Annotated in this window: 219 protein-coding genes, 2 tRNA genes, 6 pseudogenes, 2 CRISPR repeat arrays and 3 riboswitches (1 of these 232 only partly in view); of the genes and pseudogenes, 155 read left to right on the top strand and 72 right to left on the bottom strand. The window is 41.0% G+C overall.

What is annotated here, in order from left to right; genetic code table 11:
- The 10 genes from M5U24_RS11625 to purN all read right to left on the bottom strand — a co-directional run.
- On the bottom strand, window positions 1-933 hold the start of the coding sequence (locus tag M5U24_RS11625) for a DEAD/DEAH box helicase (RefSeq protein ID WP_295101490.1). 1728 nt of this gene lie to the left of the window's left edge; the window shows 933 of its 2661 coding nt (coding positions 1-933); its start codon is at window positions 931-933; its stop codon lies beyond the left edge, outside the window.
- A gap of 6 nt (window positions 934-939) precedes the next feature.
- Window positions 940-1947 carry a diguanylate cyclase gene (locus M5U24_RS11630; protein ID WP_099323601.1) on the bottom strand — a complete coding sequence of 336 codons (1008 nt, stop codon included), beginning with the start codon at window positions 1945-1947 and terminating at the stop codon, window positions 940-942.
- 31 nt (window positions 1948-1978) lie between these two features.
- Window positions 1979-2329 (bottom strand): DUF5615 family PIN-like protein, encoded by a 351-nt coding sequence (locus M5U24_RS11635; RefSeq protein ID WP_099323600.1) that lies wholly within the window; start codon window positions 2327-2329, stop codon window positions 1979-1981.
- Window positions 2330-2331: 2 nt separating this feature from the next.
- On the bottom strand, window positions 2332-2577 hold the full coding sequence (locus tag M5U24_RS11640) for a DUF433 domain-containing protein (RefSeq protein ID WP_099323599.1): 246 nt from the start codon (window positions 2575-2577) through the stop codon (window positions 2332-2334).
- Between the two features lie 249 nt (window positions 2578-2826).
- Complete coding sequence (locus tag M5U24_RS11645; RefSeq protein ID WP_298202504.1) at window positions 2827-5724, bottom strand: response regulator; 2898 nt, start codon at window positions 5722-5724, stop codon at window positions 2827-2829.
- Window positions 5725-5737: 13 nt separating this feature from the next.
- Window positions 5738-6724, bottom strand: a complete 987-nt coding sequence (locus M5U24_RS11650) for an ABC transporter substrate binding protein (protein WP_099323597.1) — start codon at window positions 6722-6724, stop codon at window positions 5738-5740.
- Between the two features lie 56 nt (window positions 6725-6780).
- The gene (locus M5U24_RS11655; protein ID WP_099323596.1) at window positions 6781-7659 is read right to left on the bottom strand and encodes a PhnD/SsuA/transferrin family substrate-binding protein; all 879 of its coding nucleotides are present in this window, start codon (window positions 7657-7659) and stop codon (window positions 6781-6783) included.
- A gap of 192 nt (window positions 7660-7851) precedes the next feature.
- Window positions 7852-9645 (bottom strand): TonB-dependent receptor, encoded by a 1794-nt coding sequence (locus M5U24_RS11660; RefSeq protein WP_164994912.1) that lies wholly within the window; start codon window positions 9643-9645, stop codon window positions 7852-7854.
- A 135-nt stretch (window positions 9646-9780) separates the two neighbouring features.
- Complete coding sequence (locus M5U24_RS11665) at window positions 9781-10650, bottom strand: carboxypeptidase regulatory-like domain-containing protein (protein WP_099323594.1); 870 nt, start codon at window positions 10648-10650, stop codon at window positions 9781-9783.
- 15 nt (window positions 10651-10665) lie between these two features.
- Window positions 10666-11295, bottom strand: a complete 630-nt coding sequence (gene purN, locus M5U24_RS11670; RefSeq protein ID WP_099323593.1) for a phosphoribosylglycinamide formyltransferase — start codon at window positions 11293-11295, stop codon at window positions 10666-10668.
- A 115-nt stretch (window positions 11296-11410) separates the two neighbouring features.
- Here purN and hemL point away from each other — a divergent pair, with 115 nt between their 5' ends.
- The 16 genes from hemL (at window position 11411) to M5U24_RS11750 (ending at window position 23325) form a co-directional block, all read left to right on the top strand.
- The gene (gene hemL, locus M5U24_RS11675) at window positions 11411-12703 is read left to right on the top strand and encodes a glutamate-1-semialdehyde 2,1-aminomutase (RefSeq protein ID WP_099323592.1); all 1293 of its coding nucleotides are present in this window, start codon (window positions 11411-11413) and stop codon (window positions 12701-12703) included.
- A 57-nt stretch (window positions 12704-12760) separates the two neighbouring features.
- Window positions 12761-13381: a hypothetical protein gene (locus M5U24_RS11680; protein ID WP_099323591.1), complete on the top strand. Its 621-nt coding sequence runs from the start codon at window positions 12761-12763 to the stop codon at window positions 13379-13381.
- A gap of 8 nt (window positions 13382-13389) precedes the next feature.
- Window positions 13390-13644 carry an AtpZ/AtpI family protein gene (locus M5U24_RS11685; RefSeq protein ID WP_157775583.1) on the top strand — a complete coding sequence of 85 codons (255 nt, stop codon included), beginning with the start codon at window positions 13390-13392 and terminating at the stop codon, window positions 13642-13644.
- Window positions 13607-14062, top strand: a complete 456-nt coding sequence (locus M5U24_RS11690) for an ATP synthase subunit I (protein ID WP_099323589.1) — start codon at window positions 13607-13609, stop codon at window positions 14060-14062. Before M5U24_RS11685 ends, M5U24_RS11690 begins: the two co-directional genes overlap by 38 nt.
- Window positions 14063-14296: 234 nt before the next feature.
- Window positions 14297-15070, top strand: a complete 774-nt coding sequence (atpB, locus tag M5U24_RS11695) for a F0F1 ATP synthase subunit A (protein ID WP_099323588.1) — start codon at window positions 14297-14299, stop codon at window positions 15068-15070.
- 108 nt (window positions 15071-15178) lie between these two features.
- On the top strand, window positions 15179-15505 hold the full coding sequence (gene atpE, locus M5U24_RS11700) for an ATP synthase F0 subunit C (protein ID WP_164994913.1): 327 nt from the start codon (window positions 15179-15181) through the stop codon (window positions 15503-15505).
- Window positions 15506-15678: 173 nt separating this feature from the next.
- Complete coding sequence (gene atpE / locus M5U24_RS11705) at window positions 15679-15951, top strand: ATP synthase F0 subunit C (RefSeq protein WP_099323586.1); 273 nt, start codon at window positions 15679-15681, stop codon at window positions 15949-15951.
- A 24-nt stretch (window positions 15952-15975) separates the two neighbouring features.
- On the top strand, window positions 15976-16485 hold the full coding sequence (gene atpF, locus M5U24_RS11710; RefSeq protein WP_157775577.1) for a F0F1 ATP synthase subunit B: 510 nt from the start codon (window positions 15976-15978) through the stop codon (window positions 16483-16485).
- Complete coding sequence (gene atpH / locus M5U24_RS11715) at window positions 16475-17023, top strand: ATP synthase F1 subunit delta (protein ID WP_099323584.1); 549 nt, start codon at window positions 16475-16477, stop codon at window positions 17021-17023. Before atpF ends, atpH begins: the two co-directional genes overlap by 11 nt.
- Before the next feature lie 127 nt (window positions 17024-17150).
- Window positions 17151-18659 carry a F0F1 ATP synthase subunit alpha gene (gene atpA, locus M5U24_RS11720; protein WP_315850543.1) on the top strand — a complete coding sequence of 503 codons (1509 nt, stop codon included), beginning with the start codon at window positions 17151-17153 and terminating at the stop codon, window positions 18657-18659.
- Window positions 18660-18662: 3 nt separating this feature from the next.
- Complete coding sequence (gene atpG / locus M5U24_RS11725; protein WP_298202511.1) at window positions 18663-19535, top strand: ATP synthase F1 subunit gamma; 873 nt, start codon at window positions 18663-18665, stop codon at window positions 19533-19535.
- 137 nt (window positions 19536-19672) lie between these two features.
- Window positions 19673-21088, top strand: coding sequence for a F0F1 ATP synthase subunit beta (gene atpD / locus M5U24_RS11730; protein ID WP_211436038.1), 1416 nt, complete (start codon window positions 19673-19675; stop codon window positions 21086-21088).
- A 2-nt stretch (window positions 21089-21090) separates the two neighbouring features.
- On the top strand, window positions 21091-21495 hold the full coding sequence (atpC, locus tag M5U24_RS11735) for an ATP synthase F1 subunit epsilon (RefSeq protein ID WP_099323581.1): 405 nt from the start codon (window positions 21091-21093) through the stop codon (window positions 21493-21495).
- Window positions 21496-21626: 131 nt separating this feature from the next.
- Window positions 21627-21935: a GDP-mannose 4,6-dehydratase gene (locus M5U24_RS11740; RefSeq protein WP_298202513.1), complete on the top strand. Its 309-nt coding sequence runs from the start codon at window positions 21627-21629 to the stop codon at window positions 21933-21935.
- A gap of 218 nt (window positions 21936-22153) precedes the next feature.
- Complete coding sequence (locus M5U24_RS11745) at window positions 22154-22849, top strand: GDP-mannose 4,6-dehydratase (protein WP_298202642.1); 696 nt, start codon at window positions 22154-22156, stop codon at window positions 22847-22849.
- Window positions 22850-22872: 23 nt separating this feature from the next.
- Window positions 22873-23325 (top strand): hypothetical protein, encoded by a 453-nt coding sequence (locus M5U24_RS11750; protein WP_099323579.1) that lies wholly within the window; start codon window positions 22873-22875, stop codon window positions 23323-23325.
- A 57-nt stretch (window positions 23326-23382) separates the two neighbouring features.
- Here M5U24_RS11750 and tsaB read toward each other — a convergent pair whose 3' ends face one another.
- On the bottom strand, window positions 23383-24060 hold the full coding sequence (gene tsaB, locus M5U24_RS11755; RefSeq protein ID WP_298202516.1) for a tRNA (adenosine(37)-N6)-threonylcarbamoyltransferase complex dimerization subunit type 1 TsaB: 678 nt from the start codon (window positions 24058-24060) through the stop codon (window positions 23383-23385).
- Between the two features lie 82 nt (window positions 24061-24142).
- Between tsaB and M5U24_RS11760 the strand changes: the two genes are divergently transcribed.
- The 18 genes and pseudogenes from M5U24_RS11760 (at window position 24143) to M5U24_RS11845 (ending at window position 41541) form a co-directional block, all read left to right on the top strand.
- Window positions 24143-24280, top strand: a complete 138-nt coding sequence (locus M5U24_RS11760; protein ID WP_164994918.1) for a hypothetical protein — start codon at window positions 24143-24145, stop codon at window positions 24278-24280.
- A gap of 56 nt (window positions 24281-24336) precedes the next feature.
- Window positions 24337-24413: transfer RNA gene (locus M5U24_RS11765), tRNA-Val, on the top strand.
- Window positions 24414-24722: 309 nt separating this feature from the next.
- Window positions 24723-25685 carry a CRISPR system precrRNA processing endoribonuclease RAMP protein Cas6 gene (gene cas6, locus M5U24_RS11770; protein WP_298202519.1) on the top strand — a complete coding sequence of 321 codons (963 nt, stop codon included), beginning with the start codon at window positions 24723-24725 and terminating at the stop codon, window positions 25683-25685.
- A gap of 291 nt (window positions 25686-25976) precedes the next feature.
- Window positions 25977-26709: direct repeats of the CRISPR family, unit length 37 nt; unit sequence GTGGAAATCATTGACCTGATGTAGAAGGGATTGAGAC.
- A gap of 56 nt (window positions 26710-26765) precedes the next feature.
- Window positions 26766-27185, top strand: a pseudogene (locus M5U24_RS11775) (four helix bundle protein).
- Window positions 27186-27445: 260 nt separating this feature from the next.
- Window positions 27446-29944, top strand: coding sequence for a type III-A CRISPR-associated protein Cas10/Csm1 (gene cas10, locus M5U24_RS11780; RefSeq protein WP_164994920.1), 2499 nt, complete (start codon window positions 27446-27448; stop codon window positions 29942-29944).
- A gap of 21 nt (window positions 29945-29965) precedes the next feature.
- Window positions 29966-30400, top strand: coding sequence for a type III-A CRISPR-associated protein Csm2 (gene csm2, locus M5U24_RS11785; RefSeq protein ID WP_099323571.1), 435 nt, complete (start codon window positions 29966-29968; stop codon window positions 30398-30400).
- Between the two features lie 18 nt (window positions 30401-30418).
- Complete coding sequence (gene csm3, locus M5U24_RS11790; protein WP_099323570.1) at window positions 30419-31216, top strand: type III-A CRISPR-associated RAMP protein Csm3; 798 nt, start codon at window positions 30419-30421, stop codon at window positions 31214-31216.
- Window positions 31217-31225: 9 nt separating this feature from the next.
- A complete protein-coding gene (gene csm4 / locus M5U24_RS11795; RefSeq protein WP_099323569.1) occupies window positions 31226-32200 on the top strand; it encodes a type III-A CRISPR-associated RAMP protein Csm4 in 975 nt (324 codons plus the stop codon).
- 10 nt (window positions 32201-32210) lie between these two features.
- Window positions 32211-33380, top strand: a complete 1170-nt coding sequence (csm5, locus tag M5U24_RS11800) for a type III-A CRISPR-associated RAMP protein Csm5 (RefSeq protein WP_099323568.1) — start codon at window positions 32211-32213, stop codon at window positions 33378-33380.
- A 22-nt stretch (window positions 33381-33402) separates the two neighbouring features.
- On the top strand, window positions 33403-33798 hold the full coding sequence (locus M5U24_RS11805; RefSeq protein WP_099323567.1) for a hypothetical protein: 396 nt from the start codon (window positions 33403-33405) through the stop codon (window positions 33796-33798).
- Between the two features lie 7 nt (window positions 33799-33805).
- Complete coding sequence (locus M5U24_RS11810; protein ID WP_099323566.1) at window positions 33806-35191, top strand: hypothetical protein; 1386 nt, start codon at window positions 33806-33808, stop codon at window positions 35189-35191.
- A gap of 281 nt (window positions 35192-35472) precedes the next feature.
- On the top strand, window positions 35473-35604 hold the full coding sequence (locus tag M5U24_RS11815; RefSeq protein WP_261341074.1) for a hypothetical protein: 132 nt from the start codon (window positions 35473-35475) through the stop codon (window positions 35602-35604).
- A 259-nt stretch (window positions 35605-35863) separates the two neighbouring features.
- Window positions 35864-36760: a hypothetical protein gene (locus tag M5U24_RS11820; protein ID WP_298202525.1), complete on the top strand. Its 897-nt coding sequence runs from the start codon at window positions 35864-35866 to the stop codon at window positions 36758-36760.
- Window positions 36757-36996 carry a CRISPR-associated protein Csx3 gene (locus tag M5U24_RS11825; protein ID WP_197705297.1) on the top strand — a complete coding sequence of 80 codons (240 nt, stop codon included), beginning with the start codon at window positions 36757-36759 and terminating at the stop codon, window positions 36994-36996. The genes M5U24_RS11820 and M5U24_RS11825 overlap by 4 nt, the downstream gene beginning before the upstream one ends.
- A 2-nt stretch (window positions 36997-36998) precedes the next feature.
- Entirely contained in the window at window positions 36999-37943 is a 945-nt protein-coding gene (locus tag M5U24_RS11830; protein ID WP_099323564.1) for a reverse transcriptase domain-containing protein, read from the top strand.
- Entirely contained in the window at window positions 37925-38926 is a 1002-nt protein-coding gene (cas1, locus tag M5U24_RS11835; RefSeq protein WP_099323563.1) for a CRISPR-associated endonuclease Cas1, read from the top strand. Before M5U24_RS11830 ends, cas1 begins: the two co-directional genes overlap by 19 nt.
- A gap of 3 nt (window positions 38927-38929) precedes the next feature.
- Window positions 38930-39205 (top strand): CRISPR-associated endonuclease Cas2, encoded by a 276-nt coding sequence (cas2, locus tag M5U24_RS11840; RefSeq protein ID WP_099323562.1) that lies wholly within the window; start codon window positions 38930-38932, stop codon window positions 39203-39205.
- Window positions 39206-39410: 205 nt separating this feature from the next.
- Window positions 39411-40055: direct repeats of the CRISPR family, unit length 37 nt; unit sequence GTGGAAATCATTGACCTGATGTAGAAGGGATTGAGAC.
- Between the two features lie 1315 nt (window positions 40056-41370).
- Window positions 41371-41541 carry a hypothetical protein gene (locus M5U24_RS11845; RefSeq protein WP_298202528.1) on the top strand — a complete coding sequence of 57 codons (171 nt, stop codon included), beginning with the start codon at window positions 41371-41373 and terminating at the stop codon, window positions 41539-41541.
- Between the two features lie 664 nt (window positions 41542-42205).
- On the opposite strand, the gene M5U24_RS11850 is transcribed toward M5U24_RS11845, so the two are convergent.
- From M5U24_RS11850 to M5U24_RS11865, 4 genes are all read right to left on the bottom strand, one after another.
- A complete protein-coding gene (locus M5U24_RS11850) occupies window positions 42206-42685 on the bottom strand; it encodes a TlpA disulfide reductase family protein (RefSeq protein WP_298202530.1) in 480 nt (159 codons plus the stop codon).
- A gap of 43 nt (window positions 42686-42728) precedes the next feature.
- Window positions 42729-43181 (bottom strand): ribose 5-phosphate isomerase B, encoded by a 453-nt coding sequence (gene rpiB, locus M5U24_RS11855; protein WP_099323559.1) that lies wholly within the window; start codon window positions 43179-43181, stop codon window positions 42729-42731.
- 152 nt (window positions 43182-43333) lie between these two features.
- Window positions 43334-43900: a YqgE/AlgH family protein gene (locus M5U24_RS11860; RefSeq protein ID WP_099323558.1), complete on the bottom strand. Its 567-nt coding sequence runs from the start codon at window positions 43898-43900 to the stop codon at window positions 43334-43336.
- 866 nt (window positions 43901-44766) lie between these two features.
- A complete protein-coding gene (locus M5U24_RS11865) occupies window positions 44767-45606 on the bottom strand; it encodes an alpha/beta hydrolase (RefSeq protein ID WP_164994928.1) in 840 nt (279 codons plus the stop codon).
- Between the two features lie 518 nt (window positions 45607-46124).
- Between M5U24_RS11865 and hemW the strand changes: the two genes are divergently transcribed.
- The 6 genes from hemW (at window position 46125) to M5U24_RS11895 (ending at window position 52064) form a co-directional block, all read left to right on the top strand.
- Window positions 46125-47321 carry a radical SAM family heme chaperone HemW gene (hemW, locus tag M5U24_RS11870; protein ID WP_298202545.1) on the top strand — a complete coding sequence of 399 codons (1197 nt, stop codon included), beginning with the start codon at window positions 46125-46127 and terminating at the stop codon, window positions 47319-47321.
- Window positions 47322-47346: 25 nt separating this feature from the next.
- Window positions 47347-47904, top strand: coding sequence for an elongation factor P (efp, locus tag M5U24_RS11875; protein ID WP_099326483.1), 558 nt, complete (start codon window positions 47347-47349; stop codon window positions 47902-47904).
- A gap of 215 nt (window positions 47905-48119) precedes the next feature.
- Window positions 48120-49103 carry a polyprenyl synthetase family protein gene (locus M5U24_RS11880; RefSeq protein WP_164994930.1) on the top strand — a complete coding sequence of 328 codons (984 nt, stop codon included), beginning with the start codon at window positions 48120-48122 and terminating at the stop codon, window positions 49101-49103.
- 56 nt (window positions 49104-49159) lie between these two features.
- Window positions 49160-50269 carry a glycoside hydrolase family 99-like domain-containing protein gene (locus tag M5U24_RS11885; RefSeq protein WP_157820705.1) on the top strand — a complete coding sequence of 370 codons (1110 nt, stop codon included), beginning with the start codon at window positions 49160-49162 and terminating at the stop codon, window positions 50267-50269.
- A complete protein-coding gene (locus tag M5U24_RS11890) occupies window positions 50259-51182 on the top strand; it encodes a radical SAM/SPASM domain-containing protein (RefSeq protein WP_298202546.1) in 924 nt (307 codons plus the stop codon). Before M5U24_RS11885 ends, M5U24_RS11890 begins: the two co-directional genes overlap by 11 nt.
- 117 nt (window positions 51183-51299) lie before the next feature.
- A complete protein-coding gene (locus tag M5U24_RS11895; RefSeq protein ID WP_298202548.1) occupies window positions 51300-52064 on the top strand; it encodes a radical SAM/SPASM domain-containing protein in 765 nt (254 codons plus the stop codon).
- Window positions 52065-52310: 246 nt separating this feature from the next.
- On the opposite strand, the gene M5U24_RS11900 is transcribed toward M5U24_RS11895, so the two are convergent.
- A complete protein-coding gene (locus M5U24_RS11900) occupies window positions 52311-52817 on the bottom strand; it encodes an O-acetyl-ADP-ribose deacetylase (RefSeq protein WP_298202549.1) in 507 nt (168 codons plus the stop codon).
- A gap of 398 nt (window positions 52818-53215) precedes the next feature.
- Between M5U24_RS11900 and M5U24_RS11905 the strand changes: the two genes are divergently transcribed.
- Both M5U24_RS11905 and M5U24_RS11910 read left to right on the top strand, forming a co-directional pair.
- On the top strand, window positions 53216-53854 hold the full coding sequence (locus M5U24_RS11905; RefSeq protein ID WP_298202551.1) for a nitroreductase family protein: 639 nt from the start codon (window positions 53216-53218) through the stop codon (window positions 53852-53854).
- Window positions 53855-54026: 172 nt separating this feature from the next.
- The gene (locus M5U24_RS11910) at window positions 54027-55448 is read left to right on the top strand and encodes a DUF4139 domain-containing protein (protein WP_298202553.1); all 1422 of its coding nucleotides are present in this window, start codon (window positions 54027-54029) and stop codon (window positions 55446-55448) included.
- A 208-nt stretch (window positions 55449-55656) separates the two neighbouring features.
- Here M5U24_RS11910 and M5U24_RS11915 read toward each other — a convergent pair whose 3' ends face one another.
- Entirely contained in the window at window positions 55657-55905 is a 249-nt protein-coding gene (locus M5U24_RS11915) for a hypothetical protein (protein WP_099326490.1), read from the bottom strand.
- Entirely contained in the window at window positions 55892-56086 is a 195-nt protein-coding gene (locus M5U24_RS11920; protein ID WP_099326491.1) for a hypothetical protein, read from the bottom strand. The genes M5U24_RS11915 and M5U24_RS11920 overlap by 14 nt, the downstream gene beginning before the upstream one ends.
- A gap of 2142 nt (window positions 56087-58228) precedes the next feature.
- On the opposite strand from M5U24_RS11920, the gene M5U24_RS11925 reads away from it, so the two are divergent.
- From M5U24_RS11925 to M5U24_RS11960, 8 genes and pseudogenes are all read left to right on the top strand, one after another.
- Complete coding sequence (locus M5U24_RS11925; RefSeq protein WP_298202554.1) at window positions 58229-58405, top strand: hypothetical protein; 177 nt, start codon at window positions 58229-58231, stop codon at window positions 58403-58405.
- Window positions 58406-58992: 587 nt separating this feature from the next.
- Window positions 58993-59229: a hypothetical protein gene (locus tag M5U24_RS11930; RefSeq protein WP_298202555.1), complete on the top strand. Its 237-nt coding sequence runs from the start codon at window positions 58993-58995 to the stop codon at window positions 59227-59229.
- Window positions 59230-59349: 120 nt separating this feature from the next.
- Entirely contained in the window at window positions 59350-59601 is a 252-nt protein-coding gene (locus M5U24_RS11935; protein ID WP_157820706.1) for a hypothetical protein, read from the top strand.
- A 63-nt stretch (window positions 59602-59664) separates the two neighbouring features.
- Window positions 59665-59847, top strand: a pseudogene (locus M5U24_RS11940) (tyrosine-type recombinase/integrase); the annotation flags it as partial.
- Between the two features lie 394 nt (window positions 59848-60241).
- Window positions 60242-60814, top strand: a complete 573-nt coding sequence (wrbA, locus tag M5U24_RS11945; RefSeq protein WP_298202558.1) for an NAD(P)H:quinone oxidoreductase — start codon at window positions 60242-60244, stop codon at window positions 60812-60814.
- A gap of 904 nt (window positions 60815-61718) precedes the next feature.
- Window positions 61719-61967: a hypothetical protein gene (locus tag M5U24_RS11950; protein ID WP_298202560.1), complete on the top strand. Its 249-nt coding sequence runs from the start codon at window positions 61719-61721 to the stop codon at window positions 61965-61967.
- A 63-nt stretch (window positions 61968-62030) separates the two neighbouring features.
- Window positions 62031-62213: pseudogene (locus M5U24_RS11955) on the top strand (tyrosine-type recombinase/integrase); the annotation flags it as partial.
- 304 nt (window positions 62214-62517) lie between these two features.
- Window positions 62518-63462, top strand: a complete 945-nt coding sequence (locus M5U24_RS11960) for an NADP-dependent oxidoreductase (protein ID WP_298202562.1) — start codon at window positions 62518-62520, stop codon at window positions 63460-63462.
- Window positions 63463-63710: 248 nt separating this feature from the next.
- Here M5U24_RS11960 and M5U24_RS11965 read toward each other — a convergent pair whose 3' ends face one another.
- The 5 genes from M5U24_RS11965 to M5U24_RS11985 form a co-directional block, all read right to left on the bottom strand.
- Window positions 63711-64814, bottom strand: coding sequence for an IS4-like element ISCku3 family transposase (locus tag M5U24_RS11965; protein ID WP_099323887.1), 1104 nt, complete (start codon window positions 64812-64814; stop codon window positions 63711-63713).
- A gap of 269 nt (window positions 64815-65083) precedes the next feature.
- A complete protein-coding gene (locus tag M5U24_RS11970; RefSeq protein WP_099326497.1) occupies window positions 65084-65374 on the bottom strand; it encodes a hypothetical protein in 291 nt (96 codons plus the stop codon).
- Window positions 65375-65491: 117 nt separating this feature from the next.
- Window positions 65492-66118 carry a hypothetical protein gene (locus M5U24_RS11975; protein WP_197705244.1) on the bottom strand — a complete coding sequence of 209 codons (627 nt, stop codon included), beginning with the start codon at window positions 66116-66118 and terminating at the stop codon, window positions 65492-65494.
- Between the two features lie 188 nt (window positions 66119-66306).
- The gene (locus M5U24_RS11980; RefSeq protein WP_298202563.1) at window positions 66307-66792 is read right to left on the bottom strand and encodes a hypothetical protein; all 486 of its coding nucleotides are present in this window, start codon (window positions 66790-66792) and stop codon (window positions 66307-66309) included.
- Between the two features lie 309 nt (window positions 66793-67101).
- Window positions 67102-67650, bottom strand: a complete 549-nt coding sequence (locus M5U24_RS11985; protein ID WP_169702782.1) for a winged helix-turn-helix domain-containing protein — start codon at window positions 67648-67650, stop codon at window positions 67102-67104.
- Between the two features lie 1224 nt (window positions 67651-68874).
- On the opposite strand from M5U24_RS11985, the gene M5U24_RS11990 reads away from it, so the two are divergent.
- The 7 genes from M5U24_RS11990 (at window position 68875) to M5U24_RS12020 (ending at window position 76558) form a co-directional block, all read left to right on the top strand.
- Complete coding sequence (locus M5U24_RS11990) at window positions 68875-69507, top strand: hypothetical protein (RefSeq protein WP_099326500.1); 633 nt, start codon at window positions 68875-68877, stop codon at window positions 69505-69507.
- On the top strand, window positions 69508-70050 hold the full coding sequence (locus M5U24_RS11995) for a DUF2764 family protein (protein WP_099326501.1): 543 nt from the start codon (window positions 69508-69510) through the stop codon (window positions 70048-70050). It abuts the gene before it with no gap.
- Window positions 70040-71809, top strand: coding sequence for a V-type ATP synthase subunit A (locus M5U24_RS12000; protein WP_099326502.1), 1770 nt, complete (start codon window positions 70040-70042; stop codon window positions 71807-71809). Before M5U24_RS11995 ends, M5U24_RS12000 begins: the two co-directional genes overlap by 11 nt.
- The gene (locus tag M5U24_RS12005; RefSeq protein WP_099326503.1) at window positions 71790-73103 is read left to right on the top strand and encodes a V-type ATP synthase subunit B; all 1314 of its coding nucleotides are present in this window, start codon (window positions 71790-71792) and stop codon (window positions 73101-73103) included. The genes M5U24_RS12000 and M5U24_RS12005 overlap by 20 nt, the downstream gene beginning before the upstream one ends.
- Window positions 73104-73702: 599 nt before the next feature.
- Window positions 73703-74311 carry a V-type ATP synthase subunit D gene (locus M5U24_RS12010; RefSeq protein ID WP_099326504.1) on the top strand — a complete coding sequence of 203 codons (609 nt, stop codon included), beginning with the start codon at window positions 73703-73705 and terminating at the stop codon, window positions 74309-74311.
- Window positions 74308-76059, top strand: a complete 1752-nt coding sequence (locus M5U24_RS12015; RefSeq protein ID WP_099326505.1) for a hypothetical protein — start codon at window positions 74308-74310, stop codon at window positions 76057-76059. Before M5U24_RS12010 ends, M5U24_RS12015 begins: the two co-directional genes overlap by 4 nt.
- Window positions 76060-76105: 46 nt before the next feature.
- Window positions 76106-76558, top strand: coding sequence for a hypothetical protein (locus M5U24_RS12020; protein WP_197705245.1), 453 nt, complete (start codon window positions 76106-76108; stop codon window positions 76556-76558).
- A 133-nt stretch (window positions 76559-76691) separates the two neighbouring features.
- Here the strand turns inward: M5U24_RS12020 and M5U24_RS12025 are convergent, their stop codons facing one another.
- Complete coding sequence (locus tag M5U24_RS12025) at window positions 76692-77219, bottom strand: IS630 family transposase (RefSeq protein WP_099326506.1); 528 nt, start codon at window positions 77217-77219, stop codon at window positions 76692-76694.
- Between the two features lie 10 nt (window positions 77220-77229).
- Window positions 77230-77763, bottom strand: coding sequence for a winged helix-turn-helix domain-containing protein (locus M5U24_RS12030; protein WP_099326507.1), 534 nt, complete (start codon window positions 77761-77763; stop codon window positions 77230-77232).
- A 139-nt stretch (window positions 77764-77902) separates the two neighbouring features.
- Here M5U24_RS12030 and M5U24_RS12035 point away from each other — a divergent pair, with 139 nt between their 5' ends.
- The gene (locus M5U24_RS12035) at window positions 77903-78055 is read left to right on the top strand and encodes a DUF433 domain-containing protein (protein WP_099326508.1); all 153 of its coding nucleotides are present in this window, start codon (window positions 77903-77905) and stop codon (window positions 78053-78055) included.
- The gene (locus M5U24_RS12040; protein ID WP_099326509.1) at window positions 78052-78231 is read left to right on the top strand and encodes a hypothetical protein; all 180 of its coding nucleotides are present in this window, start codon (window positions 78052-78054) and stop codon (window positions 78229-78231) included. Before M5U24_RS12035 ends, M5U24_RS12040 begins: the two co-directional genes overlap by 4 nt.
- A 315-nt stretch (window positions 78232-78546) precedes the next feature.
- Here the strand turns inward: M5U24_RS12040 and M5U24_RS12045 are convergent, their stop codons facing one another.
- Together M5U24_RS12045 and M5U24_RS12050 are read right to left on the bottom strand one after the other, a co-directional pair.
- Entirely contained in the window at window positions 78547-80604 is a 2058-nt protein-coding gene (locus tag M5U24_RS12045) for a thioredoxin domain-containing protein (RefSeq protein ID WP_172953496.1), read from the bottom strand.
- 654 nt (window positions 80605-81258) lie between these two features.
- Window positions 81259-81414, bottom strand: a complete 156-nt coding sequence (locus M5U24_RS12050; RefSeq protein WP_230405774.1) for a DUF433 domain-containing protein — start codon at window positions 81412-81414, stop codon at window positions 81259-81261.
- Window positions 81415-81624: 210 nt separating this feature from the next.
- On the opposite strand from M5U24_RS12050, the gene M5U24_RS12055 reads away from it, so the two are divergent.
- From M5U24_RS12055 to M5U24_RS12080, 6 genes are all read left to right on the top strand, one after another.
- Window positions 81625-81846, top strand: coding sequence for a chemotaxis protein CheW (locus M5U24_RS12055; RefSeq protein WP_099326511.1), 222 nt, complete (start codon window positions 81625-81627; stop codon window positions 81844-81846).
- Between the two features lie 56 nt (window positions 81847-81902).
- Window positions 81903-82286 (top strand): chemotaxis protein CheW, encoded by a 384-nt coding sequence (locus M5U24_RS12060; RefSeq protein WP_298202571.1) that lies wholly within the window; start codon window positions 81903-81905, stop codon window positions 82284-82286.
- A 227-nt stretch (window positions 82287-82513) separates the two neighbouring features.
- Complete coding sequence (locus M5U24_RS12065; RefSeq protein ID WP_157820709.1) at window positions 82514-83473, top strand: HD domain-containing phosphohydrolase; 960 nt, start codon at window positions 82514-82516, stop codon at window positions 83471-83473.
- A gap of 974 nt (window positions 83474-84447) precedes the next feature.
- Window positions 84448-84654 carry a hypothetical protein gene (locus tag M5U24_RS12070; RefSeq protein ID WP_099326514.1) on the top strand — a complete coding sequence of 69 codons (207 nt, stop codon included), beginning with the start codon at window positions 84448-84450 and terminating at the stop codon, window positions 84652-84654.
- Complete coding sequence (locus tag M5U24_RS12075) at window positions 84651-85340, top strand: type II toxin-antitoxin system VapC family toxin (protein ID WP_099326515.1); 690 nt, start codon at window positions 84651-84653, stop codon at window positions 85338-85340. The genes M5U24_RS12070 and M5U24_RS12075 overlap by 4 nt, the downstream gene beginning before the upstream one ends.
- A gap of 257 nt (window positions 85341-85597) precedes the next feature.
- Window positions 85598-85894, top strand: a complete 297-nt coding sequence (locus tag M5U24_RS12080) for a site-specific integrase (RefSeq protein ID WP_099326516.1) — start codon at window positions 85598-85600, stop codon at window positions 85892-85894.
- Window positions 85895-86219: 325 nt separating this feature from the next.
- Here the strand turns inward: M5U24_RS12080 and M5U24_RS12085 are convergent.
- Window positions 86220-86293: transfer RNA gene (locus M5U24_RS12085), tRNA-Gln, on the bottom strand.
- Between the two features lie 274 nt (window positions 86294-86567).
- Window positions 86568-87296, bottom strand: a complete 729-nt coding sequence (ubiE, locus tag M5U24_RS12090; protein ID WP_099326517.1) for a bifunctional demethylmenaquinone methyltransferase/2-methoxy-6-polyprenyl-1,4-benzoquinol methylase UbiE — start codon at window positions 87294-87296, stop codon at window positions 86568-86570.
- Window positions 87297-87549: 253 nt separating this feature from the next.
- Between ubiE and dusB the strand changes: the two genes are divergently transcribed.
- The 14 genes from dusB to M5U24_RS12160 all read left to right on the top strand — a co-directional run bounded on the left by dusB (window position 87550) and on the right by M5U24_RS12160 (window position 98671).
- The gene (dusB, locus tag M5U24_RS12095) at window positions 87550-88518 is read left to right on the top strand and encodes a tRNA dihydrouridine synthase DusB (RefSeq protein ID WP_157820710.1); all 969 of its coding nucleotides are present in this window, start codon (window positions 87550-87552) and stop codon (window positions 88516-88518) included.
- A gap of 253 nt (window positions 88519-88771) precedes the next feature.
- A complete protein-coding gene (locus tag M5U24_RS12100) occupies window positions 88772-89785 on the top strand; it encodes a precorrin-8X methylmutase (protein WP_205713403.1) in 1014 nt (337 codons plus the stop codon).
- 165 nt (window positions 89786-89950) lie between these two features.
- Window positions 89951-91024 (top strand): cobalt-precorrin-5B (C(1))-methyltransferase CbiD, encoded by a 1074-nt coding sequence (gene cbiD / locus M5U24_RS12105; protein WP_099326520.1) that lies wholly within the window; start codon window positions 89951-89953, stop codon window positions 91022-91024.
- Window positions 91009-91659, top strand: a complete 651-nt coding sequence (cbiE, locus tag M5U24_RS12110) for a precorrin-6y C5,15-methyltransferase (decarboxylating) subunit CbiE (RefSeq protein ID WP_099326521.1) — start codon at window positions 91009-91011, stop codon at window positions 91657-91659. Before cbiD ends, cbiE begins: the two co-directional genes overlap by 16 nt.
- A gap of 91 nt (window positions 91660-91750) precedes the next feature.
- Window positions 91751-91906 carry a type II toxin-antitoxin system HicB family antitoxin gene (locus M5U24_RS12115; RefSeq protein ID WP_157820711.1) on the top strand — a complete coding sequence of 52 codons (156 nt, stop codon included), beginning with the start codon at window positions 91751-91753 and terminating at the stop codon, window positions 91904-91906.
- A gap of 168 nt (window positions 91907-92074) precedes the next feature.
- The gene (locus M5U24_RS12120) at window positions 92075-92278 is read left to right on the top strand and encodes a hypothetical protein (protein ID WP_099326522.1); all 204 of its coding nucleotides are present in this window, start codon (window positions 92075-92077) and stop codon (window positions 92276-92278) included.
- Complete coding sequence (locus M5U24_RS12125) at window positions 92256-92588, top strand: type II toxin-antitoxin system PemK/MazF family toxin (protein WP_099326523.1); 333 nt, start codon at window positions 92256-92258, stop codon at window positions 92586-92588. The genes M5U24_RS12120 and M5U24_RS12125 overlap by 23 nt, the downstream gene beginning before the upstream one ends.
- Window positions 92589-92731: 143 nt before the next feature.
- Window positions 92732-93526 carry a restriction endonuclease gene (locus M5U24_RS12130; RefSeq protein WP_099326524.1) on the top strand — a complete coding sequence of 265 codons (795 nt, stop codon included), beginning with the start codon at window positions 92732-92734 and terminating at the stop codon, window positions 93524-93526.
- Window positions 93527-93601: 75 nt separating this feature from the next.
- Window positions 93602-94324, top strand: coding sequence for a precorrin-2 C(20)-methyltransferase (gene cobI, locus M5U24_RS12135; protein ID WP_099326525.1), 723 nt, complete (start codon window positions 93602-93604; stop codon window positions 94322-94324).
- A gap of 439 nt (window positions 94325-94763) precedes the next feature.
- Complete coding sequence (locus tag M5U24_RS12140; protein ID WP_298202579.1) at window positions 94764-95525, top strand: hypothetical protein; 762 nt, start codon at window positions 94764-94766, stop codon at window positions 95523-95525.
- Window positions 95526-95621: 96 nt separating this feature from the next.
- Window positions 95622-97457, top strand: a complete 1836-nt coding sequence (locus tag M5U24_RS12145; RefSeq protein ID WP_298202581.1) for an SBBP repeat-containing protein — start codon at window positions 95622-95624, stop codon at window positions 97455-97457.
- A gap of 58 nt (window positions 97458-97515) precedes the next feature.
- A complete protein-coding gene (locus tag M5U24_RS12150) occupies window positions 97516-97758 on the top strand; it encodes a hypothetical protein (RefSeq protein WP_298202584.1) in 243 nt (80 codons plus the stop codon).
- Entirely contained in the window at window positions 97755-98042 is a 288-nt protein-coding gene (locus M5U24_RS12155) for a hypothetical protein (RefSeq protein WP_298202586.1), read from the top strand. Before M5U24_RS12150 ends, M5U24_RS12155 begins: the two co-directional genes overlap by 4 nt.
- Window positions 98015-98671 carry a hypothetical protein gene (locus M5U24_RS12160; RefSeq protein WP_298202588.1) on the top strand — a complete coding sequence of 219 codons (657 nt, stop codon included), beginning with the start codon at window positions 98015-98017 and terminating at the stop codon, window positions 98669-98671. Before M5U24_RS12155 ends, M5U24_RS12160 begins: the two co-directional genes overlap by 28 nt.
- A 518-nt stretch (window positions 98672-99189) precedes the next feature.
- On the opposite strand, the gene M5U24_RS12165 is transcribed toward M5U24_RS12160, so the two are convergent.
- A complete protein-coding gene (locus M5U24_RS12165; RefSeq protein ID WP_099326527.1) occupies window positions 99190-100293 on the bottom strand; it encodes an IS4-like element ISCku3 family transposase in 1104 nt (367 codons plus the stop codon).
- Window positions 100294-100444: 151 nt separating this feature from the next.
- Between M5U24_RS12165 and M5U24_RS12170 the strand changes: the two genes are divergently transcribed.
- From M5U24_RS12170 to M5U24_RS12185, 4 genes are all read left to right on the top strand, one after another.
- Window positions 100445-103693, top strand: coding sequence for an SBBP repeat-containing protein (locus M5U24_RS12170; protein WP_099326528.1), 3249 nt, complete (start codon window positions 100445-100447; stop codon window positions 103691-103693).
- A 138-nt stretch (window positions 103694-103831) separates the two neighbouring features.
- Window positions 103832-105304 carry an RCC1 repeat- and reductase domain-containing protein gene (locus M5U24_RS12175; protein ID WP_315850896.1) on the top strand — a complete coding sequence of 491 codons (1473 nt, stop codon included), beginning with the start codon at window positions 103832-103834 and terminating at the stop codon, window positions 105302-105304.
- A gap of 722 nt (window positions 105305-106026) precedes the next feature.
- Entirely contained in the window at window positions 106027-108966 is a 2940-nt protein-coding gene (locus tag M5U24_RS12180) for a peptidoglycan DD-metalloendopeptidase family protein (protein WP_099326530.1), read from the top strand.
- A 30-nt stretch (window positions 108967-108996) separates the two neighbouring features.
- Entirely contained in the window at window positions 108997-111312 is a 2316-nt protein-coding gene (locus M5U24_RS12185) for a PA14 domain-containing protein (RefSeq protein WP_099326531.1), read from the top strand.
- Window positions 111313-111407: 95 nt separating this feature from the next.
- Here M5U24_RS12185 and M5U24_RS12190 read toward each other — a convergent pair whose 3' ends face one another.
- Complete coding sequence (locus tag M5U24_RS12190) at window positions 111408-111638, bottom strand: hypothetical protein (protein WP_157820712.1); 231 nt, start codon at window positions 111636-111638, stop codon at window positions 111408-111410.
- Window positions 111639-111969: 331 nt separating this feature from the next.
- On the opposite strand from M5U24_RS12190, the gene M5U24_RS12195 reads away from it, so the two are divergent.
- Both M5U24_RS12195 and M5U24_RS12200 read left to right on the top strand, forming a co-directional pair.
- The gene (locus tag M5U24_RS12195; RefSeq protein ID WP_157820713.1) at window positions 111970-112119 is read left to right on the top strand and encodes a hypothetical protein; all 150 of its coding nucleotides are present in this window, start codon (window positions 111970-111972) and stop codon (window positions 112117-112119) included.
- 95 nt (window positions 112120-112214) lie between these two features.
- Window positions 112215-112790, top strand: coding sequence for a hypothetical protein (locus tag M5U24_RS12200; protein WP_099326534.1), 576 nt, complete (start codon window positions 112215-112217; stop codon window positions 112788-112790).
- Window positions 112791-113213: 423 nt separating this feature from the next.
- Here the strand turns inward: M5U24_RS12200 and speY are convergent, their stop codons facing one another.
- From speY to M5U24_RS12215, 3 genes are all read right to left on the bottom strand, one after another.
- Complete coding sequence (gene speY / locus M5U24_RS12205; RefSeq protein WP_099326535.1) at window positions 113214-114308, bottom strand: deoxyhypusine synthase; 1095 nt, start codon at window positions 114306-114308, stop codon at window positions 113214-113216.
- A gap of 204 nt (window positions 114309-114512) precedes the next feature.
- A complete protein-coding gene (locus M5U24_RS12210) occupies window positions 114513-115568 on the bottom strand; it encodes a glycosyltransferase family 9 protein (protein WP_298202591.1) in 1056 nt (351 codons plus the stop codon).
- Between the two features lie 151 nt (window positions 115569-115719).
- Window positions 115720-116055, bottom strand: coding sequence for a hypothetical protein (locus M5U24_RS12215; RefSeq protein WP_164994956.1), 336 nt, complete (start codon window positions 116053-116055; stop codon window positions 115720-115722).
- 487 nt (window positions 116056-116542) lie between these two features.
- On the opposite strand from M5U24_RS12215, the gene aroF reads away from it, so the two are divergent.
- From aroF to M5U24_RS12260, 9 genes are all read left to right on the top strand, one after another.
- Complete coding sequence (gene aroF, locus M5U24_RS12220; protein ID WP_099326538.1) at window positions 116543-117559, top strand: 3-deoxy-7-phosphoheptulonate synthase; 1017 nt, start codon at window positions 116543-116545, stop codon at window positions 117557-117559.
- 58 nt (window positions 117560-117617) lie between these two features.
- Window positions 117618-117872, top strand: coding sequence for a hypothetical protein (locus M5U24_RS12225; RefSeq protein ID WP_099326539.1), 255 nt, complete (start codon window positions 117618-117620; stop codon window positions 117870-117872).
- 97 nt (window positions 117873-117969) lie between these two features.
- Window positions 117970-118470: a pyridoxamine 5'-phosphate oxidase family protein gene (locus M5U24_RS12230; protein WP_099326540.1), complete on the top strand. Its 501-nt coding sequence runs from the start codon at window positions 117970-117972 to the stop codon at window positions 118468-118470.
- Between the two features lie 27 nt (window positions 118471-118497).
- Window positions 118498-119685, top strand: coding sequence for an aminotransferase class I/II-fold pyridoxal phosphate-dependent enzyme (locus M5U24_RS12235; protein WP_099326541.1), 1188 nt, complete (start codon window positions 118498-118500; stop codon window positions 119683-119685).
- A 92-nt stretch (window positions 119686-119777) separates the two neighbouring features.
- Window positions 119778-120755: a tryptophan--tRNA ligase gene (trpS, locus tag M5U24_RS12240; RefSeq protein ID WP_298202594.1), complete on the top strand. Its 978-nt coding sequence runs from the start codon at window positions 119778-119780 to the stop codon at window positions 120753-120755.
- A gap of 234 nt (window positions 120756-120989) precedes the next feature.
- Window positions 120990-122687, top strand: coding sequence for an arginine--tRNA ligase (gene argS, locus M5U24_RS12245; RefSeq protein ID WP_099326543.1), 1698 nt, complete (start codon window positions 120990-120992; stop codon window positions 122685-122687).
- Window positions 122688-123088: 401 nt separating this feature from the next.
- Window positions 123089-123721 carry an endonuclease III gene (gene nth, locus M5U24_RS12250; protein ID WP_099327113.1) on the top strand — a complete coding sequence of 211 codons (633 nt, stop codon included), beginning with the start codon at window positions 123089-123091 and terminating at the stop codon, window positions 123719-123721.
- Between the two features lie 180 nt (window positions 123722-123901).
- Window positions 123902-124105, top strand: coding sequence for a helix-turn-helix domain-containing protein (locus M5U24_RS12255; RefSeq protein WP_099326544.1), 204 nt, complete (start codon window positions 123902-123904; stop codon window positions 124103-124105).
- 176 nt (window positions 124106-124281) lie between these two features.
- Window positions 124282-124620 (top strand): transposase, encoded by a 339-nt coding sequence (locus M5U24_RS12260; RefSeq protein WP_099326545.1) that lies wholly within the window; start codon window positions 124282-124284, stop codon window positions 124618-124620.
- A gap of 67 nt (window positions 124621-124687) precedes the next feature.
- On the opposite strand, the gene tnpA is transcribed toward M5U24_RS12260, so the two are convergent.
- Window positions 124688-125113, bottom strand: coding sequence for an IS200/IS605 family transposase (tnpA, locus tag M5U24_RS12265; protein WP_099326096.1), 426 nt, complete (start codon window positions 125111-125113; stop codon window positions 124688-124690).
- 115 nt (window positions 125114-125228) lie between these two features.
- On the opposite strand from tnpA, the pseudogene M5U24_RS18520 reads away from it, so the two are divergent.
- Both M5U24_RS18520 and M5U24_RS12275 read left to right on the top strand, forming a co-directional pair.
- Window positions 125229-125333, top strand: a pseudogene (locus M5U24_RS18520) (transposase); the annotation flags it as partial.
- A gap of 318 nt (window positions 125334-125651) precedes the next feature.
- Entirely contained in the window at window positions 125652-126836 is a 1185-nt protein-coding gene (locus M5U24_RS12275; protein WP_099326547.1) for a CBS domain-containing protein, read from the top strand.
- A 987-nt stretch (window positions 126837-127823) separates the two neighbouring features.
- Here the strand turns inward: M5U24_RS12275 and M5U24_RS12280 are convergent.
- From M5U24_RS12280 to M5U24_RS12310, 7 genes are all read right to left on the bottom strand, one after another.
- The gene (locus M5U24_RS12280) at window positions 127824-129737 is read right to left on the bottom strand and encodes an ATP-binding protein (RefSeq protein WP_164994957.1); all 1914 of its coding nucleotides are present in this window, start codon (window positions 129735-129737) and stop codon (window positions 127824-127826) included.
- 367 nt (window positions 129738-130104) lie between these two features.
- Window positions 130105-131115: a VWA domain-containing protein gene (locus M5U24_RS12285; RefSeq protein WP_099326550.1), complete on the bottom strand. Its 1011-nt coding sequence runs from the start codon at window positions 131113-131115 to the stop codon at window positions 130105-130107.
- 90 nt (window positions 131116-131205) lie between these two features.
- Window positions 131206-131661, bottom strand: a complete 456-nt coding sequence (locus M5U24_RS12290; protein WP_298202598.1) for a hypothetical protein — start codon at window positions 131659-131661, stop codon at window positions 131206-131208.
- 298 nt (window positions 131662-131959) lie between these two features.
- Complete coding sequence (locus M5U24_RS12295) at window positions 131960-132979, bottom strand: VWA domain-containing protein (RefSeq protein WP_099326552.1); 1020 nt, start codon at window positions 132977-132979, stop codon at window positions 131960-131962.
- Window positions 132976-134406 carry a hypothetical protein gene (locus tag M5U24_RS12300; protein ID WP_099326553.1) on the bottom strand — a complete coding sequence of 477 codons (1431 nt, stop codon included), beginning with the start codon at window positions 134404-134406 and terminating at the stop codon, window positions 132976-132978. The genes M5U24_RS12295 and M5U24_RS12300 overlap by 4 nt, the downstream gene beginning before the upstream one ends.
- A complete protein-coding gene (locus M5U24_RS12305) occupies window positions 134403-135260 on the bottom strand; it encodes a DUF58 domain-containing protein (protein ID WP_157820714.1) in 858 nt (285 codons plus the stop codon). Before M5U24_RS12305 ends, M5U24_RS12300 begins: the two co-directional genes overlap by 4 nt.
- Before the next feature lie 5 nt (window positions 135261-135265).
- Window positions 135266-136258 (bottom strand): MoxR family ATPase, encoded by a 993-nt coding sequence (locus M5U24_RS12310; protein WP_099326555.1) that lies wholly within the window; start codon window positions 136256-136258, stop codon window positions 135266-135268.
- 342 nt (window positions 136259-136600) lie between these two features.
- Here M5U24_RS12310 and M5U24_RS12315 point away from each other — a divergent pair, with 342 nt between their 5' ends.
- The gene (locus M5U24_RS12315; protein WP_099326556.1) at window positions 136601-138340 is read left to right on the top strand and encodes an FMN-binding glutamate synthase family protein; all 1740 of its coding nucleotides are present in this window, start codon (window positions 136601-136603) and stop codon (window positions 138338-138340) included.
- Window positions 138341-138987: 647 nt separating this feature from the next.
- Here the strand turns inward: M5U24_RS12315 and M5U24_RS12320 are convergent.
- Entirely contained in the window at window positions 138988-139281 is a 294-nt protein-coding gene (locus M5U24_RS12320) for a hypothetical protein (RefSeq protein WP_157820715.1), read from the bottom strand.
- A 142-nt stretch (window positions 139282-139423) separates the two neighbouring features.
- Window positions 139424-139744, bottom strand: coding sequence for a hypothetical protein (locus M5U24_RS12325; RefSeq protein WP_157820716.1), 321 nt, complete (start codon window positions 139742-139744; stop codon window positions 139424-139426).
- A gap of 592 nt (window positions 139745-140336) precedes the next feature.
- A riboswitch (cobalamin riboswitch) is annotated at window positions 140337-140549 on the top strand.
- A gap of 205 nt (window positions 140550-140754) precedes the next feature.
- Window positions 140755-141001, top strand: a riboswitch (cobalamin riboswitch).
- Window positions 141002-141501: 500 nt separating this feature from the next.
- On the opposite strand from M5U24_RS12325, the gene M5U24_RS12330 reads away from it, so the two are divergent.
- The 8 genes from M5U24_RS12330 to M5U24_RS12365 all read left to right on the top strand — a co-directional run bounded on the left by M5U24_RS12330 (window position 141502) and on the right by M5U24_RS12365 (window position 153558).
- Window positions 141502-142512 carry a carbohydrate porin gene (locus M5U24_RS12330; protein ID WP_157820717.1) on the top strand — a complete coding sequence of 337 codons (1011 nt, stop codon included), beginning with the start codon at window positions 141502-141504 and terminating at the stop codon, window positions 142510-142512.
- Window positions 142513-142802: 290 nt separating this feature from the next.
- A riboswitch (cobalamin riboswitch) is annotated at window positions 142803-143022 on the top strand.
- A 31-nt stretch (window positions 143023-143053) separates the two neighbouring features.
- Window positions 143054-145246, top strand: coding sequence for a TonB-dependent receptor (locus M5U24_RS12335; protein WP_169703506.1), 2193 nt, complete (start codon window positions 143054-143056; stop codon window positions 145244-145246).
- A 63-nt stretch (window positions 145247-145309) separates the two neighbouring features.
- A complete protein-coding gene (locus M5U24_RS12340; protein ID WP_099326561.1) occupies window positions 145310-145696 on the top strand; it encodes a DUF4430 domain-containing protein in 387 nt (128 codons plus the stop codon).
- On the top strand, window positions 145693-149178 hold the full coding sequence (locus M5U24_RS12345; protein WP_298202603.1) for a cobaltochelatase subunit CobN: 3486 nt from the start codon (window positions 145693-145695) through the stop codon (window positions 149176-149178). Before M5U24_RS12340 ends, M5U24_RS12345 begins: the two co-directional genes overlap by 4 nt.
- Window positions 149138-152041, top strand: coding sequence for a cobaltochelatase subunit CobN (locus M5U24_RS12350; protein WP_298202644.1), 2904 nt, complete (start codon window positions 149138-149140; stop codon window positions 152039-152041). The genes M5U24_RS12345 and M5U24_RS12350 overlap by 41 nt, the downstream gene beginning before the upstream one ends.
- Window positions 152013-152282 carry a hypothetical protein gene (locus tag M5U24_RS12355; protein WP_298202605.1) on the top strand — a complete coding sequence of 90 codons (270 nt, stop codon included), beginning with the start codon at window positions 152013-152015 and terminating at the stop codon, window positions 152280-152282. Before M5U24_RS12350 ends, M5U24_RS12355 begins: the two co-directional genes overlap by 29 nt.
- Before the next feature lie 198 nt (window positions 152283-152480).
- On the top strand, window positions 152481-153143 hold the full coding sequence (locus M5U24_RS12360; protein ID WP_099326563.1) for a MotA/TolQ/ExbB proton channel family protein: 663 nt from the start codon (window positions 152481-152483) through the stop codon (window positions 153141-153143).
- A gap of 61 nt (window positions 153144-153204) precedes the next feature.
- Window positions 153205-153558: a DUF2149 domain-containing protein gene (locus tag M5U24_RS12365; RefSeq protein WP_099326564.1), complete on the top strand. Its 354-nt coding sequence runs from the start codon at window positions 153205-153207 to the stop codon at window positions 153556-153558.
- A 224-nt stretch (window positions 153559-153782) separates the two neighbouring features.
- On the opposite strand, the gene M5U24_RS12370 is transcribed toward M5U24_RS12365, so the two are convergent.
- From M5U24_RS12370 to M5U24_RS12380, 3 genes are all read right to left on the bottom strand, one after another.
- Window positions 153783-154472, bottom strand: coding sequence for a DUF6873 family GME fold protein (locus M5U24_RS12370; protein ID WP_099326565.1), 690 nt, complete (start codon window positions 154470-154472; stop codon window positions 153783-153785).
- Window positions 154456-154665 carry a hypothetical protein gene (locus M5U24_RS12375; RefSeq protein WP_298202609.1) on the bottom strand — a complete coding sequence of 70 codons (210 nt, stop codon included), beginning with the start codon at window positions 154663-154665 and terminating at the stop codon, window positions 154456-154458. The genes M5U24_RS12370 and M5U24_RS12375 overlap by 17 nt, the downstream gene beginning before the upstream one ends.
- 111 nt (window positions 154666-154776) lie before the next feature.
- Window positions 154777-155847: a radical SAM protein gene (locus M5U24_RS12380; protein WP_298202611.1), complete on the bottom strand. Its 1071-nt coding sequence runs from the start codon at window positions 155845-155847 to the stop codon at window positions 154777-154779.
- A gap of 627 nt (window positions 155848-156474) precedes the next feature.
- Here M5U24_RS12380 and M5U24_RS12385 point away from each other — a divergent pair.
- The 3 genes from M5U24_RS12385 (at window position 156475) to pgeF (ending at window position 158045) form a co-directional block, all read left to right on the top strand.
- The gene (locus M5U24_RS12385; protein WP_157820719.1) at window positions 156475-156840 is read left to right on the top strand and encodes a hypothetical protein; all 366 of its coding nucleotides are present in this window, start codon (window positions 156475-156477) and stop codon (window positions 156838-156840) included.
- Window positions 156809-157033, top strand: coding sequence for a hypothetical protein (locus tag M5U24_RS12390; RefSeq protein ID WP_099326568.1), 225 nt, complete (start codon window positions 156809-156811; stop codon window positions 157031-157033). The genes M5U24_RS12385 and M5U24_RS12390 overlap by 32 nt, the downstream gene beginning before the upstream one ends.
- A gap of 193 nt (window positions 157034-157226) precedes the next feature.
- Window positions 157227-158045: a peptidoglycan editing factor PgeF gene (pgeF, locus tag M5U24_RS12395; protein WP_099326569.1), complete on the top strand. Its 819-nt coding sequence runs from the start codon at window positions 157227-157229 to the stop codon at window positions 158043-158045.
- A 51-nt stretch (window positions 158046-158096) separates the two neighbouring features.
- On the opposite strand, the gene mtnP is transcribed toward pgeF, so the two are convergent.
- Complete coding sequence (gene mtnP / locus M5U24_RS12400; protein WP_099326570.1) at window positions 158097-158960, bottom strand: S-methyl-5'-thioadenosine phosphorylase; 864 nt, start codon at window positions 158958-158960, stop codon at window positions 158097-158099.
- A gap of 500 nt (window positions 158961-159460) precedes the next feature.
- Here mtnP and thrS point away from each other — a divergent pair, with 500 nt between their 5' ends.
- From thrS to M5U24_RS12450, 10 genes are all read left to right on the top strand, one after another.
- Window positions 159461-161383, top strand: coding sequence for a threonine--tRNA ligase (thrS, locus tag M5U24_RS12405; protein WP_099326571.1), 1923 nt, complete (start codon window positions 159461-159463; stop codon window positions 161381-161383).
- A 42-nt stretch (window positions 161384-161425) separates the two neighbouring features.
- A complete protein-coding gene (gene infC, locus M5U24_RS12410) occupies window positions 161426-161905 on the top strand; it encodes a translation initiation factor IF-3 (protein WP_099326572.1) in 480 nt (159 codons plus the stop codon).
- 231 nt (window positions 161906-162136) lie between these two features.
- On the top strand, window positions 162137-162334 hold the full coding sequence (rpmI, locus tag M5U24_RS12415; protein WP_099326573.1) for a 50S ribosomal protein L35: 198 nt from the start codon (window positions 162137-162139) through the stop codon (window positions 162332-162334).
- 38 nt (window positions 162335-162372) lie between these two features.
- Complete coding sequence (gene rplT, locus M5U24_RS12420; protein WP_099326574.1) at window positions 162373-162735, top strand: 50S ribosomal protein L20; 363 nt, start codon at window positions 162373-162375, stop codon at window positions 162733-162735.
- 162 nt (window positions 162736-162897) lie between these two features.
- Window positions 162898-163326 carry a hypothetical protein gene (locus M5U24_RS12425; RefSeq protein WP_298202617.1) on the top strand — a complete coding sequence of 143 codons (429 nt, stop codon included), beginning with the start codon at window positions 162898-162900 and terminating at the stop codon, window positions 163324-163326.
- Entirely contained in the window at window positions 163263-163913 is a 651-nt protein-coding gene (gene pheS, locus M5U24_RS12430; RefSeq protein ID WP_298202619.1) for a phenylalanine--tRNA ligase subunit alpha, read from the top strand. The genes M5U24_RS12425 and pheS overlap by 64 nt, the downstream gene beginning before the upstream one ends.
- A gap of 46 nt (window positions 163914-163959) precedes the next feature.
- Complete coding sequence (pheT, locus tag M5U24_RS12435) at window positions 163960-165969, top strand: phenylalanine--tRNA ligase subunit beta (RefSeq protein ID WP_099326575.1); 2010 nt, start codon at window positions 163960-163962, stop codon at window positions 165967-165969.
- Window positions 165970-166378: 409 nt separating this feature from the next.
- Window positions 166379-166627 (top strand): DUF2442 domain-containing protein, encoded by a 249-nt coding sequence (locus M5U24_RS12440; RefSeq protein WP_164994978.1) that lies wholly within the window; start codon window positions 166379-166381, stop codon window positions 166625-166627.
- A 78-nt stretch (window positions 166628-166705) separates the two neighbouring features.
- Window positions 166706-166903, top strand: a complete 198-nt coding sequence (locus M5U24_RS12445; RefSeq protein WP_099326577.1) for a type II toxin-antitoxin system HicA family toxin — start codon at window positions 166706-166708, stop codon at window positions 166901-166903.
- A complete protein-coding gene (locus tag M5U24_RS12450) occupies window positions 166900-167139 on the top strand; it encodes a hypothetical protein (protein ID WP_099326578.1) in 240 nt (79 codons plus the stop codon). Before M5U24_RS12445 ends, M5U24_RS12450 begins: the two co-directional genes overlap by 4 nt.
- A 226-nt stretch (window positions 167140-167365) precedes the next feature.
- Here M5U24_RS12450 and M5U24_RS12455 read toward each other — a convergent pair whose 3' ends face one another.
- From M5U24_RS12455 to M5U24_RS12465, 3 genes are all read right to left on the bottom strand, one after another.
- Window positions 167366-169207, bottom strand: coding sequence for a radical SAM protein (locus M5U24_RS12455; protein WP_099326579.1), 1842 nt, complete (start codon window positions 169205-169207; stop codon window positions 167366-167368).
- Window positions 169208-169358: 151 nt separating this feature from the next.
- Entirely contained in the window at window positions 169359-169910 is a 552-nt protein-coding gene (gene hpt, locus M5U24_RS12460; RefSeq protein ID WP_157820720.1) for a hypoxanthine phosphoribosyltransferase, read from the bottom strand.
- A gap of 181 nt (window positions 169911-170091) precedes the next feature.
- Window positions 170092-170805 carry a tetratricopeptide repeat protein gene (locus tag M5U24_RS12465; protein ID WP_099326581.1) on the bottom strand — a complete coding sequence of 238 codons (714 nt, stop codon included), beginning with the start codon at window positions 170803-170805 and terminating at the stop codon, window positions 170092-170094.
- A 729-nt stretch (window positions 170806-171534) separates the two neighbouring features.
- Here M5U24_RS12465 and dnaA point away from each other — a divergent pair.
- Together dnaA and proB are read left to right on the top strand one after the other, a co-directional pair.
- Window positions 171535-172884, top strand: coding sequence for a chromosomal replication initiator protein DnaA (dnaA, locus tag M5U24_RS12470; protein WP_164994980.1), 1350 nt, complete (start codon window positions 171535-171537; stop codon window positions 172882-172884).
- Between the two features lie 49 nt (window positions 172885-172933).
- Window positions 172934-174076 carry a glutamate 5-kinase gene (gene proB, locus M5U24_RS12475; RefSeq protein ID WP_164994981.1) on the top strand — a complete coding sequence of 381 codons (1143 nt, stop codon included), beginning with the start codon at window positions 172934-172936 and terminating at the stop codon, window positions 174074-174076.
- Here the strand turns inward: proB and M5U24_RS12480 are convergent.
- The 5 genes from M5U24_RS12480 to M5U24_RS12500 form a co-directional block, all read right to left on the bottom strand.
- The gene (locus M5U24_RS12480; RefSeq protein ID WP_099326922.1) at window positions 174073-176103 is read right to left on the bottom strand and encodes a tetratricopeptide repeat protein; all 2031 of its coding nucleotides are present in this window, start codon (window positions 176101-176103) and stop codon (window positions 174073-174075) included. The two genes, proB and M5U24_RS12480, sit on opposite strands and share 4 nt — an antisense overlap.
- Window positions 176104-176278: 175 nt before the next feature.
- The gene (locus tag M5U24_RS12485) at window positions 176279-176683 is read right to left on the bottom strand and encodes a VanZ family protein (protein WP_099326921.1); all 405 of its coding nucleotides are present in this window, start codon (window positions 176681-176683) and stop codon (window positions 176279-176281) included.
- A complete protein-coding gene (locus M5U24_RS12490; protein WP_099326920.1) occupies window positions 176667-177347 on the bottom strand; it encodes an NYN domain-containing protein in 681 nt (226 codons plus the stop codon). The genes M5U24_RS12485 and M5U24_RS12490 overlap by 17 nt, the downstream gene beginning before the upstream one ends.
- A complete protein-coding gene (locus M5U24_RS12495; RefSeq protein WP_157820806.1) occupies window positions 177341-178621 on the bottom strand; it encodes a dihydroorotase in 1281 nt (426 codons plus the stop codon). The genes M5U24_RS12490 and M5U24_RS12495 overlap by 7 nt, the downstream gene beginning before the upstream one ends.
- A 120-nt stretch (window positions 178622-178741) precedes the next feature.
- Window positions 178742-179137 carry a PAS domain-containing protein gene (locus M5U24_RS12500; protein ID WP_099326918.1) on the bottom strand — a complete coding sequence of 132 codons (396 nt, stop codon included), beginning with the start codon at window positions 179135-179137 and terminating at the stop codon, window positions 178742-178744.
- 424 nt (window positions 179138-179561) lie between these two features.
- Between M5U24_RS12500 and M5U24_RS12505 the strand changes: the two genes are divergently transcribed.
- From M5U24_RS12505 to M5U24_RS12580, 15 genes and pseudogenes are all read left to right on the top strand, one after another.
- On the top strand, window positions 179562-179984 hold the full coding sequence (locus M5U24_RS12505; RefSeq protein WP_099326917.1) for an Hsp20/alpha crystallin family protein: 423 nt from the start codon (window positions 179562-179564) through the stop codon (window positions 179982-179984).
- 21 nt (window positions 179985-180005) lie between these two features.
- The gene (locus tag M5U24_RS12510) at window positions 180006-180416 is read left to right on the top strand and encodes an Hsp20/alpha crystallin family protein (protein ID WP_099326916.1); all 411 of its coding nucleotides are present in this window, start codon (window positions 180006-180008) and stop codon (window positions 180414-180416) included.
- Window positions 180417-180584: 168 nt separating this feature from the next.
- Window positions 180585-181622, top strand: a complete 1038-nt coding sequence (locus M5U24_RS12515; protein ID WP_157820803.1) for a YfdX family protein — start codon at window positions 180585-180587, stop codon at window positions 181620-181622.
- A gap of 124 nt (window positions 181623-181746) precedes the next feature.
- Window positions 181747-182253 carry an Hsp20/alpha crystallin family protein gene (locus M5U24_RS12520; protein WP_099326914.1) on the top strand — a complete coding sequence of 169 codons (507 nt, stop codon included), beginning with the start codon at window positions 181747-181749 and terminating at the stop codon, window positions 182251-182253.
- Window positions 182250-182378, top strand: a complete 129-nt coding sequence (locus M5U24_RS12525) for a hypothetical protein (protein ID WP_261341718.1) — start codon at window positions 182250-182252, stop codon at window positions 182376-182378. The genes M5U24_RS12520 and M5U24_RS12525 overlap by 4 nt, the downstream gene beginning before the upstream one ends.
- A gap of 76 nt (window positions 182379-182454) precedes the next feature.
- On the top strand, window positions 182455-182622 hold the full coding sequence (locus M5U24_RS12530; RefSeq protein WP_157820801.1) for a hypothetical protein: 168 nt from the start codon (window positions 182455-182457) through the stop codon (window positions 182620-182622).
- A gap of 144 nt (window positions 182623-182766) precedes the next feature.
- The gene (locus tag M5U24_RS12535) at window positions 182767-183135 is read left to right on the top strand and encodes a trypsin-like peptidase domain-containing protein (protein WP_197705292.1); all 369 of its coding nucleotides are present in this window, start codon (window positions 182767-182769) and stop codon (window positions 183133-183135) included.
- Window positions 183136-183139: 4 nt separating this feature from the next.
- A complete protein-coding gene (locus M5U24_RS12540; RefSeq protein ID WP_230405646.1) occupies window positions 183140-184093 on the top strand; it encodes a PDZ domain-containing protein in 954 nt (317 codons plus the stop codon).
- Window positions 184094-184147: 54 nt separating this feature from the next.
- Complete coding sequence (locus M5U24_RS12545; protein WP_099326913.1) at window positions 184148-185680, top strand: peptidase S10; 1533 nt, start codon at window positions 184148-184150, stop codon at window positions 185678-185680.
- A 121-nt stretch (window positions 185681-185801) separates the two neighbouring features.
- A pseudogene (locus M5U24_RS12550) lies at window positions 185802-187138 on the top strand (IS1380-like element ISCku8 family transposase).
- 436 nt (window positions 187139-187574) lie between these two features.
- Complete coding sequence (locus M5U24_RS12555) at window positions 187575-187937, top strand: hypothetical protein (RefSeq protein ID WP_099326912.1); 363 nt, start codon at window positions 187575-187577, stop codon at window positions 187935-187937.
- A pseudogene (locus M5U24_RS18525) lies at window positions 187894-188300 on the top strand (hypothetical protein). Before M5U24_RS12555 ends, M5U24_RS18525 begins: the two are co-directional and overlap by 44 nt.
- Entirely contained in the window at window positions 188267-188704 is a 438-nt protein-coding gene (locus M5U24_RS12570; protein ID WP_197705288.1) for an AAA family ATPase, read from the top strand. Before M5U24_RS18525 ends, M5U24_RS12570 begins: the two are co-directional and overlap by 34 nt.
- Entirely contained in the window at window positions 188637-189329 is a 693-nt protein-coding gene (locus M5U24_RS12575; RefSeq protein ID WP_197705287.1) for an AAA family ATPase, read from the top strand. The genes M5U24_RS12570 and M5U24_RS12575 overlap by 68 nt, the downstream gene beginning before the upstream one ends.
- 28 nt (window positions 189330-189357) lie before the next feature.
- Window positions 189358-189939, top strand: coding sequence for an HdeD family acid-resistance protein (locus M5U24_RS12580; protein ID WP_157820798.1), 582 nt, complete (start codon window positions 189358-189360; stop codon window positions 189937-189939).
- A gap of 732 nt (window positions 189940-190671) precedes the next feature.
- Here M5U24_RS12580 and M5U24_RS12585 read toward each other — a convergent pair.
- The gene (locus tag M5U24_RS12585) at window positions 190672-190830 is read right to left on the bottom strand and encodes a hypothetical protein (protein ID WP_169703313.1); all 159 of its coding nucleotides are present in this window, start codon (window positions 190828-190830) and stop codon (window positions 190672-190674) included.
- 341 nt (window positions 190831-191171) lie between these two features.
- Here M5U24_RS12585 and M5U24_RS12590 point away from each other — a divergent pair, with 341 nt between their 5' ends.
- From M5U24_RS12590 to M5U24_RS12600, 3 genes are all read left to right on the top strand, one after another.
- Complete coding sequence (locus M5U24_RS12590; protein WP_157820795.1) at window positions 191172-191987, top strand: hypothetical protein; 816 nt, start codon at window positions 191172-191174, stop codon at window positions 191985-191987.
- Between the two features lie 116 nt (window positions 191988-192103).
- Window positions 192104-192385 (top strand): type II toxin-antitoxin system RelE/ParE family toxin, encoded by a 282-nt coding sequence (locus tag M5U24_RS12595; protein WP_099326908.1) that lies wholly within the window; start codon window positions 192104-192106, stop codon window positions 192383-192385.
- A gap of 9 nt (window positions 192386-192394) precedes the next feature.
- On the top strand, window positions 192395-192700 hold the full coding sequence (locus M5U24_RS12600; protein ID WP_099326907.1) for a HigA family addiction module antitoxin: 306 nt from the start codon (window positions 192395-192397) through the stop codon (window positions 192698-192700).
- Window positions 192701-192967: 267 nt separating this feature from the next.
- Here M5U24_RS12600 and M5U24_RS12605 read toward each other — a convergent pair whose 3' ends face one another.
- Entirely contained in the window at window positions 192968-193204 is a 237-nt protein-coding gene (locus M5U24_RS12605; RefSeq protein WP_157820793.1) for a phage integrase N-terminal SAM-like domain-containing protein, read from the bottom strand.
- Window positions 193201-193332, bottom strand: coding sequence for a phage integrase N-terminal SAM-like domain-containing protein (locus M5U24_RS12610; RefSeq protein WP_157820792.1), 132 nt, complete (start codon window positions 193330-193332; stop codon window positions 193201-193203). The genes M5U24_RS12605 and M5U24_RS12610 overlap by 4 nt, the downstream gene beginning before the upstream one ends.
- Before the next feature lie 158 nt (window positions 193333-193490).
- On the opposite strand from M5U24_RS12610, the gene M5U24_RS12615 reads away from it, so the two are divergent.
- The 4 genes from M5U24_RS12615 to M5U24_RS12630 all read left to right on the top strand — a co-directional run bounded on the left by M5U24_RS12615 (window position 193491) and on the right by M5U24_RS12630 (window position 195932).
- Window positions 193491-194447 (top strand): hypothetical protein, encoded by a 957-nt coding sequence (locus M5U24_RS12615; RefSeq protein ID WP_157820790.1) that lies wholly within the window; start codon window positions 193491-193493, stop codon window positions 194445-194447.
- Window positions 194448-194516: 69 nt separating this feature from the next.
- A complete protein-coding gene (locus M5U24_RS12620; protein WP_099326905.1) occupies window positions 194517-195206 on the top strand; it encodes a tetratricopeptide repeat protein in 690 nt (229 codons plus the stop codon).
- A 245-nt stretch (window positions 195207-195451) separates the two neighbouring features.
- Entirely contained in the window at window positions 195452-195661 is a 210-nt protein-coding gene (locus M5U24_RS12625) for a hypothetical protein (protein ID WP_157820789.1), read from the top strand.
- A gap of 1 nt (window position 195662) precedes the next feature.
- The gene (locus M5U24_RS12630) at window positions 195663-195932 is read left to right on the top strand and encodes a DUF2283 domain-containing protein (protein ID WP_099326903.1); all 270 of its coding nucleotides are present in this window, start codon (window positions 195663-195665) and stop codon (window positions 195930-195932) included.
- A gap of 136 nt (window positions 195933-196068) precedes the next feature.
- Here M5U24_RS12630 and M5U24_RS12635 read toward each other — a convergent pair whose 3' ends face one another.
- The 9 genes from M5U24_RS12635 to M5U24_RS12675 all read right to left on the bottom strand — a co-directional run bounded on the left by M5U24_RS12635 (window position 196069) and on the right by M5U24_RS12675 (window position 203729).
- Window positions 196069-196713, bottom strand: a complete 645-nt coding sequence (locus M5U24_RS12635) for an endonuclease III domain-containing protein (protein ID WP_099326902.1) — start codon at window positions 196711-196713, stop codon at window positions 196069-196071.
- The gene (locus M5U24_RS12640; protein WP_099326901.1) at window positions 196706-197677 is read right to left on the bottom strand and encodes a hypothetical protein; all 972 of its coding nucleotides are present in this window, start codon (window positions 197675-197677) and stop codon (window positions 196706-196708) included. The genes M5U24_RS12635 and M5U24_RS12640 overlap by 8 nt, the downstream gene beginning before the upstream one ends.
- 171 nt (window positions 197678-197848) lie before the next feature.
- Entirely contained in the window at window positions 197849-198019 is a 171-nt protein-coding gene (locus M5U24_RS12645) for a 4Fe-4S binding protein (RefSeq protein WP_099326900.1), read from the bottom strand.
- A gap of 14 nt (window positions 198020-198033) precedes the next feature.
- Window positions 198034-199089, bottom strand: coding sequence for a tetraacyldisaccharide 4'-kinase (lpxK, locus tag M5U24_RS12650; protein ID WP_157820783.1), 1056 nt, complete (start codon window positions 199087-199089; stop codon window positions 198034-198036).
- Between the two features lie 99 nt (window positions 199090-199188).
- The gene (locus M5U24_RS12655; protein ID WP_099326898.1) at window positions 199189-199824 is read right to left on the bottom strand and encodes an HNH endonuclease; all 636 of its coding nucleotides are present in this window, start codon (window positions 199822-199824) and stop codon (window positions 199189-199191) included.
- Between the two features lie 448 nt (window positions 199825-200272).
- Window positions 200273-201109: a bifunctional hydroxymethylpyrimidine kinase/phosphomethylpyrimidine kinase gene (gene thiD, locus M5U24_RS12660; RefSeq protein WP_099326897.1), complete on the bottom strand. Its 837-nt coding sequence runs from the start codon at window positions 201107-201109 to the stop codon at window positions 200273-200275.
- A gap of 208 nt (window positions 201110-201317) precedes the next feature.
- Entirely contained in the window at window positions 201318-202202 is an 885-nt protein-coding gene (gene lipA / locus M5U24_RS12665) for a lipoyl synthase (RefSeq protein ID WP_099326896.1), read from the bottom strand.
- Between the two features lie 83 nt (window positions 202203-202285).
- Window positions 202286-202933 carry an endonuclease III gene (gene nth / locus M5U24_RS12670; RefSeq protein WP_099326895.1) on the bottom strand — a complete coding sequence of 216 codons (648 nt, stop codon included), beginning with the start codon at window positions 202931-202933 and terminating at the stop codon, window positions 202286-202288.
- Window positions 202934-203042: 109 nt separating this feature from the next.
- Entirely contained in the window at window positions 203043-203729 is a 687-nt protein-coding gene (locus tag M5U24_RS12675; RefSeq protein ID WP_099326894.1) for an MIP family channel protein, read from the bottom strand.
- Window positions 203730-204423: 694 nt separating this feature from the next.
- On the opposite strand from M5U24_RS12675, the gene pssA reads away from it, so the two are divergent.
- Window positions 204424-205152, top strand: coding sequence for a CDP-diacylglycerol--serine O-phosphatidyltransferase (gene pssA, locus M5U24_RS12680; RefSeq protein ID WP_157820782.1), 729 nt, complete (start codon window positions 204424-204426; stop codon window positions 205150-205152).
- Window positions 205153-205192: 40 nt separating this feature from the next.
- On the opposite strand, the gene M5U24_RS12685 is transcribed toward pssA, so the two are convergent.
- On the bottom strand, window positions 205193-206038 hold the full coding sequence (locus M5U24_RS12685) for an MBL fold metallo-hydrolase (RefSeq protein WP_099326892.1): 846 nt from the start codon (window positions 206036-206038) through the stop codon (window positions 205193-205195).
- Window positions 206039-206770: 732 nt separating this feature from the next.
- Between M5U24_RS12685 and M5U24_RS12690 the strand changes: the two genes are divergently transcribed.
- The 7 genes from M5U24_RS12690 to M5U24_RS12720 all read left to right on the top strand — a co-directional run bounded on the left by M5U24_RS12690 (window position 206771) and on the right by M5U24_RS12720 (window position 214343).
- On the top strand, window positions 206771-208165 hold the full coding sequence (locus M5U24_RS12690) for a hypothetical protein (RefSeq protein WP_157820781.1): 1395 nt from the start codon (window positions 206771-206773) through the stop codon (window positions 208163-208165).
- A gap of 20 nt (window positions 208166-208185) precedes the next feature.
- A complete protein-coding gene (locus M5U24_RS12695; RefSeq protein WP_099326890.1) occupies window positions 208186-209202 on the top strand; it encodes a cytochrome c3 family protein in 1017 nt (338 codons plus the stop codon).
- Between the two features lie 146 nt (window positions 209203-209348).
- Window positions 209349-209957: an N-6 DNA methylase gene (locus tag M5U24_RS12700; RefSeq protein ID WP_230405648.1), complete on the top strand. Its 609-nt coding sequence runs from the start codon at window positions 209349-209351 to the stop codon at window positions 209955-209957.
- Window positions 209950-210978 carry a virulence RhuM family protein gene (locus M5U24_RS12705; RefSeq protein ID WP_099326889.1) on the top strand — a complete coding sequence of 343 codons (1029 nt, stop codon included), beginning with the start codon at window positions 209950-209952 and terminating at the stop codon, window positions 210976-210978. Before M5U24_RS12700 ends, M5U24_RS12705 begins: the two co-directional genes overlap by 8 nt.
- Window positions 210971-211795, top strand: coding sequence for a hypothetical protein (locus M5U24_RS12710; RefSeq protein ID WP_099326888.1), 825 nt, complete (start codon window positions 210971-210973; stop codon window positions 211793-211795). Before M5U24_RS12705 ends, M5U24_RS12710 begins: the two co-directional genes overlap by 8 nt.
- A 323-nt stretch (window positions 211796-212118) precedes the next feature.
- Entirely contained in the window at window positions 212119-212532 is a 414-nt protein-coding gene (locus tag M5U24_RS12715; protein WP_157820779.1) for a restriction endonuclease subunit S, read from the top strand.
- Window positions 212533-212786: 254 nt separating this feature from the next.
- Window positions 212787-214343 carry a hypothetical protein gene (locus M5U24_RS12720; protein WP_099323647.1) on the top strand — a complete coding sequence of 519 codons (1557 nt, stop codon included), beginning with the start codon at window positions 212787-212789 and terminating at the stop codon, window positions 214341-214343.
- Between the two features lie 177 nt (window positions 214344-214520).
- On the opposite strand, the gene M5U24_RS12725 is transcribed toward M5U24_RS12720, so the two are convergent.
- Both M5U24_RS12725 and M5U24_RS12730 read right to left on the bottom strand, forming a co-directional pair.
- Window positions 214521-215051, bottom strand: coding sequence for a type II toxin-antitoxin system VapC family toxin (locus M5U24_RS12725; protein WP_099326885.1), 531 nt, complete (start codon window positions 215049-215051; stop codon window positions 214521-214523).
- On the bottom strand, window positions 215052-217619 hold the full coding sequence (locus M5U24_RS12730; protein ID WP_099326884.1) for an N-6 DNA methylase: 2568 nt from the start codon (window positions 217617-217619) through the stop codon (window positions 215052-215054).
- A 566-nt stretch (window positions 217620-218185) separates the two neighbouring features.
- Between M5U24_RS12730 and M5U24_RS12735 the strand changes: the two genes are divergently transcribed.
- The 5 genes from M5U24_RS12735 to M5U24_RS12755 all read left to right on the top strand — a co-directional run bounded on the left by M5U24_RS12735 (window position 218186) and on the right by M5U24_RS12755 (window position 222922).
- A complete protein-coding gene (locus M5U24_RS12735; protein ID WP_157820778.1) occupies window positions 218186-218797 on the top strand; it encodes a hypothetical protein in 612 nt (203 codons plus the stop codon).
- A gap of 1301 nt (window positions 218798-220098) precedes the next feature.
- Window positions 220099-220860, top strand: coding sequence for a hypothetical protein (locus M5U24_RS12740; RefSeq protein ID WP_099325837.1), 762 nt, complete (start codon window positions 220099-220101; stop codon window positions 220858-220860).
- Window positions 220854-221792 carry an ISAzo13 family transposase gene (locus tag M5U24_RS12745; protein ID WP_099326881.1) on the top strand — a complete coding sequence of 313 codons (939 nt, stop codon included), beginning with the start codon at window positions 220854-220856 and terminating at the stop codon, window positions 221790-221792. Before M5U24_RS12740 ends, M5U24_RS12745 begins: the two co-directional genes overlap by 7 nt.
- 426 nt (window positions 221793-222218) lie before the next feature.
- Window positions 222219-222743: a zeta toxin family protein gene (locus M5U24_RS12750; RefSeq protein ID WP_099326880.1), complete on the top strand. Its 525-nt coding sequence runs from the start codon at window positions 222219-222221 to the stop codon at window positions 222741-222743.
- A complete protein-coding gene (locus tag M5U24_RS12755) occupies window positions 222740-222922 on the top strand; it encodes a hypothetical protein (protein WP_099326879.1) in 183 nt (60 codons plus the stop codon). Before M5U24_RS12750 ends, M5U24_RS12755 begins: the two co-directional genes overlap by 4 nt.
- Here the strand turns inward: M5U24_RS12755 and M5U24_RS12760 are convergent, their stop codons facing one another.
- Window positions 222923-223093 (bottom strand): hypothetical protein, encoded by a 171-nt coding sequence (locus M5U24_RS12760; protein WP_157820776.1) that lies wholly within the window; start codon window positions 223091-223093, stop codon window positions 222923-222925.
- Window positions 223094-223286 lie beyond the last annotated feature (193 nt).

Genomic DNA, 223286 nt, shown 5'->3' on the forward strand with positions numbered 1-223286 from the left:
GGTAACAGGCGTATCGCCAAGAAGCAGGTTGACGTTGAAATCGAGTAGTGAGTCCATTCCAAGAAAGGTTTCTTTTTTGCCCTCTAACTGAATGTTTACCTTAAGCGGAGATGATGCAGATTTCCACCAGTTGGGGATACGGCACAGGATACCGTATTTTTCATATGTGGGAATTTCTTTCAGAAAGCGGTACGCTTCCTTTTCGTCCCATGCCAGTGGATGAAACAGTTCGCCGGAGTCAACGAGATGGGAGATCAGATCGCTTTCTTTTGCCGCAAGGTGTACGGTGGAAAGAAGGTCCAGCAGTTTTTCATTGTTCCCTCCATATTCCGTCAATGCGTATTTTAAGGGGAGGTGTTTTGATTTGCCCTGTTTGTCGCCTTGGGTGGAATAGGTGGCGAGAAAAGCAAAGGGATAATCCTGCCGTTTATTTTCAACGAGATGAAAATAAATGCGTCCGACAATATGTAAATCAGGGCTGTAGGTATGGATGAAATCCTCTACCGTTCCCCGGTAAATACTGATTTCGTATTGAAATTGCGCATTGAGCATATGCCAAAGCAGTTTAAGAAGTTCGGCGTTAAGGTACTCGAAACCCGTCATGAGTGGGGCACGAATCAGCATCTCAGCAATATCTTCTTTCCCTAATGGAATGGCTATGTTGTTTCTGATAGTTTCAAGATCGGGTATATGGCGCAGCTTATTTGAAAATTCAGAAGTGAAATATCGCCAGTAATCAAGGGATGGTGAGAGCGGGATGGATTGGTCTGAAAAGCTAAGGAATAAAAGGAAGGATTTAAAATCGGTTTTAAAACGGCTGTGTATCTCATTTTGCAGCAGTTGTTGATTTTTGTCTATCCTTTCCTTTACTTCATTCCACTCCAACTGTAAAGTGCCGTTGGGCATGACTATTGCGTTTAGTTCAAAATTCATAATAATCTACCATTTAATAAGATTGCGTCCTTCGTATTTTGCAAGATAAAGCGCTTTGTCTGCTTTGGAAATTAACTTTTCGGGAGACGAGGCGGCGCTTGGAACCTCGTTTGAAATGCCAATGCTTACGGTGATTCTGCCGCTGGCATTGGAATCTTTGTGGGGTATGTTCATCGCCTCAATATTCGATTGCATTGCCTTTGCAACCATAACGGCACCGCTTTCATCTGTATCAGAAAGCAGGGCGACAAACTCCTCTCCGCCGTAACGTGCAATTATGTCGCACTCTCTTTTCAGGGCGCTGAGGATGGCCATTGATACTCGTTTAAGGCATTCATCACCTTTCTGATGGCCGTAGGTATCGTTATAGTTTTTGAAGAAATCAATATCAATCATCAATAGGGATAGCGGTTTTGCCAATCTGACGGATTGTTTCCATTCATTGTGCAGCATTTCGTCGAAAAAGCGCCTGTTAGCGAGTCCTGTCAGACTATCGGTCCGCGAGAGCTGATGAAGCTTTTCATTTGCCTGTTGTAATTCCTGGTTTGTTTTTTCCAGCACCTGCGCAAGCGTAAGCAGTTCTTTCTCTCTGTTTTCGCGCTCATCCATTTCTTTTTTTAATTTAAGTACAGAACTCACCCGTGCGATTAATTCGACCGGATTTAAAGGTTTTTTTATATAGTCTATCGCACCGGCGCCAAATGCCTGTTTTAATCCTTCATCCGTATCCTCCGCCGTTATCACTATGATTGGAATATTTTTTAAATGCCTTGTTGCATTTATTTTCAGGCAGGCTTCCACTCCGTTTGTACCTGGCATGTTAATATCCATAAGGATTAAATCAATTTCACATTTTCTATTTTTTGAGTTTTCATCATCCAAACCCAATAAATGAAATGCTTCCTGAGCGGAATTGACAAAAAATAATCGTGAAAATCCTTCCGGTATTAAAAATATTTCTATCTGTCTTTGTACGTGTTTGGAGTCGTCAACGACGAGTATCGGGTTATTCATAGACAATTTATACTTGTTTCTTAACAATGGGTCATTCGTTTATACGTATGCGAACACGATATCTGTCAACTGTAATTATTACTTTTTTTTCAAGAATGTCTTTATGCTTTTCTATTAATCGCAGTAGTATTTTCCCCTGGTCTTTGGCGGGAATATCTACCAATCTTATTATTGCCGGGTGAGGTTTATTATAGATAAAAATAAGTTCTCCAAAATCCTTATCTGCTGTAACCAGTATCAGGTTTTCATCAAGCGCCCTCCTCATAATCACTTCGTCTCCAGGATCCTCACCACCCTCAGGTATCCATAAAGCATTATAATTTGCGCTTCTTAGATCTCTTACCGCAAAACTTGAAATACAACTGTCAAGTAAAAATTGCATGGTCAATTCTTTACCAGGGCTGGTTCAATCCTATCATGAGCAACCATTCGATATGCATAGATCAAACATGCCTGGATATCTTCTTTTTCCAAAAAGGGATAGCCTTCTAATAGTTCTTCAATTGTTGAACCGCTGGCAAGCATTCCAAGTATATGTTCAACAGCTATCCGCATTCCGCGAATAATTGGCTTTCCGTTGAAAATTAAAGAATCGAAGGTAATGCGTTTTAAGAGTTCTTCGTCTTTCATAATTTTCCCCCAAATTTAAAACTGTTCAAACTGACCTTCAAATAGTCATTATATATGTTTAAAAAACATTATTATACCGTAACCGGATTTTTATGGTATCGGAATTATAAGAGTGAAACAAGGCCTTTTCTCGTATTAATCAGGAATAAAACATTTTTCTTGTAACGGCAAGGCATGCCTTGCTATTACAAATCATAGCCCCTATAGGTAATTTTTTTCCCAAAAAATTAAAATGTTCCCGGTATCGTGTTATTCATAGACAATCTCCACTTGTTCAATGTACTGTGACATTGCGTGAATCCATTTCTGCATTTCTGCTACGTGTCTGTTTTTAGCGCTTATTTCAAGGAATTTCCCCATGTCGGTAAGTTCGTCAAAACCATAGCCTCCGCTTGCCCCTTTTAACCGGTGCGCCAGTGTTTCGATTGTTTTGTAGTCTGTGTTCTGTAATGCGGCAGTCATCGTCATTATATCGCTTCGTACGTCTTCAATAAATTCAGGAGTAACATTTTTAAATATCGGATTAATTGAAACAAATAATTTATTTTCAACAGTAATTTCATTCGTAACCTTACCTGCTGAAAATGCCGCTTTTTCTCCGTCTGTCGCCGGTGTGTAATTTGCATGCAAAGGGACATATTTATGTATGGCGTCGATAAGCGTTTGTTTTTTTATTGGCTTAATCAGGTGGCAATTGCACCCGGCGTCGATGCTTTTTTGTTCATCTCCTTTAAATGCATGAGCTGTTAATGCAATAACAGGCGTTGCTTTCAGCCCGAGTTCCATTTCGTATCTTCTTATTTCCCTTGTTGCGGTATAACCATCCATTACGGGCATTTGTATATCCATTAATACAAGATCGTACTTTTCGTTTTTAAATTTTTCCAGACATTCAAGTCCATTTTCCACCACGTCCACTTTAAAGTTTGTTTTATTAAGATAGGCTTGTATCAGTACCCGGTTGTGATAGTAATCTTCAACCAGCAAGAGCTGCCGGGTGGGAACGCTTTCAGGTATTTGAATAACGGTGCGAGATGCCGGCCCGGTAAACGGTATGGTCTTTTGTGGGTCTATGACGGCGTTAATGCTGGTGAGAAGGTCATGTCTTTTGATGGGTTTCACCAGATATGTGGTTATTCCTAATTCTTTTGCCCTTGCCACATCCCCGCTTTTATTGTCAGAGGTGAACATCATAATAATCAGACCGGCAAGCTCCGGATCGTTCTTGACGGAACGCGCAATCTGAAACCCGTCCATGCCGGGCATGCGACAATCAAGGAGAAGGAGGTTGTAAGGTGTTCCGGCGTTCCTTGCCCGTTTGAGTTCGTTTATACCATTTTCTCCGCCTTCTGCTTCGGCGACGGGAATATCCCATCCGTGCAGCATATCACGTAATATCATGCGGTTTGTGGCATTGTCGTCTATTATCAGGACGTAAGGTTTTTCAGCGCCCGATAACGGTATTTCTTTTTGTTCCTGAGGTTTAGGATGAACATCAAAGGTTACGGTAAAATAAAAGGTGCTTCCTTTGCCCGGGGTGCTTTCTACCCAGATTTCTCCATCCATTAATTCAACCAGGCGTTTGCAGATTGCAAGTCCCAGCCCTGTTCCACCATATTGGCGCGTAGTGGAAGAATCCACCTGTGAAAAAATATTAAAAATAATACTTTGCTTTTCTTCCGGAAGGCCTATTCCGGTATCAGAAACCAAAAAAAGCAGCATGCCTTTTTTGCCGGGCAGTTTATTACGTTTTCCCGTCAGAAGAATCTCTCCTGTCCTGGTAAATTTAATGGCATTTCCAATTAAGTTTGTTAGTATCTGATGCAAACGCACCGGGTCGCCGATGAAAGAAGTAGGAATATCCTCGGCTAAATGGCAGTTCAATTCGAGGCCTTTCTCGTGGGCGCGGAACGCCATGACTTCGCACGTCTTTTCTATTTGTTCACGCAGATTAAATTCAATGTGTTCAATGGTGATTTGCCCTGCCTCTACCTTGGAAAGATCAAGGATGTCGTTGATTATCTGGAGGAGATTTTCCCCTGCGTTGCGGAACACCTTAACGTATTCAGACTGTTTGGGCGTCAACGTTGTTTCCCATAATAAGTCTGACATGCCTATAATAGCGTTCATGGGGGTGCGGATTTCATGGCTCATGCTGGCAAGAAATTCGCTTTTGGCATTATTGGCGGCGACTGCTGCTTCCCTGGCTTTTTCCAGTTCCGCTTCAATCCGATGGCGTTCATCGATTTCCTGCTTTAAAAGGTTATTTGATTTCAGCAGTTCCGCCGTCCGTTCTTCCACCCGCATTGCCAGCGAATGGCTGTAATCTTCCAGTATTTCATAGTAGTTCTTTAGCTCCTTTGACATGATGGAGAATGTTTGTGCGAGCACGCCAATTTCATCTTTCGAGTTAAGGATGCTGTTTTCTGAAACGGAAAAATTTCCATTTGCAAGTTCTTGTGCCATTTGCGCAAGTTTTATAAGCGGTTGTGCGAGCCGGGAAGAAAGAAAAAGCACCAGGCATGAACCGATCGCAATAAAGACGATAGTCGTCAGACCGGAACGTATTATAATGTTGAATATCTGCTCTTTAATTTTGTGACGTGAAGCGGAGAGTATCTGGTAGAGGTTTTCCAGTGAATATCCGAGCCGCAATGCTCCCCACTGATCAGCGCTGACGTGAATGGGCACGATAAATTCCATATAGGGTGTCCCGTCTTTTTCAAACTCATTGATGGTTGCATTTTTTTGAGCTATCGCAAATGTATCGTCACCGCCTGAGAGGATACTGTCATTCAGTTCTGGTTTTAATGTGTGAATGAGTGCAAAACCTTTTAAATCGGCGAGGATGATATATTTCAAATCGGTATTTTCCCTCACGGCTTTATTAGTCTTGCTGAAGATATCAAGGAGGTTAAATGATGCAAGCGCATCTTCCACCTGAAACGCCAGATTGTCGGAAAGGGTTTTTCCCTGCTTGCGCAGATTATCCTTTATTAACTCAATCCGTTGTTCAAGTTCCCCTGTCAATATTTCCTTTTGAGAATAAATCTGAACAAGGGTCAATATTGTCAGAAGACCAATAATCAACCCCAGCATTGTGATAAGGAGTTTCCATTTTATACTGTTTCTTGTCCGGATATTCATTGTCATATGTTATTTATTCAATAAACTCATTCACAGAGGAAAACGCCTTTGTATTCAGTTTTATGCCATACAGTTCCAGTTTTTTAACGTTTATGGCTATATAAGTGCCCGCCGGATTTTGTACCTTTTCGACAGCGCCCTTGTTTGATAAAAGATTTTGCGCTATTTTAGCGGCTTGTTTTCCCATTGTGGCGACATCCGCCGAAATAATAAACGATGCGCCGAAATCTGTAAAGAGTTGGTCATAGGAAAAGACAGGTATTTTTCTTGCATCGCATTGAGCAAAGATTTCTTTCACCTGTGCCATACCGGAAAGAATAACGGGGTCTGAAATTAACCAGAGTGCATCAACCTTTGGCAGTAGGTAGTTGAGCGCATTGTTTACCTCCTTTTCTTTTGCGATAGACTTCCCTATAATTTGGATTCCGGCTTGTTTGGCTTCGGTAACCGCTGCCCCGAACCATTCTTTATTGTGGTTTTTGCTATAGAGAATGCCCACCGTTTTTATGTCAGGAAAGAAATAGCGGTACATCATTGCGTTTGTAAGGGGAGGTACTTCGCTGGCGATAACATATGTTTTGTCGGTTATCGCGAAACGCTGCCAGTTAATACCCAAAGAGTAAATGATATTGGCGTCTTTCGCAACCCTGCATGCCAGAAGGTAAGCCTTTGAACCTATAGAAAAAATCATATCGGGGTTTTTGTTTAATAGCGTTTTTTCTAAGGCCTTTTCATCAAGCCAGTTACTCCCTATATCAATTTCTGCAACTGCGCCATCAAAATGAGTTTTAAATACGGTTTGTATCATGGAATATTTTTTTACCGACTCATTGGAATTGATGATCAATGCCCCGCATTTTTCGTCTGCCGGTAACATACCGGCCAGAAAAGCCGTCGCAACCAGCAGCATCGAAAGCGTGATAAGGAGAACCCTTTCAGCCGCTTTTTTACGTGCGCAGTTTTTTATCTTTTTTGCCAGATTTTTAACCGTTATGATCATGAAATACTTTCTATATGTGGTTTCTCTCTCTTCTTCAGGTAGGAGGGTTCTACCCGTTAACGCAATAACTCCAAATCACTTTCATCGGGCATTTTCCAGCCATCAATTCCAAACATCTGAAGATTACTTTTTCCCTCAGGCGTTTCCCCCATAGTTTTAATTATTTCCAGCAACTCCGTCGTCCCCTTACCGTATTCTGTCGGTATTGCCACAACCGGGAGCAGGGATTTTTCATTTACCGCAAGAACGGAAAGGTTTTTATATAATCCATTATTTATGTCCGCAAGCATCTCAATGCTGTATTCAGTGGTCAATGCTGCCTGGACGAGGCCAAAACCAACAGAGATAAGCGCATCAATATCCTTGGGAACATTGAGAATTTGAAGTGTTTCCGGAATGTTTTTGTCATTTCCAGTCAGCATCGACTGGAGAAATTTTACCGTGTATTCTTTACTGCCTGAAGAAGCAACGCTGCTGCCCTTCAGCATTGACAGGGAATCGATGTTTTTCTTGGCGATAAGCACCTTTTTTTGTATAGAATTGCCATCTAATGTGCCAATGAGCACGGGATTAAGAGAGGTAAAATGCCTTAATTCTTTATAATACCAGCTTGAGAGGATAAAAATGCAATTATGCTGACCTCTGGTTTTGTTCTCAAAAGTTTTTCTATCGCTGAAGGGTTGAAACTGGTATGGGCCGATCTTTTTTAAGTACAGGTCGAATTTTGTTTTCAGAGAGGCATAGTTGTCGATATTTGATTCCGGGTTATAAAAATATATCGTACACTTTGATTCGCCAAAGGCCGTAAGCCCGGTGTGAAAAGGTATTAACAGAAGAAAAATTAACAATATCAGATAAATAAGGGATGCTTTTACGGAAAAAAGAAAGGAAGGTTCTCTGGTAATCGTTATTTGCAAAAAGGCAGATTTGATCATGTAGCGTATTATAAAATTTTAGACGGGGGCATTCCCGATTTTTTTTAATAAATAATTATTTGGGCTTAAAATTGCCCCATGCTTCCCTGTCAGCGTGCATGGGTGTATAGAGGCAGGCTGCCTGCCTGGATATTAAATATTACAACCAGGATGCTTGTGTTACATGGAAATAGACGCTTTTGTAATAATACATCAGAATCTCCATGTTAATTTTGCATACACAGCGCGTTCTATTTCGGTAGGCGCTACCGATCTGGCATTGTATTCAAGGTGGTTATCGTCAAGTAAATTTGTTCCCACGAGGCTTGCTTCAAGGTATTTTGTGATGTGCCATCCGAGTCTGACGTCAAAACGAACATAGTCATTAATATTTCTGTCAAGACTGGTAAAACTGTCAACATAAAAGAGGGCTGCGTCGAGTTCCATGTTGTGCGGCAGGTTTAATAATGAACGGATATTGAATTGACTATGAGGGTCTGACAGGGGATCAGTTGAGGTAAAATTAGTAGAATCAATATCAAAATAGGTATAACTTTGGACTAATCTCCATTGATTGGTTATTTGCCAGTTTAAGGTTGTTTCTATGCCATAACTTTCTACGTCAAAAATATTTTCAAACGTTTCGTCGTTAACATCGTTTATTATGCTGTCGTACATGTTGTAGAACGTGGCAATATCCAGTGAAAGTTTTTTTGAAAACTGAATGCGGTATCCTATTTCATAGGCCAAAAGATTTTCAGCATCCAGGTCATCGTTGCCGGTAAAGTAATAATAGGGTGAATAATCAATTATTATATCCGATTCAACACGGGAAGGGGTTCTCACCGCTCGTGAAACGGCAGCCCATACCGTTTGGGTATATGTAAATGCCCAGAGTACCCTTAAACTTGGTTGTATTTCAAACCCGGTGTAATCATTGTGCTCAAACTTGGTTCCGAAGGTAACCTTCACCGTATCTTCGAAAAAGGAAAATTCATCCTGCAGAAACATGCTGAATAAGTTGTTTTCCCTGTTTTGAGGATCAAGCAATAATCCGTCATCGTCTTCGGTGTCGTTCTGCGTGTAACGATATCCAAGTCCCCATATAAATTCATTCCAGCCGGTAAGACGCAAACTATGTTGAAAATCAATGTCAAAGGTGTCGCGTTCTTCCTCAATGCTTGTAGTTATGCGGTTCGTTCTGTCATAATATATCTGCAACATCATGTCTGAAGTGTCCGAAATGGCATGTTTCCAGTTGGCCCGTAAATTACCGCCTGATACATAGATGTCAGAACTCTGTCTGAAATTATTCCTTTCGCTTTCATCACCCGTGTAAATATCGCCTTGAAATGTTAACACATCTTTACTTGAGTAATCCCAGTCAACCCTGAAACCGGCACGTGCAGACTCCCAGCTATCGTTTGCGCTGTCACCTGATTCAAGAACGAAATCGTCATGGTTGAAATATTTTGAATAGATGCGGAAATAGGCATTCCCGCCTATCTTGCTGCCATAGCGAAGCCCTCCCATGCCCCGTTCTTCGCTGCCTGCGCTTCCAGTGAAGAGTCCGCCCTGGGTGTCTTTTGCGCTTTTTGTGATGATGTTTATAATTCCGTTAACGGCGTTGGCGCCCCACAACGCGCCTCCAGGACCTCGGATAACTTCGATACGTTCTATATCTTCCAGCATTGTGTCCTGAACATCCCAGTATGTTCCCGAAAACAGGGGGGTGTAAACTGTGCGTCCGTCAATTAAAACAAGTAATTTATCGGCATACCGGTTATTAAAGCCCCTCATCGTTATTGCCCATTTATTTGCATCAATCCGTGCAACGTGTACCCCTGGCGCCATCCGGAGTACTTCAGGAATACTGTTTGCGCCTGAACGGCGTATATCTTCCTGTGAAATGACAAAGACTGCCGCAGGTGTTTCTGAAACTTTCTGCTCACGGCGTGATGCGGTGGAAACAACACTTTCTTCCTGCAACCATTTTAACTCTTCCATAAATTGATTTTGCAATATCGATTGTTGAGATATGTTATCTTCGGGTAGCGCTGATTGAGGGGGGAAGGCAGCAAACAGGGGCAGAATAAAAAGAAATAGGATAATCGTATTTTTCATTGTTAATGTTATTAATGTTTATTTTTCATCCATTATGATTTCAATTTCTTTCTCTTCTGCTTCACCAAGTTCTACCGCTGTCTTTGATTTTTTATAGCCGCTTCTCCTTGCGATAATTTTGTAGGAACCGCCTTTTAAATTGGTAAATTCAAAGTAACCGTTTTCGTCTGATTTTGTTTTCTTTTTTGTTTTGCTTCCCTTTTTCAGCCGCAGCTTAACTTTTTCCAGTAGTGTTCCTTCAATGTCAATTATCGTACCGGAGATGTTGCTGTTCTTCGTAGAGGGATACAAGTAGGTAATCCCATCCATGTCGTCCTGGTGCAGCGTCCTTTGGCTGGTATCGCCGGCGAAACCATAGCCATACATCGTCTTTTCAGAATCGCTGTTGCTATAAAGATCCGCCAAACTGAGGGAGTGACCGAGTTCATGCGTGCCTATATTCTGCACGTCAAATTTGTCTGACGAGCCGTCTGTGCTCCAGGTATTTTTGGTGTTAAAACGTATATCGCTGTCAAACATTTCTCCGGACGTATAAAACCAGAAAGAGTTTTGCCCCAATACCCCTTCTTCCTTAATAGTTCCAAAATCAATAATATTAATGCCGTCTGGTTCGCCGTGGTTTTTTTTTGAGGTTGTGCCACCATCAATGAATACAAATGTAGATGTGTCAACGTCTGTCCATGTCTGCATTGCCGCCAATATAGCGTCAAGGCTGCCGGAAGGGCCGTCAGTAGTGTTGATAAGATACGTTACCGTATCTTTTTTCCATTTTATTTCTTTTCCTTTATTTGTGGTACTGACTTCAAAACCATATATTTTTAAACCGCAGAGATTTAATGCTATGATTATGATAAAGGGAATAATATAGTTCCATCTTGTTTTTGTCATAATTATCCGACTCCTTTACTCTTTTTTTAGTATAACTATCCTTCTGCCCTCTCTCTTTAATCTGCCTTCAGCGAACAGGCGGATTGCTTCAGGGTATGCGGTACATTCTTCCTTAAAAACCCGTTCAGCAAGTGTATCCGGCGTGTCGTCGTCAAATACGGGCGTAGTCCTCTGTATGATAATGGGGCCATTATCATACACGTTATCCGCAAAATGTACGGTACACCCGGATACTTTTGCGCCATACCCGATAACCGCCTCATGCACTTTATGCCCGTAATATCCATGTCCGCAGAAAGCTGGAATGAGGCCGGGGTGGACGTTCATTACCCTGCCGGAATATGTATCCGGAATTTTATATAAATGCATAAAACCCGCAAGGGTGATTAGCTCGATAGGGTATTCCTCCAGTTTTTTGGTAATTGCTTCGCTAAACGAATTGACGTCTTTGTATGAAGAACGGGAAACTACTGCAGTAGGAATAGCATTTATCTTTGCACGTTCCAGCCCTTTTGCATCAGGGTTGCTGCTGATGACTATTTGAATCTTAGCAGGCAACGAGCCAGACTTTATGCAGTCGATAAAATTTTGCAACGTTTTACCGTTGCCGGAAATTAAAACAGCGATACTTATGATTTTTCTCATGGGTTATACGCAATAATAGTTGACAAAAAAAATATGTTTTGCTATGATTCCCGCTTTCCAAGATTTCAGCTTTAGAGATAAGAATTTATACTTATATACAAAGATTAGGTTATATATGTCAAAGATAATTACTGAGAAATCAAAAAAGGCGTTTCTGGATGCGCAGAGTGTCATACCTGGCGGAGTAAACAGCCCGGTGAGGGCTTTTGGTGGCGTGGGCGGCACGCCTATCTTTATAAAGTCCGGTTCGGGGTGTTGCCTTACCGATATAGACGGCAATAGGTATGTAGATTATGTTGGTTCATGGGGACCTCTGATTCTTGGCCATGCTGACCCGAGAATTGTAAAAAGGGTAAACGAAGCGGTTGCGAATGGCACCAGCTACGGCGCTCCAACGGAACTTGAAATACAACTGGCAAAACTTGTGAAGGAAGCGATGCCGTCTATCGAAAAGATCAGGATGGTGAACTCCGGCACAGAAGCAACTATGAGTGCAATCCGTCTCGCCAGGGGACATACAAAACGCGATGAGGTTATTAAGTTCGAGGGTTGTTACCATGGGCATGTGGATAGTTTGCTGGTACAGGCCGGTTCCGGCGCCACAACATTAGGCATGCCAAACAGTCCCGGGATTCCCGGCGATTTTGTAAAACATACCATTTCCCTTCCCTACAATAACATTGATGCGGTAAATGAGGTTTGTTCCAGGAGAGGTAATGAAATTGCATGTATTATTGTGGAGGCAGTCGCCGGAAACATGGGCGTCGTTCCGCCGGCGAAGAATTATCTGGCAGGATTAAGGGAAATAACGAAAAAATATGGTATTGTCCTCATCTTCGATGAGGTAATGACCGGTTTCAGGGTTGCGCATGGCGGCGTGCAGGCGCTTTACAACATTACACCTGATCTGACTACGCTGGGGAAGATTATAGGGGGAGGGCTTCCTGTTGGTGCATACGGCGGTAAAAAAGAAATTATGGATGGCATATCTCCTGTAGGCCCCGTGTATCAGGCCGGTACCTTATCAGGTAATCCCGTAGCGATGACTGCGGGGATTGCTACTTTGGAAATATTAAAAGACAATGCTGTTTATAAAGGCTTGGAAGAAAGGTCAAAACAATTAGCGGCTGGTATGGAGAAGGTATGCAATGATGCCAATATTCCTGCATATCATACCAGGGTAGGGTCTATGTTGTGCACCTTTTTTACAAGCAAACCGGTGGTTGATTATGCTACTGCAAAACTATGCGATACTGGCAGATACGCAAAGTTTTTTCACGGTATGCTTGAGCGTGGATTTTACTTTGCCCCTTCGCAGTTTGAAGCGGTTTTTGTTTCGACCGTGCATGGCGAGAAAGAGATAAATGATACCATTGCCGCGTTTGGCGAAGTGGTGAAAACGCTATGAAAATCTTTATATGCGGTTATATCCGAAAATCAAAGAGTTGGGAAAAAAGGTTTTGATATGACAAATGTAAATGACGACGCGAAAGTGATATTGGAACGGATAAGTTCTATGTGTTTAAATGCCGAGTCTGTTTTAAATTTGTGCATGCTGGGGTTCTTGAAAAATAAAGTGGAATTGCTTGATGATGCACAGAGAATCAGCAGATTGGTGCATGACGAAGAAAATGAGACGGTAAGCATGTTAAGCGGTGTTAATAAAAATGACGAATCTGAGAAAAACCGGTTTAAAACTCTGGCAGTCGTAGTGGGACACATAGAGATGGCCACGGATGTAATGGATAACATGATACGTCACATTCGGGTCAAAATAAATGAGAAATTACTCTTTGGCGATAAGGCTGCAAATGAAGTGACACAATTATTTAAAGAGACATTGGATGTGTTAAAAACTGCTAAGGATGCTATTTTGACAAAAAATGAGTTGTTGAGAAAACATGTGTGCGATAAATATGATAGCATAAGCAGGCTTGTTTGCGATTATTCAGAAGAACATGAAGAACGATTGATTATGGGGATATGTCAGCCGAAAAGCGCCTCTTTGTATTTAAATATTGTCGATTCACAATCAAAAGTGGCAATGCACATTAAGCAGGCGATAGAAAGATATTTTTCCCAATAGGAGCTATCTTGTTTTTTATTAAGAAAGACCCTGAGACATACAGAATAATAGGTCTGGTTGGGAGTTTCGGATTTACAACGGCGGGCGCTTTGGCCGGTGGATATTTCCTGGGTACTTATGTTGACAAAAGATATGGAACCGCTCCATGGTTTCTAATGATTTTTCTGTTTTGGGGTGCTATTGGCAGTTTTATTAACTTTTTTCAAGTAATAAAAAAAATATCTGATGAAAACGAGAACAAGTCTGCAGGACGAGAAAACTGATACTCTTTCTCTGGATGAAGGATTTCCCGGGAGAGTCTTCCAGATGTCATTTTATTTATCGCTGATTATAATAGCGGGTTCGTTTTCTTATATGTCCGCAAAATTGACGTTAAGTGTTGCAATAGGGTGTTTCATTAGTTTGTTGTTGTTTAAAATGTCGTGGTGGGGAATACGTTTTGGTGTTGAGAAAAAAAGGGCGCAAATAAAGGGGTTTATCCTCAAGGTGAGTATTGCGAAGTATTTCATAGCGGGGGGGATGCTTTTTTTTGCATGCGTCTTTTTAGAGGTCAATATAATCGCTCTGTTTATAGGACTAAGCATGGTAATGGCCGTAATAATGCTGAAAATATTGGGGAGCTTGTTCGTAAGGCAATTGAACAATAGGGTAAAATTCCCTTACGAAAAGGTGAATGGTTAGTATCTTGTCAGATTAGTAATTTCTTTGCATTTTTTGGCAAAATATTTAACGGTGAAATTGGTCAATTATAAGCTTGTGCCGTTTCTTTAATCTCTGGAATCGTTCGGCTGAGCTAACGACGAAATCGGTATAATCTGTGGTTTCTCTTTCGTATTTCGCTTTTAGTGCTTGTTTGGTTCTGGCTATGCCAGCTTAGGTTTAAAATAGAATTCATATCGAAAGGAGCAAGGGAGAGTGTCTGCTGAAGGTCACGGCGGCGATGGTGGTACTTCCACCGAATTGCCATCATTTTTAGATTTTATTCCATCGGACGCACACAGTCAGTTTTTTGGTTTGACAAAACATGAGTGGGTACCGATAGTGATGTCTGCGTTGATAATCATTTTTCTGGGACTATTTTCCCTTCTGGCAACCCGGAAATTACGGATGGTGCCCGGGAGGATTCAGTCCCTGTTGGAACTTATAGTTGAAGGGCTGGAAAATTTTACAAAATCACAGATGGGGCGGGTGGCAGAGCGTTTTATACCTTTTATTGGCACGTTCTTTATTTATATATTTTGCATGAACATGTTGGGGCAGATACCCCTGTTCCATTCACCTACGAGTAATTTAAACACAACAGTTGCACTTGCGCTTATTGTTTTCTTTGCAACGCAGTATCAAGGGATAAAGAGCAAGGGAGTTTTTGGTTATCTTAAGCATATGGTGGGTAAACCTGTATGGCTTGCACCACTTACCTTTCCGCTGCATATAATGCAGGAAGTGCTTTCCCGTCCCCTGTCGTTATCCATGCGACTCTTTGGAAACATCCTGGGTGAGGATACGGTGATTGCGATATTTATCGGGTTTGCTCCCTTTCTGCTTGGTTTTATACCGTTACCGATACATCTGCCAATGGTATTTCTTGCTTTACTTGGAAGCACTATCCAGGCGATGATTTTTGCGCTTCTGGCGAGTTTTTACATTGCAGGGGCTATTGGCATCCACGATGAAGAAGAACATCATTAAGTTAATCTGCAACTGCGCAGTGGGTTCTGGTTTTCATTTTTTATCTCTCCAATAAGAGTTTGATGCTATTTTTAAATGGTTCAAATTTTCAATAAAAGGAGTAGTGAAATGGATTATTTTGTAGCATTAGTGATTGGAATTCCTGTAGTTGCAGTTGCAGCGTTTGGTTGTGCTCTCGCTCAGGCAAAAGTGGTGAGCAGCGCCGTTGAAAGTATGGCGCGGCAGCCTTCGGTTGCGGCGAAGGTGCAGTTGGCAATGATAATCGGAATTGCCTTTATTGAGTCTCTTGCGATTTATTCTCTAATGATATCGTTTATGCTGTTTGGAAAACTGCCTAAATCTGAGGAGGTTCTTAAAATATTCAGGAAGAATACTTCAAACGAAGAATTACTTTCGTCTGCCGCGGAGATAGTTCTTCAGTTGAGCGCGAAATAACGGGTATTTTCTGCTTCTTATCGCGCTCTGCATAGAGTGTTTTGTTACATAAGATGAATAGTATAGTGCGGGAAAAAGAGGAGAAGAAAGTTGTGCTGCAATCAGAAAAAGATTGCGATTGAAGTTGGTGATATCTGTATTTTAAATTACTTTTTTTAGAAGGAGGGGTATAGGTGGTATATTTTGCTTTATTAGCTATTGCAGTGTCATTATTGGCTATCGCTGCCTTTGGGTGCGGTATTGGACAGGGAATTGCAGTTTATGGTGCGGCAAATGGTATGGCCAGACAGCCTGACATGGCGGGGAAGATACAATTGGTTATGTTTGTTGGTCTTGCGTTTATTGAATCTCTGACGATTTATTCATTGATGGTGTCTTTTATCCTTCTTGGAAAATTGCCGAAGACGGAAGCTGTTTTAGAGGTAATTCAACACGCTATCAAGTAAGAATTGATGTAGGAGGAGATTTCATTGGACATTTTAAATACCCTTGGAATAAATTTTAAGTCTGTTATAGTCCAGGGCGTTGGGTTTTTAATACTGCTTTTTGTTCTCAAAAAGTTTCTTTTTGGTAAAATATCGGCTCTCATGAAGGAGAGAAGCGAAGGGATAAAAAGCAGTTACGCAAAGATAGAAGGGGATAAGTCCGCTGTCGAAAAGATGAAAATCGACTATCAGGTGAAACTCGCTGAAGTCGAAACTGCTGCGGCAATGAAGATTCAGGAAGCGATCGATGAAGGGGGGAAACTTGGCGAAGGGATTGTAAGCCGTGCGCAGGATGAAGCGGAACTGATTCGTTTGAAGGCGCAGGAAGGCATTGAACAGGAAAGGAAAAAGGCCCTTACCGAAATCAGGAACCAGGTGGTTTCCCTTTCTATGCTGGCTTCTTCTCGTATAATTCAACAGTCCATCAATCAGCAGACTGCGGAAACGTTGGTTGATGATGTGATTAAAGATATGGAGGGGCTGAGTGTTAGATAAGAGCGTTGCGGTTACCTTTGTGAATGCGCTCCTTGAAGTGGCGGCCGATAGGGATTTGCTAGGACAGATTGAAAAGGATCTCGATCTGCTTTCTGATACAATGACAAGGCATGCAGATTTTAAGAAGATGCTCCTGCACCCTTCCATAACACATAAGGAAAAAAAAGATACTATCAAAGCGGTGTTTGGCGAATACGTTTCCGGACTGATGATTGATTTTTTGTATTTATTGGTAGATCGCAGAAGAGAGGCGCTTTTGGACGTAATCCCTGATGTGTACCGAAAGGTTGTTGATAAGAAAAAAGGAGTGGTCAGGGCAAAAATACAGGCTGCAATACCTATAGTTGGCGAGAGACTGGAAAATCTCAGGGCAGGCATAAAAAAACTCACCGGGAAAATTGTGGAGATCGAAGTTGTTGAGAATCCTCAAATACTGGGTGGACTTGTAGTTGAGATTGAAAATAAAATGATTGACGGCAGCGTTGCTAGCCGATTGAGAAATTTAAGGTCGAAACTTATGGAAATCAGGGCAAATTAATCATGGCCGCTTGGTGGTTTCTTAAAGTTGGAAAGTCAGTACGGTATTATATGCTTGGCCAGGTTTGTTTCGTGTCAGGTGTAAACTTGCCACATGATTTTAATGGTTTATACAGGAGTAGATGTATATGGCGTTAGGGGATATTGCTTCAATCATAAAAAGAGAAATTGAGAGCTACGAAGAAAAGTTAAAGTTAGAAAATGTCGGCTATGTGATGCAGGTCGGTGATGGCGTTGCCCGTATTTACGGTCTTGATGAATGTATGTCAAACGAATTATTGGAGTTTCCGGATAATGTATATGGCATTGCCATGAATCTGGAAGAGGATAATGTGGGCGCAATTTTGCTTGGTTCCGAGGATAAAATAAAGGAAGGCGATATTGTAAAAACTACGGGAAAAATTGTTCAGGTGCCGGTGGGCAAGGCGATGTTGGGGCGTGTAGTAAATGCGCTGGGCCTGCCGATTGATGGAAAGGGTCCGATCGCTACCGACGAATTCAGGCCCATTGAGGGAAATTCTCCGAACGTAGTGGAAAGACAGCCTGTAAAAGAACCTTTACAGACAGGTATAAAGGCGATTGATGCAATGATTCCCATAGGAAGAGGACAGCGCGAACTGATTATCGGCGACCGGCAGACCGGGAAAACGGCGATTTTGGTGGATACTATTATCAACCAAAGAACATCAGGGGTGTACTGTATCTATGTGGCAATCGGGCAAAAGATGTCGACGGTTGCGAGTGTAGTGAAGACATTGGAAGAAAATAATGTGATGGACAACAGCATTGTTGTCGTTGCATCTGCCGGAGATCCTGCTCCATTGCAATATATAGCGCCCTATGCAGGTTGTGCTATGGGAGAATATTTCAGGGATAACGGCATGCATGCGGTTGTTATGTATGATGATTTATACAAGCACGCGATTGCATACCGACAGATTTCTCTCCTTTTAAGACGTCCACCGGGGCGGGAAGCATTTCCGGGAGACATTTTTAATTTGCATTCACGTTTGCTTGAAAGAGCGGCGAAATTGAACGATGAGCTTGGTGCTGGTTCTCTTACAGCCTTGCCAGTGGTAGAAACACAAGGCGGTGATTATTCTGCTTATATTCCGACAAATGTTATTTCCATTACAGATGGACAGATTTATCTTGAAAGCGATTTGTTTAATGCCGGCGTAAGGCCAGCGATTTCTGTAGGGTTGTCTGTATCCAGGGTGGGAGGAAACGCACAGATACCGGCAATGAAAAAGGTTGCAGGCATGTTGCGGCTTACGTTGGCGCAATACAGGGAAATGGCTTCGTTTGCGCAGTTTGGTTCGGAATTGGATAAATTTACCCAGGCCCAGATCGCAAAAGGTGAACGACTGGTAGAAATCCTGAAACAGCCGCAGTATGAACCCGCTTTGGTGGAAGATCAGGTTATGGCTATTTTTGCCGGAATAAACGGTTTTTTGGATGATATTCCGGTTGACAAAATAAAAAAATTCGAGAAAGAATTTCTTGCTTTCATGAAGCAAAAACACGCCTCGATAAGTTTGGAAATTAACGAGAAGAAAAAAATCGACCAGGAATTATCGTCGAAGCTGGAAAACGCTATCAGGGAATTTAAGCAAATTTTTGACAAGAAGGGTTAGCGGATGCAGAGTACGCGTGAAATTAAAGAGAGAATCAGAGGCATTTCAAGCATAAAACAGATTACACGGGCTATGGAAATGGTAGCCGCCAGCCGTTTGAAAAAAGTGGAAAGCAGGGTGCACGCATCGAGAACTTTTGCAGAAAAACTTCATCAAATGGTAAGTGATTTAATTTCTTCTTTGCCGCAGGAAAGTGCTTACCGCTGGTTTGCTAAAAAAGAAAGCGTAAATTCTCCGGTAAAAGTTATACTGATCACTGCGGATAAGGGACTATGTGGTGCATATAATAATAATATTATTCAAAAAACAGTGAGATTTATTAAGGAAAACAATCGGCAAGTAAAATTAATCCTTATAGGGAAAAAGGCGAATCTGTATTTTTCGAAAAGAAGAGACGTCTATTCTATCGAAGAGTCTATCCCTGAAAGTGTGGAAAAACTGGGTTTGGATTGGGTTAAATCCTTTGCTGCAAAATTAATCCGGGACTATAATAATCTGGAGTATGGAGAGTTGCATGTATTTTTTACCAAATTTCACACCGTAATGCAGTCGTTTCCTGCAAGCATCCGCTTGTTTCCTATTGAAAAGGAAGGATTTGGCGGGGAAGGAAGAGAAAAAAGGGAGTATATTGTAGAGCCTTCCGTCGAAGATATTCTCAATAATATATTCCCTAAATATATCGAGACGCAGATTTATCAGTGCATTTTAGAATCGCTGACATCTGAATTTGCCGCCAGGAGAGTTGCAATGATTGCCGCTACCGAAAATGCAGGGGATATGATAGATAACTTGACGAGCATCTATAATAAAGCAAGGCAGGAGGCAATTACCAAAGAATTGCTCGAGATAGTTTCAGGTGCTGAAGCCTTGGCATGATATATAGTCATCAGGCAGGATATCATTTTATTTAAGCGGCTTTCAGGTATTCGCTGATAGTTATTGGATAGAGAGACATACTTTTACCGAACTATCTGTTTTCGACAGAGGAAATAATGGAAGGAGTGGATATATAAGTGGTAAATATAACTGAACGTAATATTGGACAAATTGTACAAGTAATCGGACCTGTAGTTGATGTGAGATTCCAGCCGGGAAAATTGCCGCCAATCAAAAGCGCGGTTAGTATTAATGATGTGAAGAAAAAGATTTCTGTTGTTGCCGAAATTGCCCAGCATCTTGGAAACGATACGGCACGATGTATTGCAATGTCTTCCACCGACGGACTTGTAAGAAGCATGGAAGTGTTAGATGACGGCGGTCCCATATCGGTTCCTGTTGGAAAAGAGGTGCTTGGAAGGATTTTTAATCTGTTAGGAAAGCCTATTGACACCAAGGAAGATTTTGAGGCGAAAAATTACCTGCCCATTCATCGCGCCCCGCCTTCATTTGAGGAGAGAGAGACGACTACCACCGTTTTGGAAACAGGCTTGAAAGTTATTGATCTTCTTGCCCCATTTGCCCGTGGTGGAAAAATCGGGCTGTTTGGTGGCGCCGGGGTTGGAAAAACGGTGCTGATTATGGAGCTTATCAGAAGTATAGCTACGGAGCATGGAGGTTATTCCGCTTTTGCGGGCGTTGGTGAAAGGACGCGTGAAGGGAATGATTTGTGGCTTGAAATGAAAGAGTCGGGGGTTATCGATAAGACCGTTCTTGTTTTTGGTCAGATGAATGAACCGCCCGGGGCAAGATTAAGAGTCGCATTGACCGGTCTGACCATGGCAGAATATTTCAGGGATGTTGAGGGACAGGATGTCCTTTTGTTTATTGATAATATATTCAGATTCGTTCAGGCGGGCTCTGAGGTATCTGCCCTTTTAGGCCGTATGCCATCTGCTGTAGGTTATCAGCCTACCCTCGCTACTGAAATGGGCGATTTGCAGGAAAGGATTACTACTACGAAAAAAGGTTCTATCACTTCATTGCAGGCGGTGTATGTTCCTGCAGATGATTTTACCGACCCTGCTCCTGTAACAACATTTCCCCACCTGGATGCAACTATTGCTTTATCAAGACAAATTGCTGAACTGGGTATTTATCCCGCTGTTGACCCTCTGCGATCGACTTCGAGGATACTGGATCCAAGAATATTGGGGCAGGAGCATTATGAGGTCGCAAGGGAGGTGCAAAGGATATTGCAGCGCTTTAAGGAATTACAGGATTTCATTGCGATTCTTGGCATGGAAGAACTTTCGGAGGCCGATAAAGTATTGGTTGCCAGGGCAAGGAGATTGCAAAGGTTTTTATCTCAGCCTTTTTTTGTTGCAGAACAGTTTACCGGCACGAAGGGCAAGTACGTGCCATTAAAGGAAACCATACGCGGTTTTAAAGAGGTAGTGGAAGGTAAATATGACAACTTACCGGAACAAGCCTTCTATATGGTAGGGGGTATTGAGGAAGTGGTTGAAAAAGCAAAGCAAATGGGTGGTTAAGCATGACAAAAACGTTTGATTTAGAGATTATAACTCCGATGAAAACAGTATTTAAAGGTTTGGTAAAGAATATAACCGCTATGGGAACACAAGGTTCATTTGGAATATTGATTGACCATGCACCATTTATTACTGAATTACAGACGAGTATCCTGACGATAAAGGACGAAAAAGACTCCACGGTAAGCTTTGCGGTTGATGGGGGTTTTTTTGAAATGGTTGCGAATAAAGCAATCGTACTGGCTGATTCGTGTGTTACAAAAGAAGAAATAGACATTGTGAAAGTTCGGGAAGAGAAAAGATCTGCGGAGGAGGCATTGAGCAAAGAAGAAGCCCGTGGACAAAAAGAACACGTTATGGCAACGCTGAAACGTGCGGAAACATGGTTGAGTCTTGCGAATAAATAAGAGAAATCCATGTAGAGACGCATTGTATGCGTCTCTTTGTGGAAACATGGCTGAGTTCTGCAAACAAATAAAAGCAGGGTAAAGATTCCCCGGTGTGGTTTTAGACCGGGGCTGATTTTCTGGAGCAAATTATGGCAATACTGATAACGGGTGGCGCTGGATTTATCGGGAGTCACTTTGTCCGCCGTATGGTTAAGCATAACCATGTCGTAGTGCTTGATAAATTGACTTACGCGGGCAATCTGGAAAATCTAAGAGATATTCGTGAAGACAGGGAATTTTCCGGTTATTTCAAATTCTATAAGGGCGATATTTGTAATCAGGAATTAGTTGACCATATAATGTCCACCGAAAAGATTGATGTAATTGTCAATTTCGCAGCGGAAACACATGTTGATCGTAGTATACTCAGCGCTGGTACGTTTATAGATATGATATAAAAGGGGTATTTATGTGAAGATGAGATATGGATGAAATAAGAGATATTGGAAGAAGGAATATCGGTTATTTTAAATTCTATAAGGGGAATTTGTAATCAGGAATTAGTTGAATGTAATGTAAAAGATTGATGTAATTGTCAATTTGAGGGAAAAATGTTGATAGTATACTCAGCGCTGGTACGTTTATAGATACTGATATAAAAGGGGTATTCGTACTGCTGGAAGCTTCACGCAGATACACCATTAAGAAGTTCATTCAAATATCAACGGATGAAGTGTATGGCACCGCTTTCCATGATGCTTTTAAAGAAACCGATTCGTTAAACCCAAGCAATCCATATGCAGCCAGCAAGGCGGGGGGGGATCGCCTTGCATTTGCTTACTGGAATACCTACAAACTGCCAATTATCATAACCAGGGCGTCCAATAATTACGGACCTTATCAACATCCGGAAAAGTTTATTCCGCTTTTTATTACCAATGCAATTGAAGGGTTAAAACTTCCGTTGTATGGCGATGGAAGGCAGGAAAGGGACTGGATTCATGTGGAAGACCATTGCGCTGCTATCGATTTTATCATTGAAAATGGGAAAGAGGGCGAAGTCTATAATATTGGCGGTGGAAATGAAAAACAAAATATAGATACGGCGTTATTTATATTAAGCGTACTTGCTAAAGATAAAGGTATGATAGAGAGCGTAAAAGACAGGGAGGGACATGACCGGCGCTATGCTCTGGATTGTACGAAACTGAAGTCTTTAGGATGGAAACCACAGATAGATTTTGAGGAAGGTCTGAGAGACACAATAAAATGGTACGAAGAAAATGAGCAATGGTGGAAGCAAATAAAGAATGGTGAATTTATGAAATACTATGAAACACAATATAACCACAGATTTGCAGGGAAAAATTAACATAAAAGCTTCGGGATGATTTAATGGAACAAATAAAAAATAATACAATAGCTGGGTTTTTAGAAAATATACGGGAGAAAAAAGGGGAATTCTTTTCAGCAATACAGGATTTTGACGGAACAGGGGATAATTGCTTTAAAAAATGCGCACTGGTTTATATGTCCGTAAAGGTGTTTCTTATTCTTTTAGCGACGTGTTCAATAACGATATTGTTTTTGATGCCGGCATTTCAGGCATTTGTTGAAGAGACTTCCAGGCTGAAGGTCTTGCTTTTTACTTCCCCGGTAATTCTTGTTATTCTCTTTAAATTATATTTCATCGGCATGGTCTTATTCACCTATGACAGATCGAGACATGTCTTCCAATTAGCCGTCAAAAACATGTCCATCGAAAGGACAAGGATTATTTTAAAATTACGGGATGTAGCGCCTTTAGGTTTGAGGCATGCGTACTGTAAATTGATAAGATATCGATAACGGACGAAATAAATGAATAGTTCTTGTTCATGATAGAGTCGATAAAATTATAAATTCCTACCTCTGTAAATAAAGAGGCAAGAGTTTTTCAAGTGCACATTGATATCCTGACACATACAATTTTTCTCCCAGCAACGCAACGTGCTCCGGTTTTGGTATAGCATAGTATTCCGCTTCAATGATAATATCTTCCTGAGAAAAAATCTCCTTGTAGAGCGGAATGCCATCTCCGAAAATAGTTACCGGTCTTGGGAGAAGAGCTAACAACTTCTCCGGCTCAATTACCAGAAATTCCGTTAGCCTTTTTTTTCGGTTTCCTTCAAATAGGTAAACACATGCGTATACGTGCTTACGCCTGGCGTCAATTATCGGGCAGAGGGATAACGTACCGCCCGAGTGGTAATTTTCCGCGATGATATCAAATATTGGCACATCAACGACCGGCCTGTTCAGCGCGTATCCGAGGGTCTTTGCGCAAGTAACGCCAATCCTTAATCCCGTATAGGAACCAGGTCCCACATTCACTGCGATAACTTCAATATCGTTGATCTGCCAGTGTGCCTCTTCTAAAGCATCCTTAATGGCAGGGACGAGCTCCCTTTCATGTTGTACGATACCGCTGAATGTTTTTGTGATAATACATTGTTGATTCTCACAAAGGGAAATACCCCCGATATTCCCGGATGTTTCAATACCAAGTACTTTCATAACACGATTAAAAAAAACGTTAAACACGATGCCTGCCTATTGGAGGCGGGAGTGGCTAAGTAAAAACAGCATTTGTTAAATTATAACAGGGAATTGGAGATTGTGGAAAATGAAAATATATTATAAAAATTTCTTCTGCCCTTCGTTTCTCAGCGTTTCCGGCCACTTAGGCGGTAAATTATCACAATCGTATAAACTACTTATTGCCTTGACAATAAACAATAATTTTAATAACATTATTCCGTAGTTGATCATACCCGACCACATCAATAACCGTTACAGAATTTCTCCGAAACATTATATGGGCGTTTAGCTCAGTTGGCTAGAGCGCTTGCTCGACAAGCAAGAGGTCACTGGTTCGAGTCCAGTATCGCCCACCATCTCACGCAAAAGAGTGTATTGGATAAACCCCTTGTTTAAATAAACTAAATTATCACTAATCTTCAGGCCTTTCACCATTCTTACACAGTAATCTTTTATTCCGGAATTGCTTTAAAGACCTTTGCGTTTTTTATGATTTGCGGTGAACGCATTTCTTTTCCGGTGCGTTTAGATCCGGTATATTTCCCCTTCCATTTTCTTATTGATTTTCCCCAATATTAAAACTATAGTGTTGAGCCATCGGGGAGGGAGTTTTCAGCAGGGTGGTGTTTATTTCTCAAAAAACTTTTCTGTTTTGGAAATATTGAATGCCCATCTCATTCCGTTTGGCGAGATTCAGATTCACCGTGTGTGCGAAAGACCACATACGTTTTCCTGCATACAAGGGGGCGGTATTTCGCGGTGGATTTGGGTACGCCTTTAAAAAAATCGTCTGTGTGGTAAAGGGAAAACCATGCGATAACTGCATGCTGAAACAAAAATGCATTTACGCATATATCTTTGAAACTCCGCCCCCGGAAGACGCCGGGATGCTTCGTCTCTACCCCAAAGTGCCCCATCCTTTTGTCATAGAACCCCCTGCAGATGAAAAGCTTCTTTATACCCCCGGAGAATCATTTCCCTTCAATCTTATCCTCATTGGCAAGGCCATAGAGTATTTGCCTTATTTTATCTATACCTTTACCGAACTGGGGAGACAGGGTATCGGTAAGGGCAGGGGTAAATATGACCTTACCCTTGTTGAGGGAACCGGCATTAACGATGAATCGGTTCCTATCTATAACGGTCAAGACCAGATACTTACCAACCAATTTCCCATCATTTACTCCCGGCAGTTACAACACCACAATGGCAGTTCTGATAATGATACCCTGCATATTTCCCTGAAAACCCCTGTACGGCTTCGTTTTAACGGTCACATTACGGATATCCTTGAATTCCACGTCCTTGTCCGAAACCTTCTGAGGCGCATTTCGTCTTTATCATATTTCCATTGTGAAGAAAGATTGGAAGTTGATTTTAAAGGATTAATCGAAAAGGCATCCACTATCAGGCAAACACACTCTGATCTTCACTGGTATGACTGGAATCGGTATTCTACGCGGCAGGAGCAGTGGATGTCCCTTGGTGGTGTTTTGGGAACTGTTACCTATGAAGGTAATAACTCCGAATTTATACCCTTTCTCAAATTAGGGGAATTTATCCATATCGGAAAAGGGACGTCATTCGGTCTTGGGAGATATGAAATAATGAAGTCTTCAAATAAGTAAAAAAGCAAAATAAGGAGGTGAATAAGGCGTTTTTCCCTTGTTGCCAGAAAAAAGAGAGAAAGTCCTAAATCCGTGCATAACAGACTATGTTTTAAAGAGTTAACGGATTTTAGAAACATAGTTAAAAAAGGGGGTGGTTACAGGAAAATCATAATCAATTGTGTTTTAACAGGTTAAGAGAATTTTTTAAGAAAAAGGATAAAAATCTCGATGTGTAATGATTACAGATTGTGGAGGTTACAGGAAATGGCCTTGCAAGTAGTTGTTAATTCTAAAGTTACATATGCCGGCGTGGAAATCATTGACCTGATGTAGAAGGGATTGAGACTTATCATCAAGACATTCTGGCGCTTCATATGAATCTGGGTGGAAATCATTGACCTGATGTAGAAGGGATTGAGACGAAAACGGATTGGAGAACCCACTGTCATCAATTTCAGGTGGAAATCATTGACCTGATGTAGAAGGGATTGAGACGCTCATCGCCGTACCAGTAGCTCATGTGTCGCTTTCCCGGTGGAAATCATTGACCTGATGTAGAAGGGATTGAGACGTGGTATGAAAAAGGCATGTGTGGCGCGGGATAAAAAAGGGAAATCATTGACCTGATGTAGAAGGGATTGAGACTTGGAGAACGGAAAGTCATCGCCAGTGCTATTGACGTGGAAATCATTGACCTGATGTAGAAGGGATTGAGACGATACATACTTTTGCTATCAGGAAAATCTTCTTTTGGTGGAAATCATTGACCTGATGTAGAAGGGTGGAAATCATTGACCTGATGTAGAAGGGATTGAGACAGCAAAAACACCACTGTCATCATATATCACAATCGTGGAAATCATTGACCTGATGTAGAAGGGATTGAGACGCTCATCGCCGTACCAGTAGGTATGGTCGCTTTCCCGGTGGAAATCATTGACCTGATGTAGAAGGGATTGAGACAGAACTAAAAAGCAAATTATCAGGGTTAGTTTCTGTTTGTGCGTGGGAATTATTGACCTGATGTAGAAGGGATAAGCCACCAATGGCGGAGTTGAAAGATGAATGTTGCAAGTTTAAAGGAAATAACGAAAAAGCATGAAAGATTTCGGGGAACTGAAAGTATGGCAAACGGGCATGAATTTATTTGATGAAGTGATAAGGGACATAGAAAAATTCCCAAAAACAGAGGTTGGCAAGATAATAGCAAATCAAATAATACGAAGTGTTTTTTCAATTACCGCTAATATTACAGAGAGATATGGAAGAAGGAAAGAGTAAGAGTAAGAGTAAGAGTAAGAGTAAGAGTAAGAGTAAGAGTAAGAGTAAGAGTAAGAGTAAGAGTTTGTACATTATTTATATATTTCAAGAGGGTCTGCAAATGGAACAATTGATTGGTATGAAAAACTAAAAAGATCTGGGTTCATAGATTCAATGGTATTTGTGAAACGGGAACAAACATGCCAGGAGATACGGGCTATGTTGAGTAAGATGATTAGTACATGGGAGAAAGAATGACTTTTTACTTTTGACTTTCACTCCAGCTCTGCTGGTTCGGCCTGATAGAAGGGATGTTGTATCCATTCGGTGTTTATGGTATGCGTTTTCTTTTGAAGGTTGATATGAGTTTTTTAACTATTGATGATTGATTCAATATAATTATCTAATCATATTGAATTAATTGGAGCAACAAGGCACTTTATGTATGAAGAAGTATTACATATTTCAATAACGGATTGCTAATTTTGAATAAGAGAAACGAAATTATGGAGAATCATATGAATGAAGAACAGACGAGGGAATATAAATCTATAATCCTTGGCTCATTATTACATGATATAGGAAAGATAGTAATTCGTGCAAATCAAGATAATAATGGAAGAGACTCTTGTTCCATGGGTATGGAATGGCTAGATAAGCATGTAATGAATGGTTTGCCATCGACAATATCAACGTACACAAAGCTCCATAATAAAAAATACATTAGAGAAATAGAAAATAACAATTTAACCTTGATTTGCTACCAGGCAAATAATTTAGCAACGTCACTAAAAGACGAAGAAATAGTTGAATCAATCAACCTAAAGCATGAGCCCTTAATGTCAATATTTTCAAAAATCCATTTGAAAGAAAATATATCTGAAGAAAAATGTTATTTTCATAAATTAAAACCGCTTTCAAGAGAAATACGCTATCCAGAAGAGAGGGAGCATATAAAAATAGAAGCGTACGATTACGACAACCTTCTCAAGCAATTTGAGAATGATTTTACAATTTGGATTCAAAAAGGTTTATCGATTTCAGCACTTATCGTATTATTAGAAAAATATTGGTCTTCCGTACCTTCGGAAACAGTAAAAACAAAAAATAATGTGGCTTTATACTCAGACGTTTCTTTTTTTGACCATGCCAAGGTAACATCCGCCATAGCTTCCTGCCTTTATAATTATTTTATTGAATTAAAAAAAGAAATGTTTAATGCAAATATATTTAAGGATGAAATATTAGACAGAAATAAAAATTATTTCAGACTCATTGGGGGTGATATCTCCGGGGTTCAAACCTTTATCTATACAATATCTTCAAAAGGTGCCTTAAAAACTCTAAGAGCACGGTCTTTTTTTCTTGAGCTATTTACGGAACACGTGGTTTCTGAAATAATAGAGTACTTCAATTTAACCAGAGCAAACATTATTTACAATGGCGGAGGCAAATTTTATATCCTTTCTCATAACAAGGATGGTATTGAATTAGAAATAAATCATTTTGCACAAAAAATTAACAACTGGTTATTGGCCAATTTTCGACACACGCTATTTCTCGCGATGACCTCCGTTCCGGTCTCAGGAGATGATTTATCTACGGATAAAATATGCGAAGTATGGTCTAACTTGGGCAATGAGTTATCAAAAGTAAAATCAAACAAATTCAGCAACAATTTGTCGGAGATACTCAGTCCTATAGAGACAAAAGACCCTTTAGAAAAATGTTCTATTTGCTACAGAGATGATGTTACTTTAACTGATCTAATTATTTTTCAGAAAAAAATAAAATCTTGCGACTTTTGCAAAAAATTATACTCTTTGGGAGATACCCTAATTGATTGCACGGAGATACAAGGAAAGAATGTAGATGAAAAAATTGAAGACACGATATGTTTGCCTAAAATTAAAGGGCATTTTATATCCTATTCTTTTGAGAATCGGACAAATGATGCAGACAGGACTTATCTTCTAAATAATTCCGACATAAATAAATTCTCAACCCATAACACCTCTCAACTCTGTTATTGTAATTATGTACGTATCGTAAATGATCTCCCGGAAAAAGCCAAAAGTAAGGAATTGGAAGGGAAAGCATCCATAAGATCTACTGCTAGTTTTCAGGGGCTCAGCTTGGCATCGAGAGGCGCATCAAGGATTGGTGTATTAAGAATGGATATTGATCATCTGGCGAAAGTATTTTTAAAAGGTTTAGACAAACAGAACAGAACCTTCTCCAAACTATCCACACTCTCAAGAGAATTGACCTTATTTTTTAAACATTATATCAGGCGTATTTGTGAGAGAAAGCTTGATAGCAGTATATATAGCGCCCTTGATATTAGCGAGAAAAGCCACACGGAAAACAAAGGTAGAAATATAAGCATAATCTATTCCGGTGGTGATGATTTGTTTTTAGTTGGTTCATGGGATGATGTAGTTGAAGTTGCCTTCGACATTAATAATAGTTTCAAGAGTTATACCTGCGGTAGGCTTAGCATTTCAGGAGGTATTATCACTGCCGACGAAAACTACCCTTTACATCTTCTAGCAGATCTTGCAGGAGACGCTGAAAATCTTGCAAAAGATTCAGGACGGAACAGCCTGGCATTATTTTATAATCCAGCGTTAAAAAATAAAAGGTTTGGAACAAGGAATACAATCAAGCAGGTTTTTTCGTGGGACAAAACTACGGATGATGTATTGAAGTTCATAAATTTATTTAAAACCATGGGCAAAATAGATCAAAATGAAAATCGTTTTAAATCCGAATATGCGCATGGATTAATTTACAAACTCTTTTCCCTCTTTGAATTGTGGGAAAGGGAAGGTGTCATATATCTGCCGAGAATGGCGTATGTAATTGCGAGAGTAAGAAAGGAGTTAAGCGAAAAAATAAATGAGACTGACAGAAACAAATTTGAAAGTTTTTTAATGAATCCGAATGATATTATTAATTTAAGAATTCCTTTAATATGGATAGAGTTGCTCAGTAGAGCAGAAAATCTTCATTAATAATGAGAGGGAAATAGGCAAATGTCAAATTTTAAAAAAAATGTGCCAAGCGGTCCACCTTCTGTAATAAACGGCATAGTGAAAGAATTGAAGGCTCTTCCAGATATGGGAAGTTTGCCGGCATCGCATCTTGTGAAATACGCAGAAGACGTTGGTGACTTTCTCGCAAACAAAGTGCGTCTCAAAACAAATCAAATTCGTAAATTTCTCGACATGGTAAATACCATACGGGCCGAGGGGATAGCAAATCCTAAGTTGCATTATAAGGAAAAAGTAATTCTGTTAAAGCCCAAACTTGCATATGCGGCAGGCAGGTCTAGAGAGGTTGTCCCCCTTATGGAAGTTCTTGATCCCTGTATGGACAAAGTTAAGGTTGAAAAGGATTTTGAAAGATTTCACAAGTTCGTTGAGTCGATTGTTGCATATCATCGGTATCATGGCGGTCGGGAATCATAAATAAAAGGAGAAAATATAATGCCAAGGCTTCAAGAAAAACCATTACTAGGAAAAATATTTATTCTGGGAAAGATAAAATGTGAAACTGGACTTCATATTGGCGGCTCAAAAGAAAAAATGGATATTGGTGGTATCGACGCACCGGTAATGAGAGATCCTCTTACAAGAGAACCGTACATACCCGGAAGTTCATTGAAAGGAAAGTTAAGATCACTTTTTGAGCGAATGGAGAATAAGCAGTTTAATAGATCAGGTGGGGGAGACGTTTGGAGGCATGAATGCACAGACTCTCAGTGCTACGTCTGTAGACTTTTCGGATCTACCGGAAGTAATGCAGATGAAAATCTTCCTTCCAGGCTTTCTGTCAGAGATTGTTTATTGGAGGAAGAGAGTAGAGAAAAATTAAAAAAAATTGATACCGGCTTGCAATACACGGAATGGAAATTTGAAAACTCACTTGATAGAGTTACTGCCGCCGCAAATCCTCGACAATTAGAGCGTATTCCCGCTGGCGCCAAATTCGAGTTTGAAATCGTATATAACGTGGAGGCTAGTAATGGCGAGGCAAAAAAAGATTTATCCAACCTTTTAGAGTTAATAAGTTTATTGCAAGACGATTATCTGGGAGGACATGGTTCAAGAGGTTACGGCAAAGTCGGTTTTACAATAGATAAATTCATGGCAAGAAAATTGGAATTCTACAGGGCAACCTCCGAAGAAGACAAAAAAAGCAATAGTTCAATCTTGGAAAATAAAACCATTGATGAATGCAAGCAGAATGTTGACGAAATATTATCTATGTTTGATATTTTGTAAGGGGTTGGTATGTCTACTAAAATTGCAAAATTTCAATTTTATACTTCTGCTTATTTTGGTGAAGCCGGAATCGGCGTTGAAGAATCAAGTGAAATGGTTCACTCCGACACCATATTTAGCGCCATATGTCATGCTTGGGGAATAGTCTATGGAAAAACGGATATGGAATCCATGCTTGCCAAATTCAAAGATGCCGCTCCTTTTCTGATTACCTCCTGTTTTCTTTATAGCAACGAAACATTTTTTTTACCCAAACCACATACACTTCCCCCTGGGTTTGAAAACGCTGAGATTCGCGAAGAATTTGGCAAAAAGGTTAAGAATATATCTTTTTTACCTTTTGAACTTTTTGAACAGTGGGCAAAAAGAGAAAAAATTGAGAATTATCTCAAAAAAGTAGTATTGCCGGACTACGACTCATGTTACCAATTTGATTTGATTCCACGAGCTACCATTGATCGCTCAACCTTAAATGCACAAATATTCCGCATGAAAACAGTGAGATTCAATAAAGATTGCGGTTTATATTGCATCGTCAAAATAAATGATTTATCCATTGAAGAGAAGATAAAGTCGTCCCTTGAATACCTTGGGGAATCTGGGCTCGGTGGAAAAAGAAACATTGGATTGGGAAGATACAAATTATGTTGGGAAGACATAAATGAAAAATGGAAAAATCTTCTTGCCTTTAAAGGCAATGCGCATTGCACATTATCGCTTTACCACATGAATATTGAAGGGGTTTTAGAGAGTCTTATTGAAGGCGCTTCATATGGATTGATTGAGCGAAGAGGGTGGATGTCTACTCCATTCAGTAAAGCTCAATACAAACGAAAAACAGTAAGCATGTTCTCTGAAGGTTCAGTGTTCAAACAAACCATACAAGGGAATCTTGTTTCCGTTACACCGGAAATATTAGAAAAAAAAGATTTTCATCCCGTTTATAGAAATGGACTTGCCTTTACCGTGCCAATTTTAGCATAGGATATCAATTATGAAATTGAAGCTTAAAACCCTTTCTTCCATTCACATTGGAGGAAAAGAGGGAAATTTTTTACCGATGGAATATCTCATTTTTAGAAATAAATGTTATTTCATTAACGAAGATAAGCTCTCAAAAGAACTGTACGATAGACAACTTCTTGATAACTTCTTAACCGGAATCAAACAAAAAGGCAAAGATTTTAGCGTTGATGCCTTCCTTAAAGAAAAAAAACTCCTGACACAGGAATTCCTGGATAAAACATCCAGTTATTCCAGTCATTGCAACATCAATATCCAAGGTAATATAAGATCCTGCATTAGAAATGCATTTTCACAGCCTTATCTTCCCGGTTCTGCCATAAAAGGGGTGATAAGGACGTCAATAATGTATGTCATCTTAAAAAGACTTAATGATACTTTACGTAAAAAGATATTAACTGATTTTGTACAAAAAAAACTTTTGGAATATAAAAAAGATCCCAGAGGAGAGCAGGGCTATTCCTGGTTTAAAGAAAGGTTTAAACAATGGTTTGCACAAAGACTCGACGAAGAAATCTTTCAAAAATTTGTTATCAAAAATAACCAGAAACGATATGATCCGCATTCTGATATCTTAAGGTGCATACAGATTTCCGATTCAAACTCTATTGATACCGGCAATTTACATCTTGAAGAAGTAAAAATATTCAGTGCTGACTCTGCTAAAAGCCCAAAAGACTGGTCTGTTTTTGTTGAATGCATACCTGCTGGTAATGAATTTACCTTTCAATGTAAAATTGACGAATGGTTGCTAAATAAATTTAAAGAAAATAACCCATCAAATTCCTTCGGTGTAGCCTTCTCAGAACTAAAGAAAATTTTATCTAATCCCTTTGAAGCAGTGAATGAAATGACCTCCGATTTATTAAGAGAGGAAGAATCGTTCTTTTCGCAAAAATTGAAACTGAAGAATATTTTAAATTTTGGAAATGAAACTCCAAATTTTAGACTGGGTTGGGGCATGGGACTTTTAGGGACGTCCGTAGCAATGCTTCTGCCAGCAGAGACGAAACAAGACTTAAGAAATATACTCTTCACAGATCGGGGAGATTCACCTGCGCCTAAGTCAAGAAGGATAATAACAAGTAACCATTCAAGCTATGCTATATTAGGCTGGTGTGTAGTAGAAAATAATATTTGAAGAAATATTCTTTAAATAAATTATGGACTGGATAATAATAATTCCCACAATACTAGGAGGTGTAGCTGCTTTAGTTGTTATATATGAATTCGTTATTGCTAGAAAAAACAAAAAAGACATTGATGCTAATACGGTAACAAACATTGATGACATTAAATATGAAATTAGCTGTTTTCTTTTAGCGAACATTCATAGGGTCAGAGGTTGTGAGAAATGTGAACCAGAAGCTGATGAATGTATAGAAATCCACAAACGTGTTAATGGAATTCGAACAAAATCAGGATTGAAAAGGTTAAAAAAGGAATTTGCAGAAATTGCAATTACTTTAGCGAAATGCCCCGATTGTAATGCGTTAGCGATTGATTTTTATGATTTCGAATGTGAAATTGATAACAAAATATTAAACTTTAGAACCTGAAATAATCATGCATAACAAAATAAAAATACTTCTTATTGCCAATATAGGCAGTCGCGACCTTCAATTAGAGGGTGAGGCAATAAAGCCTGCAAGGATAGAAGGTGAAAGGATGAACGAGAACTTCAAAAGTGTCTCTGAAAAACTCTCAACACCTATTTTATCCCCCATAATAAACTACCTCAAAGATAATAATCCAGACTCCGACATTGAATTATTGCTTTTTTCTACCAATCAAGAGGATGCTGCAGAACATTATCGAAGTAACGATACTCTCTACTTTGCAAAATGCATTCAACAATTATATCGTGGTAAAAAACCAATAACGAAAGTTGCTATCAAAGAAATAGATGCAAATCCTAACCTTTATGACTCAATGTTCGAATATTTCGGTAAATTTCTCAGTGGTAAAAAAAGTATGTTCGATGATCATTTTGATGAAATTTACGTTTCTCTTGCAGGTGGAATACCTGCCTGCAATATGGCGTTGTGCTTCCACTCAATCAGTATTTTTCAGCAAAAGTGTGTACCTGTCTATTCCTTAGAAGGTAGCGGTATTGTTGTTCCCTTGCAAATAGGAAAACAACTTATTAAAAATTCCAAAATTGCTCTTGTATTGAAACAAATAGAAAATTTTGAATATAGCGTGGCGTCTTCTCTTTTAAGGGATTTGAACCAGGAAGATATTGCTTCAGTTGCGGAAATAACTCGTCACCGACTTAATTTCAACTTCGACTTGGCAAGGAGCCAATCGGGAAAACTCATTGCAAAGGTGTCTGGCAAAATTAGAAACCTTTTAATTGTATTTACATCGGAATTTCAGGAACTTTTGGATCATGATCTTAAATCTTTAATATTGGAACTCTATTTTAATGCGGAGATTAAATGGAAAAAGGGGGAATATCTTGATTTCCTTGGAAGATTATTTCGTTTTCAGGAAGCGGTGTTGCGTTACATTGTTGAAACAAATCTTGAAATAGTTACCGACACAGATAAAAACAAGAATACCTATGAAAATTACTCAAGGGGTATTCAAAATATCGAGGGTTTGATACCTTATTTAGAGCAGTACCCTTCTGAAAACAATAAACTGCTCTACAACAAGCCTTCTGTTCCAACCTTGATGGCTATTTTGAATTTTATTACACAAAAAAACGAGGGGAACACCTCTTTCTCAAATATATTTAATACTTTAAGAGAACTTCAACGTCTCAATACACTAAGAAATAAAAGCCCCTTGGGACACGGTTTTGAAGGCGTTTCCAAAGAAAAAATAGAAAAAATAATTCCAGGATTTTCCTTAGAGCAACTTGTTCTTGTTATAGAGAATCTGGATATAAAAGCAATTGAGAATCCGTTTATCAGAGTAAATAAATTAATTGAGTCGTTACTTTAATGTGGAGAAGAATTTTGTTTTCTACAAGAGAATTTATTCCTTGTCCCTCTGTATTCTCCGTGGCAAGAAATACTGTGGTAGAGCCGTTTTTGTGAGAAATTGGCTAAAATTATATATAAAACCTTATTTTATAATAGGTTAACGAATTTTTTTATCGTAAAAAAAGGGGATGATAACAGGAATTGGCCTTATAAGTGGCTGTCTTTATTGATGTTAAAAAGGGTACCCTAGGAAACATTGACCTGATGAATAAGGGGCTAGAAATTAATTAGGAATGGAGAATGAACAATGATGAATCGAAGGATACAGAAAGATACGAATTGATAATTCTTCATTCACAATTGAACATTGCATTTGTTTGGCCTGTTGTCGTAGGGACAGAACACAGTTACCAGAGGCGAGTGGCCAGATGACAGATGAACAAAAATACGCATAAAAACATACTGCATCATTTTACCGAATTGAAAGTATGGCAGGAGGCACACAATTTATATTTATTGGCACTGATTGATGTTGAGAAATTTCCCCGTGGTAGAGGTGCATATAATTTAATTGATTAACTCTTAAGATCGGTTGGTTCAATAAGCGCTAACACCGCCAAGGGTTTAACAGAAGGAGCACGAAACATTACCTTCCGTATTTATTCAAATGATGGAGATAAGATCGAACCAGATGATAGAAAAGGCACAAACGAGACTAAAAGAATTATCGCCGTTTATTATTACTCTATGTGTATTACTAAGCGCGGGATGGGCGACCGAAGTTTTTTGGGATTTTTTTGAATATCTGACGAAAGAAAATATAATGTTGCATCGATTGTTAAAAATTGTCTCTGTTGTTTTCTTTTTCTCTATGGCCTATCTATTGTATAGAAAGAGAAATGTTTTCTTCAGGCCTCGTACCCGATATTTTTCATATGATGAAAATCCTGAAAAAAGGAAACACCTTGTTCTTTTCCTTTCAAATCTTCCGAAGAAACTTGAGGAAACAAACGGAATTCCGAAGGGTTTACACCTTATTTATGAAATAGATAAAGATATAGAAACCATTGAACTATTAAAACAAGAACCACAACACCCAATTTTGTGGAAATGGGAAATGCCGCTCAGGGCAATACGGCATCATATGGGTATTCTGGAAACCGTTACTCTTATTTGTTCACCGGAATCTATCAATCAAGTATATATGTTTCTTCATCTTTGCGAAAAATATAATTCTTTTAGACAGATTCGTTTTTATCTATTAGCACGAAAAGGGGACACAAACAAACTATTGCAACTTTCTCCTGATGTAACAATAAATGGTTATCAAGGTTTTGATTTTGAAGAATTTGACAGGCTCTCACACGCACTATGGTTTTTGCTCAGTGAATTTAAGAAAAATAAATATAAAGAAGAAGAAATTATGATCGATATTACGGGAGGTCAAAAACCAACAAGTGTTATAGGCGCTTCAATGACCTTTAATTTGAAAATCAAATTGCAATATGTTCAAACAAATTTACCATGGCATGTGGTGAGTTATGATGTTCTCCTTTCTTCTGCTGATAGTGGGGAGCTGGATTCGTGATTATTATTGATCTCTCAACGGTTTTTGATAATGTTGCTAAACTTTCAAATTTAGATGAATATTTAGGCAAATGTATGAATCTCGCCGGCGAAGGAGACGAAGTTATTTTGACCGGTAGTGCCCCTGTCTGGCTTTACCTGGCGGTTGCACATGCTTTGCACGGAAAAGCGAAGAAATTGATATATCGATCACCTGTTACCGGTGATGTTGTCATATTTGACCATGACCCATTTTGAGTATGAAGGAATTTGCATTAAATCTCTCAGCGTTATATTCCGCCTTTGATGCCGTTAAGGAAAATCACGGTTGTGCAGGCGCGGATGGTGTTACTATCGAACGTTATGAGGGAAACCTTGATCTGAATCTAAGAATTATGCGCAAGGAGCTTACGGAACAAACGTACTTTCCTCTCCCTCTTTTAAGAATCCTGGTTGATAAGGGAAACGGAGAGGCCAGGGCATTGTGCATCCCTTCAGTGAGAGACCGGATAGTACAGGCAGCCGTATTGCAACTCATTGAACCTGTTCTTGAGAAAGAATTTGAAGAGTGCAGCTTTGCCTACCGGAAAGGCCGTTCCGTAAAACAGGCGGTTTATAAAGTCAGGGAGTATTATGAACAGGGTTATCAGTGGGTTGTGGATGCAGATATCGATGCGTTTTTCGATAGTGTGGATTATTCATTGCTCCTGTTAAAATTCAAATGTTATATTCACGATCCATGTATTCAAAACCTGGTAGGGCTCTGGCTAAAAGGTGAAGTATGGGATGGAAAAACGGTAACCACATTAAAAAAAGGGATTCCGCAAGGTTCACCCATCTCCCCGATTCTTGCAAATCTGTATCTTGATGAATTCGATGAAGAACTTACTCGTAACGGATATAAGCTTGTGCGATTTTCAGATGATTTCATCATCCTTTGCAAAAATTCCGGAATGGCAAAAGAATCACTCAAATTAACAAAGAAAATATTGGAAAAACTTCTTTTAGAACTGGATGAAGAACAGGTGATTAACTTTGACCAGGGTTTTAAATTCCTGGGAGTTATTTTTGTAAAGAGTATGATCATGGTGCCTTTCGACCGGCCAAAGAAGGAACGGAAGGTGTTGTTCTTTCCAAAACCATTAGACCTTGAAGTTTATTTTAAGCAAAGAAAGCAAGGGAAAATATGGCAAACCTCTACCTGACTGAACAGAATTCCATTTTACGGAAAAGCGGTGACCGGTTAATTATTGAAAAGGATGACAAAGTGCTTCTTGAAGTGCAATGCCATAAAATAGACGCCGTTCTCATATTTGGAAATGTACAGTTTACCACACAAGCGGTACACGAACTCTTTGAGCATGGAATAGAAATGGCTATTCTCACGAGAACAGGGAAACTCATTGGACAGATAACCTCCCCTTACACCAAAAATATTACCCTTCGTGTTCAACAGTTTAAACAATATTGGAATGACGACTTTCGGCTGGCTTTTGCAAAAGTAATTGTTTGCGGGAAGATACAAAATTGTATACAACTGGTACGGTCGTTTTCGTATAATCACCCCCGCAATAGCTTTGATGTAGAAATGGACGACCTTTCCCTGCGATTAAATGAAGTGGAATCAGCGGCGAACATCAGCCAGCTTTTTGGTATAGAGGGAAATGCCGCCAGGGTATATTTTACGTCTTTTGGGAAAATGATCCTTTCTGCATTTGCTTTTCCAGGACGGAAAAAGTACCCGTCAACTGATCCCGTGAATGCATTGCTTTCATTAAATTATACGATGATTTTTAATGAAATATCCTCGCTCCTTGACGGGCTGGGCTTTGATCCTTATCTTGGATATTATCATGGAATTGATTATGGCAGATCTTCCCTTGCGTCTGACTTGATGGAGGAGTTTCGTGCCCCCATTGCAGATCGTATCACCCTGAATCTTATCAATAACCGGATATTTTGCGAGGAAGATTTCTATGCTAATCCGAGTACGGGAGGGGTGTATTTGAAACGAGAGCCATTGAAACGGTATTTTGTGGAATATGAAACAATGATAAACAGGGAATTTCTTCATCCGCAACAAAAAGAAAACACCACCTTCAGAAAATGTTTTCGCATACAAGCGGAGAATTTAGCGTCTCATATACAAAATAATATTCCTTATACTTCATTTGTAATGGAGATATAACCAATGTTTTATTTGGTTTCCTATGATATTCCGGAAACAAGAAGAAGGACAAAGCTCGCAAAAATCCTGGAAGACTTTGGCGACCGGGTGCAGTATAGTGTATTTGAATGTATTTTGGATGAGAAGCTTTTAGGCAAAATGATAAAAAGAATACAGGAGATTATAATCGCAGAAGACGACAGTATCCGTATTTATTCTATTTGTGCCGGGTGTGAAAAAAGGATAGAAGTAATGGGAAAGGGAAAGGTCTCAAAGATTGAAAATATATACGTAATTTAAAGTGTGATAAGCATTTAGCGGATTTTTAAAACATAGCTAAAAAGGGGGTGGTTACAGGAAAATCATAATCGATTGTGTTTTAAGAGGTTAAGACAATTTTTTAATGGAAAGGATGAAAATTTCGATGTGTAATGATTACAGATTGTGGAGGTTACAGGAAATGGCCTTGCAAGTAGTTGTTAATTCTAAAGTTACATATGCCGCTGTGGAAATCATTGACCTGATGTAGAAGGGATTGAGACTAATGTGGTATATGGGCGACGGGGAGCTACTATGGGATGGTTCGTGGAAATCATTGACCTGATGTAGAAGGGATTGAGACGGTAAATACCTCGTTAACGCCGTCTAACATATTAATACGTGGAAATCATTGACCTGATGTAGAAGGGATTGAGACAAAAAAGTATCCGTGCGCGCGCACGATACAACTAAACGGTGGAAATCATTGACCTGATGTAGAAGGGATTGAGACAGTGTCTTTTGCCCTCCGACCAGCACCTCCAGTTTGCCGTGGAAATCATTGACCTGATGTAGAAGGGATTGAGACGTCGCAGTCCTTGTTACTAAGCCACGCGTCATTCCACGTGGAAATCATTGACCTGATGTAGAAGGGATTGAGACAACCTTGATTGAGAATGCTTGATGAGGAGCATACCCATTTTGTGGAAATCATTGACCTGATGTAGAAGGGATTGAGACGGTCATTGTTACCGGGAATAGCTCATCGCCGACACAATTGCGTGGAAATCATTGACCTGATGTAGAAGGGATTGAGACTCCAAAGAGCAGCTCCTTATGTACTTGATTTTGTCGGTGGAAATCATTGACCTGATGTAGAAGGGATTGAGACGCTTCAATTAAAAGGGCGAGGGTCACACCTTGATTGGTGATTAATTTGTTGATAATAAAAGGCAATTTTTATATCTTGGCTGCCATGACAAGGCCATGGCGCATAGAATTTGAAGGGGACTTACTATCACATCTTATCACGGGGAAATGAGCGAAGGAATATTTTCCATGACAATGACGATCGTATTTCGTTTCTCGATATTTTGGGAAACATATAGGAACGGTTTGAGGTTGAAGTATATGCCTATGTTCTCATGGATAACCATTATCATTTACTCCTCAAAACCAATAAACCCAATATTTTTCAATGTATGCAATGGTTTGGAACTACGTACACGCACCGGTATAATTTAAAACACAAGCGAATTTGGCACCTTTTCCAGGGACGATTCAAAACCTTTCTTGTTGAAAAGGATGAATACCAGATGTGTCTTTCCCGCTATATACACAGGAATCCTTTACGAGCCAAAATAGTCAGGCGGTTGGCAGATTATCCGTGGAGTAGTTATCCCGTGTGTGCCTATGGCAAAAAACCACCAAAGTGGTTGCTTACAACGTCAGTTCTTTCCCATTTTGAGTAACTATTCAGCATAAACATCACACGACTCCCGGCAGGTTCAGGTTTGCAAACCAATGTCATTAAGTTAAGCAACCTGCCAGAAAAGTATCCCTTAATAAAGGGGGAAAAAGGGGGGTTGTTTTTAATAAAATAATTCTCAACACCTTAGTTATTTGAAAAATTCAAGGGGATATAAAAAACAATGTAGCCCCTTTGGGTGCGGTCTGTTTGTAGCGCAATAAAATTCAACAGGTAAATAGCTCCGTAGGAGCGGCCTGTATATGATTGACAGGAAGACAGGCCGCTCCTGATTATAGAGACAGGTTTCAAACCTGTCTCTACGATCTGTTATGGTATTCTATCTACAAACAGGTTGCTCCTACGGAGCTTATCGGTAATACGTTTTTTTTAAAACCAAAGTGTTACAATAATTCTTAACGGATGCATTCCCGTGAAAAAAACCGCTCGCTCCCAAAGCTCCGGCTTGGGAACGGGATTGTTTGAGAAGCTCCAGCTTCGAATGGAAAAGGAATGAACCCATGATGTCAGCTTGGAGGCTTTTCAGTATGTTACCCAAGATATTTGGAAACCTCTTTTGAATCGAATAATACACGAAGCTTCGCTTGCCGGCTAAATGGAAGCTAGAGCTTCCAACGCAATTACGTTCCCAAACCGGAGTTTGGGAACGAGCATTTTTGTTTTCCAAAAATCAGGAATGCTCCCGTAGGAAGTGATATGTGGAAGAAAAAATTGTTGTATGAAGCGCAATGATCTGCTGAAGCATTTACGGCCGCAAGGATGTGAATTTATCAAGAAGGTAGTCATCATTCGTGGTGGTGGAATCCAATTCAAAACAAACGATCGTCTGTGCCGCGGCATACAGAAATCAACAATACCCAGGCAAGAAAGACATGCAATGATCTTGTAACTATTCAGCGTAATTTATTAAACTATCGGAGATCAGAACGCAATTGCACTGGAAACTTTGTTTCCAGTGAGGGTCTGACTTGACAAATTACAAACTGTTTTAACCCTGTGATTTTATTCCCTATCTATCCGCAAACATGCGAGAAACCGGAGTTTCTCGAACAAATGCATTCCCAAACAACAGGAGCATTCCCGATTTTTTGTAACCGTTTGTGTGATTGGGGCAAAACAATGCTGCAAGCCTGTCCCCCGCTGGCGGGGGATTAAGGGGGTGGAATTGTCTGCGAAGGAAATTCGGGAGGTTTATAATATGAATAGCCATAAATTTTTCTTCTCATTCCTACGTTCTGCGGGAATGCATGTCACGAAACAGGATAAAATTGTCCATCTGACCAGTCTGCTGGGCGTGGGAAAGAGGGTCAAATTTATTTTCATAATAAAAGGGGTAGTTGAATCGATGGAGAAATACAGTCCACCCCCTGCACCCCCGCCAGCGGGGGACATAGTTTGAACAACAGGAGCATTCCCGATTTTTGGTTAACTAATTGTACAAGGAACAGCCCCTTGGGCATTTACAACGCCAACAATATCAATCCCATTATATGCGAAGAACCCTTTTACATCGTCTCCAGCAATTTCATATTTAAAATCTCTGCAGATCAGATTTATTCCAATATTTCATTAATCTCTTTTTCAAAATCCTGTTCTGATACATAGCCGATGTGTTTGTTAACTTCTTTTCCGTTTGTATCGTATATAATTGTTGTTGGAAATCCCAGTAAGCTAAATCCTGAAGTAAGATCCTCCCCCGCAAGATAATTTGTATACGTTACGTTCCATTTTCTTAAAAATGGCGGTACTACCTGCTCACCGTTTTCATCGAAAGCAATCCCAATAATTTCTACCTTGCCATTGTATTTTTTTTGTAAACTGCTAAATCCTGGCAATTCTTTTCTGCAGTATGGACACCATGTTGCCCACATATTTACCAGAACCACCTTCCCTTTATTGTCAGAAATAATATTTTCCAAATCATCAAGATTAATGCGGCTAATTTCATTGGCATAGGTTGTTTCACAGCATAAAAACAACATCATTATAAATAATACATTGCGGCATGCACGTTTAAATACGTTATTATTCACCGTCCCCCCTTTCATAGAAGCATAAACAATACAATTTAAGTAATTAGCCTTTGTAACGTTTTTCAATAGATTCAATTTTCCCTACTCTTCTCTTGTGACGTTCTTCTCCGTTAAATGTGGCGCCTAAGAATGACTGGACGAGTTCAATGGCTAGTTTTAATCCTACTATACATGCGCCAAGCACAAGTATGTTCATATCATCATGTTCCACGCCCTGGTGAGCAGAATAGGTATCGTGGCAAAGCCCGGCACGAATACCAGGAATCTTGTTTGCCGCAACAGAAGCTCCAACACCACTACAGCAAATCAAAATACCCCTATCGGCGCTCCCATCTAGTAATTTTCTGCCAACCGCTTCTGCATAATCAGGATAATCTACCGGTTCTGTACTGTATGTGCCTACATCAATTAACTGGTACTCCGGTTTATCAAAATGTGCTATAAATGATTTCTTTAACCATAAACCGGCATGGTCGGATCCAATGGCAATTTTCATTTTATCGTCACACAAATAAGGTTTTCAAAAGATGAATAATAAGGATTTATACATTTTAAATAAAAATTCGTTGCAAGGTGGCACGGTCAAACAAGTTTGTCCGTGCCAATCCGCCCTAATTGAACGTTTAGGAATTTCAATATTAATGTTTTTTAGTTCAGTATTGGTTCCGCATTATCATAGGGAAATTCAGGGTCAATACTGCTGATTGAACGTAAGATGTTCCACCATATATTATCCGGGCTAGGATAGAATACCATTTTTTCAGTTGCGGTACCCACCGTCCAGCACTTCGTCTCAATTTCAGATTCAAGCTGTCCGCCCGACCAGCAGGCACAGCCAAGATAAAGACGAAAAATATTATCCGATACATTTTTACGAGACATAAACGCATTGAAACATCCTTGATTTGAACCTAAATAAACCCCTTCACATATTTTCACACAATTATGTGTTTCATTTTTAAAGTTGCCGTGAAGATAGAACATATTGTTTGTATCGACAGGGCCTCCAAAAAATATTTCTTTATCCTTTGTCTTGGTATTGGCAGAAGAAACAAATATTTCCTGTCCTTTTTTCCCTAATGTTTTGTTTAATATTAAACCCAATGTCCCTCTTTTGCTATGTTCGCATATTAGCACTACTGTCTGCATAAAATTCGGATCGGTGCCCTGCGGATTAGCAATAAGTATTGATCCCTTGCCAACATCTATTTCCATTATCCATAACTCCTATTTATTCCTATAAATAAATATCTGAATTTCTGCAATCTTGTATTACATGGCAACCTGAAAACTACTGACAGCGCAAAAATGAAATAAAACTGACAAATAGACTAATCATTCTATGGTATGTTTTAGAGAAATACAAAGTATTTATCTATATTCATTCATGGTTTATTTGTAGTTTAATTATAAGATTCAGCGCAACAGTTTAGTTTTAAAAATTCCATGAATTGCCGCTGCTGAACTATCCCAAATTGTAGGGTCGAAGCATTTGCCTCCTTTGGGTTTGAACGCATTTATGACAATTTACGGCAAATGCCTCGACCCTACACTGCGATTATTGGAATTTTTCAAAGAACTAAAGTGTAACCCCCGAATTAATTTTTAGCCAGATACCTTTTTTTTAAAAAAGCAAACGGGTGCATTCCCGATTGTTTGTAAGCGTTCATGGAGTCGGGGCAAAACAACCCTGACAGGGTTTGAAACCCTGTCAGGGTTAACACTACTGCAACGTTTCATTGAAACATGGCGGAAATCACAAAAAATCGGGAATACACTCTATCTGTTAAGCAAACTGTTACGATTCATCTAAAAAAGCGTAACACTTTAGTTCTTTGAAAAAAAACGCTCGTTCCAAAGCTCCGGCTTGGGAACGGGATTGTTTGAGAAGCTCCAGCTTCGAATGAAAAAGAGAATGGGCACATGTCAGCTTATACTTTTCAGTATATTATCAAGATATTTGGCGTCCTATTTTGAGCCGAATAATGCTTGCTGAGTGGAAGCGAGAGCTTCCAATACCATTGCGTTCCCAAGCCGGAGCTTTGGAACGAGCATTTTTGTTTTTTCAAAAAACTAAAGTGTTACAAAAAAGCCGATACCACCCGATTGAATTCTTCCGGACGTTCTCTCGTCAACCAGTGCCCGCATTTATTAATAACATGCAGCCGTGCGTTTTTAATTAATGAGGCCGCCTGTTGTGCATAGTACAAAGGAACAAGGGAATCACATTCTCCGTGAAGCAATAATGTCCTTGTCTGCAATTCATGAAAACGTTGTGCGTAACACGTTTGCATGCCATTCCATAATACCTCATTCCTTAGCCATGAAAAGAAAGCCTTTTCAGTGCATGAACGTTGTGCGACCGTATGTATTTCATGCACCAGTTCATCGGAAATCAACCGGTGGTCACAGAATGTTTTTTGTAAACAACTTCTTATAACAAAATGGCTTCCCCTAATGCATTCACAGATAATTTTACTAAAAAACGGCATATGTAATAATAAGTACGATAACGTATGATAAGGAGCCTTGTGTTGTAATCCATAACTGCCAGCCAAAACAATACTACCTACGCGTTCAGGGAAAATAAGGGTATATCCCAGCGTTGCAGCACCTCCCATTGAAAGGCCAACGAGGCTTGCCTTTTGTAGTTGCCATGCATCCATCAGGCGGCTAAGGAAATCTATTAACAGGTCACTGGTATAATTGCCTGTAAAGGCGGAGCTCTGCCCGTATGATGGCCAGTCAGGCGCAAATACTTTATATTTTTGTGATAAATGGGGAATAACATATTTCCACGAAAGCATGGCGGAATTCGTACCCCCTCCATGAAGAAGTACAACATTCCGGTCCCCGTCGCCGGCTACGAAGTAATGTATTGTTGCGGAGCCAACCTTTATCCAGTTCTCTCTCATAGTCATGTAAAATATACAGCGCAGCAAAGCTGCAACCAAAATTTAGAGACGCACGGCCGTGCGTCTCTACTTTAGCCACGAAAAATACAAAGGGCACGAAGAAAAATTTACAAAAAAAGAGGTTTTACAGGGTAATCTATAGTCTGAAAGGGGGGAGAATGTATGTGGGAGCAACCTTATCCAGTTCTCTCTCATAGACATATAAAATATACAGCGCAGCAAAGCTGCAACCAAAATGTAGAGATGCACAGCCGTGCGTCTCTACTTTAGCCACGAAGAATACAAAGGGCACGAAGAAAAACTTACAACAAAAGAGGTTTTTACAGGGCAATACTATAGTATCTGAAAAATTGCACAAATATAACTAAATTCTGCAGTAGGATACAAATTTACGCAGAAAAGGGACCCACAGATTACACGGATTAAAAAATTCGTAGTGATACGGGGCGCCGTGTCTATACATTGTGTTGCGTGCGGAGAGAAAGAAATTCCCTTGAATGCATTGTAAATAAAGGTAAAATGAGATGGAAAAATATTTTATTGAAGAAAAACACACGAATTCCCTTAATCAACCATTCCTAATGCACAGAATAAGAAAGCCGTTATTGCCCCTTTACCTTCACATCCCCTTTTGTTCTAAAAAGTGTGATTATTGCGATTTTAACTCTATTGTATCAGAAGCAGATATAATCGACCGTTATATAAATGCCCTTGAAAAGGAGTTAAATGCCTTTGCGGAGAGATATGCCTGCGATACCGTGTACGTTGGCGGAGGAACACCCACAATATTAAATGAAAACCAGATAAAGACCCTACTTCATAGTATCAGGAGATGTCCTGAAAATGCCGATGCGCCGGAATACACGGTGGAGGCAAATCCTGGCACTCTGACGAGAGGCAAAGTAAGGTTGTTGAAGGAATGCGGCGTCAATCGCATAAGCGTGGGGGTGCAATCATTTCAGGACAGGTATTTAAACTTTCTTGGCAGAATACACACAAGTGCAGTTGCAGTTCAAAGCATAGAGTTGATTATCTCCGAGGGGTTTAAAAATGTCAATATTGACTTAATCTTTGGATATCCGGGGCAGACGTTGGATGAATGGATACGGGATTTACGAATGGCTGTGGAATTGCAACCGGAGCATATATCAACGTATGCCCTTACCTATGAGGGAGAGACTCCGTTAGCAAAAAAGGCAGTAAATGGCGCTATTAGTAAATTAGATGAAGAGATTGAATTAAAAATGTATAAAACGGCTATACGTTTTTTGCATGAAAATAACTATTGTCATTATGAAATATCAAATTTTGCCAGGCTTGGTTACGAATGTGTCCACAACATAAATTACTGGAATAATAAGCGGTATATAGGCATTGGCGCCGGCGCATGTTCCTTTCTTGATGGTGAAAGAACTATGAACGAAAGGAATGTGCTGCAATACATAAAGGCAATAGAGGACAACACAGAGGTAAAGGTGTTTCGTGAATCTTTGCCGCAGCGCAAATATGCATCTGAAACTATTGTGATGGCCTTGCGTATGCTTCGTGGTATTTCCGGAACTGAATTTTATGACCGTTTTGGTTATAAAATCGAGGATCAATTTGGAACACAGATGAAAGATTTGCAATGCCTTGGATTGGTGAATTACGATGATAAAAGGCTGAAACTGACGGAAAAAGGCTTATTTGTGGCTGACAGTGTTATGTCGGAATTTTTATAACGGTTGTTTTTTAGGAGTAACGAAATTGATTAGTGCTACTGAAATGAAAAAGGGTGGAGTGATAAAACTCGATAATGATCTGTATGTGGTGGTAGAATCTCAGCACGTAACCCCGGGCAATTGGCGTGGTATGGTACAGGCAAAATTGAGGAACTTAAAACAGGGGAATATTGTTCAGAAGCGCTTCCGGTCAACTGATAAGGTTGAAGATATATTTCTCGAATACCGCACTATGGAGTATTTGTATAAGGAAGGTGATAGCTACTGCTTCATGGATACGGAAAATTATGAACAAATAATGTTGCCGAAAGAAGCGGTGGAAGATGCTATTCCTTACATGAAACTGAATACACAGGCAAGAATAGCTTTTTATGAAAATAAGGCACTGTCGGTAGAGCTTCCTACTTCCGTTGTTTTGGAAATAGTTGAGACAGATCCAGGAATGAAAGGAGATACCGTCGTGAATGTTTATAAACCTGCTACCCTGGAAACAGGACTCATCATAAAAGTGCCGCTCTTTATAAATACCGGCGAAAAGGTAAAAGTAGATACAAGGACCGGTGAATTCCTGGGCAGGGAATAGTCACCGTCATTATTTAAATGTTTAGTACCTTAGCAGTAATTATTTTGCACACTTCCATGCGTCAGTGCGTGCTTTTTGGCAAGATATTTAATGGTGAAATTGGTCTATTATAAGCTTATGACGATTTTCGTATTTAATGCTTATTTGGTTCTGGCTATGCCAACTAAGGCAGCCTGATTTAAATATACGAAGTTCTGAAAGAGAATGAGGAGAAAATGGGCATAGAAGATTCTATAAGAACGTATGGCGCAAAGATTGATGATATGCTCAGGGAACTGATTCCCGTAGACGAAGAAAACTATCTCAGCGAGCCGATATGGTATCACATGAACACAAAAGGCAAACGGGTACGCCCGGCAATATGTCTTATCACGTGTGAAGCATTGGGCGGCAACCCTGAGAATGCATTAAGCTTTGCCCTTGCGATAGAAGTGTTGCATAACATGTTTCTTATGCATGATGATATTGAGGATGGCGATACCGTAAGGCGGGACCAACCCACCGTATGGGTAAAATATGGAACGGCAAATGCAATAAACGCCGGCGATTATCTTCTTGCATGCGCCTATAAAAGCACGCTTGCAAGTCCCGTTGCTCCGGAAAAACGCTTAAAATTATTAGAGGCATTGACGTTGACCTATGGGAAAACGGTGGAAGGCCAGGCCCTTGATATTAACGCACGCGCCGCAGAAAGTTTTACTGTGGCTGCATATATGAAAATGGTGGAACTTAAGACGGGTTATTATCTTGCTTGCGGAATGGTGGGCGGCGCTATTGTTGCCGGCGCCTCAAACGAAGTGGTCGAAAAGATATGGATGCTTGGCAAAAACATGGGGCCTGCATTCCAGATACGGGACGATCTTATTGACCTGACGCATGGAAAGGGACGTGGGGGGGTTATCGGTTCTGATATAAAAGAGGGGAAAGCCAGTTTCCTCTATTCATATGTTTTGCAAATTGCTTCCGGGGAACAAAAGAAAAAACTGCGCGAAATTATGTTAAAACCACGGGAAGAAACAACTGCTGATGATATAGAATGGGTGCTTGATGTGTATAGAAGATATGATGCGATGAAATATGCCCAGGATTATGCGGAAAATCTGGTGCAACAAGCATACAAAACAATTAATGAGATACCCGTTGACGATAAAACAATATTCAAAGAAATAGCATCTTTTATGGCACAGCGCATGTCGTAATACCCACCTGGGAAAAGAGTTTTCCTCGAAGAAGGGCAAAGAGGGGCGGCAGTAACTTGAGTAATTTAATCAACCGGCTTGCTATTGGTGCATATGTGTATCCCGGCTGGCATGCGTGCCCTGAACGTGACCGTAATTTCCCTCATGGCTGGTGCGAGTGGGATCTTGTACTGAATGCGCCTTCCCGTTTTGCAGAACACAATCAACCTCGTATCCCGTTGTATGGGCCATACGATGATTCACTCCCTTCCACCTCACAAAAACAGGTCTGTCTTGCCCGTGAATACGGGATCGATTTTTTTGTTCACGGATTTTTCTGGTCAAGAGGAAAACGGGTATTGGGCGCGGCGCTTGATAACGGTTTTCTCGGCAAAGGCGGGGGCGGCGATTTCCCGTTCTCACTTATGTGGGCGAATCGAATGCCACGTGGTGTTTTGCCTGTCAGGCATGATCATGGACCGGAAATAGATCCAGGCAGATTGGTATATACCGACCCCGATGATTTTATGGAATTGATTCAATATCTTGAAGAAAGATATTTTTCAAGGACGAACTATTTTCTCATTGATAACATGCCGTTGTTTTCCATTTTCGACAGTGCCTTTTTTTTACGGCAACTGGGAGTTGACCTTGCCTGCAAAGCGATAAAACGGGCGAAAGAGTATCTTGTGAGAAAAGGGTACCGGGGACTACATATCATGGCGATCAATCCGCCGGTGACAATGATCATGGAATTTAAAAGAGCAGGCTTTGACAGTTTAAGCCATTACGTGTGGCTGCCTGAGTGGAAAGGTGGGTATCTGCAGGATTATGGCGAACTGACTGGTATCCGAAGCGGTGAATGGAACTATTTTGCCGAAGGATCAAACCTTGCCTATTATCCTTCCGTGTCTCCCGGCTGGGATGCTTCGCCACGCGGAGAATTACATGGAAACCAAAAACCCTTCCGCTATCCATGGTGGCCAATTGTGGTGAATGAACATCCGGAACTGTTTTCAGGATTTCTCAGGAAAGCAATACATTATACAATGAGAAACAACACGACTCCGCTTTGTTTTATAGCGTCATGGAATGAGTGGAGTGAAGGGCATTATCTGGAACCTGACGCCCGTTTTGGCACGGCATGGCTTGAAGCGGTGAGAAAGGAGAAACACAATGCCATCTGAGTGGGCCTTCGTGTCTGTTGACATGGAAATTGCGAATATCTGTCGCGCTGAATGCCTTCTCTGTCCGCGCGACTCAATAACACGGCAAACAGGCATAATGAGTGAAGAAACATTTAAAGCGATAAGTGAAAAACTCGTCAGGGAAGGAAGCCTCATAACGTTTTCCGGTATGGGAGACCCATTATCGCATCCGATGGTATTTGAATGGATACGGGAACTACGCGGTAGTGGAGGCGATGTTGGCATTGTTGTTAATCCGGCATCATTAGGGGACACTATTTCTCCTGCGCTTGTTCAGGCAAGGCCAAATGTCATCACACTCTCTTTTCCCAGCTTGAGAAAAGATGTTTTTGGAATATTGTGCCCGGGGACGCCTTATGATCAGGCGATAGCGCGGGCTATGGAGTTGATAAATCTATCTGCGGGAAATGTCGGACTCCGAATTACAGGGATACGCACAGAAATGAATCAGGATGAGCATGAAGCGTATGAGCGCTTCTGGAGGGGTGTGGGTATTCCTTCATCCATGGTTGCCTGCCATGGTCGTGGCGGTAATGTAAGGGCGCCAGGCGTATATGAACGGCGTGACTATGGGACTAAAACGGGGAATTGCGGGCTTTTCAGGTATCATACGTTTATTACGTGGGAAGGAAATGTACTTGCATGCTGCCATGATCTTACCGGCGCCGCTTTGTTGGGGAATCTCGTTGACAGCGAAATATGCGAAATCGCTGCCCGCAAAAGAAAAATGTTGAACAATGGAATATCCTTTACTGTGTGTATGCAGTGCGATGAACCATTAAGAAATTTAAACCCGCCTATTGAGGATATGCCTCCACAAAACAGAAAAGAGCGAAGGACGTTTTTCCGGAAAATGAAATTAAAAAAAAGGCAACAATTTCAAAATTCCTAAGTTGGCATAGCCGGAACCAAAAAAGCACGAAATACGAAAACCGTCATAAGCTGTAATACTTTAGTTTTTTGAAAAATTCCAACAATCGCAATGTGGGGGCGAAGCATTTGCTGTAATTTGTTCATAACGTTTTCCGGTATGGGAGACCCATTATCGCATCCGATGGTATTTGAATGGATACGGGAACTACGCGGTAGTGGGGGCGATGTTGGCATTGTTGTTAATCCGGCATCATTAGGGGACACTATTTCTCCTGCGCTTGTTCAGGCAAGGCCAAATGTTATCACACTCTCTTTCCCCAGCTTGAGAAAAGATATTTTTGAAAGATTGTGCCCGGGAACGCCTTATGATCAGGCGATAGCGCGGGCTATGGAGTTGATAAATCTATCTGCCGGAAATGTCGGACTCCGAATCACAGGGATACTCACAGAAATGAATCAGGATGAGCATGAAGCGTATGAGCGCTTCTGGAGGGACATGGGTATTCCTTCATACATGGTTGCCTGCCATGGCCGTGGCGGTAATGTAAGGGCGCCAGGCGTATATGAACGGCGTGACTATGGGGCCAAAACGGGGAATTGCGGGCTTTTCAGGTATCATACGTTTATTACGTGGGAAGGAAATGTACTTGCATGCTGCCATGATCTTACCGGCACTGCTTTGCTGGGGAATCTCGTTGACAGCGAGATATGCGAAATCGCTGTCCGGAAAAGCAAAATGCTGAACGATGGAATATCCTTTACTGTGTGTATGCAGTGCGATGAACCATTAAGAAATTCAAATCCGCCTATTGAGGATATGCCTCCACAAAATAGAAAAGAGCGAAGGACGTTTTTCCGGAAAATGAAATTAAAAAACAGGCAACAATTTCAAAACTCCTAAGTTGGCATAGCCGGAACCAAAAAAGCACGAAATACGAAAACCGTTAAGCTGAATACTTTAGTTTTTGAAAAATTCCAATAATCGAATGTGGGGACCAATTTCACTAATTTGTCCTAAATGCATTTTGCTCAAACGGGCAAATGCTCGCCCCTGATTTTCAAAAAACTGTACGAATGTGATAGTAGACCAATTTCGCCATTAAATATTCTGCTCTGAGATACATTCGTTCATTGCATTCTTTCATTTTCATGCTTTGTATGCATCATTGTTAAAAAGCACAAATCGCACCAGGCGAATGCCTGAATGATTTTTTAAATACCCGATTACCGTTTTCAATGCGATTTTCGAGGCTTTATCAATGGGATATCCGTATGCGCCGGTACTTATTGAAGGGAATGAAATGCTTCTGACAGCATGATCAGAGGCGGCTTTCAGACTATTTCGATATGCGTTTTCAAGCAGCACCTGTTCATTTTTTTCCCCTCCCCGGTAAACGGGACCTACTGTATGAATAACATATCGCGCTTTTAAATGTCCACCTGCAGTCACCCTTGCCTCTCCGGTTGGACACCCTCCGATTTTTTTGCATTCTTCCAGTATTTTGGGTCCGCCCACCCTATGTATTGCGCCATCGACCCCGCCACCGCCTAAAAGCGTAGTATTTGCCGCATTTACAATTGCATCAGTATCCTGCAGTGTAATATCGCCTATGGTAAGTTCAAGAGTAGAATCATTAATAACAATTTTTGACATAATATGATGCCTTAAAAAAAGTACAAAAAAAATGTAACACTTTAGTTTTTTTGAAAAAACAAAAATACTCGTGCAATGGTAATGGAAGCTCTCGCTTCCATTTAGCAAGAATTATTCAGCTCAAAATAGGACGCCAAATATCTTGATAACATAGTGAAAAGTACAAGCTGACATAGGCCCATTCTCTTTTCCATTCGAAGCTGGAGCTTCTCAAACAATCCCGTTCCCAAGCCGGAGCTTGGAAACGAGCGGTTTTTTTCATAGAACTAAAGTGTTACAAAAAAATAAAATCACCACGGAGTAAGCAGTTGACAGAGATACTGATAACACCGTATAGTGTGGAAATTATTGCACAGTTTACACTATCTTGAAAGAAATAACAAATCGGGGATTTTAGCATGGAGGTAAGAGAAGCTATTCAAAAACGCCGCAGTATAAGAAAGTTCAAACCGGATCCGGTCCCGGATGAATTGATACTACAATTATTGGAAAGCGCCAGGCTTGCGCCTTCCGGTTCAAATACGCAACCGTGGAGGTTTATCATTGTTAGAGATAGTGAGGCAATTAAAAAATTGCAGACTGCTGCATACAACCAGCGTCATGTTGGCCAGGCGCCGCTTATTATAGCGTGTTGCGCTGATAAAAAGGCTTTTGGAGAATTTCCCCAGAGGATAGATGAGCTGATTGAAGCAGGCGCTTTACCTGCAAAATCGCGGGAAGTATTTGTTCCGTCGTTAAAAAAAGGGGGGTTGGATCAAGATATAAAGTGGCACCTGTTAATAGCCGCAACGGGAAATACCGATATCGCAATTGAGCACATGGTTCTGCAGGCGGTTGAGTTGGGGTTGGGTACTTGCTGGGTGAGATGGTTTGAAGATAACAAGGTGAAAGAGATTTTAGAAATACCACAAACCATTGAAATTATTGCATTACTTCCCATCGGTTATCCTGATGAGACACCCCCTCAACGGCCAAGATTCAGTCTGGATAAAATTACTTATTATGAAAAGTATGGCTTGGGAAAAGGGCGCCAGTAAATAACCTTGACAACGACATATGAACAACTCACGACTAAAATGAAGTGGAAGTATCCCTGTAGTAACTAAAGAGACAGCGAAAAGCTAAAGTGTTACGATTTTTCAGAAAACCAGATTATTACACTATTGTTTATCATTACCCCATTAACCCTTTTTTAGCAGGTGATTTTGTATGAAGATCAATATGATTATTTTGTCTTTTATAACAATGTTTATTACACAAACAGCATCATACGCAGGCAACCAGGCGACAAACAGCGCCCTCAATGATCAGGTTTCGGTAGAGGTTGTCGTCTATAATAACAACACGGGTTTCATAAGAGACACGAGAAATATCTCCCTTCCTGTGGGTGAAGGTGAGTTATATGTGAGTGATATTGCGTCACAGATCATTCCTCAAACAGTCTCTGTTGCTTCTTTGACTGAACCTGACAAATTTTCTTTACTGGAACAATCGTTTGAATATGATCTTATAAATACAAATAAACTGCTTGATAAATATGTGGGGAAAACAATTAAACTTCAGATATGGAATAAATACCATGACAGAAAGGATACAATCGCTGCTACGCTGCTGAATAATACCGATGGCCAGATTTTCGAAATAGACAATGAACTATACTTAGAGCATCCGGGGATAAAAATCCTGCCGGAGTTGCCGGACAAACTGTTTACTGTACCTACACTCACTTGGCTTTATAAAAACACATCGGAAAAACCCCACACACTGGAGATTTCTTATCTGACGAATAATATGAATTGGCATGCGGATTACCTTATGACCATCAACGAAGAGGAGACAGCCGCGCAATTATCCGGATGGGCAACAATAAACAATCAGAGTGGTGTACTGTATAAGAATGCCAGGTTTTCACTTGTGGCGGGAGATGTTCATCGTTTACCGGATGTTCAAAGAAAACGCGCCTTTGCAATGGCAGAGATGCAGATGGCGGTATCCCAGCAATTCGAAGAAAAGGGGTTTTTCGAATATCACACCTATAGTTTACAACGAAGTACTACCATCGGAAATAATCAAACAAAGCAAATTCGTTTATTTGATGCATCGAATGTAACGATTCGGAAGGAATTCCTTGTACACGGAAACATGTATTCATATACAAGACCTTTTAGGGATGAAAAACAAAAACAAGACGTAAATGTCCTTTTAAACTTTAAAAATACGAAGGAAAGTAATCTAGGTATGCCTATCCCCGGCGGCGTTATTAGATTCTTTAAACAAGACAAAGACGGCGCCATTCAGTTTATCGGCGAAGACCAAATAAATCATACACCGGTACATGAAGAAATAAAGGCAAACATTGGAAAAGCATTTGACGTAACCGTTGAACGAATACAGATAGATTATAAACAGATCACCACAAAAATCCACGAAACAGAGTGGGAAATTTCGATAAGAAATCATAAAGAAGAAGATATAGTAGTTGGTATTGTTGAGACGTTGCCAGGAAACTGGAGTATTATAAGCAATAGTCATCCGTATAAGAAAACAGACGCATTTACCATACGCTTTGATATTGAAGCGCCCAAAGGCAAAGAAGTGAAGGTTTCATACCGCATAAAGGTGGGATTGTAATGTAACGTGAAAAGAATTACGGTTGCAGCGGCATGATGACCGGCTCAAAAATAAGACTACAAAAAATAGCTCAAGCACTGGTACTGCAATATAATATGGCTATAAAACCATTTTCATCGTTTCTGGGTGTTGCAAATGCAACATGATGACTGATGACTTATTTTGTCATTATAAGTGGAAGCGGATTATAAATCCGATGCTCTATCCATCATACCAAAATCACATGCTTGTCATTACAAGGGCATCCGCTTGTCGTTGCAAGGGTATACGCTTTGTCATTGCAAGGGTCTCTCAGCTTGTAATTGCGAGGGTCTCTCAGCTTGTAATTGCGAGGGTCTCCGCTTGTAATTGCGAGGGTCTCCGCTTGTAATTGCGAGGGTCTCCGCTTTGTAATTGCGAGGGTCTCTCCGCTTGTAATTGCGAGGGTCTTTTCCGAAGCAACCTCATAAACCGTCATAGAGCTCCTTCCATCCTGCATTCATTACATTAATTAATTCTATTTTTTTAGCCCTTGAGCCACCCTTAATTTGCTTCTCCCGCGATATGACGTTTCTTACGTCACGAAATATCTCGTAGTATACTGTGATTGCTTCGGAAAAGACCCTCGCAATGACAAGCTGATGCCCTTGCAATGACAAGCTGATACCTTTTGGATGGCCCTATACATTTGAACCAGTACAGAAACAGAAATGCCAGATGTTTCCGACTCGGAAGTAAGGCTACAAAAAATAGCTTAAATACATATACTACAACACGATATGGTTATAAAACCATTTTCATTGTTTCTGGGTGTCGCAAGTGCGACATGACGAGTGTTGTTGATGTTAATGTATAGACGCAAGCAATGCGTCTCTGCAAAAATATTGAAAATTCCTAAACTGGCATAGCACGAAATACGAAACAAATTCTAACATTCTCTCCCCTTGTCCCCTTCAAAGGGGGAGAATGTTCCCCCGCTGACGCTGGTAGAGGGGAGGAGGATTGAAATTTAGCATTTAGGACTTCACCATTAAATATTTTGCCAAAAAGCACGCACTGACGAATGGAAGTGTGCAAAGAAATTACTGCCAAGGTACTAAACGTTAAAATAGCTACAAAAAAATAGCCTGATATGCAGTACTTATCCATCGCATATCAGGCTATTGAACTAACTTCAACACTTCGCAGCATCCCCCCTTTCTTTTCACAGAAGGTTTCGGAGATATCTATACTACTAACAGTAACATCTCAAAGACTACAACGCACTTTATTGTACTTGTTAATTTTTGCTGCACGGGTCTTCTTTTGATGTTACTGGCTACTTCAAAGATCATTTAAATGGAACAGGGAGCGGTCGTTTAAAAACTTATAACAAACAGCTTTTAAATCACACTTTCTTAGGCACATGTTTTCCTTCTCGACTATGCCTTGAGGAACGTTGAACCTCAATAACTCTCTCCCCGTTCCGATAGTATTATATCACATAAATTCATTTTTACGAGGAAACCCCGAAATAAATATTTTATATGAATGTCGAGCAGCTCTTGCCCGAGTTTTCAGCTTTTGAGGTGCATGTTTAATCGCGGGCTGTGATGGTTCAAGTATTCTATATTTCCAATGAATAAATTTGTAACATTTTATTTTGGAAAAAATCTGCCTATAGGGGATATGATTTGTAGTGGCAAGGAGTGCTTTGTCACTACATTAAATGTTTAGAAATTTTCAATATTTTTATTTAAGCAATAAACAACCCAACCCCTTACCCTTCTCCATATAGAGGAATTTGATAAGTCCCCTCTTGGGAGGGGATTGAGGGGTGGGTAAAAAGAATGCCGTTGGTTTTTTGCCTTTTAACAGCCCTACCTAATTTTGCAGAAACGCAAGCACACGTTATCCATTTAATCCAAAAGCAGGCATGTATTTTATATACACCCAAAATAGGGTATTTACAAAGGTAAATTTTAAATATATCCTTAAAAATAAGTTTTTTTGTAACACTTTAGTTTTTTGAAAAAGTAGGGGCGAAGTATTTGCCCGTTTGAGTATGAACCTATTTGTAACAATTTATAGCAAATGCTTCGCCTCTACACTATACGGCTAACATCGCTATTGTTTTAATTTTTCAAAAAATTAAAGTGTCACGTTTTTTAAAAAAGGCATTTTTGTTTTCCTTTTTTTAGTTAAGAAATGAACGAACCCACTCCAACCTTTCCCAAGAGGGGAAATTTGATAAGTCCCCTCTTGGGAGGGGATTGATGGGTGGGTAAAAAAGAACGCCGTTGAGTTTTTACCTTTTAAAAACCCAACCTTATTTTAACCTTGACCTCGCGATTTTAGCGTGAACGCCAGGTTTGCTGCACAATCACACAAAAGAAGGAGGTACAACATGACAAGAATTTTAGTTCTTTATTATAGCATGTATGGCCATGTCGAAACTATGGGGGAAGGGGGGGGTGGGGGGGGGGGCCCCCCTCAAAAACACAGGGGAATCCCAAACACGCGCCCCCCCTTGTGGGGGGGGGGGGGGTGGGAAGGCGCGGCCCCGCCCCCCCCCGCCCGCGGGGGGGGGGGGGGGGGGGGAGGGGATCCCCCACCAAATCAAACCCTTCCCCCCCCCCCCCCCCCCCTCCTTTTTCTGTGCGCATACACACTCTCTTTCTTTGCTCGGTTGGGTTGGGTTGGGGGGGGGGTGGGTTGGTTGGTGGGGGGGGGGTTCCCCCTCCCCCCCCCCCCCACCCCCCAACAAAAAACAAAATAACCCCCCCCCCCCCCTGTTACACCACGGTATGATCATCGTGGGAGTGCCCTATTCATGTCAGGAAATAATGAACATGAGCGAAATCACCGGCGGGTCACCCTATGGAGCGAGTACTCTTGCTGATATAGATGGTAGTCGTCAGCCGTCGGAGAATGAAAAAAAAATCGCCCGTTTCCAGGGAGCTCACGTGGCGGAAATTACCAGAAAGCAAACGGCCTGACAACTTGCCTGGGTAATAAATAAAAAGCATTGGTGGTGTATTTGGAAATATCGGTTTCCCCATAGATCAAAACATAGAAAATTTTCAAAAACAATAACTAATAAGTGGGATAGGTAAGAATAAAGAAGACATAATGTGGGGGAAATGGAAGATGTTTTCCCTCAGGAACGTGGAGATGGAAGGGAAAATCTGATCAAAATTTGTTTGTATTTAATCTGGTATCAAATCAAATTAAGATAGGAGTTTGATATGGTATATGTAAATATTGGAAATTTAGTTAAAAGAGGGGGAAGATTGTTTGGGTATGAAATTATTTAAAAATTATAAAAAAGAAACGGTATCCATGCGTAAATATTGGTAACACTTTAGTTTTTTGAAAAAGTAGGAGCGAAGCATTTGCCCGTTTGAGTATGAAATTATTTATAACAATTTATAGCAAATGCTTCGCCTCCACACTATTGCGGCAAACATCGCTATTGTTGGAATTTTTCAAAAAACTATAGTATTACAAAATATTGCGAAAACGTGAGTAGAAAACACGAATAGGGTATTTTAAAACGCGCATACTGAAATGAAGGATCTAAAAAATGAAACAGGTAAAAGTTGTTCTACAGGTAGTATCTTTAGTATTTTATATCTCTGAAACATTGCTGGCAGCAGACTATAGCGGTGAATACTATTCTTGGGATACTATAAAGAAAAATACGTGCCAGGAATATTATGGCGGGGAAGTTGTTTCCGGTGACACCATCAATAAATTTGAACAATCAGGCAGTTCGATTACCCACTACATTGCGGATTGGTCGCAGTGGAAGAAGAATTGAAAGTCATTCGACGGCATCTATACTGTCATCTTGGAAGGTACCGTACAGGGTAACATTATAAAAACAAGCTACCGTATTAGTGGGGGTGGGTCTACTGTGAAACTAACGTGCAAATTTAAAATGAACGGAACCTCCTCCGGAAGCGGCTCGGTTAAAATGAAAGTTAGTGGAAACTTAAGCTGTAAATTGCGGGCAAAAATGGAGCTTGAACCTGCGTCAAATAAATATTCCAAAAGCCGTTATGAACTTATTTCAATAGATAACGATTTTTCAAAAGATATTCTTCCAGATGGGTCTCTGCCCGATATCATACTGGAATTAGAAACACTCATGATGAATACCACAGAGGATTCGAATATTAATATGAGATGATATACTGCAAAGACCCACAATAAATGAACCAGAGATTCTCAGCTTAAGTGAAATTATTGGCGCCACACCTTTCGCCATTCATTCGCCATCCATCTTTTGGAATCAGGTTATGACATTAGTACTATTCAAGAATTGCTGGGACACAAGGATGTTAAAACTACTATGATTTACACGCATGTGCTGAATTACTGTTCAAAAGGAGTGCGAAGTCCAATTGATGAACCAAAAGCGGGGTCTTTATACTGATCAGTCTAATTATTGTTGGGCGCCAGAAAATAAACAGCAGGAATAGTCCTGCCTCTACGGGTGCATTCCCGATTTTTTGCAAAAAAACAATAAGTAGGGGTTAACAGTAACGTAGAGACAGGTTTCAAACCTGTCTTTTACCGCTTGAAAATGACAGAAACAACCCTGACAGGGTTCCAAACCCTGTCAGGGTTAATCAAGCAAGATGTTTGCGATACAATACCTGTTCGCCAACAGGTAGGTGCGAATATTTGCAAAAAATCAGGAATACACCTGCCTCCACTTATGAAAACGGGAAGGAGCACATTATGAAAGCATATGTACTGAATGAAGCAGGGGCCGTTGAAAATCTGGTTCTGAGAGAAGTCGAGAAGCCTGAGATCATTACTATAGCATGTATGGCCATGTCGAAACTATGGCGAAAGCGGTGGCTGAAGGCGTGCGCTCCGTCGAAGACACAGAGGTCATCATAAAACGCGTGCCCGATCTTGTGCCGGAAGAGGTGGCACGAAAGGCTGGCGCAAAGCTCGATCAGGCGGCGCCGATTGCGGAAGTGGAAGAGTTGCCGAACTACGATGCAATCATATTCGGCACGCCGACACGCTTCGGCAATATGTGTGCACAGATGCGCAATTTCCTGGATCGGACCGGCCAGTTGTGGCTAAGCGGCAGTTTGATTGGCAAGGTGGGCAGCGTGTTCATATCCACTGCCACACAACACGGCGGACAGGAGACCACAATTACCTCATTCCACACCACATTGTTACACCACGGTATGATCATCGTGGGAGTGCCCTATTCATGTCAGGAAATAATGAACATGAGCGAAATCACCGGCGGGTCACCCTATGGAGCGAGTACTCTTGCTGATATAGATGGTAGTCGTCAGCCGTCGGAGAATGAAAAAAAAATCGCCCGTTTCCAGGGAGCTCACGTGGCGGAAATTACCAGAAAGCAAACGGCCTGACAACTTGCCTGGGTAATAAATAAAAAGCATTGGTGGTGTATTTGGAAATATAGGTTTCCCTATAGATCAAAACATCAGAACTCCTGAAGTGCCTTTTTTGTCAAAAAGTACCTAAGCTAACTAATTACAGTGGGATAGGTAAGAATTCAATAGAAGACATTACCATTGTGGGTGAAATGAAACCCTGTTTTACTCCCTGGAGGAACGTGGAGACTGGACAGATAGAATTCATAAAATTGTTTGTATTTAATCTGGTATCAAATCAAATCCACCAGATAGAGTTGATCATGGTATCCATGCGTAAATATTGGTAACACTTTAGTTTTTTAAAAAAGTAGGGGCGAAGCATTTGCCCGTTTGGGTATGAAATTATTTATAACAATTTATAGCAAATGCTTCGCCTCCACACTATTGCGGCAAACATCGCTATTGTTGGAATTTTTCAAAAAACTATAGTATTACAAAATATTGCGAAAACGTGAGTAGAAAACACGAATAGGGTATTTTAAAACGCGCATACTGAAATGAAGGATCTAAAAAATGAAACAGGTAAAAGTTGTTCTACAGGTAGTACTTTAGGTATTTTATATCTCTGAAACATTGCTGGCAGCAGACTATAGCGGTGAATACTATTCTTGGGATACTTATAAGAGAAAATACGTGCCAGGAATATTATGGCGGGGGAAGTTGTTTCCGGTGACACCATCAATAAATTTGAACAATCAGGCAGTTCGATTACCCACTACATTGCGGATTGGTCGCAGTGGAAGAAGAATTGAAAGTCATTCGACGGCATCTATACTGTCATCTTGGAAGGTACGCGTACAGGGTAACATTATAAAAACAAGCTACCGTATTAGTGGGGGTGGGTCTACTGTGAAACTAACGTGCAAAATTAAAATGAATGAACACCTCCTCCGGAAGCGGCTCGGTTAAAATGAAAGTGAGTGGAAACTTAAGCTGTAAATTACGGGCAAAAATGGAGCTTGAACCTGCGTCAAATAAATATTCCAAAAGCCGTTATGAACTTATTTCAATAGATAACGATTTTTCAAAAGATATTCTTCCAGATGGGTCTCTGCCCGATATCATACTGGAATTAGAAACACTCATGATGAATACCACAGAGGATTCGAATATTAATATGAGATGATATACTGCAAAGACCCACAATAAATGAACCAGAGATTCTCAGCTTAAGTGAAATTATTGGCGCCACACCTTTCGCCATTCATTCGCCATCCATCTTTTGGAATCAGGTTATGACATTAGTACTATTCAAGAATTGCTGGGACACAAGGATGTTAAAACTACTATGATTTACACGCATGTGCTGAATTACTGTTCAAAAGGAGTGCGAAGTCCAATTGATGAACCAAAAGCGGGGTCTTTATACTGATCAGTCTAATTATTGTTGGGGGCCAGAATAAATGAACGCAGGAATAGTCCTGCCTCTACGGGTGCATTTCGATTTTTGCAAAAAAACAATAAGTAGGGGTTAACAGTAACGTAGAGACAGGTTTCAAACCTGTCTTTTACCGCTTGAAAATGACAGAAACAACCCTGACAGTGCCAAACCCTGTCAGGGTTAATCAAGCAAGATGTTTGCGATACAATACCTGTTCGCCAACAGGTAGGTGCGAATATTTGCAAAAATCAGGAATACACCTGCCTCCACTTATGAAAACGGGAAGGAGCACATTATGAAAGCATATGTACTGAATGAAGCAGGGGCCGTTGAAAATCTGGTTCTGAGAGAAGTCGAGAAGCCTGAGATCAAGGCAGACGAAGTGTTGGTTGAAACGAAAGCAATCAGCATTAACCCGGTAGATGTAAAAGTGAGACGGATGGATGAAACCATAACTACGATTATGGGTACGGAAGATCGTCCGGTCATCCTTGGCTGGGATATTGCCGGAATCGTTGTTGCGGTCGGCGAAGAGGTCAGCGGATTTGAGGTTGGCGACAAGGTGTTCGGCATGGTTAATTTTCCAGGCCAGGGCAAAGCCTATGCCGAGTACGTTGCATCACCGGCCTACCACATCGCTGTTATGCCGGAAAAGGTAACATTCGAAGAAGCTGCGGCAACCACACTGGCCGCACTGACCGCACTGCAGGTGTTACGGCCTCGTGTCAAAAAGGGTGACCGCATTCTAATCCACGCCGGTTCTGGTGGTGTTGGACATTTCGCAATTCAGATGGCCAAGGGACTCGACGCATATGTGATTGCCACCTCCTCTGCCAGGAACCGCGATTTCATCATGTCACTCGGCGCAGATGAGCACATTGACTACCGTGAGCAGAAGTTCGAAGAGGTCCTGTCGAATATAGACTTCGTCCTTGACGGCATTGGTGGTGAGGTCCTTGAGAACTCTCTTAAAGTCGTCAAAGGCGGTGGCAAAATCGTCTCCTTGCCCACCCATCAATTCCCGGAAGATATTCAGTTAGAGGCGGACCAACGCAAGATCAAACTGGAGTTCATCCTTGTCCAGTCGAGCGGTGAAGACATGAATACCCTGAAAGCTATGCTCGAAAACGACGAACTGAAACCTCACGTTTCAAAAATCTTCCCGTTTGAGAATATGGCGGATGCCCATGTACAAATTGAATCCGGTCGAACTGTGGGCAAAGTGATTGTTAAGCTATAAGAAGACTTCGTACAATACCGCGCCGAACAATCTATGTCCCCCGCTGGCGGGGGTGCAGGGGCATAAGCGCTAACTTGTTTTAGGTATGCTCGAAGTATTTTGATATCTGTGTTTTTCGGATTCTTGTATTTTCTGCTAAAGAACAAGCAATGTCATTCCAGCACTTAAGAACTTCCTGTAATGATAACGCTGGTTCTATAGCCCGTTTTACTTGATTAAGCATAAAAGCAAATTCACGCCATTTGCTTTTAGTCTTCTTGCTTGACAATGAAGTATCCCCAGGGGGAAAAAGACGTAGCAAAATCTATTAGTTTTTCTGTCAAAAGAGCAACGAATAGTTTGCCATAAAGCCAAGCTTTTGAGCTATCATCATCGTATTTAGGTAAGTGTCCAAATTGTGCTATTTGTTTAAATCTTTTAAAGACCAGTTCAATTTGCCATCGAACTCGATACCATTCTAAGATATCAAAAGCGGTAAATTGATTTTCAGGAAACGTTGTGAATACTATTACGTACTTGGCATAAATAAGGGTCTCCGGTTTTAGTTCAATGCCCTTTTTGCTTGCATGTCTTTTAAGTTTTTTATGAGCTATTTTAATGGCTTCTTCTGTTTTGCGTATTATACAAAGACGACCTTTGACATATTCAGTATTATCAACGTTTGGAATAAAAACGTTCCATGATTTTATAGCAAGGGGTCTTTTTAAATATTGGATTTCTTTCAATAAAGGAAAGGGTTTCTTTTCTTCGCCGAATATCCGTAGAGATTGCGAATTAACTCTAACGCTAAGATAAGCGCCTTTCCTTGTTGCATGATGAATTCCTTGGCCAGTACAGTAACCTCTGTCAGCTATAATATAATCATCTTTTTTCATCGGAAACTGCCGAAAAGATTCTCCTGTGCCTTCTCCTTCAGTTCCCGTAAGTTTAAAGAAATCGCAAGATAATGAAGGAACCTCAATACTATAATGAATGCGCCAAAGACTTCCTGTTTTCCCAGGTTCCTTTACTGTTGTTGCATCAAATAAGCGAAGATGAAAATTATTCCGTTTATTAATTTGGAGGCCACGCTCACGGAATAAAGATAAACATAATTTATATAGCCATTCTTTGCTCTTTTTTAATCGCTTTAATAAGGCAACATCGGATAAATCTGCTAAGTTAGCACGCTTGGCTCGAACTACTGTTTCACGCAATGAATAGCCACATCCTAAATGAATTAATAATGTTCGAAGAAGCTTTTCTTCAGATTTATCCTTGCGCAAGCCTTTTAAAGCATTTGTATCAACGGCTAAACTTTTCCAATCGTTTGGGAAGAAAGTTCTTAGAAGATCCCAATCTTCTCTCATCATGGCTTTATCCTCCTATAGAGTGATTAGCGGGATAATTAACATAAAAATACCATGATGAATAAAATTTGTCAATAAAACAAGTTAGCGCTTATGGGGTGCAGGGGGTGGACTGGATTTCTCCATCGATTCAACTACCCCTTTATTATGAAAACAAATTTGACCCTCTTTCCCACGCTCCGCAGACTGGTCAAATGTACAATTTTATCCTGTTTTGTAACATGCATTTCCACGCAGAGCGTAGGACTATGAAAAGAAAAACTTATGACTATTCATGTTATAAACCTCTCAGATTTCCTCCGCAGACAATTCCACCCCCTTAATCCCCCGCCAGCGGGGGACAGGCTTGCCACATCCCTTGCGGCTTTCATGCCCTTGTGGGGTCGATCCAGGCAAATGTGCATTCCAGGTTTTTTGTGACTTCTGCCATGTTTTAATGAAACGTACAGTAGTATTAACCCCTGGCAGCGTTGTTTTGCTCCAATCACACATACGGTCACAAAAAATCGGGAATGCGCCTTATTGCCGGGTGCATTCCTGATTTTTTGTAAATATTCGCACATGCCTGTTGGTTGACAGATATTGTATAGCAAACATCTTGTTTAATTAACCCTGTCAGGGTTGTTTCTGTCATTTTCAAGCGGTAAAAGACAAGTTTGAAACCTGTCTCTACGTTACTGTTAACCCCTACTGATTGTTTTTTTGCAAAAAATCGGGAATGCTCCCCGCAGAAATACACCCGATGAATCAAATATCTGAATGCGATGATTGTCGGTATCGGCAACTATTATGTTGCCGGCGCTGTCCGTCGCAACACCACTAGGAAGTCTAAATTCTCCATCAACAAGGCTAAGGAAGCCGAATTTAAACAGAAACTGGTATTCCATATCCCCTCCGCCGTTACTGGATAGTAACTCATTGGTTTTTGTCTTTGCGGTTATGGAATCAGCCTCAGACGTGTTGCTTTTTCCATAAGGGGTTATTCCTCTACCGCGCCGGTAGTTTGCCGGTCTTTTCCCTTTGCCTTTTATGCCATTCCTCTCCAACACAGGGTGTTGCGAAGCTGCTTTCAATGCGGTGTGATCCCCTCTTCTTTTCTCCATCAATTGATGAAACAATTCCACCATGGCCGGCGGCTCCTCCTGATTGCGGTTATATTCACTGTGATTTTCAGAAAGGCCGTCAGGGATAGCAGCCGATACATATTTGCCTGACGTCTCATGCCCGTAGAAAAAACTATCAGATAAAAATACTATCACCAAAAGAACTAACATGGGTATTCCGATAAGCCGTTTGTTTTCCCTCATTATTACAGCCTCCTTTTTATTAAATCAGCGTGCATCTTTCATTACGTTTTTATTAAAAAAACATTACATAAATCCTGCAAAACACGACAGAGCCGTGTTGTCTGGTTCAGGGATAACGTAACCAGCGTCAAATGCTTGCTGTTGACTATTACCGCGTGACAGGCAAGCACAGAATTTACTTTTTATATTTACTGCTCACCTTTAAAGCTTACGCTGCCATTTGTGTTGAGGGTTGTTTTTACCGGGTCTTTAATCTTTATGCGGAAATTTGTTTTAATATCTCCTTTTATAGTATTTCCGTTAGAAGTCCCTGTGATTGTCATTTTTTTGATGCTTATCGAGAAATCAGAGTCGTTTAGGCCTATTAAATAAAAATTTTTCATAATCCCATCTATAACTTCCTGCTTGTCTGTTTTGATTTTGAAAGTATTATTTCCCGTGTCTTCCCACTCACTCTTAATACCCAGGGCTTCTCCTTTAAATTCTCCGTTACTCGAAAGCGTCCATGTATCCTCTGCTATTTTAATCTTGTCCGCCTTAATGGTTACTTTGTAAACACCCGGCACAACTGCCCCAAATAAAGATGTTTGACACAGAGCCAAGCATAGTAACGGGATTAACGGTAAAACCCTAAGACAGCTTTTAAAACAACTCCCTCTCTTCTTTAACTTCATTCAACTCTCCTTATAAATAAAACATAGATGTCCTGTATGACAAAAAAATGAATAAACAATCGATAGCGTGGCGGGGAATAACAACCTGAAATGTATTTTGGAAAAGAAACAGAAATACCTTTCTTAAAAAAGAAATATTTTGCACTGTATATTAAAAATAAGCCTCTGCCAATACCCTATTTTGGGTGTATATAATGTACCCCAAAAACTGGACAGCACCGGACAGAACTTCTGGCTAAACATATCGTGGCGCCCACGTGGCGTGCAGTGTCGGACTTTGGCGGAACGACGCTTCGTCTTCAAAAACAATCAGCGCTTTTTCTTCAGCGGCTTTTTTTTTAATGTGGGGTAAGTGTACCGGGTCCACTTGTTACGAGCGACAGGATCGGCCTTTACTAATCGATAGGTTGGGCGCTGGAAAGAAATTCCAATCTGCTTCAAGAGCTTCCGCACATGCCCCGGATGATATTCGAGGCCAAACTCATTTTCGATTGTCTTTGCAATGATTACGGATGTCCATACCCCAGTATCATAGCCATAAGCAATGGGGCCGCTCTCAACAATATCAAGGAGCCTTTCTTTTTCATCCAGACTTAGTCCGGCTGGTCGCCCGCAGCGGTGTCCCTCTAATAAGCCGTCAATTCCGTATTGATTCCACGTGCGAATCCATGCTGGAACATTGGTGCGGTTTACTTTTAAAGTCTCCGCAACGTCTCCGGGTGGGCGGCCTTCCAGGTTAAGAATAACCGCATGCAATCGCGTTGCCATTCGATACGCAGAATCTTCCTGAGCTGATTTTTTCAACGCGACTAACTTCTTAATCGTTTGCCGATTCCCCTTTGCTTTCAAGGCTTGCATAAGGCCTCCGTTTTGTAATGTATTATTATTTATACGCACAAGAGGCCATAATGTAACCTTTTTTATTTCGTTGTCAATATTCATTTCCATACAAGCACCGTGAAATATGGCTTACGAAGAAATGATGTATATTTAATTATGCGCAGTTATATAGTGTAGTGTGCGTGACAAAAGGTTTGCTTCCTTATAACCCCACGCGCCCCTTTCCTGTAATGAAGCATAAATTGACCGGCTCCTAAATTTCGTTTCATGTGCACAGAATGGCAACTGGGAGCATTCTTGATTTTTTGTAACAGTTTAGATTTTTGAAAAATAAAAATGCTCGTTCCCAAGCTCCGCAGACTGGGTCAAATGGGCAATTTTATCCTATTTTACGACAGGCATTCTCCACTTTAATGGGAAAACAGCACTAAATAGGGTCGAAAACAGGCATAATGCGAAGAGTTGTCCCCACTTTTGAGACAATAAAGTTCATTTGACCCAGTCTGTCCGGCTTGGGAACGTAATTGCGTTGGAAGCTCTAGCTTCCATTTAGCCGGCAAGCGAAGCTTCGTGTATTATTCGATTCAAAAGAGGTTTCCAAATATCTTGGGTAACATACTGAAAAGCCTCCAAGCTGACATTATGGGTTCATTCCCTTTTCCATTCGAAGCGGGAGCTTCTCAAACAATCCCGTTCTCAAGCCGGAGCTTGGGAACGGGCGGTTTTTTTCATAGGACTAAAGTATTACAATTCTTTGTAAAAAAACAAAATGTGTGAAGATATACAAAAAATCGGGAATGCACCCATGGCAACTCCGTTTTTTTCTTTGTGTAATTTATATACCTTCTGATATTTTGAAAGGTGAAACAGTTGCCATTTTCAGAATACTAAACTGTTGCAAAAAATGTAATTGTAATAAGAATCCTTTGTCGGAAAATCATGTGAAGCAACGGGAATATTTTTGTGGATTAACCTTGCACAAAACGCTTTAATAATAATGCTCCACATAAAAATTTGACTACAAGTTTGTTTTTGGAAATTCCGGCAAGAACGATGTATGTGACACTGTAAGGGGTGAAGCATTTGAAATAGTCAAATACTGCTCAAGGATCCACATCCTTCGTCCCTGCTTTGTCAAAGCATAAATTGTTACAAGAGCCGTGACTGTTTCGACGGAGGAAAAAAAGTTATAACACACACCTTTAAAGAAATAGTATTCTCCATCATTAAGGAATCTATCGTATGGAACAAAATTTACAGAACCTGCTGAACCGAATACAAAAAGAAGGTATTGATAAAGCGGATAAAGAGGCAATGAGGATCATCTCAGACGCCAGAGAAAAAGCTGCCGGGATAGTAAAAGAAGCGGAAATGAAGGCAAAAGAAATGCTTGAAAAGGCGGAGCTTGACGCCAGGTTGTTTGCCGAGCATGGCGCCAAAACTATAGCACATGCGGGAAGAGATGTTCTAATAACCGTAGGCAAAGGCATTGATACCCTGTTTAGAGAAATAGCCTTTCATTCTGTAGGCGAGGCGCTTTCACCTGATACCCTTATTCAGATGATGATAAAGCTGGCGTCTGCATATGCAGAAAAGGGGTTTGCGGAAGGCAGGATCAATATGCTGCTTAGTCCGGAAGATCAAAAAACGGTGGTAAAATTGTTTATGGAAAAATACCGGGAACAGTTTCGGGAAGGAATAGAAATACATGTTGATGATAAAATAATCAAAGGATTTAAAGTGTCGATGAAATCTGACGCCGTATTTCACGATTTTACACAGGAAGCGATTGCTGATGCTATTTGTTATTTTCTAAAACCACACCTTGCCGGGATTATTCACCGCGTTGCAAATGACATTGCGAAGGAGGATTGAATGGCCTATTATTATCTGGTCGCAAGCCTTATTCCGCTTACTTTAGAGGGTGATGTTTCATTCACCCCCAGGGAATTCTTTGAGTCATGCAAAAATATGCTTGCTTCTCAGGACAGGAAGGATCTCGAATACGTTATAGACGGGCGGCCAGAATCCGCACGGCATGCATTTGTCAGGAAATGGCTTTACGCTGAAAATCAGTTGAAAAATGCCCTTGCTGCGGCTAGATCTGCAAGATTAAATATCGATTCACATCAGTTCCTGCGGGGAGATAAGAAGATTGACATAAATGCTGCGAAGATTGTTGCAGAGGCGCTCAGCAAACACAATCCCCTCGATAAAGAACGTGCTTTGGACAAATATCGATGGAAACTCCTTGATGATATGGCAAGGGCTGATTTTTTCGGCATGTCATCCATTTTTTCTTATGTGATTAAGCTGAAATTGATAATGAGGTGGAAATCATTGAATGATGAAAAGGGGCGTGAAGTGTTGGAAAAACTCATTGTGACTAATTCCGGGGAAATATGCTATGGGATGTAAATGCGGAAGCATTGAAAGTGCAAATTGCCACTGCGGAAGAATTGTAGGCATAAACGGCAATATGATAACCGTAGAATTTTATGGAATGTTAAGGCAGAATGAACTGGCTTACATTATGCTGGAAGATGTACGTCTGAAGGCGGAGGTTATACGGATAAGGGGCCGTTATGCCGACGTGCAGATACTGGAAGATCCGAGATGGTTGAAAGTAGGGGGGCATGTTGATTTTTCAGGAGAACTACTGGCGGCAGAGCTGGGACCCGGTTTGCTTACACAAATTTTTGACGGTCTTCAAAATCCTCTTCCTGAACTTGCAAGAGAGTGCGGTTTCTTTTTAAAACGTGGGGTATACATGGACGCCATTCCGAGGGATAAGGAATGGAAATTTACACCTGTCGTAAAAAAAGGAGATGTGCTAAGAGCCGGCGACTCCATTGGCACTGTGCCTGAAGGGATTTTTTCTCACCGCATCATGGTGCCTTTTTCGCTCCGCGGCAGATATTGCGTTGAATGGGTCGCGGGGCATGGCTCATACCGGGTGGATGAGACAATAGCGGAGCTAAAGGATAGTAAAGGAGCGCTCGTAAAGGTGACTATGGTTCAGAAGTGGCCGGTTAAAGTACCCCTGAAATGTTACAGTGAACGGCTGATGCCTACGGAAACCCTTATGACAAAGATCAGAATTCTTGACACGTTTTTTCCGGCGGCAAAGGGGGGGACGTTTTGTGTTCCAGGTCCTTTTGGCGCGGGCAAGACGGTGTTGCAGCAGCTTATAAGCAGAAATGCGGATGCTGATATTGTTGTTGTCGCCGCATGCGGAGAAAGGGCTGGGGAAGTGGTGGAAACGCTTCGTGAATTTCCGCGGATTACCGACCCACGAACAGGAAAAAGTCTTATGGAACGAACGGTGATTATTTGCAACACCAGTTCAATGCCTGTGGCAGCCCGCGAGGCTTCTGTATATACTGGGGTGACGCTGGCGGAATATTACCGGCAGATGGGATTGCACGTATTGCTGCTGGCGGATTCCACATCACGGTGGGCGCAGGCGCTTCGGGAAGTATCGGGGCGTATGGAAGAAATACCGGGCGATGAAGCATACCCCGCCTATCTTGAGTCTGTTATTGCCGCATTTTATGAACGCGCGGCGATAGTGAGACTGCATGACGGATCTGTGGGGTCTGTTACCATAGGCGGCACTGTCAGCCCCGCCGGCGGAAATTTTGACGAGCCGGTTACGCAGGCAACTCTCAAAGTAGTCGGTGCATTTCATGGGTTGTCAAAAGAACGTTCAGATGCGAGAAGATACCCCTCCATTCATCCCCTTGAAAGCTGGAGCAAGTACAATGGTATTGTTCAGGCGGAATACCTGCTGTTGGCGCTAAAAATCCTCAGAGACGGCAATGATATTGCACAGATGATGAAGGTGGTGGGCGAAGAAGGCACGTCTATTGATGACTTTATCACTTACCTGAAAAGCGAGTACCTTGACGCTGCCTACATGCAGCAAAATGCGTTTCATGTCGTGGACGTGGCATCTTCGGGCGAAAGGCAAAAATATACATTTGGCAAGATGGTAAAAATACTTGGCGCGAAAATGTCGTTTGCCGGCAAAGATGCAGCGAGGGCTTTTTTCCATACGCTGACACAAAAAACAAGAGATTGGAATTATACCGCCATGGAGTCTGATGAATTTCAGGCGATCGAAACGGAATTGGACAAAATGCTCGGGGGGGAAAGTGCGCAGGATATACAATAAAATTGAACAAATTGTCGGGAACGTTATCACTGTTATTGCCGAAGACGTTTCCTATGGAGAACTGGCAAAAATAACAACAGCGGAAGGTAGTTCCATTGCCCAGGTTATCAGGCTTGAAGGTGACAGGGTGTCACTGCAAGTCCTTGCGGGAACTAGGGGAATGTCCACAAACGCCGAGATTAATTTTCTGGGACATTCGATGAAAACGCCGTTTTCTAAATTCCTGCTCGGACGTATCTTTACCGGAAGTGGAGAACCGCGCGATAAGGGACCGGCAATTACTGAAAATCTGATTGATATCGGCGGGCCTTCGGTAAACCCTGTTAAACGTATAATTCCTGAAAATATGATACAAACAGGAATCCCAATGATTGACGTATTTAATACCCTTGTGGAATCACAAAAACTCCCGATATTTTCCATTGCCGGAGAACCATACAATCCCCTGCTGGCGAGGATTGCGCTGCAGGCAAAAGTGGATATCATCATACTTGGCGGAATGGGGCTTAAATATGATGATTATCTTTTTTTCAGAGATATTCTGGAGAAAAGCGGCGCTATAACAAGGTCGATACTTTTTATTCACACGGCGGCTGATCCCACGGTTGAGTGTATTCTTGTGCCGGATTTGTGCCTTGCGGTTGCAGAACAGTTTGCCTTGCAGGGGAAACGGGTGCTGGTCTTACTGACTGACATGACAAATTTTGCCGATTCTATTAAAGAAATCGCAAATACGATGGAACAGATACCTTCAAACCGGGGCTACCCAGGCGACCTGTACAGTCAGCTTGCATCGCGATACGAGAAGGCGGTCAATTTCGAGGGCGCAGGGTCTATCACCATCCTTGCCGTGACGACAATGCCGGGCGACGATGTTACGCATCCGATACCGGACAATACCGGCTACATTACCGAAGGGCAGTTTTATCTGAAGAACGGAAGGATAGAGCCTTTTGGTTCGCTGAGCCGCCTCAAACAACATGTTAATAACAAAACACGCGAAGACCATCGCGCCATTATGGACTCCATGATACAGATATATGCCAGGTATAAAGAAAGTATCGAAAAACAGTCCATGGGATTCCGGATGAGCGCATGGGACAACAAGTTGTTGAAATATGGCGAACGTTTTGAACGCGAAATGATGGATTTGAATGTCAATATCCCTTTGGAACAAGCCCTTAACCTTGGGTGGCAAATACTTGCAGATTGCTTTCAGCCTGCTGAAACGGGTATTACAACAAGGTTGATTGAAAAATTCTGGCCGGCTGCCGCACGCATTGGTGCTTCATAATATTATCGTAACTTCTCAATAAACTGAGATTAACAACCCCTTTACCCCTTATATTATGTGGGATACTGTACAGCCGGCAATAGGCAAAATTACAGATTGTTGATTGAGGACGGGTGCATTCTCGATTTTTTGTATATCTTCACACATTTTGTTTTTTTACAAAGAATTGTAATACTTTAGTCCTATGAAAAAAACCGCTCGTTCCCAAGCTCCGGCTTGGGAACGGGTTTGTTTGAGAAGCTCCAGCTTCGAATGGAAAAGGGAATGAACCCATGATGTTAGTTTGGAGGCTTTTCAGTATGTTATCCAAGATATTTGGAAACCTCTTTTGAATCGAATAATACACGAAGCTTCGCTTGCCGGCTAAATGGAAGCTAGAGCTTCCAACGCAATTACGTTCCCAAGCCGGAGCTTGGGAACGAGCATTTTTGTTTTTCAAAAATCTAAACTGTTACAAAAAATCAGGAATGCTCCCTTTCCTATTGAGTACTGAGTACTGAGGACAAATGTTTTATTCCTGTTATATAACAAGGTACACGTGAATATCTTTTTGAAAAGCCAAACTAATACAAATTGTTACAGACTAACAATAAATAATTATGTCGAAGGTTAAATTTACAAAAAATGAACTCAAAGCCCAGCGTGACGCCTTACGTCGTTATAAACGTTATCTCCCTACACTGGAGCTGAAGAAAATGCAGCTTCAGATTGAAGTCAGGAAGATAGATCATCTTATAGCGGAACAGAAAAAAGAGGAGAAACGTATATGGGATGATGACCTTGACGCATGGATATGTTTGTTTGCAGAAGATATTGATATCGGCTTTTATATCAGAGTTAAGGAAGTGAAATGCAGCATTGGCAATATTGCCGGGGTTAGTATTCCGGTATTTGACAAAGTGGAATACGAGCGCAACCCTGTAGATTTTTATGCCACTCCCCCATGGGTTGACGATGGGATTGATGTGCTGGAGCGTTTGATAAAACTTCGTATAGAGATGAATATTTATGAACGGCAAAAGGAACTACTGTCGGATGAGCTTCGCGTGACCTCGCAGCGTGTGAATCTGTTTGAAAAGGTGAAAATCCCTGAATGTATAGAAAATATAAGAAAAATCAGAATTTATCTTGCGGACGAACAAACAGCGGCCGTGGTTAGGGCAAAAATGGCGAAACGCAAATTTCAGAATGTAAGGACGGGTGCATGATAACACCAATGAAGAAGATTACACTCTTATGCCTGAAGGATGACCAGGAAATGGTGCTGAATGCATTATATGAATTGGGTGTATTGCACGTCACTCATATGAAACAGCCTGTTTGTCGTGAACTGAAAAAGGAAAAGGAATATTACGGGAGGCTGCAGAGGGCGATCGGCATGATACCTTTGAATACAGAGGATAGACCGTCCGGCGATGCGGCACAAAGTACGCTTGAAAAAGTTGAGAAACTTGTTCAACGCCGTAAAGAACAGGAAGAGGTATGTGAAAAATTGAACTACGAAAAACAACGGGTGCAGCCCTATGGGAATTTTGACCCTGCGCTTGTTGCTTCACTGACAAAAGAGGGAATAAACATTCGTCTTTTTCGTTCCCCCTCTCACCAGCCTGTTATAGCGCCAGAGGATACATTCTTATTCATTGTTAATAAAGATAAGAATTTTGTTTATTTTGTAATTGCCGGAGATGGTGATTTCCGGTGCGATTATGAAGAATTTCATGTCACCGGGAAATCTCTGGCAGAAGTAGAGGCGGCTCTTATTAACGCCGAAGAAGAGTTGAAATCAATTACCAGGGAATTTGAGCGATTGGGAGGCGAATGGCATGTAATGAACGAAGCTCTTCTGATGACGAAAGAAAAGATACACCTTTTGGAAGTAAAGGCAGGCATGGGAAGCGCGGAAGATATTGTCTATCTTCAGGGGTTTTGTCCCGCAGACAAGGTGGCGGAAATCCTGAAAGCTCCTGCGCTGCAAGGCTGTGGTTCCGTTATTGCCGATCCGTCAGCGGAGGATGACGTGCCTACCCTTATACGGAATCCAAAGTGGGTGGAGCCTGTCAGGACAATATTCGACATGATTAATATACTGCCAGGTTATAGGGAAAAGGATATAAGCGGCGTCTTTCTGATCTTTATCAGTGTATTTTCCGCGCTATTGATAGGCGACGCCGGATACGGCGCCCTTTTTCTGGTTATAACCATTGTAGCAAGAAGGATTTTTTCTAAAGCGCCGCCTGCCCCGTTTTTCCTGTTGGGTATTCTCAGCGTATGCACGATAGTATGGGGGATTCTGACGGGAAATTATTTTGGCGCAAGCAATATTCCCGCCTCATTAAAAATGTTGCATATAGAGTGGCTTAATAATGAAAAGAATATAATGCACCTCTGTTTTATGATTGGAGCTATCCACCTGACAGTTGCGCATGCATGGAATGCAATGAGAATAATGAATAGTCCGAGGGCTATTGCACAGATTGGATGGATAGGTATGACATGGTTGATGTATATCACTGCACGCACAATGATCCTTGATACAGCGTTTCCCGCGTGGGGTTACTATTTGCTGTTTGCCTCATTAGGTTGCGTGGTTCTCTTTACCACTTCTCCAAAAAAAATAAAAAAAGACTGGCCTGACCTTATGATGTTTCCTCTTAATGTAATCAGTAACTTCGTTGATGTTATCTCTTACATCCGTCTTTTTGCCGTTGGCAGCGCTTCGCTCGCCGTAGCAATGAGTTTTAACGAAATGGCATTGGGAAAGGGAATCAGCAGCGTTTTTGCAGGATTCATCGCGGCATTGATTCTTTTCCTGGGACACGGGCTTAATGTTGCACTTATGGCGCTGGGCATCCTGGTGCATGGCGTGCGGTTGAATACGTTAGAATTTTCCGGCCATGTGGGAGTGCAATGGAAAGGTATTCCCTATACCCCGTTTTCAAGAAAACAAAGAAGATAAAATCATGGAGCTTTTATAAACAGACAAGAAAGGAGTGCTTATGGCAATGGATTCGAATACAGTTATTTCTATTGGTAGATTGGGTGCGATGGTGGCGCTTGTTATGGCGGCGATAGGGTCATGCCTTGGGACGGGAGCGGCAGGGGCAGCAGCTATCGGTGGATGGAAAAAGTGCTATGCCCAGAATAAGTCTGCTCCGTTTATGCTGGTTGCATTTGTGGGGGCGCCATTATCCCAGACTATTTACGGCATGATTTTGATGGGAAATATAATGAAGGCCGCTGTCACAGGTGCGGCATTTCCAGTCTTGCTGGGGGCTGGGTTTCTGGGAGGTTTTGCAATGGGGCTTTCTGCATGGATGCAGGGGCGTGCAGGTGCAGGGGCATCCGACGCACTGGCGGAGACAGGGCAGGGATTCGGTAACTATCTTATGGCCCTCGGGGTCATTGAGACAGTTGCCTTGTTTGTTCTGGTTTTTATAGGTAAAACGCTTGTTTAAGTAGTCAGAAGAGAAACTATGGAAGAATCACAGTAAATCCAAAGATACTTGGTGGAAAGCCAATCATTAAAGGAACAAGGATTACGGTAGAGTTTATCCTTGATCTATATAACTGCGCAATATTAAACAGACATTATGGACTGCAGAACTGCGCCACTAAAGGGATGATCAACTCTGGATTATTTTGCATGGTATCGAAAGTGTGAGTTAGTGCGGCGCAGAGGTCGGTTTCTGTTTCATGATACCGATTATGAGTTGCTTGTTTGCGTGTATATTTCCAGAGCTTTTCCTGCGCGTTAAAGTCTGGCGAATAAGGTGGCAAATTAAACACTTCCGTGTATTTCCGGTTTTTAGAGAACCATTCGTACGTGGTGGGATGCTTGTGGTATGACGCATTATCCTGGATAAAGTAAATGCGGTGGCCTCGCCTGAAAAAAAACTTTGTCATATCCTCCAGGAACTCAACGTAGGTTTCATGATTGAATTGGGCTTCCCTGCGGCGGAATAAAGATTGTCCGGTAAGCACAGCAACCGCCCCGAATATTTTCTGGGTATTGCGTTGCCCACCGGACAAAACTTCTGGCTGAACATGTCGTGGCGCCCACGTGGCATGGAGTGTGGGACTTTGGCGGAACGACGCTTCGTCTTCAAAAACAATCAGCGCTTTTTCTTCAGCGGCTTTTTTTTAATGTGGGGTAAGTGTACCGGGTCCACTTGTTACGAGCGACAGGATCGGCCTTTACTAATCGATAGGTTGGGCGCTGGAAAGAAATTCCAATCTGCTTCAAGAGCTTCCGCACATGTCCCGGATGATATTCGAGGCCAAACTCATTTTCGATTGTCTTTGCAATGATTACGGATGTCCACACCCCAGTATCATAGCCATAAGCGATGGGGCCGCTCTCAATAATATCAAGGAGTCTTTCTTTTTCATCCAGACTTAGTCCGGCTGGTCGCCCGCAGCGGTGTCCCTGTAATAAGCCGTCAATTCCGTATTGATTCCACGCGCGAATCCATGCTGGAACATTGGTGCGGTTTACTTTTAAAATCTCCGCAACGTCTCCGGGTGGGCGGCCTTCCAGGTTAAGAATAACCGCATGCAATCGCGTTGCCATTCGATACGCAGAATCTTCCTGAGCTGATTTTTTCAACGCGACTAACTTCTTAATCGTTTGCCGATTCCCCTTTGCTTTCAAGGCTTGCATAAGGCCTCCGTTTTGTAATGTATTATTATTTATACGCACAAGAGGCCATAATGTAACCCTTTTTTATTTCGTTGTCAATATTCATTTCCATGCAAGCACCGTGAAATATGGCTTACGAAGAAATGATGTCTGTTTAATTATGCGCAGTTATATATTAGCATCCGATGTGTCCGAAGAAGAAATATTGAAGGATTATCCCCATTTAACCGTTGAGGATATTCACGCCTGCTTATGCTATGCAGCCCGGTCTTGTAAAAATGAAATTTACCTGGAGTTGGAAACTAACCAATGAAATTCTGTGAAATAAGGATTCTCACAGATGAAAATATTTCCCCAAAGGTACTTCCTTTTTTAAGAGAGCGAGGCATTGACGTAATCGATACAAAAGAGCAGAGCTGGCATGGCAAGTATGTTACGATAAGGGGTGCATTCCCGATTTTTTGTAAAAAGCTTATTAATTTATGGTAACATTTCAGTCTTTTGAAAAACGTATTACCTATAAGCTCCGTAGGAGCAGCCTGTTTGTAGCAAAATAGGATATTATAACAGATCGTAGAGACAGGTTTGAAACCTGTCTCTACAATTAGGAGCGACCTGTCTCTTGTAAATCCATATTAAACAGGTTTGCCTGAATACGGACAGGCCGCTCCTATGGAGCTATTTATCCTATTGAATTTTATTGCGCTACAAACAGACCGCCCCTAACGGGGCTACATGGTATTTTTTCTATCCCATGAATTTTTCAAAAATCTAAACTGTTACAAAGTGTTACAAATTCTGTTGTTATTCCAAAAGTTGTATGACTGCGTTTTTATCGGATACGGGTTTTTTACAGGAATAATTCTCGCACATATAGACGGTTGACCGGCCTTCTATGGGAATTAGTTCTTTTGTATAAGGTGCTATTTCCTCAATAAATATGCCGTTTGAGGGGTGAAGAAGCAATACTTTGTTTGGTAAAAAACGGCTTCTTATTTCCCTGAGAATATCTTTTGTATCATTCCCTTCACGTTCTCCCGCAACGATAATTTCTTTTGTGGGACCTAATGCAAAGTCAAGGGCGCACATGAATTGTGTATATCCGGAAGGATACTGGAGGATGGTGCCGGAAAATGTCTTTATAAGATTATCCGCTAACGCTTCATAAGAAGGGTTTCCGGTAATCCTTCCTAATCGCAATAGATTGAGCAATGCGATAGAATTTCCCGAGGGAGTAGCGCCATCATAAATATCTTTAGTTTGTGTGAAGAGTTTTTCGTTTGACTTGCCGCTTAAGAAAAACCCGCCTTCATTTTCATCTAAAAAGTTTTTGATCATTTCTTCATTAATCTGTAAAGCTGCCTGAAGATATTTTTCCTGAAAAGTCGCTTCATAAAGGTCGATTAACCCGTTCACGAAAAATGCGTAATCGTCAAGAAACCCCGCTATTGCGGATTCTCCCTGGCAATAACGCCGGAGTAATATCTTGTTTTCCTGCAATAGCGTATTCAGTATAAAGTCGGCGGCGCACATTGCGACGTTTGTGTATTTTGGTTCATCCATAGCCTGTGCGCCCCTGGATAAGGCGGAAATCATAAGACCATTCCATGAGGTGATAATCTTCGTGTCTTTATGGGGCTTAATACGTTTTTCCCGTATTGAAAGTAGTTTTTTGCGGCTATTGGCAAGCCGTTTTTCAAGGGCATCCGGCGACATATTTTCCAGTTTAGCTGCAATATGCAGTGGTTTGTCTGCGTGCAATATATTTTTATCTTCAAAATTGCCAATGTCCGACACGTCATAAAAATCACAAAAGATGTTTCCATCCTTTTCCCCGAGGGCTTCTTTGATTTCTTCCGGTTTCCATACGTAAAATTTCCCCTCAATGCCCTCGCTGTCGGCATCTTCTGCGGAATAAAAACCGCCTTCGGGCGACGTCATGTCGCGTAATACATAATCAAAAATATCCTTTGCTATTGCTGAATAAAGATCTTTTTTGGTCGCCTGATAGGTTTCGATATACGAAATGGCAAGTAATGCCTGGTCATACAGCATTTTTTCGAAATGAGGCGTTAACCAGTATTCATCGGTGGAATACCTGTGAAACCCGCCGCCTAAATGGTCATGGATGCCGCCTCTTGCCATTAATTCAAGAGACTTCTCAACCATTTCCAGGGCGAATGCGTTGTTGCTGCGTTTCCACCACCTGAGGAGAAATGTGAAATTATGTGGTGTGGGGAATTTTGGTGATGTTCCGAAACCGCCGTACAGAGAATCAAAACGGTCACTCAATTGTTCATAGGCTGTTTTTAGTGTCCGGACGTCGGGTTTTTCTTCGCCTTTTGAAGCTGTTTCGGTATCTATGAGCTTTGTTACCTGCAAGCTGGAAGCAATGATGCTTTCCTTGTTTGTATTCCATAAATTGGCAATTTGCGTCAGTAGAGCGATTAAACCCGGATTGCCTAAACGTTCGGTTTTTGGGAAATATGTGCCCGCGTAAAAAGGTTTCCCCTCAGAGGTAAGAAAGAGCGTGAGAGGCCAGCCGCCGCTACCGGTCATCGCCTGGCAAACGGTCATATAAACGTTATCAATATCGGGGCGTTCTTCTCTATCCACCTTTATTGCAACGTAATATTCGTTTAATATTTTGGCTACCTCTTCGTCCTCAAAAGATTCGGTCTCCATTACGTGACACCAGTGGCAGGTAGAATATCCAATAGAAAGAAAAATTACTTTACTTTCCGCTTTCGCCTTTTCAAAGGCTTCTTTGCCCCATGGATACCAATCCACAGGATTGTAAGCATGTTGTTGCAGGTAAGGGCTTTTCTCATGTATAAGATGGTTTGGTTTATTTGTTTTCATTTTCAGTAATTGGTAGTTGTCGAATATGAATACGGTAGTCAGTATCAGCTGAAACGAGTATTCGATTTTCTTTAGTAGCTCGCCGAAGGATAGTAACGTCATCGGCAAATGATAATCCATATTCACGTACAATGGATAGTATCATACCCTGCATTGCGGAGTCCATCGGCAAGTAAAGGCGAAAGGGCATTTTCGATCAGAAAATTCATTTTGTTAGTACCAAAGGAATTTCGCGCTCTCTCACGGGTGCATTCCCGATTTTTTGTATATCTTCACACATTTTGTTTTTTTACAAAGAATTGTAATACTTTAGTCCTATGAAAAAAACCGCTCGTTCCCAAGCTCCGGCTTGGGAACGGGATTGTTTGAGAAGCTCCAGCTTCGAATGGAAAAGGGAATGAACCCATGATGTCAGCTTGGAGGCTTTTCAGTATGTTACCCAAGATATTTAGAAACATCTTTTGAATCGAATAATACACGAAGCTTCGCTTGCCGGCTAAATGGAAGCTAGAGCTTCCAACGCAATTACGTTCCCAAGCCGGAGCTTGGGAACGAGCATTTTTGTTTTCCAAAAATCTAAACTGTTACAAAAAATCAGGAATGCTCCCCTCTCTCACTGCTTCAGAGGCATACCGCAATGATTCCTTAATATCCTCATGTTCCAGGTCTGGAAAAAGCCTTTAATATTTCTTCTTCAGACATACCATCAGCAACCATACCAACAATTGTTGCAACAGGTATACGAAGCCCCCGAATACAAGGAATGCCGCCCATCTGGTTTGGATTAATAGTAATGCGGGTAAATTTCATTTATTAACCTCCCATAATGATTGTAGTAAAAAATCTCGTCTGATCTTCATTGTAAACATAAACTGCATAAATATACATTGTTTTCTCATTTTTGTTATTTGAAAAAATTACTTATTAAAATGGCAACAATATTGTTATACTTTTTCTCCACAACTCCTTTTGGTGTAAAGATCGTCATAATTATTATTTAGAGATAAGGTTACGGTAATAATGGATAGTGAATATCTTGTCGTTTTTGCGATTGAAAAACAGCGATTTGCGGTAAGGCATACAGCGTTGGAGCGGATCATTCGTGCTGTTGCAATTACCCCGTTGCCTGCTGTCCCTGAGATTATTTCAGAGGTGATTAATGTGCAGGGAAAGATACTGCCGATAATAAATATAAGAAAGAGATTGCGCTTAAAAGAAAAGGAACCACAGTTCACAGATTAAAAAAATAGTAGGAACACAGAGCACTGTGCCCCTACAATTGACCAATGACTAAAACAATGAACGATCGAGAGACAATTCTTAAAGAAAGGGCGAAAATACTCGCGCGGGAGCCGGAAATCCGGCAGAGGGAAATACACTATGTATCCATAGTTGAATTTCTTATTGATCAGGACAGATATGGCATCCCGGCAGACTGTGTTTGTGAAGTGTATTTACTGAAAGGAATTACAACAATCCCTGGAGTGCCTGAATATGTAGTGGGAATTATTAATGTCCGAGGACAGATATTTTCTGTTATTGACATAAAGGCATTATTTAACATTCCAAAGGGAAAGGGTATCTCCCATTTAAACGAAGTAATAATTATTCATAATGAAACCATGGAGTTTGGCATTGTTGTCGATTCAATTGCGGGAATAAGACTAAAAAAAAAGGTATAATCAATTCATGGAAAAAATCAAGTCAAAGTGAGATAATTATTTAACCCTAACCTCCATTCCTTCTCACAAGATAACACCGGCGCCACTGACGATGACGGAATTTGTCCGAAAATACATAAAGGAATTACGAATAACCATTTAATTCTATTGGATGCGGAACAATTGTTGACAGACAATTCAATAGTTATAAATGACGAAAGTATAGCAACCATGAGGTAATGATTATTATGACAAATGAATATATTCCGGTAGCTTTAAACACAATACAGCCTAATACCTGTGCCGGATGCAATCTTTACATAAAAACTCACACAGACGAAGGTATCCGTTACGTACTGTATTGCAACAGTGAGAGCGCCCTTTATGAGCATAATATAAAAGAACTTCAGTATAATCAGATAAACTATCTTTTTATAAAACAATGTGAAGAGACGTTATATTTGAGGCATAGGGAGTCCCATTTAAAACTGATAATTCATGACCCTTCTCTTGACACGAAAACTAAATCGGAAATGGTTTATAATGTGGCAAAATCCATTATGTTTGACATATTTAACGACCCGCGTGCCGGAGATAATGTTGAAAGGTCAAAAAACTGGGTATCAGGCACAGTAGAATATGTGCTGAACAACAAAGACGCCACTTCAACCATGTTAAACATGGTATCGTATGATTATTATACCTATACTCATTGCGTTGACGTCTCTGTACTTGGTCTTTTATTTGCAAAATATTTAAGGCTTAATGAGAAAGAAATGAATGATTTTGGCACAGGATTGTTGCTTCATGATATAGGAAAGACACGGATTAACCTTGATATACTGAACAAAAATGGAAAACTGAGCGAGGTTGAGTACATTGAGATAAAGAAACATGTGGAATTTGGACATGAAATATTAAAGGGTTTGGGTGGTCTTCGGGAAGAATCGTTCTTTCCTATTTTGCAGCATCATGAAAAGCTTAATGGACAGGGTTATCCAATGGGTTTGAGGGGTGGCGAGATCCATGATTATGGAAAAATTGCAATGATAATAGATGTTTACGATGCGTTAACAACCAAAAGGCCGTATTCGGATGCGAGAAAACCATTCCCTGCGTTACAAATGATGAAAGAGCATATGAAGGGCCATTTTGACGAGGTATATTTTAGAAGCTTTGTCGCTTTTCTCGGGAGCAGGGGTGGGTAGTGCAATATGCCCCTTGGTGGACAAGCTGGAACCAAACAAGCACTAAATAAAAAATACGAAATTCGAAGTACGAAATACGAAACAAATCCGAATGACAAAGCATAAAACATACAACAATATGAAGCGCGAAATACGAAAGAGGAACCAGTAGAGTAGAAACAGACGACGAGAACTTAGGCAGAAGTTTGTTTTCTCTGTTTGCTGGCTGGTTTCCCGCCAGTGCCACCATATCTCCGCCATATACTTATCATCGTTCGACCGAGCTCACGACGAAGTCTGCCCCCTCTTCAAACCGTGCATGCGATTTTCCCGCACACGGCTTTCCGACAGTCTTCTTCTTATGCTTTCACAGGTTGTCTGGCAGGAACATATTTTGTCGGGTCTATTAGTCCATATCTATTTACTAATTCCTTAAACGCTCCCCGATTATAGAGCTTGCTCCTGCGCTGACTTTTCCTCTTATAATATCTCGGCAATCTCCTGTATCTGCATTCATGAAGGGTGAAATTGACATGGGTACTCTTGCACTTTGGACAAAAGCATGGCTTCTGTTTTGTCGCAATAAGCTTTTCATGTTCCAATGGGGAAGTTGGGGTGTATGATTGCAGCCCTTTGCTTAATTTCGGGGTATTTACTGAGTTGAAAAACAAAATTTATTTTAAACAGGTAAGGGCGGCGAATGAAGTTGTAGTATGGCCGCATGAGCAGGACATATGCCCAGACACTTTATACTTAGATTCTATAAAAATTAAAAAAATGCCAAACAAATCACTACAACGGACTGGCACAAAAAGCCGTACCAGTCGCTGAACTTTTATGTTGGTAGTGGAAAGTTTTTCTAACATCCCACACATTAATTTTTTCTGAATCTTCAACAGAACTGGCAAATGATTTTTTTATTTAATCAGGGGTGATTTTGACTTATATTAGGGCAAATAGAGTGATTACTAAATTTATTATGGAAGGATTATCATATGAACCGGTTTGTTACAGATACCAGAATTATCAAAGGGCATTTGGAGTTAAGCAATATCCCTTTTAGTGGTGATTTGGATGTAAAAGTGATAGTTATTCCAAAGGTCAAGTTAGAAAGGATGTCTTTTGAGAAAGTTCAACAGCTTACAAAATCTATAAAAGGAAATCTTTCTGATGACGTAATTGGAGAGAGAAAAGTCAGATGAATCTGTTTATTGATGCCAGCGCTCTTGTGAAGCTATATCATAAAGAAGATGGGAGTGAACAATTAACCGATTTCCTTAAGCAAAATGAAGATGACCTGGTGATTACAATTTCTGAACTGTCGAGAATAGAATTCCATTCTGCATTTCTGAAGCGAGTAAGAATGAAGGAAATTGATTTATCAACAGTTCAGCAAGCTTTTAAAGAGTTTGAAAATGATCTTACAATGATAAACGTTCTGGAAACAACATCAGAGGTAAAGAAGTTTGCGATTTCCTTACTGGATAACATTGCTCCGGCCAAAAATTTCCGAACCTTAGATGCGCTCCAATTAGCAACTGCCCTTACTGGTAACCAATTTTATCGTGTCTCTTATTTTATAGCCGCTGATCAAAGACTATTAAAAGTAGCGGCGGAATATTTTAACACCTTCAATCCGGTTGAGTTTAAGGAAGCAGATAATACGGAAAGTCAGTTTACAGAACCGGCAAAGAAGTTTTGGGATTCTATTCCGGAAAATATAAGGGAGGAATTGCTTGAGAATGTATGGTGCAGTAATTGTTCAGAGGTTACCACCGTCATAAATTTTAAAGGAACCATTGAAAGTGGTGATTTAATCCTTCGCGGCGAGTGTCGAAAGTGTAGTTATAAAGTTGCCAGATTAATAGAAGCGAATGAAAGTAAATGAGTTTGTTATAATAAAGTTCGTAGGTCAGGGTCAGGCATCACTGCTAACAGGCTGTTGGAATCGATGAAACCCGTTTTGGCAACAGATGAGAGTTCGGATCTTCCTCAGAAATTTTGTAGTTTTGTTTACAATGTGCCCGCTGTGGGTTTCACGGCTCAACAGCAGCGTTATAACGTGAATATATATTAATCCCAAGACCTTATAATTCATAATTACGTTATTTATAAAATAACACATTTCCTATAAATTAAAATGGTATGCCGTACAATCCAAAAAATGTGTACAAGGTATTTAAAAAGAGCTTGGAATGTGCCGGAATAGATGATTTCAGATTTCATGACCTGAGACATTGTTTTGCGTCATGGAACAGGCAGGCAGGAGTTGGTATATACACCATTGCTGAACTAATGGGATACAAGAACACAACGATGACGATGCGTTATGCTCATATTACTCCGGTACATCTTACAAAGGCTATTGGGTTGTTGGAAAAAAGCTATCATGAATCCAGCACGAATTTAGCACTCTCTCTCAGGGATGTTGTTCATCAGTGAGCATAGCTTATTATGTTGATGAGGGTTGTAAGCGTACATTAAAACTATGGTTCCAAATTTGTAACCAGAACCCCACGTTTTATACTTTCAATCCAGCCTTCTATTGGCAAAACAACAGGCAAATAAATTCCAAATTCCAAACGGAAATTTTGTGATTTGCGCATTGTAATTTTACCGCAGTACATGTCCCCATTATCCGCATAAACTCATGGGTTCAGGCTTCGTTGTGAGCTCAGCCGAACCGGTTGCAAACCCGAACCCACCGGGGTAGTTATTTTGCCATTAATTAACAGATACCATTCAAGTCATAAGTCATTGTGAATATTGGCTGGGGAACAGGGATTCGAACCCCGACAAAGTGATCCAGAGTCACTTGTGCTACCGTTACACTATTCCCCAGTGCGTTGGATGGGTATTTTGAGGAAATGAAAAGACAGTGGCAGGAATACACTGTCTTTAGCTAAAACGTCTTAATCACTCATACGGCAAATTACAAGTAGAGATATTACATAATCTTTAATGATGTGTCAAGCGCATTGATTCATAAAATGAAAACAGCCTTGTTGGATTTACGATTTTAAATCGTACCTCGTAAATCGTACTTCGTAACAGCCCAATTTCCGACAGGCAGTGCCTACCCTACATGTGAAATAAAAATGTCGCTGTAGTGTTATCAGGGTTTTTTCCCCACATGGATAGTCACAATCCCCAATGTCCTGGCATAGATTTTCACGTCAACAAGGCCGCATGCTTCCATCTGTACCTTTAGTCCGTATCTGTCCGGAAAATTCAGCACAGACGATGGTAAATAAGCATAGGCGTTGCACGTGCTTTTTGAGATGATTTTACCAATAAAAGGGAGTATCTTTTTGAAATAAAGATAATACATTTCCCGGAAAAAGGTGTTTGTTGGTTGTGAAAATTCAAGGATGACTACCCGCCCGCCCGGAGCGGTTATCCTTGCCATTTCACTGATTCCCGCTTTTAAATCGGAAACGTTTCTTATCCCGAATGCCACGGAGGATACCTGGAAGTAGTTGTCATGGAAAGGAAGGTGGAGGGTGTCCGCACATAAGATATTTATTTTATCTGATACATGTTTCTTTTTTAATTTTCTGTTTGCTATCTCAAGCATTTCTCGGCAAAAATCGCTTCCTGTCACCTTGCCGCGGTCATTCAGTTTTAAAGAATATTCGATTGCAAGGTCGCCGGTTCCGGTGCATACATCCAAAATTTGTGCGTCCGGCGTAACGTTGCTGACTCTAACGGCAAACTTCCGCCAACTCTTGTCGAAATTAAAACTTAATATCGTATTCAAAAGATCATAAACACCGGCGATGGAGCCAAACATACGCTGGATGTGTTCGCTTTTTTTGGTAAGTAATTCAGATTGAGAGACCATAGATTATGATAATTTAAAGGAACCACAGATTTCACAGACTTCGTCGTGAGCTCAGTCGAACGATTACACAGATTAAAAACAGGTTGGCACGGATAAACTTGTTTGTCCGTGTCCGGCTTGTAACTAAATGCTAACGAAATATAGCAAAATATAAGTCAAAATAAAACATTTAAATTATTTGGAAAGTTATTGAAATATGGGTACAATCCCTATTATTTTTCATAGAACTAAAGTGCTACAGTTTTTTTGTAATATGAATCCGAGTTTTTACATACGAAATATTCCCGTATATGGCGAGTTGATATTGGCGCCTATGGCCGGTTTTTCTGATATGCCGTACAGGCTTATATGCCGCAGGTTCGGCATGTCTATGAGCTATACGGAAGTCGTTTCCGTGTCTGGCATAGTGTGGAATAATAAAAAGACGTTTAAATTGCTTGATTTTAAAGAGGAAGAACGGCCTGTTACCTTCCAGGTGGTTGGCAATGATGAATGCCAGATTACAGAGGCCTGTAAGAAAATAGAGCAATTGGGGCCTGATATTATTGATATCAATATGGGATGTTCGGTATCGGATATTGCCGGAAAGGGTGCTGGGGCTGGGATGCTTAAACATCCATCAAAGATCTCAAAAATGTTTAATAATCTTACCGGGTCTTTATCAGTACCTGTGACTGGAAAAATTCGTCTTGGGTGGGATCACAAAACACGAAATTATATTGAAGTGGCCAGAATACTGGAAGAAAACGGAGCGTCTCTCATTGCGGTACATGGCCGTACAAGGTCTCAGTATTTTTCAGGCGCCGCCGATTGGGATGCGATTGCTGAAGTAAAACAGTCGGTAAAAATTCCAGTAATTGCGAATGGAGACGTGCGGTCTGTTGCAGACATAGCAGAAATAAAAAAACGTACGGCATGTGACGGGGTAATGATTGGAAGGGCGGCAATCGGGCATCCATGGATTTTCCGATATAAAGACAGAGAAAATATTTCGGGTAGCGAGAAAATTGAAATGATCCGGTATCACTTGGATTGTATGAAAGAATATTACGGCCATGCTATTGGGGTAGTACTTTTTCGAAAACATGCGGTGAAGTATATTGTGGGTCTGCCAAAAGCTACAGAATTACGCCCTTATATAGTAAGGAGTAAAAGCGCGGAAGATATCATTTCGTACATTGCCGCGCATCTGAACAGGTATTCGAAGTATGAAGCCGCGTGATTTAACGTTTAGTACCTTATCAGTAATTTCATTGCGCTTTTTGGCAAAATATTTAATAGTAAAATCAGAAATGCTAAATACGAATCCACCCCCTGCACCTCCGCCAGCGGGGGACATTCTCCCCATTTGGAGCTGGTAAGGGGGAGGACTCCAGAATTTATTTCGTATTTCGTACTTCGAATTTCGTATTTTTTATCTCGCGCTTGTTCGGTTCTGGCTATGCCAACAAGGTTTTTAAAGAAGGTTATTGATAATGAAAACAGGTGTTATACTCATTTCTCATGGTAGTAAAATAAGTAGTGGCAATGAAGGCTTGTTGAAAATAGCGGATATGCTTCGTGCAATGAATCGTTGGGACATGGTTGAACCGGCATTTTTGCAACTGGCAAAACCTGGATTGGATGAGGTGGTTGAAAAAACAGTGGCAAACGGAATGGGGCGGATTGTAGTAGTTCCGCTGCTTCTTTTTAAGGGGAATCATGTATTTAAAGACATTCCCGAAATGCTGGAAAAGGAGAGAGCGAAATATCCGAAGATGGAATTTATCTATACCAATAATATCGGAGCGGATGAACGAATTGCATTAATTGCGGCAGACCGTATTCATGAAAAACTGGTAGAGAGACAATTCGGTGAAAAAGGCCGGTTGGAACAGCCGCAATTAATTATCGATGAAAGTTTTGAGATCATCGATAAACTCGTTAATCTCGCGAATATACCTGAATTACAGAGACCTGTAATACAACGCGCAATTCATGCTACAGGCGATACGGAATATGCGTACAATTTACTATTTTCTTCCAATGCGGTTGAAGCTGGAGTAAAAGCCATAAAGGATGGGAAAAACATCATTACCGATGTAAATATGGTGAAAGCGGGGATCAGTAAAAAACCTGTTGAAAATTTTGGAGGAAAACTGGTCTGTAAGATTGACGATAACTTGGTTGCTGATGAGGCAAAACGATCGGGAAAAACCCGTGCGATGATTGCCATGCAGTTTTCACTTGATGAAATGCAGGGGGGTGTTGTGGTAATCGGCAACGCGCCAACCGCCTTGTTTGAACTTATTGATTTAATAAAAAAGGACAAGGCGAAACCGGCGCTGGTAATTGGTATCCCTGTAGGATTTGTAGGCGCGGTTGAAGCAAAGGCGGCATTAAAACAGATATCCATACCTTATATTACCAATGATAACCGTAAAGGCGGGAGCGCAGTGGCGGTGGCTATCATTAACGCTGTCATTGAATTGGCGAAGAAGGCACGGTAAATCATATAGCCAAAAGTATCCATTTCCCGAAAAATTTAATATAGCATATTAACATTGATTCGGATTTCACCATTAGATATTTTACCAAAAAGCACGCACTGACGAATGGAAGTGTGCGAAGAAATTGCTGATAAGGTACTAATTATTCGTTTTCCGGGGTAGGATATGAAATCTGGTTATACTACGGGAAGTTGTGCTACGGCGGCTGCTAAGGCAGCGGCTATAGGGCTGTGGAAGGGAAATATCCCTGATGAGATTGAGATTGACACGCCGGCGGGTACAAAACTCAAACTTAAAATTTATCATAAACAAGTATCTTCAATATCAGCGGAATGTGCTGTTCAAAAGGACGCGGGAGACGACCCTGACGTAACGAATGGCTGTTTTGTACATGCACGGGTAGAGCGAAGTTGTGCCCTAACAATAGAAATTGACGGCGGAGTTGGTGTTGGCCGTGTAACTAAGCCGGGATTACAGTCTCCTGTAGGGCAGGCGGCAATAAATCCCGTGCCTGGACGCATGATTGAGGATGCAGTACGTGAAGTGATTGGACGCCATAGTGGGGCAAAGGTAATTATTTCTGTTCCTGATGGTGAAAGACTCGCGGAAAAGACCTTTAATCCTAAACTAGGCATTGTAGGGGGTATTTCTATTCTCGGGACTACAGGCATTGTGCGTCCCATGTCAGACGAAGCACTAAAAACATCCCTTTTGTGTGGGCTTGATATTGCAAAAGGGTTAGGGTATAAAGAAGTTGTGTTAGTTCCGGGGAATCTGGGTGAACGTGCAGTGTCGGGTTATTTCTGCATTGCAAATGATCAGATTGTTCAAATGAGTAATCATGTTGGTTTTATGCTGAATGCGGTAAAAGACAGAGGCTTTGAACGTGTAATGCTTGCCGGACACCCCGGCAAACTCGCCAAGTTGCTCAGAGATGATTTTAATACGCACAGCTCCGTTTCACGTCCGGCAAACGATATTTTAATTGACCATGTAAAATCTGTATGCCGCACGCAGCAGATGCTTGATAAACTTAAAGAAGCTGCTACCGTAGAAGGGATCCTGGAATTATTGAGTCAAAATAACGCATTATATGTAATGGATAGTGTTGCTGATAAAATTGAAGAGAAGGTGCGTGTATATTTGCATCGCAAGGTATCTGCGGGTGTAGTATTGTTTGATATGAGGGGTTCTGTGGTGGGAAGATCGGAGAGCGCGGAAAAATGGCGGAAGAACTGAGAAATAGCGTTATTATAGTCGGTTGCGGACCAGGGCTAAAATCATATATTACCCCAAAGGCGTTATATAATATTAAAAAGGCGGATATTCTTGTTGGCAGCAGGCGGTTGCTAAAACTCTTTCCCGATACCGGTGCTAAAAGAATTATTATTGAAAAAAACTATAAACTTTTGTTGAAAAAAATAGCGCATTGGAGTTTTACCAGGCAAGTGGTTGTCCTCGTAAGCGGCGACCCCTGTTTTTTTAGTTACACGAAAATGATTGTAAAAAAATTCGGACGTGGTTCCTGTATTATTATTCCAGGGTTGAGCAGTATACAATTGGCGTTTGCCGCCATTGGCGAGAGCTGGGAAGATGCGGCATTTGTGAGTGTACATGGAAGAAGTTCAGGATATAAAGAACTTATTAAAAAAGTGAAAGATTACGATAAGGTAGCAGTTTTAACGGATAAAGTGAATACGCCTGCAAGGATTGCGTGCAAGCTGATGGATGCGGGAATTCTGAAAAGGCGGATGTTTATTTGCGAGAATCTTTCCCTCTCCAATGAGACAATTCATGAAAAAACGATACAATCCGCAATGAATCTTAGCACAAATGGGGCTTCTGTAGTAATTATTAAAAAAACAGGTAGTTGAGCAAATATTCACAGATTATTATGGCAATAAAATAGATACTCGAATTAGTGGATTTTAGTTATAGTTACTTATTTGAAGGGGGGGGTAAATTATGAACACAGAATTTACCGCTGTTATAAAGCAAGAAGGCGATTGGTGGATTGGATGGGTAGGGGAAATACCAGGGATAAACTGCCAGGAACATACCCATGAAGAATTAATTGAAAGTCTTAGAGTTACCCTAAAAGAAGCTATAGAATTTAATTAAAGTAAAATAAAACCCTGACGAGCAAATATTTTTCTGGAGTAGAGATCGGCTTTGTTCTTTTGATCGGCTTACACGCGAAGAAGCGGATCGTATGAAACAGTTTTTTTATGAACTATACAACGAAAAAAATTAGATTGGATATTGGATTTTCTTAATCTTGGAGGAAAGATGTTCAATACTTTAGAAGGCATTGTGCATGAAGGAAAGATCAAGTTATTGGAGCCAACGGTTTTGTGTGAGGGAACACATGTATTAGTAACTGTACTCCAAAATGAAGAAACACAATTCTGGACAGAAGTGAGTCAAAACTCTCTCGACAAGGTGTGGAATAACCCAGAGGATGATATTTATGCCGAATTACTCCAAAAATGACGTTGTTTTAGTGCAATATCCATTTTCGGGTGTATCGGTGCAAAAAGTACGTCCTGCGGTTGTCGTCAATGCTCCCCATGTTTCACATGATTTACTGGTTGTTCCTCTAACCAGTAAGACGACTTCTCTTTTAAAAGGAGAATTTGTGCTCACCGATTGGACATTAGCAGGACTCAATGTTGTAACAGCAGTTAAACGTGGAATATATACAGTGCATCAATCCTTAATCATCAAAAGACTTGGCAAACTGAGTCATGCAGATAGTCAGAAAATAGAGGTAGCCTTAAAAGAATGGCTCGGTATGTCATGAACAAGCCCAACCCAGCGCTGGAGCGTACTGTGAACCCCGTGTTTTTCCCCACCAGTTGAGTTAGTTTCAAGTGCATCATTTTTACGAACAGCTAGGTGGGGTTCACAGCCGCGCAGCTTGGTCGTTAGCCCGAGAAAATTATAATGGCAAAAAGAAATGAATCTATATTAAAATTGCTAACTCAAGTTCCATGGTGGATAAGCGTAGTTCTTTCGGCAACTGCTTTTTTTGTGCTTAAATTCATTGTGCCGGCAATTAATTTTCAAAGCTGGGTTCTCAAGGGCGTTGCTGGTGCAGCGCCGACAATAGCATATTTTGTAGCAATCATCTTTCTCGTTCATGCTCCTATCTCATATTTTAATTCATCAAGAAAAAGGAAATTACTGGACAAACAAAAAGACATTGATTCAATTAAATCTTTGTCATGGAAGCAGTTTGAAGAGTTGATAGCAGAAGCCTATCGTCGCAAAGGTTACTCTGTAGTCGAAAACTATGACATTGGCCCTGATGGTGGAATCGATTTAGTTTTGAAAAAAGATGGCAATATGTTTTTAGTCCAGTGTAAACAGTGGAGAAGTTACAAAGTAGATGTTCGTGTTGTTCGGGAAATGTATGGTGTAATGACCGCTAAACATGCTGCAGGTGTTATTATAGTTACCTCTGGCTTATTTACTCAAGAAGCTAAAAACTTTGCAGTAGATAAGCCTATTTATTTAGTAGAAGGAAGTCAGGTTGTTAATTTGATAAGGAGTGTTCAGACAAAGCTAACTTATTCCCCTGATGAAATCAATAAACCACGGACAACTGCAAATCTCTGTCCAGTCTGCGGAGGCGAACTTGTAATGCGGGTAGCTCAGCATGGGAAAAACGCAGGAAATAAATTTTGGGGTTGTTCTAATTTTCCAAAGTGTAAATTCTCTAAAGCATATACGGGCTAACAAATCACTCGTGCGTACAGGTTATCACCTGCCCCACAGTTAAGGCGTTAACTATGTTATGGCATTTATAAAAAAATGAAGACAGGTAATTTTTATGGCATCGGGCTTGGCCCTGGAGATCCGGAACTGTTGACAATCAAGGCAGTAAATACCATACGCAATGCGGATTGTATTTTTGTGCCTAAATCCGATACAAAAGAGGAAAGTCTGGCGTTACAGATAGTAGAGGATTATGTAGGGCTGAAAAAAATTGTGACACAGATTTATCCCATGACAAAAGAGAAAAATATTCTTGATGCGGCATGGAAAAAATCGGCGGAAGAAGTGCGTGATGAAGTTTTGAAAGGACATGATGTAGTATATTTAACGCTTGGGGATCCGATGACATTCAGCACTTACATTTATCTGTTGCGTCATCTTGGTGCACTCCTGCCAAATGAGGTTATTCACACAATTCCCGGTATTACCTCTTATAACGCTGCGGCTTGTTTCGGAAACTTTCCCCTGCTGACCGGCGATGAGAAGCTGGCCGTAATACCTGTGCCGGAGGATGTTGCCTCGTTAAGGCCTGTTTTGGAATTGTTCGACACCGTAGTTTTGATGAAGGTTGCAAAGAAACTGGATGAAGTTTTATTCTTGCTGGATGATATGGGACTTACCGGAAATGGCCTTTTTGCCTCGTATATCGGACAAAAAAATGCCTTTGTAACCTGCGATCTCTTGTCACTAAAAGGAAGCGGCAGAGGGTACTTGTCGGTTATGATAGTAAGGAAAAACAGCAATACCTCTATCGGTTGATAGATAGAAAAGGGCAACTATTGAGCGTAATCTATTAAACTCCCGAAGCACAACTCGTTTGCGGGTTTAGGTTTGTAACCGTTCGGCTGAGCTCACGACGAAGCCTGAACTCATGAGTTTATACGGATAATGAGTCCATGTCCTGCTGTTAAATTCCAATGCCCAAATCACAAAATCCCTGCTCTGAATTTATTTGTCATTTGTCGGGAGCATTCCCGATTTTTTGTAAAAATGTCATTAGCAGGGGGGAGGGGAATAATAGTAACTCAAGCTTCCAGCTTGAGGGTAAAACACCACAAGCAGTATGCTTGTGGTACAATGTACAATTAGTTAACCAAAAATCGGGAATGCTCCTGTTCAAACCATGTCCCCCGCTGGCGGGGGTGCAGGGGTGGACTGGATTTCTCCATCGATTCAACTATCAATTCCGGAGGCTGCCATGATACAAAGAAATTGTGTTGTTTTTACAGTATCAGCAATTCTTTTTCTGATAGTATTTTCCATCCCATCGTTGATAGCAAGCCATGAAAACTCAAATAAACAATCATTCAAAAGCTCAATTCCGCAATCTACAATCCAAAACTTGTCCTCGACTTCGACCGGGGATCCGAAATTAGACTCGGCGGCATTTGCCCAGAAAACAAAGAAACTTCAAATACCCTTCTTAGCCAATAACGGCCAGGTAGATGAACAGGTGAAATTCTATGCCAATACTTTTGGCGGAACTGTGTTCGTAACGAAGGACGGTGAGATTGTGTATTCCTTGCCGAATAATAGTTCAGATGTAGAGACGCAATGCCTTGCGTCTTCAATGCGTTCGCCCAATGGGATACACAATGCAAAATGCAAAATACAAAATACACGAAACATGTCAAATACCACAAATCGTTTATCGTGCATCTTGCATCATGAATCAAACATCCCATATTGCACCAATTGTCTTTTAGCATGCCTTGCTAAACATACCGGACGAGACACCCAGGGAGTTGCCATTAAAGAGACGCTTGTAGGCGGCAGAGTTCAGGAGATAACTGGAAATGAAAAGGCTGTAACAAAGGTGAGCTATTTTAAAGGAACCGACAAATCTCAATGGAAAACCAATATTTCAGCATATGATGTAGTATCGCTTGGAGAAGTCTACGACGGTATAGAACTCAAATTAAAGGCGTATGGAAATAATGTAGAGAAGCTTTTTGTGTAAAACCAGACGCAAACCCCGAACAAATACAGGTAAAGCTCAGTGGTGTAATAGATTTGCGGGTAAATAACGAAGGACAGCTTGTGGCAGAGACAAAGCTTGGGGGCGGTAAAGTTTACAAAACCCGTGGCATATCAGGAAATAAACGGCAGACGAGTGGACGTGGAATGTAAATATACGATTGCGGATTGTGGAATGCAGAATGCGGAATGTAAAACAAATCTGAAATCCGAAACCCGAAACTTGTCCTCGACTGAGATCGGGGATCCGCAATTAGAATACGGCTTCACCGTAGCAAGCTACGACTGCACAAAAGACCTCATCATCGACCCCCTGCTGGCATCCACGTACGTGGGCGGGTCTAGTAGTGGTGATTTTGGTAATTCTCTCGCCCTCGACACAAGCGGGAACGTATATGTGACGGGGTGGACTTATTCATCAGACTTTCCGACGACGAGCGGGGCTTATGATACCTCTTTTAATGGTTATATGGATGTCTTTGTCTCGAAGCTGAATAGTGGATTAACTAGTTTGCTGGCATCCACGTATCTGGGAGGGTCTGGTGGTGAGTCGGGGTATTCTCTTACCCTCGACACAAGCGGGAACGTATATGTGATGGGGTATACTGGTTCAACAGACTTTCCGACCACGAGCGGTGCTTATGATACCTCCTATAATGGTGGTAATTATTATGGTGATGTCTTTGTCTCGAAGCTGGACAGTGGATTAACGAGCCTGCTAGCATCCACGTACCTGGGCGGGTCTAATGATGATATTGGTAATTCTCTCGCCCTTGACACAAGCGGGAATGTATATGTGACAGGGAATACTTCTTCATCAGACTTTCCTACCACGAGCGGGGCACATGATACCTCTCTTAATGGTGGTTATTATGATGTCTTTGTCTCGAAGCTGGACGGTGGACTGACGAGACTGCTGGCATCCACGTACCTGGGCGGGTCTGCTGATGATTATGGTAAATCTCTTGCCCTCGACACAAGCGGGAACGTATATGTGACGGGGAATACTCCTTCAACAGACTTTCCGACTACGAACGGGGCATACGATACCTCTTTTAATAGCGGCAGTGCCGTCTTTATCTCGAAGCTGGACGGTGGATTAACGAGCCTGCTGGCATCCACTTTCTTGGGCGGGTTTGGTGATGATCGGGGTTATTCTCTCAGCCTCGACACAAGCGGGAACGTATATGTGACGGGGCTTGCTGGGCCAAACTTTCCGACCACGAGCGGGGCATATGATACCACTTTTAATGGTGGTTATGCTGCCTTTGTTTCGAAGCTGGATGGTGGATTAACGAGCCTGCTTGCTTCCACGTTCCTGGGCGGATCTAGTGAGGCTTGGGGTTATTCTCTCTCCCTCGACACAAGCGGGCGTGTATATGTGACGGGGTTTACTACGTCAACAGACTTTCCGACCACGAGCGGGGCATATGATACATCCTTTAATGGTGGTTATGATGTCTTTGTCTCGAAGCTGAACAATGGATTAACGGGCCTGCTGGCATCCACGTACCTTGGTGGGTCTGATTATGATTTTGGTAATTCTCTTATCCTCGACACAAGCGGGCATGTATATGTGACGGGGTCTACTGGATCAACAGGCTTTCCGACGACGAGTAGTGCATATGATACCTCTCATAATGGTGGAAGTTATAATGTCTTTGTCTCGAAGCTGGACGGTAATCTTTCTGCCTCTGCTGCAACCACACCTACCCCTTCGCCCACGCCTTCACCTGCACCAACACCGTCTCCAACAACAAGCCCAGAGGAAGAAAACCTCCTGGAAAAATACGCGCCGATTTTGTATATGCACTCTAAGGAGCGATTACATCCTACAAATGTTAAAGTAATGTTGGAAAATTCAGAACTATACGAAAAAATATGTAAAAAAGAAAAAAAAAGATGGTACGTGTAAAAAATATAAAGGAGAACAAGTAGATACAAAAGATAAAAAACTTACTACAGATTTGTTAATGAATGATTACAATATGGATGATTACAATGATGATAACTATTATTATCTTCAGCTAAAAAAGAAGGCAGAGAAGAAGGCAAAAAGGAGGAATGGAAAGAACGACAAACTGTTTATGGCCGTAAATTTATTAGCGAAGAGGATAAAACAAAAACAGTGCTTCAATATTGGTTTTTTTATGTTTACAATGATTGGAGCGGCTCTTATGAAGGCGGTAATAAGCACGAAGGGGACTGGGAAATGATCCAGATTATTTTAGACAGCAATAAGCAGCCATGGAAAATTACCTATTCTTTTCATCGTGGCGGGCAAACATTCTTATGGGATGACAAAGAGGTAAGCAAAAGCGATGATGGAAATCACCCTTTGGTATATATGACTTTGGGGGGCACGGGTGTTGGAACAAACCTGGAAATCACAAGTGGTATCAAGAACCTGCAACGTGCATGGATTGTACTGATGAGACAGCTGATAATGGTGACGTATTACATCCGGATACTATGTCTAATGCTGAAATTGATGAAATAAAAACGAGTACAAAAAAATATGCTTATGTAATTGAAGACATGACTGATTGGACAGAGGAAAATCAAGATTGGATATATTGGAAAGGGTACTGGGGAAAGCAGACTAAAAAGAAAATGAATAACAAAAGAGATTACGATATTATATACGGGTATAATTCCGGTCCCTCAAGTCCGCCCTACATTGATTACATAGATGATGAAATAGGTGGTCGTTGGGAAAAACCAATATTGTGGGCAACAAGTCCTAAGCCATCAGATTATGAAATTTGTGCTTCTTCCAATATCAAAATTATTGCCCATGATATAGAGGGTAATGTTTCGAACCTTTTGGATAATTGTTCGTTTGATACTTCTTGTGGTGGATGCGCAACCATTAAAATATTGTATTCAGAAAAGGACCAGATATTTGAAGTCTATTCCCTCGACGGCGAAGAAGTAACCCTGAAAATCAGCAGATACAACAGGAATACAAAGGAAGTGTGCGAAGTGGAATTTGACTGGCTTGAAATTCCCAGGAACGGCAAGGCAACACTTAGATTTTCTCCAGATGAAAACCCAAATCTTGAAATGGAAATTGACCACGACCTTAATGGAATTTTTGATTATCGTGTATCGCCAAATTATGTATAGTTCAGATAAATAATAACCAGAAATTTAAATTAACAGGTCTAATGCCTTTATTAACACGTGTTTTCCCTTTACAGTCAGGAAAAGGAAGATTGAAGGGTAAACGTTACGGCATTGCTTTTTGTTTGTCATTTTTAATACTTATCGGGAGCATTCCCGATTTTTTGTAAAAATGTCATTAGCAGGGGGGAGGGGAAGAATAGTAACTCAAGCTTCCAGCTTGAGGGTAAAACACCACAAGCAGGATGCTTGTGGTACAATGTACAATTAGTTAACCAAAAATCGGGAATGCTCCTGTTCAAACCATGTCCCCCGCTGGCGGGGGTGCAGGGGGCATAAGCGCTAACTTGTTTTAGGTATGCTCGAAGTATTTTGATATCTGTGTTTTTCGGATTCTTGTATTTTCTGCTAAAGAACAAGCAATGTCATTCCAGCACTTAAGAACTTCCTGTAATGATAACGCTGGTTCTATAGCCCGTTTTACTTGATTAAGCATAAAAGCAAATTCACGCCATTTGCTTTTAGTCTTCTTGCTTGACAATGAAGTATCCCCAGGGGGAAAAAGACGTAGCAAAATCTATTAGTTTTTCTGTCAAAAGAGCAACGAATAGTTTGCCATAAAGCCAAGCTTTTGAGCTATCATCATCGTATTTAGGTAAGTGTCCAAATTGTGCTATTTGTTTAAATCTTTTAAAGACCAGTTCAATTTGCCATCGAACTCGATACCATTCTAAGATATCAAAAGCGGTAAATTGATTTTCAGGAAACGTTGTGAATACTATTACGTACTTGGCATAAATAAGGGTCTCCGGTTTTAGTTCAATGCCCTTTTTGCTTGCATGTCTTTTAAGTTTTTTATGAGCTATTTTAATGGCTTCTTCTGTTTTGTGTATTATACAAAGACGACCTTTGACATATTCAGTATTATCAACGTTTGGAATAAAAACGTTCCATGATTTTATAGCAAGGGGTCTTTTTAAATATTGGATTTCTTTCAATAAAGGAAAGGGTTTCTTTTCTTCGCCGAATATCCGTAGAGATTGCGAATTAACTCTAACGCTAAGATAAGCGCCTTTCCTTGTTGCATGATGAATTCCTTGGCCAGTACAGTAACCTCTGTCAGCTATAATATAATCATCTTTTTTCATCGGAAACTGCCGAAAAGATTCTCCTGTGCCTTCTCCTTCAGTTCCCGTAAGTTTAAAGAAATCGCAAGATAATGAAGGAACCTCAATACTATAATGAATGCGCCAAAGACTTCCTGTTTTCCCAGGTTCCTTTACTGTTGTTGCATCAAATAAGCGAAGATGAAAATTATTCCGTTTATTAATTTGGAGGCCACGCTCACGGAATAAAGATAAACATAATTTATATAGCCATTCTTTGCTCTTTTTTAATCGCTTTAATAAGGCAACATCGGATAAATCTGCTAAGTTAGCACGCTTGGCTAGAACTACTGTTTCACGCAATGAATAGCCACATCCTAAATGAATTAATAATGTTCGAAGAAGCTTTTCTTCAGATTTATCCTTGCGCAAGCCTTTTAAAGCATTTGTATCAACGGCTAAACTTTTCCAATCGTTTGGGAAGAAAGTTCTTAGAAGATCCCAATCTTCTCTCATCATGGCTTTATCCTCCTATAGAGTGATTAGCGGGATAATTAACATAAAAATACCATGATGAATAAAATTTGTCAATAAAACAAGTTAGCGCTTATGGGTGCAGGGGGTGGACTGGATTTCTCCATCGATACAACTACCAATTCCGGAGGCTGCCATGATACAAAGAAATTGTGTTGTTTTTACAGTATCAGCAATTCTTTTTCTGATAGTATTTTCCATCCCATCGTTGATAGCAAGCCATGAAAACTCAAATAAACAATCATTCAAAAGCTCAATTCCGCAATCTACAATCCAAAACTTGTCCTCGACTTCGACCGGGGATCCGAAATTAGACTCGGCGGCATTTGCCCAGAAAACAAAGAAGCTTCAAATACCCTTTATAGCCAACAACGGACAGGTAGATGAACAGGTGAAATTCTATGCCAATACATTTGGCGGGACGGTGTTCGTGACAAAAGACGGCGAGATTGTGTATGCGTTGCCGAATAATAGTTCAGAGTCGGGAGTTCGATGTTCGAAGAATCAAGAGGCAAAATGCATGATTCAGGGTCCACGAAACATGTCAAATACCACAAATCGTTTATCGTGCATCTTGCATCATGAAGCAAACATCCCATATTGTACCAATTGTCTTTTAGCTGGCATTGCTAAGAATATCGGTCAAGACACCCAGGGAGTTGCCATTAAAGAGACGCTTGTAGGTGGCAGAGTTCATGAGATAACTGGAAATGAAAAGGCTGTAACAAAGGTGAGCTATTTTAAGGGAAATGACACATCTCAATGGAAAACCAATATTTCAGCATATGATGTAGTATCGCTTGGTGAAGTCTACGACGGTATAGAACTCAAATTAAAGGCGTATGGAAATAATGTCGAGAAGCTTTTTTGTGTAAAACCAGATGCAAACCCCGATCAAATACAGGTAAAGCTCAGTGGTGCAAAAGATTTGCGTGTAAATGACGAAGGGCAGCTTGAAGCAGAAACGGAATTGGGGATGGTTAAGTTTACAAAACCCATAGCATATCAGGAAATCGATGGGAATCGGGTGGCGGTAGATGTTGAATACGACATTCAGAATCCAGAAGTCGGGAGACGGAATCAAAAAATTCCAAATTGGAAATCAGCAAGCTACAATAAAACACGGACAAAAAAGTTTGTCCATTCCACCCATAAACACAATCCAAATTCTGAAATCCAAAATCCAAAATTGGAGTACGGCTTCAAAGTCGCCTCTTACGACAAAACATATGAACTAATCATCGACCCCCTACTAGCCTCCACATACCTAGGCGGGTCTGATAATGATTATGTTTATTCCCTTGCCCTCGATACGAGCGGGAATGTATATGTGACGGGGTATACCAAGTCATCAAACTTTCCTACGACGAGCGGGGCATATGATACCTCTTTTACTGGTGGTAATTATCAGGAACATGTCTTTGTCTCGAAGCTGGACGGTGGATTAACGAGCCTGCTGGCATCCACGTTCCTGGGCGGGTCTGATTATAATTGTGGTTATTCTCTAGCCCTCGACACAAGCGGGAATGTATATGTGACGGGGAAGACCGGGTCATCAGACTTTCCTACGACGAGCGGGGCATATGATACCTCTTTTACTGGTGGTAATTATCAGGAACATGTCTTTGTCTCGAAGCTGGACGGTGGATTAACGAGCCTGCTGGCATCCACGTTCCTGGGAGGGTCTGGTCAGGATTATGGTTATTCCCTCGCCCTCGACACGAGCGGGAATGTATATGTGACGGGGTATACTATGTCATCAGACTTTCCGACGACGAGTGGGGCATATGATACCTCTCAAACTGGTTCTTCTGATGTCTTTGTCTCGAAGCTGAACAGTGGATTAACGAGCCTGCTGGCATCCACGTACCTGGGCGGGTCTAGTGATGATTATGGTTATTCCCTCGCCCTCGATACGAGCGGGAATGTATATGTGACGGGGTATACTAAGTCATCAGACTTTCCGACGATGAGTGGGGCATATGATACATCTTTGAGTCAAACTGGTTCTCATGATGTCTTTGTCTCGAAGCTGAACAGTGGATTAACGAGCCTGCTGGCATCCACGTACCTGGGCGAGCCTGGTTATAATGAGGGTCGTTCTCTTGCCCTCGACACGAGCGGGAATGTATATGTGACGGGGTATACTATGTCACCACTCTTTCCGACTACGAGCGGGGCATATGACACCTCTTATAATTATGGTTATGATGTCTTTGTATCTAAGCTGGACGGTGGATTAACGAGCCTGCTGGCATCCACGTATCTGGGCGGGCTTAGTGATGATTATGGTTATTCCCTCGCCCTCGACACGAACGGGAATGTGTATGTGACGGGGCAAACTGAGTCATCACGCTTTCCGACTACGAGGGGTGCATATGATACTTCCGATAGTGATGATTCTGATGTCTTTGTCTCGAAGCTGAACAGTGGATTAACGAGCCTGCTGGCATCCACGTACCTGGGCGGGTCTAATGATGATGAGGGTTATTCTCTCGTCCTAGACACAAGCGGGAATGTATATGTAACGGGTTGGACTAGCGGAGGAGGCTTTCCGACTACGAGTGGGGCATATGATACCTCTTATTATTATGGTTATGATGTCTTTGTATCTAAGCTGGACGGCAATCTTTCTGCCACATCAGCAACACCAACACCAACACCAACACCAACACCAACACCAACACCAACTCCAACTACGTGTACTGACAGCTACGAGCCTAACAACAGTACGTCTGAAGCTTACGGACCTTTGCGTTCTGGATCGAGTTACAGTGGCAAGATTTGCTCGGATAGTGACGTGGATTGGTTTAAGGTGAATATAACAATCGAAGGTACAATATCACTGTCCTTAACGGTTCCGTCTTCCAATGATTATGAATTAGAGCTGTATGATGCTTCTTATGCGAAAATCGTCAGTTCTACTAATGGGAGTGGTGTGAGCGAGTCGATTGACTACGATGCCACTTCAACGGGAAATTACTATATCAAGATATACGGATTCAGTGGCTCATCGAATACTACAAATTCATATACACTCACCTATACGTATACGTCTAAGACAACACCAACCCCTACAACAACGCTTACTCCAGGTGGTCACACTGCTGCCTTATCTGTAAGTCCGTCAGAAGTATCTCTATATGATTCTGTTGTAGTAACAGTCGTGGATTGGGATTTAAATACAACCAGTAGCTATGCCGATACTGGAAATGTGAGAATTAAATCAAATTCAGATACAACAGGCTTCTATCTTGGGTTAATGGAAATGAATGTGAACTCTGGCAGTTTTAAGGGTACATTCGTGACGGGCGATACGACAGACTTGTCTGCATCTCCTCGAAAAATAGGTGTTGGAGTAAATGATACTATAACTGTGTCTTAGGCACTGTAAATAAATAAAGGTATCAAGTAGATCAATTTCATGCTCTGGAAACATGCAATCAAGGCTTCAAAGTGAGACGTTAATTTATTTACAGCGCCTTACTCAGATAATCTAGATGCTGATGGTAATAGCACAACAATAACAAATACGGTTTCAGTAACGGGTACAACTGGAACACCAACCCCTACAACAACGACAGAACCAAAGGTTGCGGCAGGGGATTCACACACCCTTGCCCTAAAGTATGACGGCACAGTCTGGACATGGGGACATAATGGGGATGGGCAATTAGGGGATGGAACATTTACCAACAGGACTACTCCTGTTCAGGTAAACGACCTCAGTGACGTCATTGCCATTGATGGTGGACAGCATCATCACAGCCTTGCAGTAAAATCGGATGGTACCGTATGGGCGTGGGGGCATAATGATGATGGTCATCTGGGAGATAGAACGTACACAAACAGAAGTTCCCCCGTGAAGGTAACTGATCTCAGTGGTGCTATCGCAGTTGCTGGTGGAGATTCACACAGTCTAGCCTTGAAATCAGATGGTACCGTATGGGCGTGGGGAGCGAACTGGTATGGACAATTAGGAGATGGTACAACCGCAGACAGCACTACACCTGTTCAGGTAAGTAACCTCAGCGATGTTATTGCCATTGCTGGGGGTGATAATCACAGCCTTGCTTTAAAGTACGATGGTACTGTCTGGGCATGGGGTGAAAATGCTTATGGTAAATTGGGAGACGAGACAGAAACGAATAGAACTGCACCCGTGCAGGTAGGCAGCCTCAGCAATGTTAATGCCATAGCAGTTGGCGACCAGCACAGTCTGGCACTAAAATCAGACGGCACGGTCTGGGCATGGGGAAATAACGAAGGCGGTCAATTGGGAGACGGAACAACTACAAATAGAAATACACCCATACAAGTGAATTTCTACGGCCAGTATATTACTACGATCGCGGCTGGATATAAGCATAACCTTGCTGTGGATTCAGAAGGTTATGCTTGGGCGTGGGGGTATGGTTGGGATGGTCAGTTGGGAGACGGGGCTAACGCAGATAGCTACATTCCTGTGCAAGTGATAGGACTTCGCTTTGTTACGGCCATTGTAGCTGGCGATTGGCATAGCATTGCCGTGAAGTCAGACGGCACGGTCTGGGCATGGGGGTATAATGGGGATGGTGAACTGGGAGACGGTACAACCTCAAGCAGAAGCACCCCGGCTCAGGTTGATATTAATTTAGGTCAGGCATCAGATTGTGGCGAGACTAATATAATGAGCTGGTCTGCCGCCAAATTGAAAATTAAAAGAAAGAAAAGTAAAGATATAACCATAACAGCCGCTCAAGGTGATGTGATAGAAGATGATAATACCATTTTTAAATGTCCCGTTGAAGGCCTGACGGTTACTGCAGTTGTTGATAGTAAAACTGAAGGAAAGAAGCTCATATCGGTTTCACCAACAAGCGCTGTAACTGATGAAAACGGTGATGTGACGTTCACGATAAAAGCCAAGAATAAAAAGGGAAATGCAAAGGTCTATTTTTCAATAGAAGAATGGGGTGAGTGGGTAACTACGGAATTATCAGTAAAGGTAAGGTAACTAATCCATGATATTTGTAATACATATCGGATATAATTTTGACGTAGGAAAATTTTCTGCTATCGAGTGCAGTGAAATGAGGGAAGGATAAGGGAAATTTATTCGCACAGGTTTCATGGTATTTTTTAACTTGTCAATTCATCTTAAAAAAGAAGGGGAAAAAGCCATGAAAAGAATTGCTTATAAAATGGTGGGTGAATTAGGGGACACTTCCCATATTTCTTGATTGATCTGGTGGAATAATAAGGGAAGTGTCCCTATATTTCTCGGAGAGGGCGAAATCTGTAATCGTATAAGTAGAAAGAGAAAAACGGTAGAACTATGCGGTGTCGTCGGAGTTAAGAGTGACGGTATGACTGTAAAAGGTATATAAATGAACTTGGGATGTCTAATTATTCAGGTTGATGACCGTAACGCAACAAGGAATTGTTACGGCTAATAGGGATAACTTCAGTATTGAGACACTTCCCGTATTTCAGAAGTTAATCTGGGAAGTGTCCCTCTATTCCCCCTCTATTCCCTATAGTTAAAGGGAATATTAAGTGAACTTCGGCGGGAATAAATTATTGGAGAATTAGGGACACAGCCCATATTTCTTACTTTATTTGGTGGGGAAATAAGGGATATTTCCTATATTTCTATATTTTAGAATAAATGTTTAAGGCTGATCTGCAGCAAACAAAGGGAAAATCCATAAACCACATACATAACAGGAGGCTATAATGCTAATAAAACATCCTTTAAAGAAAAGGCTTATTAAATCTGTTTTGTTATTAATGGGACTGGTAATAGCGCTAACCCTTTACCCATTGACCAAAAACAACTCAAACCTTGCTAATGATCAGGATATAGTCAGCAATTCAAATATCCTATACCTCTCAACTATCAATCCTGGTAAGGATTGGCAGACTACCATAAGCATTACAAACTCAGAATGTAAATGCAAACAGAGAAGGGTTAACGCAACGCTTACCGCATACGACAAAGATGGTTTATCCCTTGAGGTTATTAAAAACGTTATTAGGCTTAGAGCAAATAAAACAAAGACCTTTCATTCTCAAACATTACCCACCGATGCTGAATCCTTAAGGGTTGAGTCAAATGGCAGCATTATATGCAATGCAATTTTCAAAACACGTGATGGCACAAAATCAGAGGTAGTCCCTGCCATCAAAGAATCATCCAGACAGCTCGATTTCCCGGCGCTGCTCAGTTACGATGACCTCTATATATACAAGACCATTACCCTTTTAAACCCAAACACAAACCCCGCAAGTATTGATATTGTAGCCTTGGATAAGGACGGATATGAGATAGACCTTAATGATTTACCATCCCTTTCGTCAATGGAAAGCAAAACCTTCTCCCTCGTGGATATCTTTGACCCAAGAATATTAAAAGACCTGTCAACGGTGAGGGTCAATTCAGATAGTAATATTATTGGACTTCAGCTTGTGGACTATCCCGCGGTTGACCTTGTTGGGCTTCCGGCCCTGACCACCACCAGCAAGGGCTGGACGTTTCCAATAGCAACCAAAGGAGAAAACTTCGATTTGTGGACAAAAGTGGGTATTTTAAATCCTTGTAATAACATAGCCAATGTTATCATTGAGGCATTTGATACCAGCAGTAACTCACTGGGGATTATCCATAGTCAAACCATTTTGCCGGGTGTAACCTATGTTATCAATACCGCTAATATTGATACTATCGAGGGAGATGCCATACCTTCAAATACCGCTATTCTCAAGATCACTTCTACCCAGTCTGTAATTGGGTATGAAGTCATTGGTGTTCTAAATGGCAGCGGTCTTTCAGCAGTTATGGGGATTCCTGACGAAGACCAAACTTCGGTGGGATTTGAGCTAATCGGTTCAATGGACGGAGAGGTGCTTAATACCTATTCAATGATGCGGATGGGCGATGGGAGCGTGAAGTCAACGGTTGGGAGTTTGGGGAGTGAAGAATGGAGAAAAAATGTAAACATAATACCCGACACCTCAGAAATAATCTCTGCACCAACAGCAGTCAGTGAAATAAATGAAAATGAATGTGTTCCTCCAAAACAACTTAATTCAAAATACTGGCTGGGATTTCCACTTAAATACCCGCCTTCTAAAAACTGGACTCCATACACTGCCAATATAACCAGTGTTTTTGACCATGCTATGAAAACACTGGATGGAAAGAATCATGTGGTGGCATATACGGGGGAAGGAGGTTCTAAGAAAGCAGATGGTACATGTGATAAAAATGGTAATGGATGCGGTTATAAGAAAAGCGATGAAAGCCCATTTATTATAAACAATCATTATGTAGGCGTTAAATCGTCCGGCAGCGCAACGGTTTTACAGTACGATGATCATCGGGGATACGATTACCCTGTTAGAGAAGAGCGTGTCTATGCTGCGGCTGATGGATGTGTTCATAAGGCACAATGGGATAAGGAAAATGGTGTGGAAAATGGTGGTGGTTATTATATAAAGATAAAGCATAACACAAGCAATGGTGTCTACTATACTAGTTATCTCCATTTAAAAAAAGATTCTTTTCGGGTGGGTAAGGGTGACACTGTGACGGCAGGACAATGGATTGCCGTATCAGGTAATACAAGTACAAGTACAAGTGGCGAAACATTCCCCTATCACCTTCATTTCGAAGTGAGAAAAACTTATGATCTACAAGGGAATGTTGTTGACCCCTATGGCTGGCATCCATCGGTAAAAACTGATGATCCATACACAGGAAAAAAGAAAGAAACCCTTTGGGAGGCGGCAACTGAACTTCCACAAATTACCTCAATAAGTCCTTCAAGTGAAGGTGCTGGCACTTCAGTAACGATAACGGGCAAGAGATTTGGTGCTGGAGCAGGTACGGTAAAATTTGGTACGGTAAAAGCCGAGGTCACTTCATGGGGTGATACTGAAATAGTTGCGACTGTGCCTGATGGTAATGGAGAAGTATATGTAAGGGTGACAACTGCCGGAGAAGAAACAGCAGTAACAAGCACAGGAGATGATGATGAAGAGAAATATGTATTTACATACACATCATCACCAACTACTTGTATTGCGACAGTTTCTTCAGGTCAGTGGAAGGGAGAATACTACAACAACAAGGATTTAAGCGGCAGTCCAGTCATGACAAGGGACGATGGAAGCGGGAATCTCAATTTCGACTGGGGTAGTGGTAGTCCAAATAGCTCTAGCCCTTGTGTCATAGGCACTGATGATTTTTCCGTTCGCTGGACGAGGACGGTTTCTTTCGATGCAAACACCTATCGTTTCAAGGTAACGTGTGACGATGGTTTCAGACTTTACATAGATGGCATTTCGAAGCTTGAGAAATGGATCGATCAAGGCTCAACAGAGTACACGGTGGATGTATCACTTTCGTCAGGGAAACACACTATAAAACTGGAGTACTATGAGGCTGGCGGGGGCGCAGTTGCGAAACTATCATGGGAGGTGGCATCATCTACAATTTCCGTTACTTCTTTTAAAATCAACAACGATGCATCCAGCACAACGAGTCGGACGGTAACGCTGAATAATATGGCAACGGGTAGTCCTACACAATATATGGCAAGTGAATCATCCAGTTTTAGCGACGCCAGTTGGCAGACGTACTCAGTGAGTCCAAGCTTTAGGCGCTGTAAATAAATTAACGTCTCACTTTGAAGCCTTGATTGCATGTTTCCAGAGCATGAAATTGATCTACTTGATACCTTTATTTATTTACAGTGCCTTACCTTGAGTTCAGGTAATGGAAATAAGACCGTATACTTTAAGGTTAAAAACAGTGCTAATACTGAATCATCAGTGGTGAGTGACAGTATTACCCTGAGTGAGTCTACTTCCTGCACTGCGGCAGTTTCTTCAGGTCAGTGGAAGGGGGAATACTACAACAATAAGAATTTAAGCGGCAGTCCAGTCATGACAAGAGACGATGGAAGCAGGAATCTCAATTTCGATTGGGGCAGCGGAAGTCCAAGCAGTTCGTGTGGTATAAATAGTGACGATTTCTCAGTTCGCTGGACGAGGACGGTTTCTTTCGATGCCAACACCTATCGCTTCACGGTAACGTGTGATGATGGTTTCAGACTTTACATAGATGGCATTTCGAAGCTTGAGAAATGGATCGATCAAGGCTCAACAGAGTACACGGTGGATGTATCACTTTCGTCAGGAGATCACACTATAAAACTGGAGTACTATGAGGCTGGCGGGGGCGCAGTTGCCAAACTATCCTGGGAGAAAGTATCCAGCAATTCCTGCACAGCCACAGTCTCTTCAGACCGATGGAAGGGAGAATATTACAACAACAAGGATTTAAGCGGCAGTCCAGTCATGACAAGAGACGATGGAAGCGGGAATCTCAATTTCGACTGGGGTAGCGGAAGTCCAAGCAGTTCGTGTGGTATAAATAGTGACGATTTCTCAGTTCGCTGGACGAGGACGGTTTCTTTCGATGCCAACACCTATCGCTTCACGGTAACGTGTGATGATGGTTTCAGACTTTACATAGATGGCATTTCGAAGCTTGAGAAATGGATCGATCAAGGCTCAACAGAGTACACGGTGGATGTATCACTTTCGTCAGGGAATTACACCATAAAAATGGAGTACTATGAAGCTGATGGGGGCGCTGTCGCGAAACTATCATGGGAGGTGGCATCATCTGGTAGTGTGCCTGGCAGCATTACCGACCTTACAGCAACGCCTGAGTGTGATGGCACTGCGTCTCAGGTACGGCTGAACTGGTCTGCGGCAAGTAACGCAACCTCGTATGACGTCTACCGCAACGGCAGTTTGTATTACAGTGGGGTATCAGGGACACAATTCATAAATAGTTCCAATATTACAACTGGAATGTCTTATTCTTACTACGTTCAGGCCAAGAACTCTTATGGTTTTACTAACTCCAATACTGTTTCTGCAACGGCAATAACTTGTGTCAGCAATATGCCTGGCAGCATTACTGACCTTACGGCCACAGCTGAGTGTGATGGTACAACTTCTCAGATACGGCTGAACTGGTCTGCGGCAAGTAACGCAACCTCGTATGATGTCTACCGCAACGGCAGTTTGTATTACAGTGGGGTATCAGGGACACAATTCATAAATAGTTCCAATATTACAACTGGAATATCTTATTCTTACTACGTTCAGGCCAAGAACTCTTATGGTTCTACCAACTCCAATACTGTTTCTGCAACGGCAATAACTTGTGTCAGCAATATGCCTGGCAGCATTACTGACCTTACGGCCACAGCTGAGTGTGATGGCACAACTTCTCAGATACGGCTGAATTGGTCTGCTGCAAGCAATGCAACCTCGTATGATGTCTACCGCAACGGCAGTTTGTATTACAGTGGGGTATCAGTGACACAGTTCATCAATAGTTCCAATATTACAACGGGAACGTCTTATTCTTACCATGTCCAGGCCAAGAACTCTTATGGTTCTACTAACTCCAATACTGTTTCGGCAACGGCGAAAACTTGCGGCGGGTCTACCAGTCAATCAGAGCGCATTACTAACGGCAGCTTTTCTTCCGGTACAAGCGGATGGACGCTATCGAGTGATTTTTGGGCAGGCACAAATCTTTCTAACTATCGCACCTCACCGGGCTATGCAGCGGGAGGCGTAGACAGTAGTGGAACGCCAAAAAACAATGCGTATGGTTCCATGTACCAAGCAGTAACTATCCCATCCAATGCAACTTCGGCCACTATCAGTTTTTGGTATAACATAACAACATCAAATGAATCAGGATATGATGCGCTCTACACAGTTATCAAAAATTCTTCGGGGAGTCATTTAGCAACAGTTGCTACCTTCAGCAATGCCGATAAAGGAACATTAGGAAGTTACAGCAAAAAAAGCCTTGATGTAACCTCATACAAAGGGCAGACCGTCACAATATATTTTCTGGCAATGACTGATTCTGCTAATACTACGGTATTCAGAATTGACGATGTCAGCCTTATGTCTGATGGAAATTAAGAAATTTTCCTTTTTTTAAGCTGAATACAATTTGTACGTTTTGTAAAAACGAAACATTTGTGAATGAACAAAAGGGGTCAAATGAACAAAAGGGGTTACACCTTGATTAGTGATTTAATTTCTTCTAATCGTTTATTAATTTCATTTTCTTCAGATATCTTTGATTTCATAATAGTTACTCGCCAACTTATGGAAGAATAACCAAGACCAAACAAATTCCCGATTTCCTGGTTATTAAAAATATTCCTTCGCTCATTTTCTCGTGATAAGATGTGATAGTAAGCCACTTCAAATTCTATGCGCCATTGTCTTGTCATGTCAGACAAGATAGCAAAATTACCTTCTATTGCCAACAGCATAATCACTAATCAAGGTGTGACCCCTTTTGCGCCTCCCGAACAGTACGATTGGTATGCTCCTGGAGTTGGCTTCATCAGACAAATCATTAAAGAAACGCGAGAAATGATAATAAACAAGTCAGGGTATCTCCGTGGAGGCTCTGAAGAAATAACTGTGCAATTGGAATCATTCAAAAAATGATGCGAAGCCAAGAGACCGTCAGGATAGAGGAAGGAATTGGTATATTGGTTTTAATTTCTCAACCTTATATAAATTTTATCAAGGTAATTTTAGTATAAAGATATACAGGCGATCACCATGATTACAAAACAAGACTATATTTTATATTTGTTGATCTTGCTTGTCCTTTTTGAAGGTTGTGCAAAAAGATATCCTCTTGGCACGAAAGAAGAACAATGGCAAGCCTTGAGCCCACAACAGCAGGCGGAACATACTACAAAGCAATAGGGTGCATTCCCGATTTTTTGTGACTTCCGCCATGTTTTAATAAAACGTACAGTAGTGTTAACCCTGACAGGGTTTCAAACCCTGTCAGGGTTGTTTTGCCCCGACTCCATGAACGCTTACAAAAAATCGGGAATGCTCCCAAGCAATATCAGATAGACGAAGAAAGAAGAAAAAGGCAGGAAGAATACCGGCAGCAAAAAGAAAGAGAAGATGCAGAGGCGATAAGATTAGAAAAGGAACGCATTTTACAGCTTTATAGGAATGCGCGTTACGGCGATATTATTCAGGTGAACATATCTGGAGGCAGCATTGCCTTTATCGGAGAAAGAAAAGGTTACGAACCTTTGTCCTTCGATCTGGTGAGAGGCGAGAGGAAAAGGATTCCATTCTATCACCACGATAAACAAATAACCTATCAAACAGACATCTGGGTAGCGTATGACAACAACGCCTTTTATTTTGATGTTGGAGATGACCAGAAATATGAACAGAGTACAGATAAGATAGTTATTTTAGATAATGGACGCTGGGATGAAGGGAAGACATATCGCCCAAAAACACTCGATAAGAGCACCTATAGTCAGGCGCATGGCATAAAGGTTTTTATACGGTATAAACTATTGCCCGGTATGCAACGAAAAGGGGCGTATCATTATTACCCGCCTCAATGAAGTGAGTTAATTTCTAAATTATCTTATAACTGTTGTACGGTATTTGTGCTAAATTTGCGCTAAAATCAATCCAAAAGGATAGAATTAATTGAAATGAATAGAATTGATATAACTCCAACAATCCCTGAATTTTCAAGGTAAAACAGGAAACCAGCCCAATATCAAGGACTTAAGAATTTTCAATATTTCACATTTGTAACCTGAACCCATGAGTTTATACGGATAATGAGTCCATGTACTGCTGTTAAATTCCAATGCCCAAATCACAAAATCCCTGCTCGGAATTTATTTGTCATTTGTTCTGCCAATAGAAGGCTGGATTAAAAGTATGAAACGTTTGGTTCAGGGTTATGATAGTAAGGAAAAACAGCAATACTTCTATTGGTTGATAGAAAAGGGAATCATTGTTTCCTTAACAAGCGATTATTTCTTCATGTGTTTTTTCAATTCGTTTACGTATTGCGGCAACTGTCTGTACAAATGCTTTTTCTTGCGTGCTTTTGCCTTTGATAATGCATAAGAGGCAAGTATTGGCGTTGCAATTGTTGCGTCACAATAGACAACTACGTGGTTCTTTATCTCTTCTATCCGCATTTTGCCCCACGAAATAGCTTCACTAGGCGTTGCCCCGGAAAGCCCGCCCCATTGAGGCGCATCGGTGGTAATCTGAATAAAGTAGTCATGCCCCCCCTTATTTATATCGAGTATTTGAGCAAGGGTCGGCTGGGTTTGCATATAGAAGTTTTTTGGCGAGCCGCCTCCAATGCTTACTACACCATTTAATGTGCTGTTAAATACTATAGCAGTGGATTGAATAACATCAATATCGGTATCGATTACAAGGTTGTTTCCTTGTAATTTCAGATACGACAAATTCATGCCGATGGATGAATCTCCGGGCGATGAAACGAAGACAGGTACATTATATTTTGCTGCCTGCGCGACAAAACTCAATTGCGGTGACGACGTTTCGGAGAGAACCGCCTTCCCTAGCAGATAATGAAAATCAGCAGTAGAAATAGGTTCAGTATTTGAAATCCCCTTTGTTACGTCCTGGATAAATTTGTCGGTCTTCAGGAGCAGTTCATCGGTGATAAAAATATCATAAATTCGTTCAATACCAGCATGATATAATTCGGTATCATCCACCCGGAAATCTCCCTGATGAATGGGCAAGTTTAAGGCAAAGTGGAGATCGTGGTAGAGATTGGCGCCGGTAGAGATAATAAAATCAACAAATCCTTTTTCCATAAGGCTTATGAGAGTTCCGCCCATGCCAGTGGGGGTCATTGCGCCGGAGAGCGTTACGCCGACGGTAACATCTTTGCTAAGCATATGGCAGTAAAGCTTGCAGGCCTCTGCGAGTCTTCCTCCATTAAATGCCCCCGAATGGCTAAATACGTCAACGAGATCACTAACGCTCATCCCCTTCTTCAAAAATTGCGGAAGTATTTGCGGTTTGCATAAATATTTTCTTTGTAATTGACACTGGTTCGTTCGTTTTGTTTTATCAGGCATCGTTGAAGACTCTTTATTTTTGTTAAGGTTTCTTATGAAAAATATTTACAATAAACTATCGTACCTAATCCGTAACAATATAGTTTTTTGAAAAAGTAGGGGCAAAGAGCGATAAAATATATATCACAGTGCCAGTTGAGTCAATTGAATAATAAAAAATGTGGTAACTCTTTGGTTTTTTGAAAAAGGCTTCATCTTTTATGATTACAACAACGGGAGAGAGCACAGGATTTCTTTTTGTATATTTTCGGTAGTAATAGATTCCAGACAGATTTTCGGAAAACAGGTTTTTCTTACTTCATCAGAACAAGGGCTGCATGATGTTGGGCGGTAACATATGTTAACTGATTTTCCGCGAGGACCCCATACTGCAGGATCGGTAGGGCCAAATATTGACAGCATAGAAATTCCCATTGCTGCGGCCAGGTGGGTAATGCCGGAATCATTGCCAATAAAGAGGTCGCACTGTTGTAATATTGCGGCGAGTTTTGGCAGTGGTTGATTATCGATTACGCAGATATTTTTTTTGGGTAAATTACCGGCATTTTTGGCGACCACGGTATCTGCCGGCCCCTTTATAATAAAAATTTGTGCGTTAAGACGCTCTATTAACCAATGAATTATTGAAGAGTAGTTTATGAAGGGCCATGATTTGTGGATACTGCCGCTTCCGGGATGGATTGCTATTGTTTTTTGTCCGGCATTGGGGGCGTTATCTCGAAAAAAATCCTTTCCGGCTTTCAGGTCTTCCTCATTCAGGTAGATAATTGGCGAAGTGTTTGAATATGGTATTTCCAGTAATTTCAGGAAATTCAGAAAATGATTACTGATATGAACTGGTTCTGAATTATTGGGGAAAGGATTATAGCAAAGAACCTTTCGTGCCCCGGATTTTTTAAGATTTTCGGAGAAAATGGTATCCTTATCAGAAACAAACGCAATGATTAAATCAAATTTTGAAAATCTTTTTGTTAACGTATCAGGGAGTAACGCGTTTTTTCTGAATAATGATGAAACATCTGACTGATCAAATCTGCTCATGGCATTGGCATAGAAACGGCCATGAACGATTTCCAGATATGAGGGATAGCCCATAATTTCAATGTATGCGTTTGGAAAGTATTCTCGCAAAGCATGCAGGGCGGGTAAGGTAATAATAAGATCGCCGATAGCGCAAGGGCGTAGGATGAGTATGTGTTTTTCTGGCGGCAATTTCTTTGCAATTTTTGACAAAATATTAAACGATGAAATACGAAACACTCAATTTAATCCTCCCCCTTTTGGGGGTAAGGGGGAGGATTTTTGGGGTTTGTTTCGTGTTTCGTTCGTACTTCGAATTTCGTTTTTTTTATTTCGTGCTTGTTTGGTTCTGGCTATGCCAGCTTAAGAAACAAAGTGAAACAATTTTAATTTATTCAGAGTCACATCCCTTCTCTTCCCTCTTCTTCTTTATCATTTCAGAAACCTTTTCTACAAACTTGGGGTCTCCATCTTTTTCTGCTCGTTTTCTGGCTTCTTCTTTGATTTTTTTCACATCGAGGATGTCACCCATGCACTCTTCGGCAGAACTGCACCACTCAACACAGGTGGGCACCTTGTCTTTAAATATGGTAGTTCCGCATTTCGGGCAATCTGCCTTTTCCTCGTCACTCCACATTTCAACATCACAGCCGCAATTATTACATTTCCGGTCGATTGGTGTAGGGGTAGCGTTTCTTATACTACCGGGGCATTTAACTTTAGCCATTCCGTTTCTCCTTTATTAAGGGGTAATGCTTTTTCTTTATTAAGCACCTTCATTATGTATCTTCATCTAAAATAAAATCCTATGTGAATTTGCTTCTCAGGTCAAGAATTTTCTCAATAGCAAGTCGACAAAGATCAGAGATGAGGTGCATTCCCATATTCTAACAAAAGAATAACAGAAAATTTCATAGAGCGGCAAACCCGCAATCAAAATGTTACGGATTTTGTAATTTGGGCATTGGAATTTTACCGCATTACTTGACCTCAAAATAATCTTGACATTAAATATATCAATATGTTAGCTTTTCGAGGTTCATAAATAATAGGGGGGGAGAAATATGTATTTTAACTATTTTTACTATAGAATTAGGTGTTCTTAGGGTTTGGTATTGTATAAAAAGATTGATTTGTTACCCTAAAACTAATGGTTTTAGGGTTTTTTTTTGCCTATAGGATTATATAGAATTATATGGTTGGGGGTATAGCCAATGATCATTGTGATGAAGGCTGAGTCGACAAAAGAAGATGTTGCTCATGTCCTTAAAGAAATTGAGAAGACCGGCTTAAAAGGCGTTCTTTTGCAGGGAACAAACAGGAATGTGATTGCGGTAATTGGTGATGAACGCATTTTGCCGCAGGATTTTTGGGATGTATTGCCAGGGGTGGAAAAGAGCGTTCCTATATTAGCGCCTTATAAGCTGGCAAGCAGGGAAGGGAAGGATTTTAATACGATAATACATCTGCCAAATGGCAAAACTATCGGGGGGGAAAAGATTGCGGTAATAGCAGGTCCGTGTGCGATAGAGAGCAAGGAGCAGATCGTTGAGATTGCAAAGAGAGTGAAAGATGCAGGCGCTACCGCAATACGGGGAGGTGCTTTTAAACCCAGAAGCAATCCGTACACGTTCCAGGGCCTTATGGAGGAGGGCTTGATACACATGGCCCATGCCCGTGATGTTACGGGGTTGCCAATAGTTACAGAAATTCTGACCCCTGAGCATGTTAAATTAGTGAGCAAATATAGTGACATATTGCAAGTCGGAACCCGCAATATGCAAAATTTCCTGCTTTTGCGGGCAGTAGGTGAGTCCGGAAAGCCGGTAATCTTAAAACGAGGTATGTCGGCGACTCATGATGAATTTCTGCTTGCAGCGGAATATATATTATCACAAAATAATCCTAACGTGATTTTGTGTGAAAGGGGGATTAGAACATTTGAGACGTTTACGCGCTTCACCTTGTCGTTGAGCATTGTGCCGGTACTGAAAGAAATGACACATTTACCTGTTATTGTTGATCCCAGCCATGGTACTGGAAAACGCTCTCTTGTGAACCCCATGTCGAAGGGGGCCATTGCGGTTGGCGCAGATGGTTTAATTATAGAAACACACCCGGACCCTGAAAAATCGTTTGTGGACGGACCTCAAACAATTGATCTTGATGCTTTTGCGCAACTGATGGAGGAATTGAAACCTGTTGCCAGGGCAGTAGGAAGAGAGATATAAAGTAATAGTCAGACCTTGTTGTTATTTATTATCCATTTTTTTTAAAAGGAACCTTAGTATGGAATATATTGAAAAAGTAATAGAACAACTCTCAAATGAAACATTGCACAGTTTGAAAGAAATGCACAAAGTGAAAGATAGCAATGAACGAAAAACTCAAGCCGAGATAGTTCATCTGCTCTGCCAATCGATGAGTTCGCTCATATCCAGCACGGCATCAATGATGTCCGAAGTTCATGATTTCAATGATGAAGACGAAGATTTTGAGGATGAAGATGAAGATTTTGAAGATGAGGATGAAGATAAGTTTTAATCGTACTACGTATGCAAATGCAGTGTAAGAGATTAAAGACATCATAATCACAGTAAGTCTGTGATATTTTACATGGCGGGGGATTACCAGATTTCTTATGCGCAGACGAGATAAAGAGATTACGGATCGAAAAGAAATTGATGAAATATTGACAAAGGTAAAAACAGGCAGACTAGGTACATGTTGCCGGGAAATCCCTTATATCACACCGATGAATTTTACTTATGACAGTGAAGCGCTGAAAATATTTCTTCACTGTGCAAACGAAGGGAAAAAACTGGAGAATATCCGTATTAACCGGAATGTTTGCTTTGAAGTTGATGATGTAGCAGAGATCATTGTGAAACAACCAACGTGTGCTTCTTCTGTTGCGTATCGCTCAGTAGTTTTATTTGGCACAATAAAGGAAGTAACTGACCATGAAGAAAAGAATTATGCCTTACAGAAACTTGCTGAAAAATACGCCCCACAGAATCCTAAAACCCCATTCACTGACGCAGCGCTGAGCAGGACCAATGTACTCGAAATACAGATCAATGAAATGACTGCGAAGAGAAGTCCTGCCAGACCCGCGCATGCCGATCCTGCAAAAAAGTAAATAATTTAATATTGAGGAAAGATTATTATGGAGATTATTGTTTCAAAAAGATTACAGTCTATTGGCGCTTATGCGTTTGCAGAGGTAGATAAGGAAGTTGAAAAGTTGAGAGCAATGGGAGTTACCCCGATTGATTTTGGAGTAGGAGACCCGACCGTTCCCACTCCTGAGATCATTCGCAAGGCGACGCAGGAGGGGATCACGAAGCGTAAGTCGTCAGGATACCCAAGCTATATTGGTACCGCCGAGTTTAGGCAAACAATCGCACAATGGACAAAGAAAAGATTCGGAGTCACGTTAGACCCTTCCACAGAGATTTCTTCCACAATTGGATCAAAAGAGGGGATTTTTAACTTTCATGAAGGGTTCATTGATCCCGGCGACTATGTAATAATTCCTACTCCCGGATATCCCCCATACACACGAGGAACATTGTTTGCCGAGGGTACGCCCTATTATGTGCCGCTTCTGAAAGAAAATAATTTTCTTATGGACTTGAAATCGATCCCGGAAGAGGTATGCAAAAGGGCGAAGATTTTATGGCTTAATTACCCGAACAGCCCGACAGGGGCCGTTGCGCCGTTGTCTTATTTAAAAGAAGCAGTGGAATTTGGCAAAAGGCATAACATTATTGTTGCATCGGATGAGGCATACAGTGAGATATATTTTAATGAACCGCCGCACAGTATTCTTGAAGTGGCAAAAGAGGGGGTCATTGTTTTTAATTCGTTGTCTAAGAGAAGCGCAATGACGTGTTACCGCATCGGCTGGGTTGCAGGAGACAAAAAGATTGTTGATGTTTTTAAAAAGGTGAAAACGAATATTGATTCAGGGACGCCCACCTTTATACAGGATGGCGCAATCGCTGCATTGAGTGACGAAACACACGTCGGGGAAATGCGGGCTGATTATAAACTGAAGAGAGACCTGCTCGTTACCGCATTCAAAAAAATCAATCTTCCCGATTGCACCCCTGAGGCTACCATCTATTTATGGCAGAAAGTGCCTCAGGGAATGAGTTCGGTGGAATTTGCTAAAAAGCTTCTTTCTCCAGACATCGCCATAGTAACTACGCCGGGAGGATGGATCAGTGATAAAACAGAAAGCGGTATAAATCCAGGTGAGGGATATGTCCGATTCGCGTTGGTTCCCGGTATCGAAGATACAAAAAAGGCTGCAAAGCGGATAGAGGAACAACTATCAAAAATTATATGATGATAGGGAAATTAGTGACACAATGCCTGGCGGGTTCAGGTTTGCAATCTGAATACATAGTTTAATGTTGTTTGAGATATATCCGGAAAATTATGAAAAAACGATTATTTAGCGGAATCCAGCCGAGCGGGGAAGTTCATATAGGAAACTATCTGGGTGCAATAAAGAATTGGGTAGGGATGATTGATCGATACGATTGTATTTTCTGTATTGTCGATTACCATGCGATAACGGTCGAATACGACCCTAAAGAAATGCAAAACCGAATTATTAACGCTGCGGCAGTTAATATTGCAGCCGGACTTGACCCAAATAAATGCATCCTCTTTGTGCAATCTCATGTACCGGAACACACGGAACTTGCCTGGATACTGAATACTGTGACGCCTATGGGTCACCTGGAAAGAATGACTCAGTTCAAAGATAAGGCAAAGCAGCACAGGGATAATATTAATGCTGGTTTATTTACCTACCCCGTCTTGCAGGCGGCAGATATATTGGTTTATAAGGCGGAAGCGGTGCCTATTGGTGAAGACCAGGTACAGCATATAGAATTGGCAAGAGAGATTGCCCGAAAGTTTAATTCGCGGTACGGAGAAATATTTCCTGACCCGAAAGAAATACTTTCAGATGCCCCAAGGATTATGGGCATTGATGGGAAGACAAAGATGAGCAAAAGTAGGGATAATTATATCTCGTTGGTAGAATCTTCTGAGTCTATATGGAAAAAATTGTCTACAGCGGTAACGGATGAGAATCGGAAGAGACGGACAGACCCGGGGAATCCTGAAATATGCAACCTTTTTACTTTACATAAGCATTATTCTTCCATTGAACAAATAGAACGAATCAACAGGGAATGCCGTACTGCGGAGATAGGTTGTGTTGAATGCAAAAAAATATTGTATGAAAATATCATAAAAGCATTATCTCCCATACGGGAAAAATATGAAGAGTTAATAAAAGATAAGCATTCTATAATTGATATATTGCACGAAGGCGCGAAAAAGTCTAAGAACATGGCGGAGATTACCATGGCAGAAGTACGAAGACAAATGGGACTGACTTAGATAATGAGCAACTAAAAGCAATCGGCAGTCCACAGTCTGCAATTTGCCGACCGCCGACTGTATATTGAAGACTGTAGAAGAGACCAGTAAATATTTTGCCAATAAATGCAAAGAAATTACTGATAAGGTACTAAGAAGCGAAACATATTTACCGCCTTGTGGCACACCTCAGACTCCATTCCCACTTATTTTAGCGAACATAAGCGTTTTTCCAGAATTATAGAAAAAGAAAAGATGTCAGACCAATTCAAGAAAACAATAGTTTCTTTATTAGCAGCAAAAACAAATCTTTCCGAAGACGAAATAGATAAATACATTGAAATACCTCCTGACCCAAAGATGGGGGATTATGCATTTCCCTGCTTCAGTCTTTCAAAAATGCTGAAAAAACCTCCCGCGAAGATTGCTTCAGAATTAGCCGACCTCCTGCATCCTGTTAGCCCGATAAATAAGATAGAAGCAACAGGCCCCTATCTGAATTTGTTTTTAGACAAGGCAATATTCTCTGCGGTTGTTTTAAAGAAAATTGTGAATGAAGGTGACACATATGGCTGCGATACCATTGGCAAGGGGAAAACCGTTGTTATTGATTACTCCTCCCCAAACATCGCAAAACACCTTGCCGTCCATCATCTTCGCTCGGCATTAATTGGAAATGCACTGTATAATATTTACGGGAATTTAGGGTACAAATGCATAGGGATCAACCATCTTGGTGATTGGGGGACGCAGTTTGGTCAATTGATTGTTGCATATAGAAAATGGGGAGAAAAGGATCTCGAACAACATACCATTACCGACTTAAACAAACTCTACGTTACCTTTCATCGTGAAGCGGAAAAGGATAATCATCTGGAGGACGAAGCGAGGGAATGGTTTAAAAAACTGGAGGCAGGAGACGCAGAGGCGATGGAGTTATGGGAACGTTTCAAGGATATCAGCCTTAAAGAGTTTCAAAGGATATATAAGATGCTAGGGATTCATTTTGACGCCTTTGTTGGCGAGAGTTTTTACAATACAATGGTTGAGGATACAGTATCGGGGATTAAGAAGAAAGGGTTAGCCTGTATCAGCGAGCAGGCATTAATCGTAAATCTCGAGGCGTATAATATGCCGCCATGTTTGCTTAGAAAAAAGGACGGTACAACACTTTATGCAACACGCGACATTGCAGCGGCAGAGTACCGGAAATCTGTATATGATTTTGAAAAAATGATTTATGTAGTTGGTTCTGAACAAAAACTTCACTTTTGTCAGATATTTAAGGTTTTGGAGTTAATGGGATATGACTGGGCAAGCCAGTGTGTCCATGTGGATTTCGGCCTTATGAAATTTAAAGAGGGCAAGATGTCCACCCGCAAGGGGCGGGTCATATTGTTGGAAGACTTATTAATTGAGGCAGTAGACCGTATCAAAAGGATTATTGAAGAAAAGAATCCTTTGCTAAAGGACAAGGAAATGGTTGCAAGGGATGTGGGTATTGGGGCGGTTATATTTGCTGATTTAAGCACAAAACGAAACAAGGATGTAATATTTGATTGGGATACCGTATTAAATTTTGAAGGAGAGACGGGACCTTATGTGCAGTATACTCACGCCCGTCTTTGCAGCATTTTGAGGAAATATGGAAAAGATGTAACTACGGACATTGATTATCCATTATTAAATGAAGATGATGCCATTCATCTTATAAAGAATCTATGGCAATATCCCTTTGTAGTACTAAAAGCGGCACAGTTTTATGAGCCGTCATTAGTGAGTAATTATCTTATTGATATTTGTGCCGGTGTAAATAAGTTCTATAATGCTCACAGGGTATTATCCGAAGATGAAGGGCTTACAAAAGCAAGAATACTTCTGGTAGATGCCGCCAGGCAAATCATAAAAAATGGTTTAAAAATCCTTGGCATGCAGGCGCCTGTGGAAATGTAAACAAGGGGAGCATTCACAAATATTTGTAGATTCCTCATTCTTGTTCCCAAGCGCCGGCTTGGGAACACAATTGTAGTAATATTTTAGTTTTTTGAAGAAAAATCGTAACTATTCAGCGTAAACGATACACGGCTCGTTCCCGAACAGATACTTCACTATGTTCAGTACAAGGTTTGGGAACGAGTTGCGCTCTGATCTCCGGTAGTTTAATAAATTACGCTGAATAGTTACTAAAAATCTGCCTAAATTTAATATTTTTAGTTAACCAATGAACAAACCCACCCCTGCCTCTCCCAAGAGGGGAATTTGATAAGTCCCCTCTTGGGAGGGGATTGAGGGGTGGGTAAAAATGAATGTCGTTGGGTTTTTGTTGTCTTTTAAAATCCAACCTAATTAATCTTATGACCGAAGAACGAACAAGAAAAATCTTATCACTCCTTGAAAAGGCGTACCCGGACCCCAAACTCATTCTTCGATATAAAAATCCCCTGGAATTGCTGATAGCGACGATATTGGCAGCTCAATGTACAGATGAACGGGTAAACAAGGTGACGGAAATTTTGTTCACAAAATACAAATCGGCGAAAGAATATGCTTTTGCACAGCAGGATGTTTTTGAACAGGAAATACGGCCGACCGGTTTTTACAGGAACAAGGCGAAAAACATTATTGCGTGCGCGAAGGCATTAGAGGAAAGGTTTCATGGCAAGGTGCCGGAAACTATGGAAGAACTTTTGACGCTTCCTGGGGTAGGAAGAAAGACGGCAAGTGTGCTGCTTGGTAACGTCTTTGGCAAGCAGGCGATAGCGGTGGATACGCATGTATTCCGTGTTTCGCACCGGTTAGATTTTGCCAAATTCAATAATCCAGATAAGGTGGAAATCGAATTGTGCAGGATTATCCCGCAAAAGAAATGGACACAGTCCTGCCTTGTCATGGGGACACATGGTAGGCTAACCTGTATTGCCAGAAAACCGTTGTGCAAAGAGTGCGTCGTAGAGAAATTATGCAATTCAAAAGATAAAATAGTATAGGCTTTAGTTTTTAAAGGGATTCCATGGCGGGAAGTTCGATGATAAAAGTAGTGCCCTTTCCCACCTCACTTTGTACGTATATTTTACCGTTATGCGGTTTAATATAGTCAAAAGCATTTATTTTTATAAAAACCTGTTTTTTTCTTGCATTTGAAGTGTTTCTGGAGTATTAAATTCTGCATGAATCCATTTCTCAGTGAAAAAACCCGAATAGAACTTAAAAAAGTACATAAGAAAGAGCCTCATAGACATCATGCCGACCGAATCAAAGCGATACTTCTTCTTGATTCAGGATGGAGTTATGAAGAAGTAGCAGAAGCGCTCTTGTTAGACGATCAAACAATCAGGAATTACGAAAAACTATACAAAGATAAAGGTTTTTGACGGGATTTTATCTGACAATTATATTGGCTGTATGCCAAAACCCACCTGCGAACAAGAAGAACAATTAAAAGATCATATCAGGAAAAAACAACTATAGCGTGGCAAAATAAATTGTTGAATATGTAAAACAAACATTCAATAAAATCTATACACCCGAAGGAGATAAGATACTTTTTATGGATGGAGTGCATCCACAGCACAATTCTACGTCTGCATATTGCTGGATAGAGAAAGGCAAAAAGAAGGAAATACCCTCTAATACCGGCAGGAAAAGAATAAATTTAAACGGTGCTATTGACATAGAAACCTTTGAAGTAACAATCCGGGAAGATGAAAGCATCAATGCTCAATCAACAATAAAGCTTTTCCATGAAATAGAGTCAAGGTATGCTCAAGCCGGTACTATTTACATAATCTCTGATAATGCTAAATATTACAGGTCTAAGTTGGTCAAAGAATACCTTGCAAATTCGAGAGTAAAGAATCCACCCGCGGAGCAGGTGGCTTTGGGATAACCCCTATAAGGGGATGAAAATGCCTTCCTTCCAAAGGAAGCAAGGTTGAGTTGTCCCCATTTTAAATTTACCGTTGTGACTCTTCTTGGCGCTCTTTCTGCTCTTGATATTTCACATATTTACGTATCTTTTCCGTATCCAAACCAACGGTATCGACACAGTAACCTCTCGACCAGAAATGATTACCCCAATAAGGTTTTTGCTTCAAATGTCGAAACTTATTGAAAACTCGAATAGCTGTTCTGCCTTTGATTATACCTACAAAATCGGATATCGATATCTTGGGTACTACCATGACAAGCAGATGAACATGGTCAATTTGTACATTTAACTCAACAACTTCACAGCCTTTTTGTTCAGAAAATGCTCTGATACACTTACCTACTTCTTCTGCTACTTGACCAGTAAGTATTCTTAGACGATATTTTGGTGTCCAAAGAATATGATATTGACAATGCCATATCGTATGCGATAATTTGCGAAATCGACTCATTTGTTACTCCTTTGTTGATGTTGTGGGGACAACTCAACTTAGATTGTAACAATGAGTCGTTTTACTGGCAAAGCCTTTAAACTCTGACCACGCCCACAGGGCGTGGTTTTCCACATTATTAATAAAGATCAAATTTCTCCCTTCCTATTCACCTAATCTAAACCTCATTGAAAGATTATGGAAATTCTTTTGCAAAAAAATATTGTATAATAAGTATTATGATACTTATGGGAAGTTTAAAAACAAATGTTTAAGTTTTTTCAAAAATATTAACGAGTATATGTTTTGCTGAGCTTGTCGAAGCAGATGAATTGCTTACTCTTTTAACTTAAAATTTTCGAATTATTGGCGAGCAAATTTTAAAAAACTAAAGTGTTACGATTTGTTTGACTATACACGAATGGAAGGCCTTGATGTGATTGAGAATTGGGGACAGAATTAAAGCCCCAATGTTAGTTCCAAGATGGTGGGATAAGGGTGTGAGCAGTACCCTATATTTTTGTTGACATGGAGGACAGAATAGTGGTATCTTGTGCCTATGACTAATACACAACCGCCCACTATTAAAAAGTATGTTTCTTCGTTAGCATCAATTGTTCGAAGTAGGGCACAAAATTCGCTTGGTAGCGTCTTATCTCGTGTCCGTTCAAGCCATGAGGCAGTCTTTATCTTTGATAATAATGATGAATTTCTCGGACTGATATCTCCTTTCAAGACACTTTATTCCAGCAATTTTCCTTATACCACAAAAGTATCATCTATAGTTTTTAAACCACCTGCCATTACAGAAGAAACGCCAGTCTATCAAGTTGCAGAATATATGCTATCTACAAAGATATATATATTGCCGGTACTTAGTAAAGATGGAGACTTACAGAGTGTGATTTATGGAAAAGATATATTGCAGGGAATTATTAAAGATCCTGGCTTGTTAGTGTTTGTAAGTGGCAAAGTAAAACCGCATATCCCAATAACAGCCCCGATTACTGCCTCGGTGAAAGATGTATTCTATGACCTTAAAGAAAAAGGTGTTTCAAGAATGGTGATAGTTAATGCTGAAGGATCCCTTGCAGGAATCGTCACCAGAAGCGATCTCATGCAGGCACTTATCAAGCCTACAGCAAAGATGAGATTTCCTAAGGAAGGAACGCATGTTGGCTTTTATTCATTGGCAGGAGAAAAGAAATTCAGAAAGAGCGACCCTATCCGTAAGTACTATACGGTACTGGTTGACTCTTTGCCCGACGATACATCAAGAACAGAAATTGTTTCGCATCTTATCACCTCTCCACATGATAGTATTATTCTGGTAGATAAGCATAATAAACCTACTGGTTTTCTCTCGACACGCGACATCCTGCGAGCAGTTGTGCTTTTGCGTCCAGAAGAAGATATTCCGCTTATTATTATCAAGAAACCAGGCGATTCTGTAAGTAATAAAGAGTTAGAACAAGCGACAAGACATTTGGAGTTATTTGGCAGGAAGTTAAAAAAACGGATGAAAATTAAAAAAATCGAAGTCACCTCCGAAGAGCCTAAAAACCCAAAAGGTCATACGATGATGTTTAATATCACCGTTATCGTTACTCCTATTGCTGGAAAAGCAATTGTTGCCGCTACCAAACAGAGAAGGTTTATCGATGGAATACAAGAGGCTACAACATTAATTGAGAAACAACGCAGGCGAAGTGGACTTTCAAAAAAGGACACACGGAAATCATAAAAAACAAATTTCCAGCCTGAAATGATTAGCATACATTGGAATTGGGGACGTTCGTGAGAGAGACGGTATGGAGGGTACTGGTCAATTCTGCTACTGACTTTGCTTTCGGATAATGTTATATTTCCCTTATGACAAGACCTCTAAGAATACAATATCCTGGAGCTTGGGATCGTATCATGAACAGAGGAAGACGAAGGGGAAACATTTTCTCGACAAATGAAGACTATACATTAAAATAGTCGCATATTGTTTAATACCAAACCATTATCACCTTTTACTACAAACACCCGAAGGAAATCTTTCACGAAAAGGCTATAGAAATTCAACAGGTTGATAAATATGACCTGGCGAGACCGTTGATATACTGGCGGGATTTCCGAAATGACGTGCAATCACTTCACCCAACGCATTACTGTATTCGATATTGTGCGACAGATATCGCTGTAAATAAAGATTTCCTTCCTGTAATCCCGGCCACTCTCCATATGTCCCTCCGTTTACACTGTTTCCAATTACGAACCAAGTCGAAACATTGCCGTGATCGGTTCCAAGGCTTGCGTTGTTTTTAGGAGTGCGCTAAACTCAGCCATTGTCAAGATCAATACATTATTCATCAATGTTGTACCTAAATCAGTGTACAGAGCAACAACCCCGTTTTGCTAATTCAGAGAGAAGTTCGGAATGGGTTCCCTCCACACCGCCTTGATTGACATGGGTATCCCAACCATGACTATCAACTGTGGCAACTTGCAATCCCATACCCTATTTTGTCAGTTGCGCTACTTACTTGTCGGAGTTATTTACCAAACGTTGAAGCGGGATACTCAGCCCCATTTGCAGGAATACACCCAAAGAAAAACAAAAAGAAAGGGGGCAAATCTTTATTATTGACATATTTGCTTCAACTCTTTCAATAATCTGAGAAATACGTTTGTCATCTTTCAGTTTTTCTCGTAATCGTTTTCTCCCTTGGGTTACAGTTAGCTTTTAAAGGGATTCCATGGCGGGAAGTTCAATGACAAAAGTAGTGCCCTTTCCCACTTCACTTTGCACGTATATTTTACCGTTATGCTGTTTAATAATACTATGTGCTATGGAAAGGCCAAGCCCCGTGCCTTTCTTCTTTTTGTTTGCTCTGTTGGTATAAAACGGTTCGAAAATTTTAGAAAGATTCTCTTTGGGAATTCCTGGCCCCGTGTCTGATATATAGGTCTTTACTACATTATTCTGAGCCTCTGTTTTAATAGTGAGGCATTTATCATATGCCGATACTTCCATTGCAGCGCAGGCATTTTCGATTATATTAAGCAATACCCTGCGTATTTGATATTTATCGACAAAAACAAATGGCAAAACGTCTCCAGGTAAAATAATAATTTTAATGTTTGCGTGGTCAAACTGATATATTTTCTGCTTTATGATAACTTCGATGATTTCATTAATATTTATTTGTTCCTTGGATAGTGTATAATTTCCCGTAAACGTGAGGAGGCTTTTTACAACGTCCTGTATTTGTTCTGTTTCTTTCTGTATTCTTTGGAGGTATTTTAGCGATTTTTCACTAGTTGCAGGGTCATTTAAGACAAGTTCTGTGCAAAGTTGAATGCCCGCAAGGGGGTTATTCAATTCATGTGCGGCGCCTGCTACCAGATTACTCACCGCAAAAAGCCTTTCTGACTGGACTACCTGATTTGTTAATTGATGTTCGCGTGTAACGTCTCTTAGTACGATAACGATCCCTATATTATTGCCAATAAAAGATCGTGCCAGCCTTTTCCTTTTCCTTCTATCTCCGATAACATGTATATTTTCATCAATGAACTGATTAACCGAAGATGCAATAACATTAAAATGTTTTTCAAAATCGTCATTAATAGTAATTTCATAGGATACGGAGAGTTGTTTTTCTTCAAACAATGTTCTGTAAATATCTTTTATATCGATAGTATTTATTCTGATTATTGACCCATCGCTGTTTCTCACCAAATTCAACTGGCTAAGTATTGCATTTGCGGCCTTATTTACCGTGTTTATTTTCCCATACATATCCATAAAAACAATGCCGTCAACTATGCCATCTATCAAGGAAAGTAATTTTAATTCTTCCACATCCATGCGATGATTGCAAAGGTTTAAATGGTATTTTATTAGGGTATCTGCAAAGGCCGTTGGAATGGCTTTTTCATCCGCCGGTTTTATGATATAGTCATTCGCCCCCGCTTTCATCAGTTCAATTGCCCTTAGCTCTGAACCCTGCGTGACAATAATTGTTATAAATATTTCATGGATGCTCTCTTTTGATTTTCTGATTATTTCAGAGACATCTGATTCCGGCAAATGATCATCCAAAAACATGATGGATAGTTTTTCATTCTTCAATTGATGAATGGCATCCTGGCCATTTCCGGCAATAATCACATCATAGCCTTCCCCGAGAAGATACGTTTCCAACATTTGTGTGAAAGATTGTTCACTGGCGGCAATCAAGATTTTTATCCTGTTTGCGGTAATATTCGCGGGCGTTGACTCTGGCTTGTTTTGTAACAGATATAATAAATCTTCCAATGCAAATGACGGATGAATTGAAAGATATGCGCCAACACAATTGGCTAACAGGGATATCATACAATTTTTCTGCGAATCAGTGACTAAAATTACGGGAACGTTATTGCAATTTGCCAAAAGAGATGACTTCATTAGTTTACATACTTGAAAACCATCCAAAATGGGTAGCTCTGTATCTAAAAATGCAAAAAGAGGGGGCTGGGTATTGAGATGTTTTAAGGCATCTTCTCCATTTAACACCGTTATTATATTTACAAAACCATGCTGTTTTAAGTAGCAAATTATATGTTCATATTTATCTAATTTATTGGAGGCAAACAATAGGGTTCCATTCATGTGTTTTTATTACTCCAAAACCATAGAATAAAAAAAGGAAAATGGGTGATGCAATACGGGTAATCCTAACATGGACAAGCCAGAACCAAACAAGCATGAAATACAAAAGAGGAACCATAGATTACACAGATTAAAAAATCGCAGGAACACGGAGCATTGTGTCCCTGCAACAAACGTAAGGTTAAAATCCCGGTCTGCATTTCCCCTTCTGTCCAGTTCCAGGTTAGGGTATGGATACCATATTTGTGATGTCAAAGCCAATATTTTTTTTGAAATGTACCGTGTTTAAGAAGGGTGTGTTTTAGCGTAAAACCCCTTTTCTTAGTTTATAGTGAAAAGGGGAAAGGAAATACGAAGGGAAAAACGGTTATAAGACAAAATAGAATGCAAGAAGAATCAATGCACAGCCTAGAAAATATTGTGAAATATCGTAAATGATATTTTTCTTTTTTACGCCGATAATGTCTTTGTTTGTTTCAATAACCTGTTTGAAGATATTTTGCAGTTCAGCGCCGGTAGCATCGTGTTGGTAGGAGCCTCCAGCCATTTCTGCTATTTCTCTTAATAATTTCGGATCGGGTTTTGTGTAAATAATCTCTCCATCTTCTGTGCGTTCATAACCACTTTTATTCCCCAATCTATCCCGTTTTGGTATGGAGGTGGAATTATTTGGATCCCCAATGCCAATGATGTAAGTGGAAATATCGTTCTTTTCCAATAACAATCGTATTGCTTCCACTACCTGACTCCTTCTGAGAAGCTGCTCTTCTCCATCGGTAAGAAGGATTATTATTTTTTTCCCTGCTTCATTACTGAAGGTTTCCATGGCAGCAATTAAGGCGTTCCCGATATTTGTGCCGTAAGGTACAAATCTTACATAATGTTCGTTTACCATATTTAATATTCTAAGGAATACCATTTCATAGTCTTTTGTTGGATAAGGGAGGAGGGAAAAGGCTCGTGCGGCGAAAACAACTAAACCAACACGGTCGTCTTCAAGTCCTCTCACCAGGTTGGCAATCTCCATTTTGGCACATTCAAGCCGGTTGGGTTTTACATCCTCCGCAAGCATACTCATTGAGACGTCAAGTACAAATACTATCTCAAGCCCTTCTTTTTCATATTGTTCTTCCGTAGTTTGCCATTTAGGCTGCAAAAGTGTAAGCCCTAAAATACAGCAGGCGGCGCTTATGCTGGTTCCTTTGATGAGGTTTCTGTATGTTGAGGGTATTTTGCTGAATTTTTGTATGTATGTTTTCTGCCCAAATGTTTTTAGCCAGGCTCCCTTCCGCCAGTAAAGAATAAAGTAGAAAACAAGGATCAGGCAGGAAAGTGAAAATACAAGGGGGGTATATTTTTCGTGAATAAAAGATAACATTATTGATTTATTATTCGATAAGTTTTGAGAAAAGAAATAGTTTCAGGTATTTACACGGTAATATTATAAACACGATGGATTTCTTATGCGCTACCAGCGGATTTTCTGTTCTCCGCTGTATCGATATTTGGTACCCCATGGAATAAGTTTCAGGGACTCTATCCGGTCTTCGCGTTCTTCCTGTTTATGAGAAAACATGGTATTGAATTGCATCTCGCCCAATCTCATTCGTTCGAGATTTTTTTTTGCCTGGAAATCGGCGGGGTCAATTTTCAGGGCTTCAACGTATTGCATTGCCGCAGTGGAGAAATCCATATCTTCCGCAATAATATTTGCATTATTGTAAATTGCCCTTGCCTTTAATACAGGGTCTTTTGTTTCCATAGTTTTCCGGTACTCATCTGAGGCCTTTTTATTTTCCATGAGCAAAGAATATAGTACGCCTTTGTTATATGTTATTAAAGGGTCTTTTTCTGATAGTTTGCGGATAAAAGGATTCTCTTCCAGCTTACGAATTGTGGAAAATGCATGCTGGTATCTGCCCATTTTTATATTTTCGTCCAAATTCGTAATAATGGTGTTTATCTTTAAATTTGTATAACCGTAGAATGTGAGAATGCATGCAAGCACTACGAAGGTTATTTTTGGGAAGCAATTTATAGAACATAGGCATCTCCTTTTTAATTTAACGTTTAGGAATTTCAATATTTTTAATTAAGCAATGAACAAACCCACCCTCAAACCCCTCCCAAAAGGGGACTTATCAAATTCCCCTCTTGGGAGGGGTTTGGGGCGGGTAAAAATGAATGCCGTTGGTTTTTTATCTTTTACAACTCAACCTGATTCAAGGGATTCTTATCCAGAAGTTTTCAATGAAAACAGTTGTTAACAGAAAAAACAAACCTGCTATAATAGGGAATATATAAAGGTCCTTTTTTTTAAAAACATTTTCTACCACAATTTCATCTTTTTCAATCCTGTCAATTTCATCATAGAATTTTGCAACCTCTTCAAAATTATCGGCATGATAATATTTTCCTCCGGTTGACTCTATTGCTTCCTGTAATTCCTGGATGTGTTGAGCGGCGATATCAGGGTCTATGCCATAGACGTCTGATGCTTTTACTGCCACAACATACGCCTTTATTCCCATTCTTTGCAGAAGCCGTAAGGGTCTGTCCGGTGAAATGCCAATATTGTAAATGCCATCAGTGAAGAGAATTATTAGTTTATTTTTCAGTAAGTCTCTTTTCTTCATCTCTTTTACAAATGAAACAGCGTAATCATCGAGATACTGCTTGTTAATGCTGTTTCTTAATTCTGTGAAGGTAAATCTGCTTCCCATTTCTTTTTCAAACAATGCGGTAATGGAGGTAAAGATACCCTCTCCTATTGAAGTTTGGTATCCCATTTGGGATGAGTGTACACGTTCCAAAGATTTTTCAAGCAACTCCGTTTCCATCGTGGGCATTGTAATGAGAGCCGCATCAGTGCCGAAAATAGATAATCCAATAATATCGTTTGATCTTTTCTTTATAAAGGCAGCAACAACTTCCTTTATGGTCTCTATGGCAGTTCCGGTTGTGCTGAATGAAGTATCAATACAGAGGAGTATTTCACGTCCTTTTAAAGATATCTTTTCTTTATGATAGGCGGATTGCGGATATGTTAACGCCAATATTAAAAAAAATACCGCGCAAAAAAAGACCGGTTTAAAAAGGCCTGCGATAACCTTCCTGAACCCATGCAGTTCTTTTACATGATAGAGGCTTGAATAACCGATATATTTTTTTTCTTTCCAAAAAAAATAGAGCAAGCCAAAAGGGATAATAAGGAAAAGGAACCATGGATTCGCTAATGTCATTTATTTATACCTGTTAACCGCACAACATCTTCCAAACAGTCTTTCGTTCTCTTAAATGTCTCTTCGTGTATCTGTTTTTCAAAAATAAGTGAATCTAATAATCGAAAGGATTCACGAGCTACGGTCGTTGCGTCCTCAGAGAGTTTGTTTTGTCCGTTATTTTCAAAAAAACGGGAAGTTGTCAACGATTGTGCGAGTTCGTTTGAGATACCGGTAAAAGTGCCCAAATATGTCCTTAATGCTTTGCTGGCTAATTGAGCGTTTTCTTTATTTAGTGCGTCGTTGTCAGTGTATTCAAGTTTTAACATAACAGCTTTTAATTTTTCTAAGGCAATATGAGGGGTGATAGTGGTGGTTATTGGCTTTTTCTCAGCTTGTTTTTGCATGGATGCCCTTATGGTAAGCATACCAAACAGAAGCAACAAAAGAATTCCTCCGCCAAAGGGCATGTATCCATAGAAAAAAACATGCTCTTTTGAATAAGGCACCGGGCCTTTTAATCCTTCCAGCGGGACATCAACCGATTTAAGGAGTGTGTTGATAAGAATAGGAATTGGTGTAGTATGGGCTTCTTTTGTAACGATAGAAGAATCGTTGCCTCTGATTGCCGCGCTTTGTGAATCCGGTTCCTTGTAATACAATACAGATATTCCCGGGATTTCAGGATTCCGCTCTTTCCCCCCCAGTTCATATATTGCGAGGGTATAATCTATAACGGTTTTTGTCAATTCCCCTTCGGTTTGTGTCGAGGACTCTTTTTTTAATACTTCAAAAGGGGGGAACTGTATTTTATCCATGGTATCCCACAGGAGTTTTATATCATTTTCATATCTGATGGTTAGTGTATAGTGAATGCGGTCGCCGATACATATAACATCCTTGTCGATTTTCCCTTCAACGAGGATGGGTGTTCTTTTTACCGCGATAGGGGCGGAACTGGCAGCCCCTTCCTTAGAATCAACGGTATTAATATAGGAAAGCTTGAAGGAGGGTATTGAGTATATACCCTCCTTAATATTTGGCGGCAGTGAAAGTGCGTAAGTAACAACCGCAAAATCATGCATGTTATCAAATATCTGGCGTTCACTGATGATTATTCCCTCTATCACAAATGGGCTAAGGTCAACATTGGCAAGACTCTCCAGATCTACGGTTATACCCAGCATCCATAACACCTGTACGGTGAGATGTAACGTTTTTCCGGGAATGATCCGGTAATCATCGATAAAAGTCCATATTTCAAGCGGCCTGTCTGTAAGCAGAAACTCTTTTTTTAATGCTGACTCCGACTCCGACTCCGACTCTGATTTTGCTGTTGCGGCAATGGACGTTTCATTTTCCTGTGTTTCCTGGCCATGTACCGGGGTAAAACAATATCCCCACGAAAACATGCCAATGAATGTAAATAAAGCAAAAAGATGTCTCATTTTTTAATTCTCCCTCCTCTACGGATGCGTTTGTCAAAAAACTCTGATATTTTTTTTATCCATATACCTTCATCTTCATCTGTCTGTATCGTTATACCGCTTATGGTTAATTTTCTCAGTAAGGCATAAAAAGGTGCAGGCACATTAAGAGCCTCTGTAGTGCTTATTGTTTTATTGCAATGGGTTTCAACATCACGAATCGTTAGATATCCCCTCGCTTTTGGGATGCAGGACTCTCTTTTATCGGAAACAATAACAGGAATAACCTCATGCCGGTAGGAGAGTGTCTTTAGTGAACGTTCGTAATTATGTGGGGCGAAAAAATCGGATAGGATAAAAATGAGAGAAGGAGACTGCACTTTTTTATGTAAAAAAGTCAATGCGGCGTTAATGTCAGTAAAATGAGAGGACGGTTCATCCGTTAAAACCTTTTTCATATTCTTAAAAGCTTCATTTTCGCCCGTTTTAGGCGGTATGTATTGCTCAACTCTATCGGTAAATGCGAGAAAACCAATTTCATTGCCCGTTTCTGATGCCGCATAAACAAGGAGAGAAAGCAATTTAGCTACAATATCTTCTTTTGTATGATAAAAAGAGCCAAATTTTTCAGAACGGCTCTTGTCGATAATGAAAAAAATAGTCGCACGTTTATCCACTAATTTCAGACGTACGTGTAAACGGCCTATTCGGGAAGTGGTTTTCCAGTCAACAGACCTTAAATCATCGCCGGTCTGATATTGCCGAAGCTCATCCAGTTCCAGACCGTGCGTTGAGTTTATATAGCTGGCGAATGATCCGCCAAAGAGATTACCTATTAACCGCTGTAAATAAAGGCGTACACGTTTTTTTTTCAATGAATTTATTCCAGAATAGGAACCCGGTGAAGAATTTTTGTGATAATATCATCTGAATCGTAGCCTTCCACCTCCGCCTCATGCGTAAGGATGATTCTGTGCCGCAAAACGGGATAGGCCATTTTCTGAACATGCTCAGGCAGAATCGTATCGTCTCCCTGGATATAAGCATAAACACGCGATGCCTTTGTGAGTGCAATAGTTGCTCTGGGTGAGGCGCCGTACATGACAAGGTCTTCCAGTATGCCGTCATTTTCTTCCGGCCTTGTTGCCCTTACAAGCCGTGCGATGTATTGTATTATAGAGGGCGCATCATTTGGCGGTAGCCATTCTGCTATAGTAGTTCTCAATGCAAGTATTTCCTCAGGTTTAAAAATAACCGCGAGTGGAGTTTCTGTGCCAGAGGCATGTTTTTCTGTTATCTCTATTTCATCATTATAAGAAGGGTATCTGATTTTTATTTTGAACATAAAACGGTCTATTTCTGCTTCCGGCAATAAATAGGTACCTGATATTTCGATGGGATTTTGAGTCGCAAGCACCAGGAATAATTTTTCCAGGTGATGGGTTTCCCTGCCGATGGTTACCTGTTTTTCCTGCATAGCTTCTAATAAGGCGCTTTGTACTTTTGCCGGTGCGCGGTTAATCTCGTCTGCAAGAAGAATGTTTGTAAAAACAGGGCCTTTTTGAATCCTGCTTTTTTTCGTTTCAGGGAGCCACATTTCAAATCCGGTAATATCGGCGGGAATAAGGTCCGGCGTGAATTGTACCCGATGGAATTTTGCATCGAGTATGCTTGCTACGGTTTTTACCGTCATTGTTTTTCCAAGTCCAGGATAACCTTCCAGTAAGATATGCCCATCTGACAGTAGGGCGATTATAATTGTTTCGATCATTTCTTCCTGTCCTACAATGACCTTTCCGATCTCTTGTTTTATTTTTTCCACCTTCTCTTTAATCGGGCATCTGTTATTTTTTGTTTTTGTTTGAGCTTTCACCGTATTTAAATTCCTTCCTTTTGGAGAAACTGCTTTGAGTAATGCTAAATAATTTAGTATTATTGCATTAATTGCTAAGGTGAGTGTATGTTTCTTCGAAGATTATATAAATTCTCTTACTTATTTACAAATAATAATTTTAGTGTATAAAAGCAGTCTAATCATGACGGTAATTACTGCCAACAATATAAGGGCGCAAAAAAATTATTGACAGTCAATTTTAAAAGATGTATATATTCGACACTTTATGGCACTTTACGTAATCTCTTCATATTAATATTTACTGTATAATAAATGTTTATTGTTAGTTTAATTAACCTATTCTAGTGAAAGGGGTTTGGGATGTCGTTTTCAAAACCAAATGCGTCGGCAGCAACTCGTACAAAAAATAGAACACCTAATGACAGGAATGCTTCCAGCGGGATGTGTTCTGTTTGTGTAGATGATTGTCCTGGTATTTGCGAAATAGGAAAATCAGCATTTCGATCTGTTGAAAATTTGTATCCACAGCCATTTGGGGTCATTACAGCAGGTGCGGACAAGGAATATCCTGTAGATTTTAGTCACTTAAACATAATGGGAACTGCGGTTGGCGCTGTTGGTATTGCCCCTGATAGCGATAAGGCTATTTTTGATAATGTTAATACAGAAACAAGGCTTGGCAAGGATAAGGGCATTAAGTTGAAGATGCCGATAATGATTCCCGGACTCGGTTCAACAAAAGTTGCAAAGACGCATTGGGATGGTTTAGCGATAGGTTCAGCGATTTCAGGAACTGCACTAACGATAGGTGAAAACGTAGGCGGCATGGATGAACAATCCAAAATATCAAATGGCAAAATAACCCATTGTCCCGATCTTGAATACAGGGTGAAAACCTACCAGAGTTGGCAGCAAGACGGTTATGGTTTGATAGTAATGCAGGAAAATGTTGAAGACAGCCGGTTAGGCATACTGGAATATGGGGTTGAAAAATTAGGCGTTCAGGCGGTGGAAATGAAGTGGGGGCAGGGTGCAAAGGACATTGGCGGCGAGGTTAAGATTAATAATCTGGAAAAGGCGAAGATGTTGCGCGACCGCGGGTATATCGTATTGCCTGACCCGTATGACAAAGAAGTTACCGGTAGTTTTGGAAAGTCATTCAAGGAATTTGAACGGCACTCCAGAGTTGGAATGGTGAATGAAGACGATTTTGTAAAAAGGGTAAAGGCATTAAGGAATGCCGGTGCAAAATATGTATTTTTGAAAACAGGCGCATATCGTCCTGCAGATCTGGCAAGGGCGGTTTGGTATTGTTCCATTGCAGGAGTTGATGTTTTAACCGTTGACGGGGCAGGCGGCGGCACCGGCATGAGTCCGTGGCACATGATGAACGAGTGGGGTGTTCCGACGTTATACATTTCCGCCCTTACATATAATTATGTGCATCAACTGGCATCAAAGGGGCATTATGTACCTGATATAATCCTTGCGGGTGGGTTTGCGTTTGAGGACGACATTTTCAAGGCATTTGCACTTGGTGCGCCATATGTGAAAGCAGTCGGCATGGCGCGTTCACCTCTTTGTGCATCGCATGTAGGTACAGTGGTAGCCAACCAGATAAAAGAGGGTAAAATTGATAAATTCATTGCTGACTATGGCAGTAATGTAGAAGAGATATTTGTGTTGGCTTCAAAGGTTAAAAGATTATTTGGTACTGGTAAGAAAGAAGTCCCGCCAAATGCTTTAGGGCTGTATTCTTATTATCAACGTTTATCACAGGGATTACGTCAGTTAATGTGCGGATCCAGGAAGTTTGCCCTGGAATATATCACAAGGGACGACATCGTTACCCTGACGCGTGACGCCGCTGATGTTACAGGGATCACCTATATCATGGATGCCGATAAAGCGGAAGCGCAGAAAATTCTTTCAGGAAAAGGATCAAAATCCAAGACGAAACCAGTTGCAAAAGCGAAAACCGTTACTAAGGAAAAAGCCGTAAAAAAAGCAGCACCATCAAAAACAAAACCCGCAGCAAAAGCAGCGAGTGCCGTAATGCCTAAAGCAAAGACAGCGGTAAAGAAAAAAGGGGGGAAATAACCAGGTCTTTGATGGAATATTGCAATGGTTTTGTAATATAAGCAAAACAGAGCAGTCAAAAAACATCCTTATAATAACGATAAAACAGTCATTTATAAATAAAAGGGTTTTTCAGTTTTTTCAGACAACTGAAAAACCCTTTTTGAGTATAGTCAAATAAATCTATTTTTCTAAAGACATTACAAGCAGGGAGGTGAAACATTTGTTTGTTTACCGTATAACTCATTCAACAGACCGAAGTTGGCACATGTACAGTATTTTACGTCTCTTCTTATATGCAGGCAAATACTTCGCCCCTGCTTTTTAAAAAGCCAAATTACCGCTAAATTTTTAAAATCAGATTTGGCTGACTATAGATAAGTATGGATTTATTATATATATAAGCAAGTTATGCCCAATTGTAAAACTACGACTACTAAAAACAAACCACAATGACCATTACAGGACAAATAAAAAAAATCACTCTTGAAATTTTAGCGAGCCGGCCAGACGGAATAAGACATTCTGAATTGGGTAGAGCCACACGGACAAACAATCCTTCGTTCAAACCCAACACAATTAACGGAGCGACTTGGGACCTGGACGCAACTTACCCGAAAGAAATTTACAAACCAGACAGAGGCGTTTTCCGCCTAATAAAATTTATTTCATTTTGTTACAAATCTATCCAATGAAACTAATACATCTGAAGCGTCAAGGTTTCCCTTTATTCCTAAGTCCAAAAAAAGATTCATTGTTTCAATCTGGCTCAAATTAAGTAATCGAGCAGCTTCCCTCAGTGTTATCTTGCCTTGCTTATAAAGATTTCCTGTATACGTCTCAAAACCTATTCTTATAAGCTTTCTCCTCGCAGTGGATTCCTCTATCCTCTCTTCTTTTTCAACAAGCTCAATAGCATCCATCATATCTTTAGGTATCCTTATGGATTTTGTTTTCATCATTTTCTCCAATTTTTTAATATTGCCTTTATGGCATTATATTCTTCATTGCTAACAAACGATGATAAACAATCCAATTTATTTTGTGCCTCTTTTATTGTTAATGTGTCTTTTTTCAACAATAAAGCAATAAAAACCGCAGGGGTTATGTATGGGATATCAAGAAACGTAATCTCTTAATAAACCTTTTATCATCGCTACATATTGCTTCGTATCCTCCTTGTTGAAATATTGAAAAAATCGCATCTTCACCCTTTTTAGAGGACAAAGTCATAGTATTTAATTTTATCAGCTTATTTTCTATGTTTTCTTTAATAATTAAAGCATCAATATGTTCCTGGGGATTATAAATAATTTCTTCTTTAACCAGTTGTGGTATTGTAACTGCAAAGTTCTTACATACAACTTCTTTTAATTTTGATTTAGTTAATTTAATAAGGCAATCGGCATCCATTAATAGTTTCATGTGCTACATTGTAATAATTATATTGCATACTGTCAAATTATGTTATGCGCACGGCCGTACGTCTCTACAGGAGGGGATTGAGGGGTGGGTAAAAATGAATGCTGTTGGGTTTGTGGTAACATTTTAGTCTTTTGAAAAACGTATTACCTATAAGCTCCGTAGGAGCAGCCTGTTTGTAGCAAAATAGGATATTATAACAGATATTAGCTCCGTTAGGAGCGACCTGTCTCTTGTAAATCCATATTAAACAGGTCTGCCTGAATATGGACAGGCCGCTCCTACGGAGCTATTTACCTTATTGAATTTTATTGCGCTACAAACAGACCGCCCCTGACGGGGCTACATGGTATTTTTCCTATCCCGGGAATTTTTCAAAAAACTAAAGTGTTACGGTTTGTGTCTTTTATAACCAGAAACCTGTTTGAAGCCTGTCTGCGTGCGGCATGCACAGGCAGGCCAACGATTTCTCAAACAACTATTCATGATAATCAGTAAAACACTGAAAGTATAATACGGCATAATTTAATTTGACAATGTCGTCCCTCAAAAGTATAATCCCACCGAAATGAAATAAGACGTGTTCTTTTTTATAAATAATTGTTTGGTTGCAGGTATTCTTAACAAGCTGCTTGTTAAGAATAAAAGGGAATCCACGCCTCATTTAGTTGAGGATTGGAGCGGACCCGCCGCTGTAACCGGGGACGAACATCATGAAAAGCCACTGGAAAGCCGCAGCTTTCCGGGAAGGTGTGATTAGTAGAATGATCCGGGAGCCAGAAGACCTGCCTGCAATCGCTTCACGATGTCTTCGATGGTAAAGAGGGTGAAGGGTATATATATAATATCAATGCTTGTATTGTATGGGCAGGTTTCAAAACCCGCTCGTACCGATAAAAATAGAAAACCCATATCTTCCGTATCGAGGATATGGGTTTTTTTGTTATTGTTTAAGCATCAGGAATTCATTCTCTTTGTAAGGAGTGTATATGTAGTTAATTGTTTAATGAAAAAATAAATTACCCATTACAGGTGTCCCAATATACCCATTGGGACGAAAAGGGAATCCCAACTCCAACTCATTGTGTCAGAAATGAGGAGTAAAGGGAACGGTACCGCCGCTGTATCCGGTGACGAACGTTGCAAATGCCACTGGTGAACCGCTTCATTAGTTTATACCAATGAGACGGCTTTCCGGGAAGGCGCAATAAGTAGGACGACCCGCTAGTCAGAAGACCTGCCTGTAATGTTTTGCCGAAAACTTCTTCGTCGTAAAGGAGGTGAAGTGTGACGTATGTACTTTAAAGCCCGTCTCTTCCCTGTACGAAGAAACGGGCTTTTTTGTTTTAATCGCCATTGCAAGATGGCGCCGTACAAGCGGAGTTTGTCCGCGCCACCCAACCATATCAATATTAAAAAGCTATATTAAACGTTTAGAGATTTCAAACTGTTCATGTAACGACAAGGCACGCTTTGCCGCTACATTGTTGAAAATCGCCGAAGTCCTTATTAAGAATAGATACTTTAAAAACGCTCGTTCCCAGGCTTCGCAGACTGGGACAAATGAACCTTGTTGTCTCAAAAGTGGGGGCAACTTATCACATTTTGCCTATTTTATGCTTAATTTATTACTGTTTTTCTATTAAAGAGGGAAATTCATATCGTGAAATAGGATAGAATTGCCCATTTGACCCAGTCTGTCCGGCTTGGGAACGTAATTGCATTGGAAGCTCCGCTTCCATGGGGAAAGAAGACTACAAATGAAGTGTTTGCTAATTATGTCAATGATTATTGCTGCGCCTATCTTTTATAGTCATGCCGAACCACTAGAAGCAATAGAATCGATTTCAACGTCAGAAGAAAAAGAAGAAGCAGACGGGATAGATATTTTCGATTGGCCGAAAAAGCAGGATAATCAAGCCGCACAGGAAAAGCGTGTTATCCGCCTTTCCGAAGAGGAAGAAACACAAAAACCTGTAGAAGAAACATATCCCACTGAAGAAAAACGATTTCAAATAGGGGTAAGTAGTACGGCTATTGTTCAACAGATTTTAAGTGGCGGTGAGAAACGGGCGTTTTTTCCGGAAGGCTCGCTGGATTTATTTTGTCTCTACAAACCCTCAGATCTCACAACATTATTTCTGGATTTAGAGGCGATTGGAGGAAACGGGCCTGATGAACATGCCGACAGTCTTTCCGGTCTCAATGATGATGCTGGTGCATTCCGGTACAATAACGGTACTGATCGCTTATCCATTCGGGAGATGTGGTTTGAGACAAAATTGTTCGGACAACAGGTAGCTCTTGTGGCAGGAAAGATAGACTTGACAAACTACTTTGACAGCAATGCCGTAGCCAATGATGAGACAACCATGTTTATAACCAGCGCCTTTGTAAATAATCTTGCATTAGAAGCGCCGCATAACGGACCTGGCGCAGTATCTATCTACGAAATGGAAAACGGCTTGAATTTCCGGTTAGGACTGCAAAGTGCAGATAGTGACAATATGGGACTGGGGATAGGAAAGGGCTTCTACGGAATAGGAGAGGTTGGTTTACACGCCGATAGCCTTTTTGGAAGAGAAGGCAATTATCGCCTTTGGTTTAAAATCAATGGAGACCGGTTCCCATGCGCGAAAAAGACAGCGCAGCTTTTGCCTTTGGTTATTCAAAAGCAGATGATGGGATTAAAGAATCTGCAACCGAGATATACTACCGTTTTGTCCTTAACAGGCACATTGCCATTACGCCACTATTTCAGGCCGTTTTAACCCCGACGGATTAATGGATACTGCTGTTGTGACCTTATTTGGCATACGAACACAAATCGAGTTTTAGTGTCTTTTCAGTAACTTCTTTGCACACTTCCATTCGTCAGTGCGTGCTTTTTGGCAAAATATTTAACTGTTCCTTCTGCTGTAGGCTTGTAGTTGGCAATTGGCAGTCGGCAATTAACAATTGTGAAATTGCCTACTGAGGACTGAGGATTGCCGATTGAGGGCTGAGGGCTGGCAAATGAGCATTTTTACCTTATAACAAAGAAAGGGGGGAAATTCATGTATTAATACTTAAAAATAATAATCTGTATTTATGTGCAAGACGCCAGGGAATCCCATCTCGTTATTTCTGAGCAACGGGAGCTGCCCCGCAACTGTAATCGGAGACGAAATCTGCATAATGCCACTGAAAAGCCGTTTAAAGTAATGAACGGCTTTTCGGGAAGGCGCGGAAAGTAGGATGACCCGAAAGCCAGGAGACCTGTCTTGCACAACTTCTCATACTATTTTTTTCGAGGGAAAAAGGAGAACACGAGTGAAGCACTTGCTAATCATAGTAACAGGTATTTTAGCGCTTGCCTTTTATCAATACCCCGGCGTATCGGCAGCAGGGGAATCAATTCCTGTTTTAAAAGAAGAACAGGAAACAAATGACAGAATACTTACCAAATGGGCGGAAAGGCCGGATAATCAGGCTGCACAAGAAAAGCTTATTATCCGTATCCCGGGAAAGGAAGAGATACCTGAAGTAATAGAAGAAGCATATCCTGCCGATGAATTCAAATCAATTGAAACGATTCAAAAACAACCGGACAATGTGAAAAATATCCCGGAGGAGCCTGAGGTATACCCTTTGCCGTTTGAAGAAAAAATACCGCTATCCCATACCACAATACCTTCGCCGGAAACTCCGAAAGACCCACCGCCAAAGGATGGAAAAGACAGGCAATGTGAAGATGCTAACGATACGGAAGATACCGTAATAACACCGACACGGACGAAACAGTTGTCTAAGAATGTTGGCAGTTCTTTATCAATCATTACACAAAAAGACATTGAGAATAGCAAAGCGCCGCTGTTGCTTGATGTTTTACGTCAGGCGCCGGGGATTGAAGTTACAAGAACTCAGGGGATAGGCGGGACTACAAGCTTGTTCATAAGGGGGGCGTCAGCCGCACATACCCTAGTATTTGTTGATGGTGTCCAAATGAATAGTCCCACATCCGGGGCATTTAATTTTGCGAATCTTTCCACAGACAACATTGAGAGAGTAGAAATTCTGCGCGGACCTCAAAGCACCCTGTATGGCTCTGAAGCGATTGGCGGTGTTGTTAATATTATTACAAAAAAAGGGGCAGGCGATAACAAAGTTAACCTGGGAACCGAGTACGGGATGCGCGATACCTATAGGGAAACTGTTAACGTTTCAGGAGGAAAGGAGAATTTTGATTATTCAGTGGGAGGTTCCTACCTGAAAACCCTCGGAATATCCGCTGCCAGCAGTGGAAGTGAAAAGGACGGTTACAAGAATCTTACCGGTTCTGCACGGCTGGGATGGAATTTCCTGGATAACGGGAGGGTTGATACAACTATAAGGGGGTCTCACTCGGATTTTGAATATGATGCGTTTGTATATGGTGTTGGTGCGGTTGACGACCCTGACAGACGCCAAACTACAGACGAGGTTCTTTTCTCTGCGAAGGCCAGCAAGACTTTTTTTGATATATGGACTCCCTCATTTCTCATCTCAGTTAACGATACAGAACTAAAAGGCTTTGATCCCACGGATGAGTCGGGCAGATTTCGCATTCCTACAAGGGTCTGGCGGGCAGAACATCAATCAGACTTTTTACTCTTTGACGTAAATACGATAACACTCGGTTACGAATATGAAGTGTTGGAAGGTAAAAACGAGGGTAAGTATGACGGGCAAACCTACCGGAACAATGCGGTTTTTCTGCAAAACCAAATAGAATTGTTTGAGTCGTTGCACTGGACAATTGGATTACGCCACGACGACTTTAGCACATTCGGATCTCATCTTACGTATAGAACAACGGCGTCTTATAACATGGAGGAAATTGGCGCCAGACTACATGGTTCATGGGGAAAGGGATTTCGGGCGCCAAGTTTGAATGAACTGATTTACCCATACTACGGGAATCCGCACCTGCGTCCGGAAGAAAGCAAGGGATGGGATTTCGGTGTTGAAAAAGAGATTCTCAAAGACACACTAACCATCGACGTCACCTACTTTGAAAATAACTTTAAAAACCTTATCACTGCCACTGTGCAGCCCGATGGCAGCTACCTGGCAGAAAACGCAGCCAGGGCAGAGTCTCAGGGCATCGAAACCATTCTAACCTATAAACCATTTACTATACTTTCATTCACCGGAACGTACACGTATACAGATACCAGGGACAGAGAAAAAGATCAGCAACTACCCCGCAGACCGGAAAACCGGGCAACGCTTGGGATTAACACCAATCCCATTGAGAAATTAAATATCAACGTAACAGGGATAATGGTAAGGGACAGAATAGACAGCAATGGAACGAAAATGGACAACTACTGGACGGTCAATCAGGCGACTCGCTATGACGTCACAAAGTTTATGGCTGCTTATGTCAGGTTCGAAAACCTTTTTGATTATGACTACGAAGAGGTAACTGGCTTTGGTTCCCTCGGTTTTACAGCGTACGGGGGAGTGGAATTCAAGTTTTAAAATACGGGAATGTAAAAAGAACCGTTTGTTTAATGGATATTAAGATAAGGAGGAGCAGCAACTATGAAACACTTAAGTAGAATGTTAGGAATGTTTGTTGTTTTTGTGCTTTTACCCGCAACGCTTGGCGCTAACCAGAGCATAACGGTAGAAATTGATTATGGAGGGTTACAGCAAAGCCGTAAAGTAGAAACAAAATGGAAACAGGGCATTACTGTATTAGAAGCGCTTCAATCTGTTGCAAAGATTGAAACAAAACAATCTGGCGAATTCATTTTTGTTAATTCTATTGACGGTGTTGAAGGGCAAAGGGGGGATATGGCGTGGTATTACGACATTAATGGTAAACGCGCAACATCTCTTGCCTATAAACGTATTCTCAATGAAGGAGATCGTATGAGATGGGAATATACTAAAGATGTTTGTTCTCCGCGAAGGAGTGAACAATGAAAAAATGTGTGATGATAATCGTATTTACCGTGTTTGTTCTCTATCTTCCTTTTTCTCTCGCGGAAGAAACCAAACCGGTAAAATACACTTTTCTTGTAGGAAACTACCTTACGCCTACGGTCGTTAAAGTGATAAAAGGCATCTGGACAAAATATCCATCTTTGAAAAGCCGGGTAAATTTTGAACTCATTAGTAAGACTGATTTGGATGCTGACTTTGATCCTCATGAGATAGAGGATTCCGACGTCATTGTTATTGACATCATGGGTATACGGATTTCAACTTCAACACAATCGGGTTTTGATGGTGAGGTAATACGGAATGCTATTTCCAATGGAGCGCGTATATTGCCAATTAACAAATCGGCAGGATTAGATAAGGAGTACATTGAACTGGGGTTTACTTATGATGAAGAGTTTCGTTCGTATTTTGATTGCGGAGGGATTGAGAATTTTCAGAATATGGTACTATTCTCCCTGGCAAAATATGTCAATATTTCTGAAATTAAACCGGCGTCACCCATGAAACGGCTGAAAAAAGGTTACTACCACCGCCACATTTCGCAGGAGATGTATTTTGAAGCGTTTGAGGAATACGAAAGTTGGTATATGAAGTCTGGCTATTTTAAGGAAAATGCGCCATGGATCGCAGTTCTGACGTACTCCTCCTTTTGCGAACAAAACCAAAATGGAGTAGAAGATGACATAATTCGCAAACTTGAAGAAAAAGGATTTAATGCATTTGTAGCGTTCGGTTACCCTGAGGGGGCTGTCGCTGAAAAACTATTAGTCGATGACAGAGGGAATTCAAGGGTTTCCGGTATACTTTCTTTTTTATTTCGTTTTTCAGATTTTAAGGCGACGGATTCGCTAGAGAAATGCGGAGTACCGGTAATCAACCTGATTACCGTTTATGGAAAAGACGGAAAAACGTGGGAGAACGATCCGGAAGGTTTAAGTTCCCTGGAAGTAAGCTGGCAGTTAGCCATCCCAGAAATTGCCGGTCTTATCCAACCTACGGTCGTTTCATATCGTATTCGTGAAAAAGACGATGAAACGGGATTTTTTATCGAGCAACGAAAATCCATACCTGAGCGTATTAATCGGGCTGTCGACCGTATAAAAGCATGGATCAATTTACAAAGAAAAAATAACTCCGATAAAAAGGTGGCGATATTCTACTGGAACTATCCGCCGGGAAAACAGCATATCGGCGCCAGTTATCTTAACGTCTTTGCCAGTATTGAAAATGTCTTAAAGATGATGAAGGAAAATGGATATGATGTAGGCAATGAAACAATTGATAAAGAAATACTCCTTGAAAATTCTCTGAGATTCGGGAGAAACGTGGGAAATTGGGCGACAGGCGAACTTGATGAGATGGTAAAAAACGGGAAATGTGTATTGCTGCCACTGGAGGAGTATCAAAGATGGGCGAGGAATTTACCTGCGGATTTTATAAAAGACGTCAATAAGGATTGGGGAACAGTTGAAGAATCCAATGTGATGATGTGGACTGACCCGAAGCAAGAGAAAAAATATATGGTTATTCCTGCAATACAACGTGGAAACGTTGTTATCCTCCCGCAGCCGGTAAGAGGCTGGCTGCAAGATAAAGAAACCATGTATCATAGCAAAGATCTGTCGCCTCACCATCAGTATTTAGGGGCATATTTATGGCTGAAGTATGGCTTTGGCGCAGATGCGGTAATTCATTTCGGCACACACGGCACACATGAATGGCTGCCTGGGAAAAGCAACGGACTTTCAGGTGATGACCCGCCGGAGGTGTTGATTCAGGATTTGCCGGTCATTTATCCTTACATTGTAGACGATGTTGGTGAAGGGCTTGTGGCTAAACGACGGGGATCAGCCGTCGTCATAGACCATATGATTCCACCTTTAAAAAAAGGCGGACTCTATCATGAATATGCAGAGCTTGAAGAACTGATCGGCGACCACGACCTGGCTCTTGAACAGGATGCCGCACTTGCAAGGCAATACATGGAAAATATCATAAAAAAGATTAAAGAGCTGGGAATCGAGAAAGACATAGAAATTGGTGAGTGCCTGAATATTGATACCCATAGCGATGTCCAGCATAAGTTTGATCATGAAGTCATTCATAAAATAGGGGAGTATCTTCAGGAACTGAAGCAGCTTAATATGCCTTACGGATTGCATACATTCGGCAATGCGCCTGATGAATCGCTTCGTTCGTCTACCATTCAGGCGATAAAAGAAGTTGTCAAAGACATTCCTGCCGCTGAACTGGACAAAAATATTCAGGAAGGGGCAAGGCGGGAATTGTCCAGTATGATCAAGTCCATGAATGGGCAATATATACCAACAGGAACGGGAAATGACCCCGTAAGGAATCCGGGTTCTCTACCAACAGGGAAAAACTTTTATGCCTTTAATCCGGATAAAATTCCAAAAAAAGAGGCGTGGCAGGTGGGCGTTAAACTGACTCAGGAGCTACTCGATAATTATAGGGCAAAAAATGACGGGAAATACCCCGAAAAACTTTCATTTGTTATCTGGGGTACGGAAACGATACGCCATGAAGGAGTACTGGAATCTCAGATACTCTATTTGTTAGGAGTTGAGCCTATCTGGAATGAATGGGGGAAGGTGACAGGCATTAAAATCATTCCTAAAGAAAGGCTGGGCCGTCCGAGAATTGATATAGTCGTTTCTTCTGCCGCAGAAGAGATGTTTGGACAGTTGACCCAATACATCGACCAGGCCGTTCAAATGGTAAAGATGCTTGATGAGGAAGATAATTGGGTTCGGCAACATATCGGGGAATTAACTAAAAAATTAATTAAACAAGGCTTGCCTCAAAAGAAGGCCGAACAATACGCGGCTATTAGAATCTTTGATGAAGCCCCTGGTCGTTATGATTTGAATGTTTCAAGAATCGTGAGCGCAAGTGGAAGTTGGGAAGATGATTCTGTAGTAGCGGATGAATATCTGAAACGGATGAGTTGTGGGTATGGGAACGGTTTATGGGGAGAACCGATGGAAGATGTCTACAAAATGGTGTTAAGCGGAACAAGGATGGTTGTTCACAGCCGTTCTACCAATCTGTACGGAACTGTTGATAATGATGACTTTTTCATGTACGCAGGAGGACTTACCGCTGCAATCAGGGAACTGGATGGAAAGTCACCTGAATTGGTCGTTACCAATATGATGAATCCGGCCAAACCGGAAATGACCCCGATCGACAGGATGATGGGTATGGAGTTACGCTCACGCTATTGGAATCCGGAATGGATTGAAGGAATGAAGAAGGACGGTTTTGAAGGGGCAAACAAGATGGCTGAATTTATTGAAAACATGTGGGGCTGGCAGGTCACCGTCCCAGAGACAATAGACGCTGCCCGTTGGGAAGAGACGTTCGAGGTAGAAATGCGGAGTACCGGTAATCAACCTGATTACCGTTTATGGAAAAGACGGAAAAACGTGGGAGAATGACCCTGAAGGTTTGAGTTCTTTGGAGGTAAGCTGGCAGTTGGGTATTCCTGAAATTGCCGGTCTTATTCAGCCTACAGTCGTATCATATCGTATCCGTGAAAAGGATGATGCAACAGGGTTTTTTATCGAACAACGAAAGCCCATACCGGAGCGTATTGACCGGGCGGTTAATCGCATAAAGGCATGGATCCGTTTACAAAGAAAAAACAACTCCGATAAAAAGGTGGCGATATTTTACTGGAACTATCCGCCGGGGAAGCAACATATCGGTGCAAGTTATCTTAACGTATTTGCCAGCATTGCGAATGTGTTGAAAAAGATGGAGGAGTGTGGATACGACGTCGGTACTGAAGCAATTGATCCCGAAATACTCCTCTCAAATTCTCTTAAATACGGGAGAAATGTCGGGAATTGGGCGCCAGGCGAACTTGAAGAGATGGTAGAAAACGGGAAATGTGTATTGCTGCCTCTGGCGGAGTACCAAAAGTGGGAGAGGAATTTATCTGTGAATTTTATGAAAGACGTCAATAAGGATTGGGGAACGGTTGAAGAATCCAATGTGATGATGTGGACTGACCCGAAGCAAGAGAAAAAATATATGGTTATTCCTGCAATACAACGTGGAAACGTTGTCATCCTCCCGCAGCCGGTAAGAGGCTGGCTGCAAGATAAGGAAGCCATGTATCATAGCAAAGATCTGTCTCCACACCATCAGTATCTGGGCGCCTATTTATGGCTGAAACATGGTTTTGGCGCTGACGCAGTCATCCATTTCGGCACGCATGGCACACATGAATGGCTGCCTGGGAAAAGCAACGGCCTCTCCGGTGACGACCCGCCGGAGGTATTGATTCAGGATTTGCCGGTAATATATCCTTATATCGTAGATGATGTCGGTGAAGGGCTTATAGCAAAACGGCGGGGATCAGCGGTTGTGATAGATCATATGATACCTCCGCTAAAAAAAGGAGGACTTTACCATGAATATGCCGGGCTTGAAGAACTGATCGGCGATCATGACCGGGCGCTTGGACAGGATGCTGCACTTGCAAGGCAATACATGGAAAATATCATAAAAAAGATTAAAGAGCTGGGAATCGAGAAAGACATAGAAATTGGTGAGTGCCTGAATATTGATACCCATAGTGATGTCCAGCATAAGTTTGATCATGAAGTCATTCATAAAATAGGAGAGTATCTTCAGGAATTGAAGCAGCTTAATATGCCTTACGGACTACATACATTTGGCCATGTACCTGATAAGTCGCTTCGTTTCTCTACTATTCAGGCGATAAAGGAGGTAGTCAAAGATATTCCTGCCGATGAATTGGACAAAAATATTCAGGAAGGGGCAAGGCGGGAATTGTCAAGTATAATCAAGGCCATGAATGGACAATATATACCAACGGGAACGGGAAATGACCCCGTAAGAAATCCAGATTCTTTGCCAACTGGGAAAAATTTTTATGCCTTTAATCCGGATAAAATCCCGAAAAAAGAGGCATGGCAGGTGGGCGTCAAGCTGACACAGGAACTCCTCGATAATTATCTGGCAAAAAATGACGGAAAATATCCCGAAAAACTTTCATTCGTTATCTGGGGCACGGAAACGATACGCCATGAAGGTGTGCTGGAATCTCAGATCCTTTACCTGTTAGGGGTTGAACCTATCTGGAATGAATGGGGGAAGGTGACAGGCATTAAAATCATTCCCAAAGAAAGGCTGGGGCGTCCGAGAATTGATATAGTCGTTTCTTCTGCTGCAGAGGAGATGTTTGGACAGTTGACACAATACATTGATCAGGCCGTTCAAATGGTAAAAAGGCTTGACGAAAAGGATAACTATGTTCAACAACATATCAAGGAAGTAACCGATAAACTGATCCGAAAGGGTTGGCCACAAAAAAAGGCGGAACAATATGCAGCAATTCGAATATTTGATGAGGCTCCCGGAAGGTATGATTTGAATGTATCACGAATCGCAAGTGCAAGCGGAACATGGGAAGATAGCTCCGTTTTAGGACAGGAATATCTGAAACGGATGAGCTATGGGTATGGGAACGGTTTGTGGGGAGAACCGATGGAAGATGTCTACAAAATGGTGTTAAGCGGAACAAGGATGGTTGTGCACAGCCGCTCTACCAATCTTTACGGAACCCTTGATAACGACGATTTTTTTATGTATGCGGGCGGATTAGCCGCAGCAGTCAGGGAACTGGATGGAAAGTCGCCCGGTCTGGTTGTCGCTAATATGATGAATCCGGCTAAACCTGAAATAACGTCCATCGACAGGATGATGGGTATGGAGCTGCGCTCACGCTATTGGAATCCGGAATGGGTTGAAGGAATGAAGAAGGAGGGTTTTGAAGGGGCAAACAAGATGGCTGAATTTATTGAAAACATGTGGGGCTGGCAGGTTACCGTCCCAGAGACAATAGACGCTGCCCGTTGGGAAGAGACGTTCGAGGTCTATGTCGAAGACAAATACGGAATGGATTTAAAGGAATTTTTCAACAAGAAAAACCCATACGCTTATCAGGCTTTAACAGCCAGAATGCTGGAGACGATACGAAAGGGATACTGGCAGCCGACGGAAAAAGTCAAACAAACCCTGGCGAAGGAATATGTAAAAACAGTAATAGAACACGGTGTAGCCTGCTGTGAGCACACATGCAATAATTCAGCCTTCCAGCAATATGCAACGGATATTTTGAATACCCCTGGTCTTGCAAATCCAGATGCCATGATTCAGTATGCAGAAGTCTTAAAGGCAGCTACCGGTAAGTCACTAAACGAAAGAAAGGCAGAGATGGGCAAGATTTTGTCAGGCGTCTATGCCAAACCCTGTCCCCGGAAGTATTGAACAGAAAAAGGATACCGGACAAACACAGGAGAAAGAAAATATTGAAAAAACCGATGAATGGAAATTGGAAAACGATGCTTTTGAAAATACCGAAATAGTTAAAGGGCTGGAGATGGCAGAGGTAAAAACGAACGAAGACAAAATAATCCTTAATCAATCAAACAGGCTTTGGGTTGGTATTGCAGTTGTATTGGGAGGCATCGGTTTTTTCGTTTATGGATGGACAAGGAAAAGATTTTAACAAAAGGATTAAAAATATGAACCCTATCGACCTATCTATCTGCGGGTTCAAGTTTGTAACTTGAACCCAACGTTTTATATTGTAGATTTAACCATCGATTGTATATGGCGCTACTATCAATATTAAATTATGGGTTCAGGTTGGAAACCTGAACCCGCCAGGATCTGAATCGACCTGGGATGTATTTCAGGAGAAAATATGAAACTAATTAATCTATTGCAAAGTATTCTTTCTGTGATTTCATCAGCGATGCTCTATCCCGTCATGATTCTATTGATCGTTCTTTTTGTATGGATGATCATAACCACAGGAGAATTTTTTTCGGAATACCGGAAGAGAAAGAAACATACCCTTAAACGGGAAATGAAAGAATTAATTGAATCACTCATCGAATCATTATCTCAAAAAAAACCGGAGATATCCCCTTTTTTAAAAAGAGAAATGCCTGCTTACTTCAGGGAATTTCTAGGGGAATTTATCGATGAGTTAAAGGGGGATAAGGATGCCAGGGGAATTCGTATTGAATATCTGCTGCAAAGCAAGGAACAAAAAATGGCCAGGAGTTTAGATAAACTACGGCTCATGGTCCGTATAGGCCCCACCCTTGGATTAATGGGAACCATAATTCCTATGGGTCCTGCCCTGTCCGCTTTGTCAAAGGGCGACCTTGAAATGTTATCAAGCAATATCATTATTGCCTTTACCACAACCGTAGTGGGATTAGCGATTGGGATTACTGCCTATTTTCTTTCGATGATGAAAAACAGGTGGATTCATGAGGATATAAAAAACATTGAGTATTTTACTGAAGGTATTATGAAAAATAAGGAGGAGCCAACCACTGGTGGTTTTGGAGGATAAACAGAAGGAATAGCGAAGGTTTCCCCCTTTTTTTGTCCCGCCTCGGTGAGCTGTTATAGAAATGAAATATCTGAAAAAAAGACGTATGGTTATAGGAAAGGAAGCAGACCTCCATCAGGAAGACCCCATGTCAGGCGTGGCAAGTCTGTTTGATGTGGGATTAGTATTTATTGTAGGCCTTATCGGCGCCTTAATCAGCGCTTACAGCCTGCTTGATTTCCTCCAGCCCAAAACAGAAATCACGATGGTCAGGAAAAACGACAATGGCCAGGTAGAGATTGTTACAAAAAAGGGTAAACAGGTAAAAATTGAAAAAGTTACCGGTAAGCAATTACAAGGAGAAGGTGCCCGGCTCGGGATAGCATATCGGTTAAAAGATGGAAAAGTAATCTATGTGCCAGAGGGGTCTGAATAGGTAGCACTTTACTTTTCAAAAATCTAAACTGTTACGGATTTTGTGATTTGGGCATTGGAATTTTACCGCAGTACATGGTCCCATTATCCGCATAAACTCATGGGTTCAGGTTTACAAACCTGAACCCGTCGGGAGTCGTGTAATGTTTACACTGAATAGTTAGCTTATATCTTTTCTTTGCACCCTCTACCGCCTCAGCGATAAATCTTGTATTTTCTCCCAACTCAAACAAAGAATATACAACCACTATCATATAAATATTCATCGGAAAGGCAGACAATCTCAAGACCAAGATTCAATAAGTGTTCTTTTAATAGCTGCCCGTCCGCGTGCAGCCCGATATTTCCATTAAAAAATATGCTTTTCCCCAACACTCCTGCTGCGCCTCCGATAAAGCCGTTTTTATGATTCCGTATGCGTATTTCTTCGGGGTTAAAATAAAAACAGGAAAATCCCTTTCCCAACAATACCTTTTCTATTCCCCTGTCAGAGGTGACATAGTTGTTTCCGTACAAATGGACAAGGCTGCATCGTGTATAGGCCTGAGGCAATTGAATAAACTCTTTCTCTCTGTTTATTTCTAAAATTATCGGGTCAGTATATCCATGTTTGTGAAATAAGAAATCAGGCGTACCAAGGCAGTTATATTGGACGCTGTTGCCGGGATCATTTCCTACATCCATTTTTCCTTTTAGATAGGCAATACTATGGCGCTCTAAAAATTCGAATAACCCAACTGGTGCATTTGGAGCAACCACAAGGTGGTCGTTATCCTGGTAAAGGAAAATATCCGGATGCCCCGAAATGGAATCGTACGTCAGTCCGTTCGTTTGAAACGCAAAGACGCCTTCAACGTATCCCTTTAACGTGGAGATCACCCTTTTCGACGATCTGGAATCAATTATCGCAAACATCTATTTGATACCGAGAAAAAGTATGGTTACCTGTGAACTGAACAGTATACCCCCTTGATTGTAATTGCGCCTTGTTGGCCTGCTTGTACCCTATGGCATAATGTATCTGCTTATCGGAAACAGATATCCTGATGTTACTTGATGTATTTTCTTTCAATTTGGCATGAATGATCTCTTCCCATATCTTTGTCATAACCATTCCAAAAGCAGGGTGAAAAAGGAATCTACTCAGTCCGTTTGTTTGAAACGCAAAGAGTCTTCAACATATCTCTTTAACGTGGGATTACCTTTCGACGATCTGGAATCAATTATCGCAAACATCTATTTGATACCGAGAAAAAGTATGGTTACCTGTAAACTGAACAGCATACCCCCTTGATTGTAATCGTGTCTTGTTTGCCTGCTTGTACCCTATGGCATAATGCATCTGTTTATAGGAAACAGATATTCTGATGTTACCCGAAGTATTTTCCTTCAATTTAGCATGAATGATCTCTTCCCATATCTTTGTCATAACCATTTCCTTAAAAGCAGGGTGAAACGGCCCGTCTATCAGGGATTTTCCGGCAACGAGTTCATCGGACGGATGCAGTCCCATCCGTATGACGGATACGTTGTTCCTTTCAAATATACGCACAAGACCCTTTGTCCACTCTACCGCCTGTTCAAGTGATAACGGAATATACTTCCCCTCCCGATACCGCTTTTCCAGGGCGGTTCCTTTCACAATAATTGCAGGATAAATTCTCGTATTACTGGCGCCGAATGAAACGATATCGTTGGCGGTTTGAATGGACCGTTTGTAACTGTCTTCCGGCAGGCCTATCATCATCTGAAGACCAAGTTCGAAACCATATGTGCGGATCATCCGGGAGGCATTTTGAATATCTTCGCGGGTATGCCCGCGTCCTGATTGATTTAAGACCTTCTGGCTGGTTGACTGCGCACCCAGCTCAATGGTAGTTACGCCGTATTTCTTCAGCAATTCAAGGATGGTTTCATTGATATAGTCGGGTCTGGTTGACAATCTGATGCCCGATACCTTCCCGTTTTTTACAAACCCGTAGGCCTCTTTCAAATACTGTTCCTGAAGATCAACAGGTATCCCCGTAAAACTTCCGCCAAAAAAGGCGATGTTTATGATTCTGTTTTCGGGTATTGTTTCAAGGTATTGCGCGACAATATGCCGAATCTCTTTTGGCTGCGGGATGGAATACGTTCCGCTTATTTTCGCCTGATTGCAGAAGACACATTGGTGTGGGCAGGCAAGCTCCGGGATGAATATAGGTATATTAGAATATTTTTTCACGATAACCTCGCAAAAGTGTATCATAATGTTTACCATACCATTATTTAATAGTATAGGAATTTTCATTTTTTAATGTATGTTTGCGGGCAAGTGTTGTTGTAACATATTTATTTGTTAGCGGATATGATAGCCGCCACATGTAGTGGCGAGGCGTGCCTTGCTACGACATTAAATGTTTAGCGATTTCAATATTTTAAGTTAAGCAATGAATAAACCCACCCCTCAATCCCCTTCTGTTAAGGGTTGACAAAATTGTGGATGAAGGAATGTTTGCGCTTACAGGCAAAAAAACCACTAAAGACGCCTGACGCTGTTTTTTTATACACCGGGGAGGGTGTTGTACTTATGTTTATACACATCTTTTTCGTTTCCCTAGAGTCATTGTGGCGAGGGAGAAGATACATTAAGAAATTTAGCTGGGCACAGAAACACTGAATAATTATAATCATCTCTTTTGAGTAAATACAAACTGTATTACAAGGAGATGACGGATGAATAAAGGAATACCAGAGTGATTATGCGGAAGGCCGTTTATCCACGACGCCCTTCAGGCAATCATGGAGGAAGTTCAAGGCGGGTATAGTTTATCGAGGATGGAAATAGCCAGACGTGTTTGTAGTCGGTTAAATTGGGGCAATGCGTTAGGGGGCAGCCGCAATTAATGAGTTGTCGGGTAGGGCTATTACGGTTGCATTGTTTAGGCTTGATAGAATTACCACCGCCGCTGACGCGCAATGGGAATGGCCAAGGACTGGTGCGGCAAAAAGCAAAGCTTCCGCTGCTAAGCGTATTGGAGACGGACATTCAAAGCCTGACGGATTGGTTTTTTTCAACCACGTGACTCTTGCTGTTACGCCAGAGCGTCTTTGTCTGGGCGTGTTAGACGCAGAACTGTGGGTGCGCGACTTTGAAGACCGCGATAAAAATGACAAGCGAAAACAAAAGCCTATCGGGGAAAAGGAAAGTTATCGTTGGCTGGAAGGTTGCCGTAGAGTCTGTGAGTTAAGCGAACAACTCACCCGGCACAATGCTCGTAAGCATTTCAGATCGGGAAGGTGATATCTACGAATGGCAGATAGAGATATATTTTAAAGTATTAAAGAGCGGTTGCAAGATAGAAGAGCGCCAATTGGAGACAGCGGAGCGTATCAAGCCGTGTATTGCTCTTTATATGATAGTGGCATGGCGGGTATTGTTTGTTACCATGTTTGGAAGGGAATGCCCGGATTTGCCGTGTACAGCGCTTTTCTAGGATGATGAATGGAAACTCGAATCGCCTTAAACGCCAATACCTACAAGGCTTTCACGGTAATTAATATTGGTTATTATAGTTTATAATAAGTAAATAAACTGAATCATTTTGTACACATTGTATTGTTTTTGCCAAAAGAGGAAACACGGGCGAAACAATTATTTTCCCCAAACTATTTTCAAACTGGTTTTTTATGATTGAAAAAAAAACAGACTTAATAACCACGTGTTTTTTTCAGAATTTATTGGAATATAGCGAAATTAGCCATTTTATAACTACCAGGATGGATGGTTATAGTCATAATCCTTATAATTATCTAAACCTAGGGTTTCACGTAGGCGATGATTCAAATACTGTTGTAGAAAATAGAAAACGGCTGGCAAATTCAATGGGCATTCCGCTGGAAAATTTTACCACATCACAACAGATACATACGGATAATATCGAGATTATATTGGAGAACCGCCGTGGTTGTGGGGCTAATGATTATAAAACGGCAGTAGCTGCGACGGATGCAATGGTAACTTCTGTTCAAAATATTTGCCTTATGGTGCTCGTAGCAGATTGTGTGCCTGTTCTTTTTTTTGATGTGAAGAAAAAAATAATTGGGTCTGTACATGCGGGGTGGAAGGGAACTGTTCATCGGATATCGCAAAAAACAGTGATGTTGATGAAAGATAAATTTGGGAGTTCGGGGGATGATATCCTTGTAGGTATTGGCCCTTCAATAGGGCCGTGTTGCTACAAGGTAGATATAGCGACAATCGTTAAGAGTAATAACGATTTAAAAGAGAAAAGTGATATAGTTTTACATGAAAAACATGATGGCAAAGGGCATTTTGATTTATGGACAACGAACAAATTACAGCTTATAAAAATGGGTATTCCGGAGAAAAATATAGAAATAGCTGAAAGGTGTACTTCCTGTAATAATGCCCTTTTTTATTCATATCGAAAAGAAAATGGGAGAACAGGAAGATTTGGTGTGGGGATCATGCTCAGGAGTAAATAACACTCCGGGCCTTTTTCTCACCCACGCCATAGCAAGATATGCGGTATTGCACTACCTTAAATATTTACCAAAAACAACCTCTAATTTCTTTTTCGTCTCTTCTGGAACAATGTCCTTATTGGTAATAATAGCATCCTTTGCCGCAGTAGCGCAAATACATGTCCTACTTTGCTTAATTTTGGGAATAGCTATTTTGAGTATTTTTTTTGCCATTTCCGCATTTTTGTTAAGATTTGAGATAACCATTTCTAATGTAACGTGATCTTCTTCCTCATGCCAGCAATCATAATCTGTAGCCATTGCAAGTGTACTGTAACATATTTCAGCTTCTCTGGCTAATTTCGCCTCTTGGAGATTAGTCATGCCTATAACGCTTACACCCCATTGGCGATACACATGTGATTCTGCGCGTGTAGAAAAAAGGGGTCCTTCCATGCATAAATACGTGCCACCTTTATGTACACGGGCGTTCACGGATTTTGCTGATTCATGTAATAGTGTGGCAAGGTTATTGCAAACAGGATCGGCGAAGCTTACATGGCCTACAATGCCATTGCCAAAGAAAGTATTTATTCTACCACGGGTTCTGTCAAAAAACTGGTCAGGGATGACGATATCTAAAGGCTTTATTTCTTCTTTCATACTTCCTACAGCGCTTACGGCAATAATATGCCCAACGCCCAGCCTTTTCATTCCATAGATATTCGCCCTAAAATTGAGTTCAGAAGGCAATATAGTATGTCCCTTTCCATGTCGTGGTAAAAAAGCGACCCTTTTTCCTTCTAAAATTCCTAAAGTAAAATTATCGGAGGGTTTGCCGAATGGAGTATCGATAGACAAAGATTCTACGTCGGTGATGCCTTCGATATCGTAAAGTCCACTCCCACCAATTATTCCAATCGTTTGTTCCTGCATTTAATATTTCTCCTTGTACATTATCTGTGTAAAGTAAAAGTGAGATTATGCTAAAATTATGTTGCCGGTGTCAATACATAAAATTTAGGAATAATTATTCTGCGTCGAATATTTTTGGCATAAATCTGACATAAATAAAGATCCTCTTTTCTTTGAAGGCTATCATTACATTATTGAGTTATTTTTAGGGGACAAATTACTAAAATACTATCGATGCGTAAGAATAGCGCGGCATGATTCATTTGCGTTAAATAAAACAGTAGAAAACACTTGAAAACCAAATATGAAATCAATTAAACTATAAAAGTTTTTGCGCCTCATTGCACTGGCAAGCGGTAAAATTGGGTAACTACATCTTTATGATACGTTATTTTTTGAAAAATAACCCTTGGAGGATTAAATATTAATAGCATACCTATTATTTAATTTTTTTATAATCGTAACATTTTTATTAGTAATGTATTAAGTTAATTCTTTGCTTTCAAAATAAAATAGAAAATATGGTTAAAGTAACATTACCTGACGGAACTAAAAAGGATTTCGAAGATAATATAACTATTGGTGAGGTCGCAAGTAACATAAACAGCAAGATGGGAGGGATCGCATTGGCTGCGAGGGCGGACGGAGTTCTGGTAGACCTTAATTATCCTATAAAAGATGATATTTCTCTTTCTGTTATTACGGAAGAAACACAGGAGGGACTGGAAATAATACGCCACAGTACAGCGCATATTATGGCGCAGGCGGTTTGCAGACTTTTTCCTGGGGTAAAGCTTGGGATAGGTCCTACTATCGAAAACGGATTTTATTATGACTTTGACTGTCCTAACCATTTTACCACAGAAGATCTGAAAAAGATCGAAGATGAAATGTTAAAAATCATAAAGGAAGATATTCGTTTTGAGAGAACAGATATGCCCCGGGAGTTAGCAGTAAAAGAAATGGAAAAAAGCGGACAACCGTATAAAGTGGAACTCATAAGAGACATTGAAGACGATACCGTTTCTTTCTACCGCCAAAATGAATTTATTGACCTATGTCGTGGACCTCATATTCAAAAGACGGGCAGGGTGAAATCTTTTAAACTCCTCAGTGTTGCAGGCGCTTATTGGCGTGGGAAAGAAACGAATTCTATGTTACAGCGTATTTATGGCACAGCGTTCTTTACCAATGAGGATCTTAAAAAATACTTAAAGATGCTGGAGGAGGCTGAAAAGCGTGACCACCGGAAAATTGGCAAAGATTTGGATCTTTTCAGCTTTCATGAAGACGGCGGAGCTGGGCTTGCGTTCTGGCACCCTAAGGGCGCTAGAATGAGAAGCATCATTGAGGATTTTTGGAGACAAGAACATTTCAGGAGAGGGTACGAAATACTTTACAGTCCGCACATAGCAAAGATCAATCTGTGGAAGACGAGCGGCCATTGGGATTTTTACCGGGAGAGCATGTATTCACCTATCGATGTTGATGGACACGAATACATATTGAAACCAATGAATTGCCCTTTTGCAGTGCTTATATATAAAACAAAGCTGCACAGTTATCGCGATTTACCGTTACGATGGGGTGAATTGGGGACGGTATACCGGTATGAAAGATCCGGTGTATTGCATGGTTTATTACGTGTGCGGGGTTTTACCCAGGATGATGCGCACATATTTTGTACCCCTGATCAGTTAGAACAGGAAATTTTAGAGGTAATTAAGCTGGCGCAATTTATGCTGTCGAGTTTTGGGTTTAATGAGTATGAGATCGAATTGAGTGTTCGCGGAAAAGGTGAAAAAGAAAAGTATATCGGCAGGGATGATGTGTGGGATCATGCAGAAGATGCGTTAAAAATTGCGCTTGAGAAAACAGGGTTACATTACACGCGTATGGAAGGAGAGGCGAAATTTTATGGTCCTGCAATCGACATAAAGGTAAAGGATGCTATCGGAAGAGGATGGCAAGGCCCTACGATACAGGTAGACTTTAATCTTCCGGAAAGATTTGACGTCAATTATGTGGGTTCCGATGGTTATCATCACAGGGTTGTGATGATCCATCGTACGGTCATGGGTGCGATGGAACGATTTATTGGATGCTTAATTGAACATTTTGCAGGAGATTTTCCTCTGTGGATTGCGCCTATACAAATGAGAATATTATCGATAACAGACGCACAAATAGATTATGCGAAGAAATTGCAAACTGAGTTGCTTTTAAAGAATTTTAGGGTAGAATGCGATATTGGCAACAACAAAATTGGTTATAAAATCAGAGAAGGCACGTTACAAAAAATTCCTTACTTATTGATTGTTGGCAATAAAGAAATGGAAGAAGGATTAGTAGCTGTTCGTAGCAGGAAGAATGGGGATGAAGGGGCGCTTCCTGTTCGGGACTTTATTAGCAAAGTTGAGGAGGAGGTACGGGGGAAAAAGTAATCTTAATTATGGAGGAGAACATATATTTCACAGATATTAAGGATTAACGAGCGCATCCGTGTTCAAAAAGTGAGGCTGATTGACGAAAATAGTGAGCAAGTTGGGATAGTCAGCATAGATGAAGCGCTTGGACGGGCAAAAAGTGTGGAGATGGACTTGGTAGAGGTTGCTCCTGAAGCAGACCCTCCTGTTTGCCGGCTCATGAATTACGGCAAGTTTAAATATAAGCAAAAGAAGAAGAAAACGCAAAAACAGCGAGTGGTTCAGTTGAAGGAATTAAGAATCAGGCCCAAAACAGGTGGACACGATATACAGACAAAAATCCGGCAGGCACGTAAATTTTTAGAAAATAAAGATCGGGTGCTTGTAATGATGCTTTTTAAAGGGCGTGAACGGGCTCATTCCGATATGGGTGATAGTGTTTTAAATCAATTTGCCGTAGAACTGGAAGATATTGCCAAGGTAGAGAAAGACCGCATTTCTGATGACAGAAGGATGGGGATTATTTTATCTCCAAAGTAAAATAAAAAATGGTATATACTGCGAGGGTTCACAAATAGGGAGCTCCCGATTTGCATATTTGGCTTAACATTGACAGGTTGCTACGCGCAGGCAGATGCATATTTTATACGAGGAAACATCTTGTCCGTAGCTACAACTGTATTTTTTTGTGATTTTTCAAAAAACTAAAGTGTTAAAAAAACTTTAATAGAGAAGAATGGGATTTTTAGTATTTGATAGAGGAAAGCACACATGCCAAAATTAAAACCACACAAAGGCCTTAAAAAAAGAGTGAAAATTACCGCAAATGGTAAAGTAATGAGGTCAAAAGCCGGGAAGAGTCACTTAATGTCTGGAAAATCGGGAAGAAGAAAACAACGGCTTAGAAAGAAGATTGAAGTATCTCCGGGTTTTAGCAAGAATATAAAGAGAGCAATGTTAGAAGAATAAATTACGCGTTTTATTGTTTTTTTTGAAAGAGAAGTAATATGAGAGCTACAAATGGAAGTGCAAAAAAAAGATCCAGAAAGAGGCTGTTAAAAAAGACAAAGGGATACTGGGGCGGCAGAGGTAATTTATATAAAAAAGCCATCGAGACGTATATTCGCGCGATGGCATACTCTTTCAGGGATAGAAAAGTAAGGAAGCGGGAGTTTCGGAGTCTTTGGATTACAAGAATTAATGCGGCTGTCCGTGAGCATGGGATTTCATACAGCCGTTTTATCCGTGGGCTAACGGTTGCTAAATTGGATATAAACAGGAAGATGTTGGCGGAGATGGCGGTTAATGATAAACCTGCCTTTGCTAATTTAGTGGAGATGGTAAAAGGAAAAGTAGGGGCGTCTCTATAATTTCACCATACATTCACGGTTTAAAACCTCCCATTATAACTCCAGGAAACATTTCTTCCATAATACAACAGAAATTAGTATAAATAAGGCACGCTTATTCCTTGCAAAATACAATGAATGGGCGTGCCTGTGTTTTTTATAAACATTAGGAAATTATTCATTATGCCGGAAAAAATACAAGATGCCCAAAAAATGTTTCATAATGAAGTTGGCAAGATAAAAACACGGCAAGAGGCAGAGCAGCTTAGTGTGAAATATATTGGCAGGACCGGAATAGTCAGTGAATTAATGAAAGTCATACCAAAACTACCTGTGGATAAACGTGCCTCTTATGGAAAACAGGTTAATGCTCTAAAAGATGAAATGTGCAGGACGCTTACCGATTTAATAAACAGCTTGTCTTTGGATAAAAAACCTGCAAACAAGAAAGAGTTTTTTGATGTTACATTGCCGGGAAAGCCAGCGGATGCAGGCAAAAACACCCTATCACCCAAACTATCGATGATATCAAGGACGTTTTTGCCAGATTGGGGTTTGAGGTCGCTTACGGACCTGAAGTTGAGTTGGAGTATTATAACTTTGATGCACTGAACATTCCTTCCGACCATCCTTCCAGAACGGATTTTGATACGTTCTATATAAAGGAAGATGTATTGTTGCGGAGTCAAACATCCACCGTTCAAATTCGCATTATGGAGAAGCAAAAACCGCCGGTTCGTATCATTGCGCCTGGCGTCGTTTACCGACCGGACACGGTAGATGCGCGTCATTCCTTTATGTTTCACCAGGTGGAAGGCTTGTTGGTGGATGAAAACGTAAGCTTTGCCGACCTGAAAGGCACGCTGAATCAATTTATAAAATCTTATTTTGGGCAGAATGTTCAAATGAGGCTCCGCCCTTCATTCTTTCCTTTTACGGAACCTAGCGCCGAGGTGGATATTTCCTGTTCTCTATGCAATGGCAAAGGATGCAGCGTATGCTCATATAGCGGATGGGTGGAAATCTTAGGGGCAGGAATGGTTGACCCTAATGTGTTTGAGGCCGTTCATTATGATGCAGAAAAATATACGGGTTTTGCGTTTGGATTGGGAGTGGAAAGAGTCGCCATGTTAAAGTATGGCATAAATGATATTCGTTTATTTTATGAAAATGATATACGTTTTCTTTCTCAATTTTGAATAGGATTTATACCTTTTTATAAGATTAAAATGAGAAAAGAGTGTTATGAAGATTAGCTATAGTTGGTTAAAAGAGTACGTTTGCTTTGATTTGTCTCCCAAAATGCTCGCAGATAAATTGACCAGCGCCGGATTGGTGGCGGCAGGCATTGAACCTTTTGGGGATGACTACTGCATTGACCTGGAAGTTACTGCTAATCGTTCTGATTGCATGGGAATTATCGGCATTGCAAGAGAAGTGGCAGCTATTACAAAAGGAAGCCTGCAACTGCCATGCACGGATATTTCCCGTGAAGGTGATGGTGATATCTCTCAAAATGTTAAAGTAGATGTTAAAGAGCCGTTGCTGTGTTCACAGTATACAGCTCGTGTGATACGTAATATAATGGTGAAACCGTCTCCGGAGTGGTTGCAGAAAAGACTGAAATGCATTGGGCTTCGTCCTGTTAATAATATTGTGGATATAACAAACTATGTAATGATGGAGTCGGGACAGCCCCTTCACGCATTTGATTTGGATAAGGTGTCAGGCGGACAAATACAAGTAAGGAAGGCGGAGAGCGGGGAAGAGATCGTTGCAATCAATGGCGCCAGACGTGTACTCTTTCATGACATGCTTATTATTGCTGATGAAAAGAGGCCGATCGCAATAGCCGGCGTAATTGGGGGAAAGGAAACGGAGGTAACAGATGTTACAAGAAATATTCTTATTGAATGCGCCCGATTTGAGCCGAGACAGGTGCGGCGTACTTCCAAATCGTTGGGAATTGTTTCTGATTCTTCCTGTCGTTTTGAAAGAGGTGTTGACCCATTGGGCTTAGATTTTGCGTCAAAAAGGGCAGCAAAACTAATCATTGAGCATGCAGGCGGTGAAATGTGCAAAGGTATTATAGACGTTAGTGCAAATCGAATTGAAGCGAAAAAGGTAGTGCTTCGTATAGAAAGAGTAAAAAAGATTTTGGGAGTGGATATAAACAGAGATGTAATACTGGATATTCTAAGGAGTTTGCAGTTTAAAATTCTTAATTGTGCTGATACCTTTATTGATGTTGAAATTCCAGGTTTTCGTGGTGATGTGTCACGTGAAATTGATCTTATAGAAGAAGTGAGCAGGATTTATGACTATAATAATATTCCAGCCAAAACATCAATAGGCATTCGCGGCAGTAAAAAGAGTAAATACGAGATTGTAGAAAATCTTATTCGCAATAATTTAACAGGATTAGGATTTTATGAGACGAAGACCTTTAGTATCGTTAATCATGCTTTTTTGAAGGGAGTGAATCTCTGGTCGGGTGAAGATGTTGTTGAAATAGCAAATCCTTTGCGACAGGAGGAAAGTATCTTACGTACCTCGTTATTGCCCAGCCTGGCAAAAGTCAAGATACATAATGCAAATCATGCGTGCGAGAAGGTAAAACTCTTTGAAATAGCAAAAATTTATCTTAAAGGAGAAAAATTACCACACGAAAAGGTCGGTTTGTCACTATTAGATTCCGCAGGGTTTTTTGAGGGAAAAGGGATTGTTCAATCACTTTTAAAAAATCTTAAAATACATGAAAAATGTGAGTGGGTAGCGTTCCATGAGAAAACGAGGTTATTTAATAATGAAAAGGCAGCGAAAATTTTAATGGACGGCAAAACCCTTGGCTATATTGGCGAGGCAAGTAAGGAATTGGGCTTCAAAACGTTGTGTACTCTGATAGAGCTGGACGTAGATGCCTTAGTTGAAAAAGCTCATTTTGATAAAAAATATTGCGAACCTTCTCCTTATCCAATGGTTAAGAGGGATTTTGCGATAGTTGTTGATGAAGAAAAAACGTGGGCGTCCATAGAAGATTGTATTAATGGCGCAAATATTTCCATCGTAAAAGAAGTAAATTATTTTGATATATACAGGGGAAAACAAATTCCCGAAGGAAAAAAAAGCATTGCATTTAATCTCTGTTTCCAATCTTACGAAAGAACTCTAAAGAGCGAAGAGGTTGATGATGCGTCGGCTGTAATACTTGACGCTTTGTATAAAAAATTAGGGGCTGAATTGCGCACACAGTAAAATGTACGCAGGGAAGAACTGCTAAATTGATAAAAAGTCAAGCACAGTAGCTTATACTTTGTGTTGACTTTTAAGTTTCGCTTTGCTAAAAGGTAGAAACTGTATAATAACTTGCTAAGCGTAATAGGATAGACCGTCGTCATGCCTACAATCTCGATGTTCTATGGCATTCTTATCCGGGTGTTTTCTATGATATGGATAAGCACAACGTGCCGCATATTCATGCCGAATATCAGGGACAAGTAGCGGTCTATTCGATTCATGATGGAACGGTCTTGGCTGGTGAGCTTCCGCCATAGAAGCACAAGTTAGTCGTCGCATGGATTGAAATACATCAGGATGATTTACTTGCTGACTGGCAATTGGCAGTAAATGGTAAAAAACCGTTTCCAATTCGAGGACTTGACCAATGAATATTGTAGAAATTGTTCCCAATGACAATTACACGCTGTACGTCAAAGCAGAAGATGGAAGAGCAGGTTTGTTTGACGTAAAACCTTACTTGGAATCAGAGGCCTTCGCGCCACTAAACGACAGAGTTGAATTCGAACGAGTTCACAACAGTGGGTACTTTGTCGAATGGGACTGCGGAGCGGACCTTTCTGCCGATACGATACAGGCGCGATGGAAAACATTGTCAACCGAAAACGCCCAATAAGGCGCTACACCAGCCGGCGCCAAAAAGCGGCGCGGTTGAGCTCAGGCGTTAAACTGCTGAAAATATGGGAATACGTTGATGCCTCCAAAGGTAAGGGAACTGATTGCTGAATTAGAAAAGGAAGGCTTCGTAAATAGAGGTGGTAAAGGCAGCCATAGGAGTTTTGTCCACTCAAAAGTGCCTAAACCTATTACAATTTCAGGCAAACCTGGTGACGATGCAAAGCAATATCAGGTGCGAGCAGTACGCTTGGCACTGGAGGAGTTAAAAAAATGAAAGACAGCGCAAAATACGCGAAAATCGTCGAATGGTCCGAAGAAGATCAGTGTTATATAGGGAGTGCGCCGGGACTGATTTATGGAGGTTGTCACGGCGATGACGAGCAACGGGTCTTTGAAGAACTTTGTCAGATTGTTGAGGAAGCCATCGAACTGTATCGGAAAGAAGGAATACTTTTGCCTCCTGCTACTTCCAGCCGTGACTTCGCAAACCGTATGCAAAGCATCGCATAACACGGCGCTCCACCGGAAGGCGGCGAAGTAGTTGCTGGTGAGCTTTGACATTAGGGGTTTTTCGTATAATGACGGTGCAACATAACACGGGTGGGTACATTCCCGATTTTTTGTAAAAAAGCAATTAAGGGGTAATAGTAACTCAAGCTTCCGGCTCGAGTTACAAATATCACAAGCAGGATGCTTGTGGTACAGTACTAGTGTGCCGACAGGCAGGTGTAAAGAGTTACAAAAAATCGGGAATGTTCCTGTTTTGAGAATTGCAAAGCAATGAATAAAGCCTGTTTGTCCCGTAATGCGCCACATATAAAAACACATATTCTCTGATAAATATCCTTAAATCCCATCCCTCATAATGATTCTTTTCAAATGCTTCTAGTAATTTTTCTGAATCTTCAATACCAAGTCCTTCGTCAACCGTGTAATAATAATTTAACGCAAGATCCCATTCAGGATTCTTATAGTAGGTAACGCCAAAGGTATTATTTTCTTTGGTTACTGGCGCATACTTGCAGAGATCAAATGTGCCGAATCCTATCGAATGTACAAATTCTTTATTTTCCTCCAGAAATTGTATTGTTTGTTGTGCGTCTTCATAGGACTCTCCCGGAAAACCGAAAAAGCCCATTACATGATTCCATATGCCGGCATTAGAAGAGATTTTAAGCATTTTGCGCATAATATTTGTAGTTGTTGACTTATCCATTCGTTTTAATATCCGTTCACTTCCTGACTCAAAGCCTAAATGCAAATACTTGCAACCGGCATTTGCAGCAGTTTCCCAGATTTCTTCATTTGTTAAACTATTTTCAAATCTTAAATGGGTCATCCATGCAATGTTCATGTTGTTTTTTATCAATGCATAAGAGAGTTTTTTAAATAAAGCCGGAGGGTATGATTCGTCGGGAAAGTGAAAATTATGCGTGTGATACTTGTTTTGAAGATAATGGATATCATTAATAATCTGGCTGATCTTTTTTGCCCTGTAGCCGGCGGTATACCCCTCTCCATGATCACAGAATTTACAACGCCCCCAATAACAGCCCCTTGTGGCAACGTAAGGGAGGATTAATTCTGGGACAAAATATTTTTCTAATGGCAAACCATCGAAATCAGGAACAAGCAGTCTTGTTACATCTTCTGCCATTATTAATGGAGAAGTATGTATGCCTGACGCATCTCTGAATATTACGTTTGGAACGGTTGCAAGATTTCGTGTAGTACCGAGTGTCTCAACAAGCTTAAGCAACGCGGTTTCTCCTTCAAAGACTATGGCACTATCGAAAACAGCAAACAGATCAGGCTTTTCCGGCAATATGTCACGAAGCCGCGTTATCGTATTTCCGCCGATGGTGATGTGAATATGTGGAAAATCTTCTTTGATAAGTGAACAAAAAGTCAATGAAGATATAAGCTGTTGCTTGAGAACGATTGAAATTCCAATAATGTCCGGATTTTCTGCGTGTATAGACGGTTGCAAAATCTGCTTATAAACATCCCTGTAAACGTTTACCTGAGCATCTTTTATTGCTTTCAGAAGCTCTGAGGATATAAAAGTGTTATAGGGCAGTGTTGTTTCCATTGGTGGCAGGCGAATAATTGCAGGGGCGTATACAAGTGAGATGAAGGAAGTTACTTCGTGGAAAATATTGATAGCCCATTCAAGTTTTTTTACATCAAAAAAATCCGGGGAAGTTACGATCTTTTTTGCTTCTTCAGCATGTTGCGACAATTCTTTAATACGGGCTTTTGTACAACCGGTTAATGCCTGTTTAATTGATCTGTCATTATCATCCAATCCTAACAGCGCCGATTTATTTTTCAATCTTTCTAATTGTTTCGGCGCCTTTTCAAAAATAAGTTGAAGACCGTTACTGCTGAAAAACCAATCATACATCTCAAGATTTACATCTTTTTGAACGACAAGATGGCCTGCAGACCGCAAGACAGCAGTAAGAGAGGGAAGGCTTAAATATGGTTCAGAAGGAAACCAATCCGGTGGAAACACCAACATTATTTTCTTTGTGCGATGACAGGCATTTTTATCGCCCATGGTATATAATGACATTTTATGCAAGAGGTATCGTTAAACGCATCTGTTTTTAGAGAAATCTAATATAACATCTTAATAGCGGTATGGTGGGTGGCACTGCCAAACTTGTTTGTCAGTGAAATTCCGCAGGAGACGGAATTCAGGCAATATACTTATAATGCAAGGTCTAAGGACATCCGTTTCTGCGATAGCACTCGTCTTTGAGTACTGCTATATAGGGTAAATTTCTATATTTGTTATTATAATCGAGGCCATAACCAACAACGAAATCATCTCCCACATTAAAACAACAATAATCAGGTTTAATTTTATTTTGACGTCTTCCGCTACGGCTTAAAAGCACACAGCTTTTCAAGGAAGCAGGGGCATATTTTTTAATATCTGCTAAAACTTTTTTCAACGTATTTCCCGTATCAACAATGTCATCTATTACTAAAACATGTTTGCCTTCAATATCAATTTTAAAATTATGTATAATATTGACCTCCCCTTTCGATATAGTCGAATCACCATAACTTGAGGCGTCTATGGTGTCCAATCTTATTGAAAAAGGAATATGGCGAATCAAATCTGCAAGAAATACGAGACTTCCGTTAAGTATTGCAATAATCGTCCATTCTTTATTTTGATAAGTATTAATCAAAGTATTTGATAATTCGACTAATTTCTCCTTAATTTGTTTCTCGCTGATTACGACCCGTGCAACATCCTTTTCCACGTCATTTATCCTCCACACACTCGTTGAATAAACAGATAATTAAATAAACGGTTTATAAATGTAATACTATCGTATTATTCTGTAAAAAATTCTTTTTTGTAGGGGGTTTTGCATCTCCTCCTTGTGAAGGAGGGTAAAGAGGAGTGGTTCTCTTTCGTTGCGATTTTGCTGTGCTGTGAGATTAATCTCGATTCCTTCTTTCCTGAGTAAACTGTTGTAAAATAAACCTTTCACTTGTTGCCTCTTCAACCATTCCAAGTTTATCATAAATTACATGCAGAACACTATGTGCTTTTTCTGCTTTCGGATTCAGCATTATTGTTTTTTTTAACGCAGCAATTGCTTCATCATACATATTATTTTTGTAATAGCAGACGCCCAGGAAATAGTGTCCGTCTTCCAGTTCCGGATTAAGCGCTATTGCTTTTTTACATGCCAAAAGAGCTTCATCATGATTTTCCATCAGACTATAGGCAACCGATAAGTAAAGGTGTGCCTCCGCTTCTTTTTTGACGTCTTTTTTAGAGGAAAATAAATCAATAGCCGTTTTATATTCTTGTATCGCCTCCATGGTCATTTGCTTTGCCATATATGCAAACGCAATGTTATAGCGGACCTTTGGCTCTTCAGGATTAAGTTCAATAGCGCGTTTTAGTTCTGTTAGCGACTCGTCTATCATCCCTTTTGTGTAATAGGCTACGCCTAAACCATAATGGGCATCATAGTGATTCTTATTTATTTCCAATGCCTTTTTAAATGCGTCAATTGCTTCATCGTATTTTTTTTGTTCAAAAAAAGAAAGCCCTTTTTTATTAAACGAGTCAGCTTTATTGCCGCAACCGATAATTAAAATACAAAAGAGTAATGATAGGTATGATAATTTACGTATAAACATGATGTGGTTTTAGGGTGCCAGAGAATAGGGGACGTTTTAAAAAACAGCATATAAAAGTTTTTTATAGAAAAAAATATTCTAACCTCAAGACGCTATATTTTAAAGGATATATTTTTTATTGTGAAAACTAGCAAGAAAAAATAAATCTACGATTGATTAGAGAGAAGAAGAAATCCATGTTATTTACAAAACAATGCACATACAATAAACACATTTGGAGAGGTAATTGTATGAAGAGATAGGAAGGGGTGTATTGTCTTACAAATAAGGTATTAACGAGAAGAAACCATACAAAGGGTGAGGAAAGTTACTGACATATTATCCACAATTGATTTCCCGCTTTGAGAGGGTAGAGAACAGGAACTGTGCGCGGGATAATTTGCGGAGCGACTTGGAGGGGTAAATGGATATCGCGAAGGCAAAGCAGCGATAATATGATGTACTGATACGACTTATGGAACCTCAAATACAACGGCGATAAAAAAGTGTGGTGAGGAAGTGAGAGAAAAAAAATTATTTCCATCTTTTTGAAGTAGCGGGCATTTTGTTTAACTATGTGATACCTGCAAGGGTTGCATTCGTTTCAGTGGTATGCCAAAAATTTTGGGTAAAAAAAGCACCGGTTTTTTTTTGACACATAAAAACTCTTTTGATACTATCTCAATCCTTCGCGTACGATTGCGTATTCACAATCCAACCAAAACAAGCAACAAGAAATTAGGAATCACAATGGAACCTTGTTCAAAAATATGGGATGATATTCTTGAGAATGTCAGAGAGAAATTAGGCCCATTACGATTCAATCTGTGGTTCAAAAATACCCGTCTTGAGTCAATAGGTGATGCTTACGCAAGCATTGCCGTTCCTAACGTATTTACCCAGATGTGGCTGCAGGAGAATTTTTCCGGTTTGTTGAAAGAGGACATAGGGCGGTTTCTGAAGAGGAGCGACCTTGATGTACGGTTTATACTGGACAACAAGCAGGAGAAAGAGATCGTATTGCCGGAAAAGCCTGATGTTGTTGATGAGAAGGGTGCGTATACTGGGAGGAAAGCACTGGGGTTAAACAAGGGTTTGTTGCTGGAGGATTTTGTGATAGGCCCCAATAACCGGCTTGCATATACGGCGGCCCTTGAAATGATAAAGGAGGAGTATCCGCCCTTTAATCCCCTTTTTATTCATGGGAATGTAGGGGTGGGGAAGACACATCTGCTTGTGGGGATATGGAATCGGGTCAGGAAAGAGCAGACGGTGAATGCGGTGTATATGTCTGCGGAGAAGTGGACGAATGAGTTTATCTATGCATTGCAGAAAGGGAAGATGGAGTCATTTAGGCAGAGATACAGGAATGTGGACGTATTTCTGATAGATGACGTTCATTTTTTATCCAACAAGCAGGGAGTGCAGGAGGAGTTTTTGCATACGTTTAATGCGTTGTATGATTCGTCAAAGAGGATAATATTTGCGAGCGATGCCCATCCGAAGCAGATAAGCCAGTTGAAGGAGAATTTGGCGAGCCGGTTTATGTCGGGTATGGTGGCGCGCATAGAGAGGCCGGAGTATGCGACGAGGTTGTTGATATTAAGGACGAAGGCATCGAAGTACGATGTGTATTTTCCGGAGGAGGCGCTGGAGTATATTGCGGAGAAGTTTGATGATAGTGTAAGAGAGGTGGAGAGCGCCTTGGTGACGTTGACGGCGCATGCCAGGTTTAATGACAGAAAGATAGACATTGCGTTTGTCAAAGATGTGTTGAAGGAGTTCTTTTACGGCGACGACAAGGTAGTAAAGGTGGAGGAGATAGAGGGTGCGGTGTTGCGGCATTTTAACATAAGCCGCAGTGACCTTCATTCGAGCCGGAAGGCGAAGACGGTATCGTTTCCGCGTCAGATATGCATGTATTTAATAAAAAATCAGTTGGATTGGTCGTATCAGCAAATAGGGAATTATTTTGGCAACAAGAAACATACGACAGTGATATTTGCGATAAAAAAAATAAACGAAGAATTGAAAAAAGATGACCAGTTTAAATCGTTCCTCGATATGCTTATGGAAAAAATTAAAAAGGCAAAAAAGTGAAGCTCCGGTGAAAAACTTTCGAAAAATCTAAATCGTCACGGGAAATATTGTGAAAGAAATATCAGACATACGGTACGAATACATAAAAGACACAAAAAAGATTGTTATTAAAATAGGCACCGGCGTGATAACTGACAATGCGGGATATTTGGACAATAAACAGATAAAAGGGTTAGCCGAACAGGTCGTAGAGTTAAAAAGAAGAAATTTTAATGTAACGGTGGTAAGTTCCGGCGCAATCGGATGCGGTATGGGCGAGTTGGGGTTGCAAAAGAGACCCGGTACGCTTCCTGAGCTGCAGGCGGTTGCGTCCATTGGCCAAAGCAAATTAATAAGCACGTATGATAGTTTTTTTAAATCGCATGGATATCATGCAGCACAAATCTTATTTACACGGGAAGATTTCGAAAACAGGAAAAGATATTTAAATACATGCAATACCATCCATACATTATTCCGAATGAATGCGATTCCTGTAGTAAACGAGAATGATACTATTTCGACCGATGAAATTGCCTTTGGCGATAATGACGAATTGTCCGCATTAGTAACTAATCTTATTGACGCAGACCTGCTGGTTATTCTCTCTTCAGTTGATGGGTTGTATGACAAACAACCCGAAGGAGAAAGCCGGGCGCATGTTATCCCTGTAGTGGAACACATTACTCATAAAACCAAACAAATGGCTTACAATTCCAAGACGTTGAGAGGGGTGGGGGGGATGCGTACCAAGTTGGAAGCTGCATCAATTGTGACGAATGCCGGTGAAAAAGTGATTATTGCCAACGGGCGACATGAAAATGTGTTGCTAAAGATTTTTCAGTATGAGGATATCGGGACGTTGTTTCTTCCAAAAAATGAAAAACTGACAAGCCGAAAGCGATGGATAGGGTATTCAAAGAAATCGAAAGGCGTTGTATTCGTTGATGAAGGCGCCTGTTCTGCCCTGTCGAAGAAGGGGAAGAGCCTTCTTGCATCCGGCATTGTTTCGATTGAAGGCGGTTTTGAGAAAGGAGATATTGTTTCGATTTGTAAAGGTGAAAATGATGGCGTTTTTGCGAGAGGATTAACCAATTATTCTTCTGAGGAGATAGAAAAAATCAAGGGATGCCGCGCCTCTTCGATTCACAAGATTCTGGGCTATAAATCCTATGATGAGGTTATTCATCGGGACAACCTGGTTTTGATTTAAGGGGCGTCAATAGTTGCTGTCATAATTGATTTTATTATATTGCCGACCTTTTCTTTTTCTGCGAGATTCGGCGCCAGGCGGATTGATTCATTTAAATAATAAAGGGACGTATCGATATCTTTAAAGTGCTGATAATATAATACGCCCAGGTCCCTGTATACGGAATAGTCGTTTGGATTATATTGAAGGGAAAGTTTTAGTTCTTCCGACGCCTCTTTAAAAAGGCCTTTTGACGCATACGCAATTCCCAGATTGTAATGCGCATCAACATGCCCTTGTTTTGAATAAATGGCTTTTTCAAATTCACGAATGGCCATATCAACGTTTCCGCTTTTCAGATAAACAGCGCCCATATTATTATGGGCGTCCGCATAATTGTTATCGAGTTTTACCGCTTCCCTGTATTCAGCGAGTGCCTTTTCCTTGTTGCCGGTGTATTCATAGGTATTCCCAAGATTGTTGTGTACGAAAGGTACATAGGGATTATCTTTTAATGCAAGGAGATAGGTTTCGACAGCCAAATCATGGCGTCCTCGTTTATCATAGATCATAGCAATATTGTTGTATGCAAGCGTATTATCGTTAAGATTTGAGATGGACGCTTTATATTCTTCTATTGCCTTGTCAACAAGGCTAATTTTCTCATAAGCCGCCCCCAGATTAAAATGGATAAATGGATAGCTGTGTTCCAGGGCAAGCGCCTGCCGGTACATTTTGATTGCTTCCTCATACCGCAGGTTATTAAAGTATGCATTGCCCAGGTTGCCGCATGCCCTGGCGCTTTTCGGTTCTCTTTGAAATGTGTTAAACCATAGTGTAGCGTCGTTACGCCAGATACGGTTTCTGTGTATCACTCCAATTTGAAAACAGAGCAGAATAACGCCAAAAACAACAACAATAGGATAAGACAATTTTCTATTCAAAAAGGAATAGCTTATTGTGCAACAAAGGCCGATTATCGGCACATACAAATACCTTTCCGCCATAATGTTGCCGATGGGGATAATGCCAAGCACCGGCAAAAGTGTGATAAAGAACCATAAAATAAAAAAAATGACATATCTATTCCTTCGTAAGAAACGTACAAAAATAACAACGAAACACGTAATCAGCAAGGCAGCCACAAATAACGATAACGTAAAAGATAAATGCCCTGGTACGTAATAATCCGCGTTAAGGGGGACAGGTAAAAAAATAAGTTTTAGATAATATGCCACTACCTTTGTCATGGTGGCAATATTTGTTGGATAGATTTCTATCGTTTTTAAGTTATTACTGAGGGCAAAAAATCTCAGAAAGATATAGACACCTGTAACAAAAATATATCCGCTGTAAAAGAGCATGAAACGAGCAACTTTTTTTGCAAGAGGGGCTAAGGAATCAGATTTTTTTTCGTTTTGAGATAAAAACAAAAGATCGAAGATTACAATAAGGATTGGGAATGTAATCGCCATTTCTTTTGAAAAAAGGGCGATGAGGTATGCGAGACAAGAGAGAAAATAACAAAGGGTAAAGTGGCTATTTGTGTGGCTTTGCCTGTGGTTTTTTGTTTTCAGGAATAAAATAAACGCTAAAAGGAAAAAAATTGAAACAAGTATATCTTCCCGGTAACAAATTGCATTAACCGTCTCCGTTAACAGAGGATGCGATAGATAGAACAGCGTAGCGATGAAAGCCTGCCGAAGGTTCTTGAAAATACATTTAGTAAAGAGGAAAAATAGGAATACGTTGATGGTGTGGAGTACCGTATTGGTTAAATGATAGCCAAAGGGTTTAAGATTCCACAATGCATGGTCAATAAAATAAGTTATGGTGACGATAGGGCGGTAACTGAGTTCTCCGGAAACATAAAAATAATCTTTATGGAATAATTTAGGGAAATTTTTTAGTGAGGTAATGAAGTGGTTTTCCTTGATGATGTATGCGTCGTCATAAACAAAATCGTTATGCAATGAGTTGAGATACAAAAATCCCGATAGAAAAATGAGGATGGCAGGAGAAACAAACTTTAAATACCTGGCGTTCATTGAAAAAACTCGCGAAATCCTGGAAAAAAATTACGAAAGGCGGAACAACAGATTACATAAATTGCACAGATAAAAAAATTAAATATTCGTATTTCACCATTAAATATTTTGCCAAAAAGCACGCACTGACGAATGGAAGTGTGCAAAGAAATTACTGATAAGGTACTAAAGGCTATTATCTGTCTGTCAATAAGCGGTTGCTGGCCTTATTTTTACGGATAAAAACATGCCATAGAAAACATGCCGTAGCCGCACCGGCAGTGTCCGCCAGCCAGTCGAGTACATCCGCGGAACGATGGGGGATGAATGACTGGTGGAATTCATCGAACATACCATACAATGAGGTTATACCGAAGGCTAACAGATAAAACATCTTCGCGGATTTGATTTGAAAGGAAGAAACAACCCAGCAGACGAACAAACATAATATCCCATATTCAACAAAATGGATAAGTTTGTCGATATGGTTTGGCAAGGAGACTGAAGAGGTATCTGTGGATGATGCTACATAAATGCCGTATGCATACCCAAATGCCAGTGCACATTTTATACCCCAGTGAATCTTAATTTTTTTGGTCATTGTTTTCTAATCCTTCAAAGAGGCGAATCCAGTATTGTGTATTATTGTCAGGGAGAGAGTCTTCCTGATGTTCATTTTTACAGGTGTTTTCAAATGTTACTTGCACCTGTTTTTTCTTTATGTTTGCCAAACCGGTTTTTTTTATGTGGAAATCGACCTCTTCACGGGTGACTTCCTTAAAAACGCCTTCCCACGATTTAGCGTCACCTTCTGTAGGTCCTTTCCATTTACTTTCAGGTTCTGAGGGTTTTTGGTTATTCTCTTTAAAGAGTACATCGTAGATTTCTCTGTACAGTGATTTTGGGTCCAAAATCCGGCAGCCGCATTTTTTAACATGTCTTTTTATTTCATTATCGTAGGTTACAATACATACGTCTTTCGGATTTTTCACATGGCTGGCAATGTTCATGATTTCGGTGTCCGCTTTGACGCCCGTTTTGGAATAAATTATTTTTATCCCCCCGGAAACCAGTCTTCTCGGTAAGCTTGTTTCTGAATAGGTGCCATCAAATACAACGATTATATCGTAGTGCTTTTCCTGCCGGTATTGTGAGAGGAAGGATATTACATAATCGCGCACCGCTTCAATAAAATTCCTTTCCACATGTTTTTCCAATTCCGGCACGGAAAAGATAAGATTATAGCCGTCAATAATGATTAGCATTCTATTTTGTAGTTATCAACAACGACCTTTCCATTAACAATAGTAGTCAAAACCTGTCCTTTTAGTTTCCATCCGTGAAAGGGGCAGTTTCTGCCCTTTGATTCAAAAACGTTAACGTCCACCGTCCATTCCTTGTTTTTATCTATTATGGTAATATCTGCCGGCATGCCGGCAGCAAGACTGCCGCCGTTTATTTGAAAGATGCGTGCAGGATTGACGGACATTTTTATGATAAGTTCCTTAAAAGTAATGATACCGGTATGTACCAGTTTAGTAAGCAATACGCCAAGGGCGGTTTCGAGTCCCACAAAGCCCGTAGCGCCTTTTTTTAAATCATCGTCGGTGTGCGGGGCATGGTCTGTTGCGATGACGTCAATAATACCGCTTGCCAAGCCGTTTTGCATGGCTTCCACGTCCATACGGGACCGTAAGGGAGGATTTGTCCTGGGCATATTTCCGTCTTTATCCCGGAAGCTGTTGTCCAATAATAAGTGATGGGGGGTCACTTCACAAGTGAATTTTCCTATGCCTCTTTCTTTGGCTTGTTGTATCGCTGCCAAGGTATCCTTCAGGCTTATGTGGGAAATATGCAGACGGCCTTTTGCTTGTTCCGTAAAGCGGATGTCACGCCTGGCAAAATCGGTTTCGTGTGAATAAGGTTCGCCTGGGAAACGGGTTGCGCCGGGAATGTCTTTTATCTTATTCAAATAAAATGGAGAGTCTTCGCAATGTGGGCTAATAATAATAGCATGTTGTACTGAAAGCTCGCAAGCCTTGCACATTAAAGCATCGTTGAATACCGGATTGCCGTCGTCCGATAATGCTTTTATACGGGTATTCTTAGCAAGGGCGGCAATGTCCGTCAACTCTTCACTTAATGAACCTTTTGTAATGCATGCCTTGGCAAACACTTTTATTATGCTCTTTTCTAAAATTCTTTCCGTGAGTAAATCCACTATGGCGGGGGAATCGATAGGCGGGTTTGTATTGGGCTCGCAAATCACTGTCGTATATCCGCCCTTTGCAGCGGCGCGTGAGCCTGTTCTGATATCTTCTTTGTATTCAAGCCCTGGTTCACGAAAATGAACATGGCACTCTATCAGACCTGGGATGACGTGTTTATTCGTTGCATCAATAATCCTGACAGAGGGGTTGGTGGTAATATTGGGTGACACCGCCTCTATTTTCCCATTTTTTACAAGAACGTCAGCGTATCCTTCAAAGTCGGAAGCAGGGTCTACTACATAACCGCCTTTTATTAATAATGCATTCATTTTGTGTAATCTGAAATAGTAAAGGTTCTTATTTTCTATCCATCCAGTGATCATACCCTTTCTATCAGAGTAGGTTCTGAAACGGTTGATATGCACCTTAATTGGTCTACATAGAATTCCTCAGAAATCGAGCGGACTTTTTACCTCTTTGATGGTCTGGATTTTGATCGTATGGGTGTATATCATGGTCGTCCTTACATCAATATTAAAGGTTTTCTTCGTTTGAAGGACATTATTCAAGTTCTTTGACAGCTCTTGTTCTAAGGATTTCAGTCGTAACGCCATATAGTTGGTACCTTTTACTTCGTGAAAACTCACACCACATGTCTTTTCCGCTGCCTTATTCATCAGTACAATGTTGAGATCTCTGTCCAAAAGAATAACATCTGAATCAAGGTTATCTATTATAGATTTGTCAATGCTTCCATCATCGGTAAAGAAATAAGGCGGAACATCGGTCTTATCGCCGTTATACGGAACGAGCCATTTTTGAACAGAATTCTTTTTTTTATTCATACCTGCATTGATGAGATTTTAGGTGAGTGAGACAAGTATTTCCCAAACAGTCATAACATAATATTGTGTGTTGTTTCTTGTATATCGATTTAAATGCATCCTGCATTAGCACAGAACACATAATTTTGATATTACCCATCATTTGACACAAGAGTACATCGTCTTTACGCACAATGATAACTGATTTGGGAATATAAATCCACACAAAAGGGAATAACCGTTCCCATTTTCCCGGAATATTATGTTTTTTCTACAGACAGAATATACTAACATTAGAAATAGCAATAACTTATATAATTTGGCACATTTGTTGCGATAAGCATTGTCAGAAAGGGAAAAACCGGTTTTCTTGTATAAATGTATTGAGTTATTTTTGATGTGTCAAGTAATTTGATTTTTTCTGAAACTGAAAGGAGGATTTGTCATGTTACCATTATCAAGGACATTGGAAACATTATTAGGGCTTCAGGAGGCAATGGACCTGGCGCGCGACACGGGTTTTTTTGAGAATACTACGACCAGTAGAGGGGTGTATCCGCCGATGAATATTTTTGAAAAAGATGGCGATTTGGTGCTCGTTTCAGAATTAGCAGGGGTAAAGAAGGAGGATCTGAACATAGAGGTAAAAAACAACATATTACGGCTATCCGGAGAACGCAGGATCGACTACGGCGAAAATGTCAGTTACCACCGTATTGAGCGTACTGCATCCAAATTTGACAGGACATTGAGACTACCGGTTAACGTAGAATCTGATCAGGTCAGAGCAGAGTATATAGATGGCCTTCTGGTAATCTCTCTGCCCCGTGCGGAGTCAGAGAAACCAAAACGTATTGCAATTCAATAATAACCCTGAAAGGAGGATGGTATGAGTAATGAAACAAAGGAAGTAGCAACGGTTGAAAGTCAGAAACCGGAAAAAACAGAATATAAGGGAGAGAAAACGGTGCAAGGCAAATATTATATTCCCATGACGGATATCGTTGAAACCGATAAAAGTCTGGTCGTCACCATGGATGTCCCGGGTGTGAAAAAGGAAAATGTAAATGTCGTGCTGGAAAATAATGTCCTGGAGGTTGATGCAAAAATAGACTTTACGCCGTATGAACATCTTAATCCGGTGTATACCGAGTACAATGTAGGTCATTATACCAGGAAATTTACCGTATCAAATATCATTGATACGGGAAAAATTGATGCAAAACTGGCAGACGGTGTATTGACCCTGACACTGCCAAAGGCGCCGGAAGCACAACCAAAGAAGATTCAGATAGGATAACAGAGAGTGGCGTGACGTACGGTTGATTGAAGCGGTTAACGCCAGGTGAGATGAGAAACAGCCTGTGAGTATTAACGAATACGGAAGGATTTTTTGTCGTAATATTATGTCGTAATGTCGTAATATAATATATTACTTTTTAGTATGAGAAAGGAGAAACGGAAAGAAATGAACGTAATTCGTAAGTTTTTTCATGATCGAAAAGGTACAGTAATTTCTGGTGTGGTTGCATTAATTGCTCTCTCTCTGTTTATGTGCGCGACTGTCATCGCCTCAGAAAAGGCATTGGGTGGCGGAGAGCAGCGGGATCAATCATACATCACGTTTGGCAGTGGTAAACGCTATCAGACAACCGTAGAACGGTACACTGAAGGCGCTTTGTCTGCGCAGGATAAGCACCAAGCATCTCTCTTGACTTCGCGTATCGTCAATCATCTGAACAATGCAGCAAAAAGTCTCATCGATCAGAACCCCGAAGCTGCAAAACCGGAGATCAAGAATGCTCAGAGGCTGACGCAGGTTGTGAGGGAATTACTCCCCGTTACTACGGTGACGACATCGGTGAAAGATGTCAGCGGTAAAGTGGTTTATCGGGAGGTTGACAAGGTCCAGGACGACAAGATTGCCTTATATGAGGGCACTATCGCTATGGAAATTGTAGAACCGATCATTGACGCCAAGGAGAAGGAGGCGGCACTTAAAGGACTGCGACTTGCAGATGTTGATGTCATTTATACATCTGTGCTTGTAGACCTCAGCTATATTGAGCGAAAATTGAACCATACAGAGTCTTTATTGGACAAGGGAAAGCCGGACGAAGCACTGGTCCAGTTGGCCCTTGCGCAGACGAAAGGTGTAAAGCTCGTTTTCCATGAGGTAGACAATCCGCTTGTAGAAGTACAGCATGCGTTAAGGCTGGCTGAGCGCATGGTTGAAGAGGGTAAGCACGAAGCTGCACAGGACAACTTGAGACTGGCTCAAATCCAGTTGGGAACATACCGAGCACTGCTGGAAGACGAGGAGGCTAAGAAAATTGTGAAACAGCTTGAGGATGATATCACCAAGCTGACGACAAAGATTGAAGAAAAAGGAGCGGCATCTAAGATTCGCAAGTTCTGGGAGCGGGCAGTCAATTTGTTTAGCAAAGAAACCGGTCAAGCTCACACTGAAGAGAAGACTGAGCAAACTCAGGAGAGAAAGAAATAATGGTTGATATGTGAGGAACTGCAAGGTCCTGTTTCCCCCGACTGTTTCAGATTTTTATTGTACCATGCAGAAAAAAGTTTTGTACATTCATGTAACATTTAATTGATAAGAAAGGAGGTCGACCATGGCCTTGAAAGATTTAATAACCTGGAATAGAAGAAAACAGCAGCCTGCACTATCAGGACTGCAACACCCTGTAGCGACCCTTCAGAGAGAAGTGGACCGATTATTTGACGATTTCTTCAGAGGGTTTGACAGATTCCCGTCCCTCCCATTAAAGGAAGAGCGATTCGCCGAGTTTTCACCGAAGATAGATGTAAGTGAAAATGACAAAGAAATTGAGATTATCGCAGAAGTGCCGGGAATGGATCAAAATGATGTTGAAATTACTTTAAGAGACGATGTGCTCACTATTAAAGGGGAGAAGAAACAGGAAAAGGAAGAAAAGGACAAAGAGTACTATCATGTAGAGCGAAGTTACGGATCCTTTTACCGTTCTCTGCAACTTCCCTGTGAAGTTGACCAGGAAAAAGTGAAGGCTTCGTTCAAAAAAGGGGTGTTGAAAATCAATCTGCCTAAGAGTGGAAAAGCGCAGGAAAATGTGCGTAAGATTGAAATAAAGGGAGAATGATGTTGTTGTTGGTTATTATGGAGGCGCTTATTGGAGCATTTTTATGTAATGACAGCGCCTCCATGATAGGCGAAATTTATGGGCAAGAGGAGACAATTTATGTAAAGAGAGGTTTGCAAGATTAGTTTTTAAACTGATTAAGATCGGCAACGGTAGCAATAGAAATTAAGGATGCAGGAGAATACGAGGAAGATAAAATTAATGATGCTGCACGTAACGCTTTTCTGTTTTAGTGTAATGCCAGCCTATGCATTAGAAGACAACGGTATTAAAGACCTGCGCCAGACCGGTAAGGCCTTTGCATCTGTGGCACGGGAAGTATCGCCATCTGTGGTTTTCATACAGCATTACTTTGTTAAAAACCACTGAAACCGTTCATAAAGTGATATATTTTGTATGCCTTTGCGTTCGGCATCCTACTTATTGTATGGTATTAATCAAGGATTTTTCAAAGCATAAATCCTTTTAAATAGAGGGAATTAAGGTTGTTTTGCATATTATTTTAACAAAGTAATGATACAGGTTGAATCGAAAGTATCTGATTCGGCGAGAACACGGTTTCGGTTACCCTTTGGCGATTCATGGCCCTTTGGGGATGAGTTTTTCAAACGTTTCTTTGGTGAACCATTCCCCGGTATTCCTCGGACACCGCCTTCTGATAAACCTCAAAGTGAACACCGTATTATTGGACAGGGTTCCGGATTTGTGTTCGAGGTAAAGGACGGATTGCTGTCTGACAAAACATACATCCTTACTAATAATCACGTTGTGGAAAATGCTGATACTATCCGGGTGCAATTCCAGAATGGTTCTGAATATAACGCTAAAATTACAGGTCGGGACCCCCCAGTCAGACGTGGCGGTTATAGAAATCAAGGCTAGCAGTATGCCGGCGGCAAAACTGGGTGATTCCTCCAAGCTGGAGGTTGGGGAGTGGGTTGTTGCCATTGGCAACCCATTTGGACTGAGTCATACCCTCACCGTAGGTGTGGTGAGCGCCAAGGGGCGTACGAGTATTGGTATTAACGATTATGAAGATTTCATCCAGACAGATGCAGCGATTAATCCCGGTAACTCTGGTGGTCCACTGGTCAATCTGGATGCTGAGGTGGTAGGCATCAATACCGCCATCTTCAGCCGCAGTGGCGGATATATGGGTGTGGGATTTGCGATTCCTATCAATCTTGCCAGGGAGATCGCCGATCAGTTGATCGATAAAGGAGAAGTAACGCGTGGTTACCTTGGTATTGTGATTCAACCGCTTACCGCTGATCTTGCAAAGTCGTTCGGTGTTGAACAGGTCAAGGGTATACTTGTCTCTCAGGTTTCAGACGATTCACCGGCTGATATGGCAGGGTTGCGTCAAGGGGATATAATCATTGCATATCGCGGGGAACCGGTAACAAATGTCGGCAGTTTCCGTAACAGAGTGTCACTCACTCAGCCGGGCAGCACGGAAGAGTTGACTATCCTGAGGGAAGGAAAACAAATGACGCTTACTGTGACAATCGGCAAGCTCACCAGAGAAAAACTGGCTGCACAGACTTCGTCGCAAAGCGCCGAGAAACTTGGTCTGACGGTACAAACGCTAACCCCGCAGTTGGCTGAACAATTTGGAGTCAAAATGGGGGAAGGTGTTGTGGTCACGGAAGTCAGACCAGGATCTATTGCTGCAATGGCAGGCATTGAGCCTGGCACTGTGATTATGCAGGTGGATCGCGAACCCGTGAAAAATGCTGCCGAGTTCAAGCGTGCGGTCGAGAAGAGCAGCGATGATAAAAGTATACTGCTGCTCCTTCGGAGAGGCAATGCGCAGCAGTATGTGGTGTTAAGTTGGTAAGTTTTACCGAATCATGCCATTTCAAAAGATCGGTCGATTTGACTGCCTTTTTCCATGGATTACATTAGAACAAGGTTAAAAATGTTTAACACATTAGGAAGCACTAATCGATTCACAATATCAGCCTTTACGCTGATTTGTGTTTGCTTTATGTATACGTCTATTGTATTGGGTGTGCCAGACAACAAGAAGGTTGAGGTGGAAAAACAGCAGGCCGAAGAGCGTGTTCTTGACGCATCGAACAGGGCCGTTACCCAACATACTCTGACGACAGCGGATAAAACACTGGAGTATTTTGCCACCGCAGCATCGCTGACCATAACGGATAAGGAGGCAAAGCCAGTCAGCAGGATTTTTTATATCAGTTATACCGCTGACGAACAACATGATTACCCACGGCCGGTGACCTTTGTTTTCAACGGTGGTCCAGGTGCTGCCTCGGCATATCTGCACATGGGAGCTTTAGGTCCAAAACGCGTCGAGTTCAGTGACGATGGAAAGGTACTCCATATGCCAGCCCGATTACTCGATAATTCAAAGAGTTGGCTATCGTTTACGGATCTGGTCTTTGTAGATCCTGTTGGAACGGGTTACAGTCGTGAGATTAAGGATGACACCGAAAACAATAAAGGGCGGAAGTTGAGACCTTCGAAGGAAAAATCGATAGGTAAATACGCCTGGGGCGTGGTGGAAGATACCGACTCTCTGGCCCGCTTTATTCGCACTTATCTGACCAAGGAGGAACGTTGGCTTTCGCCAATTTTTCTTGCCGGAGAAAGCTATGGCGGTTTTAGGGTCGCACGTTTATCAAAACTGCTTCAGTCAGATTTTGGCATTGTGCCAAGTGGGTTGGTACTCATCTCTCCGGCGATTGATTTTGGGTTGCTTTGGGGCAGCGAACGAAGCCTGTGGCCTTGGGTGGCCTTGCTGCCGAGCTACACTGCAGTGGCGGCATTCCATGAACGCAGTGACATGATAACGTATAAAGCTGATAACCCCCGTGTTTCGCTTGGTGAAGTGGAGCGTTTCGCCTTATCAGAATATTTAACCGGATTAGCCGGTGGTGACTTGCTGCCGGATTGGATTGAGCAATCGAGCAACATGATGGGATTACATGCGGACATCCTGCATCGTTGGGCAGGACGCGTCCCACCGGCTCGCTTCGCTAAAGCCTTATTGTCAGACCAGAGACGTTTGGTGAGTTTATACGATGGGTCGATTAAACTTGTCGATTCTGATCCTGCAAGACAGATGCTTGCTGGTGGCGATCCGTATCTCGACCGGCTCAATGCACCAGTAACAGCAGCCTTCAATACCTATGTGCGTGACCATTTGGATTTTAAGACTGAGTTACCCTATCTCCTCTTAAATGAGGAGGTGTTCAAATCGTGGAACTGGTGGTCGGGTATTCAGGGGCAACAAGGGTTTGCCGAAGCTGTAGCGGACTTAAAGCAGGCAATGTGCATAAATCCCCATATGCAGGTATTAATCATTCATGGTGTATTTGATCTGGTAACTCCATATTATGCTACCTGGATTACGATTAAGCAAATGGATCTGGATCCTGAGATTAGCGATAATATATAACCTAAATCCTGCAAACAAGGCAAAGCCTTGTTGCAGGAATAGGATTGAAATGGTAGGATTTCCAAGGTATTCGGCGGTATATTGATAACAAAAAACACCTGAAAGGAGATTCACCATTTCGATGAAGAATATAGCAAAAAAATACAGCAAAAGACAACCGAAAATCAAGGCAGAGATGAGCGGGAAAGGCTTAACGGTACATGCAGGGCTTTTACCGGTATTGAATTTATGGGTAAGCTGATGTTCCGGGAGAGAGTCCATGAAGCGGTCCATAAGGATCGTGGAGCAAATGCCCGGTATCAGTTTGTCGATGCGGTACAAATGGTAGTGATAGGGTTGATAGCAGGGGCGACATCGATGGTAGAGGTGATGAAGGTGTGTACAGATGAGGTATTGAAGAAGATGTCCGGGTGGAAAGAGGTACCTGTAGATACTACGATAGGACGTATTATGAAGCTGGCGAGTCAGGGAGATATAGTGGAACTGACGGGGGTGATCCACCGGTTTAGGGGAAAGATATGGAAGCGTGCGGTGAGATCAGGCCATAAACTCAGGAGTGCTCTTTGCGAAGTATGGATAGATGTTGATTCTACCGTAGATGGTGTATATGGGAAACAGGAGGGTGCAGAGGTAGGATATAATCCGCACAAGAAGGGGCAGAAGGCGTATCATCCCTTAATGGCATTTATTGCAGAAACAAAGGAGGTATTACATAGTTGGTTCCGCTGTGGAAGCGCCTACACGAGTAACGGAGTAGTAGAGTTCATGAAGGAATGTATGGCGTACATGAATAAGGGGGTAAGGGTGGTATTTCGGGGAGACAGCGGTTTTTTTACCGGAGAATTACTTGAATACCTTGAGTCAATATTGGCGGGATATCTGATTAAGGTAAAGCTGAAGAATCTGGAAGGATTGCTTGAAGGGCAGAAATGGAATGAGGTGAAAGGGGAGCCAGGATGGGAACAGGCTGAATTTTGGTATCGATGTGCAGGGTGGGATCGTGCGAGACGTTTTGTGGCAGTGCGGCAATTGGTCAAAAGAGAAAAGAAATTAGTAGAAGTGTCCGTGTATGAGTATTTTTGTTACGTTACAACGGAGCGGTTAAGTCCGATGGAAGCGCATCGTTGTTATGGAAAGAGGGCTACCTGCGAGACTTTGATAGAAGAGAGTAAAGGACAGATGAATGCGGGGCACATACGTACGGGTGAATTTTTGGCCAATGCTGCGCTATTTCAGTGTGCGGTGTTAGCGTATAATCTTTTGAAGTGGATGGGATTGCTCAGTGGTGGAGTGATACAACAGTGGGAAGTAAAGACGATGAGACTGTGGTTAATCCGTGTGGCAGGGAAACTGGTGGAGAGAAGCCGGCAGATGACATTAAAATTGCCGGAGAAATTTCTCCATCAGGAGGAATGGGAAAAGTGGGAACGCATGTCACTGGATGTAGTTTTTCAGTAGAAAACCGACGTTGTATTTCGTTTTTTTAGTCTTTTGAGAGTGGTAAGTATACCGCAGATGGAGACAGTACATCCCTTTTTCGCATTGCGAAAATCGTTTGCAGGATTTAGGTATAATTCAAAGTATATCATGGTGGGCACATGCCTTACTTGCACCGGCGTTCGCTTGATAGTATGTTTAAAGATGCTACACAGTTTTTTACAAGTACAATGAGATTACCTGAACATGTCGATCCCGATTAAGATAAAGGTTGAAAAACATGATCGCTTGTTAAATATTTATATTTCAAAAGAAGGCAAAAAGACAAATAAATTATTCCACATATGTTAGAAGAGTAAACGGCACATGTGATAATTCGATCGAGTAGACGGCTGGCGTACTCAAGCCGTCTACTCGACCGATAATTCTAATACTACACAAAGAAAGGATTAATATTATGGGCAACGGAAGATTTGATGTTTGCAGTGCACCAGCCGCCTATCGTGCAAAAGTTATTGAAAACGGCCTTCGTAAAACCAGAGAGCTCTGCGATGACCATTATCAGAAATTGCTGCATCGAGCGGGTGGCCGCAGCGGCTGTGGTTTCCGTTCACCACTTGAATCCATGTTTGGCGGTTCACTTTTTGATACTTTTTTTGGTGGCCGAGATCCTTTCGACAGTGTTATTGGTCATGAGCCATCGGATATCTCCCACCGTGCACACCAAAATCTTGGTGACCGCGAGTCTGTAGACCTGGACAATTACCTGAGTGACGATGCCAAGGATATTTTGCAAAAAGCTGCGCGAAAAAGCGCATGAGAAGGTCAGTCTTTCAGATGAGGCGATTGCAGCGGCGGCTGAATTGTCCGATTGTTACGTGACAAATCGCTATCTGCCGGATAAGGCGATAGACCTTTTGATCAGGCCGCTTCCTGTGTGCGTATTCGCGCAACTTCTCGCCCATCAGAAATTCTGAAGATGCAAAATGAAGTCAAGGCCCTGGAACGAGAGGAAAAGTCCGCAAATACACGAAAGGATTATGAGAAGGCCAAAGAATACATGCCAATATTGAAGTCAAAAAAAAGCATGTCGATGAACAGGATAAGGAATGTCAAGCAAACCGCAGCAGCGAAACGCCGGTTGTTACAATGCAGAATATTGCTGAAATCGTATCCTCTTTGACCGGTATCCCGGTCAGTGATCTCACGGCAGAAGAACGGGAAAAACTCCTGAGAATGGAAGAAAAACTCCATGAGCGTGTCATCGGCCAGGAAGAGGCTGTCAAAGCTGTGAGCCTTGCCGTGCGCCTGTCTCGCGCCGATTTATGTGAAGTCAGTAAACCAATTGCCAGCTTCTTGTTTTTGGGTCCGACGGGTGTCGGTAAGACTGAGCTTGCCAAGGCATTGGCTGAAATGGTATTCGGCGATGAAGATGCCATGGTGCGTATTGATATGTCTGAATACATGGAAAAACATGCCGTGGCGCGTATGATAGGTTCCCCTCCAGGCTATGTTGGTTATGAAGAAGGGGGGACAACTCACCGAGCGTGTGCGCAGACGCCCTTATTTTGTAGTGCTATTGGATGAGATTGAAAAAGCGCACCCTGATGTTTGCAACATCCTGTTGCAGGTCTTTGATGACGGACGTTTAACGGATGGAAAAGGACGCATGGTTGATTTTTCCAATACGATTATTATCGCCACAAGTAATATCGGTTCTCATCTCATTCAGGAAAATTCCCGAAAAGAAGAAAAGGAGCAGCTTTCCTATGATGATCTGAAATCAAGATTGATGGATGAGCTGCTACATCGGTTCCGTCCGGAATTTCTCAACCGGATTGATGAGATCATTGTCTTCCACTCTCTCTGCAAAGAGCAGATTCGAGATATTATAGCCCTGCAGATGGAACGGGTTAAACGCCTTGCCCATGCTCAGGAGATCACGCTGGACTTTAATGATAGCCTGATCGATTATCTGTCTGATATCGGATTTAAACCTGAATTTGGTGCGCGTGAGCTGAAGCGCTACATTTGCTCAGAAGTCGAAGCAGGTCTGGCGGAAAAGATGCTGGGGCAAAGTTTTAAGCCCGGTGATTTCGTTGTTATCTCCTATGACAAGAAAAAGAAAGAGGTTGTCATGGAAAAAAAGCAAACCCGGCAAGAAAACAGCGAAGAAATCCAAGGGGAAAAAGAAATCCGTTTCAGGAGATAACCTCTATCAATACAGAAAGGAGATAAACATGTTTGTATTCTACGAATTTAAACAAGAAGAAATTGACCTTGGAGCCTTGAAACAAAGGCGTAAGGAAGAAATCTCAAAACAGCGGGGTTGGTATATCTTTGAAGGCATTGTTTTTTTACTCTCCGGATTATTAGCGGCGTTTTTGCCTTTTGCGACAGCGCTTGGCATCAATATTCTGGTCGGTATTTTGTTGGTGTTGAGCGGTGGTTTTCAGGTCTTTGCGTTTTTTAAACGGCGTGAGCGTTGGCTATTGCTGTTATCCGGTATCCTCTCTGTCATCGCGGGAGGAATAATGCTGCTTTTTCCTGCCGCAGGGCTTATGGGACTCAGTATCCTGATCGGTGTATTTCTCCTTTTGGAAGGTTCGCTTGAAATCGTTATGGCCTTTGCATTCCGCCCTTCTCCACGCTGGGGTTGGATGCTGATCGCCGGGATTGTTACTCTGATCATGGGTGTTTTAGTTTTTGTTTTTTTCCCGCTGGCAGGAATGCTTTACATGGCCTTGGTCTTGGCCATTAATTTGTGCGCTTATGGCATGTCCATTTTAATTCTGGTTTCCAAAACCAAAATAAATTTCTAAAGGTATCGTGTTAAAAAAACTTGAATTTTGACAACTATTCATCTTGCATTACATTGTTTTTGAATTAGTATTGTCAGAAAAAGAAAAATAGGATAACAGAAGGTGGCGTGAGAATTCTTATAATTGTTCACAATGAATGGCGATGGAAATTTAGCTTTCGTTAATTCTAAAAAAATTTTATGAATTAGAACAAATTACTTTATCGAATTGTTTCTTAGAGAAGATACCCAGGTACACTGGCAAACTTTTACCGACTTTTTTTGCGCAGACAGCGTAACATTTCTTGTTCTGTACCAGTGTACCCGCGTCTGCGCGTTTTTTGCCCGGTATTGAAACACATTACTTTTTACCACTTTTTTCCGGAAAGGAGGCACCTGATGTGTATGGATAAAGGGTGCTATTTGCCGCCAGGTGTTTATTATGTTCGAGGCGAGAATAGGTGTATGTTTGATAGTTTGTTACATGATTGGGAATCGCCGGATGTTATCAAAAACATTCCAATGCCTCCTTTTGTGGTATCAGAAAAAAGTGGGAGGGATAAATAGTGTGAAGTTGTGTTGAAAAATGAAAACGTATCTCTCCCCCGAGAGGGTAATGGTTATATAATTCCATAAACCACTGTTGATGTTTTAGATCCTTAGTGTATGTTCTTTTGATTATCTCAAAGGAGTCATTCTCCCTGACTCGTACTACAAAAGAGACTTATTTTTAGGTTATCATATCAAGAAAACTCTATGTTGCAGAAGCGGTATCAAGACAATAGAGCTTATCCGCGTTCTTGTTTAAGCGCTTCCTGATAAAGAAATACAATGACGCTTCATGCCTGATTCTGTGTGAAAGCAGACACTTGTTTCTTAATTGCAAGACGAGAAAGAAATCTACTGACTCCATGTTCTCCTATGTGTAACGGATGCCGCTTTCCATGAAAAATGATAAAGCGTTTAATCCCGTTAACACACCTCTTTTCTGTTCCCATGCTATAGCGCTTTACCCGGTTTGCATCATGCACCTCATCAAGTAATGTAGGTTTAGACTTAGAGGTAATTTTTACTTTGAAAAAAAATATTGCAGTATTTAGATAATTTAAGATATATTACCGGCAAAATATTCGTGAACGTTATTATATGCCCGAATAGCCGTATAATAAGTCACCGGTGAAAATATTAGCCGTACTAATAGCCGTCTTATAAGACGGCTATTAGTACGGCTAATTCATGTTATAACATATGGAAATGAAATTTACCGATACTGAACGCGAAGTGATTATTATTAAGGCTGTCAAAGAGCTTATTGATGAAATGGTTAATTTTGAAATAGGGAACGTGATAGGAAATGATCCTTATTCTCAATTTCAATTTTCGTCAAGGACCCATAAAAAATTTTTCAATATCATTCTTGTCGATTTCCTCTCGTGTTCTGATAAAAAGGTATTAGGTGAACAATCAACTTATCTTAGTGCTCTCCAATCAGTTTGTGATTCACCCAAATTTGAACAAAACAACTCAATCGAAAACCTTAAAAATTGTGTCAGCGATTTTAGGCAATGGCTTTCAATAGAAGTTGTTGTGGAAAAAATATGGCTCCCTTCAATAGAATTAGAAACCAATTTATCTATAAAAAGAGTCGAGTTTATTAAAATTTGTGGAAATATCTCAAAACATAATTTCAGCCGCCTTTCGGGGGTAGTAAAAGAGTTACAAACAATATTCAATAGAAACGGAATTACTTTAAGCGATGATAACGCGCTGGTTATTATTGAAGAATTTTATCAATGGTTTCATGATGATATCTTTTCTTATCATAGCAGTGCGATAGCTGAGTTTCTCAATAATATAAGGTGGGGTATCTATGAGTATCTTCAACCAGAATTCCACCGCCCCATAGTTTATGAACCAAGCAAAGATATTAAAAGGTATCACTACACATATCCAGACGAAATAAAGGGTGATTTTGCTAAACATTGTTATTGGGAATTAATGAATGACATAAGGTCAAAACCATATATGAAGAAATTTCAAGTAACTGAATATTTAAAAATGAGATATTAAAGTTATAACCAAGCGTTACCGCGGACGCGTTGACCCGCGCCGCCGAACTTCCCGTTATGTTAAAGAAGTGATAATAACGTTTGACATTATTAACGAGATGCAATACTATCTTATAAATGATAAAAAACTTTGCTTGCAAAGAAACAGAGAAAATATTCAATCGTCGAATATCACTCAAACTTCCACGGGATATACAAAAAACTGCCCGAAGAAAACTTGAAATACTTGAAGGTGCTGAAATCCTGATGGATTTACGTATACCACCGAATAATCATCTTGAAAAACTATCGAAAGATAGGAATGGGCAATATAGTATCCGTATTAATGATCAATGGCGTATATGTTTTGAATGGCGTGGAGGAGATGCTTACAACGTTGAAATAGTAGATTATCATTAGGAGGTAACGATGGCAAAAAAGATATTAGATCCAATTCATCCAGGTGAAATTCTGATGGAAGAATTTCTCAAACCCATGGGTATTAGTCAGTACCGGCTGGCTAAAGATATTAATGTACCTGCACGCAGAATAAATGAGATTGTTCAGGGCAAACGTTCTGTAACTCCAGATACAGCTTTAAGACTATCAAGGTTTTTTGGTCTTTCAGAAAGGTTTTGGATAAATCTTCAAGCAAGATATGATCTTGAAATAGAAAAAGATAGATTAAAGAATCGCCTTGATGAAGAGGTGCATGTTTACACTTCTGCAATGTGAACATTGCGGTGGTCTGAGGAATTCGCGGGGTCAAACCTAACCTATTGACAATAAAGTGTTTTCCACCAAAACGATCATACATTTAAGATTTTGATGGCTCTGTTTTGTCAGGCTTGACATTCCTTAACACTTTTTCATAGTAATCTTAACAGGGTTTAAGTGGATATAACGCGAAAGCCCTAAAAGACAGGAATCCTTTTCAACAAGAATTGCCTTCTATCGTCCCTCACAGAGCTATCCGGAGCGATTATGCTATCGACTCTTTTGTCAATAGATAAGGTTTGACTCCATCGGTTTGACTACTGGAATATTCATCTTCTTCTGTGCACGTATAGCATTAATCTCTTCTTTTAATGATACTTTTAAAACTTTCTTGTACAAAAATACAAGTGCGTTCATAGCCTGGTTCTGGGTAGAAGGGGCAACGCCAGATTTCACGGCAAGGTGGATCAAAAATTGCTCTATTTTTTCTTCACTGTCCTTTAAATCCTCTCTACTGGTCATTCGGTGGTATTTTGAATATATCGTTTAATCCAATCACAGTATGATCGTTCTGTATGGATGGAATAATGCTTAAGCCTCATTATATCTTTCACTTCATCGAGCAACCTTTTCTCTTTTTTGATTGACATCTTTTTCTCCTAAGCTATATTGTCTATGAAGTAAAATTATAAGGTAATTTTTTACATAATAATTTTACCTGATAATAGTACTTTTATCAAGTTATCAGGGCAATTGATTGTGATAATCAATGGTTGGGCGTTTTAAATACAAATAAATGGACCAAACAATGAAAGACACCCTTACCGAAGATGATTTGTATCAACACATATTCGAATCAAAAATTTTTTCGAATTGGCACTACTACGCATATCATTTTGATTATCGCCGTAGGGGTTCTGATCATCCATTTGCACAATCAATTGTCAATGCATGTATAGACTGTAATAAAAAACTACCCGGTTTTGCTAAGGGATTTATTGATGCAATAGCATCCATTTCTGGGCGAGAAAAATATGAGTCACACTACGAACAGTTATTACAAAGAATTTCAGAACTTCATGTTATCCATAAATTATTAACATACGAGTGGCCGTTTGAAGCAATTTTTCAGTGGGAACCAACAACCCAAACAAGTAAAAAAAAACCAGAGTTGAACATTGAAGGAGGAAGCAAAACATTTGGTATTGAAGTTAAAGCACCGTCCTTGCTTTCGCATATCAAAATTCTACAAAGCAACCCGACCCAGCTCTCTGCTCGAAATTTCACAAATGATGAAATTGAGCAGTTACCAGATGCCGAAAAAGGAATTACTTACCCTCGCGATAATCCTTTGAAGGATTTTCTTATAAGTGCAGAGAGTAAGTTTAGGCCTTTCAAAGAAGAAAATCCTGAGTTCAGTGGAGTCCTTGTCGTTGTCTGGGATGATTTTATTTACGAACCCATTTCTGCTTTACTCCACGAGAAGAGTGGTCTTTTTACTCCAAACTCCTTTGACCCAGATAAAAATACATTTCCAAATGTAGATGGGGTTGTGTTAATTAGACATTTGCACCAATTAATGAGGGCTGCAGGTGACAGACCTTTAGATTATGGACGGGACGGTGAATATCCTCCCAAAGTTTTTATATCAAACCCATATGGCAATGGTGTTTCAAAGTCTCTACTTGAGTGCCTACAGGCATATACACCAAGTAAAGAAATGGGGGCAGAATACTCAACATCTGATTTGATTTGGTGGAGTTAGCGCCCAACAAAAAAATGCAGGGGACGCAAAAAGCCGCGCCTCTGATTTAAACGCTAGCGAGGTAAATCCATGCATTTGATAACAATAATAGGGATCATATTTATAGCTGTTGGCACGATCCTTACTTATGTCGGTCAAAATATTAGTATTAAGGCTGATGTGGCCCAACTGCAGGAAAGTATTGGGAAAAAGAATGCCAGGATCGACGGTCTTGTTAAAAGCAATGACGATCTTCTTGTTAAAATTGATCAATATCAAAAGACTGTAACAGAAAAAGATCAAAAAATTGAAGAGTTAAAGGCTGAGGTCGGCAAACTTAGCCTTACTTCACCGAAACTGCTTCCGGATGGTAGGATTGCGGCAAGTAAAGGTGTTTCTTATTTATCAGAATATAGTGAGGCGGCTGGCAACGTGAGAAACCTTTTTAACGATGGTAAATATGATGAAGCTTATGCAATAGCAGAGGGTCTCATGAAAAAAATCCCTGACTTCGGCTTGGCATATTTCCTAATGGGAACAATTGATATTCAACGTGGGAATATGCCCGAAGGGGAAAGTTTTCTTTTAAAATCTATTCAACTTGAACTGACAAATAGAGATAAGGCTTGGGCCTTCCATAATTTAGGTATTGCAGCTTTACGCCAACAAAATATAGGTAAAGCAATTGATTACCTGAAAAAAGCTATTGAAATCAATCCGGATATGGAAGAGAGCAAAAAAACATTATCTTCCATAGAAAAGCAAATGGGAAACGACTGAACAGAATCATATAAAAATCGCTAACCAGCGGCTGCACTTGACCCGCGAACATCGGCGGGTCTCTGAACAAAGTCACCTTTATTAACTTCGGCCATGTTATCGGTCGTGACCGGCGGGCAAGTGAGCTGGGTCGTTAGCCTAAGAGAGAAAACTCAAAGAATTGCAAAATTTTTAAAGAACGATTGAATTTGAAGAAAAATCAATGGCCAAATTGGTGGGATTGGGAATTGGAGCTATGCCCACATGTGCTAAAACGTATGATTGATCGTCAATTTAATGAGATTGATCTGAGAAAGATGTTACATCATGCGAAATCGTATCACCAGGACATAATAGAAGGACGTTGGATTATTACGACACATCACTTGCAACATCCCTGGGAAGTTATTGTTGAACCAGATAGTACTTCGAATTTACTCGTAGTCATTACTGCATATCCAGTTTGGGAGGAATGAAATGAAAGAGCCATATCTTGAAGTAACATTTCGTCACGGTCAGCCACTTGCTGCATATCTGTATTTACCACGTCAGCAAGGGGAGAAAAGCCGTAAAACTGCTAAGGCGGGTCAGGGACTAATTATTGATTTTGGTGAAAGCGGTAATCCTATAGGTATTGAGATCACGGCGCCATCCAATGTAACTGCTGATGATATTAACTGTGTATTGGTAAAGCTTGGGTTGTCGAGAATCAGCAATAAAGAGTTGGCGCCGCTACACGCGGCGTGAGGAATTATTGACTAACAATCCCATCCAGCCGACGCCAAAAAGCGTTGCGGCTGATGGGCGCCATTGGGCAACAAAGGATGTGATGTGATAAGCGCCTGATGCTATCATGTTAGACCGTAGTGTTTACTCCGAATAGTTACAAAAACTCAAGCAGAGGGCACTGTTCACACACCCTTTTGGGTTTGCAAAACAACTTTCCGATGTTCACGATCAGGGCATGGTATTCATTGAATAATTTAGTGTCTTCGGGGAGGTTGTCTTCAAAAAAAGATTTCATTTCATCGTAAGCGCTTTCTTCAGGAACAAGGCCGTGCCGCGAAAATATCCTGTGCGTATAGGCGTCTATGACAAAAGTAGGCATATTGCCTGCGTAAAGCAGAATCGAATCCGCCGTTTCCGGTCCAATGCCGTTTATGCTAAGCAATTCTTCACGAAGCGTCCGGCAGTCCTGATGAAACATGGCGGTGAGATTGCCCTCATATTTTGAAAACAGCCAGTTGACAAATGTTTTAACACGCTTTGCCTTGACATTAAAAAACCCTGAAGGCCTGACCAGTTCCGCCAGTTCCGGCAAACTTAGCGAATGTATTCCCTTTGGGGTAAGTTTGTTTACTTTTTTTATATTATTGATAGCCTTTTCAACATTTGACCAATTGGTATTCTGGGTCAATATAGCGCCAATGATAATTTCAAACGGTGTTTCTCCAGGCCACCATTGTTGAGGTCCCAGAGAATCGTACATTTTGCGGTATATTTTCAATAGGGTATTTTTTTTACTCATTTTCAGAGCCAAGTCTTGAAAGAATGCCCATTCTGAGCAGGGGGAACATGATTTCGTGGTGTCCGGTGAGTGCGTATCCGGTACGGGTAGGCCTTTTTAATACATTGGTTTGCGGCCGGTAGTGCTGGATCATGTCCATGTTTACCGTTACAAAATTTTCCACTTTGTTCCCCACGTTTCTTGCTATGGTAAGCGCTTTAAGAAACACCTCCGGCATGATGACAGCAGACCCAACGTTGAGCCAGACGCCACCCTCCAAATCGGATACTATTGAAGCAAGTATCCTGAAATCAATATGACTGGATTCGCCCATGTCTTTGCCTGAAATGTTAGGATGCATGTAAATAGTGTCTGTGCCGAACGCAACATGTACGGTGGACGGGATATCCAGTTTCGCACTCCAGGCCAATAAACTCAGATCGGTATAGGCTTTGTTATCCGCAATAATCTTTTCTCCCATTGCCCTTCCCAATCCGATGCCCTCAGTTGCTCCCCTTGAAGAGGCTATTTGAAATGCTTCAGGAGTTTCTTTTGTCATTCCAAAGCTTCCATCCCTCAGACTTTCTGCCACATCTTCCGAGGTTGCGCCGATCAGTGATATTTCGTAATCGTGAATAGCGGCAGCCCCATTCATTGCAAGGGCGGTTATAATATTCCGTTTCATCAAATCAATAATGAGCGGTGACAAACCGCATTTGATTACGTGCGCCCCAAATGACATTACCACCGGACGCTTATTCTGTCGCGCCAGGACTATTGCATCAATAACCTTGCGCAGATTTGCCGAAGCCAGTATTTCTGGCAAAGATTCGAAAAAGGCCTTTATTCCGTCAGTGGGTTCTGTTGGTTTGGCAAAAAGATGAATATTGGAAAGATTCTGTCGTTCTGTTATTGAATAGGTACTAATCTTTCCAAGATCTAAAGGAGTATATTTCCTGATTTCGCAATGATGCTGATTTTCCATCTATTGTTCCTGGCATTAATGAGACAAAACAAGAAATATTGTAACACTTAGGTACAGGGTGGTACGGACAAACTTGTTTGTCCGTGCCACCCTGTTTTTAATCTGTGCAATCGTTCGACTGAGATCACGACGAAGTCTGTGAAATCTGTGGTTCCCTTAAGTTCCCCTGGATTATGGGGCAATGATTGCGTCTACAGGACAAACGCTGACGCAATTTCCGCAGTCAGTACAGGTACTTTCATCAATTACCCGCACATCTCCTGCTTCAGAAATAGCCTCTACCGGACATTCGCTTTCACATGCGGCACAATTTATACATTCTTCATTAATACTATGAGCCATTTATTCTTTTCCTTTCAATTTAATTTCTCATCTAACTTTTTATGCAAAATTTCACTTCCTTTTGTAATACAAATCTCCATCTTCAGCGTTAATACCGGTAACGTCCAGCGGGCAAGGTCTTTTCCTAGTTTTACACGGTCTTTTTGCGTAATGACGACTGCATCGGGAGAGGCGCATCTGGCTTCGCCGTTTAAAATATGCAGATCCGAAGGAGTATATGCGTGATGGTCTGGAAATTCATGGAAACCAACCAGTATCGCTCCTAAACTCTCAAGGCTTTTCCTGAACGATAACGGATTTCCGATTGCGCAGAAAGCAAAAACCTTCTTTCCGGCCAACCATTCAGTACCAAACGATTTTTCATCGGCTGCTAAAACCAGACGCACTGGTTTGTGGATTGATTCTATTACGGGAACATCTCTTGCAATTTCACGGAGCCGGTTGATTACCGTCTGTTTTTTTTCAGGGCTAATTTGGTCTGTATGAGTCAATAGAAACAGATCTGACCTTCTTAATCCTTCCAATGGTTCTCTTAATAATCCACGGGGCAAAGTGTATTCGTATCCAAAAGGCTCCAGTGTATCAATAAGAACAATGTCCATATCCCGTAAAAGCCGTAGGTGCTGAAAACCATCATCCAGCAACAAGCACTCTGCCTGACGGCGATTTATGGCTTCCCAGCCGCTTTTTACCCGGTCTTTTCCCAATATATTCATTATGCCGGGGATATTCTCTTTAAATAAGAGGTGTTCATCATTGCACATTTCATTGCTTGCAGCATCTTTTCCCTGTTGCATCATTGGCGCGTATCCGCGGCTTATGATAATAACCCTTTTGCCTTTTTTCCCAGCATATTTTGCCAGGTATTCAACAACAGGGGTTTTCCCCGTTCCGCCTGTAGTAATATTTCCGACGCTGATTACTGGCACGGGCAGCCGGTATGTTTTCAAAATGCCTTTTCTGTAAAAAAAAATACGAGTTTTTATGGAAAACCCGTATATTTTCGATAACAGATAGAGCATTTGCCGGAGAATCTCAGGCAGTATGCCGGAAAGCTCTTTCCTTATCAAACACAAATAATATTTTTTTATTGAAGATGTGGACAAGGCAAAGCTGGATTAATTACTGTGTCGATAGTTTATTGTATGAAGGCTTTGGTAGGGGGGGGACTATTTTAATGGAACCGACCAATACGCTTCGTCCAAAAATTGTTTCCACGATTCATATTTTTCAAACCGGAGTTTCAATCTCAATACAGGGCTGTGTTTTGGTTTTACGGGTATTCTGGTCAACTTCATTCCCGCCTGTTCAGGAGTCCTGCCGCCTTTTCTTTTGTTGCATTCAGTACATGCACATACCACGTTTTCCCACGTGGTTTTTCCGTCATGCGCCCTTGGTATAACATGATCAAAACTTAATTCTGAAACCGGAAAACGTTTGCTGCAGTATTGACATTTATTTTCATCTCTGGCAAAAATATTCCTTCTGTTAAATTTCAAAGAAGATTGAGGAAATTTGTCGTATGTTAAGAGCCGGATAATCTTTGGCACCTCAATGGAAAAGGAAACAGTTTTTACCCAACTCGTAGTGTCGTCGTCTGTTAAACCGAGCGAGACCTTGTACGAAGAAACATCCCTCCAGCTTTCAAAATTATAGGAATTATATTTTCCCTCATCCACGGAAACAACCTCAGCAATGTGCTTACATAGCAATGTGAATGCCCGTTTCGCAGAGATTACATGGAGCGCCATGAAAAACTTGTTTAATACGAGCACGCTTGATTCCAGGCTAACGGCTTGTTGCATACTATCGCTTCCTCAATTACCTACAAACAACGAATTTAAAAGAGATATTTATCGCGATGTAAATCAGGAGAGGCTTGCCACTTTTAAAAAGTATAACAGCCTAAACAAGCTAATTCAAGGGAATTGTAATGCCCTAAACTGGCATAGCCAGAACCAAACAAGTAAGGTATAAAAAATACTAAACTCGAAGTACAAAATATGAAACAAATTGTAATGACAAAACATAAAATTCGAAACAAATCCAAAACATACCTGTCTGCATGCGACAACGCAGAGGCAGGCAACAATATTAAGCATGAAATGCGAGATATGAAAGATGCATTTGTTCAGAAGTTCAAATTATTTTGTCATTAGAATTTGTTTCGGATTTAGTATTTAGCATTCCGGATTTCACCATTAAATATTTTGCCAAAAAACACGCACTGACGAATGGAAGTGTGCAAAGAAGTTACTGATAAGGCGCTAAGGTACTAAACGGCTCCATAACATCATATCCCCTGCCCGGAGAGAATGATTTTTTAATACACAGAACGACAAATTTTTTTGCCTGCCGAACAGCTTCCGCGATGCCGCATCCTTTCGCAAGATACGCTGCGATTGCGGAGGCATAGACGCATCCGGTACCATGGACATGTTTTGCGGGGAGATACTCGCCTTCAATATATGCAAAGGATTTTCCAGTGTACAAAATATCAATTACCGTATTGCTGCTCTTTATATCACTTGAATGCAGAGCATGGCCGCCTTTTATTAGTACGTTTGCGGGGCCGAGTTTGTGTATGTATTTTGCAGCCTTTTCTGCATCTGTGATATTTTGAATTTTTATGCCCGAAATATGTGCGGCTTCCGGAATATTTGGCGTAACGATGAAAGCCAAGGGAAACAATTGAGAGATCAAGGCCGGAATGGCATCTTCGGCCAATAGTGCCGCTCCATTTTTTGACAGCATGACGGGATCGACGACAACAGGTGAAAGCGCATAATGTTTGAGCCTGGAGGCAACCGTTTCAATGATATCCTTGCTGTACAACATTCCTGTTTTGACGATGTCGGCGCCAGTATCGGATACTACTGCGTCAATTTGCCGCGCAACAAAGGAAGCAGGAATTTCATAGACGGCATGTACTCCCAGCGTGTTTTGTGCCGTTAACGCGGTGATTGCAGTGGCCGCATATCCTCCCAATGCCGCGATGGTTTTCATGTCCGCCTGTATACCCGCTCCGCCAATACTATCGGAGCCGGCTATCGTAAGCGCTTTAAATAAAGGAATTGCTTGTTTATTCATTTTTCATGGTGTTTTTTCAAAAAGCTAAACGGTTACAAAAAAAGGTAACACTTTAGCTTTTTGAAAAATTCCGGGAAAAAAGGAGAACCCCGAAGGGGTAATATGATTATAGAAAAACACGGTAAAACCACGCCTAATCCCGAAGGGATGACATAATCGCCACTGTCCGGTGTTTCATGAAAGATAAAATTATATCACCCCTTCGGAGTTAATTATGGGTTTTTTGTATAATTTCTGGTTTTTTTTCTAAAATACTCTCTGATTGTGCCTTTGCATGGTAAGAGCTTCTTACCAGGGGGCCGGACTCAACACAACGGAAACCCATTTTTTCTCCTTCCCGTTGTAATCTTTCAAACTCCATAGGTGTATAATACCGTTTAGCAGGTAAGGCGTTTTTATTTGGACGAAGATACTGTCCCAACGTTATTATTTCACAACCGGTATTTTTAATATCGTGTAGAACCTCTGTTATCTCATCCCATTGTTCTCCCAATCCCAGCATGATCCCTGATTTTGTTGGCATAAGCAGCCTCTCTTCACTTGCAATACGCAATAATTGCAGTGATCTTTCATAATCAGCCCCAGGTCTTACTATTGGATACAAACGGCGAACAGTTTCTATATTATGATTTAAAACATCAGGCCTTGCATCCAATACCGTCCATAACGCATCAACGGAACCCCCAAAATCAGGAATCAATACTTCCACCTTGCAATCATTAACAAAATCACGAACACATTGAATCGTTTGTGCAAAGATGCCCGCACCGCCGTCTGTGATATCATCCCTGGTTACTGATGTGATAACGACATATTTTAATCCCATTTTCCTGACAGCCGTAGCGACCCGATATGGTTCTTCTTCATCCAGTGTCGCAGCGGTTCCTTTTGTAACGGCACAATACCCGCATTTTCTGGTACATACACCGCCCAGTATTAGAAACGTTGCCGTTTTTTGATTGTAGCATTCGCCGATATTGGGGCACAAAGCCGCATCGCACACGGTCTGCAACCGATATTCCTGCAGTATCTCCCTTATTTCCGTGAAACCTTTACCTGACGGGAATTTTGCCCTTATCCAAGGAGGTCTCATATTGTTTCCCAATCTATCAAAATGTCATTGCAGATGCTTATTTATGTATATCGCCTTTTTTCGCATTATTTATGAAATCGCATTCATCTGTGCCGTGTTACCCCTGCTTTTTTACAATAACTATTTACCGGGCAAAGACTGCATTTCGGTGAAATTGGGACACAAATATTCTGACCGTAAGTAACGAGAAGATCATTGATACACAACCAATATTTTGCGGGGAGTTTTTTGCGGAGGGCACATTCAGTTTCTGCCGGAGTTTTTGTCTTTATGTAGCCCCAACGATTAGTAATCCTATGCACATGGACGTCAACGCAAATCCCCGGTTTTTTGTATCCCAGGGAAACTACCAAATTTGCTGTTTTTCGTCCAACGCCGTTTAGTTTCAACAGCTCATCTATTTCATCGGGGACTTTACCTTCGTAATCTTTTGTAAGTGTTTCACAAATTTCCTGAATAGTGACCGCTTTTCTCCGGTAGAAACCTACCGGATAGATTAGTTTTTCCAGTTTTTGCGAAGGGATCTTTTTCATATCTTCGGGATTATCCGCAATCGCAAAGAGCCGTTCTGAGGCTGCTCTGGTGGTTTGATCTTTTGTCCGCAAACTTAAAAGGCAGGATATCAATACGTGAAAAGGAGTTCGTTTCCTGGAAATAGTTGTAACGGCAGGCTCGGCAAACTCTTTGTTTTTATGCTTTATTTTGGAGAGAACTATGTCGATATCAAACAAATGCACAACCCTTCAATTCAATGAAAAAACGGCAATAGGTAAATGCGCTACCTATTGCCGTCTTCCTATTTATATATTTCTTATTTAAACCTCTTTCGTCAACTGCACGTTATTTTTTACGTTCGGCGAAAAGCTTGTCATAAACAATGCCTGCCGCAATACCGCCAAGTATTGGGCCTATCCACCAAACGTAATGATTAGTAAATTGGCCAGAAGCAATCGCAGGGCCAAAAACGCGTACAGGATTCATTGCCCCGCCACTAATTGTCCCGCCAACCAGCGAGCCAAACAATACTACCAACCCAACCGCTAGTCCGGCAAAACCCCCAGAAGCCCTTTTATCTACGAGTGTCCCATAGATGGTAAAGATCAGGAGGAACGATATAATAAATTCCATCAGTATGCCTCTTTCAATGGAGACGCCTGCGGCTAGTGTGCTCGTCCCTAGATGAATACTACTTAATGCGTCAGGAAAAATAGTTCGCAATGCAAACCCGCCTAAAATAGCTCCGCCGATCTGAGAAATTATGTACATAATTGCAGTGTTAGGCTCCATTCTTTTCGTGATCCAAAAAGATATTGTTACTGCAGGGTTAATATGGGAACCAGACACATAGCCCATGGCATAAATAACGGCAATTACCACGACACCATAAGCAATTGAAATTCCCAGAAGCCCAAAACCTTGCCCGCCAGACTGCTTCAAATAAAAATCAGCGCACACAGCGCCAGCGGCAATGAAAACCAATGCAAATGTACCAACAAATTCGGCTAAATACTTTTTGTATGCATCCATTCAGTTATCTCCTGTAAGTTATTTTCAAGATTTAGCAAGGATATTTACCAATCGGCATTCTCTCCCATTATTTCATAAATCTTTTACAGTATCCGGTTTCCTCGTCAATAAAATATACCTAACTGTTCAAAAGTTATGAGTTTGAGACAAATTATCACAATAAAAGAATGGTGTCAAGAAAAAATAGACTAAAAAATGTAACTTCTCAACAAGTTGTGGTTGGTGATAATCGGGTAGGGCATGGCATTGCCTGACAGGATAATTCAAAAGAAATTACTGATAAGATACCAATAGCTCCATCACCACAATTTATTGAGCAATTACATTTTCGACCCTCATCTCATATGCAGTAATAAAATACCGTAAATGCAGTATATTTACTGCATTTATTTGATCTAAGCCTGTAACGGCAACAAACTACATGTTCTCTATTTAATTTATAACTAACTGTATTTAAAGTATTTATAAAATATGTTTTCAATTAAGAGTTTTTAGTTCTGAATGGAATAAGTTTTGTTACACTGTTACGATACCTTATGGTAATGCCTGAAAATTATTAATCTGCTTTTCTCAATTACCGCGAACGAATATTCATATTTGATCGTAACAGTTTAACGAAATTATTTCAAAAAGTAGCGTCCAGCCTTCGGGCTGGATGCGGATTTAAACAATGTAAATAAAGGAGATATTTGATTTGAAGATAAAACAATATTTACCCACAGTATTAACTATGGGCAATATTATGTGCGGTTTTCTGTCGATAATGTGTGTTTTAAATCAAAGGCTTGAAATAGCGGCATGGCTTATAATCGTTGCCATGATTCTCGACGGTTTTGATGGGAAACTTGCACGTTTGATGAATACCGCGAGCAAAACCGGGGCGCAATTAGATTCTATGGCAGATTTAGTGGCGTTTGGTATTGCGCCGGCTGTCCTTATGACGAAAATGTGCAATAACAGTCCTATCGTTATTTCATGGGGTTTTGGATTGTTTTTCATGATGTGCACCGCGTATCGTCTGGCAAGGTTTAACGCACAAAAAGAAGAGGCGATACAACTGCCCAGGCACTTTTTCACAGGTTTGCCATCAACGCTTGCAGGAGGAACGGTGGCACAGCTTTGCATACTCCATCACTTTATCTACACACGGTTTGGAACAGACATTATCGTGAATTTTTTACCGTTCATTGTTTTCACATTGGGTGTTTTAATGATAAGCAAAATCCCCTTTTTTAACATTACCTGCAAAATCGGGAAAAGACAGGGGATTAAGGCAGTTATTTTGGAGTTTTCCGCCGCTATTGTCTACTTTATCATCACGCCGGAGTTGGCGCTATCTTCCGCTTTAAGCTTTTATTTAATTATTTGCGGGGCATACGGTATTGTAAAAGGAAAACAGATAAAGGGCGCTCAGCCGGTTTAACAAAAGAATCCATTATAAAAATTAAGAGGTCAAGGTCTATTCAATAGACCTTGACCTCTTCAATCTCAAATCTCTCATCCACTTTTTTAAGATATCCCATTCGTATTTTTGGATCGTGCTGAAATATCAAAAGCCAATGTTCTTCAAAGGCCTGCTTTATTATCTTTTTTTTGCTTTCCAGTGTTTCCAGCGGGAACAAATCATAACTTGTAATATACGGATAATTCAAATGGGCTGCAGTGGGTATCAGGTCAGCCAGAAAGAACGCTGTTTGTCCCTCAGATTCAATTTTGACGCATTGATGATGCCGGGTATGCCCGCCTGTTTTTACTAGTGAAATACCCCTTTCCACTTCTACGGCATCTTCGTCAACAAGGTGGAGATATTTTGTGCCGCCTATTGGCAAAAAGTCTTCAGCAACATAACTAGCCTTTGTCCTTTCATTTGGATTTAAGGCCACCTCTAACTCTCCTTTCTGAATAAAATACGTTGCTTTTGGGAATGTAGGAACAATTTCCTCCTTTTCATTGATGGTAGTATTCCCTCCCGCATGATCAAAGTGAAGATGTGTATTGATGACAATATCTATATCCTTGGGCTGATAACCAAACCTGCACAACGATTCCAAAAGTGGTGCCTTTTTTTCTAACCTGTACATCTGACAAAATTTTTCGTTATGTTTTGAACCCGTCCCGGTATCGATCAGTATTTTATATTTTTTTGCGACAACCAACGGACATTGCAAAGACAACTGCACCCTGTTTTTTTCGTCCGGTGGAAGAATTCTTTGCCAAAGGACTTTTGGCACTACGCCAAAAACAGCGCCGCCGTCTAAATAAATGCAACCATCGGAAACAGGATAGATTTCAAACTTGCCAAATTTCATTGCAGCGCCTTATTTTATTTTGAGAAACAGGAGTTTCCCGAAGATGTTGGTATCAAACTGTAATGTTTACGCTGAATAGTTACAGAAAAACTTACAAAAAAGTAACACTTTAGTTTTTTGAAAAATTCCAATAATCGCAGTGTAGGGGCGAAGCATTTGCCCGTTTGGATATGAAGGTATTTATGACAATTTACAGCAAATGCTTCGCCCCTACTTTTTTAAAAAACTAAAATATTACCAAATGAAGAGGTTTTTAAAAAAAGATATTATAGTATTAAAAACACCAACGCAATACTATTTCCTTTAGGAACAGATGTTTACTATCTACAAACCAAAAACAAGATTTTTGTTGAAAACGGAAACGGCATTATGTAACTTTAGCAAACGTTTCGTTTATTACAAAGGTATCTTTTGCTGTAAATGTACTAAACATCGCAAAGATAGCAATTGATATCTGCTGAATGCATTATGCATGATTTATTTTTATCGTATTGGAAAGAACATGCTCTTACCGAACTCTTACCGAAAATAAAAAAAAATATTTGGTCACTCCAAGTGAAAATCCGCTTCCCCATAATAGTTATAAACACGTTTTTAATAAAAATACAAAATACCGCCAGTCAAATGAGATGCTTATTGCGCCTCTTTTGCTTCATTAATCATCTCTCTTGCAATCCATTTTTCATATTAGATACGAATAAAACTCCTTTTAAAAATCAGCAGATTAAACCCTTGTTTTTAAAAGCAGCAGGCGCCGCACTGGCATTGATAGTATCGCTCTCTTCCCAAATTAACGCCCAGACAACAAATGTAACCGATAGTAATTTAATTACGGGGCTGACAGAGAAAAGCGGCTTTACCTATAATAATTTTATTTCAGGTAATTTCAGCTCCCAGTACGAAGGCCGTTGGGCAGGCGGAGACGACGACCACGATATGTACCAGCGCCTGCGCTTTAAAACGAAAGATTTTTTTAATAACAAGGTTTCTATTTCCGGTTCCGGAAGATTATCCGAGGATTTAGACGGGCATGAACCAAGGGATGGCACGTTCAGGGACATCCTTGACACATATAATAAAAGCGTCAACGGCCGCATCTATTACTTTTACGCCGACATCAAAAACCCTGTCCTCGAAAAATCGCAACTGCGCTTAGGCCGCCAATATCAGTATTCCGTTGAGAATATTTTATTTGACGGCGCAAAATACGAACAGCAGGTAGGCCCGGTGGAAGCTCACGTTTTCGGCGGGTTAAGGGCGTCACAGTACAGCAGCCCGGATGATGATACGGTTGCCGGAGGCGGCGTTGCGTTCCGGCCTTTTATCGATACCCACGCCTCGTTAGATTATATTCGTATTGTTGATGATGACCATAGCAATGATGACGAAATAGGATTCAGCGTATGGCAAAGGCTCTATGAAGACCTGCATTTTTACGGTCGGTACGTTCTCTTAAACAATCTCCCCAAGGATATTCTCACAAAAGTGTCATGGGACAAAATAGACTGGGATACAAGTCTGCAATTGTCGTATTACCGGTTCCTCCATTCGCTATCGGAACAGAGCAATGATATTTCCCCTTTCTATCAGATACTAGGCACTTTTGAGTCATTTGATCTCTTCAGTCTCACCGGCTATAAGGGGCTCGGGGAAAAATTCGGGATTTCCGGGGGGCTTGATTACCGGAATGTACTCGACAACGATGATGAAAACTCATTTAATCACGATTACTACAGAAGTTTTATCGCCCTTACGGCAAATAATATTCTTCTTGAAGATTCCAGGATTACTTTCACGGTTGAATACTGGGATGCGAAGGGCGTTGACCACAGTGCAGATGTTGGAATTGAATTTGACAAAAAAATAAACAAGTTCGACCTCGGATGCGGCACTAGTTATTCTTTGTATAAATACAATTTTGACGGAAGCAATACCCTGCAGACAATCCTTGATAATGAGTATACACGGGATATTGAGCAAAAGATCAATATAAGGACCTACTTTCTGAGAATCAAATATTTGTTAACGGAAAAATCAGACGTCAGTTTCCGATGGACGACAGAAAACAGCGATACTGATCCTGAAATGTTTCATCAGTTATTGCTTTCGTACAGCATGAGTTTTTAATAAATATAGAACAAAATACTATGAGAAAACCATATTATCTGTTTTTAATCGTGGCGCTGTCTTCGCTCGCCTTCTTGAGCGGCTGTAAAGAGTCCGGCATTCATTATAGCCACGCCAAACACATTGAAAGAGGACTCAGCGATTGCAATATCTGCCACAATTACAAAGAAGATTTGGAACCAAAGTGGCCAAAAATGGCAAAGTGCCTTTCATGCCATATGAAGAAATTTGACACCACTAATCCGGCATCCTGTCTTTACTGTCATACAAAACCCGGGATGAAAATCAAGGTAAAGCACAATGTTCCGAAAAAATATAAAGACCTGAAATTCAGCCATAAGACACATTTGGAAAATAATGTGGACTGCAAGGCATGCCATGAGGGTATCGAAAAGAGTGATGCAATTACCGTAGATTTACTTCCGGACATGTTTAAAAACTGTATCCCCTGTCATAAGGAAAGAGGTGAAGAAAACATTGCCTGTGATGTTTGCCACAAACACATAAAAAAGAATCGTATGCCGCTGTATCATGAAGAAAGATGGGTAAAACATGAAGATGCGCGATGGATACAAAAGCATGGGAATGAATTCTATTACAACAAAGACTACTGCAACCGCTGTCATGTTGACCTCAACTGGTGTGTCGATTGCCACAGGGACCAAAAACCAAAAAACCACAATAATGCATGGAGAAGAAAAACACATGGATTTGCTGCATCGTGGGAGAGAAAGAAATGCAGTGTTTGTCATCTGGAAGACTTCTGTGAACGGTGTCACTCCAACACGAAACCGCTAAACCATACGGCATCATGGGGTGGAGCAAACACAAGAAACCGGCATTGCACAAATTGCCACTTTCCTATATCAATGGTTTCATGTACCGTATGCCATTCGTATCCCGAACACCCATCCGCAATAGATTCTCCGCACCCGCCATTTACCGGAAACTGTAATGAGTGCCATCCGCGTAACCGGGCGGGAGAAGCTCCACACCCTAGCGCTTTTGGTATTGCCTGCACCACATGCCATAGATGAAGCGTAAAATCTGATGGTTCGTTATTCCGAACGTATAAAACAGGGGGGGTATTGTTATTGTTTCCTGAATCTTGCACAAACGCTTGATGCTATTTTAGAAACCCTTATTAATAAATGAAGAGTATGGCAAGACATATTTTGCCATTATGGACTTCCGCAATGTGACAGACCTTTTCGCTGACCCCGCTTTTGACGGCTACCCCGTCATGATCAGAGAGGTTAAAGGCGAAAAAGAATTAACGGATCAGGATATTCATCCCGAAGAAGACCAGGATGTCATTGACCCTGAAACCGGCCAGCCTGTGGATTTTGAAGAAGAAATAACGGCTGAATATCCCACACAACCGGCAATCATACAAGGCGGTGAAATAGTATCCGACTCCAGGCAGAAAATATATGTGGCCGGAGTGGATGTTTCGGTGTTAAACGAGCGGGCTCAGTCTCTAGAAATCTGGTATTGGGAACATAAACTGCCCGAAGGTATTAAGACATACAGCAAGACGAAGCCGATTCAGAAAAGCGAGTTTGATGGGCTTAAGAAGTGGTGGAAGAAACACAAAGAAAATGAGCAGGCATGGAAGGTATCTATAGATACGATTGCTGCGAATGACTATAACCTCGACATTAAAAATCCGCATATTTTAGAGGAAAAACACGTGTATTCAAGTGCGGAACTGGTAACGATGCTACATGAATCATTTCGTAAAAGCGACGAGCTTCTTCAACAATTAAGAAAGGAGTTGGAGAATGGATAACGCACAAAATAAATCCCAGCTTATTATTTATCAGACCGAAGACGGACAGACAAAGATTCAGGTAAAAATGGAGGATGAAACAGTCTGGCTTACACAAGATCAGATGGCAGAACTCTTTGCTAAAGGCCGGTCAACCATTACTGAACATATACATAATGTTTTTAATGAAGGGGAACTTGATGAAAAATCAGTATGTCGGGAATTCCGACGAACTGGCACAGACGGTAAAGAATATGTTGTGAAGCATTATAATCTTGATGTCATTATTTCGGTTGGATACCGGGTTAAGTCGCGACGAGGAACACAATTTCGTATTTGGGCCACACAGCGGCTGAAAGAATACATTATTAAAGGTTTTGCTCTGGATGATGAACGATTAAAACAAGGTGGTGAAAAGGCGCGATATTTTCAGGAACTTTTACAGCGCATTCGCGATATTCGTAGCAGCGAGCGAAACTTTTATCAGAAAGTAACCGATATTTATGCCACCAGCATTGATTATAGAAAAGATGACAAACTGACTGCGGAATTTTTTGCTACTGTACAAAACAAGATGCACTATGCTGTTCATGGCCACACCGCGGCGGAGATTATCGACAGGCGGGCAGACAGCACAAAACCCCTTATGGGTCTAACCAATTTTAAAGGGAATTACATTACCGCACAGGATATAAAGATTGCAAAAAACTATCTCAATGAAGATGAGTTAAAACGCTTAAATCTTATCGTGTCTTTGTATCTTGACTTTGCAGAATTGCAGGCAACCAACGGCAGGCTGATGAAGATGAATGACTGGATAGAGAAACTTGACCAGTTTTTGAAACTGAGTGAACACGAACTCCTTACCCATGCCGGTAAAGTGAGCGCTGAGCAGGCAATTGAAAAGGCTGAAAGCGAATTTAAAAAGTACAAAAAAGACCGAGACAAAGACTATATTTCTGATTTTGATCGTGCGACAAAAGCGATTGAGCAGAAAGCAACTAAACGCATCCAGAAGAAAAAGAGGCGGGAAGATGGGTGAGTGGAATATGGTAAGGATTGGAGACGTTTTAAAAGAGGTCTCACGAGAGAAAAGACTGGATCCAAATACAAAATACAGGCTTCTTGGAGTAAAGTGGTATGGAAAAGGTGTTTTTCTGCGAGAGGAAAAATATGGAAATGAAATAAAAGCAACTAAGCTATATGAAGTTAAACAGAGAGATTTTATCTACAATCGTCTTTTTGCATGGAAAAGTTCTTTTGCAGTTATTCCAGATGAATTTGATGGCTGTCTGGTATCAAATGAATTTCCACTTTTTACTTGTGTTGAGAGTAAATTGCTTCCTGAATTCCTTCTTAGTGGCATACTTTTGCCCGAAAATATTACAGCTATAAATAATCTTAGTGGTGGCATGTCGAGTGTTAGCCGAAAAAGATTTAAAGAAAAGGATTTTTTAAATTTTAAAATTCCACAATATGGTATTCTGACACAAAGTAGAATTTGCCAAAAACTGAAAACAATATCAGAACTTTCAGCAGATCAAGACTTAGAATCAGCCCACCAAATCTCTCTCATCAAACAACTCCGCCGAAGAATATTACAGGAAGCAATCGAAGGCAAGCTGACGGCTAAATGGCGCAAACAGCATCCCGATCTTATCAGCGGAGAGAATCACGCCTCGAAACTGCTTGAGAAGATTAAGGTCGAAAAAGGGCGTCTAACAAAGCTCACAAAGAGCATGAAGAAGAAAAAAGCACTGCCGCCCATCAGTGAAGAAGAAAAACCGTTTGACCTGCCTGAGGGGTGGGTGTGGGTGTCGGCTGAAGGATGTAAGCTTAAATGTTCACTATGGATTTAATGCTTCCGCAAGACCGGAGAAGAAGGACGTGAGGCTTTTAAGGATAACGGATATTCAAAACAACAGAGTTGATTGGGACGGAGTACCGGGTTGTGCGTATTCGGAAAGAGACATAAAAAGTTATCTATAGTCAAACAAATCTGGTTTTAGAAACTTAGCGGTAATCTGGCTTTTTGAAAAGTGGGGGCGAAGCATTTGCCTGCGTACAGTATAACTCCTTCAACATAGCGGAGTTGGCGCATGTACAACATTTTACGTCTCTCTCTTATATGCAGGCAAATGCTTCGCCCCTACCTGTAATGTTTTTAGAAAAATAGATTTATTTGACTATATTATCAGAAAACGATATTGTTATCGCGAGAACAGGCGGCACAATTGGGAAATCATTTCTTATCAAAGATATCCCTGTCAGGTCTTTGTTTGCTTCGTATTTGATTAGGGTTATTCCTTCAAAAAATATTTTCCCTGAGTATCTAAAGTATTTTCTTGAAAGTCCTGAATATTGGGAGCAGTTGTATGATGCGGCATGGGGCGCGGGACAGCCAAATGTTAATGGCACATCTCTTTCAAATTTGATAGTTTCTCTATCGCCACTTGCTGAACAACAAGCCATTGTTGAACGTGTGGATAAACTCATGGCCATGATTGGTGAATTAGAAAAACAAGTATCCGAACGCAAAGAACAGTCCGAAATGCTGATGCAGTCGGTTTTACGGGAGGCGTTTGCGAAAGGATGAATTATTTTGGGAATCTGCCTAAGATTCAGAAGATTCTTGATTTTAAGTGTTATATTCAGGGGACATCATACTTAATTGTCGATCTTCAATCGGGTTCAAGTTTGCAACTTGAACCCCGTGTTTTATATTGGCAATTTAACCATGAAATGCCTAGCGCGGCCTTTGGCCGCAACCAAAAAGGTGATTTTTAGTTTATTATAAAGTATAGTAGTATCCTCGTAAATAGTAATCAGACAATTTGGAGGACACTACTTATGAATAAGTTGATGGAATTATATCGAGACAGGATCGTGGGTGCAATAAGCGGTCTGGACAGGATTCGTTTTCGCGGGACATTGCGGTGGTTGGCCAGTGAGCGTGGGATGGGAACATTCATGAACCAAGCGAGAATTCTGCTTAAGGATTTTTCCGGTTGGGTCAATGGGCTTACGGCACAGGTGCGAGACAGTTGTGAATCGCGGGCGAAAGATTTGGGTATCGAGGTGCGGTATTTGATGAGCAGCGGTGTTGATAAGGAGAAGTTGGCTCGCCAGATCGCGGCGGATAAGAGGATTACGGAAGGTTCCATCTGCCTGTTGAGTGTGGTAGAGCCTTGTATTGCGCCGATGGTCAAGGGCAACAAGGCCAGCAAGAAGCTCGAGTTGGTAATGGCGCCCCGCAAGTGTGTCTTTGTGTATCATTATTTTAACGATCCAGTGTTTGGTTTTGGTCATGTTCGTATCCAGAGTTGGGCGCCGTTTAATATTTTCATTTGTCTCAATGGTCGTCATTGGCTGGAGCGGCAACTTCAGAAGCAAGGTATTGATTATGTTAAGGACGGCAACTGTTTTGTGCGTATAGAGGATATTGCGGCTGCGCAGGTTCTGCTCCATGAGCAGCTTAAGACTGACTGGGCGAAGCTGCTGAACGGGCTTGCGTTGGGCAGTTGCCCGGCATTGTCGCAGATTCTTCGTCCGTTGGAACCGGAGTATTACTGGTCTGCGGATGAGACGGAGTGGGCGACGGACATCATGTTTAAATCGGTTGAGGCATTGGAGGAGTTGTTTCCATCGTTTGTTCATCATGCGATGCGGGTTTGCGACAGTTCTTCGGTGATGAAGTATTTGGGTAGGCGTAACCTTGCAGGCGCTGCCCCTGATGAGGTTATCAGCGACTATCGAAGACGCTATGAAGGTATACGGGTCAAGCACAGTGTGAATTATAATTCAGTGAAGATGTATAACAAGAGCGGTAGTCTCTTGCGTATTGAGACAACGATCAATAATACGCGGGACTTTAAGGTCTTTCGGAGTCCCAATGATGATGAAGGCAAACCGGCGTCATGGCAGAAGATGCGTAAGGGCGTAAGCGATCTTCATCGACGGTGTGAGGTGAGCCAACAATGCAATGATCGTTATGGGGATGCTTTGGCGGCGGCTCAGGTAGAGGAGAAACTGAAAGAAGTGGTGAGCAGCGCTTGTAACAAGGTTGTCAAAGAGGGCAAGAGGTATCGAGGTTTGAATCCCTGGCAGCAGGATGATTACCAGATGCTGATGTTCCTGTCCAAAGGCGAAAACGCGATAAATGGATTCCGCAACCATGATTTGCGTAAGTGGCTTTACCGGGAATCCGAACAATCCGGCAAGGATCAGCAAAAGAAATATTCCGGACGAACGACCCGACGGATAAAGATGCTGCGGGCACACGGTCTAATCCGCAAAGTTCCGAGGGCCAACCGCTATGTTTTGACGGAGAAAGGCCAGAAGTTCTCTTGTTCACTGATGACCGCTTCAGCCCTTGATATTAAAGCACTTACGGAAATGGCGGCATGAAAAACACGCATAAAAAACAAGAAATTGATGGATAGTAGTATATAGCGCTATTGGCAAATTAAAAGCAGAAAAACGCAGAAGATTACTGGATGAGACAGAGTCAGAATTAGCAGCATTCACACCTGCCTTACTGTATAAGGCATTTCTGGGAGAGGGAGGATAATCTTTCAATAACCGTTACGTTAGCCAATCTTCAAATCGTAAATCCGAACTTGTTATGCTTTTTATTGCATTCATTTTATCGTGGGTCACAAGCACAAGATTGTGCGCCATTGCTACAGCAGCAATCCAAAGATCATTCTCATCCATTTGCAATTCCTTATCAGTAGTAGGATCACGCCATTCTCTTATCCTCTTTTTACAACTTTTTCCTTTTCGATCTCTTGGGGCATATTTATCGAAGAGTTTTGCACGCAGGTCGGCATAGCAGTCACGTGCTATATTGATATTTATGTCAAAAGCAGGAAATGAAGATAATATTTGACGCGCTTGCTCATGCTGTTCCGGTCTATTATAAGACCTGACACGAAGCCCATATTCGACCTCGCCAATGGTTATGGGACATAAAAAAATTCTTGTATTATGTGGTTGCGGTAATCCATTCCAATGTTTTTCTAAGGCTTTGCATTCAGGACTATTTCCGCCTACTTTTAATTCAGCAAGATATCCAAGAATATTTGTATCAAGAAGATAGTAATCCTGTTTCACTTATTCTTCTGTTCCCAGTTTTTTAAGATAATTTATAAACTCAGTATCACGGATAAGTGGAATTCTTTCCATAATTTTATCAGGTGTTGCATTATTAAATTGCTCTGATATGTAAATATGAAGAGGAATCCATGCATTGATTTCTGGGGAGATGTAGCCTTTAAATTCAAAGGGTACAGGGCGTTGGTGACCCCAAAAAATATCTAAAAGTTGACGTTCCAATCGTGGAGGAAGTTTATATAGTTTTAGTATCTCAGCGTCTATCTGAAGTAATGTTTTCTTGGCTTCTGTCTCATCTTTCCTTAACACTTTTAAATAATGATTCACGAGATAATCAATAATTTGTTTAGTATCAATGGATATTTCGGGAATAGGTATATCGGTGTATACTCTTTTTGGAATATCCTTTTGAAAGCTATGGGCATAAATGAATGCTACTGCAATTGGAGAATTCAGCAATGTCGCTAACATAGCAACATCAAAGGTTTTAGATTTTGGCCAAATGCTATAAAATCTTCGGCTTACAATGCAACCGTTTTTGTCTAATGCGGCTGCATATCGCCACGGTCCCCTGGACATGCGCGAAGCAGGAACTATAACCTTTGGTTTGTCCCACGGTAGTTCCCAAGCTGTAGATGTTTCAAATCTTCGATATTGTTTGTCTGTCGACATATAAACTGTATCTTCAGCAATGAATTGCATGAATCCTTTTGTGACTTTTGAAATGCCTGGTTTTGAACCAGGAAAAGGCACATCACGGATTATTTCACATAACCTTTCTTTTCCTAAATTTGGTTTATATTGAACGCCTATGCTTATATCAACTATTTCACCAAAACGTGTATATCCTTCTAATCGTTCCCAAATTTCACGCAACAATGGCACAACAAGACGCCCTTGCATTTTGTCTTTGAGGTAAGATTGTGGAACATTGTCTTCCCATGTAACACCATGTCGAATCTGAAAGTCATCTCGTTCGCTGTCCCTAACTTCTCTATACAACATATTCCAGTTTTTTCGTGCCTGCTGTTTTCTGGCAACAATAACTGTAGTTTCCATATCAGAATATAAAAAGACACGGTCAGGAAGACACGTAACGGAAATTATTTTAAAGTTACTGAGCAAGGCAGTTCGTTCGTTTTTATAGTCAGAACCATCTAAAAAACTACGTGGTAAAACCAAACCAATTAATGCATTGTTTGGTAAAATCGGAAGCGTTCTGTGTAAAAGCTCAGCTGGTTTTGGGGTTTCAGGTCTTTTGCCCTTGATGTTTTCAAAAGGTGGGTTGCCTACAAGTATCATAGTTTTCGCCATACTATTTTCGAGGATATTATCGGCAAATATATCTTGTCTTTGTAAATCCCAGCTATTTGATTCGGGAAAATCAGCTAACATGAGGCACATACGGGCTACTTCAACGGAAAATGGGTCAATCTCTATTCCATGTAAATGTTTAATGAAAAATGTATGCCGTTGTTTACTGTCCCAATCTCCTGGCAATAGGCTTTTCATTCTTCTCATTGCTGCAATAAGAAAAATACCATGCCCACACATAGGATCTGTGACGTGCCACTGTTCTCTTTGTAAATCCTCTATCGGAATTTGCGAAAGAATGTAATCAGCAACATAAGATGGGGTACTATGAATTCCAAGTTCTTGACGGCTTTTTTGAGAGACAAATGTATTTTCATAAATGTATGTAAGAGTATCTACTGATATATTATTCAGCGGGAAAATCTTCCCAATTTTTTGTGATATTGACTCAAGAGTTAGTTCTGGAATTTTTGAAGCCGGTGTAGTTAAAGAAAAACCGTAATGTTCATATATTGCCTGCAATGCCGTTTGTGGAATAGAAAAATCAATCCCTTTCGCATTGCAGATATTGCGATCTTTGAGTACTTTTGCAGCCAAAAGACTAAAGACAACTTGAAAAACCGCAGGTGCATCAAATAGTAAATCTCGTTCATGAAAGTCTTCTTCAGCATAATTAAGTACAGCCCGAAGCAAGTGGTCTATTTTTTGAGAAGCTTTGTAGTCTATGGCAGGAAGTAATCCGATATCAACAAAATCTAACTGACGGGGCCCCGGTCGGGCAAATCCCGATTTTGCCCGTATGATAGCTTGGGGTTCCCAGTCTCTCAAGTTTTGTGCAATGACATTAGGCAGGCAGGCAGTTTCATACTTATCTTTAAGAAGAGGTTCACTTTCCGTTATAGCCCATCGTTCAGTTTTGCCGTTGTTAATGATAAAAATCTGAGGCGCTCCAAGCGATTTTAATTCATTTGCTACATCATCTGTAGAACGATTGGGTGCTGCTATTTGGATACCAAAGCAGGCAGAACGGTAATCAAAAGGTTCCTGGCCAAATAGCGCATAATTTACCGTACGAATAGGCGTACATGAGGAAAATAAATCAACGTATTTATAATCCTTCTGTATCAGATTTTTGCTATAGCCTATTTTTATAAAGGCATTTTCTACCTGCCCTATAATCTTATTTGTCATAATATTGTGATTACATGAAAGATTTTCGTTAAAAAGTTCATTATTATGTGCTTTATCCTCCATAAATAATTATCTTAGTTTGGTGGGGTAAGTGATTATTTCACTCATGAGATAGGCTGTCAAGAAAAATAAGGGAAGGCTTGAAATATTTAATCAGGAAGGGTATATTTTAATCGACTGAAAGCAGGGGGCGTATTGCAATACGCCCCTACAGATTGCCGGAAAGCTGGCATTCTAGCCGTATATTCAAGTTTTTACAGCCAATATAGGCGTTATCCAAACCGCCAGATTGCAAGGAAAGTTAATAACATTACTTTGTTAAAGAATACGTCTGGAAAAATATTTCTGAGTTGTAAGTAGAGTCGGCCACAACTTATGACTTATCAATGCTTTGCGACAAATATTTACTTTTGATTTTAGCCTTTACTTCCGGTATTAATTGCACTTGTAAATTTCTTACACAATCAATTGCCGGAGCAAAGGATTTGAGTATTTTCAGAACAAACATATCGTTATTAAATAAATTTCTTGAACATTTTGCATCATGTTTTACTAAAAAACAATTTGCAATGTTTCTCCTTGTCGTCTACGCAATGTTTAAAAACTATAAAAGAAACTCTCTGGAGGCCATGGCACAAGCCGTTCATATTATGAAAAATATACCTAAAGTATGCATAATAATTTCCATTTTCGCGCTTTTAATTTTAGGTTTTTTATCATATCTTTCATATATATACTCAGGTAAATATGATTTATGGAACTGGTCTAAAAACATCATAATACCAATTATTAGTGCTTTAATTGGCGGTGGCATTACATTGGTAGCTATTTATTATTCCATCAAATTAGAGAGTAAAGCTGAACAAGAAAAAACATTTCAAAATAGTATATCTGCAATAAAAACAGAATTAAAAGAGAATAAATCCATATTAGATGCTTATTGTGAGGATACAAAGGAAGTAAAGATTACTTCTGGTGACAATCGTAGTATTTTCTATATTCAACTATCTAATAGTTTGTGGGATAGTTTTAAATATGAAATAGTTAAGATTGATAAAACTAAGTTTGATGCCATTTGTCTGGCGTATGTAAATATAAACAAGGTAAATAGTCAGGCACAATTTGCACTTTCAAACTCAGGCACAGGTAAGGCGGATACCTATTACGAAGAAATTAAAAAACACGCAGAGAGTGCAAAAGTTTCAATAGAAGATGCATTAAAAAATTTAGAAAATGTATAATTCGATGCAGTGAATATATGGGGTTATGAAATCAGACATTTGGGGTAAAACCTAATCTATTGGCGTGCCCAGGGAAGGGTACTGTTTTCTAACGGGTGAAAGTCCCGTTGTGGTAAAAGCCGGAGCCATGTAGCTTGGATGGCAGGGGGTGATGGAAACGTTGCCTTCTGAAGCCCATCTACAAAGTCGGCGTAAGGCCGGCGAGCGAATATCCGGGTTGTAACGTACGTGAACGTAGAGGTAGCCTCGTGAAAGTCAGGAACCACTGGCCGAGCCTGTCAATAGTAGGCGAAGGCGGAATTCACGCACCTAAACTGGCTAATAGGTAAAAGAACGGTGGCGGGGTATCAGCGGCGACACGGATAGAAGGGAGCAGTATCAACTGGGGAAACCCTCCTTGTCCCTGATAGAAATATCAGGAGCGAATGTAAGCCTTATAAGTCGAAGGGCGAAGTAGACTGACAGGCAAGAGGGTGGCGGATGAGCCCGTAGTAGTGGAGATGGCAAGGACAGCATAACCTTGCCGGAGCGAAGGGGATCTGCTGTATTCTAAATCTTTCTTTAGCGGTGAGGCAGGGAAGAATGACAAATGCTTCTATAAGTCTGCAGGAACTGAGGAGGAAGATATACATCAAGGCGAAGACTGACAAGCACTGAGTGGTTTCGGCTGGAAGCGGTGGAGTAAGGGGATATATCTACCCGAAAGCTGCTCCATATCGATAGGTGTATAATGCCTTGCTGAGAAGGGAGCAGGGAAGCCGTATGAGGGAAAACCGTTCGGCTGAGCTCACGACGAAGCCTCACGTACGGTTTGATGTGGCAGGGGATGGAAAAGTGCTATGGAGAACCTAAACGGGCACAAAGCTGGAAACGGCAGCAACAGCCAAGGGGATACCTAATGCAACTCGCCATTCCTTGACCCTACACAATTCTTGAGTCAGCAGGGACCTTCATTTTTCAATTGGCAATCTATTAATAAGGATATTAAGGGACACCATGCTTAATTATTAACTCAATCAAGGATGGGTTAATTGGCGCGAACCCATCAAAATAAATGAAAATGTGATTGATGGGTCTGCTTCACCCCTCGATAAACTCAGGACAGGCTTCACTAACTTAGGGAGCGACCACAAATAACATGGTATTGTATAGTACCAATAGTATCGTTGTAGTGTCTTTGTGTATGTCACGGTAATAGCCGTTACAACTAGTAAATATAGGCATTGACACCCTCCAGCCATTATGATAACATTAGGATTAAGTGGTATTTTATCCGGCGTATTAATCCTAATGGTGTCATTATGCGTTTAGCTAAGTATTCTCATCGCAAGCTCTTGGGACTATTCAGCAGGGATGTCGTTTTAACTCTGGACAGTATCAAAGAAGCTTTGGGAACGACTTCAAAAGCAACGGTTTTCAGGAAGCTAAAATCGCTCGGACATCGTGCGAGTTATTCCCATGCGGGCAAATACCATACACTGGATACACTTGCAAGCTATAATAAATATGGCATTTGGAGTTTCAATCAAATATATTTTTCTCAACAAGGAAGTCTTGTAGATACTCTCGAGGCCATCATTAATAAATCCCAGGAAGGTTATTTTGCCTCGGAGCTTCAAACGCTGGTACATGTGCGAGTCTTTAATGCACTGACTCAATTAGTGGTATCTGGAAGGGTCTTGCGCGAGCAGATTGCCGGAGAATATTTGTATATCTCCAAGGTGTTAGGTACGGATCAACTCGCCAGACGTAAACAGTCAATCATGTTGTGTGCTTGTAAGGAAGAAAAGGTATTAATTCCCGGCTTTGGGAGTGAAGTGGTTACGGATTGCCTGCAGACATTTCTTTCCATACTTGATGAAAGGCAGAAACGGCTTTATCTTGGTTTAGAATCAATGAAACTGGGACATGGCGGCGATTTAAGACTTTCACAGCTAACCGGCATAAATGTAAAAACAATTGCCAAGGGGCGTCGGGAACTTTCGAGTAAGAACATTACACCGGGACGGATACGTAAGGTTGGTGCAGGTCGTTCTTCGATTAAAAAAAAACTGATGTGGTAAAACTTCTTGAAGAATTGATGGAGGGCGATACTGCAGGAGACCCAATGGGTAAAGGAAAAATATGGACGAGAAGAAGCACACGTACTCTAAAAAAAGAATGCGGTGATAGAGGTGTAAGCGTATGTGCAACAACAGTTAGCAGGCTTCTTAAGGACATGGATTATTCTCTGAGAGTAAATCGCAAAACGATAGCAGAGACACGTCATCCGGACCGTAATAGACAGTTTGAAATTATTAATGAGACAAAAAAGTATTTTGAAGATTCTGGTCAGCCAATAATCAGTGTTGACAGTAAGAAAAAGGAATTGATAGGTAATTTCAGAAATGAGGGCAAGGCGTGGACAAAAATAGTAAATGAAGTTTTGGCCCATGATTTTCGTTCTCAGGCAATTGGTGTTGGATGTCCGTTTGGTATCTATGAATTGCTGACTAATTTAGGGACAGTTATTGTTGGTACGTCCTATGACACACCGGAATTTGCAGTCGAGTCAATTAAGATTTGGCTGGATGAATTTGGTTGGAAGAGGTATCCATGCGCAAAAGAACTCCTTATTCTTTGTGACGCAGGAGGGAGCAACGGATTTCGTCCCCGGTTGTGGAAATATGCGCTTTATCAAAATATTTGTAAAGTTTACGGACTCTCCATCAGGATTTGCCACTATCCCTCAGGAGCATCAAAATGGAATCCGGTAGAACATCGTCTGTTTAGTTTTATCAGTAAAAATTGGGAGGGGAATCCTTTGAGGTCTTATGATGTTATGCTAAGTTTAATTGCTGGCACTACAACAACAGCGGGTCTTCTCGTACAAACCATTCTTAACGAGAAAGAATACCAAAAAGGAATCAAAATCACTGATGACCAAATGAAAGAAATAAACATAAACAAACACAGTGTCTTGCCAGATTGGAATTATACAATTTCACTTAACTAAATTAATAAAAATACCAAATTATTTTTGGACAGTGCCTTACTTAATCTTTGATCAACTCTGAACTTCTCAAGAAGAATAGAAACAAGGTATCTACAGACCCATCAGATCGAAAGACTCAGGAACTGCTTGAAAATCATTTAATTCAGGGGACACCGTACTTAATTATTGACTCAGTGTTGAAAAACGGTTAAGATTCCCCGCTAGCTAGGATCGCTCGTGTGGTAGTCCCAGGAGCATACTACGCCGGCAGAAGCCTGGTACCACAAAAGAAAAGTGAAGATTCCTAATATTACGTATGGTGTCCTCAGAATTTCCGCCAGAATTTCCGCAATAAAATCCCTACACTTGCACAATATCGTAAATCGATCATCCACAAATGTGTAACGGGAAAGCGACGGATTACCGAAAATGGTTTAAAGGATCAACATGGTAAAAAAAAAGAATATCGTTATCATTGCCGGACCTAACGGGGCAGGAAAGACCACGTTTGCCAAAGAGTTTCTGCCGAATGAGGCGGGCTGTCCCATCTTTGTTAATGCTGATTTGATAGCTGCAGGGCTTTCTCCTTTTTTCCCTGAACATGCAGCTTTCCGTGCGGGCAGGCTGATGTATGAAGAAATTAAAACGCACCTGCTTCGTAATGATGGCTTTGCCTTTGAAACAACACTTAGCGGTAAAATATATGCACAAATGATACCCGAATGGCAAAAGAGGGGATACACGGTAAAGTTGATATTTCTGAGTCTTCATGATGTAAAGATTGCCATTGAACGGGTAAAAGGGAGGGTTTTGCAGGGTGGCCATAATGTGCCTGAAGAGATTATCAGACGACGGTTTGGAAAGGGATGGTTTAATTTTTACCACATTTACAAGCAGTTGGTAGATACCTGGATTCTTTACGACAACTCAGGCAGAACGCCAAAACTGCTTGAAGAAGGAGAAAAGAGATGAATGGAAAAAAGAGACAGATTCATGACAAAGACCTTGAGAATGTAGAAGCTGCATTGCTAAGAGCGGCAAAAAGAGCAAGGGAAATAGCCAAACAGACGCATACTCCACTGGTTTATTACGAAAACGGACGCGTAGTTAAAATATTTGTTGAACAGGATGAGGATAGACAGGAAAACTGATCAATCATGTTTGAACGACCGGGAAAGAAGTTCCAACGATATATCATCGAATACCTCATACGCGAACACAAGCACGCCGTGCTGAGCCGGGTGGTAAGGATGGGTTAAGCGGATAGAATCCATCAATGCCTTTTTTTGTTGGGTGTGCTTCGCCCAACCTCTAATTGACACCTCGAACATCTCAAGAAGAATAGAAACAAGGTATCTACAGGCCCATCAGATCGAAAGACCCAGGAACTGCTTAAAAATCATTGCACAAAAAACATATCAATCCTCGAACCATTAAAACGGATGTTCACCCCAAGTCAAAAAACAAAAGTGCCGTAAAAGCCTTATATTTATTGACTTTTACGCCGAACAGCAA

This window comes from Candidatus Kuenenia sp. (assembly GCF_027493735.1).
GTDB lineage: Bacteria > Planctomycetota > Brocadiia > Brocadiales > Brocadiaceae > Kuenenia > Kuenenia stuttgartiensis_A.

What these genes read in the sequence shown, in the direction of transcription:
- M5U24_RS11630 (WP_099323601.1), bottom strand. Translation starts at nt 1,947, where the DNA reads ATGAATAACCCGATACTCGTCGTTGACGACTCCAAACACGTACAAAGA.
- M5U24_RS11635 (WP_099323600.1), bottom strand. Translation starts at nt 2,329, where the DNA reads ATGCAATTTTTACTTGACAGTTGTATTTCAAGTTTTGCGGTAAGAGAT.
- M5U24_RS11640 (WP_099323599.1), bottom strand. Translation starts at nt 2,577, where the DNA reads ATGAAAGACGAAGAACTCTTAAAACGCATTACCTTCGATTCTTTAATT.
- M5U24_RS11645 (WP_298202504.1), bottom strand. Translation starts at nt 5,724, where the DNA reads ATGAATATCCGGACAAGAAACAGTATAAAATGGAAACTCCTTATCACA.
- M5U24_RS11650 (WP_099323597.1), bottom strand. Translation starts at nt 6,724, where the DNA reads ATGATCATAACGGTTAAAAATCTGGCAAAAAAGATAAAAAACTGCGCA.
- M5U24_RS11655 (WP_099323596.1), bottom strand. Translation starts at nt 7,659, where the DNA reads ATGATCAAATCTGCCTTTTTGCAAATAACGATTACCAGAGAACCTTCC.
- M5U24_RS11660 (WP_164994912.1), bottom strand. Translation starts at nt 9,645, where the DNA reads ATGGAAGAGTTAAAATGGTTGCAGGAAGAAAGTGTTGTTTCCACCGCA.
- M5U24_RS11665 (WP_099323594.1), bottom strand. Translation starts at nt 10,650, where the DNA reads ATGACAAAAACAAGATGGAACTATATTATTCCCTTTATCATAATCATA.
- purN (WP_099323593.1), bottom strand. Translation starts at nt 11,295, where the DNA reads ATGAGAAAAATCATAAGTATCGCTGTTTTAATTTCCGGCAACGGTAAA.
- hemL (WP_099323592.1), top strand. Translation starts at nt 11,411, where the DNA reads ATGTCAAAGATAATTACTGAGAAATCAAAAAAGGCGTTTCTGGATGCG.
- M5U24_RS11680 (WP_099323591.1), top strand. Translation starts at nt 12,761, where the DNA reads ATGACAAATGTAAATGACGACGCGAAAGTGATATTGGAACGGATAAGT.
- M5U24_RS11690 (WP_099323589.1), top strand. Translation starts at nt 13,607, where the DNA reads ATGAAAACGAGAACAAGTCTGCAGGACGAGAAAACTGATACTCTTTCT.
- atpE (WP_164994913.1), top strand. Translation starts at nt 15,179, where the DNA reads ATGGATTATTTTGTAGCATTAGTGATTGGAATTCCTGTAGTTGCAGTT.
- atpA (WP_315850543.1), top strand. Translation starts at nt 17,151, where the DNA reads ATGGCGTTAGGGGATATTGCTTCAATCATAAAAAGAGAAATTGAGAGC.
- atpG (WP_298202511.1), top strand. Translation starts at nt 18,663, where the DNA reads ATGCAGAGTACGCGTGAAATTAAAGAGAGAATCAGAGGCATTTCAAGC.
- atpC (WP_099323581.1), top strand. Translation starts at nt 21,091, where the DNA reads ATGACAAAAACGTTTGATTTAGAGATTATAACTCCGATGAAAACAGTA.
- M5U24_RS11740 (WP_298202513.1), top strand. Translation starts at nt 21,627, where the DNA reads ATGGCAATACTGATAACGGGTGGCGCTGGATTTATCGGGAGTCACTTT.
- M5U24_RS11750 (WP_099323579.1), top strand. Translation starts at nt 22,873, where the DNA reads ATGGAACAAATAAAAAATAATACAATAGCTGGGTTTTTAGAAAATATA.
- M5U24_RS11760 (WP_164994918.1), top strand. Translation starts at nt 24,143, where the DNA reads ATGAAAATATATTATAAAAATTTCTTCTGCCCTTCGTTTCTCAGCGTT.
- cas6 (WP_298202519.1), top strand. Translation starts at nt 24,723, where the DNA reads ATGCCCATCTCATTCCGTTTGGCGAGATTCAGATTCACCGTGTGTGCG.
- cas10 (WP_164994920.1), top strand. Translation starts at nt 27,446, where the DNA reads ATGAATGAAGAACAGACGAGGGAATATAAATCTATAATCCTTGGCTCA.
- csm2 (WP_099323571.1), top strand. Translation starts at nt 29,966, where the DNA reads ATGTCAAATTTTAAAAAAAATGTGCCAAGCGGTCCACCTTCTGTAATA.
- csm3 (WP_099323570.1), top strand. Translation starts at nt 30,419, where the DNA reads ATGCCAAGGCTTCAAGAAAAACCATTACTAGGAAAAATATTTATTCTG.
- csm4 (WP_099323569.1), top strand. Translation starts at nt 31,226, where the DNA reads ATGTCTACTAAAATTGCAAAATTTCAATTTTATACTTCTGCTTATTTT.
- csm5 (WP_099323568.1), top strand. Translation starts at nt 32,211, where the DNA reads ATGAAATTGAAGCTTAAAACCCTTTCTTCCATTCACATTGGAGGAAAA.
- M5U24_RS11805 (WP_099323567.1), top strand. Translation starts at nt 33,403, where the DNA reads ATGGACTGGATAATAATAATTCCCACAATACTAGGAGGTGTAGCTGCT.
- M5U24_RS11810 (WP_099323566.1), top strand. Translation starts at nt 33,806, where the DNA reads ATGCATAACAAAATAAAAATACTTCTTATTGCCAATATAGGCAGTCGC.
- M5U24_RS11815 (WP_261341074.1), top strand. Translation starts at nt 35,473, where the DNA reads ATGAACAATGATGAATCGAAGGATACAGAAAGATACGAATTGATAATT.
- M5U24_RS11820 (WP_298202525.1), top strand. Translation starts at nt 35,864, where the DNA reads ATGATAGAAAAGGCACAAACGAGACTAAAAGAATTATCGCCGTTTATT.
- M5U24_RS11830 (WP_099323564.1), top strand. Translation starts at nt 36,999, where the DNA reads ATGAAGGAATTTGCATTAAATCTCTCAGCGTTATATTCCGCCTTTGAT.
- cas1 (WP_099323563.1), top strand. Translation starts at nt 37,925, where the DNA reads ATGGCAAACCTCTACCTGACTGAACAGAATTCCATTTTACGGAAAAGC.
- cas2 (WP_099323562.1), top strand. Translation starts at nt 38,930, where the DNA reads ATGTTTTATTTGGTTTCCTATGATATTCCGGAAACAAGAAGAAGGACA.
- M5U24_RS11845 (WP_298202528.1), top strand. Translation starts at nt 41,371, where the DNA reads ATGAAGCGCAATGATCTGCTGAAGCATTTACGGCCGCAAGGATGTGAA.
- rpiB (WP_099323559.1), bottom strand. Translation starts at nt 43,181, where the DNA reads ATGAAAATTGCCATTGGATCCGACCATGCCGGTTTATGGTTAAAGAAA.
- M5U24_RS11860 (WP_099323558.1), bottom strand. Translation starts at nt 43,900, where the DNA reads ATGGAAATAGATGTTGGCAAGGGATCAATACTTATTGCTAATCCGCAG.
- M5U24_RS11865 (WP_164994928.1), bottom strand. Translation starts at nt 45,606, where the DNA reads ATGACTATGAGAGAGAACTGGATAAAGGTTGGCTCCGCAACAATACAT.
- hemW (WP_298202545.1), top strand. Translation starts at nt 46,125, where the DNA reads ATGGAAAAATATTTTATTGAAGAAAAACACACGAATTCCCTTAATCAA.
- M5U24_RS11880 (WP_164994930.1), top strand. Translation starts at nt 48,120, where the DNA reads ATGGGCATAGAAGATTCTATAAGAACGTATGGCGCAAAGATTGATGAT.
- M5U24_RS11890 (WP_298202546.1), top strand. Translation starts at nt 50,259, where the DNA reads ATGCCATCTGAGTGGGCCTTCGTGTCTGTTGACATGGAAATTGCGAAT.
- M5U24_RS11900 (WP_298202549.1), bottom strand. Translation starts at nt 52,817, where the DNA reads ATGTCAAAAATTGTTATTAATGATTCTACTCTTGAACTTACCATAGGC.
- M5U24_RS11905 (WP_298202551.1), top strand. Translation starts at nt 53,216, where the DNA reads ATGGAGGTAAGAGAAGCTATTCAAAAACGCCGCAGTATAAGAAAGTTC.
- M5U24_RS11910 (WP_298202553.1), top strand. Translation starts at nt 54,027, where the DNA reads ATGAAGATCAATATGATTATTTTGTCTTTTATAACAATGTTTATTACA.
- M5U24_RS11915 (WP_099326490.1), bottom strand. Translation starts at nt 55,905, where the DNA reads ATGACGGTTTATGAGGTTGCTTCGGAAAAGACCCTCGCAATTACAAGC.
- M5U24_RS11930 (WP_298202555.1), top strand. Translation starts at nt 58,993, where the DNA reads ATGAAACAGGTAAAAGTTGTTCTACAGGTAGTATCTTTAGTATTTTAT.
- M5U24_RS11935 (WP_157820706.1), top strand. Translation starts at nt 59,350, where the DNA reads ATGAACGGAACCTCCTCCGGAAGCGGCTCGGTTAAAATGAAAGTTAGT.
- wrbA (WP_298202558.1), top strand. Translation starts at nt 60,242, where the DNA reads ATGTATGGCCATGTCGAAACTATGGCGAAAGCGGTGGCTGAAGGCGTG.
- M5U24_RS11950 (WP_298202560.1), top strand. Translation starts at nt 61,719, where the DNA reads ATGAACACCTCCTCCGGAAGCGGCTCGGTTAAAATGAAAGTGAGTGGA.
- M5U24_RS11960 (WP_298202562.1), top strand. Translation starts at nt 62,518, where the DNA reads ATGAAAGCATATGTACTGAATGAAGCAGGGGCCGTTGAAAATCTGGTT.
- M5U24_RS11965 (WP_099323887.1), bottom strand. Translation starts at nt 64,814, where the DNA reads ATGATGAGAGAAGATTGGGATCTTCTAAGAACTTTCTTCCCAAACGAT.
- M5U24_RS11970 (WP_099326497.1), bottom strand. Translation starts at nt 65,374, where the DNA reads ATGTGCGAATATTTACAAAAAATCAGGAATGCACCCGGCAATAAGGCG.
- M5U24_RS11975 (WP_197705244.1), bottom strand. Translation starts at nt 66,118, where the DNA reads ATGAGGGAAAACAAACGGCTTATCGGAATACCCATGTTAGTTCTTTTG.
- M5U24_RS11980 (WP_298202563.1), bottom strand. Translation starts at nt 66,792, where the DNA reads ATGAAGTTAAAGAAGAGAGGGAGTTGTTTTAAAAGCTGTCTTAGGGTT.
- M5U24_RS11985 (WP_169702782.1), bottom strand. Translation starts at nt 67,650, where the DNA reads ATGCAAGCCTTGAAAGCAAAGGGGAATCGGCAAACGATTAAGAAGTTA.
- M5U24_RS11990 (WP_099326500.1), top strand. Translation starts at nt 68,875, where the DNA reads ATGGAACAAAATTTACAGAACCTGCTGAACCGAATACAAAAAGAAGGT.
- M5U24_RS11995 (WP_099326501.1), top strand. Translation starts at nt 69,508, where the DNA reads ATGGCCTATTATTATCTGGTCGCAAGCCTTATTCCGCTTACTTTAGAG.
- M5U24_RS12000 (WP_099326502.1), top strand. Translation starts at nt 70,040, where the DNA reads ATGGGATGTAAATGCGGAAGCATTGAAAGTGCAAATTGCCACTGCGGA.
- M5U24_RS12010 (WP_099326504.1), top strand. Translation starts at nt 73,703, where the DNA reads ATGTCGAAGGTTAAATTTACAAAAAATGAACTCAAAGCCCAGCGTGAC.
- M5U24_RS12015 (WP_099326505.1), top strand. Translation starts at nt 74,308, where the DNA reads ATGATAACACCAATGAAGAAGATTACACTCTTATGCCTGAAGGATGAC.
- M5U24_RS12020 (WP_197705245.1), top strand. Translation starts at nt 76,106, where the DNA reads ATGGATTCGAATACAGTTATTTCTATTGGTAGATTGGGTGCGATGGTG.
- M5U24_RS12030 (WP_099326507.1), bottom strand. Translation starts at nt 77,763, where the DNA reads ATGCAAGCCTTGAAAGCAAAGGGGAATCGGCAAACGATTAAGAAGTTA.
- M5U24_RS12035 (WP_099326508.1), top strand. Translation starts at nt 77,903, where the DNA reads ATGCGCAGTTATATATTAGCATCCGATGTGTCCGAAGAAGAAATATTG.
- M5U24_RS12040 (WP_099326509.1), top strand. Translation starts at nt 78,052, where the DNA reads ATGAAATTCTGTGAAATAAGGATTCTCACAGATGAAAATATTTCCCCA.
- M5U24_RS12045 (WP_172953496.1), bottom strand. Translation starts at nt 80,604, where the DNA reads ATGAAAACAAATAAACCAAACCATCTTATACATGAGAAAAGCCCTTAC.
- M5U24_RS12050 (WP_230405774.1), bottom strand. Translation starts at nt 81,414, where the DNA reads ATGAAATTTACCCGCATTACTATTAATCCAAACCAGATGGGCGGCATT.
- M5U24_RS12055 (WP_099326511.1), top strand. Translation starts at nt 81,625, where the DNA reads ATGGATAGTGAATATCTTGTCGTTTTTGCGATTGAAAAACAGCGATTT.
- M5U24_RS12060 (WP_298202571.1), top strand. Translation starts at nt 81,903, where the DNA reads ATGAACGATCGAGAGACAATTCTTAAAGAAAGGGCGAAAATACTCGCG.
- M5U24_RS12065 (WP_157820709.1), top strand. Translation starts at nt 82,514, where the DNA reads ATGACAAATGAATATATTCCGGTAGCTTTAAACACAATACAGCCTAAT.
- M5U24_RS12070 (WP_099326514.1), top strand. Translation starts at nt 84,448, where the DNA reads ATGAACCGGTTTGTTACAGATACCAGAATTATCAAAGGGCATTTGGAG.
- M5U24_RS12075 (WP_099326515.1), top strand. Translation starts at nt 84,651, where the DNA reads ATGAATCTGTTTATTGATGCCAGCGCTCTTGTGAAGCTATATCATAAA.
- M5U24_RS12080 (WP_099326516.1), top strand. Translation starts at nt 85,598, where the DNA reads ATGCCGTACAATCCAAAAAATGTGTACAAGGTATTTAAAAAGAGCTTG.
- ubiE (WP_099326517.1), bottom strand. Translation starts at nt 87,296, where the DNA reads ATGGTCTCTCAATCTGAATTACTTACCAAAAAAAGCGAACACATCCAG.
- dusB (WP_157820710.1), top strand. Translation starts at nt 87,550, where the DNA reads ATGAATCCGAGTTTTTACATACGAAATATTCCCGTATATGGCGAGTTG.
- M5U24_RS12100 (WP_205713403.1), top strand. Translation starts at nt 88,772, where the DNA reads ATGAAAACAGGTGTTATACTCATTTCTCATGGTAGTAAAATAAGTAGT.
- cbiD (WP_099326520.1), top strand. Translation starts at nt 89,951, where the DNA reads ATGAAATCTGGTTATACTACGGGAAGTTGTGCTACGGCGGCTGCTAAG.
- cbiE (WP_099326521.1), top strand. Translation starts at nt 91,009, where the DNA reads ATGGCGGAAGAACTGAGAAATAGCGTTATTATAGTCGGTTGCGGACCA.
- M5U24_RS12115 (WP_157820711.1), top strand. Translation starts at nt 91,751, where the DNA reads ATGAACACAGAATTTACCGCTGTTATAAAGCAAGAAGGCGATTGGTGG.
- M5U24_RS12120 (WP_099326522.1), top strand. Translation starts at nt 92,075, where the DNA reads ATGTTCAATACTTTAGAAGGCATTGTGCATGAAGGAAAGATCAAGTTA.
- M5U24_RS12125 (WP_099326523.1), top strand. Translation starts at nt 92,256, where the DNA reads ATGCCGAATTACTCCAAAAATGACGTTGTTTTAGTGCAATATCCATTT.
- M5U24_RS12130 (WP_099326524.1), top strand. Translation starts at nt 92,732, where the DNA reads ATGGCAAAAAGAAATGAATCTATATTAAAATTGCTAACTCAAGTTCCA.
- cobI (WP_099326525.1), top strand. Translation starts at nt 93,602, where the DNA reads ATGAAGACAGGTAATTTTTATGGCATCGGGCTTGGCCCTGGAGATCCG.
- M5U24_RS12140 (WP_298202579.1), top strand. Translation starts at nt 94,764, where the DNA reads ATGATACAAAGAAATTGTGTTGTTTTTACAGTATCAGCAATTCTTTTT.
- M5U24_RS12150 (WP_298202584.1), top strand. Translation starts at nt 97,516, where the DNA reads ATGAATGATTACAATATGGATGATTACAATGATGATAACTATTATTAT.
- M5U24_RS12155 (WP_298202586.1), top strand. Translation starts at nt 97,755, where the DNA reads ATGATCCAGATTATTTTAGACAGCAATAAGCAGCCATGGAAAATTACC.
- M5U24_RS12160 (WP_298202588.1), top strand. Translation starts at nt 98,015, where the DNA reads ATGTCTAATGCTGAAATTGATGAAATAAAAACGAGTACAAAAAAATAT.
- M5U24_RS12165 (WP_099326527.1), bottom strand. Translation starts at nt 100,293, where the DNA reads ATGATGAGAGAAGATTGGGATCTTCTAAGAACTTTCTTCCCAAACGAT.
- M5U24_RS12170 (WP_099326528.1), top strand. Translation starts at nt 100,445, where the DNA reads ATGATACAAAGAAATTGTGTTGTTTTTACAGTATCAGCAATTCTTTTT.
- M5U24_RS12180 (WP_099326530.1), top strand. Translation starts at nt 106,027, where the DNA reads ATGCTAATAAAACATCCTTTAAAGAAAAGGCTTATTAAATCTGTTTTG.
- M5U24_RS12185 (WP_099326531.1), top strand. Translation starts at nt 108,997, where the DNA reads ATGTTTCCAGAGCATGAAATTGATCTACTTGATACCTTTATTTATTTA.
- M5U24_RS12195 (WP_157820713.1), top strand. Translation starts at nt 111,970, where the DNA reads ATGATTACAAAACAAGACTATATTTTATATTTGTTGATCTTGCTTGTC.
- speY (WP_099326535.1), bottom strand. Translation starts at nt 114,308, where the DNA reads ATGCCTGATAAAACAAAACGAACGAACCAGTGTCAATTACAAAGAAAA.
- M5U24_RS12215 (WP_164994956.1), bottom strand. Translation starts at nt 116,055, where the DNA reads ATGGCTAAAGTTAAATGCCCCGGTAGTATAAGAAACGCTACCCCTACA.
- aroF (WP_099326538.1), top strand. Translation starts at nt 116,543, where the DNA reads ATGATCATTGTGATGAAGGCTGAGTCGACAAAAGAAGATGTTGCTCAT.
- M5U24_RS12225 (WP_099326539.1), top strand. Translation starts at nt 117,618, where the DNA reads ATGGAATATATTGAAAAAGTAATAGAACAACTCTCAAATGAAACATTG.
- M5U24_RS12230 (WP_099326540.1), top strand. Translation starts at nt 117,970, where the DNA reads ATGCGCAGACGAGATAAAGAGATTACGGATCGAAAAGAAATTGATGAA.
- M5U24_RS12235 (WP_099326541.1), top strand. Translation starts at nt 118,498, where the DNA reads ATGGAGATTATTGTTTCAAAAAGATTACAGTCTATTGGCGCTTATGCG.
- trpS (WP_298202594.1), top strand. Translation starts at nt 119,778, where the DNA reads ATGAAAAAACGATTATTTAGCGGAATCCAGCCGAGCGGGGAAGTTCAT.
- argS (WP_099326543.1), top strand. Translation starts at nt 120,990, where the DNA reads ATGTCAGACCAATTCAAGAAAACAATAGTTTCTTTATTAGCAGCAAAA.
- nth (WP_099327113.1), top strand. Translation starts at nt 123,089, where the DNA reads ATGACCGAAGAACGAACAAGAAAAATCTTATCACTCCTTGAAAAGGCG.
- M5U24_RS12255 (WP_099326544.1), top strand. Translation starts at nt 123,902, where the DNA reads ATGAATCCATTTCTCAGTGAAAAAACCCGAATAGAACTTAAAAAAGTA.
- M5U24_RS12260 (WP_099326545.1), top strand. Translation starts at nt 124,282, where the DNA reads ATGGATGGAGTGCATCCACAGCACAATTCTACGTCTGCATATTGCTGG.
- tnpA (WP_099326096.1), bottom strand. Translation starts at nt 125,113, where the DNA reads ATGAGTCGATTTCGCAAATTATCGCATACGATATGGCATTGTCAATAT.
- M5U24_RS12275 (WP_099326547.1), top strand. Translation starts at nt 125,652, where the DNA reads ATGACTAATACACAACCGCCCACTATTAAAAAGTATGTTTCTTCGTTA.
- M5U24_RS12280 (WP_164994957.1), bottom strand. Translation starts at nt 129,737, where the DNA reads ATGAATGGAACCCTATTGTTTGCCTCCAATAAATTAGATAAATATGAA.
- M5U24_RS12285 (WP_099326550.1), bottom strand. Translation starts at nt 131,115, where the DNA reads ATGTTATCTTTTATTCACGAAAAATATACCCCCCTTGTATTTTCACTT.
- M5U24_RS12290 (WP_298202598.1), bottom strand. Translation starts at nt 131,661, where the DNA reads ATGGGCAGATACCAGCATGCATTTTCCACAATTCGTAAGCTGGAAGAG.
- M5U24_RS12295 (WP_099326552.1), bottom strand. Translation starts at nt 132,979, where the DNA reads ATGACATTAGCGAATCCATGGTTCCTTTTCCTTATTATCCCTTTTGGC.
- M5U24_RS12300 (WP_099326553.1), bottom strand. Translation starts at nt 134,406, where the DNA reads ATGAGACATCTTTTTGCTTTATTTACATTCATTGGCATGTTTTCGTGG.
- M5U24_RS12315 (WP_099326556.1), top strand. Translation starts at nt 136,601, where the DNA reads ATGTCGTTTTCAAAACCAAATGCGTCGGCAGCAACTCGTACAAAAAAT.
- M5U24_RS12320 (WP_157820715.1), bottom strand. Translation starts at nt 139,281, where the DNA reads ATGATGAAAACAAAATCCATAAGGATACCTAAAGATATGATGGATGCT.
- M5U24_RS12325 (WP_157820716.1), bottom strand. Translation starts at nt 139,744, where the DNA reads ATGAAACTATTAATGGATGCCGATTGCCTTATTAAATTAACTAAATCA.
- M5U24_RS12330 (WP_157820717.1), top strand. Translation starts at nt 141,502, where the DNA reads ATGAAGTGTTTGCTAATTATGTCAATGATTATTGCTGCGCCTATCTTT.
- M5U24_RS12340 (WP_099326561.1), top strand. Translation starts at nt 145,310, where the DNA reads ATGAAACACTTAAGTAGAATGTTAGGAATGTTTGTTGTTTTTGTGCTT.
- M5U24_RS12345 (WP_298202603.1), top strand. Translation starts at nt 145,693, where the DNA reads ATGAAAAAATGTGTGATGATAATCGTATTTACCGTGTTTGTTCTCTAT.
- M5U24_RS12355 (WP_298202605.1), top strand. Translation starts at nt 152,013, where the DNA reads ATGCCAAACCCTGTCCCCGGAAGTATTGAACAGAAAAAGGATACCGGA.
- M5U24_RS12360 (WP_099326563.1), top strand. Translation starts at nt 152,481, where the DNA reads ATGAAACTAATTAATCTATTGCAAAGTATTCTTTCTGTGATTTCATCA.
- M5U24_RS12365 (WP_099326564.1), top strand. Translation starts at nt 153,205, where the DNA reads ATGAAATATCTGAAAAAAAGACGTATGGTTATAGGAAAGGAAGCAGAC.
- M5U24_RS12370 (WP_099326565.1), bottom strand. Translation starts at nt 154,472, where the DNA reads ATGTTTGCGATAATTGATTCCAGATCGTCGAAAAGGGTGATCTCCACG.
- M5U24_RS12375 (WP_298202609.1), bottom strand. Translation starts at nt 154,665, where the DNA reads ATGACAAAGATATGGGAAGAGATCATTCATGCCAAATTGAAAGAAAAT.
- M5U24_RS12380 (WP_298202611.1), bottom strand. Translation starts at nt 155,847, where the DNA reads ATGAAAATTCCTATACTATTAAATAATGGTATGGTAAACATTATGATA.
- M5U24_RS12390 (WP_099326568.1), top strand. Translation starts at nt 156,809, where the DNA reads ATGCTCGTAAGCATTTCAGATCGGGAAGGTGATATCTACGAATGGCAG.
- pgeF (WP_099326569.1), top strand. Translation starts at nt 157,227, where the DNA reads ATGATTGAAAAAAAAACAGACTTAATAACCACGTGTTTTTTTCAGAAT.
- mtnP (WP_099326570.1), bottom strand. Translation starts at nt 158,960, where the DNA reads ATGCAGGAACAAACGATTGGAATAATTGGTGGGAGTGGACTTTACGAT.
- thrS (WP_099326571.1), top strand. Translation starts at nt 159,461, where the DNA reads ATGGTTAAAGTAACATTACCTGACGGAACTAAAAAGGATTTCGAAGAT.
- rpmI (WP_099326573.1), top strand. Translation starts at nt 162,137, where the DNA reads ATGCCAAAATTAAAACCACACAAAGGCCTTAAAAAAAGAGTGAAAATT.
- rplT (WP_099326574.1), top strand. Translation starts at nt 162,373, where the DNA reads ATGAGAGCTACAAATGGAAGTGCAAAAAAAAGATCCAGAAAGAGGCTG.
- M5U24_RS12425 (WP_298202617.1), top strand. Translation starts at nt 162,898, where the DNA reads ATGCCGGAAAAAATACAAGATGCCCAAAAAATGTTTCATAATGAAGTT.
- pheT (WP_099326575.1), top strand. Translation starts at nt 163,960, where the DNA reads ATGAAGATTAGCTATAGTTGGTTAAAAGAGTACGTTTGCTTTGATTTG.
- M5U24_RS12440 (WP_164994978.1), top strand. Translation starts at nt 166,379, where the DNA reads ATGAATATTGTAGAAATTGTTCCCAATGACAATTACACGCTGTACGTC.
- M5U24_RS12445 (WP_099326577.1), top strand. Translation starts at nt 166,706, where the DNA reads ATGCCTCCAAAGGTAAGGGAACTGATTGCTGAATTAGAAAAGGAAGGC.
- M5U24_RS12450 (WP_099326578.1), top strand. Translation starts at nt 166,900, where the DNA reads ATGAAAGACAGCGCAAAATACGCGAAAATCGTCGAATGGTCCGAAGAA.
- M5U24_RS12455 (WP_099326579.1), bottom strand. Translation starts at nt 169,207, where the DNA reads ATGTCATTATATACCATGGGCGATAAAAATGCCTGTCATCGCACAAAG.
- M5U24_RS12465 (WP_099326581.1), bottom strand. Translation starts at nt 170,805, where the DNA reads ATGTTTATACGTAAATTATCATACCTATCATTACTCTTTTGTATTTTA.
- dnaA (WP_164994980.1), top strand. Translation starts at nt 171,535, where the DNA reads ATGGAACCTTGTTCAAAAATATGGGATGATATTCTTGAGAATGTCAGA.
- M5U24_RS12480 (WP_099326922.1), bottom strand. Translation starts at nt 176,103, where the DNA reads ATGAACGCCAGGTATTTAAAGTTTGTTTCTCCTGCCATCCTCATTTTT.
- M5U24_RS12485 (WP_099326921.1), bottom strand. Translation starts at nt 176,683, where the DNA reads ATGACCAAAAAAATTAAGATTCACTGGGGTATAAAATGTGCACTGGCA.
- M5U24_RS12490 (WP_099326920.1), bottom strand. Translation starts at nt 177,347, where the DNA reads ATGCTAATCATTATTGACGGCTATAATCTTATCTTTTCCGTGCCGGAA.
- M5U24_RS12495 (WP_157820806.1), bottom strand. Translation starts at nt 178,621, where the DNA reads ATGAATGCATTATTAATAAAAGGCGGTTATGTAGTAGACCCTGCTTCC.
- M5U24_RS12500 (WP_099326918.1), bottom strand. Translation starts at nt 179,137, where the DNA reads ATGAATAAAAAAAAGAATTCTGTTCAAAAATGGCTCGTTCCGTATAAC.
- M5U24_RS12505 (WP_099326917.1), top strand. Translation starts at nt 179,562, where the DNA reads ATGTTACCATTATCAAGGACATTGGAAACATTATTAGGGCTTCAGGAG.
- M5U24_RS12510 (WP_099326916.1), top strand. Translation starts at nt 180,006, where the DNA reads ATGAGTAATGAAACAAAGGAAGTAGCAACGGTTGAAAGTCAGAAACCG.
- M5U24_RS12515 (WP_157820803.1), top strand. Translation starts at nt 180,585, where the DNA reads ATGAACGTAATTCGTAAGTTTTTTCATGATCGAAAAGGTACAGTAATT.
- M5U24_RS12520 (WP_099326914.1), top strand. Translation starts at nt 181,747, where the DNA reads ATGGCCTTGAAAGATTTAATAACCTGGAATAGAAGAAAACAGCAGCCT.
- M5U24_RS12525 (WP_261341718.1), top strand. Translation starts at nt 182,250, where the DNA reads ATGATGTTGTTGTTGGTTATTATGGAGGCGCTTATTGGAGCATTTTTA.
- M5U24_RS12530 (WP_157820801.1), top strand. Translation starts at nt 182,455, where the DNA reads ATGATGCTGCACGTAACGCTTTTCTGTTTTAGTGTAATGCCAGCCTAT.
- M5U24_RS12535 (WP_197705292.1), top strand. Translation starts at nt 182,767, where the DNA reads ATGATACAGGTTGAATCGAAAGTATCTGATTCGGCGAGAACACGGTTT.
- M5U24_RS12540 (WP_230405646.1), top strand. Translation starts at nt 183,140, where the DNA reads ATGCCGGCGGCAAAACTGGGTGATTCCTCCAAGCTGGAGGTTGGGGAG.
- M5U24_RS12545 (WP_099326913.1), top strand. Translation starts at nt 184,148, where the DNA reads ATGGATTACATTAGAACAAGGTTAAAAATGTTTAACACATTAGGAAGC.
- M5U24_RS12555 (WP_099326912.1), top strand. Translation starts at nt 187,575, where the DNA reads ATGGGCAACGGAAGATTTGATGTTTGCAGTGCACCAGCCGCCTATCGT.
- M5U24_RS12570 (WP_197705288.1), top strand. Translation starts at nt 188,267, where the DNA reads ATGCAGAATATTGCTGAAATCGTATCCTCTTTGACCGGTATCCCGGTC.
- M5U24_RS12575 (WP_197705287.1), top strand. Translation starts at nt 188,637, where the DNA reads ATGAAGAAGGGGGGACAACTCACCGAGCGTGTGCGCAGACGCCCTTAT.
- M5U24_RS12580 (WP_157820798.1), top strand. Translation starts at nt 189,358, where the DNA reads ATGTTTGTATTCTACGAATTTAAACAAGAAGAAATTGACCTTGGAGCC.
- M5U24_RS12585 (WP_169703313.1), bottom strand. Translation starts at nt 190,830, where the DNA reads ATGGAGTCAGTAGATTTCTTTCTCGTCTTGCAATTAAGAAACAAGTGT.
- M5U24_RS12590 (WP_157820795.1), top strand. Translation starts at nt 191,172, where the DNA reads ATGAAATTTACCGATACTGAACGCGAAGTGATTATTATTAAGGCTGTC.
- M5U24_RS12595 (WP_099326908.1), top strand. Translation starts at nt 192,104, where the DNA reads ATGATAAAAAACTTTGCTTGCAAAGAAACAGAGAAAATATTCAATCGT.
- M5U24_RS12600 (WP_099326907.1), top strand. Translation starts at nt 192,395, where the DNA reads ATGGCAAAAAAGATATTAGATCCAATTCATCCAGGTGAAATTCTGATG.
- M5U24_RS12605 (WP_157820793.1), bottom strand. Translation starts at nt 193,204, where the DNA reads ATGACCAGTAGAGAGGATTTAAAGGACAGTGAAGAAAAAATAGAGCAA.
- M5U24_RS12610 (WP_157820792.1), bottom strand. Translation starts at nt 193,332, where the DNA reads ATGTCAATCAAAAAAGAGAAAAGGTTGCTCGATGAAGTGAAAGATATA.
- M5U24_RS12615 (WP_157820790.1), top strand. Translation starts at nt 193,491, where the DNA reads ATGAAAGACACCCTTACCGAAGATGATTTGTATCAACACATATTCGAA.
- M5U24_RS12620 (WP_099326905.1), top strand. Translation starts at nt 194,517, where the DNA reads ATGCATTTGATAACAATAATAGGGATCATATTTATAGCTGTTGGCACG.
- M5U24_RS12630 (WP_099326903.1), top strand. Translation starts at nt 195,663, where the DNA reads ATGAAAGAGCCATATCTTGAAGTAACATTTCGTCACGGTCAGCCACTT.
- M5U24_RS12635 (WP_099326902.1), bottom strand. Translation starts at nt 196,713, where the DNA reads ATGAGTAAAAAAAATACCCTATTGAAAATATACCGCAAAATGTACGAT.
- M5U24_RS12640 (WP_099326901.1), bottom strand. Translation starts at nt 197,677, where the DNA reads ATGGAAAATCAGCATCATTGCGAAATCAGGAAATATACTCCTTTAGAT.
- M5U24_RS12645 (WP_099326900.1), bottom strand. Translation starts at nt 198,019, where the DNA reads ATGGCTCATAGTATTAATGAAGAATGTATAAATTGTGCCGCATGTGAA.
- M5U24_RS12655 (WP_099326898.1), bottom strand. Translation starts at nt 199,824, where the DNA reads ATGCAACAAGCCGTTAGCCTGGAATCAAGCGTGCTCGTATTAAACAAG.
- thiD (WP_099326897.1), bottom strand. Translation starts at nt 201,109, where the DNA reads ATGAATAAACAAGCAATTCCTTTATTTAAAGCGCTTACGATAGCCGGC.
- lipA (WP_099326896.1), bottom strand. Translation starts at nt 202,202, where the DNA reads ATGAGACCTCCTTGGATAAGGGCAAAATTCCCGTCAGGTAAAGGTTTC.
- M5U24_RS12675 (WP_099326894.1), bottom strand. Translation starts at nt 203,729, where the DNA reads ATGGATGCATACAAAAAGTATTTAGCCGAATTTGTTGGTACATTTGCA.
- M5U24_RS12685 (WP_099326892.1), bottom strand. Translation starts at nt 206,038, where the DNA reads ATGAAATTTGGCAAGTTTGAAATCTATCCTGTTTCCGATGGTTGCATT.
- M5U24_RS12695 (WP_099326890.1), top strand. Translation starts at nt 208,186, where the DNA reads ATGAGAAAACCATATTATCTGTTTTTAATCGTGGCGCTGTCTTCGCTC.
- M5U24_RS12700 (WP_230405648.1), top strand. Translation starts at nt 209,349, where the DNA reads ATGGACTTCCGCAATGTGACAGACCTTTTCGCTGACCCCGCTTTTGAC.
- M5U24_RS12705 (WP_099326889.1), top strand. Translation starts at nt 209,950, where the DNA reads ATGGATAACGCACAAAATAAATCCCAGCTTATTATTTATCAGACCGAA.
- M5U24_RS12710 (WP_099326888.1), top strand. Translation starts at nt 210,971, where the DNA reads ATGGGTGAGTGGAATATGGTAAGGATTGGAGACGTTTTAAAAGAGGTC.
- M5U24_RS12720 (WP_099323647.1), top strand. Translation starts at nt 212,787, where the DNA reads ATGAATAAGTTGATGGAATTATATCGAGACAGGATCGTGGGTGCAATA.
- M5U24_RS12730 (WP_099326884.1), bottom strand. Translation starts at nt 217,619, where the DNA reads ATGGAGGATAAAGCACATAATAATGAACTTTTTAACGAAAATCTTTCA.
- M5U24_RS12735 (WP_157820778.1), top strand. Translation starts at nt 218,186, where the DNA reads ATGGCACAAGCCGTTCATATTATGAAAAATATACCTAAAGTATGCATA.
- M5U24_RS12740 (WP_099325837.1), top strand. Translation starts at nt 220,099, where the DNA reads ATGCGTTTAGCTAAGTATTCTCATCGCAAGCTCTTGGGACTATTCAGC.
- M5U24_RS12750 (WP_099326880.1), top strand. Translation starts at nt 222,219, where the DNA reads ATGGTAAAAAAAAAGAATATCGTTATCATTGCCGGACCTAACGGGGCA.
- M5U24_RS12755 (WP_099326879.1), top strand. Translation starts at nt 222,740, where the DNA reads ATGAATGGAAAAAAGAGACAGATTCATGACAAAGACCTTGAGAATGTA.